This is a genomic window from Mesorhizobium sp. M0028 (assembly GCF_040323855.1).
GTDB lineage: Bacteria > Pseudomonadota > Alphaproteobacteria > Rhizobiales > Rhizobiaceae > Mesorhizobium.
In genome coordinates, this window is record NZ_JAMYVG010000002.1 from 163714 (window position 1) to 390084 (window position 226371).

The window sequence follows — 226371 nt, forward strand, 5'->3', positions numbered from 1 at the left end:
TGATGATGTCGCCCGGCTCCATCAAGGCGGCCACCTGGTCGACGATCCGGCCGGTGATCGCCGCCGGCAGCATCAGCCAGGCGCTGCGCGGCTTCGCCAGCTTGCCGACGAACTCCTCCATCGAGGGGGCTCCGACCGCGCCGGCGGTCACAAGCGCCGCGACGCTCGCCGGGTTGATATCGTAGACGACGCATTCGTGGCCATCACGCAGCAGGCGCCGAACCATGTTGGCGCCCATCCGGCCCAGTCCCATCATTCCTATCTGCATGGTCTCGTCCTGCCTTACTTGAGGGATCGATGATCTAGTGGCTGTGCGGCATCGTCGATACCAACGGAAAAGTCGACATTCTCCCAACGTCCGGCATCGGACCAGAAGAATGTGAAGACAATGCTATTGTCCGGGCTATTGCCCGGAGCGGCGTCGGCAACCGGCAATTCCGCAAGATGGATGCCGAAAAGGTTCGCAGCGGTCTCGCTGTCATGGACGGTGGCCCAATTGTCGCTGCTCCAATGAACCACCGCCCGAGCCAGAAGTTCGATGCGCAGCGCCTTGCCTGCCGGTATGGTACGGATCTTGTGGTTGAAGCGCCATGCCCTGAGGCGCGACACCGTCCTGCCCTCGATATAGCGCTTGACGCCTTGCGGCGGCATGTCGAACACGGCGCCGTCGCGCAGCGACCGCAGCAGCTTGATGTGCTCGGAATGCGCCCAGACCAGCGGCTTGGCGCTGCCGGAGGGGCCGCCATGCCGCAATTCGCGCTCCGGCATATCGGGACCATCCCAGACCTGCTCCGGCAGCAGGCCGCCCGGCCCGGCAGAGTTCTCGAACGTGTTGAGAAGGCTTGCCGCTCTGTCCTTGCGTCCCGCCGCCAACTCGTAATGGGCGCGCTCGCCGACCAGCAGCGGCCAGGGCCGGCCCTGGCCGGTTCCATCGAACGGTGCGCCGTCGGCATGCTCGCCATAGCCGTCGCCATTGTAACGGTACCAGAGCGGGCCCTGCGGCAGTTCGCAGCGCAATTGCGCGTCGATGACCTTGACCGTGTCGAGGATGCGCGGATCGTCGGCTGCCCTCAGGCCGAAGCGGACCAGCGCCAGCGCATCCGGGCTGACGATCGCTTCGGCCGGGCGGTCCGTATCGCCGGGCGCGCGGTTCTTGATCGGCACAAAGCCGTCCTTCGGCGATGCGGCGCCGGCCCTGTCGGGCGGGGCGATGCGGACATAGTAGCCTTCGACGCCGGCCTCGTCGCATGCGGTGGTGCCGGTGACGTAGGTCCAGCGCTCGATCTGATCGTTCCAGACATCGGCGGTTTCGCGCAGATAGTTTGCCGGCTCTGTTTTGCCGGCGGCATCGAACATGTCCGCAGCCGCAAGCAGCGCGGCGATCTCGACGGCAAGCGTGAACGGGCTGTAGCCGGCGTCTTCCTCCCAGCGGTCCTCGCCGGTGACGGGGCCGTTGCGTACGACATAGGCGGCAGCGCGCTCGATCATCGGCATGAAGGAGGAGAGTACCGCAGGCGGCAAATGCCCGGCGCGGCGCAGCGCGTCGGCGAGCAGCAGCGGAAAGGCGCACTCGTCCATCTGGATGCCCGGCCAATAGACCGACCCGTCGAGCCAGGCGTTCTGCGGCCAATGGCCGTCCGGCTGCTGGATCGAGCGCAGATAGCCAAGGATGCGCAAGGCTTCCGCCGGGTCGCCGGCGGCGAGGAATCCGCCGGCGGTTTCGACCAGATCGCGCGGCCAGACCAGGTGATAGCCGCCGAGATCGTCGTCGCCCTTGTTGAAGCCCCACGGGATCGACAGGCTGGCCACGGCTGCTCCGGTCGACGAGCGGTGTGTCGCCAGCACCGCCGTGCTGAGGCGGTAGGGATTGAGGGCGGACACCGCATGCCGGTCCAGCGGCAGCAATCCGGCCTGCCATTGGCGCCATTTGTCGACGTAGGATCCGGCTGCGGGCCCAAAACCTTGGTTCAGGCTGGCGAAAGCAGTTTCCGCCGCCTGTTGCGGCGTCGTGCCGAAGCCCAGCGCCAGCAACATTTTTGGGTTCGCAGCCGAAAAGGCGATCTCACCGGTCAGCGCGACATTGCCGTCCTCGGCCCTGCGGCAGGCCGGATCGAGCCGGCCGCTTTGACGAAGCTGCTGCCAGCCGTCGGAGACGCCGACATAGCCGGCCGCGCACGCCTTCCACGGCCGCGACGAGGCGAGCGCCAGGCAGACGCCGCGTCCCGATGCAAACAGAACAGGCTGTCCTTCATGGTCGTCGATCCAGGCAGTGTTGCCCATGCCGGCATTGACGAGGTGCGGCGCCAGCAGCGCGTAGACGCGGTAGTCGCTGGCGGCACCCTTGAGCGACGTGAACATGATCTCCTGCAGCAAGACGGGACGTTCCGGATCGGTGAGGACGCGCTTCTCGATCCGGTAGCTTCCATCGGCTGCGGTGTTGACCAGCCGATAGGCAGGCACCCCGTCCTCGAGGGGTTCGATGCGATGTTCGGCGTCGCGCTTCTCTTCGGAGAAATAGCCGTCGGGTCCGGTGACGATCAGCCCCAGATCGCGGGTGCATGCGCTGTCGAGGCGGGAATAGTAGATCTCGTTGAGGATACCGTGGCTGATGGTGAACCAGATCGGGCAGGCCGGCGACAGCGCGGTGCCGACGCCGCTCTTGGCGCTCGACGTCCAGCGCGCCGGAATGCCGGGTGCACCCGGGGCAAGGTTCACTGCCATTTAATCGGTCTCCATCGCCATCCCTAGACCAGGAGTCGAACCGGTTTCAATGATTGCACCGCAAGTTGATCGTCGGCCATGGATTGATGTTGACAGCTTGCTGGCTATCTGCATTTGTCTGATAATAGATAAAAAACAGCATTGTGAGCGTATCAGCCATTAGCCACCAGCCAGCCATTAGCCACCAGTAAGACAGCAACTCACGGGAGGAGTATGACATGAAGAAAATATTCGTTTTGGGCGCCCTTGCAGCGATGCTTGCCGCAGGCACCGCGCTTGCCGATACCAGCGGCAAAAAGATCGCTTTCTCCAACAATTACGCCGGCAATTCGTGGCGGCAGGCGATGCTGGACAGCTACGGCATCGTCACCAAGAAGGCAGTCGCCGACAAGGTGGTCGGCGCCGCCGACGTCTTCACGACGGCCGACAAGGAAGTGCCGACGCAGGCAGCCCAGGTGCAGAACCTGATCCTGCAGGGCTATGACGCGATCGTCATCAACGCGGCATCTCCGGATGCCCTCAACGGCGCCATCAAGCAGGCCTGCGACGCCGGCATTGTCGTCGTCTCCTTCGATGGCATCGTCACCGAACCCTGCGCCTACCGCGTCGTCGTCGACTTCAAGGACATGGGCAAGCAGGAAGTCGAGCAGATGGCCAAGTTCCAGCCCAAGGGTGGCAATCTGCTGGAAATCCGTGGCCTTGCCGGCACTTCGATCGACGATGCCATCCATGCCGGCATCCTCGAAGGTGTCGCCGCCCATCCCGAGTTCAAGATCGTCGGCTCGGTGACCGGCGACTGGGACCAGACCACGGCACAGAAGGCCGTAGCGACGATCCTGCCGTCGCTGCCGGATGTGGTCGGTGTCGTCGACCAGGGCGGTGACGGCTACGGCGCGGCGCAGGCCTTTGCCGCCGCCGGCAAGCCGCGCCCGACCATCATCATGGGCAATCGCCAGGACGAGTTGCAATGGTGGAAAGAGCAGAAGGAAAAGGACGGTTACCAGACCTGGTCGGCTTCGATCGCGCCAGGCGTATCGACGCTTGCCTTCTGGGTGGCGCAGCAAGTGCTCGACGGCCGCACCGACGTGCCGCACGACCTGCTGGTTCCTTATCTCGCCTTCACACAGGACGATTTCGAGGCAGCGTTGCCGAAGATTCCGAAGGGCGGCGTCGCCAGCCACGAATACACGCAGGAAGACGCCGTCGCGGCGATCAAGGCCAACATCAAGTGAGCATGGCACTATTGTTGCCGCCACAGATAACCGGGTATCGTTGAGGGATGCCCGAGGCCAGTGCAGACATCATCAGGCCTGACGGCGCCGAAAAACATTTCGGTGCCGTCAGTATGGACATCATAAGACTGGGCGGCGCCGAAAAACATTTCGGTGCCGTCAGGGCGCTCGACGGTGTCGATTTCAGCGTTCGTGCCGGAGAATGCGTCGGTCTCGTCGGCCATAACGGCGCCGGAAAGTCGACGCTCATGCATATGGTGGCCGGCACGCTTACCCCCGACAGCGGGCAGATCGCGGTCCGCGGCGGCGTCGAGGCAAGTTATTCGGTGCCGCGCGCACAGCAGCTCGGCATACGTTGCGTTTTCCAGGAACTGTCGCTCTGCCCGAACCTCAGCGTCGCCGAGAATACGCGGATCAACCACGCCTCGCTTAATGGCTTCGGCTGGCGGCGCAAGGCCGCCCATCTGATTGCCGCCAAGCTCGACGAGATATTCCCCGGCCACAGCATCTCGGCATCCGACATCGTCGGCGATCTTTCCATCACCAGCCGGCAGATGGTGGAGGTGGCGCGCGCCTTCACGGTCACGCAGGAGCCGCTCGAACTGGTCATCCTCGACGAGCCGACATCCTCGCTCGATGCGCATACCGCCGGCCAGCTGCTGGCGTTCGTGCGCCGCTTCATCGCCGCCGGCAAGAGCTGCATCCTGATCTCGCATGTGCTGGGCGAAGTGCTCGGAAATGCCGATCGCATCGTGGTGATGCGCGACGGCAAGGTGGTCGCCGCCGGGCAGGCCGACGCCTTCGACCGCGACAGGCTGGTGACGGCGATGGGCGGAGCGGAGGCGCGCGAGAAGGCCGCCGCAGAGATTGCGAGCGGCAAGCCGGAGCCCGGTCCGCTGCGGGTCCGGGCGCGGCCGGCGCGACAGCAGGACGGCAATGAGCTCATCGCCCGTGCCGGTGAGATCATCGGCCTTGCCGGACTTGCCGGGCATGGCCAGACCGACCTGTTGCTGGCGATCTTTGCCGCGGCTTCCCGCGCCAAGACCGGCATCGAGGTCACCGCGCCGGTGGCGCTGGTTGCCGGCGACCGCCAGTCGGACGGGATTTTTCCGCAATGGTCGATCGCCGAGAACATCGGCATCCGTTCGCTGGCGCGATTGCGCAACGGCCTCTTGATCTCGCCGCAGCGCGAAGCCGAGCTCGCCCAGCTGTGGCAGCGGAAAATCGGCATCCGCACGCCCGACATGAACAACAACATCTTCTCGCTGTCCGGCGGCAACCAGCAGAAGGCCTTGTTCGCGCGGGCGCTCGGCTCCGACGCCAAGATCGTGCTGATGGACGATCCGATGCGCGGCGTCGATATCGGAACCAAGCTCGAAGTCTACGATCTCGTGCGCGAAGAAGCTCGCCATGGCCGCACATTCCTCTGGTACACCACCGAAACCGAAGAGCTCGACAATTGCGACCACATCTATGTGTTCAAGAACGGCCGGATCGTCGCCAACCTTCGTCGCGACGAACTGACGGAGGAAAAGATCATCCAATCCTCGTTTGGCGACGCGGCCTGAGATGACGGCGGCATCCATCGAGAATGGGCTAAAATCGTCGGCTCGCGCCACGAGGCGGGCGCGCATGCTGCGCAGCCTGCTGCCGGCACTGTCGTTGGCGCTGGTGCTCATCGCTATCGCCTGGCTCAACCCGCGCGCCATCAGCTATTTCGGCTTCAGCCTGATGCTCAATCTGGCGATCCCGATCGCGCTGGCGACGATCGCGCAGATGTTCGTCATCGCCGGCAACGAGCTCGATTTGTCAATCGGCACCTTTGTCGGCTTCGTCGGCTGCGTCACGGCGACATGGCTGAAGGACGCGCCGTTGCTCGGCGTCGTCATCCTGCTCGGGTCGATCGGTGTCTACGCGCTGCTCGGCGCGCTGATCCATCTGCGCAACCTGCCCTCGATCGTGGTGACGCTCGGCATGAGTTTCGTCTGGCAGGGCCTGGCCATCCTGATCCTGCCAAAGCCCGGCGGCAAGGCGCCGGACTGGCTGCTGGCGCTGATGGCCTTCAAGCCACCCTTCATTCCGTTCCCGATCATCGCGGCATTGCTGATCGCGGCGGTCGTCCACTTTGGCCTGATGCGCACCTCCTATGGTGTCATCCTGCGTGGATCGGGCGGCAATTCAGCCGCACTCAAGCGCGCCGGCTGGTCGCTGCTCCGTACCAAAATCGCGCTGTTTGCGCTGACCGGCCTGTTCGGCGTTTTGTCCGGCATGGCGCTGATCGGCATCACCACCTCGGCCGACGCCAATATCGGCAATGGCTACACGTTGCTTTCGATCGCCGGCGTCATCCTCGGCGGCGGTGAGTTCGTCGGCGGCCGGGTGTCGCCGATCGGCGCCGTCATCGGCGCGTTGACGCTGGCGCTGGCCGCATCGCCACTGCTGACGTTCATGCACATTCCGCCCGACTGGCAGGTTGCCGCCAATGGCGCCATCCTGATCATCGTGCTGGCGGCCCGGGTGCTGATCAGCCGCAGGGAGAGGTGAGCATGGTCTCGCTGCGGACACTGCTCGCCAGACCCTGGATCTGGTCGTTCTTCGGGGCGCTGCTGGTGTGGCTGGCGACGATCGCCTTCACCGGCGGCTATGGCGGAGGCGGGATGATCACGGCGGCGCTGTCGCTTGCCGTCTTCACCGTCATCGTCGGCGTCGGCCAGATGTTCGTCATCACGCTCGGGCCGGGCAATGTCGACCTGTCGCTGCCGGCCAATATCGGCCTTGCCAGTGCTGTCGCCATGAAGGTCATGGACGGCAATGATGCGATGATCGCGGTCGGGCTGCTGACCGCGCTTGCCTGCGGCATGGCGATCGGTGCCGTCAACTACCTTCTGATATGGGCGCTGCGCATTCCGCCGATCATCGCGACGCTGTCGGCCAGCTTCGTCATCCAGTCGGTCGACATCAGCTATGGGCGCGGCTTGCAGATCAAGCCGCCGCCGGGCTTTGCCGATTTCACCAACTGGCAGGTGTTCGGCATCCCGGTGCTGGCGATCCTGACCGTGCTGTTCACCATCGGCGCCGGCATCGTTTTGCAGCGCATGATCTACGGACGCTCGGTGCTGGCGATCGGCCAGAACATCCGCGCCGCCTGGCTGGCAGGCGTCAATGTCGGCCGCACCCGCTTCCTCACCTACACGCTGTCGGGCGCGCTCGGCGGCCTCGACGGTGCACTGCTCGCCGGTTATTTCCGCGGCGCCAATGTCGATATCGGCAATGAGTATCTGCTGGCGTCGATCGCGGTCGTCGTCATCGGTGGCACGTCGGTAGCCGGCGGCAAGGCCAATGTGCCGGGGGTCTGGGGCGCGGCGCTGTTCCTCGTGCTGCTGTTGACCATGCTCAACACGTTCGGCGTAAGCGTCGGCGTGCGCCTGGTGCTGACCGGGCTGATCATCGTCGGCGTCATCACCGCGGCCGGCGGGCAGAAGGCGCTGCGCTAAGGCAGGCCACCCGGCGGCGAGAGGATATCGATCCGGCCCGCAAACATGTGGTTCCCATCCGCATGCCAGCGCTGTAAATCCCGTCGGGCTCCTGGCCAACATCATTGTATGAGGTTTGCGTGCCCGATTTCGTCAGCACTACAAGGCACGGCAACGTCGCGCTGGTGACCATCGACAATCCGCCGGTCAACGCGCTGAGCTTCCATGTGCGCGAGCCGTTGATGCGGGCGCTCGTTTCCCTGCGGGACGAGCCGTCGGTGGGAGCAATCGTGATAGCCTGCGCCGGGCGGACCTTCGTCGCCGGCGCCGACATCACCGAATTCGGCAGACCGGCGCAGCAGCCGGAATTGCGCGCCATTGTCGCCGTGCTGGAAACCATCGCCAAGCCGACGGTCGCCGCCATTCACGGCACTGCGCTCGGCGGCGGCCTGGAACTGGCGCTCGGCTGCCATTTCCGTGTTGCCGACCGAGCGGCAAGGCTCGGCCTGCCGGAAGTCAAGCTCGGCCTGCTGCCGGGCGGCGGCGGCACGGTTCGCCTGCCGCGCTTGGTTGGTCCGCTGAAGGCACTCAGCATGATCGTTTCGGGAACGCCGATCAATGCGGCCGAGGCGCGCGCCGCCGGTCTGGTGGATGCCGTCTTCGATGGCGACCTGACCGCGCAAGCGGTGAGTTTCGCCAGCGAAACGGCCGCGAAAGGCGGTCCGTTCACGCCGGTGCGCGACCGCAACGATCGCCTCGACCAGGCCGACTTGCCGGCCTTCGACAAGGAGGCGGCAACGCTTGCGGGCAAAGCGCGCGGTCTCGAGGCGCCGATAGCCTGTGCGCAGTCGGTCCGCAACGCCCTCACGCTGCCCTTCGACGAAGCGCTGGCGGCCGAACGCGACCTGTTCGTCAAGCTTGTCGCCGGCGACCAATCACGCGCGCAGCGGCATTTGTTCTTCGCTGAACGTGAGGCGGCAAAGCTTGCCGGCAAGGATGTCGTCAGGCGCAAGATCGCCCGGGTCGGCGTCATCGGCGCCGGCACGATGGGCGGCGGCATCGCCATGGCGTTCGCCAATGGCGGTCTTCCCGTGACCTTGCTGGAAACAACGCAGGAAGCATTGCAACGCGGGCTGGCGACGATCGACAAGAACTATGCCGTTTCCGTCACCCGCGGGTCGCTGAGCGAAGACGCCAAGCGCCAGCGGCTGGCTTTGTTCAGGGGCAGCACCGACTATGCAGACCTCGCCGATTGCGACCTGATCGTCGAGGCTGTGTTCGAGGAAATGGCGGTCAAGAAGGAGGTATTCGGCAGGCTCGATGCGGTGGCCAAACCGGGCGCGATCCTTGCCACCAACACCTCTTATCTCGACGTCAACGAGATCGCCGCTTCGACGTCGCGGCCGCAAGATCTCCTTGGCATGCATTTCTTTTCGCCGGCTAACGTCATGAAGCTTCTGGAAATCGTCCGCGCCGACAAGACCTCGCCGGACGTGCTGACGACCATCGTCGATCTGGCGCGGCGGATCGGCAAGGTGCCGGTCGTCGTCGGCGTCTGCCACGGCTTCGTCGGCAACCGCATGCTGGCGGCGCGGGGTGCGGAACTGGAGGCGCTTCTGCTCGAGGGTGCAATGCCGCGCCAGGTCGACCAGGTGTTCACCGATTTCGGCTGGCCGATGGGGCCGTTCCAGATGAGCGATCTCGCCGGCCTCGACATAGGCTGGCGCAACCGCAAGGCGCGTGGCCAGACGGCTGACATCGCCGACACGTTGTGCGAACAGGGCCATTTCGGCCAGAAGACCGGCAGCGGCTTCTATCGCTATGAGAACGGTTCGCGCACGCCGCTGCCCGATCCGGAGGTCGAAGCGCTCATCCACAACAAGGCTGCTGAACGCGGCATTGCACCGCGGGCAATCGGCGCCGAGGAGATCATCGAGCGCACGCTCTATCCGATGATCAACGAGGGCGCCAAAATCCTCGAGGAACAGATTGCCGCCCGCGCGTCCGATATCGACGTCGTCTGGGTCAACGGCTATGGCTTCCCGGTCGGCAAGGGCGGGCCGATGTTCTGGGCAAGCCGCGAAGGCGTGGACAAGATCATCCGGCGGTTGGATCACTGGCACCAGCAGACCGGCGAGGACGTCTTCCGGGCGGCACCTCTGCTCAGGCAAATGGCCGAAACCGGTTCCTGGGACGGCGCTGCCGGCTGAACTTGGGACTACCGAATCCGTGCATCCATGATCTCGACAAAACGCGCGAATAGGCCCGCCTGCGATTTGATCTTGAGCTTGCGGTAGATGTTACGGCGATGGACTTTTACGGTTCCCGGCACGATGCGCATCGCCCTGGCGATTGATTCCGTGGAATGGCCCTGAAGCACCAGGTCGACGACATGCTGTTCGCGCGGCGTGAGCGAAAGGCTCTTCCAGATGTGAGCACGTTCGAACTCGCTGACTGGAGCAATCGTTTCGTCCTGCTTCGTCTCTGCCGGTTTGTCGGCCGGAAGATCATGCCAGCGCAGCCTGATGAGATTGATCACCGCAGGCGCCATGTCGCGCAGCAACCTCGCATCGGCGGTTCCGAAAGGTCCCGAAGCGCGCAATCGCATCAGCGAGAGCACCAGTGCGTCCTTTCCCGGCAGCGGCACAAAAAAGCCGACCTCCTCCGCAAGTCTGGTCTGGCTGTAATAGGAGCGGTAATATTCGCTGGCATAGAAGCGATCCGGCGCCAATTCGCGCATGCGCCAAAAGCCTTCCTTGCGCTCGACCGCAGCATGGTGGAACGGATCGAGCAGATAAGGCCCTTCCTGATAGAGCGCGACGAAGACGTGGCTGTCGGCCGGCGAGAATGTCTCGAACAGCAGCGGCGGGCGTAAGGCGCCGCGATAGCCGAAGATCACGCAATGATCGAAGCTGACATGCTGCCGGAGCCAGGCCACCATTGCCTTGCCGAAAAGCTCGCCGCTGGTCTCCCGCGTCGCTGCGATGAGCGCAGCGAGCCGGCTGTATTCATCGCTGCGCGAAACGCCCAATTCATACCCCTCCAGACGAGAAAATAGACAAAATATACCACCTGGGAGGTATATACTAGCCGCCATTGGCTCTGATAGCGTTTCGAGATCAACTAGCCGCTGGAGCCCGCAGCTTTGACCGCAGTGCCCGACATCGAGTTTCGCGGGGTCACCAAACGCTACGGCAGCGTGATCGCGGTCAGCGGCATCGATCTTGCCATCCCGCCGTCTGCCTTTGTCGCCTTGCTCGGGCCGTCCGGCTGCGGCAAGACAACCTGTTTGCGCATGATCGGCGGCTTCGAACAGCCAAGCGAAGGCGCGGTATTCATCCGTGGCCACGACATGGCCGGCACGCCGCCCTATCGGCGGCCGGTCAACATGGTGTTCCAGCAATATGCGTTGTTTCCGCATCTGGATGTCGAGGACAACATCGCCTATGGCCTGCGCCAGGCGCGGCCGCGCCTGTCGTCGCGCGAGATCAGCCTGAAAGCAGGCGAGGCGCTCGCCATGGTGCGGCTTGCCGGCTATGGACGCCGCAAGATCCATGAGCTTTCCGGCGGCCAGCAGCAGCGTGTCGCCCTGGCGCGGGCGCTGGTCAACAAACCGGCGGTGCTGCTGCTCGACGAGCCCCTGGCGGCGCTCGACAAGAAGCTGCGCACCGACATGCAGATAGAGCTGCAGAACCTGCAGCGCGAGATCGGCATCACCTTCGTCCTGGTCACCCACGATCAGGAAGAAGCACTGTCGATGAGCGATTTCGTCTGCGTCATGAATGGCGGGCGTATCGTCCAGCTTGGGCAGCCGAGCGAAATCTACGACGAACCCGCCGACCTCTTTGTCGCCGATTTCGTCGGCAAGACCAATCTGTTGAGCGGCAAGGTCGTCGGGCTCTCGGGCAAGCTCGTCGAGGTGGCGCTTGCCGATGGCACTGTCATTGCCGCGCGCAAGCGGACTTCGATGGCTCAGGGTGAAGCCGTTTCGGTCAGCCTGCGCCCTGAATCGCTAAGCCTCGGCGCGCCCGGAAGCGGCCGGCTGAACGGGCTTGTCCGCAACCGGATCTTTCTCGGTTCGACCGCGGAATATGCAATCGAGGTCCAGGGCATCGGGACGCTGCTCGCAAAGGCCGATCATCTGATTGGCGGTGGAAATCTCTTCAAGCCGGGTGAACCTGTTGCCATCGGCTTTGCAGCCGGAACGCCGCTGGCGTTTCCGGAGAATAACGGGACCAACCAGAGGGAAAACAAAAATGTCGAAATCATATCGTGACGGACTGCCGATAAGCCCTGAAAAGTTCGTCGATCAATTGATGCGCCTCAAGCGGGGTTCCATCGGCCGCCGCGAGTTCCTTGGCCTTACCGGCCTGGGCATCGCAACGGCGGTGATGGCCCGCGAGCTCGGCATCATGCCGGCGCCGGCTTTCGCCCAGGAAGGTCTTGGCGACCGCATGTCGATTGCCACCTGGCCCAATTATCACGACCCGGCGACGTTCGAGAATTTCCAGGCCGAGACCGGCGTTGCCGTCGAGGTCAATGTGTTCGGCTCAAACGAGGAGATGCTGGCCAAGCTGCAGGCCGGCGCCTCGGGCTGGAGCCTTTTCGTTCCAACCAACTACACGATCTCGACTTACAAGAAGCTCGGCATCATCGAAGCGCTCGATATGGCCAAGCTTGCCAATTATGACGGCTCGCAAGAAGACCCGCGCTTCACTGGGGAAGGCACCATCGACGGCGTGGCCTACGCTGTGCCGAAGAATTGGGGCACCACCGGCTTTGCCGTCAACACCAAGAAACTGGCCAAGCCGATGACGAGCTGGAAGGAATTCTGGGACACGGCGATGGCGGAGGGCGACGGCCGGACCATGGTTCATGATTACCAGCTGACCACGATCGGCAACGCGCTGAAATATTTCGGCTTCTCGTTCAACTCGCTGAAGCCGGACGAACTCGCCAAGGCGGAGGAATTGCTGCTGAAGGTCAAGCCGCATCTGTTCGCGGTCTCCAGCGACTACCAGCCGTCGATGCGTGCCGGCGACGCCTGGATGACGATGTGCTGGACCAATGACGGGGCGCAGCTCCACCGCGACATCCCCGAAATCGCCTACGTGCTTGGCAAGGAAGGCGGCGAGATCTGGACCGACTTCTACGCAATCCCCAAGGATGCGCCCAACAAGCCTGCGGGTTATGCCTTGCTCAACTATTTGATGAACCCGAAAGTCGCGGTCAAGGAGCACCTGGCCAACGGTGCGCCTTCCACCGATGCGCGGGTCAATGCGCTGCTGCCCAAGGAGGTGCTGGAAAATCCGATCCTCTATCCGGCGGCGGATCTGCTCAAGCCACTCGAATTCGGTGCAGCCGCGACCTTGACCGACCCGGGCCGGGCCGAATTGATGGCACGCTTCAAGTCGGCTTGAACCGGGCGGACCAAAGGTCCGATGCAGGCAACTCCCCCGGCGGACAGATGTCCGCCGGCATCGGGGCGATTTTTCAATGCGCAGCAATGTTCTTCGTCACAATCTCCTGACCGCCCTGCTGCTCGGTCCGGCGACCGCATGGCTGTTGGTGTTTTTAGTTTTGCCGTTCGTGGCGATCGCCGTTTTCAGCGTCGGCGAGCGGGCGCCGGAAGGCGGCTATCAGGCCGCTTTCACCTTGGCGCAGTATGCCAATCTTCCGGCGCGGGCGACCGCCTTCTGGAACACCATGGTGCTGGCGCCGGCCGGTGCACTGGCCTGTCTTCTCGTTGCCTATCCGGTCGCCTATTACCTCGCCTTGCGCGCGCCGGAGCGGTGGCGGCTGATCCTGCTTGCGCTTGTCGTCATCCCGTTCTGGACCAGCCTGCTGATGCGGACTTATGCCTGGATGTATGTGCTTGGCGGGCGCGGCGTCCCAGCTCTGCTGGCCTATGTCGGGATGGAGGATGTGCGGCTGATCAATACGCCGGGAGCGGTTCTGCTCGGCATCGTCTATGGTTATCTGCCGCTGATGATCCTGCCGATCTATGTCAGCCTCGAGCGGCTCGATCGCCGGCTGCTGGAGGCCTCCGCCGATCTCGGCGCGACGCCGATCTCGACATTCCTCGGCGTGACGCTGCGGCTGTCGCTGCCAGGTGTGATGACCGGCTTCTCGCTGGTCATGATCCTGTTGCTCGGCGAATATCTGATCCCAACGCTACTCGGCGGCGGCAAGGTCTTCTTCATCGGCAACGCGCTGGTCGATCTGTTCCTGCAATCGCGCAACTGGCCGTTCGGATCGGCAATCGCCATAACCCTTGTAGCGGTTTCCGTGGTCGTGCTGCTTGCCGCGAACCGCATTTCGACACGGCTTTCGGGTGCCCGCCGGGTGGACCTGATCTGATGCGTGCCTTCGTCGTTGCGGTCTTTGCCTTTCTCTACCTGCCGATCGCGCTGGTGGTGCTGTTCTCGTTCAACGCCGGCCACCACGCCAGCGAGTTCACTGGCTTCTCGGTGCAATGGTACGGCAAGGCACTGGCGAACCCGTTCCTGGTCGAAGCGCTGAAGAACAGCCTGTTAATCGCCACGACCAGCGCCTTGCTCGCGGCACTCTGCGGCACCGCGGCGGCGCTTGGCCTGGCGCGTGTCGGCGCGCGGACGCGAGCCGTCTTCGATGCGCTTTTGGGTGCTGCGATCGTCGTTCCTGGCGTCGTCATCGGCATCTCGACGCTGGTCGCGCTGGTCCAGCTATTCGGGGTGGTCAACCCGTTTGTCGCTTCGCTGTGGCCGAACGATCAGCCACCGCGCCTGGCGCTCGGCTATGGCTCGATCATCGCCGCGCACGGGCTGTTTTCGATGGCGCTGGTGGCGATGATCGTCGGCACGCGCCTCGGCAGCCTCGACCGCAATCTGGTCGAGGCTTCGAGCGATCTTTACGCCACCCCGCTGACGACGTTCCGCAGCATCGTGTTGCCGCAGATCATGCCGGCGGTGGTCGCCGGCTTCCTGCTCGCCTTCACATTCTCCTTCGACGATTTCATCGTCGCTTTTTTCGTCGCCGGCGCGCAGACGACATTGCCGATCTATGTCTTTGCCTCGATCCGGCGCGGGGTCACGCCGGAGATCAATGCCATCGCGACGATCGTGCTCGTCGCCTCCGTTCTGCTCGTGGTGCTCGCCCAATGGCAATTGCGCCAGCGAAAACCATCCCACTGAAAGACAAAAACATGATTCTGAAAGATCGCATCGCCGTGGTGACGGGCGCAGGGTCGGGGATCGGGCGTGCCGGCGCCATGATAATGGCCAGGGAAGGCGCGCTCGTGGTGATCGCCGACAGGGACCAGGCGGCGGGGGAAGCAACCGCTTCCGACATTCGTGCGTCCGGCGGTCGGGCCGAAGCCGTCGCCACCGATGTCGGCGACGATGCGGCGGTCGAGCAGCTCGTCGCAGGAACGCTGGGCCGGCATCGGCGGATCGACATCCTGCACAATCATGCCGGGATCCAGGTCGGCGGCACGCTGACCGAAGTCGGCGCCGACGGCATGGATGCCTCCTGGCGGATCAATGTGCGGGCGCAGTTCCTCGCGGCCAGGCTGGTCATGCCGTCGATGATCGCGCAAGGCGGCGGGGTGATCCTGAATACCGCCTCGAATTCGGGTGTGTTCTACGACCGCGAAATGATCGCCTACGCAACCTCAAAACATGCCGTGGTGGCGATGACCCGGCAGATGTCGCTCGACTATGCCCGGCACAATGTCCGCGTCAACGCGTTGTGCCCCGGCTGGGTCGACACGCCCTTCAACGAACCGTTTATCGCGCAGATGGGCGGGCGGGCGGCGATCGAAAACTATGTCCGCACCAAGATCCCCATGCAGCGCTGGGCCAGCGCGGAGGAAATTGCCGAAGCGATCCTGTTTCTCGTTTCGGACCGCTCGTCCTTCATGACCGGGCAGGCGTTGGTGATCGACGGCGGTGAAAGCATCGGCTGATCCGCAGCTCCCGGCGGGCGGGAGCTGAAATGCCCTTTGGCCTAACGGCCGGCGGCAAGATGTGCTTTCGTCTCAAGGAGAATGCGGCCAACATGGCTGGGCCGGGAGCAGAAATCGTCAGCGCAAAGGAAGCTGCATAATGGCCGAGGCCTATATCTGCGACTACATCCGCACGCCGATCGGCCGCTTCGGCGGTTCGTTGTCGGCGGTGCGTGCCGACGATCTCGGCGCAATCCCGCTGAGGGCGCTGGTCGAGCGCAATCCCGGCATCGACTGGGCTGCCATCGACGACGTCGTCTATGGCTGCGCCAATCAGGCCGGTGAGGACAATCGCAACGTGGCGCGCATGGTACTGCTGCTGGCCGGCCTGCCGAAGGAGATTTCCGGCTCGACCGTCAATCGCCTCTGCGGTTCGGGCATGGATGCCGTCATCATCGCAGCGCGCGCGATCAAGGCCGGCGAGGCGGAGCTGATGATATCCGGCGGCGTCGAATCGATGTCGCGCGCACCGTTCGTGCTGCCGAAGGCCGAGACCGCGTTTTCGCGCAATGCCGAAGTTCACGATACCACGATCGGCTGGCGCTTCGTCAATCCACTGATGAAGAAGCAATACGGCGTCGATTCGATGCCGGAGACGGGCGAGAACGTGGCGGAAGAGTTCGCCGTCTCTCGCGCCGACCAGGATGCGTTTGCCGTGCGCAGCCAGGACAAGGCGGTCGCCGCACAAGCCAATGGCCGGCTGGCAAAGGAAATCACGCCGGTGACGATCGCGCAGCGCAAGGGTGACCCGATCGTCGTCTCGAAGGACGAACATCCGCGCTCGGGTACCACGATCGAGGCGCTGGCCAAACTGCCGACGCCGTTCCGGCAAAGCGGCACGGTCACGGCCGGCAACGCGTCGGGCGTCAATGACGGCGCGGCGGCGCTCATCGTTGCCTCGGAAGCAGCCGTGAAAAACTACGGGCTAACGCCGATCGCCCGTATTCTCGGCGGTGCCACGGCCGGCGTGGCGCCGCGCCTCATGGGCATCGGCCCGGTGCCGGCCACGCAAAAGCTATGCGCCCGGCTCGGCCTGACGCCGCAGCAATTCGATGTCATCGAGCTCAACGAGGCCTTCGCCTCGCAAGGCATCGCCGTGCTGCGCCAACTCGGCATTGCCGAGGATGCGGAGCACGTCAACCCGAATGGCGGCGCCATCGCGCTCGGTCATCCGCTCGGCATGTCCGGGGCGCGCATCACCGGCACGGCGGCATTGGAACTGCGCGAAGTCGGCGGCCGCTATGCGCTTGCCACCATGTGCATCGGTGTCGGCCAGGGCATAGCGGTGGCGCTGGAGAGATTGTGAGCGAGCAATTCCGGCCGTTCTGAAGGTGCGGCTGCGCGAATTCCCACGTCGTTCCGCCCTTCAAATTTGACCATGTGGACAAAAGCCGGGCACCGTTCCATAGTTCCTTCGCTGATATTCCAGAGAAGAGAGCCGGCTCGACACGGCGCCAATCAGAGGGGCATGCAATGGACAACGGGAAGAGCAGAATCCAATCGAAACGCGAAGGGCTTTCGCGACGCAACGTGCTGGAACTGGGCGCGCTCGGCCTGGCGGCGGCGATGCTGCCGGGCAGCGCCTTTGCTAAGACCAAGAAGCTGAAAGTGGCGGCGATCTTCGCCACGCCGATCGAGGAGCCGTGGGACAACCAGATCCACGTCGCCCTGCAGAAGGCCGAGAAGGAACTCGGCATCGAATACAAATGGTCGGAGAAGGTGCAGACCGCCGATTTCAGCCGTGTCATGCGCGAATATGCGCAAGGCGGCTATGAGCTGGTGCTGGGCGATGCCTTCGCCGCCGAGCGCGAATCGCGCAGGACGGCCAAGCAGTTTCCTAAGACCGCCTTCCTGTTCGGTTCCGGCGCCGGGCCGGCCGAGCCGAATTTCGGTGTCTTCGACAACTGGATCCACGAGCCGGCCTATCTGTCCGGCATGATCGCCGGAAAGATGTCAAAATCGGGAACGATCGGCGCGGTCGCGGCGATGGGCATTCCGGAAGTGAACCGGCTGGTCAACGCCTTCTTTGCCGGCGCCAGGGAGGTCAATCCCAACATCAAGAAGAAGGTCGCCTTCATCGGCTCGTTCTTCGACCCGCCGAAGGCAAAGGAAGCGGCCGTCGCCCAGATCGACGCCGGCGTCGACGTCATCTATGCCGAGCGCTTCGGTGTCATCGAAGCGGCGGCGGAGAAGAAGATCCTCGCCATCTCCAACATGTCGGACCAGTCGAGCCTCGGCCCCGACACGGTGATCACCGGGCCGGTCTGGGACATGTATCCGACCGTCGAGCAGGCGATCAAGCTGGTCAAGGCCGGCGTCTTCACCGCGCAGGATTACGGCGATTTCTCGCGCATGGCCAAGGGCGGCTCCTACCTCGCGCCGTACCACAAATTCGACAAGACGCTGCCGGCCGAGGTCAAGGAACTGGTCGAGAAGAAGAAGGCCGAGATCCTCGACGGCAATTTCCGAGTCGACGTGGACGAGAATACGCCGGTCTCGGACTGAGTGCGCCCGCCCCTCCCCCTTGAGGGGAGGGTGGCCCGCAGGGCCGGGTGGGGTCCCCTGCCACCCGCTCCATCCTTGTCGGTTGAAACGTCGAGGCGGTTGAGGGGACCCCTCCCGCCTCGCTTCGCTCGGCACCTCCCCGCAAGGGGGGTATCCGCGCCATCTCTCACCAGGAGTGCCCTTGCCCGCCCCTCTCATCGAAATGCGCGGCATCACCAAGAGCTTCGGCGCCGTCAAGGCGAACGAGGCCGTCGATCTCAGCGTCGCGCCGGGTGAAATCCTCGGGTTGCTCGGCGAAAACGGCGCCGGCAAGACGACGCTGATGAACGTGCTGTTCGGCGCCTATGCGCCCGACGCCGGCGAGATCCTGGTGCAGGACCGGCCGGTGGCGATCAACAGCTCGGCCGATGCGCTGGCCGCCGGCATCGGCATGGTGCACCAGCATTTTCATCTCGCACCGCGACTTTCGGTGCTGGAGAACCTCTTGATCGGCATTCCCGGCAGATCGGGCCGGATCGACCGCGCCGGGGGGCTGGCGCGGCTCGCCGAGATCGGCCGCCAGCATGGGCTGGCGCTCGACCCGGACCTTCCCGTTTCGGCGCTGTCGGTCGGCGAGCAACAGCGGCTCGAAATCGTCAAGGCATTGTTTCGCGGCGCAAGGCTGCTGATCCTCGACGAGCCGACGGCGGTGCTGGCGCCAACCGAGGTCGACGGACTGTTTTCGGCGCTGCGCTCGATGGCGGCACAGGGGCTCGGCATCATCTTCATCTCGCACAAGCTCAACGAGGTGCGGGCGCTGACGCATCGCTGCGTCGTGCTCAGGCACGGGCGCGTTGCCGGCCGCGTCGATACGCCGGCCAGCACGATATCTTCGGAGATGGCGCGGCTGATGTGCGGCCACGAGATCGTGCCTCCGGCCAGGGGACCGTCGACACCGGGTCCGGCGGTGCTGACCCTCGATGGTATCTCGACATCGCATCATTCCGGCATGGCGCTGCGCGATGTGTCGCTGTCGGTACGCGGCGGCGAGATCCTCGGCATTGCCGGCGTCTCCGGCAACGGCCAGCGGGCGCTTGCCGAGGTCATCTCCGGCGTGCGAGCGCCCGATGCCGGCCGCATGACGATAGCCGGCAAAGCCGTTTCGCGGTTCTCGCCGAGCGCAGTGCAGGCGCTCGGCCTTGGCCGCATCCCGGAAGACCGTATGACGACCGGGCTGGTCACCAATCTGCCGCTTGCCGATTCGATGGTGCTGCCGCGCATCGGCACGGTGGCGTTCAGCCGCAACGGCCTGCTCAGACAGGATGCGATCCGCACCTTCGCCGAGGCGCAGATCAAGGCCTACGATATACGTTGCCCCGGGCCGATGACGCGCGCCGGGGCGCTGTCCGGCGGCAATCTGCAGAAGGCGCTTTTGGCGCGCGAACTCGCCTTCGACCCAAAGGTGCTGATCGTTTCGCAGCCGACACGCGGCCTCGATATTGGTGCCGCGCGCTTCATCCACGAAAAATTCCTCGACATGCGCGCCAAGGGCTGCGGCATTATCGTTATCGGCGAGGACCTGGAAGAGTTGCTGATGCTCTGCGACCGCATTGCCGTGATGTATGAGGGCCGCATCGTCGGCACGCTGAACAGCGCCGATGCCAGCGTCGCCAGACTCGGGTTGATGATGACCGGGGCGGAGGCCTGATGTTCCGTCTCGAGGCCCGCACCTCAACGCCCGCCTGGTTCAATCTGGCGCTGCCGCTGCTCGCCATCGGCGCGACGCTGATCCTGTGCAGCGGCCTCATTGCATTGGCCGGCGCCGGCGTCGTCGAGGCATATGGCGTGATGTTTTCGGCGTCGTTGGGCGACAGCTACGCCATCACCGAAACGCTGGTGCGTGCCGCGCCGATGATCTTCACCGGTCTTGCCGTGGCGGTCGCTTTCCGCGCCAAATTCTGGAACATCGGCGCCGAAGGGCAATTGCTGGCCGGTGCGGTGGCGAGCTGTGCCGTCGGCGCCATCCCGATGCCGGGGCCGCTCGCCATGTTGCTGATGGCGCTGGCGGGCGCCGCCGCCGGCGCGGCCGTCGCCCTGATCCCTGCCACACTGCGGGTAAAATTCAGGGTCGATGACGTGGTCAGCTCGCTGCTGCTCAATTCGGTCATTTTCTACGCGCTGATGGCGCTGATCGAGGGCCCATGGAAGGATAGTTTCAGCGGCTACCCGATCTCGCCGCCGATCGAGGATTCAGCGAATTTCCCAGTGCTGCTCGAAGGCACGCGACTGCATCTCGGCGTCGTCGCGGCGCTGGTCGCCGCACCGGTCATCTGGTTCGTGGTCGCGCGCACGACGCTTGGTTTCCGCATCAGGGTCACCGGCGAGAACCCGGAAGCCGCGCGCTATGGCGGCATCAATGTCGAGCGGGTGCTGATTTCGACGGCGCTGCTATCAGGCGCGCTGGCCGGCCTTGCCGGCGTCGGCGAGGTCGGCGGCGTGCATTTCCAGGTGATGAGCGACATCTCGCCGGGCTATGGCTATTCCGGCATCGTCGTCGCCATGCTGGCGAGGCTCAATCCGCTCGGCGTCGTGCCGGCGGCGATCTTCCTTGCTGCCGTCATGACCGGCGCCGAGGCGATGTCGCGGGCGACCGGCGTTCCGGCCTTCCTCAGCGATGTCATCCAGGGAACGGCGCTGCTCGCCATGCTGGTGGCGCTGCTGTTCACCGCCTATCGCATCCGTCGCGTGGGAATAGCCAAATGAGCGTGGTGCTGGAGCAGATATTCCAGGTCGGCTTCCTGGCCGCCATCATCCGCATCGCCACGCCGCTTGCCTTCGCGACGCTGGGCGAGATGTTTTCCGAGCGCGCCGGCGTGCTCAATCTCGGCATCGAAGGCATCATGCTGTTGTCGGCAATGACCGGCTTCACCGCGGCGAGCCTCAGCGGCAGCCTTTGGCTTGGCGTGCTCGCCGCCGTGCTGACCGGCGCGCTGATGGGCGCCGTGCATGCGCTGTTCACGGTGGCGCTCGGCCTCAGCCAGCATGTCTGCGGCATCGGCGTGACGCTGTTCAGTTCAGGCCTTGCCTATTTCCTCTACAGGCTGATCTTCGGCCAGCAATCGGTACCGCCGAACATCAAGGGGTTCGAGACGCTGCCGATCCCGATATTATCCGGTATTCCGGTGCTTGGGCCGGCGGTGTTCAACCAGTTTTCGCTGGTCTACATGGCAATGCTGTCTATTCCCCTGGCCGCCTTCGTGCTCTACCGCACGCCATGGGGCCTGTCGGTCCGCATGGTCGGTGAAAACCCGCGCGCCGCCGATTCGGCCGGCGTCAGCGTCATCGCTACGCGCTTCCAGGCGGTGATCCTCGGCGGTGCCTTGATGGGGCTGGCCGGTGCCTTCCTGTCGATGGCGCAGTTCAACGCCTTCACCTTCGGCGTGGTTTCGGGGCGTGGCTGGGTGGCGATCGCACTCGTCGTCTTCGGCCGCTGGGATCCATGGCGCTCGGCAGGCGCCGCACTGTTGTTCGCCTTCGTCGACGCGCTGCAATTGCGCATGCAGGCAAGTGGGCTCGGCCACATTCCTTATGAGGCGTTCCTGATGCTGCCCTTCATCTTCACCATCGTCGCCATGGCGGTGATGTCGCGCAATGCGGTGGCTCCTTCGGCACTGCTCAAGCCGTTCCGGCGCGAAGAGCGGTAGCGGCGCGCCGTCCTTCACATCGCGGTAAAGCCGTTATCCACGAACAGATGGGCGCCGTTGACGAAGCTGGCCTCGTCGCTGGCCAGGAACAGGGCTGCCCTCGCCACCTCTTCCGGCTCGCCGATCCGGCCTTGCTGCGCGGCCATTGCCGCGTCTGAAACATCGACGCCAAGTTTGTCGAGATCGGCGACCTCGCGCAGGCCATGCGGTGTCCTGATGAAGCCGGGGCAGACCGCATTGCAGCGGACGTTGCGGTCGCGGAATTCGACGGCAATGGCACGCGCGAACATGTGGCAGGCACCCTTGGTGGTGTCGTAAAGCACCTCCATCGGCGTCGCCGCCACCGCCGAGATCGACGAGGTGCAGACGATGGAACCGCCGCCGGCGGCGATCATGCCGGGCAGCACGGCGCGCGTCATCAGGAACATCGAACGCACATTGACGGCATGCAGCCAGTCCCATTCCTGCAGCGTGGTCTCCAGGAAGGGTTTGATGACGATGGTGCCGGCATGGTTGAACAGAACCGTAACCGGGCCGAATTTTTCCATCACGCCCTTCACCGCCGCTTCGACCTGCCGCTCGTCCGATACGTCGGCGACCCAGTGCTCGGCGATATGGCCGCGTTGCCTGATTGCCGCTGCGGTGGCAGCCGCCGCTTCGCCGTTGCGGTCGACGATCGCCACCTTGGCGCCCTCGGCCGCGAAAAGCTCCGAGGCCGCACCGCCCATTCCCGTCGCGCCGCCCGAAATGATGGCGACCTTGCCGGCCAGTCTTGTGCCCATGTTTTGCTCCCTGCTGCCTTGCCGTGACGTCGCGGCTTCCGCTCAAGCAGCGATGCTATCCCGCATCCATTGGATGGCCAAGGAGCCACACACACATGGACCTGACGTTTTCTGCCGTCTTCCCCGGCACGCCCAAAAGCCAGCGCTAAGCAGCAAAAACACCAATTTGTCTGCGGTTTGGGGAAAATTGTTCTAAAGATCGCGCGAAAATAGCAATCGACAAAGTCTACTGATTTTATAGATTAAGCGCCGAGACGGAGGTCGATATGTCCTATAGCCAGAACGCTCAGACTGCCCGCAAAGGCCAAAGGCTGGGTTCCGACCAGGTGTGGCGGCCGGCCTATGCCGGCGCTTTCGCCTATCTCGTCTTTGCCCTTGCGTTCGTATTCACCGGGGCAGTGGTACTGGGGCTGATCCCCTGATTAGTAAGGCTCTGATCGTCGAGGCTTGCTCGGGATAGCGGCCTGCCGTTTGCAGAAATTCCGGAGTTGAATGAACCGAATGCCGGTGCGCTTTTGCGTGCCCTGATTCAACGTGATGGAGGAGATGGCAATGCCGATCGAGTTCACGCATGTTCCCGGTAAGATCCACGCTGCCGACGCCAGCTTTTTCTACGACTTTGTCGAGACCGCGACGAAGCTGTCGCTGATCGAGGATGCCGGATTCCAGAAGATCGTCATCGACGACCAGGCCGGGCTGCTGACCAATATGGACCTTGCCGCCCAGACGCTGGACCGGACCTCCTCCCTCGAGGTCGTGCTCACCCATTGGGCAGGCGTGATCGAACCAACCGTGGCGGCGCGGCAGCTCGCTGCCCTCGACGCGAGAAGCCGTGGCCGGCTGTCGCTCAGGATGCTCAGCGAGCCGCTGAACGACGACGATGCCGAGGCACGTCCGGCCGGCCATACGGTGGTCTGGCAACGCATCGACGAATATCTGGTGCTGCTGAAGCGGTTGTGGTCGAACGACAGGCCGTTCGACCATGAAGGCGCCTTTTACAGCGTCAACGGCGGCTATGTGCCGCGCAAGGGGCTGCATGGTGCCGACGTGACCATCCGCATGGGCGGACAGTCGGGCACAGCGCTCAGGGTCGCGGGCAGGCATGCGGATGTGTTCGAGCTGGCGCCCGGCTCGCTTGCAGAAATCCGACAGTCAATGGAGCGCGTGCGCGGCGCTGCCGCCGAACACGGTCGGGCCGGCAAGCTGCGTTTCGCGCTTCCCGTCCGAATCCGTTCGGCAGACAAACCTGCCGCTTCCTGCCAGAAGGCGGTCGAACTTGCCGGGCCGCCGGCGCAGGTCGCGCTGTCGCTGCTTTCCTACGCCGCTTTGGGGATCAAGGAGTTCATGATCGTCGGCGTCGACAGGCCGCGCGAGATTGCGACTGCCGGCCGCGAGGCGATCGCACTGCTGCGCAACTCACTGGCACGGCGCGAGGCGGATGCCCCTGCATCGGGGACGTTTGTGTCACGCGCGATACCGGGCCTGCGAGCCGAGTGCTGAAGAGCCGCCGTCGTCACGCACCTTGGCTGACGGATCCTACCACCATTCCGGGAAAGCCGCGTGAGCGGCCCTGGCCAGCGTCGGGATTTCCTGATCGGGAACGGAGCTGTAGGGCCAGAGCAGTCGCGGGCCGAGTGGCGCCCAGCCGCCGGCCGCCGCCATCGCCTTGTCGAGCGCTGCATCGCTGACATTGTAACGGGTGCGAAACGGTAGGACATGTGCGGCGAGGAAGGCCTGTATGCGGGCCTCGACCTCGGCAGCGGCGGCCATGTCGGTGCGGATCATCTGCCACCACTGTACCGCACCCTTCGGGTTGAGGCAGGCAACGTTGGAATAGCTGCCATGGGCTCCCCCAGCATAGCCTGTCGCCAGCGTGTGGCCGGGGACGAAGACGGAGAATCCGTCCAGTTTGTGGCGCATATCGGCATACCAGTCGGCGTCACCGCCCGGCAGTTTGGCGCCGACCAGCGACGGCACGGCCGCGCGCAGCCGGGCGATGCCTTCGAGTGTCAGGCGACGCTTGGCGTGCGGCGGGTTGTAGAGCACCAGCGGCGTTTCGGGCGCGGCCTCGCAGAGGCGGCCGACAAAACGCATGACCTCGTCGTCGCTGGGCGGCCACCAGTCGGGCAGTGTGAATTGCACCGCCGCCGGGCCAAACGCCGAGACCCGCGTCAGCCGCTCCAGTGCGACGCGCGGATTGGACTGGCTGATGCCGATCTGGAAAGGAAGGCGCGCGCCGCCGGCTGTTGCGGCGACCAGCCCACAAAGCCGGTCGAATTCGGGCTCGGTCTGGCAATGGAATTCGCAGGCCGTGCCATTGGAATAGACGCCGTCGACGCCTGACGCGCAAAGCCGCGCGATCGTCTCTTCCGTCGCCTGCCAGTCGATCGCTCCGCGATCGTCGATGGCCAGCATCACCGCGCCCCAGACGCCGCGCGGTGCGTGTGCGGGCAAGCGGGCCAGATGGTCGTCGAGGTCAGCGTGCACCGGCGATCTCGTGTTCGTGGCGGGTTTCGTTCGACGCGAAGGCAGCCTCGATAATGCCGATGATCTTGCGTGCATAGAGACCGTCGACCGGCACCGGCGTGTCGTCGGCAATGGCATCGCGCATCGCGCTCCATTCGCGCACCAGCGCGTTGTGCATCCAGTTCGGTTCGAATGAACCGGGCAACTCGGTCCAGACCGTATCGCGTCCAAGCATCGTGCCGCGATCCATGTCGATCCGCAGCGTTCCCTGCTCGCAGACCAGATCCATGGCGTAGGTGGTAGCGCCGGTGCGATAGCCGATGCTCTGCACCTGGCCGATGCCGCCGCCGGCGAAGCGCAGCCCAAGCAAGGCGCTGTCGTCTGCTTCCTGGTCATGGAACTTGGCGCCGAGCATGCCGCTCACCGACACGACATCGTCATCCATCAGCCAGACCAGGCGGTCGAGCGCGTGGATGCCGGCCGTCAACAGCATGCCGCCGCCGGTCGACTTGCGCAGATGCCAGTCGCGGCGATTGTGCTCCATCCATAGCTTGATGATCCAGCTCGATCCGATGAGCGGCCGGCCGAGCTCTCCTTGCTCCAGCTTCTGCCTGGCTGCCATGCAGGGCAGGGCGAAATGCATGAGATGGGCGACCATCAGCTTGACGCCGCTATCGGTTACGGCGGCGTTGATCGCGTCGCAGGCAGCCGCCGTCGGCGCCATCGGCTTTTCGAGCAGGATGTGCTTGCCGGCGTTTGCTGCGCCGATGGCCATTTCGGCATGGAGATGGTGCGGGGTGGCAATGAGGACCGCGTCGACCTCCTTGTCGTCCAGCAGCTTGCGCCAATCAGTGTAGCCGCAGCCGCCATATTCGGCGGTGAAGCGCTGCAGCGCATCGGCATTTCCACGAGAGGCGGCGACGAGACGAATGCCTCCCACCTCACGGATTGCCCGCGCATGGGCTGCGCCGAAATCGCCGGCGCCGATAATTCCTATCCCAATCATGATCCTGCCTTTTCATAAGCGGCGTCGATCAGAGACATCGCCGCAACATAATCCTCGATGGACACCGGCGGAGGCGCCTTTCTGGCCAGCCGGTCAAGCGTATCGCGCATGAACAGACGATAGCGCGTTGCCGGCAGTTCGACCGGCAAATCGGCAACGGCCGCATCGTCGAGCGTTGCGCAGGTGGCATGGTCGCCATGATCGATGAGGGTGGCATTGGCACTGACGATACGCCACTCGAAGTCACCGCCGGGGCGCATCGAGGCAAAGGTGTAACCGGCCTCGACGATGAACACCGCGCCGGCCTCGTCTTCCAGCACCAGCAGCGCATGGTCCTCGACCGGGCCGGGATGAATGCGGTTCGCGATCGAAACGCTTTTCAGGCCGAGCTTGCCGGTTGCGAGGCTGAGTGCCGCGTCGACGCCGTGTATGCCGAGATTCCTCAACGCACCCCCGCCGCCAACCGCCGGATCGACGACCCAGGCGACACCGTCGGCGATGTAGCGTTGCGGCGGGCCGTTGACCAGCCGGAACTGGCAATGCGCCACCGGCCCGGCGCGACCTTGCCGGCGCAGCCGTTCAAAGCCGGCAACGGCCGGCCCGAAACGGTTGGGCAGGGGAACAGCGACAAAAGCCTGGTGCTGCCTGGCAAGCTCGCGCAGCGCCATCAGTTCCCTCGTATGGCTGGCCGCCGGCTTCTCCAGGATCAGCGGTATCCCTGCCGCGATGATCGCGCGTGCCCGCGCCGGCACCCTCGAAGGGTGCCCCATCAACAGGATCGCATCCGGCGGGCTGGAGAGTATCTCCGTGAAATCTTTGATAAACGGCAGATCGTGGTGCGCGGCGAACCCATGCGCTTGGCCAGGATCCTCGTCCCAGATGCCGGCGATCTCCGCACCGTAAAAGCGTGCGGCGTCGAGGTGCATTTCGGCGTGCCAGTGGCTCGAGCCGGCGAGGGTAATCTTCATTCGAAGGCAGCAGGTTTGTTATGGGCTTGCAGGATATCCTACAAGTAGCTATACGACAAGCGGGCAGGCTAATCCGGCGGATGATGAAAGCAGTGGGATGGCGGAACTGAAGTCGATCGAACCGTTGAGCAGACCGCCGCTTCTTCACGTCACCGTGCAGGAAAGCCTCAGGGCCTATATCGAAAGCAACCAGCTCAAGGCAGGCGATCCCTTGCCGCCGGAAACGTTCCTGGCGCAGCGGCTCGGCGTCGGCCGCAACTCCGTGCGGGAAGCCATCAAGGCGCTGGAATCGATCGGCATCCTGGAGACGCGGCGCGGCATCGGCGTCTTCGTCAAGGAGTTCTCGTTCAAGCCGCTGCTGGATAACCTGGCATACGGCTTGCAGGATTCGCTGCGCGATGTCGAAGAGCTGCGCGAAATCCGCCGCGTGCTGGAAACCGGCCTCATCGCCAAGACGATCGAGATGATCAGTGCCGAGGATATCGAGGCGCTGCGCCAGTTGACCGAGCGCATGCGGCAACGTGCCGAGCGCCATGAGAGCTTCGCCGAAGAGGACCAGCAATTCCACCAGCTGCTGTTCCGCTGCCAGAACAATCACATGCTGAGCGCACTGATCGACATCTTCTGGACGGCGTTCGACAAGGCCTCGAATTTCACCAATCTCGATAATCCGACGCCGCTGGCGACATGGCGCGACCATCACGAGATCGTCGAGGCTGTCGCCGCCAAGGATGTCGACCAGGCGCGTCGGCGGCTCGACGACCATTACCGGGGGATCCAGCAGGTTATCGCCAAAAACCGAGCAAGCTGAAGAACAACCTGAATATGCCAAGGGAGGAAACCATGCGCATCAGGACCATCGCATTCTCAGTCGCCGGGCTGCTGCTCGCCAGCATTGCCCCATTGACCAATGTCCAGGCACAAAGCGCCAAGACCATTGCGGGCGGCTTCGACGTCGGCCCGGGCGGTTTTCCCAAGAACTTCAACCCGCTGGTCGCGACCGGCGGCTACACCTGGCTCAGCACCTATTTCGAACCGCTGGTCATCTTCAATGCCGGGCTGACCGAGATCGAAGGCGACCTCGCCAAGGACTACAAGATCAGCGACGACCAGCTGAGCTATACGTTCAACCTGGTCAACGAGACCTGGCATGACGGCAAACCGTTCACCTCGAAGGACGTCAAGTTCACCCTCGAGCTTGCCAAGAACAAGGCCTCCGGCAGCCTGTTTGCCGCCCGCCTCGCCAACATCGCCTCGGTCGATGCACCGGATGACCACACCGCAGTGGTGAAGCTATCGAAACCGAACGGCTCGTTTCTATCCATCCTCTCGCAGCTAATGATCCTGCCGGAGCATGCCCTGGCCGCTCTGCCGCCGGAATCACTGGCGACAAGCACCTGGTGGTCGACCGCTCCGGTTGGCACCGGCCCGTTCAAGTTCAAGCGCTACGTGACCGACCAATATGTCGAACTGGCAGCCGATGACGACTATCGCAGCGGCAAGCCGAAGGTAGACGTGCTCATCAACCGCTATTTCGAGTCGCCGGCGGCGGCCGTCGCCGCGCTCCGCGCCGGCGAGATCCAGTTCACCTATGTCGAGCCCGACGATGCGGCATCCTTCAAGAGCGACAGCAATTTCAAGGTGATCGAAGGTGCCTCGTACGTGGTCAACTATATCGGCCTGAACCAGAAGGTCGACCTGTTTAGGGATATCCGTGTCCGCCAGGCGATTATGTATGCGATCGATCGCAACGCCATCATCGACAGCCTCTACGGCGGTGCCGCCAAGCCAGCCAATTGCGGCTATGTCGCGCCGCATCTCGTTCCGGCAGACCTCGAACCCTATGCCTACGATCCGGCAAAGGCCAAGGCGCTGCTGACCGAGGCGGGCTGGGACAAGATCAATGGCGACAAGCCGATCACCTTGCTGACCTATTACGGCTCGCCGCAAGCCGCCAACGTGATGGCCGCTGTCCAGTCGATGCTGGCCGAGGTCGGCATCAATGTGGTGCCGCGCGTCGTCGATACGCCGACCTACAATGGCATCGTCTACAAGCAAGGCACGCCGGACTGGAATGCATTTCCGATGGTTTATGCCGGCCTGCAGAACGGCCCCAACCCGGCCGGCCTCAATCCCGGCCTCAACAAGTCGCAGATTCCGCCGGCAGGCTTCAACACCATGCGCATCGAGTTCGACGACCTGAGCACCGCGTTGGACGCCGCGCTCGGCCAAACCGATCCGGCCAAGCTCGATCAATCCTGGCAGGAGGTCTGCAAGGTCATGAACAAGGAGCTACCCTGGGCGACGTTGTGGGTGGCCAACCGCTATGGCGTGGCCTCCAACAAGCTGCGTGACTTCGTCTGGACGCCGGCGCCGGGCGGCGGTCCTTATGCAGCTCACCCCGAGCGCTGGGACATCCAGTAAGAACTCCGCAACCAAGCGAGCAGGCGGAACCACTTTGGCGCCGCCTGCCACGGCCACGGAAAGCCCATGTTGAGCTTCATCGCCCGCCGCAGCGCCACAGGACTGCTGATGCTGGTCGCGCTCAGCGTCCTCATCTTCATCCTGCTGCGGCTGGCGCCGGGCGATCCGATCGACGCCTATATCAACCCGTCGGTCCCCATGTCGGCTTCCGACCTCGAGGGCCTGCGCGAACGGCTCGGGCTCGATCGGCCGCTTCCCGTGCAATATCTCGCCTGGCTGCGCGCGGCGCTGAGCGGTGACTTCGGCTATTCGATCCAGCGCAGCGGCGTTGCCGTGCTGCCACTGGTTATGGAACGCATCGGCCCGACGGCGCTGCTGATGGGCACGGGCCTGGCGATCGCCATCGTGCTCGGCATTTCCGCCGGCATTTTCAGCGCGGTGCGCCGTAACGAACCGTCCGACATCGCGCTGTCGGTGCTGTCGTTTATCGGTATCTCCAGCCCGGCTTTCCTGACGGCGCTGCTCGGTCTCTATTTCTTCTCAGTGCTGCTGCGCTGGGCGCCGTCCGGCGGCATGCACACGGCCGGCGCGCCGTTCTCGATGACGGATGTGCTAGCGCACCTCATCCTGCCCGCCTGCCTGCTGTCCATCGGCCATGCCGCGCTGATCATGCGCTACATGCGCGCTTCGCTGCTGGAAGTGCTCAACCAGGACTACGTGCGGACGGCGCGCGCCAAGGGCGTGCGCGAGTTCTGGGTGATCATCAAGCACGCCACCCGCAATGCGCTCTTGCCGGTCATTACCCTGATCGGCTCGACCGTCGGCATCGCCGTCGGCGGCGCCATCTTCCTGGAAAGCGTGTTCAACTGGCCGGGCATGGGACTGCTTCTGGTCAACGCCGTCGGCACCCGCGATTACCCGGTGATCATGGGCGCTACCCTGGTGATCGGCGTTTGCGTCATCCTGGTCAACCTCTTGACCGACGTCGTCTATGCCGTCGTCGACCCGCGCATTCAGGTGGCATGATGGCAATCGCCGCGCCAGATCCTACAGTTGACCCGACAGCCGTGCCGCAAACCAAAGGCCCGCTTCGCCGCGCGTTCGACCGCTTTTTTGAAAACCGAGCGGCACGCGCCGGGCTTTTGATCGTCATCCCGATCCTGCTGGCGGTTTCGACCTATCCTCTGTGGTGGCCGTTCGGCCCGAACGCCATCGACCTCAGGGCGATGAACAAGGCGCCGTCCGCCATTCATTGGCTGGGCAGCGATGGCGTTGGGCGTGATGTCATGGCACGGTTGCTGCAAGGCGGGCGGATCTCACTGCTGGTTGCTATCTGTTCGGTTGCCATCTCGACCGTCATCGGCTTCCTGATCGGCGCCGTCGCCAGCTTTGGCGGGCGTCTCGTCGACGGAACGGTGATGCGCCTGGTCGATCTGGCGATGACGCTGCCGCCGGTGATCTTCCTGCTGGTGCTGGCTTCGATTGCCGGCACCGGCATCGCCCCGACCATCCTGGTGATCTCGCTGCTCTCCTGGCCAGTGCTGTCGCGCATGGTGCGCGCCCGGCTGCTCGAACTGCGCGAGCGCGATTTCGTCGTTGCGGCCCGGGGCATGGGCGCGGGGCTGCCGCATCTGCTGTTCCGGCATGGCCTGCCCAACTGCATCGATATCCTGGTCGTCTACGCCACCTTGCAGATCGCCAACGCTATCCTGCTCGAAGCCGGCCTGTCCTTTCTCGGCCTTGGCATCGCACCGCCAGAAGCCAGCTGGGGCAACATGCTCAATCTCGCCCGCTCCACCGTCGTGCTGGAAAATTACCCGTGGCAATGGATGTTCCCGGGCGCCGCACTGGTGCTCACCGTCCTCGCCATCAATTTCATCGGCGACGGCTTGCGCGATGCATTCGATCCTCGCTCCAATCTCAACTGACCTCAAAGGTTCATCAAAATGCCCCTGTTTACCGGCGTCGTGCCACCTGTCGTCACCCCGCTCAATGCCGATTTCAGCATCGACTTCCCGTCGTTCACCCGCACCATCGAGAACCTGCTCGACGGCGGTGTCCACGGGCTGTTCGTGCTCGGCTCGACCAGCGAGGTGGTCTTCCACGACGAGGCAGGCCGCAGGGCCATCCTCGAGCATGCAGTCAAGGTCAATAACGGCCGGGTTCCGATCTTCGCTGGGGTCATCGACCCGACGACCGATCGTGTCATCAACCACGCACGCATCGCCAGATCGGCCGGCGTCGACGCTATTGTTGTCACCGCGCCGTTTTATACCCGCACCAGCCAGCCGGAGATCGGCGACCACTTCCGCTATATCAAGGATGCGATCGACATTCCCGTCATCGCCTACGACATCCCGGTCTGCGTTCACGTCAAGCTGGAGCGCAAGACCACGGTCGGCCTCGCCAGGGAAGGCGCCATCGCGGGCATCAAGGATTCCAGCGGCGATGACGGCAATCTGCGTTACGTGCTCAAGGATATGGCCGACGATCCGGGTTTCTTCGGCATGACCGGCTCCGAGATCCTGGTCGACAGTGTGCTGGCCATGGGCGCGCATGGCGTCGTGCCGGGCCTCGCCAATGTCGATCCGCACGGCTATGTCAGGCTGTGGAAGCTGATGCAGGCCGGCCAGCATGCCGAAGCTCGCCTGGAGCAGGAGCGGTTGTTGAAGCTGTTCGAGATCGTCTGGATCTCGCTTGGCAGGACAAGTGCCGGCTCGGCCGGCGTCGGCGCCTTCAAGGCAGCGATGAAGAGCCTCGGCATCATCGCCTCGAACACCATGGCGCGGCCGCAACGCAGCCTGAACCAGGAGGAAACCGCGAAGATCGATATGATCCTTCGCGATGTGGGGCTGCTCCGCTGAGTGTCGCGCCGATCCTCTCGATTTCCGGCCTGCGCGCGGTGTTCCGCATTGCGGGGCGCGACATCGCGGCGGTAAGGGATGTCGACCTGACGATCGGCGCCGGCGAGACGGTGGCGCTCGTCGGCGAATCCGGATCCGGCAAATCCGTCACCAGCCTGTCGATCATCGGCCTGTTGCCAAAGAGGGTCGGACATATTGCCGAGGGGTCGATCGCGCTGCGGCGCAAGAACGGCACGGTCACCGAGTTGACCGGCCTCGATGCCGAGTCGCTGCGCAAGATACGTGGCAACGAGATCGGCATGGTGTTCCAGGAGCCGATGACCAGCCTCAACCCGGTCTACACGATCGGCGAGCAGATCGCCGAGCCGATCCGCATCCATCTCGGCAAATCGCACCGCGAGGCAGAGGCAGACGCGGTGCGGCTGCTGGAGCAGGTCGGCATTCCCGATCCGAAGCGGCGGGCGCGACAATATCCGCACGAACTTTCGGGCGGGATGCGCCAGCGCGCCACTATCGCCATGGCCCTGTCCTGCGATCCAGGCTTGCTGATTGCCGATGAGCCGACGACCGCGCTGGACGTCACAATCCAGGCCCAGATTCTCGATCTTTTGGCCGAGCTGCAGGCGCAGCGCGGCATGGGCATCCTGTTCGTCACCCACAATCTCGGCGTCGTCGCCGAAATCGCCGACCGGGTAGCGGTGATGTATGCCGGGCGTATCGTCGAAACAGGTCCGGTGAGCGAAGTGTTCACCCGCCCGCGTCATCCCTATACGGTGGGGTTGATGCGCTCGGTGCCGAGGCTCGGCGAGGCCACGGCGCTGAAGGTGGCGGGAACGCCGCTGCCGACCATTGCCGGAAATGTTCCGTCGCTCGCCTTGCTACCCAAAGGCTGTTCCTTCGCGCCGCGCTGCCCGATGGCTATCACTGCCTGCCGCGCCGCGGTCCCGCCACTATTTGCGGCGACGCCGACCCAGCAAAGCCGCTGCCTGCGCTGGGAGGAGCTCTGATGGACGGCGCCCCGTTCCTATCGGTCAAAAACCTGACCAAGCATTTTGCGCCGACCGCGTTTTCGCGCGGCCCCATCGTCAGGGCACTGGAGGATATTTCGTTCGAGGTCAGGCGTGGTCAGGTGGTCGGGCTGGTCGGCGAATCCGGCTCCGGCAAGACCACGATCGGCCGCTCGGTGCTGCGTCTGATCGAGCCGACATCCGGCCAGATCAGCTATGGCGGCACCGACATCACCAGGCTGGGTGCCGCCCAGTTGCGCCGCCAGCGCCGCAAGATGCAGTATATTTTCCAGGATCCCTTCGCCAGCCTGTCGCCGCGCATGACGATCGGGCAGATCCTCACCGAAGGCTTGGACATTCAAGGCATTGGCAGGAAATCCGAGCGGCGGGCGAAGGCCGAGAAGGCACTTGCCGCGGTCGAGTTGCCGGTCGACGCCTATGATCGCTACGCCCATGAATTCTCGGGCGGCCAGCGCCAGCGCATCGGCATCGCCCGGGCGCTGACGCTCGAGCCGGAATTCATTGTCGCCGACGAGCCGGTCTCGGCGCTCGACGTCTCGATCCAGGCCCAAATCATCAATTTGTTGCGCGACCTGCAGCTCCGGCTTGGGCTGACCATGCTGTTCATTTCGCACGATCTGGCCGTGGTCGAGTACATCTGCGACACGGTCATCGTGCTCTATCTCGGGCGCATCATGGAGGTTGCGCCGGCGGCCGAGCTCTATGCCCGGCCGCAGCATCCCTATACGCGCGCGCTGCTGTCGGCCATTCCGTCGCTCGATCCGTTGGCCAGGCAAGACCGGCAGGTGCTCAAGGGCGATATTCCCAGCCCGGCAAACCCGCCGTCGGGCTGTGTTTTCCGGACCCGTTGCCCGTTTGCGCTGGAGGCTTGCGCCGGGGCTGTGCCGCCGCTGAGGGCGACAGCCGAGGGTCATCTGAAGGCCTGCATCCGCGACGACATCGCTTAGGTTTTTTGCCCTGTGCCTACGCGAGAACTTGGGCGAGATGGACAAGGTCGTCGGCCACAAAGTCCCAGCTCTCAAGAGGCGAGAGATCGGTCGTCTGCGCCGGACCATGCTCTTTCGGCCGAGCAACAAAAGCGGTTCCGATACCGCACCTTCGTGCCGCAGCCAGGTCGTCGTTATGCCCGGCGACTAACACGGCCTCCGAAGGTCGCACCCCCAGGATCTCCACTGCGCGGAGATAAGCCTGTGGCGCAGGCTTGTAGGTGCCGAACACATCCGAGCCAAGGACGGTGTCCCAAGGCAGGCCGGCGCGCTTGGCAATATCCAGTAACAGCCGGGTATTGCCCCCGGACAACGGCGCGATGATGAAGCGTTCCCTCAGCCTCGCAAGGCCTTTCAGCGAATCGGGCCACGGCTCCAGCCGATGCCAGGCGAGATTGAGTTCCTCAACTTCGGCGGCCGGCAGCTCGGATGGGGTCAGCCCGAACTGGACGAGAGCGGCGTCCAGATTCTCCCGGTTTATCCCGTCGAGTGAAACGAAAGGCCGGTGCCCTGTCCGCACCGCTTCGGTCGAGGCGTCATAACGCAACGCCCATGCATCGGCGAATTCACCGGGATCGACCTGCTGTGCACCATTTCGCGCGAGGAAGGCGCCGGCCTCCCTTGCGATACCGCTGCGCCAGTCAACGACGGTTCCCAGAACATCGAAGAATAGGACTCGAATAGTGGTCATATTGAGCTTCCGGTCGGGGTTGCGGTGCGTGTCCTGCCGCATCGGTCGCGATAGGACGGATCGACCTCGTCGAGCTGCTGATCAGATAGTCGAAATGTTTAAAAGCCTGATCGCGAAGGTGGTTCCCCCAACCTCATTGAAACGTCATCGACGCCAACCCATATGCAATCGGCGTCGGATGTTTCCTCCCATTCGTCCGGCGCGTTCCCCTCTGAAGGTTTTCGACCTTCACATCTGGCCGGGCTTGCAGCCCGGCCTTTTTTCTGCCGGGCTCGGTGAGCGAGCCGAGATCATGGCGCAGGCGTGCCGGGCGTATCGATGCGTTTGGTCAGCGCCGCGGGATCGCCAAGCACGCGCAGCGTCTTCAGTCGCGCGGTGCCGCCGGCGACGACCGAGACGGCTGATGCGGGTACGTCAAGCGCCTTGGCGACCAGCCTTTCCAGCGCTCGATTGGCGGCCCCGTTTTCCGGCACGGCGCGGACACGGGCTTTTAAATAGCTTCGCCCATCCGCCGATGTCTCGATGCCTTCCAGCCTGTCCATCGCTGATTTCGGCGTCAGCCGGACGAACAGGTCGATGCCGTCGGCGCGAAGTCGAAAGAAACGGTTCGTCCCGTGACTCACATCGATCCGATACCGAACATCGGCTGAACCGTCGTGTCTAGGAAGACGCTGATAAATGTCAGCGCCAGCAACAGGATGATCGGCGAGATATCGATGCCGCCAAGGTCCGGGAGAATGCGGCGGATCGGCCGCAATGCCGGCTCGGTCAGTCGATAGAGCATGTTGCCGATCGAGTCGACAAGCTGGTTACGCGAATTGACGACGTTAAAGGCGTAAAGCCAAGAGAAGATAGCCGCGCCAATCACAATATACCAATAGATATTAATCGCGGCATGCAGCGTGTAAAAGACTGCGATCATCGGTTGCTCCTTGCGAACGCCCGACATGTAGCCACTGCAGGGGAAAGCGGCAAGAGCCGCCTCTGCCGCATGGCGAAGCCGGACCAGCGGCAGACGAGAATTCGGCGACACGCACAGCCTTGACAGGAAACCTCAGCGGCCGATAAAAGCCCCATCCGCTGGACGGGGCTGTAGCTCAGCTGGGAGAGCGCGTCGTTCGCAATGACGAGGTCAGGAGTTCGATCCTCCTCAGCTCCACCAGCGGATTTTTCGAATCCCCTTGCCTGGTTGCATGCCGAAGACAGCGGCCTTGGGCGCTGTTCCGCTTGCGCAAGCTTACTCGGGCAGGGGCGATTTCGCGACGCCGAGAGAAGGCCGCTCGCGACTTGCGGCCATCGACCGGCGTTTACGAACGCGTTAGGCATCGGGCGGCAAAGATCAGCCTCTCAGGTCGCTCGTCCGGCAGGCCAGAGGGCGTTGCCTCCTTCTCCAACCTTCCGAACGACCCCCTAACCTTGCTGCGCTGAGCGTCGCTTCGGCACCATGACCACCTCGAAAAACGCCCCGTAAGCCATCCGTAAGCCACGTTATCGGAACCTCACCCCGTCGATAAAAGTCGATTGCCGCAGGCCCTTCGCCTGTGTCCATCGATCAGGCGGCGGGGGTTTGAAATGGCGGCTACTTCAGCACTTCGAGACAAAATCCGCGACGCCGGACCGAGCGCGCAGAGCGGTTCCAAAGGTTCTCAGCGCGGCCGGCACACAGCACCACCGGCAGCCTGCAAGCGCAGTTCCAGCGCGTCTTCAGGGCGTGCCGGCCGAAGCCCGCCAGGCTCTCGCAAACAGCTTGAATCGGCACATGCCTGCAATCGGCTCTAGGGGGAAGAGCCGATGTCGAAGCTTCACGCCAACCTGCTTCTCCTGCTTGCCGCCGCTTTGTGGGGTTTCGGCAATGTCTCGCAGAAGACTGTGCTCGGATATCTCGACCCGCTGAGCGCGGCCGGCATGCGCTGCCTGATCGCCGGACTTCTGGTGCTGCCGCTGATGATTGGAGAAAGCCGGGTAGCGAAGACCAAAGGTTTTCGCGCCAGCTTGGCAAGGGTCGGCGCGCTATTCGCCATTTCGATCGTTCTGCAGCAGATTGCCTATCTCGGCACCTCGGTCACCAATGCCAGCTTCCTGATCAGCACCGCGACCGTGATGACGCCGGTTGCAGCGTGGGTTCTGGTCGGGGAGCGGCTGACCGCGACGGTCGGGTTTGCCGCCGGCATGACCCTGATCGGCGCGCTGCTATTGTCTGGCGGCATCGCCGGCTTCAATGGCAGCGACACGACGGTGGTGCTGTCGGCCGCATGCTATGCATTGTGGACGGTCGAGCTCGGCCGCCACATGCAAACCCATGGGCGCCCGTTTGCCACCATGGCGGCGCAGTTCCTCGGCACTGCGGCGGTCACCCTGCCGCTAGCCCTCTCGCATGGCAATTTGTCGGTCGCGACGGCACTCGATGCCTGGCCGCAACTGCTTGTGCTCGGCGTGTTCTCGACTGCCGCCGGCTTCGGCATCCAGACCGTTGCCCAGCGCTTTACCTCTGCCAGCCACGCAGCGGTGATCGTCAGCGCCGAAAGCCTGTTCGGCGCGACTGGCGCCGCCCTTTTTCTCGGTGAGCGGATCTCGCCCATGGGGGCTCTCGGCGCGATGATGATGCTCGGCACCATCCTCTATCTCGTCACCTCGCCCGGGCCGGCGAATCCGGCCGATCCCGTCATATCATCGCTGGAGGGAGCTCCATGAGCTTTGCCGACGCGAGCGGATTCCAGGCTGGGCTTGCGCTCGGCATGGCCTCGATGGCCTCGATAGGGCCGAACAACCTGATGATGATCAGGGAAGGCTTGCTGCGCGGGCGGGTGATGTTCGTGGCGAGCCTGGTGTGGGCGACCTATGTCGCCCTGATCGCCATCTCCTATATGCTCGGCAGCTCGATCGCCGGCCTCGATCCCTCACTCGGAACGGCGCTCTCCTGGCTTGGCCTGGCGGCGGTCTCCTGGTTTGCGGTGAAATCCTTTCGTGCAGCATTGGCCGTCGGCGAGGCCGAGGACCGCTCCGGCAAGGCCGAGACCAGCCGCTCCTGCGTAGCCCGCGTCATGGGCGTGGTCGGGATGAACCCGCTGACCTACGTCGAGCGGCTGTTCGTGCCGGCGGCGTTCGGCCAGTCTTTCGCTGCGAGTGGTACGCAGCTCGAATTCATGGTGACGCTGATCCTGATGTCGGCGCTCGGCTGTTACGGCTATGCGCTCGGCGGCGGCCTCGTGGCGCCGCTGCTGCGCAGCCGTGCCAGCCTGCGCATCTTCGATCTCATCTCCGGGCTCATCCTGTCCACCGTCGCATTGGTCATGGCCGTGGGGCTCGTCTCGCCATGACCGCCCGTAGCAAACGCCCGCTCATCGTGCCGTCAAATGCCACCGCAGCTGAAAAGGAGGATCCAATGCAATTCGACAACGACCGTGCGCCGTTCGGCCGGCATTTCGCGCTTTCAATCTGGAACGACGCGCCGGCCAGCTGGCGTGATGCCTCCGGGCTGGTCGATCGCCTCTCCTTCGAGCCGTCGATTATCGACTTAAAACCGAAATCTGCCGGCCCCAGTCGGACCGCCCGGGCGGTGTCGCGATTTGCGGCTGCCATCCGGGCGCGCATTTCCGGTCCGGGCGGCTACTACAATCTTGGCAACGCGCTGGGGCTGGCAATGGGCGTGGCGATGCACTCACCACCGGCCCTGAATGGGGTGCCGGCACCCTGTTCGACTATTTTGCCGGCAGCGGCAGCGCCGTGGCGTTGACGCTGGCGACGTCGATCTTCTTCTGCAGCGGCGAAGTCTATCACCGCGCCTGGGCTGGCCGCGATGTCCCCGATCCGGCGCTTAACCGGCGCGCCGATCTCCTGTCGGGGCTCGGCGCGATCGGGCTCGGCGTAGCGCTGTTCCTGCTCGGCCAACCGGTGCTGGCTGCGACTGCCGGACTGCTGCATGCGTTGGGAAAATTCGGCAGCGCCGTGCCCGGCATGATTGTGCCCGGCTGGCCGGCCAGGTGGCCCGATCCGTTCCGCAGCGCAGTGTTGGCCAGCCGCCTGCCTGCGGCATCGGCGGCAGCCCTTTCGGCCGGCTCCGCCGTGCCTGAAGTGTGGTCGGGGGCCTCACCCGCCCTTGTCACCGCGCCGCTGACATTGCTCGCCTGCTACGCGCTGTGGGCGAGGGCCGACCTTCTGCTGTTTGCCGACGCCGGCGAAAGCCCACCAACCCGTTCCGCCGCGGCGGGGCAGGGCGACTAGAGCCGCGCCCGCAGGACCATCGTTCAACTGAAGCCAAATGGAGACAGAGCCATGTTCGGAATTTTCAATGACGACGATGCGCCTTCCCTGGAGGGGCTGCTCTATCCGACGCAGACCCGTATCGGCACCGTCTGCGTGTTCGGCGGCGCCCGCGCCGGCAACGACCGGCGCCTCGCGCAAGCGGCCGCGGCGCTGGGCCGCGAAATCGGCAGTGCCGGCATCCGCCTCGTCTATGGCGGCGGCGGTGAAGGGTTGATGGGCGCCGTGGCTTCCGCGGCGGCAGACGCCGGCGGCGAGGTGACCGCGATTGCGCCGCACTTCCTTCTGGAGCGGATGCGGATGCCGCGCGGCGTCGCCCAAATCATAGCGGTTCCGGACATGCACATGCGCAAGCGGCTGATGTTCGACTATGCGGATGCATTTGTAGCGCTGCCGGGCGGAATCGGCACCATCGAGGAACTGGCCGAAGTGATGACCTGGCGCAAGCTCGACCGGCACGACAAGCCGATCCTGGTCGCCGACTTCTTCGGTTTCTGGTCGCCCTGGCTCGACCTGCTCGATCATCTCGAGGAGGCGGGGTTTCTCAGCGGCCACGTGTCGACGGCATGTCTTGTTGCCGACGTGCCGGCGGCAATCCTGCCGATGCTGCAGCGCGGCGTCTGCTTCACGCAAACGCAGCAAGGCGCGAGTACCGTCGGGCGCACCGCTCAATCTCTGGCACCCGTGGCGACACCATGACCGGAGCTGTCGATATGAAGGACCGCTTCGAAGCCATAGCGAACCCAAGCTGCCGGTTCGATATCTGGGACAATGAGAGCGGCGAGCCCGTGGTCCATCGCGGCCGATTGCTCTCCTTTGCCACGACCAAGACGGCGGAGCGGATCGCCGGCTTCCTCAACGAGACAGCCGCGGCCGGTGAGGCCGAGCCGGCCCGAGAAGGGCCGGGCAAGGCTTAGACCAGTCCGCGCTTGGCCATCATTGCTTCCGGTGAAGGCATCTTGCCGCGGAAGGCGGTGTAGAGTTCTTCGGGGTCCTTCGAGCCGCCGGCGGCGTAGATGTTCTTGCGCAGCCGCTCGGCCAGCGCCGGGTTGAACGGATCGCCTGCTTCCTCGAAGGCGGCGAAGGCGTCGGCGTCGAGCACTTCCGACCACATGTAGGAATAATAGCCGGCCGAATAGCCATCGCCGGCAAAGATATGGCCGAAATGCGGAGTGCGGTGACGCATCGCGATGGTGTCCGGCATATTGAGCCTTTCGAGCGTTTCGGCTTCGAAACGAAGCGGCTCTTGCGGCGCCTCCGGGCGCGCATGGTAGGCCATGTCGACCAAGGCCGAGGCGGTGAACTCGACCGTGGCGAAGCCGGCGCCGAAGGTGCGCGCCGCCAGCATCTTGTCGACCAGCGCCTTTGGCATCGGCTTGCCGGTCTTGACATGCAGCGCATGTTTTTCCAGCACCGCCGGTACCGTCAGCCAGTGCTCGTAAAGCTGCGAGGGCAGCTCGACGAAATCGCGGCTGACCGAGGTGCCAGCGACCGATGGCCAGGTGACGTCGGTCAGCATACCGTGCAGGGCATGACCGAATTCGTGGAACAGCGTCTTGGCTTCATCGACCGACAGCAAGGCGGCCTCGCCGGCCGGCGGCTTGGCGAAATTCATGATATTGTAGATGACCGGCTTCGAGCCAGGACCAAGCTTATAGCCGGATTTGAGTGCACTCATCCAAGCGCCGGAGCGTTTCGAGGGTCGCGCGAAATAATCGGCGAGGAAAAGGCCGCGCTCGCTGCCGTCGGCATTCTTCACGACGAAAACACGTGCGTCCGGATGCCAGGTGGCAATGCCCTTCTTTTCCTCGAAAGAAATGCCGAACAATCGTGTCGCCACGTCGAAACAGGCGTCGATGATGCGGTCGAGCTGCAGATACGGCTTCAGTTCGGCCTCGTCGAAAGCGAATTTCTCGGCGCGCAGCTTCTCCTGATAGAAGCGCCAGTCCCAGGCGGCGAATTTTTCATTGCTGCCGGCCTCGGCCGCCAGCCGCTGCAATTCGGCCTGGTCGGCGGCGGCCTTCTCCAATGCCTTTTTCCAAACCGGGTCGAGCAGCGTATGCACCGCCTCCGGCGTCTTGGCCATTGTGTCGTCGAGCTTCAACGCGGCATATGATTCGTAGCCGAGCAGCTTCGCCTTTTCGGCGCGCAGGCGCAGCATGTCGCGCACTACGTCGGTGTTGTCGGTGGCGCCGCCATTCTGGCCACGCATGATGAAGGCGCGGAACGCCGTCTCGCGCAGGTCTCGGCGTTCTGAGAAGGTCGAGAACGGCTCGTAGATCGAACGCGACAAGGTGACGGCGTAGCGGCCCTTCTGGCCGCGCATCTCGGCGGCTTCCGCCATCGAGCTTTTCAGGAATTCCGGCAGGCCGGCAAGGTCAGCCTCGTCGAGGAACAGCGCCCAGTCGCGCTCGTCGGCAAGCAGGTTCTGGCCGAAATTGGTGCCGAGCGACGACAATTCCTCGTTGATCGACGCCAGCCGCTTCTTGCCTTCGGCGTCGAGCTTGGCACCGGAGCGGACGAAGTTTTTCCAGGTCTTTTCCAGTACGCGCAGCGTTTCGGCATCGAGCTTCAGAGTCTCGCGGCGTTGATAGAGATCGTCGATGCGGGCAAAGAGGCGCTCGTTCATCGAGATCGCCGAGAAATGCCGCGACATCTTCGGCGAAATGTCGCGCTCCAGCGCCTGGATTGCCTCGTTGGTGTGGGCGCCAGCGCGGCACCAGAAGATCGACGAGACATGGTCGAGAGCCTCGCCGGCGAGTTCGAGCGCGGCAAGTGTATTGTCGATGGTCGGCGTCCCGGTGTTGCCGGCAATCGCCTCGATCTCGGCCTCATGCGTCTTCAGGGCGGCGTCGAACACCGGAGAAAAATCACCGTCGCCAATGCGCGTGAAATCGGGCAGGCCGAGCGGCCCTTGCCATTCAGTCAGCGGATGGGCGGCGAGGTCGACGGCGGACGGCATGGGCAAACTTTCGCTGGATGGCGGGAGGAGGCGGATCGTCACCGATGTAGGACGCCGGCCGGCTCCACGCAACAGCACGCCCCGTTCATGATTTCCTCAGTAGCCGTCGCAGTTTTCCGCGATCGCGGCTTGCGAACTGGCGGTGATCTGGTCGTTGGCGACCGCAAAGGTCTCCTGCATCAGCATGTCGTTGCTGGGAAAATCATAGCAGGCGATCACAGTGGTGACGCCGCCCTCGGTCTTCTCGATCCGGTGGCGGATTTCGGCGCCGGCGACGGCGCCTTGCCACTCGGCGATCGAAGCGATGAATTCCTGCTTGCTTTGCACGACGCCGAGGTCGTCGAGCTTGATGCGGACGTCGTCGGCGAGCAGGTCCGACAATTCGGTGCGGTCGGCGACGAGCAGTGCCGAATACCAGCGGTCGATGATCGCGCTGTCGTCGGCGCGGGCGAAATCTGCCGAGCACAGCAGTGCTGCCGCCGCGAACGCGACCGGAATTCGCACCATGCCCTTGTCTCCTACTCCGTCTCCGGCCGCTCGAAATCGCCGGTCTCCTTGTTCATCACCCAAAGCTCACCGGTCGAAATATCGAACCAGGCGCCGTGCAGCGATAGCCGCCCCTTGCCTTCGAGGATCGAGACGCAAGGGAAGGTACGCAGATTGGCGATGGAATATCGGATCGATATGCGCTCCAGCGCGGTCTGGCGCTCGGTCGCGGTCATGAAGGTGCTGGACGATACGGTCTCGGCCGCCGGCGCGATCAGGCTCATCCATTTGCCGATGAAATCACCCGGCGACAACGGCGCGGCCGTGGTGTCGAGTGCCGCGCGGATGCCGCCGCAGCGGCCGTGGCCCATCACCACGATGTTCTTGACCTTGAGGCTCTGCACGGCAAATTCGAGCGCTGCCGATGTCGAGTGGAACTGATCGTCGGGCGCATAGGGGGGCACCAGATTGCCGACATTGCGCAGCACGAACAGTTCGCCCGGCCCAGCATCGAAGATCGCTTCGGGCGCGGCGCGGGAATCGCAGCACGCGACGATCATAGTTTCCGGTGCCTGGCCTTCCCGGGCCAGTGCGCGATAACGCCCGCTTTCGGTCAGATAGCGGCCACTCATGAAATTGCGGTAGCCGGTGAGAAGATGCTCGGGAAGATGGGGCATGGGCAGCGGCGGGAGCCTTTCCGGGTTAAAGGCACGGTTCAATCCCGAAAGGCTCTAGCGCATCGGCCCGAAAATCGGAACCGATTTTCGGAAGGCGGGACGGCGTGGTTTCGACGTGCCAGCCCGTACTTTGCATACAGGCGAACGAACGCCGCCATTAGTCGGCCTCAGAACCGCAGTTTGGCGCCGGCGCACAGTAGAAGCCAGTAGAATAGGCCGGTCGCGCCGACCGCCAGCAGCATCGCCAGGATGAAGCCGCTGGGGCTGTCGGTGAATGGCAGCCCGCCGGTGTTCATGCCGAATATGCCGACGATCAGGGTGCCCGGCAAAAGCAGTGCGCTCATCACTGCCAGCGCCTTGAGGCTGCGGTTCGATTCGTCGGCAAGCTCGGCCGCAAGCTCCTCCTGCAGCAGCCTTGCCCGGTCGTTGATCATGACGACCTCGCGGTCGAGCCGTTCCAGGCGGGCAGCAAGCCGGCGCAGAACTTCATGTGCGCCGGCGGAAAGGTTCCAGGCGGAACGGTCTTCATCCTGGAAAAGTGCTGCCAGGGCCGAGATCGGCCGATGCAAGGATACGGCAAGGCGGCGCACATCCTTCAGCTGTCGTCTTTCGTCGGCAAGCCGCTCGGTCACGAGATGGTCCTCGACCGCATCGAGCCGCTTCGTCGCCGCGGCGAGCCGCAGGCTGGTGGTCTTGCAAAAAGCCATGACCAGCGTTTCGAACAGCTCGAATGCTGTGGCGGGCCGCAGCCCTGCGGCAAGGGCGGTGTGCACTTCCTCCACCGCCGCCAGCGGATGGCGCCGGCCGGTGACCAGCAGCCGCTCCGAGACCGCAAAATGCAATCTGCCGATGGTCGTCGACTGATGGGCGATCTCGCCATGCAGGTCGGCGGAAATGCCGTGGACGACGCCATTCTCATGCGCCAGCACCAGGCTGTCCTCATGTCCTTCGAGGATTGCATGAGCCGACGCCGGCAGCGCGCAGGCATGGCTGACCCAGGAATGGGCGCGCCGGTCGACAAGGTCGACATGCAGCCAGACCCAGCCGTCCAGTGAGGCCAGCGCGGCCTCTGTGTCCCGGGGCGCCAGCGATTCGGGAGCTTTGCCGGGAGCGGCATGATAGGCCCACACCAGCCCGGGGGCATGATGCTGGTCGTCCGCGGCAAGCAATGTCAGATGCGATGCGTCATTCATGGCCGCCGCCGAGACAATGCACGTTCAGGATCTGGGCGGCGCCGGAGCCGGCGCCGCGACATTCTGGCCAAGTCCTATCCCCGCTCAGAATATCTGGCGGAAGATGACGAACAGCACGAAGGCAAGACAGATGGAGACCGGAAGGGTCAGTATCCAGGCCATCAGCATGTTGCGCACTGTCGACCATTGCAGGCCCGAGCCGTTCGCCGCCATGGTGCCGGCAACGCCCGACGACAGCACATGGGTGGTCGAGACCGGCAGGCCGAGATAGTCGGCCGATGCGATGGTCGCCATTGCAACAAGCTCTGCGGACGCACCCTGGCCGTAGGTCAGATGGCTTTTGCCGATCTTCTCGCCGACGGTGACGACGATGCGCTTCCAGCCGACCATGGTGCCGAGGCCGAGCGCCAGCGCGATGGCGACCTTGACCCAGAGCGGGATGAACTTCGTCGCGTTGTCGACCGCCTTGTGATAGGTCGTCACCGCCTTCAGGTCGTCGGCCTCCATCGGCAGCAGCTTCTTCTTGTCGATCAGTTTCAGCGCTTCACCGATAAGATAGATGTTGTTGCGGGCGTTGCTGACCAGCGTTGTCGGCAGCTTTTCCACGGACGGATAGGGCGACAACATTGCGCTAGTGTCGTGGATGAAGCTCTGCAGGGCAGGCGTGGTCTCGTCCTTCCAGGTCTTGGTGCGAACGGCGTCACCGAGCACGGTTGCCGCGTCGGTCACGGCGACGCCGGGCTTGACGTATTTGCCGAGTACCGTTTCGACCTGCGTCGCTGCGGACTTGTAAGCTTCGAGATAGTTCACGTCCGGTGTGCGGTTGAGCGCGAAGGCGGTCGGCACCACGCCGATCAGGATGAGCATGATGAGGCCCATGCCCTTTTGCCCGTCATTGGAGCCGTGGGCAAAGCTGACGCCGGTGCAGGTGAAGATGAGCAGCGCCCGGATCCACAGCGGCGGCGGAGCGCTCGACTTCGGCGCCTCGTAAAGCTCGCGGTTCCTGACCAGCAGCTTCATCACCAGAAGCAGCAGCCCAGCCAGGCAAAACCCGACCAGCGGCGAGATCAGAAGCGACAGGCCGACATTGCTTGCCTGCGACCAGTCGATGCCGCTGGTGATGGAACCGGCCGGCGCCGTGAACTGGTTGGCGAGGCCGACGCCGATGATCGAACCGATCAGCGTGTGCGAGCTCGAGGCAGGCAGGCCGAGATACCAGGTTCCGAGGTTCCACATGATCGCTGCGACCAGCAGCGCGAAGACCATGGCCAGCCCGGAGCTTGATCCGACCTGAAGGATCAGTTCGACCGGCAGCAGCGAAATGATGCCGAAGGCGACCGCCCCGCTGGCGGTGAGCACGCCGAGGAAGTTGAAAAAGCCGGACCACATCACTGCAAGCTCGGCCGGCATGGAATGGGTGTAGATCACCGTTGCCACCGCATTGGCGGTGTCGTGAAAACCGTTGACGAATTCGAAGCCGAGCGCGATCAGCAGCGCCAGGCCAAGCAGAATCCACGGCACCGCGACGGTGCTGGTCAGGTCCTGGCTGAGCGCGTAGCCGACATAGGCAAGGCCGCCCAGGATGATGACGGCAAAGGCCGGCAGAAACCATTTGCCGGTGCTGTTTGGCCGGTCGAGCGGATGCTCCGGCCTTGGAATTCCTGCTTCGCTGGAAACAATATCGACCATACCCCACTCCTCTTGCGTTGCAGCAAAGAATGGGAGGACGCTAGGTCGGCACAATGAAGCCTGTGTGACGGCAGAGCACTTTGAGATTGGAGCAGATAGTGCTGGACGGTGGTTCCTGATCTATTCCGCGATCTCCAGCAGGGTCGATATCAGCAACCGGCGCTCGTCGGCGGAGAGAATGTCCGAACCGAACAGATTCATGCTGCGAAGCCCTTCGATAGCGAGATAGCAGACCAGCAGCGCCTTGAGATTCGGCGTCTCCTCCTTCAGCCGCTCGAACACTTGCCGCCTGAACGATTTTATCGGCGTCAGGAAATCGGGATTCTCGGCAATCGCCGAAAATATCCAGGTCGCCGACGGTTTCGACTCCTCGGCATGCTCGGCCGAAAGCCTGATATAGGCCGCAAGCGGGCTCTCACCGCTGACGCCGTTGGTGCGGGCGGCCTCAAGCGCCTGTTGGAACGCGCTGAGGTAATCCTCCACCAGCGCCTGCATCAATTTCGCCTTGGTCGGGAAATTGTAGAGAAGACCACCCTTCGACACGCCGGCACGGCTGGCGACCGCATCCAGCGACAGGCTGCCGGGACCCGTCTCGCGCGCCACATCGGCGGCGGCGGCGAGGATCTTCTCGCGCGAATTTGTTCTGCGGGCCTTCATCAATCGTTCCCCATTCATTAGCTTAAGCGGAATTGACAAGACCGTCCAGACGGTACAGTAAGATTGCCGTCATTTGAAATTGGGACCAGTCACAGGTATGTGTTCCGGTCATCCGACCGTTATGCTGGGCCATGGCCGAGGGGACTGTTCGTGATCAAGCGCTTCATCATCGCCTTCATTCTGCTCGTGCTGGTGTGCGGCGGCATCGTCGGATTCAACCTGTTCCGCGACAATGCGATCAAACAGTTTTTCGCCACCATGAAGCCGCCGGCCGCGACCGTGTCGACGGTCATCGTCAAACCGATGTCCTGGACGCCCGGCGTCGAGGCGATCGGTACTGTCAGTGCCGTGCGCGGCGTCGACCTGACCGTCGAAACCGCGGGTATCGTCAAGGACATCCAGTTTCATGCCAATCAGAAGGTCGCCGCCAACGCCGTGCTGCTGCAGCTCGACGATGCCGTCGAGCGGGCCGACCTCGTGGCGTCGAAGGCGCAAGCCACATCCGACCAGACGACGCTGATGCGCGCTCTTGAGCTGCAGAAGCGCGGGGTCGGCACCGACGCTACGCTGGACACGGCGCAGGCGGCAGCATCGGTCTCCTCCGCGCAGGTAAACAAGCTGCAAGCGGTGCTCGACCAAAAGCAGTTGACGGCCCCTTTCAAGGGCACCGTCGGTATTCCGAAAATCGACATTGGCCAGTATCTCACACCCGGCACCGCCGTGGTGACCTTGCAGGACATGGACACGATGCGTGTCGATTTCACCGTGCCGGAGCAGCAGCTTCCGCTGCTGAAGATCGGACAGACGGTGCGGCTGGGCATTGGCGGCGGCGACATGCCGTTCGCCGGCAGCATCCGCGGTATCGATCCGAAGATCGACCCGACGAGCCGGCTGGTGACGGTGAGGGCGGAGGTCGCCAATCCTGAAGGCAAGCTGACGCCCGGCCAGTTCGTCCAGGTGCGTGTCGAACTGCCGGAGGAGAACAACGTGCTGGCGCTGCCGCAGACTGCGCTGACCTCCAGCCTGTACGGTGACTTCGTCTTCGTGGTGCGCCCGGCCAAATCCGCAGAAGTCAACGGCGCGGCTCCCGACGCAAAGCCGGAAGAAAAACCAGCCGCGGATGCTGCCAAGCCCGCTGCCGAAGCACCCGCGGCAAAACCCGAAGAAAAGCCGGGCGCTACCCCAGCCAAACCGGCAGCGGAAGCCAAACCGGCAGCGGAAGAACAGAAGCCGCAGCTCGTGCTCGCCCAGGTGTTCGTCAAGCCAGGCCGCCACAACGCCGGCCTGGTCGAGATCCTGGAAGGCATCCAGCCCGGCGACGAAGTCGTTACCGCCGGCCAGAACCGGCTCTCCAACGGCATGTCCGTTGCCGTCGACAACACGATCGATCCGAGCAAGCCGGGGAACCAGCAGGCAGCCCAGCAATGAGCTTTTCCGACCTCTTCATCCGCCGCCCGGTCCTTTCGACCGTGCTTGCCTGCATGATCCTGCTTCTGGGTTTTCAGGGCATCTTCAACCTTTCGATCCGGCAGTATCCAGAGGTTGAAGAAACGGCCATCACGATCACCACGGCCTATCCCGGCGCCAGCGCCGACCTGATCCAGGGGTTCATTTCCGCGCCGATCGCGCGTGCTGTCGCTTCGACCGAAAACATCGATTATGTCACGTCGGCGAGCCGGCCGTCATCCAGCACCGTGACAGTGCAGATGAAACTCGGCTCCGACCCCGACGTTGCGCTGAACGAAGTCCTGTCGAAGGTTCAGAGCGTTCGCGGCGATCTGCCGGACGAAACCAAAGACCCGGTGATCGTCAAGGGCACCGGCCAGCAGTTCGCGATGATGTACATCTCGATGCAGAACCCGAACATGACGCCGGAACAGCTCACCGAATATATCGAGCGCGTCGTGCGGCCGCGTATGTCGACGGTCGAAGGTGTTGCCGACGTGCAGATTTTCGGCGCCGCCGAATATTCGATGCGTGTCTGGATCGACCCGATCAAACTGGCGGCGCGCGGTGTGACGGCGGCGGAAGTGCTGACCGCCATTAACGAATCGAATTTCCTCTCCGCGCCCGGCGATACCGAAAACGAATATGTGGCTTCCTCGATCACGGTTCGCTCGACCCTGCAGACGCCGGAGGCTTTCGCTGCCCTTCCGCTCCGCTCGAAAGACGGCAATGTGGTGAGACTGCGCGACGTGGCCCGCGTCGAACTCGCCGCGGTGAACACCGACACCAGGGTCACCTTCAACGGCAAGCCCGGCATCTTTCTCGCCATCTTTCCGACGCCGGCCGCCAATCCACTGACCACCGCGGCGGCGATCCACAAGATTGTGCCGACGATCCAGGAGACGCTGCCGCTCGGCATGACGATCGAGATCGTCTATGACTCGACCGAGCAGATCAGCGCGTCGATCGAGGAGGTGTTCAAGACCATCGGCGAGGCGGTCGCCATCGTCATCGTCGTCATCCTGCTCTTCCTCGGCTCGTTCCGCTCGGTGCTGATGCCGATCGTGACCATTCCGCTGTCGCTGATCGGCGTCTGTTTCCTGCTGTTTTCTTTGGGTTATTCGATCAACCTTTTGTCGTTGCTGGCCATGGTGCTGGCGATCGGACTGGTTGTTGACGATGCCATCGTGGTGGTGGAAAACATCCACCGCCACATGGAGGAAGACGGCTTGTCGCCGATGCAGGCGGCTTTCAACGGCATGCGGGAGATCTCTTCCGCCGTCGTCGCCATGACGATAACGTTGGCCGCCGTGTTCGCGCCGCTGGCCTTCACCGGCGGCCTGACAGGCGCACTGTTTCGCGAATTCGCAGTGACGCTTGCCGGCTCGGTGGTCCTTTCGGGTGTCGTTGCCCTAACCGTCACGCCGATGATGTCGGCACGCATCCTGAGGGCCGGCTCGCACAGCCGCTTCCAGCGCATTGTCGACAACACGTTCGGGCGCGTCGAAAACGTCTATGAGCGGCTGGTCAGCGGCTCGCTGAAATATCGCCCGGTGACGCTGATGATCGTCATCGCACTGGTCGCCACGACCGGCTTCATGTTCACCAAGACCGCGAGCGAACTGGCGCCGGAAGAAGACCAGGGCTTCTTGCTGTCTATTGTGAACGCACCGCGCTATGCGACGTCGGACTACACCGAGACCTATGTGAACCAGATTCTCGGGCTCGTGAATGATATCCCCGAAACCAGGGCGCGGTTCTCCGCCGTCGCGTTCCAAGGCCCGACGAACAGCGCTTTCGTCGGCTTTGCGTTCAAGGACTGGGCCGAGCGCGCGCGCAGCTCGAAGGAACTTCAGGAAGACATCACTGCCCGCCTTGCCAAGGTGGCGGGCGTCGAGGCTTTCGTCTTCGCACCGCCGACACTGCCCGGCTCCGGCGGCGGCCTGCCAATCACGATGGTGGTGCGCTCGACCGGCGAGGCCTCCCAAGTGTACGAGGCGGCCGAGAACATCAAGAACAAGGCGCAGGCCTCCGGTCGCTTCCTCGCCGTGCAGAATTCGATGTCCTACGATGCGCCGCAAGTGACGGTGACGATCGACCGCGACCGCGCCGCGGCACTCAACCTGCCGATCGCCGATATCGGCCGGACGCTGACCCTCTTGGTCGGTGGCGCCGAGGTGGCGCAATTCGACCGCGAATCCAACAGCTACGACATCATCCCGCAGGTGCCGCAGAGCTTTCGCGACAATCCCGAAAAACTGGGGGAGTATTTCGTGCGCAGCGTCTCGGGTGAGATGGTGCCGCTCTCTGCGGTGGTGAAGATCTCGACCAACGCGTCGCCGGCGGCGATCGAGCAGTTCAACCAGTTGAATTCCGCAACGATTTCCGCCCTGCCGCTGCCTGGCGTCACCACCGGCGACGGTTTGAAAGCGATCGAGGATATCGCCAAGGAGAGCCTGCCCGACACTTTCTTCATCGACTATACCGGCCAGTCGCGGCAGGAGAAGCAACAGGGCTACACGATCATCATCGCCTTCGCGGCAGCCGTTCTCGTCATCTATCTGGTGCTGGCGGCGCAGTTCGAAAGTTTCCGCGATCCGTTGATCATCATGATGGCGGTGCCACTCTCGATCTTCGGCGCGATCGTGCCGCTTAATGTCGGGCTCGGCACCCTCAACATCTACACCCAGGTCGGCTTGATTACGCTGATCGGCCTGATCACCAAGCACGGCATCCTTCTGGTCGAGTTCGCCAACCAGCAGCGTGAAATGCACGGCATGCGGCGGCGCGATGCGATCATCGCGTCGGCCAAGGTGCGGCTGCGGCCGATCCTGATGACGACGGCGGCGATGGCGCTCGGAGTGGTGCCGCTGATCATCTCCAGCGGCGCTGGTGCCGCGGCACGCTATTCGATGGGCCTGGTGATCTTCACCGGCATCCTGGTCGGAACCATGTTCACGCTCTTCGTGGTGCCGATGTTCTACACGTTTATCGCCAGCAAGGACCTGCCGCATCACGCCGAAAAGCCGGACCCCAAGCTGATGCCGGTGATGCCGGATTAGATTGTACTAACATTGCACAATAAAGAAGGCCGGATTTCCGGCCTTTCTTGGGAGCTACGAAAAGCATCGCTCATTTGACGATGACGATGCTGGTGTTGGCCGGGCCGAAGACCTCGACGAGCTGATAGAAATCGGCGGCGTTGTCCGGATGCAGACGCACGCAGCCATGCGAGGCCGGCTGGCCGAGGCGCTTGATGGCGCTTGTCGCATGTACGGCGTAGCCGCCGCTGAAGAACACCGAATGCGGCATCGGGGCGTTGTCGTATTTCTTCGAATACCACATTTCATGCATGCGGGTCGGCTTGAACGAACCGGTCGGCGTGACGTGCGTCCTGTCGCCGGTCGAGACTTTCCAGGCGAATGTCGGCCGGCCGTCGACCAGGATTTCCATGGTCTGCTGCGATAGCGACACACGCGCGACGATCTTGTTGGCGGCGGCGTGGGCTGCGCTGTTGCCGGCACTGACAAGCAAGGCAGCACCGGTGATGACGGCGGCGGCGATGTTGATGAGCTTGGCGGAAATGGCGGTGTACATGATGTCTCCCCTATTCTGCCGGTCGGGGCCGGCTCAATTCGATGACCGGCTTATCGGGGCGTCATGTTTCGAGCCGATTTCGCTAGATGCTCGTTTGTGTTTCGATTCTGTTTCCCCTGGTTAACAGAAAACGCCGTGCAAAGCGGCTTACAGCTGTTGGACGTCGTCATGACAGCGGCGGCGTGTTTGCCTAAGCGGATCAGCCAAACCGCGGCACGAATACGCGATTGTTTTCGTTTGAGAGGAATTCCACCTGACTCCGAAACCGAGCTGCAACAAAGCGCGGCCTCGGCGGCATGATCCGGATACAGCGAACGGGCAAAGTTGACGTAACGAAAACAGCGGGCAACGAACGATCGGAAGCCAACACTGTTTTCGCTACGGTCTGGATTGTCTGGACAGTTTCCAGCCTGCGCGTCGACCGGCTCAAGCCCCTCTGGCGGGGGCGGCTTAGAGCCGTTGAGGATGCGCGGCGCCTCCGGCAACTTGCAGCCGAGAGGACCGAAGGCCCGCGCCGCAACGGGGGGCTCCGCTGGCGGCGCGGGCGCTTCGGGGGTTCCCCTGAAGCGCCCGTAAATCCCAATTTTGAGGAAAGAACAGGATGAAAACGAAATTCGCCGCTTCCGTGCTTTCTGCCCTGCTCTACGTGCAGGGCCTGCTCGGCATTGCCGGCCTCGCAACCGTGCTGCTGAAGGAACGTGCGCATGCCGGCGAGGTCAGCACGAACAGTGACATGCCGTCAGGCCCGTCGCTTCTCGTGGTGCGCTGAGGAAAGAGCATCGGACCCAAAAGCGGGAACCGGTTTTAGGAAAATCCGATACTCAAAAAAGGGGTGGCTGTCCTGCATTCAATCGGCGAATTGCGTTGGCGGATCGAACCGGTAACCCGCACCCCGTATGGTGGTGATGGTTTCGGTGTCGAGCTTGCGGCGCAGCCGCACGATGCGCGAATCGATCGACCGGTCGAAGGCTTCGGCATTTTCGGCGGGCGCGGCGGCGATGATGTCGTCACGCGTCAGCACCTTGCGCGGGCTGGCCAGGAACAGCCTGAGCAGCGCCACCTGCCCGGCGGACAGCTGTTCTTCCGTGCCCGAGCGGTGCATGACGATGGCCGACCGGAGATCGACGGTCGCGTTCTCCAGCACGATCAATTCCCCGGCGCTCCTGCCGCGCCGAGCCAGCAGGCCGCCAACGCGGGCGGCAAGCTCCCTGACATTGAGCGGGCTTTCGACGACGTCGGCGGCGCCGAGCTCGAGCGCCAGCACCTTGTCGACCAGATCGGCCGGGCGGCAGATCAGGATGAAATCCGGTCCACCTTCGCCGCCATGTCGCCTGAGCAGGTCGCGCCCCTCCGCCTGGCTGACGCTGTCGCCGACAACCACGACATCGATACCCTTTTCAGAAAGCAGCGATTCGGCTTCCCACGGCTGTCGCGCGGCGCGGACGTCATGACCGCGTCGCTTGAGATGATCGGCGAGATCGGTCGCAATTACTTCAGCGACGGAAACAAGCGCGATGACGGATCGTGCAGCCATGTTTTTCTACCCCGCATACGGCAACCCAAGAAGAGTGCTGGACATCATGTTTATACCCAATCTACTTTCCGCTGAAAGCGGGAGCGAACGCATCGTGCGGGCACGAATTGTCATTGTCGAGGACGAGCCCGACCTGAGGGACGCGGTCGCCGAGTATCTCGGCGCCAGCGGCTATGATGTGGCCACGGCCGAAAGTGCGGCGGCGGCGCGCGACCTGTTGGAAGCCCAGTCCTTCCATCTGGCCATTCTCGACATCGCCATGCCGGGCGAGGACGGCCTGTCGCTCGGCCGCTGGATGCGGTCGAAAATGCCGATCGGCATCATCTATGCGACGGCCGCCGGTACCGCGCTCGACCGCATCGTCGGACTGGAGCTCGGCGCTGACGACTACATCGTCAAGCCTTACGAGTTGCGCGAAGTGCTGGCCAGGGTGCGCAGCGTGCTGCGCCGCGTTCCGGAGCCGACCGAACCGCAAAAAGCCAAGGCTGAAACATCCGGTGGCCGCCGGTCCGTGAGCTTCGGCGCCTTTCACGCCGACCTCGACGGCAGGCTCGTCACCGGCGCCAACGGTGCGGTCATCGACATGGCCAAGAGCGAGTTCGACGTGCTGGAGGTGTTCCTTACCCGCGCCAACCGGCTGTTGACGCGGGCGGCGATCTCCGAGGCGATCGGTTTCGTCGAGGACGCGGAATCGTCCCGCGCCGTCGACATCCGCATCATGCGGCTGAGAAAGAAGATCGAGGCGGATCCGGCCAATCCGAAATTCCTGCGCACGGTGCGCGGCGAAGGCTATATCTTCTCGCTGCCAGCCGGCGAAAATAACTGAGGCCTGGCGGCTTGAGCAAGCCACGGCCAGGAAATGACCATGACGGCTGAAACAGCACGCGCGGACTCGCAGGGCGCCAGGCAGGGCGCGGCGATGGCGGCCGTGCATGTGGTTCGCCGGCTGCGCGAAGCCGGCGACTGGCAGCGCGAGATGGAGGGTATCCTCCAAACGCTTTGCGAAGCCATGGATTGTCACCGCGGCATCCTGTTTCGCCTGCGCGAACTGCCCGGCCAGGGCTTCGCCCAGTCGGTCGCCGCTTATTGGATCGCCCCCCGGTTTGGCGGCGAGCTGGCGTCACCGACCGTCATCATGCAGTCGGTCGTCGATTCGGACCCATTGCTGGAACAGCTGGCGGAGGACGAGCGCCAAGGCAAGATATTCGCCGGGCACACACGCGATCTCGAAGGCTTTCTGCGGACCGATTTCGAAAAGCAGAACATCAAGTCGTTCCTGTCGGTGTCGGTCTTTTCGCACGGCAATTTGTGGGGCACGCTGGCGGTCAACGACTGCGTCAACGAACGCGAATGGACCGACCAGGAAGAGGCGGCGCTGCACATGGTGGCACTCGCCATTGGCGACGCCATCGAACGGTCGCCCTCCGACGCGCATGCCAGTGACGTCATTCGCCGCACCATGCTGCAGGCCTCGCTCGACGCCATCATCGTCATCGACGAGACCGGCTCGATCATCGAATTCAATCCGGCCGCCGAGAAGATGTTCGGCTATCGACGCAGCGATATCCTCGGCAAGGACCTGCTCGACACGGTCGTGCCGGAATATTACCGCAAAGGCTATGCGTCGGGCGCCGAATACATGTCGGGCCGCGGCGCGCCGATGGTCGGCCAGCGGCTCGAAACGGTCACCCAGAATGCCGCCGGCGAGGTTTTTCCGATCGAGCTGACGGCGACCGAGATGCGGGTCGCCGATCGCCATCTGATCTTCGGCTCCATCCGCGACCTGCGCGACAGATTGCGCGCTGAGGAGGAAATCAACCGTCAGCGCGAAAAACTGCACCAGAACGAGAAGATGGCGGCGATGGGCTCGCTGCTTGCGGGCGTTTCGCACGAGCTCAACAACCCGCTGGCCGTGGTCGTCGCCCAGTCGACGCTGCTGCATGAATTCGCCGCCGATCCGCAGACCAAAGTACGCGCCGAAAAGGTGCGCGCCGCTGCCGAGCGCTGCGGCCGTATCGTCAAAAGCTTCCTGTCGATGGTCCGCCTGCACCCGACGGCGCAGGCCGAGACCGACCTCAACCAGGTGATCCGCGCGGCACTCGAAGTGACCGCCTATGGCGCGCGATCAAGCGGCATCATCATCGACACCGATTTCGCCGGCGGCCCGCTGCTGGCCATGGCCGATGCCGACCACGTGACGCAGGTAGCCGCCAACTTCCTCATCAACAGCCAGCATGCCTTGGCCGGCATTGCCGGCGACCGGCGGATCAAGGTCCGGACGTTTCGCAGCGACCGCGGTAATCCCGGGTTCTCGGTTGAGGACAACGGGCCAGGCGTGCCGGAAGCGATACGCTCACGCATATTCGAATCCTATTTCACCACCAAGCCAGTCGGCGTCGGTACCGGTATCGGCCTGTCGATTTCCAAATCGATCATCGAGCGGCACAATGGCAATATCTGGTTCGAGGAGGTTTCGCCGAGAGGCGGGCGTTTTGTCGTGCAGTTGCCGGCGATCGCTGCCGGCGCGGTCGCCGCCGGCGACAGTCCGTCGCGGTCGAGCGGCTTGCGTCACGCGCTGATCATAGACGATGAGCCGGATGTCGCGGCGTCGCTGTCCGACATTCTGGAGTTGATGGGCATCAAGTCGCGGATCGTGCCGGCCTGGGTCTCGGCCGCCGCGACCCTGAGCGGCCACATGCCGCCGGACATCGTGTTTTCCGATTTGCGCATGCCCGGCACCAGCGGCATAGCCGCCTATCGCGAGCTGCTTGCCGAAATGCCGGATCTGGCGCGGCGTTTCGTGCTTGTCACCGGCGATCTGATCGGCGCAAAAGGCGAAATCGAGGCGCTGCCGGCGCCGCAGCGGCCGCCAATCCTCGAAAAGCCGTTCAGCACGCTGGATGTGCGCGGCGTGCTCTCGGCCATTGCCGAGCAGGTCGCTTTGGGCGGCTAGACTCCCAGAGAGACAAAAAGGAAAGAAAAAAGGCTCCCAGCCGACATTGCGGCGGGAGCCTGACTGGAGTGCTGGAGGGCGCTCGCGAAAAGATCAAAAAACGTTCGGCGTATCGGCCAGCGGGGCGGCGTTGGCGATCATGCGGACGGGCCGTGCCTTGCCCGACTGGGCAGCGATGGCGCGCAGGCAGTCCAGGCTCTCGGCGCCCCAGGCCTGACCCTTGCAGGCAAAATCGATGTCCGGGATCGGCAGGCGCGCCGTCTTGGTCGTGGTCGTCGCGCCGTCGACGAGGTTGACCGGCGGGTTCAGCGAGGCGAAGGCCGGACCGACGGTCGGCGTGAACGCCATGCCGGCAAACGCGGCAGCGGCAAGCAGCAGGAACATCGCCATCGGGTGATCGCTGGCGCGCTGGCGCAGCGCCAGCTTCGGGCGCCGGTCGTTGCGCTGCGGACCCTGCAGGCGATGGTCGTTGTCGGTGATCTGGGTTTTCGTAGGCATCGTCGTTTCCTTCGGTGTTCTTCTTTTCCCTGTTGAAACGAACTTAACCGCACCTTGTAACGGGCCAACGATGATGGATTAACGATTGTGTAACCGGCATGAAACCAGGCCCGCGGCCATTCCGGGGGCAAACCGATGATGCGTAGCTGGCCGCACCGGTGACATTCAGCGCTCGTTTTCCGCTATTCACGGCACCGGATCCACGTCGACTTTTCCGGTCCACGGAGGGCTGGGCGCTCAACAAGCGTAAGGGGATTAACGCCAGGAATTCCCGGGATTTTCCCGGCTTCGATCGTTCGAGCTCGGCTCTCAATTACCGATCGGTTTCGCGTCGGGAATTCGCCCTATTCTCGCAAGCTATTGCATTTCAACAGAAAATATGCTTGTATTGAACGGCCATTCAATAAATAAGAGCCTTTTATGAACCCGCATCTGCGTGACGTGGCAATCCCCAACGATTGGGATCGGCGGGGCCTGCCGGGCTGGAGCTATCATTCCGACGCCTTGCTCGAACTCGAGAAAGAGCACGTCTTCCGCAATCACTGGCAGATCGCCGGCCATGTCTGCGACCTGCCGAACGCCGGCGACTATCTGACGATGGATGTGGTCGGCGAGCGGGCGCTGATCGTGCGCGGCAAGGATGGCGTGGTGCGCGCCTTCAACAATATGTGCCGCCACCGCGGCAGTCGCGTCGTTGCCGATAGCCAAGGCACTTGCAAGAATGCGCTGGTCTGCCCCTTTCATGGCTGGGTCTACAATCTCGACGGCACGTTGCGCGGCGCTGCCCGCCCGCGGTCCTTCCCCGACCTCGACAAGACCGAATTCGGCCTGATGCCGCTCGAGCTCGAAATCTGGATGGGCTTCATCTTCATCCGCTTCCGCAAGGGTGGCCCGCAGCCATCCGTGGCCGAGCTGTTGAAGCCGATCGAAGCCGAGATTGCCCATTACGGCGTCGCCGAGATGGTGCCGTCCTGGGGCATCTGGACCCAAAAGACGCCGGTCAACTGGAAGTCGGTGCGCGACGTCGACAATGAAGGCTACCACGTCGCCATGGCGCATCCGGCGCTGCAGGATCTTTATGGCGCGACCTACTTCGACGAGCCGTTCGTCAACGGCGTGTCGCGCTCGTTCGCCACTTACAACCCGCATGCCGGACGGCGCTGGAGCGTCGCGCAATACATCAAGCTCGCACCCGAGGCGAAGCAACTGCCGGAGCACCTGCGCAAGGCCTGGATCTATTACGGCATCTTCCCGAACAACGCGCTGTCGATCATGCCGGAGTCGGTGCAGTTCTATCAGGAGTTCCCGCTGTCGACGGGTGAGACGCTGCTGCGCGGCGCCATCTACCGCTATCGCGACGAGAGCAGGGAGCAGGCGGCTGCCCGCTACCTATCCTACCGCATCGACCGCGACACGCTGGCCGAAGATGTACAGCTTTCGATATGGTCCAACGAATCCATGCTGTCAGAAGCCTTCGGAGGTTTTTACCTCTCCGATCTCGAATATGGCGTGCGCACCCACCACGACCATTTGCGCAAGCAAATTCCCGTGCTCGGATTGGAGACCGCGCCCGAGGAGAAGGATATGTGGGCGCTCAACGAGGCGCTCAGATCACGCTCCTGACGCATGCCACCTAAAACGTTAGCCCTGGTCCTCAAGCCCAGATGGCGACGGGAATGCCGAAACGATCGGCGAGCGGCGGATCCGGAAACGGCATTGCCTCGCCTCTGGCGATGCGGCCGGCAATCAGCATCATCGCCGCGGCATCGAGGAAATCGTCGGTGGCCGCGCCGCGCGGCGGCCTCTGGTCGAGAAAATGCTGGCCATAACCATGCCGGGCAAGCAGCGCCTTGCGTTCGGCCATGCCGGCCGGATTGATGTTGCCCTTGATCTTCTTCGGCAGACGCATCGCCCGGTCGCCGTTCAGTCTGCAGAAGGCAACTTCCGGATGCGATTCGAAGACGCGGCTGCGCAGTTCGGGCCGCGCGATCAGCAGCGAATCGATCTCACGGATCTTGGCAAAGATGCCGAAGGCCTGGATCGAGACACCGCGCGGCGGATCTGAGGTCGTCTTGGCCACGTCACTTGCCCTGCGATGTGCCGCGTACCAGGCTTCGACCGTGGTGAAGGCTTCGATCTCCGCATAGAGCGCGGCGCGGGAGGGGATGGCAAAGACACTGGATTGCCGGGCGCCAAGAAATGGCCGCACCAGCGCCTCCGGACCGCGACCGCCTCTTTGCGAGAAATCGGGCAGGCCGATCGGCATATCGACCGCTACGATTGCATTGACGGGTAGCTGGTCGAGCAACGCCGCGAAGCTTGGGAAAACGGCTGTCGACGGTGCGGCACCGGAATCGCGGCGGACGGCTATCCAGCCGGTCTTGCAACCGTCGACGCCGACAAGCACAACATCCCTAGGCGCAACATCCTCGGGCACAACATCCCCAGGCACAACATGGTCGGGCGCAGCACCCTTGGGCGCATCATCCTGGGGCACGGCGTCTTCGGCCTGCGTCACGCCCGGCGATCCCGTCCCGGATGCAGGAGATGGCGAAGCTGCACCATCGCCATCGGGTGCGACAGGCTCTGGGCATCGGTCTCGAGCTGCAATTCGTCGCCGCCGCGCTTGGCGGTGCGCGCCAGGATCTCGTAGACCGCTGCCGTGGTCGATTGCAGCGCCTTGGCGGCCGTTTGGCCGGACAGGATGCGCGCCAGGTAGACGGCCGCCGTCAGGTCGCCGAGCCCATTCGGAGGCTTGTCGATTAGCCGGTGTTCGGCAAGCAGCGCCTCTCTGCCGTTGAGCAGCAAATTGCCGATGCCGCCGGCCATCATCGCCGGTGCCGAAGTGACCAGCATGGCCGGTGGGCCGGCTTGCAGGGCAGCAGCCATTGCCGATTTCAGGTCGGGCAGCGGCGCTCCGGCCATCCATTCCAGCTCGTAGCGGTTGGGCGTGGCGATATCGGCGATCGGCATCAGCCGGTCGCGCATGGCGATTGCGGTCGGCTCAGGTACGTAGAGGCCGCCCGAATCGCCCATCACCGGGTCGCAGATATAGAGGGCGTCCGGCGTCTTCGCCTTGACGGCGCCGACCAGCGAAGCGACGGCTTCGGCCTGGCCAGCCTCGCCGAGATAGCCGGACAGCACGGCGCCGACCTCGCCCAGCCACGGCGCGCGCTCGAGGTCGGTCATCAGCGCCTTGAACTGGTCCAGCGGCGGCACGATGCGGGTGGCCCGGCCGTGCCCCGGATGCCAGGGCAGAATGACGGTCGGCACCGCCCAAACCGGAAACCCCAGCGTCTCCAGCGCAAACACGGCGGCACGGTTGCCGACCGAGCCACGTGCGACATGGCTGGAGACGACGATGACCGCGCGCGGCGCGTCGGCTTTTTCGGCGCTCATTGATCTTTGTCCTAACCGCCCCTGGTGATGAAAAGCACGAGCCAGATCAACAGGCCGATGGCAATAAGCAAGCCTGCCGCCCGACCAATACGGGTGCCCCAATATTCGATCGGGTCCGATCGGTCGGCATCGGCCGCTGTGACGTGGTCGCGCGCGCCTCTGGCGGTTCGTGCGAGGAACGAGGTGCCGCCCGGGTCGGTCTCGCGCGCCACCCGTTCGATGATGCGGCGCGATTCCGCGTCGCTGTCGTGGCGTTTCGCCATGGTGATATCCCGTTTCATCCCGAGCTTAACCCGTTCGCCTCGTCTGTCACAGGGCCTGACGGCGAATGGTAGAAACCAGTAACGCTTCTCGGCCGAAGTCATTTTCTTGCGCAAGGATTGTGCTAATGCTTCGCGTGCCAATGCTATCGAGGGACCTTATCATGCTTGTCCAGCGCCTTGCTTTACCGCCAATCTTCCGTAATTTAGCTGCGTTCCTGGTGATGGCCGTCATGCTGCCGCTGCTTGCCGGCTGCGGCTACAACACCATCCCGACGGCTGAGGAAAACGCCAAGGCCGCATGGAGCGAGGTGTTGAATCAATACCAGCGCCGCGCCGATCTCATCCCCAATCTGGTCAACACGGTCAAGGGCTATGCCGCGCACGAGAAGGACACGCTCGATGCCGTGGTCGAAGCGCGCGCCAAGGCGACGCAGGTGACCGTGACGCCGGAAACGCTGAACAATCCGGAAGCCTTCAAGAAATTCCAGGACAGCCAGGCCGGCCTGACCAGCGCGCTGTCGCGCCTGCTGGCGGTGGTGGAGAACTATCCCGATCTCAAGGCCAACCAGAACTTTCTGGCGCTGCAAGCACAACTCGAAGGCACCGAGAACCGCATCACGGTCGCCCGCCGCGACTATATCCAGGCGGTGAGAGAGTACAATCTGACGCTGAGGACCTTCCCGTCGGTGATCTGGGCGACCTTGTGGTTCCGCGGCAACCAGCCGTTTGCGAATTTCACCATCGAGGAGGACAAGATGCAGCCGCCGAAGGTCGATTTCGGCACGCAGCAGGGCGGGTGAACGGCGCTTAGCGGGTCTGTTCCCGTTGGCCTTGTACTCCGTCCCACCCCCCTCTGTCCTGCCGGCCATCTCCCCACAGAGGGGGGTGGGAAGAAATGCCGGCCGGATTTTTTTTGGCTTCGTTCTAAGCTTTCTCCTCCTCCCTCTCACCGTTCTCGCGGCCGAATTGCCGGCGCTGACCGGACGGGTCGTCGACAATGCCGGCATCATCGATGCCGCGACCAAGGCGGCGCTGACGCAGAAGCTTGCCGATTTCGAGACCAAGGGTTCGGACCAGATCGTCGTTGCGACCATTCCCAGCCTCGACGGCGAGGAGATCGAGCCTTACGCCAACCGGTTGTTTCGCGCCTGGAAACTCGGCCAGGCGAAGGAGAACAACGGCGTGCTTTTGCTGGTGGCGCCGAACGACCGCAAGATGCGCATCGAGGTCGGCTATGGGCTTGAAGGCACGCTGACTGACCTGCACACCAAGTTGATCATCGAAAATGACATGGTGCCGGCCTTCCGTGCCGGCGATTTCTCCGGCGGCATCAGCAAGGCCCTCGACGACATGATCATGGTGCTGGAAGGCAATCCCGAAGAGCTGGAAGCGCGCGGCGAACGCAACCAGCAGCCGCCGTTCAACAGCGACGATCTGTTCTTCACCATCTTCATAGCCATCTGGGCAATCATCTTTTTCGGCGGCCTCGCAGCCTCCATCCTGCCGCCGATCTTCGGCCAGAAGATCGGTCCCGGCCGCTATCGCTGGCTGGGCATGACCTTCGAGCCGAGCCGGCGGTCGTCCGGCGGCTGGTCGGGAGGTTCCGGCGGGGGATGGTCGTCGGGTTCAAGCGGTGGCGGGTTTTCCGGCGGCGGCGGTTCGTCCGGCGGCGGCGGCTCCTCGGGAAGCTGGTGACGAGATGACAAGACACGCCGTCAGCCCGGTGGAATCCGGCCGTTTCATCAAAATGACCGGCACCGCGCTGTTGGCCATAGCGGTGCTGCTGTTCGGCTTCGCGGCCTTCGCCGCCGAATTGCCGGCGCTGACCGGACGGGTCGTCGACAATGCCGGCATCATCGATGCCGCGACCAAGGTGGCGCTGACGCAGAAGCTTGCCGATTTCGAGACCAAGGGGTCCGACCAGATCGTCGTCGCGACCATTCCCAGCCTCGACGGCGAGGAGATCGAGCCTTACGCCAACCGGTTGTTTCGCGCCTGGAAACTCGGCCAGGCGAAGGAGAACAACGGCGTCCTGCTTCTGGTGGCGCCGAACGACCGCAAGATGCGCATCGAGGTCGGCTATGGGCTTGAAGGCACGCTGACCGACCTGCACACCAAGTTGATCATCGAAAACGATATGGTGCCGGCCTTCCGTGCCGGCGATTTCTCAGGCGGCATCAGCAAGGCCGTCGACGACATGATCATGGTGCTGGAAGGCAATCCCGAAGAGCTGGAGGCGCGCGGCAAGCGCAATCCGGCGAATGACAATCCTGTCGATCCCATCTTCATGCTGTTCATCATCCTGTGGGCGACGATGTTCTTCGGCGGCTTGGCAATGGCGTTCCTGCCGCCGATCTTCGGCACGAAACTGTCGCCGGGCGTGTACAAGTGGCTGGGCATGACGTTCCGCTACGGCCGCGGGCCAGGTTCGTCACCCTCCGGTGGCGGTGCCTGGACGTCGGGGACCTCGTCCGGCAGTGGCTGGTCGTCGGGAAGTTCAGGCAGTGGTTGGTCGTCAGGAAGTTCCGGCGGCGGGTTTTCCGGCGGCGGCGGTTCGTCCGGCGGCGGCGGTTCTTCAGGAAGCTGGTGAGACATCAATCATGGCAACACGACCGATCAGCCCCGAGGATCATGAGCGCATCGCCGATGCGATCCGCGCTGCCGAATCAAAGACCGACGGCGAGATCTACTGCGTCGTGGCGCATGCAAGCGACGGCTATTTCTTCCCGGCCGCCTTCATGGCGATGCTCGGCATGCTCGTCGTCAGCCTCGCCGTCGGTTACGGGCTGGAAGCCTGGTGGCTGTCGATCCGCTTGCCGCATTTCGTCATAGCCGAGCTTCTGGCGCTTGCCAGTGTGCTCATCCTGTTGTGGGCATTGCCCGCATTGCGCATCCATTTGGTGCCGAGGCGGCTGCGCTACCAGGCCGCCCACGCCAATGCGATGAAGCAGTTCCTCGCCCGCAACGTCCACCGCACCGCGGCGCGCACCGGCGTGCTGGTGTTCGTCTCGATCGCCGAGCGCTATGCTGAAGTGGTCGCCGACAGCGGCATCGATTCTCGTGTCGGCCAGCATGTCTGGGACGGTGTCGTCCGCGACCTTACGGCGCATGCCGGCGACGATCGGCTTGCCGACGGCTTCGTCAGGGCGGTCGAAGCGGTCGGTGCGGTACTGGCCGAGCATTTTCCGGTGTCGACCGGCGACAGCAACGAACTGGACGACCATCTGGTCGAGATTTGATCTCGCTAAAGGCGGTTTTGCAGCGTCTCAAGGACGCACCGTTCGGCTGTGCGAAAGCATCGCAGTGGCTGACCGGACTCTTGCAATCGGGCGCCGCGGGTTTATGGTTAACCAATCATGAATACGCTGAGCATCGACATCAGGAAAGCCGAGCCGCGCGATGCAGCCGCCATTGCCGACGTGCATCTCGAGGCCTGGCGCGGCGCCTATTCGGGCATCATCCCACACCGCACTCTGACATCGATGATCAACCGCCGCGGTGCCGACTGGTGGGCGAATGCCATTCGCCGCGCCGCCACCGTCCTGGTCGTCGAAATCGGCGGCAAAATTGCCGGCTACGCGACGATCGGCAAGAACCGTGCCCGCGAACTCAGGCAGCAGGGCGAGATCTACGAGCTTTACCTGCGGCCGGAATATCAAGGCATCGGGCTCGGCAGCCGGCTGTTCTCGGCGGCACGGGCACGGCTGGCCGACCATGGCTTGAAGGGCATGGTGGTGTGGGCGCTGGAAGACAATCAGAACGCACTTGCCTTCTATGCCGGCGCCGGCGGTCGCGATGTGGCCGAGGGCGTCGAGATATTCGAGCAGAAGGCGCTGAAGAAGGTCGCTTTCGTCTGGGAATGACGGCCAGCGCATGATCCGACCGGTTTCGGTTCGGACGATCCCCCAGTACCATTCGCCGCATTGCACCATTCGCCGTCGCCCGCTATCGATCTTCAATCGAGAGAGGGATAAAGCGATGCGTATCGAAGCGATTGCCAGCGGAAAGAACCCGCCCGAGGACGTCAACGTCATTATCGAGGTGCCGATCGGCGGTGAGCCGATCAAGTACGAGATGGACAAGGAGGCCGGCACGCTGTTCGTCGACCGCTTCCTGCACACGTCGATGCGCTATCCCGGCAATTACGGTTTCGTACCGCACACGCTGTCGGGCGACGGCGACCCGATCGACGTGCTGGTCTGCAACACACGCGCGCTGGTGCCGGGCTGCGTCATCAATGTGCGGCCGATCGGCGTGCTGGTGATGGAGGACAATGCCGGCCAGGACGAGAAGGTCATCGCAGTACCTTCGCCCAAGCTGACCTTGCGCTATGAGGACGTTCACGAATACACGCAGCTGCCTGATATCACCCGCCAGCAGGTGCAGCACTTTTTCGAGCACTACAAGGATCTCGAACCCGGCAAATGGGTCAAGATCGAGGGCTGGTACGATGCCGCCTATGCCAAGAAGATGATCGTCGAGGCAATCGAGCGGGCCAAGCGCAAGTAATTAACGGGCGCAAATCGTCAGTTGTCGACGCGGCCGAAATCGGGCGTGTTGCCGATCACCACACGCTTGTCCTTGCCGCAGGCGAAGGTGCGTGCCTTCTCGTCGGCAAGCTTGCGCGCCTGATCGTTGGCGGCGGGATTGCCAGTGGCGAGCACAAGAGCGATCGTGCAGCCTTCGTAGGCGCCAGGCTGGGCAACCTTGGCGACGATCAGCACTTCCGTCGACTTGTTCTCGCCCTCGCTATCGCTGATCGAGCGACGATGGATGACTGCGAAAGGAACGGCCATATCGCCCTTGGTTTCGATACGCCACTCGACTTTGGGTCCAGCCGAGTTGAGGCCGGAAAAGCTTTCCCAGACCGTGGTCATGTCGCCAGGTGGAAACCCGTAGAACAGCGATTCCCGCGCATCGTCGTAGGAAACCATCACCGGGTAGCCGCCATAGCCCGAACAGGCCAGGTCGGCCCAGTCGCCGTCGCCTTCCTCCGCCTGGGCATAAGTCACGCAGTCCTTCTCCCAGACGAGATCGGTATAGACGCTGGATATGTCGCCAGCCCGGGCCGCCTGGCAGAAACCGGCGAGGGCAAGCGGGATCAAAAGAGCGCGCATGGCGGACAACTCCGTTCGGGCTGCCGCAGCGTACCGTCAAATTCAGCAGCAGCCTAGACGAAGTCAGGCTGCTCACAGTGACCTGGTAAACGGAACGCTATTTCCTCAAGCTTGCTTCGATCAGAAGGTCGGCGTTGCGGGCCACCGACTGCGCCGGTCCGCCGGCACCGAACAACTGACCGCTGATATAGGCGCCCTCGATCAGGAGCAGCAGCCCGTCACCCAGCGTGTCGGCGTCGCCGGCACCCATCGCCGCCGCCATGGTGCGCAAGCGCCGGCGCAATTCCTGCTTGTTGGCCTCGCTCACGACGCGGGCCGGATGGCCGTGTTCGGGATATTCGACCGCGGCATTGGTCATGCCACAGCCGCGATAGTCGGGCCTTTGCGTGCGCTTGCCGACACGCGTCAGGAAGGCGACGATCTGCGCGCGCGGATCGCCGGGATGGGCATTCACCGCCTCGTCGAAGCGCTCCCAGAATTCGAGGTCATAGTGCCGAAGATAGGATGCAGCCAACTCATCCTTGGACGGAAAGCTGCGGTAGAGGCTTGGCTTGGTGACGCCGGCACGCCGTACGATCTCGTCGACACCGATCGCCCTGATGCCTTGCCGGTAGAACAGGTCGCGCGCCACCTGGAGGATCCGTTCGGCGGCGCGAGGCAGCGGTGCGCCATTCTCCTTGATCGTTGGTTCAATGCTTTTCATGTCTGGTTTGCCGATGCCTGGTTGACAATGTTACCGGTCGGTACGTATGTTCCGCGCATCTGAAACGTACCGGTCAGTAACATGATAGCTCAATCCCGCCCGTTTGGCCAGCGCTACGCTTTCGTCGTGGTCGCCGTCATCTTCCTCTGCCTGCTGATCGCCGCGGGCCTGCGTTCGGCGCCGGCAGTCATGATGCTGCCGCTGGAGAATAGTTTCGGCTGGCGGCGCGACGTCGTCTCGCTGGCGGCGGCCACCGGCATCTTCCTCTATGGCCTGACCGGGCCGTTTGCCGCGGCGCTGATGGAGCGGATCGGGCTGCGCCGCACCTTGCTTGCCGCGCTGCTTTTGATGTCGGGATCGACCGCGCTCAGCCTGCTAATGACCAAGCCGTGGCATCTGCTCCTCACCTGGGGCGTGTTTTCCGGCATCAGTTCGGGCGCTGTCGCCACCGTGCTCGGCGCGACCATCGTCAACCGCTGGTTCAAGACCAATCGCGGCCTTGTGATGGGACTGATGTCGGCGTCCAGCGCCACCGGGCTGCTGGTCTTCCTGCCGCTGCTCGCCTCGCTCGCCCAGTCCGGCGGCTGGAAGCCGGTCGCCATTGCCATTGCCGTGGCCACCGCCGCCTTGGTGCCGCTGGTTTATATGCTGGTACCGGAGCGTCCGGCCGCGATCGGCATGGTCCGCTATGGCGCCGAGCTCGACGATGTGCCGCCCGCGCCGCCGGCCGCGCAAGGCAATTTCCTCGCGCATACGCTGAGCACGTTGCGCCGCGCCGCCGGTACGCGTGTGTTCTGGTACCTGTTCGCCACCTTCTTCGTTTGCGGCTTCACCACCAACGGGTTGGTCGGCACGCACCTGATCGCCTTTTGCGGCGATATGGGCATCGGCGAAGTGCAGGCCGCGGGCCTGCTCTCGATGATGGGTATCTTCGATCTTATTGGCACGACGCTGTCGGGCTGGCTCACCGACCGTTTCGACCCGCGCAAGCTGCTCGGCATCTATTACGGCATTCGCGGCCTGTCGCTGATCTATCTGCCCTATTCCGGCTTCTCCGCGACCAGCCTGATCATCTTCGCCGTATTTTACGGACTGGACTGGATCGCCACAGTGCCGCCGACGCTGCGGCTTTCCAACGAGGCGTTCGGCGACCGCAGCGGGCCGATCGTCTTCGGCTGGATCGTCGCCGGCCATCAAGTCGGCGCAGCGACAGCGGCCTTTTTCGGTGGCACTATGCGTGAGTTGCAGGGCAATTACGAGCTTGCCTTCCTGATCGCCGGCATGACGGCAATAGCCGCCGCCTGCATCTCGCTGCTGATCAACACCAGCCGCCCGGCGTTCGATCCTGAACCGCAGGCGGCATAGCTTCTCGTTGCAGGAGAGATGCCGTCGGCCAAATTGCCGATCTCCCCCTCGCGGGGGAGATGCCCGGCAGGGCAGAGGGGGCGCGAAGGTTCGCCAGCCTCCGACTTTACGCAATGTTCTGCCCAAACTCCGCTGCTCCGTCTGATTTCTTTCTGATTTGTACGTCGGCGGGACAGCGCCCCCCTCTGGCCTGCCGGCCATCTCCCCCGCAAGGGACCCGCAAGGGGGGAGATCAGCAGCTTCGCCGCCGAGCGGTCCAGCCTTCCCGCTTGTTGATGTCAGAAAACCTTCATCGTTTCGAAATGTGCCTGAAACATTGAAGCTGGAGCTTGGCGGCGACGTTCAACGCCATCCAGGAGACAGCCATGAACAAGATTTCAATGACGCGGCGCGCTTTCGTCACGTCGGCCAGCGCCGTTGGCCTGGTCGGCGCCTCGGGTCTCGCCCTTCCCTATTACTCGCGCGCCAATCAGCGCCCGGCCTTCACCCATGGCATCCAGTCCGGCGACGTCGACGCGACCAGCGGCATGGTCTGGACGCGCACGGACCGGCCGTCGCGCGTCATGTTCGAAGTGTCGTCGACGGAAAGTTTCGCCAATGCCGTCCGCCTGGCGCCGCTCGATACCTCGCCGGCCAGCGACTATACGGTGAAGCGGCTGCTCACCGATCTCGCCTCCGACCAGGATATTTTCTACCGCATGGTCGCGGCCGATCTTGCCGACATCAACGCCGTTTCCGAGCCGATCGTCGGCCGCTTCCGCACGGCACCTGCCTCGAAGCGTGACATCCGCTTTGCCTGGTCGGGCGACACCGCCGGCCAAGGCTGGGGCATAGACGAGACCGGCATGAAGACCTACGCCACGATCGCCAAGCACACGCCCGACTTCTTCCTGCATTCGGGCGATACGATTTATGCCGATGGTGCGATGAAGGACGAAGTCGACCTGCCCAATGGCGGCAAGTGGAAAAACACAGTGCTGATCAACGAAAAGCGCAAGGTTGCCGAGACGCTGGACGAATACCGGGCGCAGTGGAAATACAACATGATGGACAAGAACGTTCTTGCGCTCAGTGCCATCTGCCCGACTTTCTATCAGTGGGACGACCATGAGGTGCTTAACAACTGGTCGGACTCGAAGGACCTGAGCGCCGACGACCGCTACACAGAAAAATCAATCCATGTGCTGGCAGCACGTGCGGCGCGCGCCTTCCACGAGATGACGACGATCCGCTACGAACCGTCGGAGCCGGGCCGCGTCTACCGCAAAATCGCTTATGGTCCGCTGCTCGACGTGTTCTTCCTCGACATGCGTTCCTACCGCGGCCCCAACGGTCCGGATATGCAGGAGACGATGACGCCTGAATCGCGCATCCTCGGCGAACAGCAGATCAAGTGGTTGAAGCGTGAGCTGGCAAATTCCAACGCGACGTGGAAAATCATCGCCGCCGATATGCCGCTCGGCCTCGTGGTCTGGAATGACGGTACCAAGAAGGTCGGGGCCGAGGCAGTCAGCAATGGCGACAATGGCACGGCCAAGGGGCGCGAGCTGGAAATTGCCGACCTTCTTCGCTATATAAAGAACGCGGGCATCAGCAATACCGTTTGGCTCACCGCAGACGTGCATTACACGGCCGCGCATTACTACAATCCGGACAAGGCGCAGTTCCAGGACTTCAATCCGTTCTGGGAATTCGTTTCGGGTCCGATCCATTCAGGCACGTTCGGACCGAATGGTTTCGACATGACCTTCGGCCCGGAGCTGAAGTTCATCAAGGCACCGACTGCCGAGCAGGGTCAGAACCTGCCGCCGTCGGCCGGCCTGCAGTTCTTCGGACTTGTCGATATCGATGGCGCTACAGAGCAGCTGACGGTGCGGCTGATGGATCGCGACGACAGCGAACTCTACAAGGTCACGCTCGATCCGGTGCGGTCGGCGTGAGCGACTGCACCATTATCCTCGGGCCAGCCCGAGGGTAGGACGTGTATCAATCGGGATAGCAGACGACGGGAATGTTGGGCCAGACGGCGCTGTCGCATCCGGCATTTTGCTGCCTTTGCTTGAAGGCGGCGCTGACTGGCCCGGTCACCACCGGGTCGACGCCATCGGGAGCATCGGCAAAAAGCTGCTCCGCCGACCGCTTGTCGGACGGCAGGGCAGTCCGCGTCTCCTTGAACGACGCGGCCGACTGCGCCGCGCCTGCCGCGAGGAGGACGGCGAGTGCGCTACATGCCAAAATCGGCCGGAGTCTGCTGCCTGCGTCGATCATGAAATTCGAACTGCCCGGACCATGAAAGGTTCCGCCTTGGTTAATAATTCCACTTCACACCAAGACATTTAAGATTTGGTGACTTTATTTGGTGACTCGCCTCCTCTTTCGCAATTGCGAAAAACCCTGTATGAGCCGCCCAACCGAAAGAGGCAGCGCCTTTTGGCCTGCTGCCTGCAACGCTCCCGAGACCAAAACATGAAAATCCGCAATATCGCGATCATCGCGCACGTCGACCATGGAAAAACCACCCTCGTCGATCAGCTCCTGAAACAGTCCGGCTCGTTCCGCGACAACCAGCGTGTCGCCGAGCGCGCCATGGATTCGAACGATCTCGAAAAGGAACGCGGCATCACCATCCTGGCCAAGGCGACCTCGGTCGACTGGAAGGGCACCCGCATCAACATCGTCGACACGCCCGGCCACGCCGACTTCGGCGGTGAGGTCGAGCGCATCCTGTCGATGGTGGATTCGGCCATCGTGCTGGTCGACGCCGCCGAGGGGCCGATGCCGCAGACCAAATTCGTCGTCGGCAAGGCGCTCAAGGTCGGACTGAAGCCGATCGTCGTCATCAACAAGATCGACCGGCCGGATGCTCGCCACGTCGAGGTGGTCAACGAGGTGTTCGACCTGTTTGCCGCGCTTGACGCGACCGACGAGCAACTCGACTTCCCGATCCTTTACGGTTCGGGCCGTGACGGCTGGGTCTCCGAAAACCCCGAAGGTCCGAAGGACCAGGCTCTGGCGCCGCTGTTCGACCTCGTCATCAAGCACGTGCCGGCGCCGACCGTTCATCCTGGCCCGTTCCGCATGATCGGCACCATTCTGGAAGCCAATCCGTTCCTCGGCCGCATCATCACCGGCCGTATCGAATCCGGCACGCTGAAATCCAACCAGGCGGTCAAGGTGCTGCACCATGATGGCACCCAGGTCGAAACCGGCCGCATCTCGAAGATCCTTGCTTTTCGCGGGCTCGAGCGCCAGCCCATCGACGAAGCGCAGGCAGGCGACATCGTCGCCATCGCCGGCTTGTCGAAAGGCACCGTCGCCGACACGTTCTGCGACCTGTCGGTGACCGAGCCGCTGCACGCGCAGCCTATCGATCCGCCGACGGTGACGATGTCGTTCCTGGTCAACGATTCACCGCTGGCGGGCACCGAAGGCGACAAGGTGACCAGCCGCGTCATCCGGGACCGCCTGCTGCGCGAGGCCGAAGGCAATGTCGCGCTGAAGATCGAGGAATCGCCGGACAAGGATTCGTTCTTCGTCTCCGGACGCGGCGAATTGCAGCTGGCCGTGCTGATCGAGACGATGCGCCGCGAAGGTTTTGAGATCGCCGTGTCGCGGCCGCGCGTCGTCATGCAGAAGGGCGAGAACGGCGAATTGCTGGAGCCGGTCGAGGAAGTCGTCATCGACGTTGACGAGGAGCATGCCGGCGTCGTCGTGCAAAAAATGTCGGAGCGCAAGGCCGAGATGGTCGAGCTGCGCCCTTCGGGCGGCAATCGCCAGCGCATCGTTTTCCACGCGCCGACGCGCGGCCTGATCGGCTACCAGTCGGAACTGCTGACCGACACGCGCGGCACCGCCGTGATGAACCGGCTGTTCCATGCCTATGAGCCTTACAAGGGTGAGCTGCCGGGCCGCACCAACGGCGTGCTGATCTCCAACGAACAGGGTGAATCGGTGGCCTATGCCATGTGGAACCTGGAAGACCGCGGCCCGATGGTCATCGACCCCGGCGTCAAGGTCTATCAGGGCATGATCATCGGCATCCATTCCAGGGACAACGACCTCGAAGTCAACGTGCTCAAGGGCAAGAAGCTGACGAACATCCGCGCCGCCGGCAAGGACGAGGCAGTGAAGCTGACGCCGCCGATCCGCATGACGCTGGAACGCGCGCTGGCCTGGATCCAGGACGACGAGCTGGTCGAAGTGACGCCGAAAACCATCCGCCTGCGCAAGCTCTATCTCGACCCGAACGAGCGCAAGCGTTTCGAGAAGTCGGCGAAAGTGGTCGGCGCGGCGTAAGCCACTTTTCTCAGCCATTATGAGGGAGGGAGCACGTGCGTGCTTCCTCCCTCTATCTTACCCGCCGGCAGCCGCGATAATGCCGTCCCGGTCTGGATTACTAGACAGGTCGATGCGGATCGCCGTTCCCGCTCGGGCTGGCCTGCGCAAGGCTTTGGCCCCGTCCGGACCAACGGCCAGCAATCGCTTCTCTTCCCAAACCTGAAGCCGCGATCGCGAGATACCGAGTTCGTTGGCGAGCAACCGGTCGAGCCGCAGCGCTGTCGGCATTTCGAGCTCGAGCTGGAGTTCGAGGCCGGCGGTGTTTTCCGGCCTGTCCCCGAGCACCTGCTTATGAACGGCGGCTTCAGGAAATTCCTCGACGCGCCCGATCCTGCTTCGCAATGCGGCAATATCGAAAGCATGGCGCCGCGCCAGGACCGGATCGTTGCATTCGAGCGCCTGCAGCAGGGCCGGCTCGATGTCGCGGCGATTGCAGCGCTCCAGAATGCCGAAATTCCAGGAATTGTCGCAATCGATGCACCGGTAGATCAACCAGGCATCAATGCGTTTGCCATTAGCATTGACCCGGAATTTGCCGCTGCAGCGATAGGCTTTCAGGCCACCGCAGCGATTGCAGTTGAGGTGAGGTCGCGGTGCGGTCTTGGGCGCGATCGCCCAGCGGATACGCAGTATCGAAGGCATGCCGAAAAGCCCTTCCCGTCGGGAAGTTCGTCAGATCGGCGATGTCGAGATGCCCCTGCGGGCACGGCGTGGCGAGAGACTGCGGCAGTTGGAAATAAGCGTCGCGGGTGATTGTGCGCGACAGCGGTTCAGCAGTGCCAAACCGGTCTCGAACCGCCACCCTGAGGAACACATGATGTGAAAACAGGCGCCGCGACTGCGACGCCCTGCTCTGTGTTGGGGGAGTTGGCGAGACCGGCGGTTACGTAGGCAAAGTGAAGCTCGAAATGATGTCGGGACGACATTTCTAGCCGCGAGGTGCCCAGCCGACAAGCCTTCTTTCGGTAGACGCTACCGTCGTCGGAACAGTTGGGTTATGTTGAATGACTCCAAAAGTTTCTAACGAGATCCGCGTCATGCATTTCACGTCGCTTCTGATTTTTGCCGGCGCCCTGCTTGTTGCCGCCGGCTCGCCGGGCCCGTCGATTGCCGCACTTGTGGCGCGGGTCATCGCAAAAGGGTTTCGCGACGTGTTTCCGTTCCTGCTTGCCATGTGGATTGGCGAAGCGATCTGGCTGTCACTGGCGGTGTTTGGCCTCGCCGTGGTGGCGCAGACGTTCCACTTCGCCTTTGTCGTCGTGAAATGGGTTGGCGTCGTCTATCTCGCCTGGCTTGCCTGGAAGATGTGGACGGCACCGGTCGAGGCAAAAGAAGGCTCGCTGCCGCGCGACGATTCGCCCGTCAGACTGTTCTTTGCCGGCATGGCGGTGACGCTCGGCAACCCCAAGATCATGATGTTCTATCTGGCGCTGCTGCCGACCATCATCGATCTCGGTTCAGTCCGCGTGATCGGCTGGGTCGAGCTGACGGCGACCATGGCCGTGGTGCTGGTCGCCATCGATTTGACATGGGTGCTCGCCGCATCGCAGGCGCGCAAGCTCTTGAGGAGCAAGCGGGCGATGAAGATCGCCAACCGCATCAGCGCCGGCACCATGGCCGGCGCTGCGGCGGCGATCGCGGCGCGGTCCTGAGCCGGCGCGTCAACCCATTTCAATTATCGGTGCGATCTCGACGCTGAAACCCGGGTCCGTCAGGATAGGACAATCCTTGGCTTTGCCGACGGCATCGTCGATGTCTTTCGCTTCGATGATGGTGTAACCGGCGGTTGGATTGCTGCCGCCATTGTTCTCGACCTTGCCGCCGGGCAGCAGGGTCTTCGACATGCCGACTGGATTGCCACCGTCGACCACGGCTGAGCCAAGCTTGCCGTACCAGCCGTTCCAGGCATCCATCGCTGCCTTCCGTTCGGCCTCCTCGGTCGGCATCTTGCCCGAGCCGTGATAGACGTAGAGAAATTTCGCCATGTTCTCCTCCTTTGATCGGCGGCATCGAACCGGCATGCGGTCATGCCGCATGCCGATCATCGGACCAAACCGGCAAACAAGCAACGAGAATGCGATGTAGCTAATATATACGACCGCGGTGCCCTATCGCGCCATCGCGTGATATTCATCGTTCGGCCGCATATCGATCGCCGATGCCAGCCGGTTCGACATGTTGAAGAACGCGGCAGTCGAGGCGATATCCCAGATGTCGCGGTCGGAAAAGCCCACTTGCCGCAGCGCCGCCCGGTCGGCTGCGACGATCTTTGCCGGCTGCTCGGTCAGCTTCACCGCGAATTCGAGCATGGCGCGCTGCCTGTCTGACAGCTCGGCGGCGCGAAAATTCATCACCATCATCTCGCCGAAGGCCGGGTCGCCGGAAAGCTGGCGCACGGCCGCGCCATGTGCAACCAGGCAATAATAGCAATGGTTGACCGATGAGACGACCACCGCGATCATCTCTCGCTCCAGCTTCGACAGGCCGGATTCACCCAGCATCAAATCATTGTACATGTCGGTGAAAGCGCGCAGCTTCTTCTCGTCGAAGGCGTAGGCGAGCAGCACATTGGGAACGAGGCCGAGCTTCTCCCGGCATTTGGCGAAATAGGCGTTGGTCGCTTCGCTCAGCTCCGCCGGTGCGAGGTCAAGCGCGGTGATTTTGTCTGTCATAGGGGATTTCTCCTCGTTTTCCGCCAGGCTGCCGGTGAATTCCGACATTTCGTCGCAAGCCGTCAAACCTTTGTCGCCAAATACCCGTCATCTGCTACGATAGTTGTAAAAACATGACGGGAGGGAATTAGCTCATGGCCGGCCTGAAATCCGCAAGCCAGTTGAAAAAGATGAGTCCGGCCAAGGGCAGCGAAAAGCCCGGCAGGCTTGCCGACTACTTGCTGGCCCGAGCTCCGGCCGAAGATGTCGCCGCCTACGACGTCATCGATCTCGAACGCGCTGCCGAACTCGCCGGCCGCGCTGTCGCCCGGCACAAGAAGGACGACTGCGTCGTTGCCATAGACGTCGATTCCGGTGTCGTCCGCCAAGGCCGGCCGATGACGGTGATCACCGTCGTCAACGACAACATGCCGTTCCTGTTCGATTCCGTCCTCGGTGAGATTACAGAGAGCGCCGGCGAGCCGCTGCTGGTTACCCACCCGGTCATCGTGGTCAGGCACGGCAAGAACGGCGTCGAGGAAATCCTCGGCGATGGCGGTTATGCCAAGGGCGAGCACAGCCATGACCGGCTGAGCGTCATCCATGTCCATATCGGCCGCCTTTCGGCCGAGCAGGCCGAAGGCCTTTCCGCACGCCTGACGAAGCTGCTCGGTCAGGTGCGCGCCGCCGTCATCGACTGGAAGCCGATGCTTGCCCGCCTCGACCAGGCGATCTCGGAATTCCGCTACTCGCCGGTGCCGCTCGACAAGGCCCTTGTCACCGAGGCGATCGCCTTCCTCGAATGGCTGCGCGACGACAATTTCACCTTTCTAGGCATGCGTGAATTCAAATACACCGGCGGCGAGAAGAGCGGCATGCTCGAGCGTGCCGAAAAGCCCGGCCTCGGCATCCTTTCCGATCCCGACGTGCTGGTGCTCAGGCGTGGCACCGAAGCGGTGAGCACGACGCCGGAAATCCGCGCCTTCCTGCATGGGCCGGAACCGCTGATCGTCACCAAGGCCAACGCCAAGTCATCGGTGCACCGCCGCATCTACCTCGACTACATCGGCGTCAAGACCTACACCGGCAAAGGCGTGCTTTCGGGCGAGCTGCGCATCGTCGGACTGTTCACCTCGACTGCTTATACGCGCTCGGTGATGAAAATCCCCTATCTGCGCTCGAAGGCCGAAACCGTCATTGCCAAATCCGGCTTCAATCCCGGCGACCACTCCGGCAAGGCATTGATCAACGTGCTGGAGAGCTATCCGCGCGACGAGTTGTTCCAGGTTCCGGTGCCGATCCTGCGCAAGCATGCCGAAGCCATACTGGGATTGATCGAGCGGCCGCGCGTCAGGGCATTGGTGCGTGTCGACCAGTTCGACCGCTTCGTCTCCGTGCTCGTCTTCGTGCCGCGCGACCGCTACGACAGCGTCGTGCGCGAGAAGATCGGCACCTATCTGAAGACCGTCTTCGAAGGCCGGCTGTCGGCCTATTATCCGGCCTTCCCGGAAGGCGGGCTGGCGCGCGTCCACTTCATCATCGGCCGCTCCGGCGGCAAGACGCCGAAGGTCGAGCAGGCGACGATCGAGGCGGCGATTCGCGACATCGTACGGACCTGGGACGATGCACTGCGCGAGACCGCGACCGAGACCGGGGCCGACGCGAAGCTAACGGCCATCGCCTCGCGCTTTTCGGAAAGTTATCGCGACAGTTTCCCGCCGGCCGTGGCGCTGGCCGATGCCGGGCGCATCGCCAGGCTCGATGCGTCAAATCCGATCGCCATCGACTATTACCGTCACGCCGACCAGAAGCCGCATCAGGCGGCGCTGAAAATCTATCACCATGGCAGCCCGGTGGCGCTGTCGCGGCGCGTGCCCGTGCTGGAAAACATCGGTTTCCGCGTCATCAGCGAGCGTACTTTCGAGGTCGGCGACAATCAATCCGGCATGGTCTTCATCCACGACATGGAACTTGAGAACAGCTACGGCAGGCCGATCGACCTCGGCAATGGCGGCGCGCTGTTCGAGGACGCGTTCCTTTCCGTCTGGCGCGGCAATGTCGACAATGACGGCTATAACGGCCTCGCCCAGACCGCAGGCCTGTGGTCGGGCGAGATCACCGTCCTGCGCGCCTATGGCCGCTATCTGCAGCAGGCCGGTATCCCGCAGAGCCAGGATTTCATCGCCGCCGCACTCAACCGCTATCCCGAGATCGCCCGCGGACTGCATGCGCTGTTCGTCGCCCGCCTCGGCCCGACGGATGAGACGGAAGGCGTCGTTCAGGCCAAACATCTGAAGGCCAAGATCACGGATGCGCTGGAAGACGTTCCCAACATCGACGACGACACCATCATCCGACGTTATCTGAACCTGATCGAAGCCTCGCTGCGCACCAATCATTTCGTTGCCGATACGAAAGAGAAGGGCCAATCACTGGCGATCAAGCTCGATTCGCAATCGGTCGACGGGCTGCCGGCGCCGCGGCCATGGCGCGAGATCTTCGTCTATGGCTCCGAGGTCGAGGGCGTGCATCTGCGCTTCGGCCCGGTCGCGCGCGGCGGCCTGCGCTGGTCGGACCGTGCGCAGGACTATCGCACCGAGGTGCTTGGCCTGGTCAAGGCACAGCAGGTCAAGAATGCGGTGATCGTGCCGGTTGGCGCCAAGGGCGGCTTCTACCCGAAAAAGCTGCCGATGAGCGCCGGGCGCGACGCCATTTTCGAGGCCGGCACGGCCGCCTACAAGAATTACGTTTCCAGCCTGTTGTCGATCACCGACAATATCGGCCTGGACGGCGTCATCCCGCCAGCCGGCGTGGTGCGGCGCGATCAGGATGATCCGTATTTCGTCGTCGCCGCGGACAAGGGAACGGCGACCTTCTCGGACACCGCCAACGCCATAAGCGAAAGGCACGGCTTCTGGCTCGACGACGCTTTCGCCAGCGGCGGTTCGGCCGGATACGACCACAAGAAGATGGGCATCACCGCGAAGGGCGCCTGGGAAGCAGTCAAGCGGCATTTCCGCGAGATGAACCGCGACATCCAAACCACGCCGTTCACTGTCGTCGGCGTCGGCGACATGTCGGGCGACGTGTTCGGCAACGGCATGCTGCTGTCGGAGCAGACCCGGCTGATAGCCGCCTTTGATCATCGCGACATCTTCATCGATCCCGATCCCGACATGGCGGCTTCGATGGCCGAGCGCCGGCGTATGTTCGCTCTCGCCCGTTCAAGCTGGCAGGATTACGACAAGACGAAGCTGTCGGAGGGCGGCATCATCGTCTCGCGCAGCCAGAAGTCGATCACCTTGCCGGCGCCCGCGGCTGCGGCGATCGGCCTCGGCAAGACAACGGCCACGCCAGTCGAGATCATGAGTGCCATTCTCAAGGCGCCGGCAGACCTTTTGTGGTTTGGCGGCATCGGCACCTATGTCAGGGCATCGGGCGAGACCAACCAGGACGTCGGCGACCGTGCCAATGACGCGATCCGCATCACCGCGCTCGACCTGCGTGCCAAGGTCATCGGTGAGGGGGCCAATCTCGGCGTCACGCAGCGGGCGCGCATCGAATTCGGATTGAATGGCGGCCGCTGCAACTCAGATGCGATCGACAATTCGGGCGGCGTGAATTGCTCCGACGTCGAGGTCAACATCAAGATCGCGCTGGCTTCCGCCATGCGCAAGGGATCGCTGACCCGGCCGGCGCGCAACAAATTGCTGGCCGAGATGACCGATGAGGTCAGCGCCCTGGTGCTGTCCAACAATTACCAGCAGACGCTGGCGCTGTCCCTTGCCCGTAAGCGCGGGCTCGCCGACATCGCCCATCAGAGCCGCTTCATGGCGGCGCTGGAGGCGCGCGGACTGCTCGACCGTGCCGTCGAGGCGCTGCCGTCGCCGGCGGCCTTTGCCGAGCGCGAGACGCGCGGTGAGCCGCTGACCCGGGCCGAGCTCGGCGTGCTGCTCGCCTATGCCAAGATCGTGCTGTTTTCCGATATCGTCGCCAGCGACATGCCGGACGATCCGCATTTCGACCGTGATCTGATGGGCTATTTCCCCGATCGCATGGCGAAGAAATATGCGGGAGAAATCCACGGCCATCGGCTGCGCCGCGAGATCATCGCCCGTGTCGTCGCCAATGATCTGGTCAATCGCGGCGGCCCGTCCTTCGTCAACAGGCTGCAGGAAGCGACTGGCCGCAGTGCCGCCGATGTCGTGCGCACCTTCGCCGTGGTGCGGGATGGCTTTGCGCTGCCGGCGCTCTACCGGCAGATCGACGCGCTCGACAACCAGATCGACGGACAGATCCAGCTCGACCTCTATCAGGCGGTCAGCCGGCTGATCTATGTGACCAGCGGCTGGTACCTGAAGAACGATGCCGGCACCGCGCCGCTCGGGCAGCGGATCACCGAATTGCAGGATGCGCGCAAGGCGTTGGAGCCGAAGCTCGTGTCGCTGCTGCCGGCCTTCTCTCGCGAGCGGATCGAGGAGCGGCGGCACGGCCTGTCGAAGGGCGGCGCGCCCGAGAGCCTTGCCGAGCAACTGGCGTTGACCGATGTGGCGGAGCTCATCCCCGACATTGCGCTGACGGCGCGGACGGCAAATGCCAGCATCGTCGCTGCCGCCAAGGCGTTTTTTTCAGTCAGCGATGTCTTCCGCATCCCGCGCGTCGAAGATGCGGCGCGCTCGATCACGCCCTCGGATTATTATGATCAACTGGCGCTTTTCCGCGCCACCGACATGATCGGCGCGGCCAGGCGCGGCATCGCCGTGGCGGCACTCACCAGTCATGCCGAGGCGGCGGATCCGGTGACAGCATGGCTGGAGGCCGGCGGCGAACGGGTCGGACGCATCCGCGAGCGGCTGCAGGCTCTGACCGAGGGCGGCGACATCACCGTGTCCCGGCTGTCGGTGGCGTCCGGCCTGATGAGTGATCTGACGGCGCTGTGAGACGTCTTCACATCGCGCGGTATTGCCAGGAAGAACTGCGCTATAGAGCGAACGGCGCGCTGCTTTGGGGCGCCGGAGCATGATCGCGAACGTAACGATCGGCTTTTGGACAAGATCGTGCTCAACAACAAGACGGAGCATCATGCCGATTCGATCGGCACGGAGCAAGCTCCAGCGGAGGGGACATGGCTGAGATCGCAGTGCAGCGTGCGTCGGGACGCGGCATCTGGGGATGGATGCTGTTCGACTGGGCGGCCCAGCCGTTCTTCACGGTCGTCACCACCTTCATCTTCGGTCCTTATTTCGTCTCGCGCATGGCCAGCAATCCGGAGACGGGGCAAGCGGCCTGGGGCTACGGCATTGCCGCCGCCGGCCTCGTCATCGCCGTTTTGTCGCCGATCCTCGGCTCGATCGCCGATCAGACCGGACCACGCAAACCGTGGATAGCCTTCTTCGCCGCGGTCAAGATCACCAGCCTCACCTTGCTGTGGTTCGCCGCGCCCGGCTCCAACCTTTTTCTGGTCGTGGCGTTGTTCTCGCTGGCATCGGTCGCGGCTGAATTCTCGACCGTGTTCAATGACTCGATGATGCCGCGCCTGGTGCCGAAGAGCGACATCGGCAGGATCTCGAACATGGCTTGGGGGCTCGGCTATCTCGGTGGCATGATCGCGCTAATCTTCGTCGTTACCGTCATGGCCGGCTCGCCTGAAACCGGCAAGACCGTCGTCGGGCTCGACCCGATCTTCGGCCTTGACCCCAGGCTCGGCGAGGACGCGCGCGCCACCGGACCGTTGTCGGCGGCCTGGTATTTCCTGTTCATCCTGCCGATGTTCTTTTTCACGCCTGATGCGATCAAAGGCATTCCAATCGGGCCGGCGGTGCGCGAGGGCCTGTCGGAACTGAAGTCGACGCTAGCCGAAGTAAGCAAGCGCAGCGGTATTTTTCGCTTTCTCGTCGCCCGCATGATCTATCAGGACGGCGTCAACGCGCTGCTGGCGCTGGGCGGAACGTTTGCGGCGGCAATGTTCCATTGGTCGATCACAGAGATCGGCCTGTTCGGCATCATCCTCAACGTCGTTGCCATCGTCGGCTGCGTGGTTGCCGCACGCCTCGACACTGCACTGGGTTCCAAGACCATAGTGATGATTTCGCTGGTCATGCTGAGCATTGCCACGATCGGCATCGTCTCGACCGGCCCGGGCTATACGCTGTTCGGCGCCTGGGTGATGCCCGGACTGGACGGCGGCGGACTGTTCGGCACGGCGGCGGAAAAAGCCTACATTTTCTACGGCCTGCTGATCGGGCTTGCCTTCGGGCCGGTGCAGGCATCGTCGCGCTCCTACATGGCGCGCAGCGTCTCCGCAGCCGAATCCGGCCGCTATTTCGGCATCTATGCGCTGGCCGGTCGGGCAACAAGTTTTGCAGCGCCCTTCATGGTGGCCACGATCACCCTGGCCAGCGGCTCGGCGCGGCTCGGAATGGCGGCGATCGTGCTGTTCCTCGGCGCAGGCATGGCGATCCTGATCGGCACGCCCTATCCGGCGGATCGGCCGGCGGAGTGAGCTGCTCTTCCCTTCTCCCACAGGGACAGGGGGAGGGAGTTCAATGCCGGAAGTGCCTCACTCCGGTGAAGACCATGGCAATGCCGTGAGCGTCGGCGGCGGCGATGACGTCGTCGTCGCGCATCGAGCCGCCGGGCTGGATGACGGCGGTGGCGCCGGCTTCGATTGCCGACAAAAGCCCATCCGCGAACGGGAAAAAGGCATCCGAGGCGACGACCGAGCCCTTGGTCAAAGGCTCCGTCAGACCGGCAGCGTCGGCCGCGTCGAGCGCCTTGCGCGCGGCGATGCGCGAGGAATCGACACGGCTCATCTGGCCGGCGCCGATGCCGACGGTGGCGCCGTCCCTGGCATAGACGATCGCGTTCGACTTGACGTGCTTTGCCACGCGAAAGGCGAATTTCAGATTGGCCATTTCGGCCGGCGTCGGAGCGCGCCGGGTCACCACCTTCAGCTCGAGGTCATCCACCACCGCATTGTCGCGGCCCTGGACGAGCAAGCCGCCAGCAACCGATTTCAAGCCAAGGCCCGCCGCGCGCGGGTCGGGCAGGCCGCCGGTGACCAGCAGGCGTAGATTCTTCTTGACGCCAATGATGCGGATTGCATCATCGGACGCCTCCGGTGCGATGATCACTTCGGTAAAGGTCTTGACGATCTCTTCGGCGGCTGCGGCATCGAGGATACGGTTCATGGCGACGATGCCGCCGTAGGCCGAGACCGGGTCGCAGGCCAGCGCCTTGGCATAGGCCGCTTGCAGCGAAGCGCCTTCGGCGACGCCGCACGGGTTGGCGTGCTTGATGATGGCTACCGCTGCGGAGCGGGTCGGATCGAACTCGCCGACCAGCTCGAAGGCGGCGTCGGTATCGTTGATGTTGTTGTAGGAAAGCTGCTTGCCCTGAAGCTGGCGTGCCGTGGCGACGCCCGGCCGCCTGTCGCCGTTGACATAGAAGCCGGCGCCCTGATGCTGGTTTTCGCCGTAGCGCATCACCGACTGCAGCCTGCCGCCGAAGGCGCGCCATGTCGGATGCTCGATCTCCAGCGCCTCGGCGAACCATCCCGAGATCGCCGCATCGTAGCTGGCGGTGCGGGCAAAGGCCTTGGCTGCCAACTTCTTGCGGAAATCCAGCGACAACGAGCCGAAATTCATCTCCAGCGCGTTGAGCACCGAGGCATAGTCGTCAGGGTCGGTGACGATGCCGACGTATGCGTGGTTCTTGGCCGAGGCACGGATCATCGCCGGGCCGCCGATGTCGATGTTTTCGACGATCGCGGCGTAGTCGGCGCCGGAGCGGCGCACCTCCTCGAATGGATAGAGATTGGAGACGACGAGATCGATCGGCTCAATGCCGTGGTCGCGCATCGCCGCGGCGTGCTCTGGATCGTCGCGAACGCCGAGCAGTGCACCATGCACCGACGGGTGCAGCGTCTTGACGCGCCCGTCCATGATCTCGGGAAAGCCGGTGAGCTCGGATACGTCGTGCACCGCCATGCCCGCATCGGCGAGGGCCTTTGCCGTGCCGCCGGTCGAGACCAGCTCGACGCCGGCCGAAGCCAGCGCCCTGGCGAAATCGATCAGGCCGGTCTTGTCGAAGACGGAGAGCAGCGCGCGACGGATGGGTACAAGGTCGGGCGCGGGAATATTCTTGGCGGCGACGGCCATGGGCTGGCGGCCTTTCCACGTGTGGTTGGAGAGCGTCCGCGGGCCGTAGCATATGAGGCCCGGAAATCAAGCCGCAAGGCTTGATCAGTGTCTGCCGTTGCCACCAGCTTCAGCTTTTTCCTGACGGCCGGCGATAATTGTCCGCGTCAGTTGCCAATGGACCTCGGGAATCTCCGAGGCCTTGAAGGCAAGCACGATCTGGCGGCTGCGGCGTGGGCCGCCAAGCCCGGCGAAATAGATCGATTCCTCGACCTCGGGTGCCACTTCGGTGGAGGTAAACACCCAGGTGTCGGCGTGGTCGGCGGTCAGCACCAGACGGTCATGCTCATCCTGGAGCACGTTTATGTCGGGATGGACATGGAAACGCACTGTAACGAAATCACGGCCATTGTTGCGGATAGAAGCGCCGCCCGGCCGCAGGAAGCGGTCCCTGCCGGCAAGCACATTGCCCTCGGTCGACAATTTCAGCTCGCGCTCATGCAGGAAGCCGAAGCGCGCCACATAGCCGTCATGGCGGGCGATGAAGCCCTGGCTGCCCTTCTGGTCGGTGCGCTTGCAAGGCACATGCTGCGGCCCGCCTATCAAAGGCGTGCCGAGCAGGTCGTTGACGCGCAAGGAGTGGTTGAAGCGCGCCGACGACGTGTCGTTGATGGTAGCGGTGGAGTGGGCGGCGGTGGCGCGGGCAAGCGGCCGGAACTCGGCGGCACCATAGGTGTCTATGCCGGCATTGACGATATAATGCTGGCGGCCCGACGACAATTCGAAGGCGAGGCATCCGGCGTGAGCAGCATTGGACACGTCGACGGGCGGCGGCGGGCCGGTATCGGCGATCACCGTGACACCACCCATCGACAGGCGCTCATAACCCGAATGCGGCGCGTGCAGCAGTGGTGCGCCGGCGGTGTCGTCGTGATGCAGGATGCTGGCGATGCGGTCGTGGATGGTGGCGCCCATGCCGTTGAAGCGGGCAAGGCTGCCATCCTGATGGCGAAAGAAGCGCAGTGCCGGCAGCATCCGGTCGATGGCGCCGATCAGGGCGGCCGGCGGTGTCTCGGCCTGATTGGCGTATGTCTGGCGCAATGGCAGAAGGTCGGCGAGGATTTCAAGCACGGTCATCGGATTACGCGAGATATGGCCGCCGTCAGGCAGGATCTGGCGGTCGAGCTCCTCGGCGAGATTGCGGGTGGCACCGCGCAGCGCCGAGGCCGGCGCCGGCAGCGACAAAGCGGCAAAGGCCAGCGCAATGCGGGCGCGCAGCCTGTCCTTGCCGTCCGGCATCTCGCGCACCATGGCGCGCAGATAGCGGATCTGGACGGCAAGCGATTTCAGGAACGCACGGTAGAACGGAAACTCGGCGCCCTGCAACACGATCGAGGAATGCTGCAGCCAGGCAATGACACGCTTGGCCGTCGTGCCGGGCTCCCAGGCGACGCCGGAAATATGGCTGCCATGGATTGCAATCCAGTCGGAAACCAACGCCCGCGCGTTGGCGGCGGCGAGCTCCGTGCTGGCGGCACGCATGTGGCGCAGCCAGCGAAAGCCATGCAGCGTTTTTTGCCAGCCGGGATTGGGCACGTCGATCTGGAAGGGCGATTTGCCACCGGTCTCGACCAGATGCCCCGAAAGCGGATAGCGGCCGTAATAGATATCGAGCGCGATCTGAGGATCGGCGAGGCGCAGGTCCGGCGGGGCAATCAGGACGCGCTCCGGCGTGCGGCCGGAGTAGCGCCAGCGATAGAGTGGCCCGGCGCGCAAGCGCCGGCGCGTCTTGCGCCAGAACTCCCTCGCGACAAGCGTCCACAGACGCGTCGTGTTACCGGCAGCGATTGCCAAAACCCCTCCTGATCGTCCTCACCCAAGCACAAGTTTATATGATTCAAGAACTTGTGCGAAGGCGAATTCCGCGGCAGTGGGGCCGTTCAGCCTGTTTTCCATGCCTCCTCGCCCCAAGAAGTCGGATGGCGCTTCAAGATCGGCCCTTAGCCGGCTCTGCGCATGCGGGCGGCAAAGAAACCGTCCAGCCCGGAACGCGCTGGTGAGCCAAGCTCCAGATCGGCAGGCGTGGTGCGCAACGTGCCTTGCGGCGTCAGGAATGGGTCGATGCCGGCAATCTCGCCCGGCCGAAGCGGGTCGTCGATGATCTCCGCATTGCCGGCGAGAAAGTCGCGATAGAGCTCTTCGCCTTCCAGCGGATCGAGCGAACAGTTGGAAAAGACGATGCGACCGCCAGGCTTGACCAAGGTGATGGCGCGGGCAAGCAGCCGGCGTTGCAGGTCGGCCAATTTTTCGACGTCGACCGCCGTCTTCGTCCAGGGAACGTCGGGATGCCGCCGCACCGTGCCGGTCGAAGAGCAAGGTGCGTCGAGGAGGACGGCGTCGAAGCGGTTCTTCGGCTCGTATTTGAGCAGATCGGCCTCGACGATCTCCGCGGCCAAGCCGAGCCTTTCGAGGTTCTGCGTCAGCCGTGCCAGCCGCGTTCTGGACATGTCGAGCGCAGTGACATGGGCGCCGGCGAGGATCAGCTGGGCGGTCTTGCCGCCCGGCGCGGCGCAGAGGTCGGCGATTCGCAAACAATTGATGTCGCCGAACAGCCGGGCCGGCAGGCTGGCCGCTGCATCCTGAACCCACCAGGCGCCTTCCCCAAAGCCGGGCAGTTCGGTCACGGAAGCGCTGAGCTTCTCGACCCGCACCGTGCCGGTCGGTAAGACGAAGCCGCCGAGCCGTTCGGCCCACAGCGCCGGGTCCGACTTGACCGAGAAGTCGACCGGCGCCTCATGGCGGTGGGCGAGCAGTATCTGCCTGGCCTTGTCGAGGCCGTAGACCGTTTTCAAACGGTCGGAAAACCATTTTGGTGCCTCGTCGGTTGCGGCAATTGCGGTCGCGAGCTCGTCCTGCTTGGCCCGCGCCAGCGTACGCAGCACGCCGTTGACGAGGCCGGAAAAGCGCGCCGTGCGCGGATCGGACTTGGCGTGCGTCACGGCGAGGTCGACGGCGGCGCTGTCGGGAACATCGAGGAACAGGATCTGTGCCGCCGCCACGTGCAGGATGTGCGAAAGCGCCGTAGCGTTGGGCGGCAGCGGCTTTTCCAGGCGGCGGGCCAAAAGGCCTGATATGGTCATGCGGTAGCGCAGGGCGGTGACCAGAATGGCGCGCACCAGGGCGCGGTCGCGCAAGTCGAGCGCCTTGTATTGCGGATGGCCGTTCTCATGGTCGGTCAGCCCGTCGAGTGGCGTTCTCGCGTCGATGACTGCGGCAAGCAGGCGCGCGGCTGCCTTGCGCGCGGCGAGACCGGCTACGGCCTCGCTGCCCGAATTGTGCTCGCGATCACCTGGAATTGCGTGCCGGCGTTGTGCTGCGCTCACGACCACGGACCTTTGGGTCCGGTCGGATTGCGTCCCCAGGGATTGGGTCTCGGCTTGGCCGGCTCAACCGGCCCCTCGGGCCGGGCGGCCCTGTCCCACGGACCTGACGGCTGCTGCCCGGTCTCTTTCGGCGCCGGCTTTGGCGTCGCGGCCGCTTCGGGTGCGCCGGCCATCTCGCTCGCGATCCTCTGCAATGCGGCGATGCGGTTTTCTGTGCTCGGGTGAGTGGAAAACAAACTGTCCATGCGCTCGCCGGAAAGAGGATTGATGATGAAGAGATGGGCGGTTGCCGGATTGCGCTCGGCATCCGGGTTGCGGATGCGTTCGGCGCCCCGCGCGATCTTGTCAAGTGCCGAGGCCAGCCACAGCGGGTGTCCACAGATTTCGGCCCCGCGCCGGTCGGCCTCGTATTCGCGGGTGCGGCTCACCGCCATCTGCACGATCATGGCGGCCAGGGGCGCGACGATCATCGCCACCAGCACGCCGACGATGCCGAAGGAATTGTTGTTGTCGCGGTTGCCGCCGAAGAAGAAAGCGAAATTGCCGAGCATCGAAATTGCGCCGGCAAAGGTCGCGACGATCGTCATGGTCAGCGTGTCGCGGTGCTGCACATGGGCAAGCTCATGCGCCATCACCGCCGCGACTTCTTCATGTGAGAGCTGCTCGAGCAGGCCGGTGCTGGCGGCGACAGCGGCATTTTGCGGATTGCGGCCGGTGGCGAAGGCATTGGGCTGAGGATTGTCGATGAGATAGGTTCTCGGCATCGGCAGGCCGGCGCGTTGCGCGAGACCCTTCACGATGGCGTAATATTCGGGCGCGTTGCTTTCGTTGACCTCGATCGCACGGTGCATCGACAGCACCATCTTGTCGGCGTTCCAATAGCTGAACAAATTGGTGCCGGCGGCGATCAGCAAGGCGATCATCATGCCGCCGGATCCGCCGACCAGATAGCCGACACCCATGAACAGGGCCGTCATTGCGGCCAAAAGCATGGCGGTGCGAAGGGTGTTCATCGTCTGCTCCGTTCTGGCCCAACAAAGGGGTCGATCCTTGTGGGCCCATCGCTATATGATGGGAAACAGCGGTTCCCGTTTCAATCGGGGCCTGTTTCAATCTAGCGGAAGATCGCATGATCGACAAAACCAGCCAAACGCATGCTAACGGCTCGCCGCACAAGCCACTGACGCCGGCAGCCCGGCGCGCCTTGGCCGAGGCCGAGGCCCGGCGGGAGCAATATCGCGAGAAGGAAGCCACGCTGCCGAGGGAGATCGGTGGGCGCGGCGGCAAGGAACCCGGCCGCTACGGCGACTGGGAGGTCAAGGGCCTGACCAGCGACTTTTAGCCCAGGCAGGGTGCTGGCTAAGCAGGGTACCAGCTAAGCAGGCTGGGCGGCCCGCTCCGCTTCGATGGCAATCCAGCCGCTGGCATCGACGGCGACGCCGATCGCGTCATAGCCGGCGATGGCGGCATGCGGCGTCTCCAACGGATGCCGGTGCGTGGCGCTGATCACGACGACCGCGGCGCCCGCGGCCTCGGCTGCTGCTATGCCTGCCGGTGCGTCTTCGAAGACGAGGCAATCGCGCACGTCGACGCCGAGCCGTTCGGCCGCCAGCCGGAAGCAGTCGGGCGCCGGCTTGCCGCGGGAGACATCCTCTGCCGCAACGATCACGGCGGGAGCCGGAATGCCGGCGGCCTGCAGGCGCAGCAGAGCGAGTTCACGGGGCGCCGAAGTGGCGATCGCCCAGCTCCCGGGCGGCAGCGACGCCAGGAATGCCGCGGCGCCGGTAATCGGGTGGATGCCTTCGACGTCGGCTGCTTCGGCCTGCAAAAGCGCATCGGCTTCGCGGGCAGGATCGATCCCTGGGAGCGCCAGCCGGCCGATGGTCTCGATCGCCCGCACGCCGTGGATGGTCGGCAGGAATGCAGCGACGTCAAGACCTTGCCGGTGCGCCCAGGCTGCCCAGACCCTTTCCGCCGCGGCAATCGAATTGAGAATCGTGCCGTCCATATCGAACAGGAAGGCCGCGAATTTTCTGCCTGCAAACATCGGTTTTCCCGGGGTCATCTTGGAAGGATTATTTCGAAGGGAGCATATCGATCAACCGTAACGTTGCCGCGTCCGTATGGGAAGCCGCGAGACCTCGTTTTCGACGTTCGCAAGGAACCGCGCGCACTCTCCTGCGTTGACCAGCACTATCTTCCATGACGATCGCAGGGGAGGGCGATGCTGATTCGGCTCGGCTATGAAATTGGCATTGAATGCGTTGCACCAACGCCGGTCGTTTCATTGCTCGACATCCACGGGGATCGTCAGGCCGACATCAAGCGGCAGACGCGCGTACTGACGTCGCCATCCGTGCCGACCAGGGTCTACCACGATCTTTTCGGCAATAGCTGCCGCCGCTTCACGGCGCCGGCAGGAAGCTTTCGCATCCTCTATGACGCGGTGATCGAGGACGGTGGCGAGACGGATGAGGTCAACACGCTGGCCGGGGAAGTCCCGGTCGCGGAATTGCCGGACGAGGTGCTCGGCTATCTGCTTGGCAGCCGTTACTGCGAGACCGATCATCTCAGCGATCTCGCCTGGCAACTTTTCGGCCAGCTTCCGCCGGGTTGGGCGCGGGTGCAGGCGATCGTCGACTATGTCTACAACCGCCTGTCCTTTGGCTACGGCTATGCGCGCCCGACCCGCACGGCGGCGCAGGCGCATGAGGAGCGCGTCGGCGTCTGCCGCGACTTTGCCCATCTGGCGATCACGCTCTGCCGCTGCATGAATATCCCGGCCCGTTACGTGAACGGCTATCTTGGCGATATCGGCGTACCCGCCGATCCGGCGCCGATGGATTTCTCGGCGTGGGTGGAAGTGTTCCTCGACGGCAGATGGTACACGTTCGATCCTCGCCACAATGTGCCGAGGATCGGCCGCGTCGTCATAGCGCGCGGCCGTGACGCCACCGACGTGCCGCTGCTGCATAGTTTCGGCCCGCATCGACTCAGCCGGTTCAAGGTCTGGACGCACGAGCAGGAAGGCAATCTCTTCAAGCCGCCCTATCGCGGCGTCGACAAGACCGTCAGCGCACGGATGCTGGCATAGTCCTTTCACAGTCCAGATTTCCATCTCCCGCTACCGCGGTCGTGCTGAACCGGTTCGATACATCTCGTCTGTACCGGATTGGGACGCAGTCCAGTCGTCCTGAATTGCGAGCCTGATCATGGTAAGCGCTTTGTCAACAAAGCCGCGCTGACGCGACTTTCATTTACCGGCTGTTTACCTTGCCGTCGCTTGAAACCGTTTGGAAACAATGGCCTGAGCGAGAGCCGCTCGCTTTCTCGCGCCTGGCGGCGCGATCCGGCCGGATTCCTGCAATGCGCCTTCGGACAGCTGCAGGCTGTGGCGAATGGAGGCGGAAGGAATGCAGCGTTTCGGGGGTCTTGTTCAGGCGATCGGCGGCTTTGCCGGGGATCGCAGCGGAAATTTCGCGGTGCTGTTTGGTATAATCGGCTCGGTGCTGGCGCTGAGTGTCGGCTTTGCCGTCAACGTGTCCCAACTCTACAATGTGAAATCGAGCCTGCAAGGCGTCGTCGACGCTGCGGTCACCTCGACGGCGCGGGACCTGACAACCGGCGTCATCAGCGAGGCCGACGCCAGCAAATCAGTGCAGGCCTTTCTCGATGCCAACAGCACGGCGGGTATCCTGCAGGACAACCAGATCGTTCTCGACAAGCTGACCGTCGACCGGACTGCAAACACGGTCCAGGCGGATGTCCATGTCAATGTCAGCTACTATTTCCCGCTTTTCGGCACGAGTGGCATGCAAAGCGTTCCCGCATCGACGATGGCGCTCTATTCGGACAAGCAGATCGAAGTCGCAATGATGCTCGATGTGACCGGGTCGATGGCCGGCCAGAAAATCATCGATCTGCGGACGGCTGCGGCGAATGCCGTCGACAGTTTCCTGGGCGGTCAGGACCCCTCCAAGCCACGAGTGCGGGTTGCCATCGTGCCTTACGCAAATTCGGTGAATGCGGGTACACTTGCGCCCAGCAGCGTCTATGTGGAAACCAGCACCAGCCAACGCAAACAGGCACCGGCCAATGACGCCGTGCAATATATCTCGGGCTTCATCCGTCCGGACAATTGCGCCACCGAACGCAAGGGGATCTATCAATATTCGGACGCGGGCCCCGACGCCAGCATGGTCAACCGCGACTACCTGCTGTCGTCCTTCGCTTGGCAAACCGGCACCGCCGCCTGCCCGGCCGCCACGCTGATGCCGCTGACGGCGGATGCGACGGCGCTCAAGACGGTCATCAAGAATTTCGTCGCATCCGGCGGCACCGCCGGCCATATCGGCGTGCAGTGGACCTGGTACATGCTGTCGGAGAACTGGGGTAGCATCATGAGGACTTCGCAACGGCCGGCCAAGATGGATCCAAAAAAGGTCGCCAAAATCGCGATCCTGATGACCGACGGCGAATTCAACCTATCCTACTTCGATGCGAGCACGGTGAGCGACGTTTACAATGACGCCGGCAAGGAGCCGACCCGCACGGCCGCCAAGACACTCTGCGCTGCCATGCGCAACAAGGGCATTGAGGTCTTCACCATTGGGTTTGACCTAAACGAAACGAATGCCAAGGCGACGCTCCAGGATTGCGCCAGCCCGGACACCGCCAAGATCAAGCACTTTTATCAGGCGGCCAATGGAACCGAACTCAACCAGGCTTTCCAGGATATAGCTCGCAACGTCGAGATGTTGACCGTAACCAGATAGGGGACAACAGCTCAAAAGGAAAAGGCCGCCGCTTCTTGCGAAGTCGGCGGCCTTCCGTGTTTCCGTCCATGGCGCGGCTCCTGGCGGCGACACTGGTCGCCAGCCGCGCATCTCGCGCCTTAACGGGAAGACTGCTTCCCGAAAGTGCAATCCGCTGAGGCCACGTTCTGGAAAACGAAATCACTCGACATCGGATCACCTCCTTTCGATTTGTTGAACACTCCCCCATGATGGGGTGTCACCCGGGAAATGGCAAGGCGCGGCTTCCAAAAATCCTGAACAAGCGTGCTTGCGCACCCAGGCGGCTTGCGGCCGGCCGATCTGGCAGGCAAGATCGGGCCGCTATTGTTCCGGGCCACTATTTTGCCGGGTAAGGGAGGACGGGGATGGAGGCAGCCGAGAGAGCGGCCCGGATTGTTCGGACGGTCATCGAAACGATGAAGCCGGGTTTCGCGGTGAGGCTGTGGACGGGCGAGCGGATCGGGCCGGCTACCGGCCCGGTGCTCACCATCAACGATCAGGACATCGTCTGGCAGATCGTACGCCGCCCTTCTTTATCGACGCTGATCGAGATGTGGATTGCCAAGACGGTCGACGTCGAAGACGGATCGCTGTTCGATTTCTACGCCTTGCCCACGCACGGCAAGCTCAGGACCAAGCTCAAGACACTGCCGAAGCTGGCGATCCTGCGCGACCTGCCGGCGGTGCTGTTTTCGCGAAAACAGATGACGGCGCGAACCGATCTTTCCGGCCGCAATCCTTACGTCAGCGGTTCGAGCAAGGAGGCGATCCAGCATCACTACGACATTTCCAACGCATTCTACCGGCTCTTCCTCGACGAGCGCATGGTCTATAGCTGCGGCTACTTCAAGGACTTCGCCAACGATATCGATCAGGCGCAGAGAGACAAGCTCGACCATATCTGCCGCAAGCTTCGGCTGAAGCCCGGCGACAGATTGCTCGACATCGGCTGCGGCTGGGGAGCGATGCTCATCCATGCGGTGAAGAATTATGGCGTCGTCGGCCACGGCGTCTCGCTGTCGGAGGCACAGACCGAGCTCGCCCGCGAACGCATCCGCGCCGAGGGGCTGGAGGACCGCATCACCATCGAGATAAAATCCTATGCCGAGCTCTCCGGCTCATTCGACAAGATCTCGTCGATCGGCATGTTCGAGCATCTGGGGCTTGCCAACCATGCCGCCTATTTTTCGACCATCCATCGCCTGCTCAAACCCGGCGGCGTCTATCTGCACCATGCCATCACCCGCCGCGACAAGGGCAGCATGAAGAAGACGCTGCGCAAGGGGCCGGAATTCAAAGCGCTGATCAAATACATTTTTCCGGGCGGCGAACTCGATACGATCGGCATGACGCTCGGCAATCTCGAGGCGCACGGCTTCCTCATCTATGACGTCGAAAACTTGCGCGAGCACTATGCGCGCACTTGCAGGCTATGGGCCGAGCGCCTCCACGCACGCTTCGATGAAGCCATCGCCGAGGTCGGCGAAGCCAAGGCGCGGCTCTGGCTGCTTTATCTCACCGGCTGCTCGATTACCTTCGAACGCGCCTCGGCGCAGATTTTCCAGACTGTCGCCACCAGGCGCGCGCGCGGCCCAAGCGGCCTGCCGCCGACGCGGGCGGATTTATACCAATAGCTACAGGAGACGCATCGTGGCGCCGATCTCGACGCGGGCCGGTCGATCGACAGTGCAGTAGACGCCGAAATTATGGGCGTTGTGGCGGACCAGGCTGCGCAGGATTGCCGGGTCGTGGTCGAACCCGTCCTGGCCAATGATGGTGAAGCCGCAGCGGCGGCACGGCTCGGAGATGGTCAGGAGCAGGTCGCCGATCGCCAGCTTGCGCCCGATCCATTCGGTTTCGGGGAATGACCCCTCGATCTTCGGCATGTCGACGACGATGTTGGGGCGGAAGCGGCGCGGGTCGGCGGTGCCGTCTGGATGCAGCAACTTCAACTGCGCCAGCGAAGCGGTGGTCAGCAGATGAATGGGGGCTTTGACATAGCGTTCCGCCAGCAGGGGACCGGCGTATCCCGGTGTAGTATTCTCGCGGCGGAACGGCCGGATGGAGGCCGCAAAGCCGAGATAGGCGGAAATGGCGCGGTCGCTATCAGCGCCCGGTGCGGCTAGCCAGTCGCCATCCGGGACCGCAACCTCCAGTGCGCCGGCCGGCGACAGCCGGGTTCGGATGCGGGGCACCTTGTGCCATTTCACTTCGCGGTCCGGCCGTGCGATTTCATTGTTCGACGTGTCGATAAGACCAAACAGGCGGTCGCCTTCAACGGTATGCCGGGCGACCGAGATCGCCTGCTGGCGCTCGCCGGCGAGCGAGCTCGCGGGATAGCGCCAAAGCTCGGTGACGGCACCCAATATGGCTTGCATCAGCTCTTCTTGTTCTGCCGATTGGCGATCAGGTCGTCGACGACCGCCGGATCGGCCAGCGTCGAGGTGTCGCCGAGCGCGGCAAAATCGTCCTCGGCGATCTTGCGCAGAATGCGCCGCATGATCTTGCCGGAACGGGTCTTCGGCAGGCCGGGCGCGAACTGGATCTTGTCGGGCGAAGCGATGGCGCCGATCTCCTTGCGGACATGGGCGACGAGCTCCTGGCGCAATTCCTCGCTTGGCGTCTCGCCGGCCATCAGCGTGACATAGCAGTAGATGCCCTGGCCCTTGATATCGTGCGGGTAGCCGACGACGGCCGCTTCCGAGACCTTCTCATGCGAAACCAGCGCCGATTCGACCTCGGCGGTGCCCATGCGGTGGCCGGAGACGTTGATGACGTCGTCGACGCGGCCGGTGATCCAGTAGTAGCCGTCAGCATCGCGGCGGCAGCCGTCGCCGGTGAAGTACCTGCCCTTGTAGGTCGAGAAATAGGTCTGCACGAAGCGGTCGTGATCGCCATAGACGGTGCGCATCTGGCCCGGCCATGAGTCGGCAATACAAAGATTGCCGCTGGCTTCACCCTCCAGCACCTTGCCGTCACCATCAACCAGCTGCGGGTTGACGCCAAAGAAGGGCCGCGTCGCCGAGCCCGCCTTGAGGTGGGTGGCGCCCGGAACCGGCGTGATCATGATGCCGCCGGTCTCGGTCTGCCACCAGGTATCGACGATCGGCACCTTGCCGTTGCCGACAACGTTGAAATACCATTCCCAGGCTTCTGGATTGATTGGCTCGCCGACGGTGCCGAGCACGCGCAGCGACTTGCGCGACGTCTTGGTGACATGGGCGTCGCCGGCGCCCATCAGCGCGCGCAGCGCCGTCGGCGCGGTGTAGAAGATGTTGACCTTGTGCTTGTCGATCACGTCCCAGAAACGCGACTGCGACGGGTAGTTCGGCACGCCTTCGAACATCAGCGTGGTGGCGCCGTTGGCGAGCGGCCCGTAGACGATGTAGCTGTGGCCGGTGACCCAGCCGACATCGGCGGTGCACCAGTAGACGTCCCCGTCGTGATAGTCGAAGACATATTGGTGGGTCATCGAGACATAGACGAGATAGCCGGCGGTGGTGTGCAGCACGCCTTTCGGCTTGCCGGTCGAGCCCGACGTGTAGAGGATGAACAGCGGATCCTCGGCGTTCATCTTCTCGGGCTTGCATTCGGCCTTAACCGTCGCGACCTCGTCATGGTACCAGACGTCGCGCCCGGCGGCCCAGCCGGTCTTGCCGCCGGTGCGGCGTACTACCAAGACCTTTTCGACTTTCGTTCCGGCCTTGGCGGCGATCTCGATCGCCTTGTCGGTGTTCTCCTTCAAGGGGATCGGCTTGCCGCCGCGCAGGCCTTCGTCGGCGGTGATGAGGAAGGTCGACTTGCAGTCGTCGATGCGTCCGGCCAGCGCGTCCGGCGAAAAGCCGCCGAAGACCACCGAATGAATGGCGCCGATGCGCGTGCAGGCGAGCATCGCATAGGCGGCCTCCGGGATCATCGGCATGTAGATGGTGACGCGGTCGCCCTTCTTGACGCCGTGCTTCTTCATCACATTGGCGAGGCGGCAGACATGTCCGTAAAGCTCGTTATAGGTGATCTTCCTGTCGTCGTAGGGATTGTCGCCTTCCCAGATGATGGCGGTCTGTTCGCCGCGCTTCTTCAGATGCCGGTCGATGCAGTTCCAGGAAACGTTGGTCTGGCCATCCTCGAACCATTTGATTGAGACCTTGCCGTCGAAGGACGTGTTCTTGACCTTGCTGTACGGCTTGAACCAGTCGATGCGCCTGCCGTGCTTGCCCCAGAACTTGTCCGGGCTCTTGACGCTGTCGGCGTACCATTTCAGGTAGGTGTCATTGTCGATCAGCGCGTTCTTCTTCCACGCCGGCTGGACGCGATGGACATGAACATCGGACATTTCTTCGCCTTCCTCCCGAAACCAAACCGCCGGCTTGACTGCCGGCAGGATCGCAGCGTTGCGGCCGCGAATTCGCGCGCATTATTAACAGTTCGGCGATGACGGCAACATTAGACGTTGGATTTGCGCGGCGGGATGCCGCAGGTCCCTTCCCGGGTGGTGTCAGCACTCTAGCGAGACGGCTGCTAACCGCATGTTTTTGCGGCAGAAATCTGGCTCGACCGCAGAAATATCAATAGACGATTAAGCAAATGGGGTGCACAATTTCAGGCTGGGAGGAAAGAGAATCAACCAGGGGACCGCAATGCGCGACCATTCCGAAATGGACCTGATGCTCAAGGGCTATGGCTTGACCACGGCCAAGATTCTTTATCACTTTCCCGATCATCCGCATCTGCTGCAGAGCTTCATCTGGCAGGATTACGACATCGCCCCGAAATTTCCGGTGCTTATCCGCTTCATCGAGTTCTGGCAGGCCAAGCTCGAAGGCCCGCTGCATTCAGTCAGCTACACGCACCAGAAGCTGATCGCGCCGAACGAATGGCGCAAGGTCGACGGCGAGTTCGTGCTGCATTAAAGCACGCGGGCGGCAGCCTGGGAGCCGCCGCCCAGCTTTTGGAGCGTCAGACGGCGGGCGGGTTCAGCCGGGCAAAACCCTCCTGCCGGCGATAGGGAAAATACGGGTAGGGTGCGGTGACCTCGCTTGCCGTGTCCAAGATTTTCATCTGATCCGGGGTCAGTGACCATCCGACGGCGCCGAGATTCTGGCGCAACTGCTCCTCGTTGCGCGCGCCGATGATGACGGAGGCGACGGTCGGCCGCTGCAGCAGCCAATTGATGGCGATCTGCGGTATGGTCTTCCCGGTTTCCTCGGCGACAACATCAAGCGCGTCGACGACCCGATAGAGATGCTCGTCGTCGACGGGCGGTCCGAAGCTTGCCGTGTCGTGCAGCCGGCTTTTCTCGGGCAGCTTCTGGCCACGGCGGATCTTGCCGGTCAGGCGGCCCCAGCCGAGCGGGCTCCACACCAGCGCACCGACGCCCTGGTCGAGGCCGAGCGGCATCAACTCCCATTCATAATCGCGCCCGACCAGCGAGTAATAGACCTGGTGGGCGACGTATCGGGGATAGCCGTATCTGTCCGCCAGGCCGAGCGACTTCATCACTTGCCAGCCGGAAAAATTGGAAACGCCGACATAACGCAGCTTTCCGGCGCGCACGAGCCTATCCAGCGTCGATAGCACCTCCTCGATCGGTGTTGCGGCGTCGAACGCGTGCAGCTGCAGCAGGTCGATGTAGTCGGTGCCAAGACGCCTCAGTGCGTCCTCGACGGCCTTGATGAGGCGCGAGCGGGACGAGCCGGCGTCGTTGGGACCGTCGCCCATCGGCAGCGAGGTCTTTGTCGAGATCAGCACGGCATCGCGGCGGCCCTTCATCGCTTCGCCGAGCACCTGTTCGGAAGCGCCATTCGAATAGACGTCGGCGGTGTCGAACAGGTTGACGCCCGCCTCCAGGCAGATGTCGACCAGCCGCCGGGCTTCCGTCGCATCGCTGTTGCCCCAGGCGCCGAACAGCGGCCCTGACCCGCCGAAGGTTCCAGCGCCGAACGAGAGCGCCGGGACTTTCAGGCCCGATGCGCCAAGATTTCGATAATCCATCTGTTTCTCCTATGGTGTACAAGGGTTCTTCGAGTTGCTACGAGCGGGCGGGTGCCGGTTCACCGAGCGTTGGGCGATCGAGGCGTAGCGCCAGCGCTGCCACGGAAAGCGCCGAGAGCGGCAGCAGGGCCGCGACCCAGGTGACGGCGCCGAGGCCGGGGCCATGGGCGATGACCACGCCGCCGAGCCAGGCGCCGGCCGCATTGCCGAGATTGAAGGCGGCGATGTTGAAGGACGAGGCGAGGCTCTGGCCGGCGCCTTGTGCCTTTTCCAGTACCCACATCTGCAGCGGCGCCACGGTGGCGAAGGCGGCGGCGCCGAGCAGGCCGACATAGATGACGGCCATAACCTGGCTGTGCAGGGCGAAGGTCATGGTGCCGAGCACCAGCGCCAGCACGACGAGACTGCCGAGAACGGAAGGCACCAGCCAGCGGTCGGCGAACTTGCCGCCAGCGAGGTTGCCGGCGATGAGGCCGCCGCCGAAGACCAGCAGGATCGGCGACACCGCTGCTTCCTCAAAACCGGTGATCTCGGTCAGCAACGGGGCGATGTAGGTGAAGACGGCGAAGACGCCGGCATAGCCGAGCACGGTGGTGGCAAAGCCAAGCAGGACGGGCGTGCGGCCGAGCACGGCGAGATCGGCGCGCAAATTGCTTTGCTCAGGCGCTGTCTGGCTGCGCGGCACCAGCAGCAGGATGATGGCGAAAGCGACCATGCCGACCAGGGTCACCGCCCAGAAGGTCGCGCGCCAGCCGAAGGCCTGGCCGAGCCATGTTCCGAAGGGGACGCCGAGGATGTTGGCGATGGTCAGGCCGGTGAACATCAGGGCGATCGCCGATGCCTTCTTGTTGGGCGCCACCAGCTCGGTCGCCACGACCGAGCCGACGCCGAAGAAGGTGCCGTGGGCGAAGGCGGTGAGCACGCGCGCACCCATCAGCGTCCAGTAGTCTGGGGCCAGCGCGCACGCGAGGTTGCCTAGCGTGAAGATTGCCATCAGCGCCAGAAGCACGGTCTTGCGCGGCCACCGGCCGGTGGCGATCGTCAGCAGCGGCGCGCCGATGACGACGCCCAGCGCATAGCCGGAAATCAGTTGGCCGGCAGCTGAGATCGAGACGCCGAGATCGGTGCTGACGTCGAGCAGCAGGCCCATGATGACGAATTCGGTGACGCCAATACCGAAGGCGCCGGCGGCAAGAGCGTAGAGAGCAAGAGGCATGGCGGTTCCCACTTCGATGACGGCCAGTTTCGACGACGGGCGCCGTGTCCTCTCACGCCCGGCCCGAAAGATCGTGATGCACCGAACTGTGAACCAGCCTTGCCTAGGGCACATTGCCTGTGAAATAGATTCACCAATGGCCAGGCCCGACATCAACCGCTCCGGCGAGATCGAAGTGTTCGTCCGCGTCGTCGAGGCCGGCAGCTTTTCGGCCGCTGCACGTGCGCTGCGCATGAGCCCGTCGGCGGTTAGCAAGCTGATCGCGCGGCTGGAGGGGCGTCTTGGCGCCCGGCTGGTCATCCGCTCGACGCGCAAGCTGCGACTGACACCGGAAGGGGCGGCCTTCTTCGACAGCGGCGTGCGCATCCTGGCCGACATGGCGGTAGCCGAGCGCGAGGCAGCGGCGGGCGCCGCGCCGCGTGGCCGGCTGCGGATCAATAGCTACGTGCCTTTCGGGCAGCACCGGCTGATCCCGCTCTTGCCGCGTTTTCTAGAACGATACCCCGAAATCTCGGTCGATCTGGTGTTGACCGACAGTGTTATCGACCTCATGGAGGAGCGCGCCGACGTCGCCATACGTGCCGGCCCGCTCGGCGAATCACGGCTAGTGGCGCGCAAGCTCGGGCAGAGCCGAGTGGTCGTCGTTGCCGCGCCATCGTATCTCGAAGCGCGTGGCACACCCAAGACGCCCGCCGATCTCGATCGTCACAACCGGATGGGCTTCTGCTTCGTGCGCCACGTCGAGGGCTGGCCTTTTGTCGACGCGGCCGGCAAGCCGATCACCATATCGATCGTTGGAAACACGCTGGTCAGCGACGGCGAGGCGATGCGGTTGATGGCGCTCTCAGGGGCGGGCATCGCCCGGCTGGCACGCTGGCACGTGGAGGCCGACATTGCCGCCGGCCGGCTGCTGCCGCTGCTGGAAGAGTTCAACCCCGGCGACGAGGAACTGACCCATGCGGTTTATGTCGGCCAAGGCAAGCATTTGCCGGCGCGGGTACGGGCCATTTTAGATTTCCTGGCCGAAACCGCGCGGCTGGGCTGAAGCGGAAGGCATTCGGGAGCCACTTGGCTCCCGAATTTGGCTGCCGAAATGTCACGTCGACAAGGAACTACTTCTTTGGCGTGAACGGCGCCGGCCTGCGGCCCGCCGCCTGGCGTTCGAGCATCCAGCCCGGATATTCGGGCGGGAGCGCGCTGACTTCGTCGAGACGAGCAAGATCGTCGGCATCGAGCTTCAACTCGGTTGCCGCAAGGTTCTGTTCCAACTGGTCCATGCGGCTGGCGCCGATGATGACGCTCATCACGAACGGTTTGGCCTGGACAAAGCCGAGCGCCACCGTGGCGACGCTGACGCCGTGCTTGGCGGCGATCTCGCGCATGACGGCGACCGCTGCCCAGGCACGGTCCTCATTGACCGGCGGGAAATTGAAGCTGGCGCGGCGACCTTCGCCATTGCCGGGGGCACCGGGTCCGTACTTGCCCGAGAGCAGGCCGCCCGCCATCGGTGACCAGACCATCAGCCCGAGCTTCTCCTCGTTGAGCAGCGGCACGATCTCGCGCTCGAGATCGCGGCCAGCGATCGAGTAATACGATTGGACGGTTTCGAAACGGGCAAAGCCCTTGCGCTCGGCAATACCCAACGCCTTGGCGATGCGCCAGGCCTGCCAGTTCGAGACGCCGACATAGCGGACCTTGCCAGCGGCAACCAGGTCGTCGAGCGCCCGCAGCGTTTCGTCTATCGGCGTGACCGTGTCGGTGCCGTGCAGCTGATAGAGATCGATATGGTCCAGCTGCAGCCGTTCGAGGCTACCTTCGACCGAATCCATGATATGGCCGCGCGAAGAACCGCGCTGGTTCGGGCCGCCGCCCATGGCGCCGTGAACCTTGGTGGCGATGATCACGTCCTGCCGATTGACGCCGAGATTTCTCAGCGACTGGCCGAGAAGCCGTTCCGAGGCGCCGAAGGAATAGACATCCGCCGTGTCGAAGAAATTGACGCCGGCGGCGAGCGAGCGGGCGACGATCTCGTCGACGCCATCCTGGTCGAGGCTGGCGATCAGGCCCCATTGGGCATTCTCGCCGGCGGCGCCGAATGTCATCGTACCGAGGCAAAGTTCGGAGACGAACATCCCCGTATTTCCAAGTTGATTGTAACGCATGGTGGCTCCAGAGGCTTTGGGATAACTCGAACCATATAGGAACGAAACGTTCCGTTTCTATTGCTGGCATAGTCAGCGTCAGCCTGTGGCCTAAGGCCGGCTGCGCCTCATCTGGCGCCGAAAATCGCCGATCCAACCCTGACACTTGTCGCGCCGAAGGCGATCGCCGTTTCGTAGTCGCCGGACATGCCCATAGAGAGCTTGTCAACGCCGGCCTCAAGCCCAAGCTTTTCTAGCAGCGCGAAATGCGGACCGGGGTTCTCGTCCGCCGGCGGAATGCACATCAGCCCTTCGATGGCGAGGGCGTGAACCGAGCGGCAGCGGGCCACGAAGGCGACGGCCTCGCGCGGCTCGATGCCGGCCTTTTGCGGCTCCGAGCCGGTGTTGACCTGGACGTAGAGCCTTGGCGTCCTGCCCTGCCTGGCGATTTCCTTGCCGAGTTCGGCGGCGATCTTTTCACGGTCGACGGTTTCGATGACGTCGAACAGCGCCACCGCTTCCTTTGCCTTGTTCGATTGCAACGGCCCGATCAGGTGCAGCTCGATGTCGGGGAAAGCTTCCTTCAGCGCCGGCCACTTGGCTTGCGCCTCCTGGACGCGGTTCTCGCCGAAGACGCGCTGGCCGGCCTCGATAACCGGACGGATATCGGTGGCATCGAAGGTTTTCGAGACCGCAACCAGCGTCACCGCCCCGGCCTCGCGTCCGGCCTCGCGCTCGGCAGTGGCGATCCTTGCCTTGACGGTGAAAAGCTGTTCGACGGCGCTCGCCATGCCTATATCCTGCCTGTGTTTGGCTTTTCGCCGGATCGCCGCAGTTGACGGGTCCGGTAATCCATGGTGAACACCGCGACGACATTTCCTGAGCCGCCCGGGCATTGTCCGGCGGCTCGCGCATGCTTTTAAGTGAAAAACACCCGATGGCAACCGAACGATACAATCCGCGCGCGTCAGAGCTCAAATGGCAGAAGGCCTGGGACGCCAAGAAGCTGTTCGAAGCCGACAACGATGACCCGCGCCCGAAATACTACGTGCTGGAGATGTTCCCCTATCCATCGGGGCGCATCCATATCGGCCATACCCGCAACTATACGATGGGCGACGTGGTGGCGCGCTACAAGCGGGCCAAGGGTTTCAACGTGCTGCACCCGATGGGCTGGGACGCCTTTGGCATGCCAGCCGAAAACGCAGCAATGCAGAACAAGGTCCATCCCAAGGACTGGACCTATCAGAACATCGCTGCCATGCGCGAGCAACTCAAGGTCATGGGCCTGTCGCTCGATTGGGCACGCGAGTTCGCTACCTGCGATGTCGATTATTACCACCGCCAGCAGATGCTGTTCCTCGATTTCGTCGAGAAGGGCCTGGTGACGCGCAAATCCTCCAAGGTCAACTGGGATCCGGAGGACATGACGGTGCTTGCCAACGAGCAGGTCATCGACGGGCGCGGCTGGCGCTCGGGCGCGCTGGTGGAACAGCGCGAGCTGACGCAATGGTTCTTCAAGATCACCGACTATGCGCAGGATCTGCTGGATTCGCTCGACCAGCTCGACGACTGGCCGGAAAAAGTGAAGCTGATGCAGGCGAACTGGATCGGCCGTTCTGAAGGCCTGCTGATCCGCTGGCCGCTGGCCAAGCCAGTCGCCGGCGAGCATGAGCTCGAAGTCTATACGACAAGGCCCGACACCATCTTCGGCGCCTCCTTCATGGCGATTGCGGCCGACCATCCGCTGGCCAAAAAGGCGGCCGAAGACAATCCGGCGCTGGCAAAGTTCATCGACGAGGTCCGCCACATGGGCACGTCGGTGGCGGCCCTGGAGACGGCCGAGAAGAAGGGCTTCGATACCGGCATCCGCGTCGTCCATCCGTTCGACGAGAGGTGGACGCTGCCCGTCTACGTCGCCAATTTCGTGCTGATGGACTATGGCACCGGCGCCATCTTCGGCTGCCCGGCACATGACCAGCGCGACCTCGACTTCGCCAACAGATACGGCCTTCCGGTCATTCCGGTGGTGATGCCGGAAGGCGAGAATCAAGGAAGCTTCCAGGTCATCGACGAGGCTTATGTCGATGATGGCGCGATGATCAATTCGCGCTTCCTCGACGGCATGAAGCCGGATCAGGCATTCGACGAGGTGGCGAAGCTGCTGGAACAAAGGACCATCGGCAACCGGCCGATGGCCGAGCGCAAGGTGAATTTCCGCCTGCGCGACTGGGGCATTTCGCGCCAGCGCTATTGGGGCTGCCCGATCCCGATGATCCATTGCGAGGATTGCGGCGTGGTGCCGGTGCCGAAGGCCGACCTGCCGGTCAAGCTGCCGGACGACATCGAGTTCGACCGGCCGGGCAATCCGCTCGATCGCCATCCGACATGGCGGCACGTCAAATGCCCGCGTTGCGGCAAGGATGCGCGGCGCGAAACCGACACGATGGACACATTTGTCGATTCTTCTTGGTATTTCGCTCGCTTCACCGCGCCGTGGGCAAACGATCCGACCGATCCCAAGGCCGCGACTGAATGGCTGCCGGTCGACCAGTATATTGGCGGCATTGAGCATGCGATCCTGCATTTGCTCTATTCGCGCTTTTTCACCCGCGCCATGCGCGAGACCGGCCATGTCGATCTCGCCGAGCCGTTCAGGGGCCTGTTCACGCAAGGCATGGTGGTGCACGAGACCTATCGGGTTGGCGGCGCCTCGAACGGCCGCTGGCTTGCGCCTAGCGAGGTCAGGCTGGAAGACGCCGACGGCAAGCGCCGCGCCTTCGAAATCGCCACCGGCGAAGAGGCGGTGATCGGTCCGCTCGAAAAAATGTCGAAGTCGAAGAAGAATACGGTGAGTCCGGAAGAGATCACCGACGGCTACGGCGCCGATACGGCGCGCTGGTTCATGCTGTCGGACTCGCCGCCCGAGCGCGATGTCGAATGGACCGACGAGGGTGCGGCCGGCGCGCATCGCTTCATCCAGCGCATCTGGCGCCTGGTGTCGACGGCTGCCGAATCGCTCGCCGGAGTCCGGCCAGAGGCGGCGAAGGACGGCGAGGCCGGGACAGTGTCCAAGGCCGCGCACAAGATCTTGAAGTCGGTCGGCGAGGATATCGAAAAGCTCGCCTTCAACCGCGCCATCGCCCGCATCTACGAGCTCGCCAATGCCTTGACCGTACCGCTCAACGAGGCGGCAGAGGGCAGGGCCGGTCCGGCGCTGCAAGCGGCCTGCCGTGAGGCCGTCGAGATCCTGGTGCACCTGATCGCGCCGGTCATGCCGCATCTGGCCGAGGAGTGCTGGCAGACGCTCGGCGGCACCGACCTTGTCGCCGAACGGCCCTGGCCGGATTACGATCGCTCGCTTGTCGTCGACGCCGAGATCGTGCTGCCGGTCCAGGTCAACGGCAAGAAACGCGGCGATTTGACAATTGCCCGTGACGCGGATCAAGGTGCGGTCGAAAAGGCGGTTCTGGCTCTCGACTTCGTGCAGAAAGCGCTCGAAGGTAAGGCGCCGCGCAAGGTGATCATAGTGCCGCAGAGGATCGTCAATGTCGTTGCCTGATCCGCGAAAGACAGAGTTGACGCTGCGCCGCGTTGTGCTTTGCGGGCTGCTCGCCTCGGTGGCGCTGGTTTCCGCCTGCACGGTGCGGCCGCTCTATTCGAGCGCGCCGCTGATCGCCGGCTCGCAGGTCGGCGCTGCTGCCGAACTGGCATCGATCTCGGTCAAGCCGGTCAAGACCCGCTACGCCCAGCAGGTCCGCAACAATTTGATCTTCGCGCTCGGCCAGGGCGCCGGCGAGCCGGCTTCGCCGGTCTATTCGCTTGATCTCGGCGTCTCCGAACTCGTCGAATCGGCGGCAATCGAGCAGGTCACGACCGACGAAGACGAGCCGACCGCCGGCACTGTAACGCTGACTGCCAACTATGTGCTCAGCGATGCCAAGACGGGCACGGTCATAGCGAGGGGCAAGCGCTCGATTCCGTCGTCATACGACAGGCCGCGCCAGGAATTCGCGTCATACCGGGCCCAGATCGACGCCGAGAACCGTGCGGCGCGCGAGCTGGCAGATGTGCTGCGGCTGTCGATTGCCCAGGATCTGATCAAGCACGGCAAGCCGGCGGCAAGCTAGGTCTTTCCAGAGTGCGCAATCTGCAAAAAAGGCCGATTGCTCGGCTTTTTTTGTTCGTAGGATAGTCGCTTCAGCCGATCTTCTGCCCGGTCTTTGCCCAGTCGGCGAGGAACAGTTCCAGGCCCTTGTCGGTCAGCGGGTGCTTGACCAGCGCCTTGAGCGTCGCCGGCGGCGCGGTGATGACATCGGCACCGATCAGCGCCGCCTGCTTGACATGGTTCACGGTACGCACCGAAGCGGTCAGGATTTCAGTCTGGAAGTCATAATTGTCGTAGATGGTGCGGATATCGGCAATCAGCTCCATGCCGTCCCAGCCGCTATCGTCGATGCGGCCGACGAAGGGCGAGATGAAGGAGGCGCCGGCCTTGGCGGCGAGCAGCGCCTGGGTGGCCGAGAAGCACAGCGTGACGTTGACCATGCGGCCGTCCGACCGGATGTCCTTGCAGGCTCTCAGGCCGTCGAGCGTCAGCGGCACCTTGATGCAGACATTGTCGGCGATCCTGGCCAGGATCTTGGCCTCCGCCATCATGTCCTTGTATTCGGTGGCGACGACTTCGGCCGAGACTGGGCCCTTGACGATCTCGCAGATCTCTCTTGTGACGTCGGCGATCTTGCCGCCGGATTTCAGGATCAGCGACGGATTGGTGGTTACGCCGTCGAGCAGCCCCAAATCGTTCAGCTCGCGGATTTCCTTGACATCGGCGGTGTCGACAAAAAATTTCATGGCGGTCTCCTGAAGATTTTTCATGTGCACGTCATGCACATTTGGGGTCGGACTTTGATCTAGACCAAAGTCGGGGCAAGGTCACGCCTCATGATCGAAGATTCGCCCTTTGTCGCGGCCGCACCGGTGCTGGTGCCGATGCCCGCCGAGCGCCCCTACACCTATGCCGTGCCGGCTGGCATGCGCGTGGTGCCGGGCTCGATCGTGCGCGTTCCGCTTGGGCCCCGCCAGGTCGCCGGCATCGTCTGGGACGGCGCCGTCGAAAAGGTCGACGCGAAGAAATTGCGGCCGATCGAGCAGGTTTTCGACTGCCCGCCGATCGACCGCGCGATGCGGCGTTTTGTCGATTGGGTGGCGCAGTACACGCTGTCGCCGCCCGGCATGGTGGCGCGCATGCTGCTCAGGGCGCCGGAGGCGTTCGATCCGGAGCCGTGGATCGAAGGGCTGCAGCGCACCTTCGCCAAGCCCGACCGGATGACGGAGGCGAGGACGCGCGTGCTGGAAACGGCCGAAGGTGGGCTCGCCTGGACGCGGTCGGGCCTGGCGCATGCGGCAGGCGTGTCGTCGACGGTGGTGGACGGGCTGAGGGCGCAGGGGGTATTCGAGACGGTGATGATCCCGCCGCGGCCGGTGGTCGCAGCACCCGATCCCGGCTACGCCGTGCCGGCACTGATGCCCGACCAGAGCGATGCCGCCGAGATGCTGCGCGCCAATGTCGCGGCCGGCATATTCGGCGTCACCCTGCTCGACGGTGTAACCGGATCCGGCAAGACGGAGGTCTATTTCGAGGCGGTTGCGGCCGCGCTCGATCGCGGCACGCAAGTGTTGATCCTGCTGCCGGAAATCGCGCTGACCCACGCCTTCCTCGAGCGCTTTCAGGAGCGGTTCGGCGCCAAGCCGGCTGAGTGGCACTCGGACCTGCCGCCAAGAATGCGCGAAAAGGTCTGGCGGCAGGTGGCGGAAGGCGGCGTGCGGGTGGTCGCAGGCGCGCGCTCGGCGCTGTTCCTGCCGTTCAGAGAGCTTGGGCTGATCGTCGTCGACGAAGAGCACGACCCCGCCTACAAGCAGGAGGATCGCGTCTTTTACAACGCGCGCGACATGGCCGTGGTGCGCGGCCATATCGGCGGGTTTCCGGTCGTGCTCGCCTCGGCGACACCGTCGGTCGAAAGCCGGGTCAATGCCAGCCACGGCCGCTACAGCAGGGCGGTGCTTTCGGCGCGCTTTGCCGAGGCGGCACTTCCCGATCTCAAGACGATCGACATGCGCCGTGCGCCGCCTGCACGCGGCGGCTTCCTGTCGCCTGTACTGCTCGGCCATATACGGCAGACGCTGGAAAGAAAGGAACAGTCGCTGCTGTTTCTCAACCGGCGCGGCTATGCGCCGCTGACGCTCTGCCGGGTCTGCGGCCACCGCTTCGGCTGTCCGGTCTGCTCGGCCTGGCTGGTCGAGCACCGCTTTCGCGGTCAGCTCGTCTGCCACCATTGCGGGCACAATGAACGCCGGCCCGAGGCCTGCCCGGAATGCGGCACGCTCGATCATCTGGTCGCCTGCGGGCCGGGTGTAGAGCGCATCGCCGAGGAGGTCGTCGCGCATTTCCCCGATGCCCGCACCATCGTACTGTCGTCCGACCTGATGGGCGGCGTGCGGCGGCTGCGGCTCGAGCTCGAAGCCATCGCCAATGGCGAGGCCGACATCGTCATCGGCACGCAACTCGTCGCCAAGGGCCACAATTTCCCCAACATGACGCTCGTCGGTGTCGTCGATGCCGATCTCGGCCTGGCCAATGGCGACCCACGCGCCGCCGAGCGCACCTTCCAACTGCTCAGCCAGGTGACCGGCCGCGCCGGCCGCACCGGCAAGAAGAGCCTTGGCCTGCTGCAGACCTTCCAACCCGACCACCCGGTGATGCGGGCGATCGTCTCCGGCGATGCCGAGGCCTTCTACGAGCGCGAGATCGCCGAACGCGAGCGGGCTGGGCTGCCGCCCTTCGGCCGGCTCGCCGGCGTCATCGTCAGCGCCGCGACCCGGGCGGAAGCCGAAGGGCACGCCCGCGGCCTGCGCCGTGCCGCGCCGCAAGCCACCGACCTGTTCGTGCTCGGCCCGGCCGAGGCGCCGCTGTCATTGATCGGCGGGCGCCATCGCTTTCGCCTGCTGATCCAGGGCGAGCGGCGCGCCGACATGCAAGGGTTCATCCGCACCATGCTGGCCGAGGGACCGAAGATAAGGGCCTCGGTGCGGGTCCAGGTCGATATCGACCCGCAAAGCTTTTTGTAAGGTGTCGAATTACCCTTTCGAGACGCGTTCGGTGAATGGGTTCAGGTAAGGCACATCGAGAATCGCAAAATGCCGGGTGTTGGCCGTCAAAACTGACAGGCCGTGCAAACGGGCGGTAGCTGCGATCAGAATGTCCGCCAGACCCGGATTGGCGCCTCTGGCGATAGTGGCGTCTTCCAGTTTTCCTGCTTCTCGCGCGATTGCTAAATCGATGGGAAGGATGCGCTGGTTGAACTCTAGAAGCAACCTTTCGAACCACTCATTGATGCGCTCCGCCTTCATATGCCCGCCCGCCCGCTTCAGTTTCGCGATTCCTCGTTCCACCTCCAAGATGACGATCGACGAGAGCTGCCAAGAGCCGCGTTCTCCTTGTACGGCAACCCAGTTCTGCACGTGTGACGGAAGCAGAGGCCGACCAGGTGCAAATGCCGAGAGAAAAGACGTATCAAGCAGATAGCCGGTCAAAACTCCACTTCCCGCGACGGCGATTCGTTTCGCTCAAGCTCGATGCCACCTGGATACCGAAGCAGGAAATCCACGAAGTCTTTTTGGCTGTTCTGCGGATAAAGTTTCCGTCCCTCACCGATTGGCACCACCATGACTGCGGGCTTGCCGTGCTTGGTGATAACCGTGGGCTCACCGTTCTCAGCGGCCTCCACGAGCGCGGAAAGGCTGGCCTTTGCCTCTCGCAGTTGCATCGTCTTCATGCGCGGAACCCCTTGTGGTCTCATGTAGTCACAATATAGGAATTGTGCAGAAAAAAACAGCCCATTGTTTAACGTCCTGTTAGCCCGGTCGAGACAACGGTCGCGCTCGCGTTGAGCTGACGCGCCCTGCAAATTGCCGACGGCCCATCTGGCGCATGTCAGTTGCTTCGCTAGAATGCCCGAAATTTTGAATATCCATTTACGAGGGGACAAGGATGGAATTTGCGTTTCCATGGCCGATGAGCCAGGGCGAGTGGCTGGCATGGTCGAGCGCGGTCGCGACTCTATTGCTCGGCCTGTTGCTATTCCTGGCTCCACAGCTGGCGTTCCGCATCCTGCGGCTGCAGGTCAGACCGGAGAAGGCAGCGGCGATCGCCGAGGGGCGCGGCCGGATGTCGGGCTTCTATCTCGGCGTCAGCCTGTGCTGCATCCTCTTGGCGCAGCCGCTGCTCTATATGGCGCTCGGCTTCTCCTGGCTATTCACCGCCTTCGGCCGGCTGCTGTCGATGATGTCGGACGGCGCCAACACGCCGTTCAACTGGGCATCCATCGTCGTCGAGCTGGTGCTGGCGGCGCTGCCGCTGGCCTTCGCCTTCGGCTTTTTGCCCTGAATCAGGGATCAATCCGGGGTTGGTTGCTGAACTCGGCCAGCGGATGCGACAATAGTGCCTGAAAACCATGCCGGACGACGCATTGCGGTCTGAAAATGCCTGTGCTAGACGGCAATCGACTTTCGACCGGGGATAGCGGAAGCCGCGCCTCCGTGCTTGGAAAAATGCAGTAAGGTCAAAGATTTAGCCAGAGTTTTTGCTCGCGCCAACAATCTGCGGCCTGTCAGACAAGAGAAAAGACGGTCCGTGGCCCAATCGTCATCGCCAATCTCAGGTGTCGCAGAACGCTATGCGGGTTCGCTGTTCGAACTCGCGCTGCAGGCCAATTCGGTGGCCAGCGTCGAGACCGACCTCAACAGTTTCGAAGCGATGCTCGAAGGCAGCGCTGACCTTTCGCGGCTGATCAGGAGCCCGGTTTTCTCCAGCGAAGACCAGGCCAAGGCGATCGCCGCGATCGCCGACAGAGCGGGGATCACCGGCCTCACTGGCAATTTCCTGCGCGTCGTTGCCCAGAATCGCCGGCTTTTCGCCGTGCCAGGAATGATCAAGGCGTTCCGCCAGATCGCCGCCGAACACCGCGGCGAGACCGCCGCCGAGGTCACCTCGGCGCATGCGCTGACGCCTGCCCAGGAAACCGAGCTGAAAGCGGCGCTGAAAAGCGTCGCCGGCAAGGATGTGGCGATCACCGTCACCGTCGATCCGTCGCTGCTCGGCGGGCTGGTGGTCAGGATCGGCTCGCGCCAGATCGATACGTCGCTCAAAACCAAACTCAATTCGCTCAAGCTTGCACTGAAAGAGGTCGGCTGATGGACATCCGCGCCGCGGAAATTTCCGCAATTCTGAAAGACCAGATCAAGAATTTCGGCAAGGAGGCCGAGGTCTCCGAAGTCGGCCAGGTGCTGTCCGTCGGTGACGGCATCGCCCGCGTCTATGGCCTCGACAATGTCCAGGCCGGCGAGATGGTCGAGTTCCCCGGCGGCATCCGCGGCATGGCGCTCAACCTCGAAGCCGACAATGTCGGCGTCGTTATCTTCGGCGCCGACCGTGACATCAAGGAAGGCGATACCGTCAAGCGCACCGGCGCCATCGTCGATGCGCCTGTCGGCATGGGCCTGCTCGGCCGCGTCGTCGATGCGCTCGGCAACCCGATCGACGGCAAGGGCCCGATCCAGGCCACCGAACGCAAGCGCGTCGACGTCAAGGCGCCCGGCATCATCCCGCGCAAATCGGTGAACGAGCCGATGTCGACCGGCCTCAAGGCCATCGACGCGCTGATCCCGGTCGGCCGCGGCCAGCGCGAGCTGGTCATCGGCGACCGCCAGACCGGCAAGACCGCGATCATCCTCGACACCATGCTCAACCAGAAATCGGTGCACGACAACGGCCCGGAGAAGGAAAAGCTGTACTGCGTCTATGTCGCCGTCGGCCAGAAGCGCTCGACCGTGGCGCAGTTCGTCAAGGTGCTGGAAGAGCGCGGCGCGCTCGACTATTCGATCATCATCGCTGCGACCGCGTCTGATCCGGCGCCGATGCAGTTCCTGGCGCCGTTCACCGCCTGCACCATGGGCGAATATTTCCGCGACAACGGCATGCACGCGCTGATCAGCTATGACGATCTGTCGAAGCAGGCCGTCGCCTATCGCCAGATGTCGCTGCTGCTGCGCCGTCCTCCGGGCCGCGAGGCCTATCCGGGCGACGTTTTCTACCTGCACTCGCGCCTGCTCGAGCGCGCCGCCAAGCTCAACGACGACAATGGCGGCGGGTCGCTGACGGCGCTGCCGATCATCGAGACGCAGGCCAACGACGTGTCGGCCTATATCCCGACCAACGTCATCTCGATCACCGACGGCCAGATCTTCCTGGAAACCAATCTGTTCTTCCAGGGCGTCCGTCCTGCGGTCAATGTCGGTCTGTCGGTGTCGCGCGTCGGCTCTTCGGCGCAGATCAAGGCGATGAAGCAGGTTGCCGGGTCGATCAAGGGCGAGCTCGCGCAGTACCGCGAAATGGCTGCTTTCGCGCAGTTCGGCTCCGATCTCGACGCCGCCACGCAGCGCCTGCTCAATCGCGGCTCGCGCCTGACCGAGCTTTTGAAGCAGCCGCAATTCTCGCCGCTCAAGGTCGAGGAGCAGGTCGCGGTGATCTTCGCCGGCGTCAACGGCTATCTCGACAAGCTGGCGATCAACCAGGTCGGCAAGTTCGAGCAGGGGCTGTTGTCGCACATGCGCTCGGCCGGCAAGGACGTGCTCGACGGCATCCGCAAGGAGAAGGCGCTGTCCGACGATCTGCGCGCCAGGCTGAAGGCAGAGATCGACGCCTTCGCCAAGACCTTTGCTTGAGTGGGCCGGACGGGATCAGGTTTGAAGCATGCCTTCGTTAAAAGACCTTCGTAACCGTATCGCCTCGGTCAAGGCGACGCAGAAGATCACCAAGGCGATGCAGATGGTCGCCGCGGCGAAGCTGCGCCGCGCGCAGGAAGCGGCTGAAGCGGCGCGTCCCTATTCGGAGCGCATGGGCGCGGTGCTGGCCAACATCACCCAGGCGATCGGCGGTGGCGGCGATGCCCCGGCGCTGATGACCGGCACCGGCAAGGACGACGTGCATCTGCTTGTCGTCTGCACGGCCGAACGCGGCCTGTGCGGTGGCTTCAATTCGCAGATCGCCCGCTTTGCCCGTGACCACATCCGCAAGCTTCTGGCCGACGGCAAGCAGGTCAAGATCATCTGCGTCGGCAAGAAGGGGTTCGACATATTGCGCCGCGACTACGGGGCGCTGATCATCGAGCGTGTCGATCTGCGCGAGGTCAAGACGCTGGGCTTCGTCAATGCCGATGCCATCGCCAAGAAGGTGATCCATCTGTTCAACGAAGGCGGCTTCGACATCTGCACGCTGTTCTATTCGCAGTTCAAGTCGGTGATCAGCCAGACCCCAACGGCGCAGCAAATTATCCCGGCGGGCGTGGTTTCGGCTGCCGCGGAAGTGAAGGATGGCGGCAGCGCCGTCTACGAATACGAGCCGGAGCCGGGCGAAATCCTCTCCGATCTCATCCCGCGCAACATCTCCGTGCAGGTTTTTCGCGCGCTGCTCGAGAATGCTGCCGGCGAGATGGGCGCCAAGATGAGCGCCATGGACAATGCGACGCGCAATGCCGGCGACATGATCAACAAATTGTCGATCACCTACAACCGCCAGCGGCAGGCGCAGATCACCAAGGAATTGATCGAGATCATTTCGGGCGCCGAGGCGCTCTAGGCACGCTCCCAAGACGGTCATCGACCGCGAGCGTGTGAGAAACAGAGAGACGAAAGGGTAAAAGACGATGGCGAAAGCAGCGACCCCGAAGACGACAGCCCCTAAGGCCGCGGCACCAGCGAAGGCTCCGGCAGCAGCAAAGGCCGCTCCGGCCAAGAAGGCGGCAGCAACCAAGGCCGCCGCTGTGAATACGCCAGCCGTTACCATCAAGAAAACCGGCCTGGCAGGCAAGGTTCGCCAGGTCATCGGCGCCGTTGTCGACGTGCAGTTCGGCGAACATCTGCCGGCGATCCTGAACGCGATTGAGACGATCAATGTCGGCAATCGCCTGGTGCTCGAAGTGGCCCAGCATCTCGGCGAAAACACCGTACGCTGCATCGCCATGGACTCGACCGAAGGTCTGGTTCGCGGCCAGGACGTCTATGACACCGGCGCGCCGATCACCGTGCCGGTCGGCCCTGGCATGCTCGGTCGCATCATCAACGTCATCGGCGAGCCGGTCGACGAGGCAGGCCCGGTCGACGGCATCGAGATGCGCTCGATCCACCAGCCGGCGCCGACCTATGTCGAGCAGTCGACGGAAGCGCAGATCCTGGTCACCGGCATCAAGGTTCTCGACCTGCTGGCACCCTATGCCCGCGGCGGCAAGATCGGCCTGTTCGGCGGCGCCGGCGTCGGCAAGACGGTGCTGATCCAGGAACTGATCAACAACGTCGCCAAGGCGCATGGCGGCTTCTCGGTGTTCGCCGGCGTCGGCGAGCGCACCCGTGAAGGCAACGACCTCTATCACGAGTTCATCGAGTCTGGCGTCAACAAGAAGGGCGGCGGCGAAGGCTCCAAGGCGGCGCTCGTCTATGGCCAGATGAACGAGCCGCCGGGCGCACGTGCCCGCGTCGGCCTGACCGGGCTGACGGTTGCCGAATATTTCCGCGACCAGGGCCAGGACGTGCTGTTCTTCGTCGACAACATCTTCCGCTTCACGCAGGCGGGCTCGGAAGTGTCGGCGCTGCTCGGCCGCATTCCTTCGGCCGTGGGCTACCAGCCGACGCTGGCCACCGACATGGGCGCGCTGCAGGAGCGTATCACCACGACGACCAAGGGTTCGATCACCTCGGTGCAGGCGATCTATGTGCCGGCCGACGATTTGACCGACCCGGCACCGGCGACTTCATTCGCCCACCTCGACGCGACGACCGTGCTCAACCGCGCGATTTCGGAAAAGGGCATCTATCCGGCGGTCGATCCGCTCGATTCGACTTCGCGCATGCTCGACCCGATGGTTGTCGGCGAGGAGCACTACCAGGTCGCGCGCCAGGTGCAGTCGATCCTTCAGCGTTACAAGTCGCTGCAGGACATCATCGCCATCCTGGGCATGGACGAGCTGTCGGAAGAGGACAAGCAGACGGTTGCCCGCGCCCGCAAGATCGAGCGCTTCCTGTCGCAGCCCTTCTTCGTCGCCGAAGTGTTCACCGGCGCGCCGGGCAAGTTGGTCGACCTCGCCGACACTATCAAGGGCTTCAAGGGCCTTTGCAACGGCGATTATGACCACCTGCCGGAGGCCGCCTTCTACATGGTCGGCGGCATTGAGGAAGCGGTCGAGAAGGCACAGCGCCTGGCGGCTGAAGCGGCGTAAGCCAAAGCGAATAGCGAATAGGGAGTAGCGAATAGGGGTCTATGAGCCGGACGAGTTTCTTCACTACTCGCTACTCACTATTCCCTATTCGCTAAATTGATCATGCCTGAAGCTTTCAAGTTCGAACTGGTCTCGCCGGAGCGCCTCTTGGTTTCCGAGCAGGTCGAATCCGTCGTCATCCCAGGCGCCGAGGGCGAAATGACCGTGATGGCGCATCACGCACCGGTCATGACCACGATCAAGCCGGGCGTCGTCACGTTGAAGACCGCTTCCGGCAAGGAAGAACGCTACGTGGTGTTCGGCGGCTTTGCCGACATCGTTCCGGCCGGCTGCACGCTGCTGGCGGAATCGGCTGTGGCCGTCGGCGACATCGACCGCGCCGAGCTTGCCCGCCGCATCCAGGAGGCGAGGGAAGACGCCGCCGACGCCAAGGACGACCAGACCCGCAGCAAGGCCGAGCAGTTCCTTAACCAGCTCACCACGCTTGAAGGCGCCATCCTGCCGGCTTAACGCGAAGGATCAGTTCGGCGTCGAGAAAGCGAGGCTTGCCTCGCTTTTTTATTTGGTGAACAGTCAGGCTGCCTTGGCGTGGGGGGCCGATGACAGAACAAACAGTGCAACAAGAAACAGTCTCGCGATCCAGATGGTCGACGGCCCTGGTGTCGGCCCTTGGCGGCCCGTTTGGCGGATTTCTATGGATTGGCGCTGGCAAACTGGCTGTCATAAGCCTGTTTGTGATCAGTGCTGTCAGCATCGCGCTTTGCTACATCGGAATTCCGGTGGTGCCGGGCATGGATCTTGCGGCGGCGGGCAACTTTTCAGGTATCGGCTTGATGATCCTGTGGGCGACGCTCGTTGTTCCCTTTGCGCATCGGTTCAAGCCGGACAAATGGTATGCGCAAGGGGTGTCGGTGTTCGTGTTGGCGTTTTACGCCTCCATCGTGGCTGCGTTTGTAATCCGCTCGTTGGTGTTCCAATCGTTTTCGATCTCGTCTGGCAGCATGACGCCGACGTTGCGGGAGGGCGACTATCTCTTCGTGTCCAAATCCGCATACGGCTACAGTCGCTACAGCGTGCCCTTCAACGTGCTCTCATTTGACGGGCGCCTATTGGGCGCGGAACCCAAAAGGGGAGATGTGGTGGCATTCAAGTTCCCGCCCGATCCGAGCGTGAACTACATCCAGCGGATCGTCGGCTTTCCGGGCGAAAAGATCCAGATCATCGACGGGATGCTTTACATCAACGAGGTAGCGGTGGGGCTCGAGGATATCGGCTCTTTTTCGTCCGAAGAGTTCCCCGATCCAGTCAAACTTCAACGTGAAACTTTGCCAGAGGGCGTGTCCTACACCGTTCTCAACCTGACAGATTCATCCATCGGGGACAACACGAACTCGTGGATCGTGCCCGCAGGCCACTATTTTGCACTTGGCGACAATCGGGACAATTCCTCCGACAGCCGATTCAGCGTCGGGTTTATTCCCAGTGAAAATCTGGTCGGCAAGGCCGTGCGGCTGTTCTGGAATTCTAAAGGCGTCGACTATTCTTCCCGGCAAGTATTGGATCCGTCAGGCAAATAGCTCACACCGTCAGCGCTTCCACGGCGCGCATGACGCCGCGCAGTTCGGCGAGGCCCTTCAGGCGGCCGATGCAGGAATAGCCGGGGTTCACCTTCTTGCCGATGTCGTCGACAATGGCATGGCCATGGTCCGGACGCATCGGAATCTGCCAGTCCGCCCTGCCTGCCGCCTTGCGCCGCCGCTCCTCGCCGATCAGCGCCGACACGACCGCCACCATGTCGGTGTCGCCGTCGAGGTGCTCGGCTTCGTGGAAGGAGCCGTCGGGCTCCTTGGTGACATTGCGCAGATGGGCGAAATGGATGTTCTCGGCGAAAGCCTTCGCCATTGCCGGCAGATCGTTCTGCGCGCTCGCGCCGTAGGAGCCGGTACACAGTGTCAGTCCGTTAGCCGGCGAAGCGACGGCGTCGAGCAGCGCGCGGGCATCGGCTGCCCTGGAAACGATGCGCGGCAGGCCGAACAACGAAAAAGGCGGATCGTCGGGGTGGATCGCCATCCTGACGCCGGCCTCTTCGGCAACCGGCACGATCTCGCGCAGGAAGGCAAACAGGTTTTCGCGCTGTCCTTCGGTAGAGACGTCCTTGTAGAGATCGAGGGCGCGGCGGAAGCTCGCTCGATCGAAGATGAATTCGCGCGCCGGCACCCAGCCGATCAGGTTGAGCTCCAGTCTCGCCTTGTCGCTTTCGCTCATGCCTTGCAGCCGCACACGCGCCGCCTCGACACGGGCCGGCGGGTGATCGGCCTCCGCCCGTTTTCGCTCGAGGATGAAGACGTCATAGGCGCAGAGCTCGACGACATCGAAGCGCAGCGCCGTGCCGCCATGCGGCATCGGATAGTCGAGGTCGGTGCGCGTCCAGTCGGTGATCGCCATGAAATTATAGCAGATGGTGTTGATGCCGGCGGCAGCGACGGCGCGGATCGAGGCCTTATAATTGTCGATCAGGGTGCGCCAGTCGCCACTGCGGGTCTTGATGTCCTCGTGGACGACGATGCTCTCGACCACGTCCCAGGTCAGGCCTGCTGCCTGGATCTCTGCCTTGCGCCTGGCGATCTCGTCCGCCGGCCAGGCGCGGCCGTCATTGAGGTGATGCAGCGCGCTGACGATGCCGACGGCGCCGGCCTGACGGACATGGGCAAGCGTCACCGGGTCGTCGGGCCCGAACCAGCGCCAAGTCTGTCTCATGGCTTCTCACTCCCTATGCCAAGCGCCGCCAAGGCAGCGGCAGGCCCGCCCCGCCGCAGGCGCTCGAGATGGGCTGTCGTCAGATCAATCAGTGTCATGCGCTGGGAATGGTCCCTGGCGAAGCCGGCGAGATCGAACATCGCTGTCACAGCTTCATCAGCCGGCCGGCTGCCGAGCGCCGTAAGCCGAGTGTCGATCGGGTCGGTGAAATGGGCTTCGGGCAAGGTCTTGCCGCGCGCCTCGCAAGCGGCGATCCAGGCGGCCACCACCAGCATCAGATGGGCTGGGGGATCACCGGCACTCAGCCGCTCGACGGCCGAGGCGACGATGCGCTGTGGCAGTTTCTGGCTGCCGTCATTGGCGATCTGCGCCGTGCGATGGGCCAGCGCCGTGTTCGAGTAACGTTCGGCGAGCTGGGCCGTGTAGCCGGCCGTATCGAGCCCGGCGTCCGGCGGCAGCGTCGGGATCGCCTCGGCCCACAAGCCGTCGACGAATTGCCGGATCGCCGGATCGGCAAAGGCGCGGTCGACCGTGTCGTAGCCGCTGAGCAGGCCGAGATAGGCGATTGCCGAATGCGAGCCGTTGAGCAGCCGCAGCTTCATGTCCTCGAACGGCCCGACGTCGCCGACCATGGTGACGCCGAACTTTTCCCAGGCCGGCCTGCCCGCCGGAAAGTCGTCCTCGACCACCCATTGGCAGAACGGCTCGGTCATCACCGGCCAGGCATCCTCGACGCCGAGCTCGACGGCGATACGCGCCCGGTCGGCATCGGTGGTCGCCGGCACGATGCGGTCGACCATGCTCGACGGAAAGGCGACGCCGTCGGCGATGTGTGCGGCGAGCCTGGCATCGCCTGAAGTGGCGAGCCTGGCATCGCGCAGTGCGGCGAATTCGACCAGCAGGCGGTGCAGCGTGGCGCCATTGGCCGGAAGGTTGTCGCAGCAGAGCACGGTGAAAGGCTGGATGCCGGTGGCACGGCGGCGCGACAGCGCCTCCGTCAGGAAACCATGCGCCGTTCGTGGCATTTGCGGGTTAGCCAGATCATGGACGATGTCGGGGTGGGTATTGTCCAGTCCGCCGCCGGCTGCCCTCAGATAGGCCTTTTCGGTGATCGTCAGCGTGACGATACGGGTGAGCGGATCGGTCAGAGCGGCGAGCACCGCAGCCGGATCTTCCGGCGCCACCAGCAGCGACAGGATCGAACCGACGACGCGCAGCTCTTCTTCGACGCTGCTCCTGATCGCCAGTGTGTAGAGGCCATCCTGCGGCGCCAGTGCGTCGCGCGTGTCTGGACTGCGCAAGGACACGCCGACAATGCCCCAGCCTGTCTCTCCAGCCGCCAGACAGTCGTCGACATAGGCCGCCTGGTGGGCGCGGTGGAACGCGCCGACGCCGAGATGGACGATGCCTGGCGCAATAGCGCCGCGGTCGTAGCGGGGAACCGCGACCGAAGCCGGCAGTGCCTTCAGCGTGCTGTTGGAAAGGCGTCTATTGGTCATTGCGCGGCGTGTCTGATCGAGGTTGCTGGGTCACTGTTGGCAGGCGGCGTAACACCCGTTGCCGTCACGCACAATGGGCAATGGCCGACGAAAAGTCATCATACAACAACCCATTTTTTGTATGTTGACATTATTTCTTTCCAACCCTACCGATGTCCGGATTGGGAGGATTTACGTGGCCGCATTGACGGATCCGGACTTGCTGTTTGCCGCCGAGGCGCGCCCGCTTTCGCTGGCCCGCGATCTCTACGCCGCGGTCAAGGACCTGCCGATCGTCAGCCCGCACGGCCACACCGATCCCCGCTGGTATGCGCTCAACGAGGCGTTTCCCGATCCGGCGCAGTTGCTGATCGTACCGGACCACTACATTTTCCGCATGCTGTTCAGCCAGGGCGTTCGGCTTGAGGAGCTTGGCGTGCCGACACTTGACGGTTCGCCGGTGGAAACCGACGGCAGAACGATCTGGCGGCGCTTCGCCGAGCATTATTACCTGTTCCGCGGCACGCCGACCCGGCTGTGGTTCGACCATGTGCTTGCCCATCTGTTCGGCATCGACGAGCCGCTGAATGCCAAGACGGCCGACCGCCACTACGACACGATCGCGACGCTGCTGCAGTGGGAGAATTTTCGCCCGCGAGCGCTGTTCGAGCGCTTCAACATTGAGGTCATCGCGACGACCGAAGGCGCGCTCGACGATCTCAGATGGCACCAGATGATCCGCGACAGCGGCTGGGACGGCCGCGTCGTCACCGCCTATCGGCCGGATGCGATCGTCGATCCCGACTTCGAAGGCTTTTCGGCCAATCTCGACCGGCTTGGCGAGATCACCGGCTGCGACACCGGCAATTGGGCCGGCTATCTCGATGCGCATCGCCAGCGGCGCGCCTTCTTCAAGAGCTTTGGCGCGACTTCCTCCGATCACGGCCATCCGACGGCCGAAACCGCCAATCTCTCGGATGCCGCCGCCGAGGAGCTGTTCAACCGCATCCGCCGGGGCTCGAACGACGAGCGCGAGCGAAAGCTGTTTCGCGCCCAGATGCTGACCGAGATGGCCAAGATGAGCCGTGACGACGGGCTGGTCCTGCAGATCCATCCCGGCTCCTGGCGCAATCATTCGCCGGCTGTCTTTCACAAGTTCGGCAGGGACAAAGGCTTCGATATCCCGACCCGCACCGATTATGTGACGGCGTTGAAGCCGCTGCTCGACTGTGTCGGGCTGGTGCGCGATCTCACCATCATTCTCTTCACCCTCGACGAGACCAGCTATGCGCGCGAGCTGGCGCCGCTCGCCGGTGTCTACCCGGCATTGAAGCTCGGGCCGGCCTGGTGGTTCCACGACAGCCCCGAAGGCATGCGCCGATTCCGCGAGATGACCACCGAAACGGCCGGTTTCTACAACACCGTCGGTTTCAACGACGACACCCGCGCCTTTCCATCCATACCGGCCCGCCATGATGTGGCGCGCCGGGTCGATTGCGCATATCTGGCGCGTCTCGTCGCCGAGCATCGGCTCGGCGAGGACGAGGCGCACGAGCTGGCGCAGGAACTTGCCTATACGCTCGCGAAAAAGGCGTACCGGCTCTAACGGCGCTTGCCGCCATCGTTCAAACGGGAGGAAACCAATGCTGCATTTTTCAAGACGGGCGGGAGCTACGCTACTTGCCGCCGCACTGCTGGCCGGAACGGCAAGCGCCCAGACGGTCCTGCGCTCGTCTGACACACACCCGGACGGCTATCCGACGGTCGAGGCGGTCAAATATTTCGGCGAGCTCGTGAAAGAGCGCACGGCCGGCCGCTATGTGGTCGAACTCTATCCTTCCGCGCAACTCGGCGAGGAAAAGGACACGATCGAGCAGGTGCGCACCGGCGTGATCGATCTCAACCGCGTCTCGATGGCGCCGTTCAACGGGCTCATCCCGGAGACCACCGTACCCTCGCTGCCCTACATCTTCCGTTCGGAAGACCATATGCACAAGGTCATGGACGGGGCGATCGGCGACCAGATCGCGGCGGCGTTCGACCAGGTCGGGCTGGTGCTGCTCGCCTTTTACGATGGCGGCTCGCGCTCCTTCTACAATTCGAAGAAGCCGATCAACACTGTAGCCGACATGGCCGGCATGAAGTTCCGCGTCATCCAGTCCGACATCTTCGTCGATATGGTGGCGGCACTCGGCGCCAACGCGACGCCGATGCCGTATGGCGAGGTGTATTCGGCGATCGAGACCGGGGTGATCGACGGTGCGGAGAACAATTTTCCGAGCTACGACACCGCCAAGCACGCGGAAGTCGCCAAATACTATTCGCTCGACGAGCACACGATGGTGCCGGAAGCCTTCGTCATGGCGAAGTCGAGCTGGGACAAGCTGACGCCGGAAGACCAGGCGATCTTCAAAGCGGCCGCCAAGGAGAGCGTCGCCAAGCAGCGCGAGCTGTGGACCGCCAAGGTCAAGGAATCGCGCGCCAAGGTCGAGGCGGCCGGTTCGCAGATCACGACGCCGGATAAGCAGCCCTTCATCGACGCGATGGGCCCGGTCTACGAGAAGCACGTCAAGGACGACAAGCTGAAGGCCATGGTCGAAGCCATCAAGGCCGTGCAGTGATCAAGCGGCGGCGCGGACATCCCGCGCCGCCGTCCTCTTGCGGAGAAAACCGGTGACTTCCAGCCTAAAACCAAGACCGCTCCTGTCCGGCGTCGCGCAAGTGATGTCGCGCGTCAGCACGGCGGCGCTGTCGATCGCCGGCATCGGGCTGGTGCTGATGACCGCCTTCGTCGCCTGGCAAGTGTTCGGCCGCTATGTTCTGAATCGTTCGCCGAGCTGGACCGAGCCGGGCTCGGTGATGCTGATGAGCTGGTTCATTTTCCTCGGCGCTGCCGTCGGCGTGCGCGAGAACTATCATCTCGGCTTCGACGTCCTGCTCTACGTGCTGCCAAAAGGCGGCAAGCGCTGGCTGCGGATGATTTCGGACCTCGTCGCGCTCGCCTTCGGCATCGGCATGATCTGGTATGGCAGCCAGCTGGTCGCATTGACCTGGGGCTCTGTCTTGCCGTCACTCGGCATATCGGGGGGCTGGGACTATGTCCCGCTTGTCGCGGGAGGCGCGCTCATCGTGCTCTTCACGCTGGAGCGCATCGTGCTTCGCCTCTCCGGCGCGCCGATCGACGATGCCCTCGATGAATTGCCGCCGGCCGAAGTCGCAGCCGAACTCGACACCGCCAACGTGAAGGTCTGACGCCATGGAACTGTGGATTCTCTTCGGCGTCTTCACCCTGCTGATGCTTATCGGCACGCCGATCGCTTTCTGCCTCGGCGTCGCAAGCCTGGCCACCGTCCTCTATATGGGCCTGCCGCCGCTGATCGTCTTCCAGCGCCTGAATTCCGGCATGAGCGTCTTTTCGCTGCTGGCCATTCCGTTTTTCATCTACGCCGGCGACTTGATGGTGCGCGGCGGCATCGCCAGCAAGATCGTTGCCTTCGCCGGCTCGCTCGTCGGCCATTTGCGCGGCGGCCTCGGGCAGGTCAACATCGCGACCGCTACACTATTCGGCGGCATTTCGGGCTCCGCGGTGGCGGAGGCAGCCGCGGTGGGCGGCCTGATGATCCCGCAGATGAAGGCGCGTGGATATGGAGCGGACTACGCCGTCAACGTCACGTCGATGGCGGCGCTGATCGCGCTGCTGCTGCCGCCGTCGCACAACATGATCATCTACGCGATCTCGGCAGGCGGAAAGATCTCCATCGCCGATCTGTTCACGGCCGGCATCATCCCGGGCCTGCTGCTGGCCCTGTCACTGATGGTCACCGCTTATTTCGTGGCGCGCTCCCGCGGCTATCCGACCGAGCCGTTTCCGGGCTTCACCGCGGTCGCGCATCTTTTCGCCGTCGCGGTGCCCGGCCTGCTGCTGATCGCGATCATCTTCGGCGGCGTACGATCGGGCGTCTTCACGGCCACCGAGAGTTCCTGTATCGCCGTCATCTATGCGCTGCTCGTGACCGTCTTCGTTTACCGGCAGATGACCTGGGAAGGGTTCGTTCATGCCACCCATGGCGCCGTGCGCACCACGGCCATGGTGCTGCTTATCATCGGCATGGCGGCGGCATTCTCGTGGCTGATGGCCTTCCTGAAAGTACCGGCAGCGCTGATAGCCTCCATGAACGCGATCTCGGACGATCCGCTGGTCGTGCTTCTGCTGCTCAACCTCTTGATGCTGTTCCTCGGCACGTTCATGGACATGGGGCCGACGATCATCATTTGCACGCCGATCTTCCTGCCCGTGGCGCAGGCCTACGGCGTCGATCCGGTGCATTTCGGCGTCATCATGATCCTCAATTTCGGCATCGGGCTGAACACGCCGCCGGTGGGCGCAGTGCAGTTCGTGGCGTGCGCAGTGGGCAAGATATCCGTCTGGGAATCGATGCGCTCGATCTGGCCGTTCTATGGCGCAGGCCTCGTGGTGCTGGCGCTCGTCACTTACATTCCAGCCATTTCGCTATGGCTGCCGAGCGTCTTCAAATAGGGGTTGCGACATGGCATCGGACACCGCAGTCGGGCTCCGCGTCGAACGAAGACCGAAGCTTTCGGAAACCGTCGTCGCCGCGATCCGCAAGCAGTTGCAGGCGGGCGAGATCCAGCCTGGGCAAAAGCTGCCGACCGAGGGCCAGTTGACTGAAACCTTCGGGGTCAGCCGCACCGTGATACGCGAGGCGCTGGCCAAGCTTGCCGCGGACGGCCTGGTCGAGCCGCGCCAAGGCGCCGGCGTCTTTGTCACCGAGCATATCTCGACAGCGTTCGGGGCTCTGGCAGCGGAGATGGGCAGCAAGGATTCAATTGCCCTCAACGTGCTCGAAGTCAGGTTGGCGATCGAGATCGAATCCGCCGGGCTCGCCGCCCTCCGCCATAACGCCGCACAGGAAGCGGCGATCCAGGAAGCCTTCTTCGAGTTCGAACGGCTGCTCCTCAACAGCGAGCCGACGGGACCGGCCGACCTCGCCTTCCACCGCGCAATCGCCAGCGCCACCAACAATCCGTTCTATGTCGAGATGCTCGATGTGCTCGGCCGGCGCGCCATCCCTTGCGATGTGACCTCGCCCTGGTCGACCGAATTCGCGCAGTCCGACGCCTACCAGCGCGGCCTGCAGCGCGAACACCTGATGATCCTTAATGCCATCTCGGCAGGCGATGCCGAGGCGGCACGGGAGGCGATGCGCGCGCATCTCGGTGCCAGCCAGCAGCGCTATCGCGAACGCCTGCACGCGCGTCAGGTGTTTTATGCCGACTCGGTCAAGGCCGCGGCAACTGAATAAGCAATTGAGGCAGCTCCATGGGACAGCAATGAATCACACTGACAATCATACGGATTTCACCTCGCGCTTTGCCATCGATCCTGTTTCTGCCGCGGCGATGGGCACGGACGAACTGCGTCACAATTTTCTGATCGAGGACTTGTTCCAGCCCGGCCGTATCAGCCTGACCTACACCCATTACGACCGCATGATCGTCGGCGGTGCCATGCCCGCCGGCGCGCCGCTGCCGCTGCAGGCGATCAAGCCAACCGGGACCAAGAATTTTCTCGACCGCCGCGAGATGATCATCGTCAACATCGCCGGTGCAGGCGTCGTGAAAGCCAGCGGCCAATCCTACGAGCTGCAGGCGCGCGACATGCTCTATCTAGGCATGGGCACCGATGAGGTGTCGTTCGCTGCGACCAATCCGGCTGAGCCGGCTAAGTTCTACCTGCTAAGCGCGCCGGCGCATCAGAGCCATCCCAACCGGCTGATCCGCATCGGCGATGCCAAGCGGCTCGATCTCGGCAGCCAGGCGACCTCCAACGAGCGCTCGATCTTTCAGTTCATCCATGCCGACGGCGTGAAGACCTGTCAGCTGGTCGTCGGCATGACCCAGCTTGCCCCCGGTTCGGTCTGGAACACCATGCCGTGCCATGTGCATGACCGGCGCATGGAGGCCTATCTCTATTTCGACCTGCCGGAGACGGCGCGGGTGTTTCACTTCATGGGCGAACCGGACGAAACGCGTCATCTCGTCGTGCGCAACGAGGAGGCGGTGCTGTCGCCGGGATGGTCGATCCATTCGGGCGCCGGCACCTCGAACTACGCCTTCATCTGGGCGATGGCCGGCGACAATGTCGACTATACCGATGTCGACCTGGTGGCGATGGAGGAGCTCAAGTGAGCGACCTCTCGGCCTTCAGCCTTGCCGGCAAGCGTATCCTCGTCACCGGCGCCAATACCGGCATCGGCCAGGGCATCGCCGTGTCGATCGCGCGTGCCGGCGGCGCGGTCGTCGGCGTCGGTCGCTCGGCGATGGACGAGACGGCGGAGAAGATTGCGGCGGCCGGCGGACGCTTCGAGGCGGTCCGCTGCGACCTTGGCGATGATGCCGCCGCCCAGGCGATGCTTGACCGCGTCTGGGACGATACGGGGCCGCTCGACGGCCTGGTCAACAATGCCGGCATCATCCGGCGTGCCGATGCGGTCGACTTGACCGAAGCCGACTGGGACGACGTCATCGGCGTCAACCTCAAGACGGTGTTCTTCCTCAGCCAGAGTTTTGCCAGGCGCGTGCTTGCCGACCCGGGACGGCGTGGCAAGATCGTCAACATCGCTTCGGTGCTGAGTTTTCAGGGTGGCATCCGCGTCGCCTCCTACACCGCCTCCAAACATGGCGTGCTCGGCATCACCCGACTGCTCGCCTGCGAATGGGCGGCAAAGGGCATCAACGTCAACGGCATTGCGCCAGGCTATATCGAGACCAACAACACCGAGGCGCTGCGTGCCGATCCCGACCGCAGCGCTTCGATCCTGGCGCGCATTCCGGCCGGGCGCTGGGGCGCGCCGGAAGACATCGGCGACGCAGCCGTCTTCCTGCTGGCGCCGGCGTCGAACTATATGCACGGCGCGGTGATGCCGGTGGACGGTGGCTGGCTGGCGCGATGAACAACAAAAGATGAGAGTTTGGCGATGACCGGAACCAAGATCTTCTCGCATGCCGGCGAGGGTGCGTGGACGCCGACGCCGGATGGCAACCGCAGGCGCGTGCTCCTGCACACGGACGAACTGATGATGGTCGAGTTCGCCTTCGACAAGGGCGGCGTCGGCGCGCTGCATTCGCATCCGCATGTCCAGGCGAGCTACGTCGCCGAAGGCCGCTTCGAGGTCACCATCGACGGCAGGACCGAGATCTTGGAAACCGGAAGCAGCTTCATCGTTCCTTCCAACCTGGTCCATGGCGTCAAGGCACTGGAGGCGGGACGACTGGTCGACAACTTTACGCCGCCCCGCGCCGATTTCCTCGACTGAGCTGCGGGCCCGAAGATCAGGCTGTCAGTTCTCGGAACGAAAAACCCGCGCCTCCGGAGAGACGCGGGCGTGTTGCCTGGGCGCTTGTGGCGCCGCGGTACTCAAAACATCACCGCAGAACCTGAACCTGCCGAATGATGGTGAAGATAGGATTAACCGCTCCGAGGCGGCGCGATATTCACAGCCAAGGCGAATAGGGGCTGGAACGACGGTCTGATATCGGCCAATGAGAGAGAAGTTCGCTTCAGGCGGTGCCGAGGACAGGACCAGAGGGGTCGATAAATGTTCGAATCTGCTGTCCAGGCAATCACCCGGCGATTCGCCGGGGAATTTCGGCAGGTCGTATCCGCGAAAGTTCTGTAATGCAGATTGCGGCGAGCATGCCGGCAGAGGATTCCAAGCGGCGCGTCCTGAAGGATGTCTTCGGCTTCGATGATTTTCGTCTCGGCCAGGCGGCCGTGATGGAGGCGCTGCTGGCCGGGCATCATGTACTGGCCGTCATGCCGACGGGTGCGGGCAAATCGCTCTGCTACCAGGTCCCGGCGCTGGTGCTGGGCGGGCTCACCATTGTCGTTTCGCCGCTGGTAGCGCTGATGCAGGACCAGGTCGCCGCATTGCGCCTTGCCGGTGTGGCGGCCGATACGATCAATTCCTCGCTCGATCGCGATGCCAATGTCGCTGCATGGCGCCGCGTCGCGGCAGGGCAGACACGGCTGCTCTATCTTGCGCCGGAGCGGCTGATGACCCCGCGGATGCTCGAGGCGTTGACCAAGCTCGATGTCCGGCTGATCGCCATCGACGAGGCACATTGCATCTCGCAATGGGGACCGGCGTTCCGGCGCGAATACGAAGAATTGTCGCGGCTGCGCGGCATCTTCCCCGATGTGCCGATCATTGCGCTGACGGCGACTGCGGACGAGACGACGCGCACCGACATTGCCGCGCAACTGTTCGACGGGCGCGTCGATACCGTGGTGCTCGGCTTCGACCGACCGAACATCAAGCTAAGCATCGAGCCCAAGCAGGACAGCAAGCGCCAATTGCTGAATTTCGTGCAGCGCCATGCCGGCCGAAGCGGGATCGTCTATTGCCTGTCGCGCAAAAAGACCGAAGAGATGGCGGCGTTCCTCGAGCGGAACGGCGTACGCGCGCTCGCCTATCATGCCGGCATGAGCAAGGACGCGCGTGAAGCGAATCAAAACGCTTTCATGACCTTGTCCGGGGTGGTGATGGTGGCGACCATCGCCTTCGGCATGGGGATCGACAAGCCGGACGTCGCCTATGTCTTCCACACCGACCTGCCGGGCAGCTTGGAAGCCTACTATCAGGAAATCGGGCGGGCGGGCCGCGACGGGCGGGCGGCCGAGGCGCATATGCTCTTCGGTCTCGGCGACATCCGTATGCGCCGGCTTTTCATCGACGACGAGGGCGCACCGGCGGAGCACAAGAGGCGCGCGCATGGCCGGCTCGATACGTTGATCGGCTATTGCGAGACGGCGCAGTGCCGCCGCCAGATCCTGCTTGGCTATTTCGGCGAAAGTGCTTCGCCTTGCGGCAATTGCGACAACTGCCTCGACCAGGCGCCGCATGCGGATGGCGACGCCGAGGCGCGGATCATCCTGGCAGCGATCACACAGACCGGCGAGCGCTTTGGCGCTGCCCACGTTGTCGATGTCCTGCTCGGCCATGAGACCGAGAAGGTCCTGGCCAGGAACCACCACAGGCTTGCCAGCTTCGGCACCGGTGTGGCGCATAAGAAGAGTCTCTTGCTGTCGCTGCTTCGCCAACTCGTCGCGGGAGGGTTCCTGACATTGGACTCAGCCGGCCATGGCGGCCTCGCCGTCGCCGAGAAAGGCCGTGAACTCGCCCGGGGCGAGGCTTCATTCCGGTATCGCGTGGACGCGCGCCAGTCATCGCGAGGCAAGATACGTCCTGTGGATACCGCAGCAGGCATGGAAGGTCTGGATTCGGCGCTGCTGGCCGCGCTCAAGGCGGTACGGCTGCGTCTTGCCCGGGAACGCCAAGTGCCGGCCTTCGTGATCTTTTCGGATCGTACGCTGATCGATATGGCTGAACGCTGCCCGCGTGATCTGGACGCCTTCGCCGCGGTCAACGGCGTCGGCGCCGCCAAGCTCAAGGATTTCGGCGAGATATTCCTCGGCGCGATCGCTGCGCATCAGTCCGGTCTCTCGGGTTGAAGACCCACTCCAGCGACGCAATCAGCACCTGCTTCGTCTCGCCGCTGCAATCGCAGCCTCCTGCTGCCGCAAGCGCTCGATCTTCGCGCTTTGGCGGGCAGCGACGGTCGAGGCGACACGCTGCCCTCCCCACAGCCAGTCCGGAATGTTGGTGTGGACGACTTTGCCGCGAGCGATGGCTGTTGCCGACATCTCGTCAGCGACCGTGCCGATCGCCACGTTGAGCTCGACGCAACTCATCTTGTCGTATTTCGCAGCATCAAAGGATGCAGGCAAAGGCGATGCACAACTTCCGACAAACATCAGGCTGCATATCACAGGCGTGGCCGTGGAGATCGGCTTCATTCTCTTATCAAGCACGTTGATGCCGGACAGACGAATATCGGAGGATTCTCGACCTCGGGCCGCGAAGCACTCCCGAGGTTCCGCGTAACTGAAGCATGTGACCTCTACAACCCTCTGTCCTGACCGTCCTATTTGTCCTCGAAGAATTCCGAGAGAACCGCTGCTATCGTGTCGGGGTGCTCTTCTGGGAAAAAGTGCCCGCCTTGGACAGCGCGTCCTTCCACTCTGTCAGCCCATTTCCTCCAGATAGCCAGCGGCCCGCCTTCTTGCGCATACCAGTTCTCCAGGGCGCCTTCGCCACTCCATAGCGCCATTAGCGGGCACTCGATGCGACGACCGTTTGCGTGGTCCAGCGCGTCATGTTCACGATCGATCGTCGCAGCGGCGCGATACTCTTCGCATATCGCATGAATATGCGCGGGATCGCGAAGCGCATCAACATAGGCGTCCCTGACCTCTTTGGAGACCATTTTCGTCGACGATCCCCATTGCGTTATTGCATCGTCGACGACGGCATCGGGAGCCGCGCCAATCAGACGTTCCGGCAGGGGCTCCGGCTGGGCAAGCAGGCTCCAGGGCCAGAAGCCGAGCGCCAGTCTGGCATCCGCCCGATCCCATGTTGCGGCGGTGGGGATGATGTCGAAGACGGCGATTTTGAGGACTTTGTCCGGATGGTCGAGCGCAAGGCGATAGGCAACCCGCCCGCCGCGATCATGTCCGGCAACCATGAATCGCTCAAACCCCAGTTGCTTCATGGCTTGAACCATATCGCCGGCCATGGCGCGCTTGGCGTATTGGCTATGATCGGCAGAGGAAACCGGGCAGCCGCTTTGGCCATAGCCTCGAAGGTCGGCGGCGACCACCGTGAAGCGGGGCGCCAAGGCTGCGGCGATATCCCTCCACATCAGATGCGTCTCTGGAAAACCGTGAAGAAGCAGCAGCGGCGGACCGGTGCCACCGACCCTTGCGAAAATGGTCGTATCGTCCAGTCGCAAGCTGGTGGCTCTGAAACCTGCAAACACCGTCAGCCTCCTCCGGCGCCGTCAGACAAACTCTCTAAGGGCACTAACGGTCGCCTGAGGCGAAAACCCCGGCCGCGATGGCCAGGGTTCAAGCCGGCCAATTGCTAGAATCGAAACCAGACCCAGACGCGCCTGCGGAAGCACCGCCTGCGCCGATAGCCGTTTCGCCAGTAAACGCGACAGACCCTTCTCCAAGCGCGCCGGCGGCGCCGACGCGGCCGGTGCCACCGGCGATGATAGACTGGTTGCAACTCTGCTTGAGTTTCGTCGTCATCGAAGGTCTCGACATCCGGCGCCTCGAGTTCATCGAGAATGCCGCTTCTGGCAGTTGGAACGCCGGCCACTGCGTTGATTGGCCGAACTGTGCTTGCAAGGGCCGCGGCCCCGGCAATGCCAAACATTCCTGTCAAAAATAGTCGCCGATCCATGGAAACCTCCCGATCTCAACCAGCGATAGAGCAAGGCTAACGATGGGGAGATAGCGCGGTCGGTGCAAACGCCCAGATCCGCGCGGCGATTAGCCGTGGTCCGGTCGGCCGGAGGGTGTTGCCTTCTCGTCGAAGTGGGACGGCTACTTCGATCGACAAACACCGGACGCTTTTTTGAATTGATGGCGGCCGAGACACAAGGAACATCGAATAACGTCTACGCCATAGCCACCCAATTCCACGCTACTGCTCTCTCTTTGGTCGTTGCGTTGCAAGAGGGCTTGACTGCCATCCTACCAGAAGGTAGGTAAGGGCATGGGCAACGCGTCTACTACCTCCGACGACATCCTGGCTTGTGCGCGTTCTCTGATCGTCGCTGGCGGCTACAACGGTTTCAGTTATGCCGACATCGCTGATGTGGTCGGGATTCGTAAGGCGAGCATCCATCACCATTTCCCAAGCAAGGTCGATCTGGTCCGAACGCTGGTTGCGCGGTATCGGGAAGAAGCTGAAGCGGGGATGGCGAATCTCGAACTTCAGGTCTCCGATCCGCTCGAACAGCTTCAGGACTACGCTGGCTATTGGGAAGTCTGCATCGCGGATGCCAGCGCTCCGTTTTGTATCTGCGCGCTGTTGGCAAGCGAACTCCCCGTGCTGCCCGAGGAAGTTGGCCTTGAGGTCCGGGCGCATTTCCGCTCCCTGTCGGCTTGGCTGACATCCGTGCTGGAGCGCGGTGCGCGACTCGGCCGATTCCAACTGATGGGTACCCCTCGTGCCGAGGCTGAAGCGTTCATGGCGACTGTCCACGGCGCGATGCTTTCGGCACGGGCCTATGGCGATCCGAAGATATTCGCCGTCGTGACACGCCCGCTCCTGGAGCGGCTCGCTCCGCGTTCCCTCCAGATACAATCCTAAGATCTCAACTAACCATAGCCGTAACGGCTCTGCGACGTTCGTCGAGAGCCCTACTAGTCGAAAGGACATCCAATGACGGTTCACAATAGCGATCTTTCCCGCGCCAGCCAGGAACAATGGCTCAAGCTCTATTACTTCGCACGGACGGCGGTCTCGGCTGTCTGGGTGGCGGCTGCCTTGACAGTGGGACAGAATTCCGGGGTGGCGGCGGCGGTTTTGCTCGTGGCTTATCCTGCATGGGATGCCCTCGCCAATTTTGTCGACGCATCGCGCAGCGGAGGATTGGGACAGAATCGCACCCAGACCATAAACGTCGTGGTCAGTGTGGCGACAACGCTCGCGGTCGTTGTTGCGCTGAAGATGAGCATGAATTGGGTGCTCGGGGTGTTCGGCCTATGGGCGATCCTGTCTGGCCTGCTTCAACTCGGCACCGCGGTCCGCCGTTGGAAGAGCTCTGGCGCGCAGTGGGCGATGATCCTGAGCGGAGGGCAATCAGCACTGGCAGGCACGTTTTTCATCGCGCAGGCGCGGATGCCGATGCCGCCATCCATCACCAACGTGGCCGGCTATGCCGCAGTAGGCGCCCTCTACTTCCTGGTTTCGGCGGTGTGGCTGAGTGTGAGCCAATTGCGGCGGAAGGCTGCATAGTCTGCCATCTTGAGCCATCACCGACCCGATCAGAGGGCTGCCAGCTGCTAGTATCGGTTCGCCAAACACAACGACCCGCCCTTATCCTTAAGGACCGATATGTTTGGAATTTCACCACCCGGCTGGGGGCTAGCCGCTCATCCAAGGCATCTCGATCGCGCCGAACGATACAGCGATCCCGAGGGCCATCAGCGCAATGCCCAAAGCAACTTCGAAGCGGCGGCCGCGCTGCAGCAGCTTCTCGACGAAGACGACCAGCGTCAACAGCAGCATCCAGGCGACGCTCATGATGCCCACCGCGACCAGCACGGCAAACAGCGCCCAGCAGCAACCAAAGCAATAGAGCCCGTGCCGCAGCCCCATCTCGAGTGCGCCAACCCGCCCGTCGCGCCAATGCTGCGCAACGAAAGCGAGCGGCGAACGGCAATGGCTGAGGCAAATGTGCTTGAGGGTCGTGAATTGGTAGAGTCCGGCGACGCCAAGCGTGATACCGAGCGCGAGCGGCGCCCATTTCGAACGCTGAGGCGGATCGAGGCTGGTCGCAAACTCGCTTCCGAACTGGACCAGGACATACACGAGAAGGCCCGCCGCCGCCCAGACGAGCATGTAACCCGCGACGAATATCCACGTCGGGATGGCAACGTGCTGTTCGCGCCTGGCCTGCGCCGCCGCGAACATAAAGATCATGGGCGCGGCCGCCGGCAGCATCATGGCAGCCATCATCACCGTCCATACAGCAAGAAAGGCGGCGGCGCCGGCAAGTGACCAGCCGTCGGCGGCAATTCCTGCCATCGCCATGCCGGCCATGCCTTCCATACCCTCCATCCCGCCGCGCACCGCAATGCCCATAGGCATATCCATGCTGAGGGTCAGCGCCCACGCCGCCGCTGTTAGCACGACGAGCGATGCGAGAACACCGAGCGGCATGCCACGCAAATTCCGGAGCCGCGACGATTTCCCGGGGAACGCGTCAGGCATCGGCACGTCCTAGTTCGGGCCGGTCCAGTCGAACGGAATGTGTTTGCTCGAGCGCGCCGTGCCCGTCCAGTCGAGCCCGAAGCCTTTGGTGCTCACCTCGACCGAACGCCCCCAGGTGGCAACCTGGCCCGGGCCGACCTCCGAGCCCGGCGGGTTGATCGTCTGCACCCGCTTGCCGGGTGGTGTTGTGGGACCTGAAAGCGCTTCCGCATGCCCGACGACGAGGCCAGGAATCTCGACCCGCCAGGTGGCAAGGTCGCCCGCCACCTCGAAAGTGATCGGCACGAACTCCATGCCACGCATCTCGCCGATGTTGGCGGCAAAACCCGCCGGCCAGCCGCCAGCCTGCCCGCCGAAGATCGCCTGCAGGGCTTCACGTTGCCGCTCGTTCGCCTTCTCGTCGAGGTACATGCCCATCACAGCCTTTGCCTCGCCGGCCCATAGATTGCCTTCGAACTCGCCGAGCGCCACCAGCGACAGGCCGTCGAGCTTCACGTCGCCATACTGACCCTCGCGTACATGCCAGGCGAGCACGCCCTGGCAGTGATTGCCGGTCGGCCGCTGGGCGAACTCGCAAGGGCAAGGGATATCGCAGCTGCAGATGTCGAACCAGTCGCCTGCAAGCCACCATTGAGGCACTGCATTCATGGCTCTTCCTCCCGGAATGTAGCGCCATTTATACGTCGAAGGCGGGGCGCACTCCAGCAGTTAGTGCATCGCTCGGTGATTTTTGGTGAACTTGCCGACCCAGACACAAGTCACCGCGTTGATCAGCAACTGCTCGCGACGGAACCCAGCCACCATCCAATGCGACCACGAAAGTGGTTTCTTGCTCCGTTCCATGTGCTCGATGAGGTCGTGGGTAGGTTCGCGACGGGTCGATCACCAAATACACGATCCAGCTGACGCTCGCTTGACCCACATTGCGAACCGACAACCTTCCGCAACACCGCTCGGTTGCTTGGTCAACGACCTAGCGGGCCAAGGGTTAACGCCGGGCTGCAATTGAGCTCCGCGGCTTCACGAGCATTTATGGCTGAGTTCGGCAGGCCAAATCAAAAAATGAAGTTAGTATCACTGGCGGAGAGGGAGGGATTCGAACCCCCGATGGGCTTGCACCCATGCCGCATTTCGAGTGCGGTGCATTCGACCACTCTGCCACCTCTCCGCGGTCATGGTCCGCCGTTGCCGGCGCGGCGCACTAGATAACGGCTGGACAGGCAGGTTACAAGGGCCAATCTGCCCCGGCGCCGCAGGTTCCCGTCCGTGCTGCGTTCAAAGCTGCGGTGCCCGATGTTCCATGTTTGCCGGACTGGGCTCAGCCCATTCGCAGCTTGCCCGCGGCGCTTGCCTTGACTCAAGCCGAACCTTCGGTTAGGGACAGCGCGCAATCGGCGTGGAGGGATATTCCGCGCCGCTTGTTTTTTGAACCCGCAGACTGACAAAAAGACGGCCGAACCGCCTGAGGCGGTTCATCAAGGCCGACCGAACAGCGAAAGGCAAAAAATGTTCGCAGTCATCAAAACGGGCGGCAAGCAGTATCGCGTTGCCGCCAACGATCTCCTGAAGATCGAAAAACTCGAAGCCAATGTCGGCGATATCGTCGAAATCGGCAATGTGCTCGCGCATGGCGAAGGCGAGAACGTCACGTTCGGCGCGCCGTTCGTCGATGGTGCGATGGTCACCGCCGAAGTCGTCGAGCAAGGCAAGAACCGCACCGTCATCGCCTTCAAGAAGCGTCGTCGGCAGAATTCGCGCCGCAAGATCGGCCATCGCCAGCTTTTGACCACCGTCAGGATCGCCGAGATCCTGCTGGGTGGCGCCAAGCCGGCGAAGAAGGCCGCCGCCAAGACCGAAGCGAAGGCAGAGGTTGCCGCCAAGACCGAGGCGAAGGCTGAAGCTGAGCCGAAGGCCGCAGCCAAGGCAGAGGCTCCGCCGAAGAAGGAAGCCAAGGCCGAGACGACCGAGGACAAGGCTGCCGAAGCCGCCGCGCCGTTGTTCAAGGCGCCGAAGGGCGAGCCGGACGATCTGACGGTGATCAAGGGCATCGGCCCGGTTGCCGCCGGCCAGCTCAACGAACAGGGCATCACCACCTTCGCCCAGATCGCCAAGCTGTCCGACAAGGATGTCGCGAAGATCGACGAGCACATGCCGTTCAGCGCCGACCAGATCAAGGACTGGCGCGAGCAGGCAAAGGAATTGGCGAAGAAGTAGAACGAACCGGCGCAATCGTCGCCGGATCGGACTTGAAACGGAACGCGAACGCGTTCATAAGACCTTTTAGGCGCCTCGCGGCGCATCGGAGTAGTTAGATGGCACACAAGAAAGCTGGCGGATCATCGCGCAATGGTCGCGACTCCCATTCCAAGCGGCTCGGCGTGAAGAAGTTCGGCGGCGAAGCCGTGATTCCGGGCAACATCATCATTCGTCAGCGTGGCACGACGTGGCATCCCGGCACCAATGTCGGCATTGGCACGGACCACACGCTGTTTGCGCTGGAAGCTGGCGCAGTCACCTTCAACAAAAAAGCCAATGGCCGAACCTACGTATCGGTGAACCCGATGACGAAGGCAGCGGAGTAGCCGGTTCCGCAAGAGAACACCGGCACCCATCTCGGGACCGGTGTCTGGCCAAGCCAGGAAATGGATCAGGGGAGATGGGTTTCCATCTCCCCTTTTTCTTGCCTGGAGGACTGACATGGTTGCCGAAGCGGAAGCGACAGACGACGAAAGTTACGCGATAGATTGCCCGGTCCTGGTCACCGAGCGGCTGGTCATGCGGACCCCGCGTGAAAGCGACATCGAGCAATTGGTGGCGCTCGCCGATAACCGCCATGTCGCGGAAATGCTGGCCCGCATGCCGCATCCCTATGGCGAGGCCGAGGCACGCGCTTTCCTGGCTATGACGGCATCGCGCCGGGCCGGAATCGCCTATGCGTTGACGCTGGCCGGCACCGAGACCTTCGTCGGCTGTGCCGGGCTCAACACCACGGATCGCGGGCTGGAGCTCGGCTATTGGATCGGCGAGCCGTACTGGAAACGCGGCTACGCGACGGAGGCAGCGCACGCACTGGTCGACCTTGCCTTCCAGAGAACCACGATCCAGGTGCTGCACGCCTCGACGCGGGTGATCAATCCGGCCTCGCGCCGGGTCATCCACAAATGCGGCTTCCAGTATGCCGGCCAGGGCATGCTGAATTCGATCGTTGCCGGCCAGGTGCCGGTCGAGCGCTACCGCCTCGATCGCAAGACCTGGACCAGCCTCAGGAATTGGGTGCATTTTTGATGGATGCGGCTCACGCCATCTCGACCCAGACCGGCAAGTGATCCGAACCGGCCGCTTGCCGGTCGACCCACAGGCGCCTCAGCGATTTGGTAAGCGAGGCGCTGGTGAAGATGTAGTCGATGCGCTTGTGGCGGCTGGCATCGCCCGGCCGCTTGGGGTCGACCCAGGTGACGAGATCGGCGCCGGCCGCGCCGAGGCGCGCGGCGGCATCGACGGCGAGGTCGGCGGTCACCGGCATGCCGAATTCATGGTCAGGCTGGCCGGCGAGTTCGACGTGTTCCGGCGATCCGGCGAGCATGTTGAAGTCGCCCATGACGACGAAGGCTTCGGGACAAGGCAAGTCCGGTAAGCCGATCTCGGCGACGCCGGAGAGCCCACCGCCCTCGAGCGGGTAGTTCAACAGGCGTTCGCGCAGAAAGCGGATCTGGCTCAGGCGTTCGACCGGGCTGCGATGGTCGAGATGAGTGGAATAGAAGCGGACGAAGCCAAGCGGCGTTTCGATCAGCGCCTCCAGCGCGCCGCGCTGGAAGTTCATCGCCTCGAAACTGCGGCTGCGCGGCAAAAGGAGATTGCGCGACAGATGGATCGGCGTTCTCGACAGCACCATGTTGCCGAGCTGGAAGGTGGTCGTGATGGCGCGGCCGTTCTCCAGGCGCGATCCGGCGTCGGCTTCGAAATTGCTGCCGTAGACGGCAAAATAGTCGGGCAGCGCCTCGCCGAGCTCGGCCACCATGTCGCGGCCGCCATTCTTCGGGTTGGCGCGGGTGACCTCCTGCAGCGCGATCACGTCGGCGCCGCGCACCGCATCGGCGATGCGACCGACATCATAGCGGCCGTCGAGGCCGATGCCGTAGTGGATATTGTAAGTTACCAGCTTCATTCCGACATCTCGCGCTTGGAAAGCCGAAGATCGATTTTCGGCAAGGGTCAACCAAATGCTACGCGTCCAGAGATACGCGCGACGTTACAGTAGCAAAAACGGCCCTCGCCCTTCGACCCGCCTTGCTTTAGAGCAATCCCGCAAAGCCAATAGCAGAAACCATACAATCCGATGAAATTTCTCGATCAAGCCAAGGTCTACATCCGCTCCGGCGACGGCGGCGCCGGTTCGGTGTCGTTCCGGCGCGAAAAGTTCATCGAGTTCGGCGGCCCGGACGGCGGCGACGGCGGCCGCGGCGGCGATGTCTGGGTGGAGGCGGTCGACGGACTAAACACGCTGATCGACTATCGCTACCAGCAGCATTTCAAGGCCAAGACCGGGACGCACGGCATGGGCCGCAACATGACCGGCGCCAAGGGTGCCGACGTGACGCTGAAAGTGCCGGCCGGAACACAGGTCTTTGCCGAGGACAATGAGACGCTGATCTGCGATCTGACGGTCGTCGGCCAGCGCTTCCTGTTGGCCAAGGGCGGCAATGGCGGCTTCGGCAACCAGCATTTCAAGACCTCGACCAACCAGGCGCCGCGCCGCGCCAACCCCGGACTGCCGGGCGAAGAGCTCAATATCTGGCTCAGGCTGAAGCTGATCGCCGATGCCGGCCTGGTCGGGCTGCCCAATGCCGGCAAGTCGACCTTCCTGGCGGCCGTCACCGCGGCCAAGCCGAAGATCGCCGACTATCCCTTCACCACGCTGCATCCGGGCCTTGGCGTGGCCCGCATCGACGGGCGCGAATTCGTCATTGCCGACATTCCCGGCCTGATCGAAGGCGCGCATGAAGGCGTCGGCATCGGTGACCGCTTTCTCGGCCATGTCGAACGCACGCGCGTCCTTCTGCACCTCGTCTCGGCGCAGGAAGAAAATCCGGGCAAGGCCTACAAGACCGTGCGCGCCGAACTCGACGCCTATGGCAACGGGCTGACCGACAAGGTCGAGATCGTCGCTCTTTCGCAGGTCGACATACTCGATGCCGACGTACGCAAAAAGAAGGCCGCCTCGCTGAAACGCGCCGCCGGCCGCGCGCCGATGCTGCTTTCGGCGGTCACCGGCGAGGGCGTCGAGGCGGTGTTGCGCGCGCTGATGGCTGTGGTGGCGGAGGCGCGCGAAGCTGTCGCTGCGCCGGTCGAGACGCGCTGGAACGCATAGCCATGGCCGCGCAATCGCTGAAAAATTATCGGCGCATTGCCGTCAAGATCGGCTCGGCGCTGCTTGTCGACCGCACGACGGGCCTGAAGCGCGACTGGCTGGCCTCGCTTGCCGACGACATCGCCGTGCTGGCCAATGGCGGCGCCGAAATTCTCGTTGTGTCTTCCGGTGCGATTGCACTTGGCCGCACCATCCTCGGCCTCGGCAAGCGGGCGCTGAAGCTCGAGGAGAGCCAGGCGGCGGCCGCCGTCGGGCAGATCGCCTTGGCCGGCGCCTGGTCGGATGCGCTCGGCAAGAATGGTTTGAAATCGGGCCAGATCCTGTTGACGCTCGGCGACACGGAAGAGCGCCGCCGTTATCTCAACGCGCGGGCGACGATCTCGACGCTGCTCAAGATGAAGGCGGTGCCGGTCATCAACGAGAACGATACGGTGGCCACCTCCGAAATCCGTTATGGCGATAACGACCGGCTGGCGGCGCGCGTCGCCACCATGATGGGCGCCGACCTTTTGGTGCTGCTCTCCGACATTGACGGGCTCTACACGGCACCGCCTGCGCGTGACCCGCACGCTCGGTTCATTCCGATCGTCGACCGCATCACCCCCGACATCGAGGCGATGGCGGGTGCCGCCGCTTCGGAATTGTCGCGCGGCGGCATGCGCACCAAGCTCGATGCCGGCAAGATTGCAACCGCCGCCGGCACCGCCATGATCATCACATCAGGCACGCGGCTGTCGCCGCTGCTGGCAATCGAGCGCGGCGAGCGCGCCACCTTCTTCCGGCCGAGCAGCAGCCCGGTCAAAGGTTACAAGACCTGGATCGCCGGGCAGCTCGAACCGGCTGGCCGGCTGACCGTCGATGCCGGCGCCATCGGCGCGCTGCTCTCCGGCAAGTCGCTGCTGCCGGCCGGCGTCAAATTGGTCAGCGGCAATTTTGCGCGTGGCGACACGGTGGCGATCCTGTCGCCCGAGGGCCGCGAGATAGCGCGCGGGCTGGTTGCCTATGATGCCGCCGATGCCGTAAGGATCGCTGGGCTGAAGACGACCGAGATCGAAACCGTGCTCGGCTACGAGGCGCGTTCGGCGATGATCCACCGCGACGACCTTGTGGTGAGCCATGCCGGTGGTGAGCAAGTAGTCGGTGACCAGGTTACATAGCGGAGGATGAGCCATGCTGACGCTGCATGAAAAATCCCGGGATGACACCGTCGCGCTGATGGCCGATATCGGCCGCCGCGCGCATGCCGCGGCCCGACCGCTGGCCATCGCAGCGGCCGAGCGCAAGCACAAGGCGCTGGTCGGCATGGCTCAGGCGATCCTTCGGCATGAGCAGGATATCCTCGACGCCAACGCAATCGACATCAGAAATGGCGAGGAGGCTGGCCTATCGGCAGCGTCGATGGATCGGCTGAAGCTCGATCCCGTCCGCATCCGCGCCATGGCAGACGGCATCAGCGAGATCGCCGAGTTGCGCGACCCAATCGGCGAAATCATTGCTGGATGGGACCGGCCGAACGGGTTGCACATCGAACGGGTGCGCACGCCGCTAGGCGTCATCGGCGTCATCTATGAGAGCCGGCCGAACGTGACCGCCGATGCCGGTGCGCTCTGCCTCAAGGCGGGCAATCCGGTGATCCTGCGCGGCGGCTCGGATTCAGCGAATTCTTCCGCCGCGATCCATGCCTGCCTGGTCGAGGGGCTGAAGGCAGCCGGGCTGCCGGAGGATGCCATACAATTGGTGCCGACCACCGATCGCGCCGCCGTCGGCGAAATGCTGAAAGGGCTTTCCGGCAATCTCGAGGTCATCATTCCGCGCGGCGGCCGCAGCCTGGTCGAGCGTGTGCAGAAGGAGGCGCGGGTGCCGGTCTTCGCCCATCTCGAGGGCATCTGCCATCTCTATATCGACCGATCGGCTGATCTCGACATGGCGGTCAAGATCGCGGTCAATGCCAAGATGCGGCGCACCGGGGTGTGCGGCGCTGCCGAGACGCTGCTGGTCGACCGTGCCGTCGCCGTCACGCACCTGGTGCCGATCCTCGAGGCCCTACGGGCGGCAGGATGCGAGATCCATGCCGATGCCGAGGTGCTGAGGCTTTATGCCGATGCCCAGCCCGCGACCGATGCAGACTGGGTGACCGAATATCTCGACGCGATCATCGCTGTGAAGCTGGTCGACGGCATTGGCGGCGCGATCGAGCATATCGAGACGTTCTCCTCGCATCACACCGAGGCGATCGTCGCCGAGGACGCCACAGCGGTCGACCGGTTCTTCAACGAGGTCGATTCGGCGATCCTTCTGCACAACGCCTCGACCCAGTTTGCCGATGGCGGCGAATTCGGCATGGGCGCCGAAATCGGCATCGCCACCGGCAAGATGCATGCCCGCGGACCGGTCGGCGTCGAGCAACTGACGTCGTTCAAATATCGTGTACGCGGGTCGGGACAGGTGAGGCCTTGAAGCTTTGTGTTCAAAGAACCTGAAGCCTTGCGCCCAGCCACCCCCCTCTGTCCTGCCGGACATCTCCCCCTCAAGGGGGGAGATCAGCTCTCGTTCGCGATTTCGCCAATTGCCGGGCGGGCAGAATTCAAGCTGTCATTGAAGCTGACAATCTCCCCCCTTGAGGGGGAGATGCCCGGCAGGGCAGAGGGGGGTGCCTGACGCATGCTTGCCTTGTCCGAACATGCCATATCCTCCCGTTACCTCAAGATGCCGCATGCCGGGAAAGGCGTGGCGGTCGGGCTGTTTGGCGGTTCGTTCAATCCGCCGCACGCCGGGCATGCGCTGGTCGCCGAGATCGCACTCAGACGCCTTGCTCTCGACCAGCTGTGGTGGATGGTGACGCCCGGCAATCCGCTCAAGAACGCTGGTGAACTTGCGCCGCTGGCCGAGCGGCTGCAGCTGTCTGAAAAGATCGCCAAGAACCCGAAGATCAAGGTCACCGCCTTCGAGGCGGCCCACCACGTCCGCTTCACCGCCGACACGCTGGCGTTGGTCAAGGCGCGTAACCCCGGCGTCGATTTCGTCTGGATCATGGGGGCCGATTCGCTTCGCGACTTCCACCGCTGGCAGCGCTGGCGCCGTATCGTGATGACGTTCCCGATCGCGGTGGTCGACCGGCCAGGTGCGACGCTGTCGTTCCTGTCGTCCGTGGTCGCCAAGACTTTCGACTATGCCCGCGTCGACGAAGGCGACGCACCGCGGCTCGCCCGCATGAACGCGCCGGCCTGGACCTTCATCCACGGCCCGCGTTCGTCGCTGTCGTCGAGCGCGATCCGCAATGTGGCAAAGGGCTGAGCGGGCGGAAGGCAAGTCCAGCCATGTCGCATTTGCCGCTGCCTTGACCTGCTTGATGGGCGATCCTCGGTCATGACGATTCTCGAGCGCGACCAGGACAAGAACGGTCTAGGGCAGCCGGCGCCCTCGATCGCCATTGCCAGCATCCTCTTGTCGATGGCGCTGATCGCCGTCGGCAATGGGCTCATGTTCGCCTATATCCCAGTCCGGCTCGGCGCCGAGGGCTTCGATCCGACTTGGGCGGGGCTGATCGTCACCGGCCTTTCGGCTGGCGGCCTCGCTGGCTGCATCCTGACCGGGCCGCTGGTGCGGCGTGTCGGCCATGCCCGCGTGTTCATGGTACTGTCGGCGCTGATCGTGCTGTCCAACGCCGCGGTCGGCGCCGGGCCGCACCCATTGCCATGGATCGCTGCACGGGCGCTCTACGGCTTTGCCATATGCGGCCTGTTCATTGTCGCGCAGAGCTGGCTGAACGATGTCGTCGCAAACGCCATCCGCGGCCGGGTTATGGCTATCTTCTACGTTGCCTATGTCGCCGGACTCGGCGGCGGCTATTCGACGCTGGCGTTGATCGATATCCGCGCGGCCGATGCGCCGCTGATCGGCATTGCCTTCACCGCGCTGTCGATCCTTCCCGTCGGGCTGACGCGGCTCGCGCAGCCACCGGCGCCGCAAGCGGCGTCGGTGGCGCTCGGCCGCGCCTGGCGAATCTCGCCGGTCGGCGTTGCCGGCATGCTTGCCGTCGGCGGCCTGTCGATGACGATTTCGGGTTTTGCGCCAATCCATGCCACCGCCAGAGGCTACAGCCAGGCCGACGTCGCCTTGCTGCTTTCGGCAATGCCGGTCGGCACGCTGATCCTGCAGATTCCCCTCGGCTGGATTTCCGACCGCACCGACCGGCGCTTTGTGCTGATCGCGGCGTCGGCGCTTGCCGCCGCGGCGGGCCTGTTTGCACTGGGTTTCGACGGTGGCGCTCTGGCGACGCTGCTCGTCATCTACGTGGTCTGGGACGGCGCCTCGGAATCGATCTATTCGCTGGCCAGCGCCCATGCTGGCGACCGCGCCGGCAAGGACGACATGGTGGCGCTGTCGAGCTCGCTCTTGTTTGCCTGGTCGCTGTCCGGCTTCGTCGTGCCCGGCATTGTGACCGGGCTTTCCGCCATCTATGGCACGCAGGCCTTCATCTATGTGGCGATCGTCATTGCCGCCGCCTACTGCTTGTTCGTTCTCTGGCGCGTCGGCATGGTGCGGCCCGTGCCCGCCACCGAGACCGGCAGTTTCGCGCCGATGACGGCGCAGGCGCCGTTGCCTGTCGATCTCGCCTTCGCGCCCGAAGATCAGCGCGGGCGCGGAGAGCTTTGAGGGCCATCTGCGGGCTGGCTTCAAATGCTCTATTGCTGCGTGGCTGAGGCCTCCGGCTGCGGCGCTTGCGGCGCCGGCGCCGGAATTGAAAGGCCTTCGGCATCGAACGCCTGCTTGACACTCTTGGTGAGGTCGATCTGGGCGGCGAAGAAATCGGCAGCCGCCGTCCAGTAGCGCAAGGTGATGGCGACAGTGCTGTCCCCGACAGTCGCGACAAAGGCGATCGGCGCCGGCTGCCGCCTGACGCGCCGGTCGGCGGCGGCGACACCGAGCATGGTCTTTTGCGCGAAATCGATGTCGTTCCACGAGCCGATGCTGAGCGTGATGTCGCCGCGGCGCACACCATTGCGGGTGAAATTGCGGACCGGCTGGTTCCACAGGGTCGAGTTAGGTGCAAGCACGTATACACCTTCGACCGTCCTCAGCGTTGTTGCAAACAGCCCGATCTCCTCGACGGTACCGGATATGGCGCCGACCTCGACATATTCGCCGATGCGGAACGGCCGCAGCGCCAGCAGCATGATGCCAGCGGCAATGTTCTGCAGCGTGCCTTGCAGCGCCAGACCGATGGCCAGGCCGGCGGCACCGATGGCGGCAATGATCGAAGCCGTCTGCACGCCGAACTGGCCGAGAACCATGATCACGACAAGCCCGAGGATGGCGTAGCGGACGACCTGCGAGAAGAAATGGCGGAGCGTTTCGTCGAAGCCGTGAACGTGGCCGAGGCCGGCATAGATCGAACGCTCGGCGAGGCCGGCGACGATGTAGCCGATGACCAGCAGGATGACGGCGCCGACCGCCGAAAGCGAGTAGGAGACGATCAGCGTGCTGAGTTGCGCCAGGCCGGATTGCACGGTGAGGAGGGCGTTCTGAGGATCGATCGGCATGTCGGGATTCCGGTTCGTGGATGAGCCGATAACCGCTGCGGGGCGAGGCGGTTCCGAATTTCTGGCCCGGAAAAGCCGCATATTCGGCCGTTACCGGGCGTCTGCTTGCGAGCGGTGTCTTGAAACTGCAACCTAACTCTGCCTATCTAAGCAGTGTCACCTGATTTGAAAGGTGATTTGGTTGTTCTTGCTGCGAAAGGAAATACACTGAGAACAGCACTGCGGAAGAAGGCCGACATCGTGCCTTCGCCGGCCGGGATCAGCGTAAACGACGCCGTGTCCCGCGCCATCAAGACAGTCCTTGCCAGTCTGGAAGACTCCAAGGCCGAAAACATCGTCTCAATCGACATTCAGGGGAAATCGAGCCTCGGCGACTACATGGTCGTCGCGTCGGGCCGATCGCACCGTCATGTCTCGGCTGTCGCCGATCATCTCCTCAAGGCGCTCAAGGATGCCGGGCTCGGCACGGCGCGCGTCGAGGGGCTGGCTGGCGCCGACTGGGTCCTGATCGATTCGGGCGACATCATCGTCCATGTCTTCCGTCCCGAGGTCCGCGACTTCTACAATCTCGAAAAGATGTGGCAGGCGCCGGATCTTGAGGAAGAGACCCTCCACTGAGCCGTATTCGTCTTGATGCATGTCGTTGTGCGACACGCATCAGCGGCTCTCCGAGGCAGGGATGAAGATTACCGTTCATGCCGTGGGCCGAATGAAAGCCGGCCCCGAGAAGCAGTTGGCCGACCGCTATTTCGAGCGTTTCGCCAAGAGCGGCCCTGCCGTAGGCCTCGAATTCGCCGGGATCGCCGAGATTGCCGAAGGCCGCGCGCAGACGGCCAATGAGCGCCGGCGCGAGGAAGGCCAGAAGCTGCAGACCCACTTGCAACCGGGCACGGCGCTGATGCTGCTGGATGAGCGCGGCAAGAACCTTTCCTCCGAGGATTTCGCCGGCCGCATAAGCTTGCTGCGCGATGGCGGGCGCAAGGCGCTGGTGATCGCCATTGGCGGCGCCGACGGCCATGACCAGTCGCTGCGTGACTTGGCTGATCTGACGGTGTCGCTCGGCGCGCTGACCTGGCCGCATCAGCTGGTCCGCGTCATGCTGGGCGAGCAGCTTTACAGGGCGGCCACGATCCTTTCCGGCCACCCCTACCATCGTTCATGAAGCCGGTTCGATCAGCGAATTGACGCCAGCCGCCCGGATTTCTGCCCCAATGCTCATCGACAGTTTGGGCTCATAGGGGTTTGCGGATGGCGGCCGGGCTCGAACATGGTTGATGGTTCGTTAACGAAGCCGCGCATAGAGTTGGGCTTCAATGTCTGAAGACTGGAAATCACGAACGGGCTCCTGGCGCGTGCGCTACGGCATCGCAGCGGCGGTGATCGTGGTTTCGCTCGGGATCGCGCGGGCTGAGAACACGCTCGACCTGGCGCCGGACCCGGACCAGAGCCGCGCCGAATACGAAAAGGTATCGAAAGAGATCACGCTGTCGTCCGAGCGGCTGGCCAAGCTCGCCGCCGACATAGCGGCGGTCAAGAAGGACCATGCCTCGATCACCGCGGCACTGATCCAGTCGGCGATGACCGAGCAGAAGCTCGGCCAGGACATCGAGGACATTGGCGGCAAGCTGGAAGGGCTGAAGGCGCAGGAGCAGAAGATACGCGCCTCACTGGCCGCCAGACGTGACGTTCTGGCCGAAGTGCTCGGCGCGCTGCAGCGCATGGGGCTCAATCCGCCGCCGGCGATCCTGGTCAAGCCGGAGGACGCATTGTCGTCGGTGCGCAGCGCCATCCTGCTCGGTGCCGTGGTGCCGGAACTGCGCCAGCAGACCGACATGTTGCTGGCCGATCTCAAAGAGCAGTCGCGGGTGACGGCCTCGATCGAGGCCGAGCGGGCGCGGCTGACGGCAGCGGTCGGCGAGCAGGCGGCGGAAAAAAAGCGGCTCGGCATGCTGCTCGAAGCCAAGCAGAAGCTCGCCGCCGATACGCAAACCGCGCTGGCCGCCGAAAAGCAACGGTCCGCGACGCTGGCGGCCAAGGCCGGCAGCCTGAAAGAGCTGATCGCATCGCTCGAGGCCGACAGGGCCCGCAAGGCGGCGGATGCGGCCAAGGCAGCCGAGCAAAAGACGGTGGACGCCGACAAGGGCCCGGCATCGGCCCCGGCGCCAACGGAACTGGCCTCGCTGCCGGTGCCGGAGAGCAACAGGCTCACCGCTGCTGCGCCGTTTTCCGCGCTTCAAGGGCAGATCGCGCTGCCGGTCACCGGCAGGATCAAGCGGCGCTTCGGGGCCAACGACGGTAACGGCGCGGTGATGCTCGGTGACATGGTTGCGACACAATCGGGAGCCATCGTCACAGCGCCGGCGGATGGAAACGTGCTTTATGCGGGGCCTTTCCGCTCTTACGGTCAACTCTTGATCCTGAATGCGGGTGACGGCTATCATGTCGTCCTGGCGGGGATGAGCAGAATCAGCGTCGCGTCTGGCCAGTCGGTGCTCGCAGGTGAGCCGGTCGGCGCGATGGGAGAGGCCCGGGTGGCGAGCACCTCGGCATCGAAGAATGGAAATGCCACGCCGGAGCTCTATGTCGAGTTCCGCAAGGATGGAAAACCCGTCGATCCGGCCCCATGGTGGGCGGACCGTTTTTCTGGAAGGACGTGAATGATGCGGAAACTGTCGCTTCTGTTTGCCGGTGCGCTGATGGGTGCATCGGCGATGAGCCTGGTCTATGGCGCGCCCGGCTCGACGGCGAAGGCTGCGGGCTCCGAGACCTATAAGCAACTGGCGATCTTCGGCGATATCTTCGAGCGGGTGCGGGCGAATTATGTGACGCCGCCCGACGACAAATCGCTGGTCGAAAATGCCATTAACGGCATGCTGTCCTCGCTCGACCCGCACTCCTCCTACATGAATGCCGAAGAAGCGCAGGACATGCGCGTGCAGACCAAGGGCGAGTTCGGCGGCCTCGGCATCGAGGTCACCATGGAGAACGACTTGGTCAAGGTGATCACGCCGATCGACGATACGCCGGCCGCCAAGGCTGGCGTGCTCGCCGGCGACTATATCGCCAAGATCGACGGCGAGGAGGTTCGCGGCCTGACCCTCAACGACGCCGTCGAGAAGATGCGCGGGCTGGTCAACACACCGATCAAGCTCACCATCCTGCGCCAGGGCGCCGACAAGCCGATCGAACTGACGGTCGTGCGCGACATCATCAAGGTAAAGGCGGTGAAGTTCCGGGTCGAAAACGACATCGGCTACATGAAGATCACCTCCTTTACCGAAAAGACCTATGACGACCTCGAGAATGCCATCGACACCATCAAGAAGCAGGTGCCGAACGACAAGCTCAAGGGTTACGTGCTCGACCTGCGCCTCAATCCGGGCGGTTTGCTCGACCAGGCGGTGAGTGTGTCGGATGCCTTCCTCGACCGTGGCGAGATCGTCTCGACGCGCGGCCGCGATCCGAAGGACGTCACCCGCTTCGACGCGCGGGCCGGCGACGACATCGGCGGCAAGCCGCTGATCGTGCTCGTCAATGGCGGCTCGGCCAGTGCCTCGGAAATCGTTGCCGGCGCGCTGCAGGATCTGCGCCGCGCCACGGTGGTCGGCACGCAGTCCTTCGGCAAGGGTTCGGTGCAGACCATCATTCCGCTTGGCGAGAACGGGGCGCTGCGGTTGACGACGGCGCTCTATTACACACCGTCCGGCAAGTCGATCCAGGGCAAGGGCATCACGCCCGATATCAAGGTTGACCAGCCGCTGCCGGCGGAACTGCAGGGCAGGGACCTGACGCGCGGCGAATCCGACCTCAAGGGCCATATCAAGGGCGCCGACGAAGGCACGACCGGTTCGGGCTCGGCAGCCTATGTGCCGCCGGAACCGAAGGACGATTTGCAGCTCATCTATGCCGAGCAGCTGCTGCGCGGCCAGAAGACCGATCCGGCGTTCCCACCGAATCCGCAGAAGGCCGTGTTGAACCAATAAGGGCAGGCAAGCCGGGCCAAACAGGTCTGGCTGCCTGAGCGAAGCGATGCGATGCTGCCGGGGCCGCGAGGCTCCGGCAGTTTGATTCGGGGCCGCGGCCGGCATGCTGCGCGTCCAGTGAAGCGAGGGGACGCGCCGACATTTTGGATTTGCGCCTCCGGAGGTTTCACTTCGGAGATGCGCGCCGGGGGTGCGGGCTTGGCTGATATCGGCAAGGACATAGAACGACCTCTCGGACAGGCGATCCGGGCGCCGCGCCCAGGCAGCAGGATCAGCGCCGGTGCAGTCGCGGCCGCGCTCGTCGTGCTGGCCGTGGTCGGCGTTTCCGGCGCGATCGCCTTGCGCGACAAGCCGTTCCGCAAGCCGCAAGAAGTCGCCGTTTCGACGCCGAAGATGCCGGCAGCGGCGGATCCCGCCGCGGCGCCGGCCAAGGCGACGCCCGCAACGGAAGCGCCAAGCAACGCAAGCGAACAGAAGACGGGCGAACAAACGACAAGCGGGAAGATGGGCGGTCCGCAGATCATCCATGTCCAGACCGAAGAGGGCGACGGTCCGCCCAAGGCGGCCATTGTCATCCGCGACCCTTCGACGATCGGCCAGAACCTCAGGATCGCGCACATTCCCGACAAGGCGCTGATCGAGGCCAGCGAGACCGGTCCGCTGCCGATCCGCGCCGCCGACGGCCGGCGCCCGTTCGATGTCTATGCGCGGCCGTGGTCCGGCGCACGCGGTGCACGCGTGGCGCTCGTCATCGGCGGGCTTGCCGTGTCGCAGACCGGCACGCAGGCAGCCATCGCCAAGCTGCCGGCGGAAGTGACGCTGGCCTTCGCGCCGCAAGGCAACAGCATCGGCCGCTGGATGCAGGTGGCGCGGCAAGGCGGCCATGAGGTCATCATGCAGGTGCCGCTCGAGCCGTTCGACTATCCGAACGTCAACCCCGGCCGTAACACGCTGACCGTGGCAGCGGCGCCGGACGAGAATTTGAAGAATTTACGCTGGGCGCTGTCGCGAACGACCAACTACACCGGCGTCATGAACTATATGGGCGCCCGCTTTTCGGCCGACGCGACGGCGATGGGGCCGTTGATGGCCGAGCTTGGCAAGCGTGGTCTGGCCTATGTCGACGACGGTTCGTCGGCGCGCAGCCTGGCATCCGAATTGGCGCTGAAGGACGGCGTGCCGTTCGTCGGCGGCGATACGGCGATCGACGCGGTGCAGGACCGCGGCGCCATATTGAAGAAACTGGATGGGCTGGAAGCGACGGCACGGGCGAAAGGCTTTGCCGTCGGCATCGGCTCGGCCTTCGACCTGACAGTCGATACCGTGTCGTCCTGGGTGGCCGAGGCCAAGAAGCGCGGCATCGAGATCGTGCCGATTTCGGCGGTGGCCATAGATCCGGAAAAAGGCTGACATGGCAAAGAACAAGCTCGTTGACGCCGAGACACTGCCCTACCGGCCCTGCGTAGGGGTGATGGTCCTCAATGGCGATGGCATGGTCTGGGTCGGCCATCGCATTGCCGAGCCGGACAGCGAATTCGCTGGAACCACGCAGCTCTGGCAGATGCCACAGGGCGGCATAGACGATGGCGAGGAGCCGCTGCCCGCGGCGGAGCGCGAGCTTTACGAAGAGACCGGCATGCGCTCGGTGTCGCTGCTGGCCGAGGCGCCGCACTGGATCAAATACGACCTGCCGGCCCATCTGGTCGGCGTCGCCTTCAAGGGACGATATCGCGGCCAAACGCAGAAATGGTTTGCCTTCCGCTTCCACGGTGACGAAAGCGAGATCGAAATCAATCCGCCGCCGGGTGGCCACAAGGCCGAGTTCGACCGGTGGGCGTGGCGGCCGATGCTGGAACTGCCCGGTCTGATCGTGCCGTTCAAGCGCAAGGTCTACGAAGACGTGGTGGCAGCGTTCCGGCACCTGGTGGCGTAGCCGCCGGCCTTCCGCTAAAACAGGTCGGCATGACCGACATCTCCAGCAAATCCCTTCCGCAGACCGTCTCTCTACGGCAGGCCGGCGCCCCGAGTGAGCCGATCAGCGAAGCGGCGGCGGGGGCGATCCTGACCGTCGATCTTGGCGCCGTCCGTGAGAATTACCGGCGGCTGAAGGCGCGTCTGGGCGGCGTCAGCTGTGCCGGAGTGGTCAAGGCCGACGGTTACGGGATTGGCGCGGCGCCGGTGGCGGCGGCGCTGATGGCTGAAGGCTGTGATATTTTCTTCGTCGCGCATTTGGCCGGCGGCGTCTTGCTGCGCAAGGCGCTCGGCTCAGACCCGGCCATCTACGTGCTGAACGGCATTCCGCCAGGTGCGGAACGGGAAGCGGTTGCGGCGGGGCTTTGCACTGTCGTCAACAGCGCCAGCCAACTTGCGGCATGGCGCGAGATGGCCGGGCGGGTGGGCCATAAATTGCCTGCCGCCGTCCAGGTCGACAGCGGCATGTCGCGGCTCGGCATGGCGCCCGAGGAGGTGAAAGCCATCGCGCAGGATCCGCAGGCTTTCGATGGTGTCGAACTGACCTTCGTGATGAGCCATCTCGCCTGCGCCGACGAACCCGAGCAACCGGCCAACGAGCAGCAACGGCTGGAATTCGAACGGCTGCGCCGGATGCTGCCGGGAGCGCCGGCGTCGCTTGCCAATTCATCAGGCATTTTTCTCGGGCAGCGCTATCACTACGACCTCGTTCGTCCGGGTGCCGCTCTCTATGGCATCAATCCGACGCCGGCGAAGGACAACCCGATGCTGCCGGTGGTGCAATTGCAAGCCAAGGTCATCCAGACGCGGATGCTGGAGGCCGGCGCCGGTGTCGGCTACGGCCACACTTTCCACACCAAGGCCCCGCTTGCCGCGGCGACGATTTCGCTCGGCTACGGCGATGGCTGGCATCGACGCGCCGCTTCCGCTGCCTGGTTCGAAAATGTGCGGCTGCCCTTCATCGGCCGGGTTTCGATGGATTCGATCATCCTCGACATTTCCGCATTGCCGCCCGGCAAGCTGAAGGCCGGCGACCTCGTCGAACTGATCGGGCCGTCGTCGCAGACCGTGGACCAGGTAGCCGGCCAGGCCGGCACCATCGGCTATGAGGTCTTGACCAGCCTCGGCCACCGCTTCCACCGGCGCTATGTGAATGGCTAGGACGCAAGCTTGTTGTCCTCACGCATGTCGTTTCCCTCAGCATCGGCACTTGGCGGACGCCGCAGAATCCGGCAGACAGAAGGCGGCGATGATCCCGGACCCGAACCCTGACGAGACGCCGTTGCGGAGAACTAAGCGATGAAGATCTTCGTGCTGGGCGGCGGTGTGATCGGGGTCACCACCGCCTATTTTCTTGCCGAGGCCGGCCATCAGGTGACGGTGATCGACCGCCAGAAAGGCCCGGCGCTGGAAACCAGCTTTGCCAATGCCGGCGAGATCTCGCCCGGCTATGCCTCGCCCTGGGCCGGGCCCGGCGTTCCGCTGAAGGCCGTCAAATGGCTGTTGATGAAGCATGGTCCGCTGGTGGTGCGGCCGGCGCTCGATCCGCATATGTGGATATGGCTGGTCAAGATGCTGCGCAATTGCACGGCTGAACGCTACGCGCTGAACAAGGCGCGCATGGTGCCGCTGGCCGAATACAGCCGCGACACGCTGAAGGCGCTGCGCGAGGCGACCGGCATCGCCTATGACGAGCGCGCCAAGGGTACGCTGCAGCTTTTCCGAACGCAAAAGCAGCTCGATGGCGTCGGCGGCGACGTCGAGGTGCTGAAGACCTATGGCGTCCCTTATGAGGTCCTCGACCCCGACGGCTGCATTGCTGCCGAGCCCGCGCTGGCTGGCGTGCGCGAGAAATTCGTCGGTGGCCTGCGGTTGCCCGGCGACGAAACCGGCGACTGCAAGATGTTCACCGACAGGCTTGCGGAGCTTTGCGCGGCACGCGGCGTCACCTTCGAATACGACACGGAGATACGGCGCGTCGTCAAGAAGCGCGATCGCATCACCAACATCAGCACCAGCAAGGGCTGGATGGTCGCTGACGCCTATGTGATGGCGATGGGCAGCTATTCGGCGCGGTTCATGCGCATGCTGAAGCGGCCCATCCCGGTCTACCCGGTCAAGGGCTATTCGATCACCCTGCCGATCAAGGACGCCGCCGCCGCGCCGGTCTCGACGGTGATGGACGAGAGCTACAAGGTGGCGATCACCCGCCTCGGCGACCGTATCCGGGTTGGCGGCACGGCGGAAATCTCCGGCTTCGACATGCGGCTGCACGAATCGCGGCGCCGCACGCTCGAACATTCGGTCGGCGACCTTTTCGCCGGCGGCGGCGACATGCGGTCGGCCACCTTCTGGTGCGGGCTGCGGCCGATGACGCCGGACGGGCCGCCGCTGATCGGGCGCACCGATTTCTCCAATCTCTATCTCAACACCGGCCACGGCACGCTCGGCTGGACCATGGCCTGCGGCTCGGCCAAGGTTCTGGCCGACATCATCTCCAGCCGGGTGCCAGACATCGACGTCGGCGATCTCGGGCCGGGACGATATGCCAAGTAAGACCCCCAGCAGCTAAGACAGCCAGCGGCCGATAGATCTCACGCGAACAATCCCCGATCCCGTTCGACGGCCTTGGTGATGAAGCTCGCGACGATCTGAACGCGGCGCAGCGGCCTGACCGATTCATGATAGACCAGCCAGTAGGCGCGGCGGATGGGTGCGACGATATCGAGAGGCACCAACTCCGGCATCGAGTGGGCAACGAAGGTGTGCAGTATGCCGATGCCGGCGCCGGAACGCACCGCTTCGGCCTGGCCGAGCGCCGAGGAAATGGCGAAGCTGGTGCGCCAGTCGGCGCTGAATTCGGCCGCGTAGTCGAGCGAGGGACTGACGATCAGGTCCGGCACGTAGCCGATCAGCGTGTGCTGGCCCAGCTCGGCGGCGCTTCCGGGCAGGCCATGCGTGTCGGCGTAGGCCCGCGACGCGAACAGGCCGAGCGTGTAGTCGACCAGCTTTCCCGCCACCAGCCGGCCTTCCGTCGGCCGTTCGACGGTGATGGCAATGTCGGCCTCGCGCCGGGACAAAGAGAAGGAGCGCGGTACCGGCACCAGCTGGATGGTGAGCTCGCGGTGCAGAGCGGTCAGCGCGCCGAGGCGCCTGGCCAGGAAGGCGACGCCAAAACCGTCCGGCGCGCCGATGCGCACGGTGCCCGAAACGTCGTCGCCTTCGCCTGAAACGGTCGAGCGCGCGGCGATCATGTCGCCCTCCATGCGTTCGGCGATTTCGAGGAAACGTTCGCCTGCCGGCGTCAGCTCGCTGCCGGTGGTAAGCCGGCGAAACAGTTTTGTCCTGAATGCATCCTCGAGGGCGGCAATGCGGCGCGAGACGGTCGCGTGATTGAGCTCCAACCGCCTGGCGGCGCCGAGGATCTGGCCGGCGCGCGCCACGGCAAGGAAGATGCGAACGTCATCCCAGTTCATGGGGATGGTCCGTTTCGATAGAGAGCGCCGTGTTCCCGCCCACCCCCCTCTGGCCTGCCGGCCATCTCCCCCGCAAGGGGGGAGATCGGATGTCCGGTCGGCTTTCGCCAATCTCCAACGTCGCAAAAAGGGCGGTAAGGCCGAAGCCGCCAATCTCCCCCCTTGCGGGGGAGATGTCCGGCAGGACAGAGGGGGGTGTGAAGAAACTCAACTCAGCAATCCAAGCGATAGGAGTACACTCCCTATCATTTGCGCCATTTGATGCACAATCGCGCGCCGCTATCTATTTTCTGCACAACGGTTGCGTTTTCACTCGCGTTGCCATCGCTCCCGCAAAGGCGGACAATGCCTCATCACGAACCAGGGAGAGAAACCATGATCGAATACGGTCATTTCATTGGCGGCAAGCGTGTCGCCGGGACCAGCGGCCGCAAGCAGGACGTCATGCAGCCGATGGACGGCACGGTGCGTGGCACGGTGGCGTTGGCTTCGCAGGCGGAATTGCGCGCAGCGGTCGAAAACGCCAAGGCGGCACAGCCCGGCTGGGCGGCGACCAATCCGCAGCGGCGGGTACGCGTCCTGATGCGGTTCCTCGAGCTGGTCGCCAAGGAGTATGACGCGCTGGCCGAGATGTTGGCGCGCGAACACGGCAAGACCATCGCCGACGCCAAGGGCGACATCCAGCGTGGCCTCGAAGTGGTCGAGGTCTGCATCGGTGCGCCGCATATGATGAAGGGCGAGTTCACCGATGGCGCCGGCCCCGGCATCGACGTCTATTCGATGCGCCAGCCGCTCGGCGTCGTCGCCGGCATCACGCCGTTCAATTTTCCAGCGATGATCCCGTTGTGGAAGATCGCGCCGGCCATCGCCTGCGGCAATGCCTACATCCTCAAGCCGTCGGAGCGCGATCCGGGCGTGCCGATGCGGATTGCCGAACTGTTCATCGAGGCCGGCCTGCCGGCGGGCATCCTCAATGTCGTCAACGGCGACAAGGAAGTGGTCGACGCCATCCTCGACGATCCCGACATCAAGGCTATCGGTTTCGTCGGCTCGACACCGATCGCCCAGTACATCTATTCGCGCGGCTGCGCGGCCGGCAAGCGCGTGCAGTGCTTCGGCGGCGCCAAGAACCACATGATCATCATGCCCGATGCCGACATGGACCAGACCGTCGACGCGCTGATCGGCGCCGGCTACGGCTCGGCCGGCGAGCGCTGCATGGCGATCTCGGTGGCCGTCCCGGTCGGCAACGACACCGCCAACCGGCTAATGGAAAAACTGGTGCCGCGCGTCGAGAGCCTGAAGGTCGGTCCGTCGACGGATTCTTCCGCCGATTTCGGCCCTCTGGTCACGGCGCAGGCGCTGGAGCGGGTCAAATCCTATGTCGACACCGGCGTCAAGGAAGGCGCCAAGCTGGTGGTCGATGGCCGCGGCTTTTCCATGCAGGGCTACGAGAACGGCTACTATATGGGCGGCTGCCTGTTCGACAACGTGACTGCCGACATGCGCATTTACAAGGAAGAGATCTTTGGGCCGGTGCTGTCGGTGGTGCGCGCGCCGACTTACGAAAACGCCATCAAGCTTGCCAACGAGCACGAGATGGGCAATGGCGTCGCCATCTTCACCCGCGACGGCGATGCGGCGCGGGACTTCGCCTCACGAGTCCAAGTCGGCATGGTCGGCATCAACGTGCCGATCCCGGTGCCGATCGCCTACTATACGTTTGGCGGCTGGAAGGCGTCCTCGTTCGGCGACCTCAACCAGCACGGGCCGGACGCGTTCCGCTTCTACACCAAGACCAAGACGGTGACGTCGCGCTGGCCGTCCGGCGTGAAGGACGGCGCCGAGTTCGTCATCCCGACGATGAATTAGCCGGACGGTTTCCTGTCTGCGCGTCCTCGCTTCGGCTGCGGGCGCGCGGGCCGGCGTGAAGGACGGCGCCGAGTTCGTCATCCCGACGATGAACTGATCCAAATCGCAGAAAGCAAGAAAAGGCCCGGGCTTGGAGCCCGGGCCTTTTTTGTCGCCGTCTTCATCGGCATGAACACGAATGTGATGGAACCAAGAAGGCAGCAATCCTCTTAGGTTGCAGTCCTGCCGCGAAGGAGGAGCTGGCAGATCAACCAACGGCGCTGGTGACGGCTCCGGGGGGTATCGTCCGGCGCAAAGGAGATGTCAGATGACACGTCTCATGGCGATCATAGCTTGCGCGGCAACGGCGGCGCTTTCCGCCATCCCGGCAATGGCTGCCGAGCAATGCGCGGCACGCGCCGATATGGTCAAGGCGCTCGGCGAGAAGTTTCATGAAAACCCGAGCGCGGTTGGCGTCGTCAATCCGAATGTGGTGCTTGAAGTCTTCGTTTCCGACAAGGGCACCTGGACCATCCTCGCCAGCGATACAAAAGGTCAAAGCTGCGTGATTTCAGTCGGCGAAGGCTGGGAGAGCGCGATGACGATAGCGGCGCTGCCCGGTACCTGAAGTAGGCCTTTCCTATTCACCTGGCCGCAGCCTCGGCACGACAGCCGGGCTGCGGCCCTGTTCTCGGCGACCTTGAAACGGATCTCCCCGCGCCCACTTGAGGCGCGCACGGCTTGCTATTTTTCGTTAGCGATACCATATATGGAACATAGCGAGAACATCCAGAATCGTTCCCGCTGGCGGCAGACCGGAACACGGAAAGGAGCGACGCGATGATGACGTCGGAACCGGCCTGGATCGCTCCGGCAAAATGAGGCCGTCAATCACCTCCCTTTGCCGGATCGTGATGGCAAAGGAGGTGCCCTATGGCACGCAAATCGCTGTTAGGATGGGTGAAGACCGTAGCTTTTGCTGGCTTATTCGCGGTGGGTACGAATGCCGCAAGCGCCCAATATCAATACTGCGTTGAACATGGCGACCTCGTCGCCCACCTGGCCGAGAATTTCCAGGAAAGACAGTTTGCTCTCGGACTGATCGGTCAGGAGGCGGTCATGGAAGTTTTTGTCGCCGATAGCGGAAGCTGGACGGTCATCGTGACCGACGTCGCCGGCAGAAGCTGCATTGTCGCAGCCGGCGAAAATTGGGAAAGCGTGGACGCCCTGCCCGGCCAAAACTCATGAGGGAGCGGGCGGCGTCAGCGCGTAGCAGCTGCCTCAGCGTGGCCGCGCAGCAACGCCATCAGCCGCTTGGCGTCCTTGGCCGCGGCCTCTTCGTCGCCGGCGAGGATCGAGCGGATCAATGCGACATGGTGCTCGGCGGATTCGGCCAAGCCGGTATCGGCCTTGTAGCGGAACCAGAAGCGGCGGCTGTGGGTTTGCAAGGGCGCCGCCAGGCGCGCCGCGAACGGGTTGTCTGCAGCCAGCGCCAGCGCCTCATCAAGCGCCTTGTCGGCTTGGATGAAGCAAAGAACATTTTCCGAAATCACGGCCTTTTGCATGGCCAGCGCTGCGTCATGAAACAGGTCGGCGGCCTCGCGGGTGACGAAGCGGGCGGCCGAGCGGGCAAGCACGACCTCGACGCCGCGGCGGGCGTCGAGGACGCGCAGCCAGTCGCCAGGGTGAAGCGGGGCAATGGCAATGCCGGCACGCGGCCGGACCTCGAGCAGCCCCTCCCAGGCCAGCCGCTGGATCGCTTCGCGCACCGGGGTGCGGCCGAGGCCGAGCCTGTCGATCAGCGCCCCCTCGGTGATGAAGCTCGCGGGCGCCAGTTCGAGCGTCACGATCATATGCTCGAGCCTGCGGTAGGCCTTCGCAGTCGCCGGCTCGGAGCCTGGGTTGTCATATACCAATGCGGCGTCTCCTGATATATTTTTGATATATCATATCCGATTCAACGTTGACAGCCGGCGTCTTAAGAAATATACGACTGATATATCAGATGGAGCGACCGACATGTGGGCCGGAGTTTTCCCCGCCGTTACGACCAAATTCACCGAGGATGATCGCCTCGACCATGCCGAGATGGAGCGCTGCTTTGCGCTGCAGATGGAGGCCGGCTGCGACGGCATCATCGTCTGTGGCTCGCTTGGCGAAGGACCGATGCTGTCGCATGACGAAAAGATCGAGGTGCTGAAGACCGCGCAGAAGATCGCCGGCAACAAACCGGTGCTGTTGACGGTCAACGAAGCCGGCACACGCGAGGCGGCGACGATCGCGCGCCGCGCCGCAAAAGAAGGCGCCAACGGTTTGATGGTGGTGCCGAGCCCGATCTACCATACCAATACCGAGGAGACGGTCGCGGCACTCAGCGCCGTCGCCGCGGCCGGCGACCTGCCGGTGATGATCTATTCCAACCGGCTTGCCTACCGCGTCGACGTCACTGTCGACCAGATGGAGGAACTGGCGAAGGACCAGCGCTTCGTTGCCATCAAGGAGTCCTCCGACGACATCCGCCGCTCGACCGAGATCATCAACCGCCTCGGCGACCGCTATGACCTGTTCACCGGCGTCGACAATCTTGCCTTCGAGGCGCTGTCGGTCGGCGCCATTGGCTGGGTGGCGGGCCTGGTCACCGCGTTCCCGCGCGAGACAGTCGCCATCTATCAATTGATGAGACAGGGCCGCCGCGAGGAGGCGTTGAAAATCTACCGCTGGTTCCGGCCGCTGCTCGACCTCGACGTCTCGACCTATCTGGTGCAGAACATCAAGCTCGCGGAGGTCTTCGCCATCGATACCAATGACCGGGTGCGCATGCCGCGTCAGCCGTTGGCGGGCGAGCGGCGCAAGGCTGTCGAAAAGACCGTCAGGGACGCGCTGGCGGTGCGGCCAGAGCTGCCGGCATTCTGATCCAGTCCCTTCGAGGGTATTTGCAGATGTGCAGCGCGGCGCATGGCAATGAATGATAATGCTACGCTCGATGTTGCCATCATTGGTGGCGGCATTATCGGCATCTGCGCCGCCGGCTTTCTGGCCGAGGCGGGGCGAAACGTCACGATTTTCGATCGGACGGGGATCTGCGAGGAAACCAGCTCCGGCAATGCCGCTGCCTTGGCGTTCTCCGATGTGCTGCCGCTGGCTCACAAGGGCATGATCAGGCAGTTGCCGAAATGGCTCGCCGACCCGCTAGGCCCGCTCAGCATTCCGCCCGCCTATCTGCCGAAGCTGTTGCCCTGGCTGGTCCGCTTCTGGCGGGCCGGCCGAAGCGACCGCTATGAAGCCGGCCTTGCCGCGCAGGCCGGGATGATGAAGCTCGCCGAGGCGGAATGGATGGGCTTGCTCGACCGTTCCGGCACACGGCCGATGCTGCACGAGGACGGCTCGCTCGAACTCTACGAAAGCGAGGCCGAGTTCAAGGCGTCGCTGCCCGGCTGGGCGGCAAGGCAGCGCTTCGGCATCGGCTTCAACCATGTCGAAGGCAGCGCTCTCGCCGCCTTGCAGCCCGGCCTGTCGCCGCGCTTCGCCAGGGGCACGTTCGTGCCGGGGTGGAAGACCGTCGCCGACCCCAAGCTGCTTGGAAAGGCCTTATGGGCCTATGCCGAGAGGTTGGGCGCGAGGTTCGAAAAGGCCCGGATCGAGCGTATCGAGGCGGGACAGGGCGACGCGATCCTGACCATGGCCGACGGTACGACGCGTCGGGCAAAGCATGTCGTCATCGCTGCCGGGGCCTGGTCGCATCTGCTGGCAAGACATCTCGGCGACGGCATCCCGCTGGAGACCGAGCGTGGCTACAACACGACGCTGCCGAAGACTGCGTTCGACGTAAAGCGGCAATTGATCTTCTCCGGGCATGGCTTTGTCATCACGCCGCTCGAGACCGGCCTGCGCGTCGGTGGCGCGGTCGAGCTCGGCGGCCTCGAAAGGCCGCCCAATTATGCGCGCTCGAAAGCACTGCTCGAAAAGGCGCAAAAATTCCTGCCAGGGCTGGATCCGGCCAATGGCCGCGAATGGATGGGGTTCCGGCCGTCGCTGCCGGATTCGTTGTCGGTGATCGGGCGGTCGCAAAAAACGCCGTCGGTGGTGTATGGCTTCGGCCATGGTCATCTCGGCCTGACCCAGGCCGCGGCGACCGGACGCTTGATCCGTGAGCTCGTTCTCGGGCAGGGTCCATCGCTCGATCTCGGTCCGTTCAGTCCGCAACGGTTTTGAGATCGAAGACATTCAGTTGGGAGCCGGCATGGCCAAGAATTCCTTCTTCTGCATAGACGGCCACACCTGCGGCAATCCGGTGCGGCTGGTCGCCGGCGGCGGACCGCTGCTCAACGGCTCGACGATGATGGAGCGGCGAGCGCATTTCCTGGCCGAATATGACTGGATCCGCACCGGGCTGATGTTCGAGCCGCGCGGCCATGACGTGATGTCCGGCTCGATCCTCTATCCGCCGACGCGCGAGGATTGCGACATCGCCATCCTGTTCATCGAAACCTCCGGCTGTCTGCCGATGTGCGGCCACGGCACAATCGGCACTGTGACCTTTGCCGTCGAACATGGGCTGATCAAGCCGAAGACGCCGGGCGTGCTCAGGCTGGATACGCCGGCGGGCCTGGTCGTCGCCGAGTACAAGCAGGTCGGCGACTATGTCGAGGAGGTGCGCATCACCAATGTGCCGTCCTTCCTCTATGCCGAGGGACTGACGGTCGAATGCCCCGGGCTCGGCGAGATCAGCGTCGATGTCGCCTATGGCGGCAATTTCTACGCCATCGTCGAACCGCAAACGAACTATCGCGACATGGCCGACCATTCGGCGGGCGAGCTGATCGCCTGGAGCCCGGTGGTGCGGCAGCGGCTCAACGAGAAATATTCCTTCGTCCACCCGGAGAATCCCGGCATCGACAAGCTGTCGCACATATTGTGGACCGGTGCGCCGACCAACCCGCAAGCCGATGCCCGCAACGCCGTCTTCTACGGCGACAAGGCGATCGACCGCTCGCCCTGCGGCACCGGCACCTCGGCGCGGATGGCGCAGCTTCACGCCAAGGGCAAGCTTGGGGTTGGCGACGACTTCGTCCATGAATCGATCATCGGCTCGCTGTTCAAGGGCAGGGTGGAAAAAGAGGTCACCGTCGCCGGCAAGCCGGCGATCATTCCGTCGATCGGCGGCTGGGCACGGATGACCGGATTGAACACGATCTTCATCGACGACCGCGACCCGTTCGCGCACGGCTTCGTCGTCAAATAGAAAAAACGCTGACGCAGGGGAAGAAAGAGAGCGTAAACGGATTGCGATCAACGACGCAACGATCCCGCTCATCAACTTATTTTGACGGCGATTTCTTCGAAACGAGGCGCATGGTGCGGTTGAATCGTCAAAGACATTGCGTTAGGCCAATGGTAGGGTCCGCGATGGTCCAGGGGCCGGACGGGAATAAAACGGGCAATCGGACGGCGTGCGGCGAAAACACGCATAGCCATCGAAAAATCACGTTGCAATCCGGGCTCGAAACTTTACGACTAGGGGAAATACGAAAAGGAATGCGTCTGCATGGGCGACATTCCAGGGGAGCCACGACAGCATGCAGTATTTTGTCCAGCAGCTTATCAATGGGCTGACGCTGGGATCGATCTATGGGCTGATAGCGATCGGCTATACGATGGTCTACGGCATCATCGGCATGATCAATTTTGCCCATGGCGACATCTTCATGGTCGGGGCATTCACCGCCCTCATCGTTTTCCTCATTCTCGGCGCATTGTTCTATTCCTTGCCGGTGGTGATCGCGCTGCTGATCATGATGATCGTCGCGATGCTGCTGACCAGCCTGTATAATTGGACGATCGAGAAGGTGGCCTACCGGCCTTTGCGCGGTTCGTTCCGGCTGGCCCCGCTGATCACCGCGATCGGCATGTCGATCGCCCTGTCGAACTTCGTCCAGGTGACGCAAGGGCCGCGCAACAAGCCGATCCCGCCGATGGTGTCCACGGTCTACAACATCGAGGGCATCAGCGTATCGCTGAAGCAGATCATCATCGTCATCGTCACCGCGCTGCTGCTGGCGCTGTTCTGGTATTTGGTCAACAAGACCTCACTAGGCCGGGCGCAAAGGGCATGCGAGCAGGACCGCAAGATGGCGGCGTTGCTTGGCATCGACGTCGACCGCACCATCTCGATCACCTTCGTCATGGGTGCGGCCCTTGCTGCCGTCGCCGGCACGCTGTTCCTGATGTATTACGGCGTCATCGCCTTCTCCGACGGTTTCACGCCCGGCGTGAAGGCGTTCACCGCGGCGGTGCTCGGCGGCATCGGCTCGCTGCCCGGCGCCGTGCTCGGCGGGCTGATGATCGGCTTCATCGAAAGCATGTGGTCGGCTTATTTCTCGATCGACTACAAGGACGTCGCCGCCTTCTCCATCCTGGCGATCGTCCTGATCTTCCTGCCTTCCGGCATATTGGGCCGGCCAGAAGTCGAAAAGGTCTGAGGTCATGGCGGTCACTGTATCTCCGGAGCGCGGCGTCGTCGCCACCCCAGTGCAACGCGCCACGCGCGAGGCGCTTTATGCTGGTGCCATCGCGCTCGGCCTGTTCGTGCTGTTCATCGGCCTGCGGACCGATCAGAACATCTCCAACGAGCTGATCCTCGTACAGCGCTGGGGCCTGCTCGCCGCCGTGGTGATCGCCACCATGCTCGGCCGCTTTCTCTACGTTGCCTACGGCCAGCCCTTCCTGGCCAACCAGAAGATTGCCGACATCGCCACCGGGCTGTTGCCGGAAAGCGTGGCGACGCGGTTCTTCCGGTTGCCGTATTTCATTGCTGCCGTCGTCGTAGTGGCTGTGCTGGCGCTGCTGGCCGGCTCGCTCGATGGTTTGCTGGGGCCGGGTCTCGCCGGTTATGCGCGCTTCGCGCGGGCGCTGGCGATCATCTATGCGCTGGCCTCGGTGCTGTTCTATTTCCGCACCTTCATCCTCGCCCATTTCTCGGCGTTGGGCATAACCGCACTGGCGCTCTACCCGATCATCGTCGTGGCGGTGCTTGCCGTGTACGCAGGGTCGATGGCCGGCGGGTTCCAGGGTTCACTGAAATGGGTCGACAATTTCGGCATCCAGATCCTGATCTATGTGATGCTGGCCTGGGGGCTGAACATCGTCGTCGGCCTCGCCGGCCTGCTCGATCTCGGCTACGTCGCCTTCTACGCGGTCGGCGCCTATGCCTATGCGCTGCTCGGCACGCATTTTGGCCTGTCGTTCTGGATCCTGCTGCCCGCCGCCGGCGCCATGGCCGCCTTCTGGGGGGTATTGCTCGGGTTTCCGGTGCTGCGTCTGCGCGGCGATTATCTGGCGATCGTGACGCTTGCCTTCGGCGAGATCATTCGTCTCGTGCTGATCAATTGGCGCGAGGTTACGAACGGCTCGGCCGGCATCTCCGGCATCCCCAAGGTCACCTTTTTCGGCCTGATGACGTTCAACGTTTCGGATCCGAATTATATCGCCAAGGTGTTGGATATCGCCACATCGAGCGCCTACTACAAGATATTCCTCTACTATCTGATCCTGGGGCTCTGCCTGCTCACCGCCTTCGTCACGATAAGGCTAAGGCGCATGCCTGTCGGCCGCGCCTGGGAAGCGCTGCGCGAGGATGAGATCGCCTGCCGCTCGCTCGGCATCAACACCACCACCACCAAGCTCACTGCCTTTGCCACCGGCGCCATGTTCGGCGGCTTCGCCGGCTCGTTCTTCGCGGCACGGCAAGGTTTCGTCAGCCCCGAATCCTTCATCTTCCTGGAGTCGGCCATCATTCTGGCTATGGTCGTGCTTGGCGGCATGGGTTCGCTGGTTGGCATCGCCGTCGCCGCCATGGTGATGATCGGCGGCACGGAGGTGCTGCGCGAACTCGATTTCCTGAAGCAGGTCTTCGGCCCCGACTTCACCCCGGAACTCTACCGCATGCTTTTATTCGGCATGGCCATGGTCATCGTCATGCTGTGGAAGCCGCGCGGCTTCGTCGGCAGCCGTGAACCGACAGCCTTCCTCAAGAAGAGCAAGGCCGTATCCGGCTCCTTCACCAAGGAAGGCCACGGCTGATGAGTGATACGAACCCATCTCCCATGAACGATGCCATCCTGCAGGTCGACCATCTGTCGATGAAATTCGGCGGTCTGGTCGCCATCGGCGATCTCTCCTTCCAGGCCAAGCGCGGCGAGATCACCGCGCTGATCGGACCGAACGGCGCCGGCAAGACCACGGTGTTCAATTGCATCACCGGTTTCTACAAACCGTCGGAAGGCATGCTCACGCTCAATAGGCGCGACGGCTCGAGCTATCTGCTCGAACGCCTGCCGAACCATGAAATCCCGGCACGCGCCAAGGTGGCGCGCACCTTTCAGAACATCCGCCTGTTCTCGGGCATGACGCTGCTCGAGAACCTGCTGGTAGCCCAGCACAACAAGCTGATGAAGGCGTCCGGCTACACCGTGCTCGGCCTGTTCGGCTTCAGCGGCTACCGGAAGGCATCGGCCGAGTCGGTCGAACTGGCCAGGCACTGGCTGGAGAAGGCCGATCTCGTCGACCGTGCCGACGACCCGGCCGGCGACCTGCCCTATGGCGCGCAACGACGCCTCGAGATCGCGCGGGCGATGTGCACGGGTCCGGAGTTGCTCTGCCTCGACGAGCCGGCTGCCGGCCTCAATCCGAAAGAATCAATGGCGCTCAACGCGCTGCTGATGGACATCAAAGACAACACCGGCACCTCGATCCTGCTGATCGAGCACGACATGGCGGTGGTCATGCAGATTTCCGACCACGTCGTGGTGCTCGAATACGGGCGCAAGATATCGGACGGCAGCCCGCATTCGGTACGCACGGACCCGCGCGTCATCGCTGCCTATCTCGGCGTCGAAGACGAGGAAGTCGAGACGGTACTGACCGAAGTCGGCGACGAGGACGTCATCGAGCAATTGGACACCGGTCCCGATTCCGCGCACGGCCCAGGCACATCGTCTTCGTATCTCGCCGGACCGGTGACCGATACGATCGGCCACAGCGAGGGCGAGCGCGTGACCGTGTCGAAAGGCGCCTCGAAAGCCGGGCAGTTCGATGCAAAGTCGAGTGCCGCGGCAAGCAAGGCAGCAGCGCAAGCCGCCGCTCCCCCGGCCAAGGCGGAACCCGCTGCAGCTAAGCCGACCGCGAAACCCTCCACGGCTAAGGCGCCGGCCAAGTCGAAGGTCGCGGGCGTTTCGAACCGGCTCACAGCGCCACGTGGCGGCGAGGCCGACAATCTGACCCGCATCAAGGGCATCGGCACGGTCAACGAGAAGAAGCTTAACCAGCACGGCATCTTCCATTTCGACCAGATCGCGGCATGGAAGAAAGCCGACGTCGCGGCCGTCGAGGCCTATCTCGCCTTCGACGGACGCATCGCCCGTGAGGACTGGGTTGGTCAGGCCAAGCTTCTCGCCGCCGGCAAGGAGACGGAATTTTCGCGCCGCGTCGACGCCGGGAAAGTGGAAACGAGCCACGCTTCCGGGAAAACTGCGAAAACAGTTGCCGGCAAGACTGCTGCCGCACCTGCGGGCAAGCGCGGAGGGCGCAAGTGATGGCCGGCACAACGCTGCTCGATATCAAAGGCGTCCAGACCTACTACGGCAACATCAGGGCGCTGAACGGTGTCGACGTCACCGTCAGGCAGGGCGAGATCGTGGCGCTGATCGGCGCCAACGGCGCCGGCAAGTCGACGCTGATGATGACCATTTTTGGTGCTCCGCGGGCCCGGGCGGGCACGATCACCTTCGCCGGCACCGATATTACCCAGATGCCAACGCATGAGATCGCGCGCATGCGGATCGCCCAGTCGCCGGAGGGCCGGCGCATCTTCCCGCGCATGACGGTGATGGAAAACCTGCAGATGGGCGCCAGCCTCGACGGCCTCAAGCATTACGACGAGGACGTCGAGAAGGTGTTCACGCTGTTTCCGCGCCTGAAGGAACGCATCGCCCAGCGCGGCGGCACCCTGTCGGGCGGCGAACAGCAGATGCTGTCGATCGGGCGTGCGCTGATGGCACGGCCGAAGCTGCTCCTGCTCGACGAGCCGTCGCTCGGCCTGGCGCCGCTGATCGTGAAGCAGATCTTCGACGCCATCCGCGAGTTGAACCGGACCCAAGGGCTGACAGTGTTCCTGGTCGAGCAGAACGCCTTCGGCGCGCTGAAGCTCGCGACGCGCGGCTATGTCATGGTCAACGGCAATGTGACGATGAGCGGCACCGGCAAGGAGCTGCTCGCCAATCCGGAAGTGCGCGCCGCCTATCTCGAAGGCGGCCACCACTGAGTTCAGGAGACTTCATCATGCAGGGCATTCTCTACGAGGAACCCTCGATCTGGCAGTTCTTCTTCGTCACCTGCCTGCTCGGCGGCTGGGCGGCATGGATGACCGGCAAGGCCAGCGCCCAGACATGGCGCAGCTTCCTCCAATTGTTCGCCTACATGCTCGGCCTTGGCATTGGCGTAAGGTTCATTCATCACGCGCTGTTCGGCGGCACGATGTTCTCGCTGCATTACTATATCGTGGATACGATCGTACTGATGATATTGGGCTTCATCGGCTATCAATACACGCGCACAAACCAGATGGTGACACAGTATAATTGGCTCTATGAAAGAGCATCGGTTTTGAGCTGGAAGCCGAAAGGTTGACGTTCATGATTAACGCCGTTTCGGGGATGAATCGGCGTGACAAGTGCCTGAAAATCGGCAAAGTACGTTTTCTGCGAGTAAAAGTGGGCATCGCATGAAAGCATCATCCAACGCCCACTCCGTAAATGGGAGCGTTTTACATGAAAAAATCACTTTTGTCCGCCGTCGCCCTGACCGCGCTGATCGCGTTCAGCGGCAGCGCGTGGGCTGACGTCCTGGTTGGCGTCGCCGGTCCGATCACCGGTCCGAATGCCGCCTTCGGCGCGCAGCTGCAGAAGGGTGCCGAACAGGCCGTCGCCGACATCAATGCGGCCGGTGGCATCAATGGCGAGCAGATCAAGCTCTCGGTCGGCGACGACGTCTCCGATCCGAAGCAGGGCATCTCGGTCGCCAACAAGTTCGTCGGCGACGGCGTCAAGTTCGTGGTTGGCCACTTCAACTCGGGCGTCTCGATCCCGGCGTCGGAAGTCTACGCGGAAAACGGCATCCTCGAGATCACGCCGGCCGCGACCAATCCGAAGTTCACCGAACGCGGCATGTGGAACACGTTCCGCACCTGCGGACGTGACGACCAGCAGGGCAGCATCGCCGGCGCCTATCTCGCGGCGAACTTCAAGGATGCCAAGATCGCGGTCATCCACGACAAGACGACCTACGGCCAGGGCCTTGCCGATGAGACCAAGAAGGCGATGAACGCAGCCGGCCTGACGGAAGTCATGTACGAAGGCGTCAATGTCGGCGACAAGGACTTCTCGGCGCTGATCGCCAAGATGAAGGAAGCCGGCGTTTCCATCATCTATTGGGGTGGCCTGCACACCGAAGCCGGCCTGATCATCCGCCAGGCGGCTGACCAGGGCCTCAAGGCGACGCTGGTTTCCGGCGACGGCATCGTGTCGAACGAGCTGGCCTCGATCGCTGGCGACGCAGTTGCGGGCACGCTGAACACGTTCGGCCCGGATCCGCGTCTGATCCCGACGAACAAGGAACTCGTCGAGAAGTTCCGCGCGCAGGGCTTCGAACCGGAGGCCTACACGCTTTACTCCTACGCCGCCATGCAGGCGATCGCCGAAGCAGCCACCGTTGCCAAGTCGAACGACCCGCAGGAAGTTGCCAAGGCGCTGCATGAGAAGGGTCCGTTCAAGACCGTTCTGGGCGACCTCTCCTATGACGCGAAGGGCGATCCGACGTTGCCCGGCTACGTCATGTACGAGTGGAAGAAGGGCGACGACGGCAAGTACACCTACATCCAGAAGATGTAAGCCTGTCGACGACGATAATTTTGGAGATGCCCGGCGCTTGCGCCGGGCATTTCCGTTTTGACGGCATCGAGTTGATTTAAATCGGTTTAGCCGCTGCCCGATTTTGTTTGCACTGCAGCATTTTCGCGCTAATCATGTCCGGCAGTTCCCTTCCCCGTGTCCGGAGCCCTGTCCTTGGCAATCTCGAAGATCCTTGTCGCCAACCGGTCCGAAATTGCCATCCGCGTCTTCCGCGCGGCTAATGAACTCGGCCTCAAAACCGTGGCGATCTGGGCGGAGGAAGACAAATACTCCCTGCATCGCTTCAAGGCCGACGAAAGCTACCAGGTCGGGCGCGGGCCGCACCTGACCAGGGATATGGGGCCGATCGAAAGCTATCTGTCGATCGAGGAGGTTATCCGCGTCGCCAGGCTTTCGGGCGCCGATGCCATCCATCCAGGCTACGGCCTGCTGTCGGAGAGCCCGGAATTCGCCGAGGCCTGCGCCACGGCCGGCATCATCTTCATCGGGCCAAAGCCGGATACGATGCGCAGGCTGGGCAACAAGGTCGCCGCCCGCAATCTCGCAATCGAAGTCGGTGTGCCGGTAATTCCCGCCACCGATCCCTTGCCGGACGACATGGCGGCGGTGAAGGAACTCGCCAGGACGATCGGCTACCCGGTGATGCTCAAGGCGTCCTGGGGCGGCGGCGGCCGCGGCATGCGCGCCATCCGCTCCGAGGCCGATCTCGCCCGCGAGGTGATGGAAGGCAAGCGTGAGGCGAAGGCGGCTTTCGGCAAGGACGAGGTCTATCTCGAGAAGCTGATCGAGCGCGCCCGCCATGTCGAGGTGCAGGTGCTGGGCGACACGCATGGCAATGCGGTGCATCTGTTCGAGCGCGATTGTTCGATCCAGCGCCGCAACCAGAAAGTGGTCGAGCGGGCGCCGGCTCCCTATCTCGAAATGTCGCAGCGCGAGGAGCTTTGCGCCTATGCGCTGAGGATCGCGCGCGAAACCAGCTATATCGGCGCCGGCACGGTCGAGTTCCTGCAGGATGCCGATACCGGAAAATTCTATTTCATCGAGGTCAATCCGCGCATCCAGGTCGAGCACACCGTCACCGAACAAGTGACCGGCATCGACATCGTCAAAGCACAGATCCACATACTCGACGGCTTTGCCATCGGCACGGCGGAATCGGGCGTGCCGACGCAGAAGGACATCAGGCTCAACGGGCACGCGCTGCAGTGCCGCATCACCACTGAAGACCCCGAGCATAATTTCATCCCCGACTATGGCCGCATCACCGCCTATCGCGGCGCCACCGGCTTCGGCATCCGCCTTGATGGGGGCACCGCCTATTCGGGCGCGGTCATCACCCGCTTCTACGATCCATTGCTGGAAAAGGTGACGGCGTGGGCGCCGACGCCGGCCGAGACCATCGCCCGCATGAACCGGGCGTTGCGCGAATTCCGAATCCGGGGCGTGGCGACCAATCTCACCTTTCTCGAGGCGATCATCAATCACCGGAGCTTCGCCGACAATTCCTACACCACCAAGTTCATCGACACGACGCCGGAACTGTTCGCCAGCGTGAAGCGGCAGGACCGCGCGACCAAGCTGCTCAACTATCTTGCCGACGTTTCGGTCAATGGCCATCCCGAGACGCGCGGCCGGCCGCAGCCAAAAGCAGATGCGGCGCCACCGGTGGTGCCATATCTCAACGGCAATGTGCCTGACGGCAGCAAGCAGAAGCTCGACGTGCTCGGGCCGGAGAAATTCGCGGCGTGGATGCGCGAGCAAAAAGAGGTGCTGGTCACCGACACGACAATGCGCGACGGGCATCAATCCTTGCTCGCGACGCGTGTGCGCACCTATGACATCGCCGGCATCGCCGGCACCTATGCGCGCGCTCTGCCGCAGCTTTTGTCACTCGAATGCTGGGGCGGCGCAACATTCGACGTCGCCATGCGCTTCCTCACCGAAGATCCATGGGAGCGGCTGTCGCTGGTGCGCGAGGCAGCACCCAATCTTCTGCTGCAGATGCTTCTGCGTGGCGCCAACGGCGTTGGCTATATTAACTATCCCGACAATGTCGTCCAGCATTTCGTCCACCAGGCCGCTGCTGGCGGCATCGACCTGTTCCGCGTCTTCGACTGCCTGAACTGGGTCGAGAACATGCGTGTGGCCATGGATGCGGTCGGCGCCGAGGGCAAGCTGATCGAAGCGGCGATCTGCTATACCGGCGACATACTCGATCCGGCGCGGGCGAAATACGATCTGAAATACTATGTCGGCCTGGCCAGCGAATTGCAGGCGGCGGGCGCCCATATCATTGCCGTCAAGGACATGGCGGGGCTTCTAAAGCCGAGTGCTGCCCGCGTGCTGTTCAAGGCACTGCGCGAGGCGACAGACCTGCCGATCCACTTCCACACGCACGACACATCCGGCCTGTCGGCGGCCACCGTGCTGGCAGCGGTGGAGAGCGGTGTCGACGGCATCGACGCGGCGATGGATTCGCTATCTGGCAACACCTCGCAGCCATGCCTGGGTTCGATCGTCGAGGCGCTGAAGGGCACCGAGCGCGATCCGGGCCTCGACCCGCAATGGATCAGGAATATCTCGTTCTACTGGGAGGCGGTGCGCAACCAGTACGCCGCCTTCGAAAGCGACCTGAAGGGGCCAGCATCGGAGGTCTATCTGCACGAAATGCCTGGCGGGCAGTTCACCAACCTCAAGGAACAGGCGCGCTCGCTTGGGCTGGAGACGCGCTGGCACGAAGTGGCGCAGACCTATCACGACGTCAATCTGATGTTCGGCGATATCGTCAAGGTGACGCCGTCGTCCAAGGTCGTCGGCGACATGGCGCTGATGATGGTCAGCCAGGACCTGACCGTCGCCGACGTCGAGAATCCGGCGCGGGACATCGCCTTCCCGGATTCTGTGGTGTCGATGTTGCGCGGCGACCTCGGCCAGTCGCCGGGCGGCTGGCCAAAGCCATTGCAGAAGAAGGTGCTGAAGGGCGAAAAGCCGATCACGGTGCGGCCGGGTTCGCTGCTCAAGGCGGCGGACCTCACGGCCAGCCGCAGGGAGGTCGAGGAAAAGCTCGAGCGCAAGCTCAGTCAGTTCGAGTTCGCGTCGTGGCTGATGTATCCGAAGGTGTTTTCGGATTTCGCCGCCGCGCAGGAGACCTACGGCCCGGTCAGCGTGCTGCCGACACCGACCTATTTCTACGGCATGAAGCCGGAAGACGAGATTTTCGTCGACATCGAGAAAGGCAAGACGCTGGTGGTGCGCTGCCTTGCCATGGGCGATGTCGACGAAAAGGGCATGGTCACCGTGTTCTTCGAGCTCAACGGCCAGCCGCGCCGCGTGAAGGTACCGGACCGGGCGCATGGCGCGTCCGCTGCCAAGGCACGGCGCAAGGCGGAGCCGGGCAATGAGGCGCATGTCGGCGCGCCGATGCCCGGCGTCGTCTCGGCGCTTGCGGTCGCTGCCGGCCAGGCGGTGAAGGCCGGCGACGTGCTGCTGTCGATCGAAGCGATGAAGATGGAAACGGCGCTGCATGCCGAGCGCGACGGCACCATCGCCGAGGTGCTCGTCAAGGCCGGCGACCAGATTGATGCCAAGGATCTGCTGATCGCATTCGGGTGAAATAGGCCGGCATCAGACAGCCTTGTCGGCGCCTGGCAGCAGCCCTTCATGCCGCATCGATAGCACCTTGACCCGCCGCGCCCGGTCGGGCATCGAACCGCTGCAATTCGCCGCTCGGGTCACCCCGAGTCGCGGTGAGAAAACGACGCGGAGAGAAGAATATGGCCGACGACATCACCGAGACCAGCCAGACTGTTGCCGCCGGCCAGTTGCGCGCCTTCATCGAGCGTATCGAGCGGCTCGAGGAAGAGAAGAAGACGATTGCCGACGACATCAAGGAAGTGTTCGCCGAGGCCAAGGGCACCGGCTTCGACACTAAGGCGATGCGGTCGATCATCCGGCTGCGCAAGAAGGACCAGGCCGAGCGGCAGGAAGAGGAGTCCATCCTCGATCTGTACAAGGCCGCGCTTGGAATGGTGTAGGCCGGTAATAGCCTTGGGCGCCGGTTGCGGCGCCCCTCAACGGTTCGAACATGAGCGAATTCGATTTTGGCGCCCGCCGCGCCTCTGAATTCCGCCAACGCAGCTTCTGGACGCTGTTCGCGGAACGGCATCCGGATGAAAGGGCTCTGCTGGCGAGGCGTGGACCGTGGTTCTGGCAGCGTGGGCTGCCCGACTTCGCATTGGTCCTTTCCATGTACGTCGCGCCTGCGCAGAATCATGTCGGCGTCTTCTTCGGCCGCAACGAGAAGTTCGGTGCCACGCAAGCCTGGTCGCGGCTGAAGCCGTTCCAGCCGGCCATCGAAGACAGGCTGAAGCTCAGGCCAGAACAAAGTTGCGACGGCCTCGGCATCAATTCGATGTGGCGGGTGAATTGTTTTGCCGAAGACAATTGGCCGGCGATGACCGACTGGCTGGTGACGGAAGCCTCGCGTTTCGAGCGCGCGATTGCCGAAGTTCTGGGTCAGGAATAAAGCAGGGTTTCCAGACGCAATCCTTGTGGAAGGGTTGCGCTGGTGAGCAGAGCGAGGAGCCGGTCGATCGATGACGATCATGTCGCGCGTTGCCGCCTTCTTCCGCTCACGCTGGCTCGGCGGCGTGCCGCTCGATCGGCTGTTCTGGCGCGACCTGGTCGTTGTCGGCACAGCGATCAACGTCGCGTCATCGGTGGCGGCGCTCATTCTGCTCGGGCTGAAGTTGCCGCTTGCGCTGGTTCTGGCGGTGCATTTCGCGCCGGTGCCCTACAACATCTTCCTGACTTTTGCCGTTTGGCGAACTGCCGGAAAATCAAGTGGCGCCAAGGCCTCGCTGATGACGCTTGGCGCCACGTTGTGGCTGATCCTGGTGGTCGTGGCCTGACGATCAGGCGGCCGGCTCGAATTTGAGCGCCACGCCGTTGATGCAATAGCGCAGGCCGGTCGGCGGCGGGCCGTCCTCGAAGACGTGGCCGAGATGGCTGCCGCAGCGGGCGCAATGGCATTCGGTGCGGACCATGCCGTAGCTGCGGTCGACAGTAGTCTCGAGCGAACCCGGCACCGGGTCGTTGAAGCTCGGCCAGCCGGTGCCGCTCTCGAATTTCAGCTTGGATTCAAACAAGGGTTGGTCGCAGCCGACGCAGGAGAAGGTGCCGGCGCGCTTCTCGTGCAGCAGGGCGCAGCTTCCCGGCCGCTCGGTGCCGTGGTTGCGCATCACCGCATATTGCTCAGGCGTCAGCCGGGCGCGCCATTCGGCGTCGGTGCGGGTAACGGGGTAGGTGTGGCTGTCCATTTTTTCCTCTTAGCTTAGGTCGCTATTTGGGTTGCCTTCCCAACTTCGCCTGAAATAGGGATTTGTTACCGCGTTTGCCCGTATTTCTATCCTGTCGCGAAGAATTCCTCAGGCGATGGCGGCGAGATAGCGCGCAACCGATGCTGAAAATGCCGCCTTTGCATCTCCGATGACGTTCTGGTTCCACCACGCGCCATAGATATGGTCGAACGCGAAAGGCTCCAGCGCGGCCTTGATGCCGAGCACTTTCGAAGCGTTGAGCGGGATGTAGTTCGGGTAGCTGTACATGAAGCTGAGATGGCGGCGAGTCGGCGTCACCTGCACGATGTCGCCGGCCAGGATGGCATTGCCGCCGTCGCGCTTCCAGTGCAGCACCTGGCCACCGGCAAAGTGGCCGCCGCAGCGGATGAGCGTCAGCGACGGGTTTATGGCGCGCGTCTCGCCTTGCCAGCTGATGATCGCCGGATGCGGCCGCATGATCCACTGACAATCATCGGCGTGCAGATAAATCGGCACGCCGCCAAACGCCTCGCTCCACTCGACCATTGCCGAATAATAATGGCAGTGGGAAATGGCGATCGCGGCGAGGCCGCCCCGGCGGTTGATCTCGGCCACCGCCTCGTCGCTGACCATCGAAATGCAGTCCCACAGCACATTGCCGTGCGGCGTTTGCGCCAGCAATGCCCGCTGGCCGATGGCGAAGCGCGGCTCGATGCCGAAGGCGAGCACGCCGGCGTCGTCTCTCATCACGAGCCGATGGCCGGCGGCGAGCTCTTCCGGCGTGGTCCAGGCCTGGCCCTCCCAACGCACATATTGCCGCTCGTCCTCGCAGATCGGGCAATGTCGCGGCGGCGTCGCTGTCGCCGCGAACTGGACACCGCATTGCAGGCAAAGGAAACAGGTCGACCTTCCTGTTTTGCGTGGATCCATTCAGTGCTTCCTTGAAAGTTGCTTCGTCGCGGCTTCGAGGCCGGCGAGCGTCAGTGGAAACATGCGGCCGTCAAAAATATCGCGGATCATGGCAATCGAATGGGTAAAACCCCAGTTCTTCTCGGCTTCCGGGTTGAGCCATATGGCATTTGGCCATTGCTGCAGCAACCGCCCAAGCCAGACGGCGCCGGCCTCCTTGTTCCAGTGCTCGACCGAGCCGCCGGGATGGGCGATCTCGTAGGGGCTCATCGAGGCGTCGCCGACGACGATCACCTTGTAGTCGGGGCCATATTTATGCAGGAGATCGAAGGTCGGAATCACCTCGGCATGGCGGCGGCGATTGTCCTTCCACACGCCCTCGTAGAGGCAGTTGTGGAAATAGAAATATTCGAGCTGGCGGAATTCGGCGCGGGCAGCCGAAAATAGCTCCTCGACGCTCCTGATGTGGTCGTCCATCGAGCCGCCGACATCGAAGAACATCAGCAGCTTGACCGCATTGCGACGTTCGGGTTGTGTCTTAACGTCGAGATATCCGTGCTCGGCGGTGGCGTGGATGGTCCCTGGCAGGTCGAATTCCTCTTCGGCGCCTTCGCGCACCCAGCGGCGCAAGCGCTTCAGCGCGACCTTGATGTTGCGGGTGCCGAGCTCGACGGCATCGTCGAAGTTCCTGAACTCGCGTTTGTCCCAGACTTTTACCGCGCGGCGGTTGCGGCTTTCGTGCTGGCCGATGCGCACGCCTTCGGGATTGTAGCCATAGGCGCCGTAGGGCGAGGTGCCGCCGGTGCCGATCCATTTCGAACCGCCCTGATGTCGGCCCTTTTGCTCCTCCAGCCGCTTCTTCAGCCTCGCCATCAGCTTTTCGAAGCCGCCCAGCGCCTCGACCAGCTTCTTCTCCTCATCGGTCAGGTGCTTTTCGGCGAGCCTCCGCAGCCATTCCTCCGGGATGTTTGCGACATCGACCGGGTTTTCGCCAGCCCGCGCCTCGACACCTTTGAAGATGTGCGAAAAGACCTGGTCGAAGCGGTCGATGTGGCGCTCGTCCTTCACCAGAGCGGCGCGGGCGAGATAGTAAAAGCCCTCAACATCATAGTCGACCAGCCCGGCCTCCAGCCCCTCCAGCAGCGACAGATATTCGCGGAGCGAGACCGGAACCCGCGCTGCCTTCAGTTCGAGGAAGAAGGGGATGAACATCTCACGGTCTACAGCAGATCATACTCGATGAAGCCGGTCCTGCGCGCCACATGGTCGTAGAGCTTGCGTGCGGTGGTGTTGGTCTCGTGCGTCATCCAGTAGACGTTCTTGACGCCGATCTTGCCGGCTTCCTGCCTGACCGCTTCGATCAGGGCGGCGCCGACGCCCTTGCCGCGCACATCGGGGTCGGCAAACAGGTCCTGCAGATAGCAGTTGTTTATCTCCGACCAGCAGGAGCGATGATAGAGATAGTGCGTCAGGCCGACGGCCTTGCCGTCGAGGGTGGCGATGAAGCCTTTCGGCTCGAACTCGCCCGCCGTGAACAGCCGCTTCCAGGTGACGGCGTAAACCGCTTCCGGCAACTTGGTTTCGTAGAAGGTGAGATAGGCGGTCCACAGACGCCGCCAATCGGCATGGTCGGATTGCGCCAATGGGCGGACGGTGATCTCGGTCATTTCATTTCCCTCTGAACTCGGCAACCCGAAGCTGCCTCCGTCCCTGACCAAGGGCAACGGTCCAGCGACGGGAAACCGCTGTCCGAGGGCTTTCGTCGGCTTCCGACTGACCAGCCCCTCACCCCTGCCGTCTCGCCATGAAGGCCAGGCGCTCGAACAGATGCACGTCCTGTTCGTTCTTCAGCAACGCGCCATGCAGTTTCGGCAACGCATTCTTCGGGTCGGCGCGCAGGTCCTCGGGCGCGATGTCGTCGGCGACCAGCAGGCGGATCCAGTCGAGTGCCTCGGAGGTCGACGGCTTCTTCTTCAGGCCGGGCACATCGCGGATCTCATAGAACTGGGTCAATGCCGCTCGCACCAGTTTCTGCTTGATGCCGGGATAATGCACGTCGACGATTTTGTGCAAAGTGTCGACGTCGGGGAAGCGGATGTAGTGGAAGAAGCAGCGGCGCAGGAAGGCGTCCGGCAATTCCTTCTCGTTGTTGGAGGTGATGATGACGATCGGCCGGACGGTGGCGCGGATGGTCTCGCCGGTCTCGTAGACGAAGAACTCCATCCTATCCAATTCCTGCAACAGATCGTTGGGGAACTCGATATCGGCCTTGTCGATCTCGTCGATCAGAAGCACGACTTTCTTGCCGGCGGCAAAGGCATTCCATAATTTGCCGCGCTTGATGTAATTGCGAATGTCGTTGAAGCGCTCGTCGCCGAGTTGGCTGTCGCGCAGCCGCGAGACGGCATCGTATTCATAGAGACCCTGCTGCGCCCGCGTGGTCGATTTGACGTGCCATTCGATCAGATCCAGACCGAGCGCTGCCGCCACCTGGCGGGCAAGTTCGGTCTTGCCGGTGCCGGGCTCGCCCTTGACCAGCAACGGCCGCTCCAGCGCGATCGCCGCGTTGACCGCCACCATCAGATCCTTGTCGGCAACATAGGCTGCCGTGCCTTCGAAACGCATTTTTGCTCCCGGGTTCATCGCGCGACCCTAAGGACGCGGCCTTCGCTGTGCAAGGCGCTGCTGGCGAAGCGGGGATCTTGCCGGCGCTGACCTCGTTGAGGGGTTCTGCGTCGATTTAAGACTCGAAGCGTGTCGTCTCTCTGGCGCTGGGCCTGCCGTCTGCCTATATTGGCGGGGACGGTCTGCGCTTCCCGGCAGGAGAACATTTTCCCCGGGGCCTTAATGATCCCTAGGGAGCTGTCCCTGGGAAGACCCGTGGGTTTTCTCATACGGCGCCCACCTACTTTGTAGGTTCCCGGGATCGCTCTCTCCACCGGTTGTGTGGATCGTCACTCACATTTCAGTGGGCCATGCGGTAGGAAACGTCGCTCCCAAAACCCCGTCCAGATCCGACTTTTTCTATCCTGGCTCCATGACCTTCCGAAAAGACCTGAAAAAAAATCTCCGCAACGAAGCCCTCGGGCGCCGCGACGCGCTCGATCCGTTCTGGCGGGTAGAGGCAGCACTCGAAATGGCCGAGACGGCGCGCGACCGGATCACCGTCGAGCCGGGCCAGATCGTCTCAGGCTTCTGGCCGATGCGCTCGGAAGTCGACGTCCGGCCGCTGATGTTTGCCTTGCGCGAGAAGGGCGCGAGGCTCTGCCTGCCGGCCATTCTCGACAAGACCACCATCGTTTTTCGCGAACTGGTGCGCGGCGCGCCAATGATCGACATGGGCTTCGGCACCGTCGGGCCGCATGAGGAAGCCGAGGTACTCGATCCGCAGGTGATGCTGGTGCCGCTTGCCGCCTTCGATGCGCGCGGCCACCGCATCGGTTACGGCGCCGGCTATTACGACCGGGCGATCGCGCGGCTGGCCGACAACGGACAGCAGCCGCGGCTGATCGGCATTGCCTTCGACTGCCAGGAGGTGGCCCTGGTGCCGGACGAGCCGCATGACGTGATCATTCCGGAAATACTCACCGAGAGCGGGTTGCGCCTGTTCGCGCCGAAATTGTAGATAAGTTCCTGGACGCATGGTCTTTTCCGAAAGTCATGCAGCTTTTTGCTTCGCTGACCTTCGGTTCGGGATCACGCTTATATGAGACTTCTCTTCCTCGGCGACATGGTCGGCAAGACAGGACGTACGGCGGTGTGGGAACAACTGCCCGGCCTGATCTCGGATTTCAAACTCGACTTCGTCATCGTCAATGGCGAGAACGCCGCCGGCGGCTTCGGCATCACCGAGGAGATTTTTCGCGAGACGATCTCGGCCGGCGCCGATGTCGTCACCACCGGCAACCATGTCTGGGACCAGCGCGATGCGCTGATTTTCGCGCCGCGCGAGGAACGCTTCCTGCGTCCGTCCAATTTCCCGAAAGGCACGCCGGGGCGCGGCTCGGGCGTCTACATCGCCAGGAACGGCGCGCGCGTGCTGGTCGCCAACATCATGGGCCGGGTGTTCATGCATCCCGAGCTCGACGATCCATTCCAGGCCGGCGAGCGCGAACTTGCCGCTTGTCCGCTTGGCGAGCAGGCCGATGCGATCGTCATCGATTTCCATGCCGAGGCGACCTCGGAAAAAATGTGCTTCGCCCATTTCGTCGACGGCCGTGCCAGCCTTGTTGTCGGCACCCACACGCATCAGCCGACCGGCGATCACCAGATCCTCAATGGCGGCACCGGTTATATTTCCGATGCCGGCATGTGCGGCGATTACGATTCCTCGCTCGGCATGGACAAGGAGGAGCCGCTCAACCGGTTTTTGTCCAAGGTGCCGAAAGGCCGTTTCGAGGCGTCGACCGGACCGGCGACATTGTGCGGCGTCGGCGTCGACATTTCCGACCGTAGCGGCCTGACTGAACGGATCGCGCCGTTTCGCCGCGGCCCGCGGCTGGAGGAAACGGCTCCTTCCTTCTGGTCGTGACATTGATATGGACGCTTGCAATACCCAATTGCCGGCGAAACTGCTCTAGATCGTAGAGGGGACGACCTCCATGCAGCTAGTCGAATTCCTGGCGCCGCATTTCGCCTTTGTCTCCGACCCGACGGCATGGGTCGCGCTGCTGACGCTGATCGTGCTGGAGGTCGTGCTCGGCATCGACAATCTGATCTTCATCTCGATTTTGACCAACAAATTGCCGGTAGCGCAGCGAGCCCGCGCCCGGCGGCTCGGCATCTCCGCCGCGCTGGTGATGCGGCTGATCCTGCTGGCCACCATCTCGATCATCGTCCAGTTGACGATGCCGATATTCACCGCCTTCGGCCACGGCTTTTCATGGCGCGACCTGATCCTGATTGCCGGCGGCCTGTTCCTCGTCTGGAAGGCGACCAAGGAGATCCACCACACGGTCGATCTCGATGATCACCAGGACACGATGATGGGCGAAACGCTGCAGCTTTCGCTGGCCGGCGCCATCTTCCAGATATTGCTGCTCGACCTCGTCTTCTCGATCGACTCAATCATCACCGCGGTCGGCATGACCGACGAAATCGCGATCATGTACATCGCGGTGATCGTGGCGGTGAGCGTGATGATGCTGGCGGCCGGGCCGCTGGCCGATTTCATCGCCAGGAACCCCAGCATCGTCATGCTGGCGCTCGGCTTCCTGCTGATGATCGGCATGACGCTGATCGCCGACGGCATGGGTTACCACGTTCCGAAGGGCTACATCTACGCTGCCATGGGTTTTTCGGCACTGGTCGAAGGGCTCAACATGCTGGCCCGGCGGCGGAAGAAGGCAAAGGGCGGCGGGCACTGAGGATGGCCCACCGCGGTTGACCTAATGCCCCGGCAAACCCTTCGGATGGCGGTCGCCGGTCAGGCCAAGCGTCAGGCCTTGCTCGAGCCACGCCTTGGCGCCGGCGAGCACCAGCGCAAAACCGCCGGTCGAGTCGATCGCCTGCTTGACCTGCTCATCGGGGCTGCCGGCAAAGCCGAAATTGCGGACCTCGAGAAAGGTCGTGCCGCCCGGCATCTCGGTAAAGGTCCACACCACCGTGGTCGGCGGATCGCTCCATTGCATGACGATCTTCTCGTTCGGCACGATCTCGCTGACCGTTACCGTCGTCGAGACGCCATACATGCGCCATTCCCAATGGATTTCCTTGCCGCTGTCCAGCCTGTCGCTGCCGTGGGTGAACCAGAATTTTGTCGTGATCGCCGGATCAACGATAGCTTCGAACGCGTCGGCGACCGGCCGCCTTATCAGCATGCCGGCTTCGGCGGTCGGTGTTTCACGGATTTCCATAGCGTCCTCCTTTCCACGGCGCCGCCCCGGTTCACCAAGCATCGGGTTCGCGCACGAGGTGAATGATGTTGGCCGGGTTGGTGATCCAGCCGCCGCGAAAGCCTTCACCCAGTGCCTCGATGGCGTCGCAGCGCACGACGCCGGCCCTGGCGAGATGGTCCGCCGCGCCTGGAAAATCATCGGTGAACAGTTCCAGCCAGACCTCGGCCTGACTAAGCATCGGCGCCTCGTCGATCCACAGGCGACTGGGACCGAGTTCAAAGCCGATAGCGGGCGCCTTGGCCGTGAATGGCTTCAGGCCGATGACGTCGCGATAGAAGGCGATCGTTGCCTGGTATTGATGTGGCGGCACTTTCATGGCGATGTTGATGCCGCCGCTGATCTTCGCGGTCATTTGCTGGCTCCATTCCCGTGTTCAGGTTCGATTGGCCGGTTCGGTCCAGAACCCGCTATGCCAAATTGATTTGCCAGGAGACTCCGAACCTGTCGTTGAGCCATGCAAACCGGCGGCTGAAACCATAATTGTCCAGCGGCATCAGAAATTTGCCGTGCTTGGCCAGGGCCTCGACAATGCCGTTCAGCTCTGCCTCCGTGGAGCAATCCACATACATCGAGACCGACGGCGTGAATGTGAAGGCATGGTGCACGGGGCTGTTGTAGACCATCACTTCCAGACCGCTTATGGACACGCGCGCCAGCTTGACCGTCCCTTCCGGGCCGTCTTCGCCGGAGCCGTAACGTGTGACGTCAAGGACGCTGCTGTCGGGGATCGTCTCGCAATAGAAGGTCATTGCCTCTTCGGCCTTGCCCTCGAACATCAGAAATGGCGTCACTTGCTTCATCGCAGGCCTCCGTCATCTTGGTGGTTTTTCAGATGTTGTTCTCGTTGGCCGGCTCGCCCTTCATCTCGCTGCGGTAATAGCCGTCGCGCAGATTGATGCCGTATTCGACATAGGCCTTCATGCAGGCCAGCATCTGCGACCAGCCCTCGCAATTGAGATAGGACTTCTTCAGGCCGACCGCGTCCTCGCGCCAGCCGGTCTCGGCGATGGTGACAAAGGTGCCGCCATCATCGAGCGGTTCGAAATTCATCTCGATGCGGGTCTTGTAGGCTGGCTTGCCGTCGGCATCGGAGGCGTCCCAGTGCAGCACGATGCGGCTGTCCTTGATCACTTCGTCGACCTCGACGGGGACCTTGCCCCACCAGACAACACCGGCACCAGCCACCAGCGGCGCGCTGGCGCCGCCGATCGTAGTGAAATAGCCGCTAAGCTTCTTCGGATTGACGACCGCGTCGAAGACTTCGGCGACCGGCTTGCCAATGCGGCCGGAAACCCTGAATCCAAGAGACATATCCACAGCTCCTTCCTTGAAGGGTTCAACGATATGTTATAGAAACATAACATGTCAAGCCATTCGCAGGACGACAATGTTTTCAAGGCGCTGGCGCATCCGCGCCGGCGTGAGTTGCTGGACCGGCTGAAGGATGCGCCGCAGACCACCGGCATGTTGTGCGATGCCTTCCCCGACATGGACCGCTGCACGATCATGCTGCATCTGAAAGTGCTGGAGGAGGCCGACCTGGTCGTGGCGCGGCGCGAGGGCCGCGAGCGTTGGAACCATCTCAACGCGCTGCCGATCAAGCACATCCACGACCGCTGGATCAGCCAGTATGCCACGCACGCGATCAGCATTCTCGACCGGCTGAAGTCCGATCTGGAGGGGTGAACGGCCGCCGAAGCCTGCCTTTTTCGGGTCTCAAGCCCTTGCGTGTCGTCTGCCACGGCGCGGCTGGACGAATTGAGCCGATTTATCTATAAGCCGGCCATTCCGACATAGAGCGCCGTACGTCCGTCCGGACGCAGCAGGACGTTCTGAGATTTTGAATTCGAGCATTTTGCAAGGCGCCGGGTGGTTCACCAGGCCGCGGATGCTCTAGCCGAGAAGACGACAGGAGTGCCATGGCTGGCCATTCACAATTCAAGAACATCATGCACCGCAAGGGCCGTCAGGATGCGGTGCGATCGAAAATGTTTTCCAAGCTGGCGCGCGAAATCACCGTCGCCGCCAAGAGCGGCACGCCCGATCCATCGATGAACCCTCGCCTGCGCCTTGCGGTGCAGAACGCCAAGGCGGTGTCGATGCCGAAGGACAACATCCAGCGCGCCATCAACAAGGCGTCGATGGGCGATGCCGAGACCTACGAGGCCGTGCGCTACGAGGGTTATGGGCCGGGCGGCGTCGCGCTGATCGTCGAGGCGCTGACCGATAACCGCAACCGCTCGGCGTCGAATGTGCGCGCTGCCTTCACCAAGGCCGGCGGGGCGATGGGCGAGACCGGCTCGGTGTCGTTCATGTGGGACCGCATCGGCGAGATCTACTATCCGGCATCGGCCGGCAGCGCCGAAAAGGTGATGGACGCGGCGATCGAGGCCGGCGCCGACGACGTCCAGTCGGACGAGGAAGGCCACACGATCTACTGCGCCTTCGAGAATCTCGGCGAGGTGTCGAAGGCGCTGGAAGGCGCGCTCGGCGAGGCTGAATCGGTGAAGCCGATCTGGAAGCCGCAGACCAATATCGCGGTCGACGAGGAGCGGGCACAATCGCTGATGAAGCTGGTCGCGACGCTTGAAGATGACGACGACGTGCAGAGCGTCTACGCCAATTTCGAGGTCGACGAGGAGACCTTGGCGAAGCTCAGCGCGGCATGACCCAACACGCGCTGCCTACAGTCCGCATCACCTATTGCACGCAGTGCCTGTGGCTGCTCAGGGCCGGCTGGATGGCGCAGGAGCTGCTGTCCACGTTCGGCACCGATCTCGGCGAAGTGGCGCTGGTGCCCGGCACCGGCGGCATCTTCACCATTTCCTGCAATGACACGCTGGTCTGGGACCGCAAACGTGACGGCGGTTTTCCCGACGCCGCAAAACTCAAGCAACTGGTTCGCGACGTCATCGATCCGGATCGCGATCTCGGCCATGCCGATCGCAAGGGTCATAAGTCGAAGGACCCTGCCTGAGGGTCTTCTTGCCCCGGCATTCACCGCCACGCGAAGATAAAACAGCCCAGCGCCACGATGGCGGTGATGGTGCGGACATGGTTCCACATCACCCAGTCCTTGAGATAAGTGGCCCATAGCGCGGCGCCGTTGGCGCTTGCCGGATCGACGGCGGCCAGGGCGTTGTTGAGCGGCACGTTGAACATCATCGTCACGATCGGGTTGCCGACGAGATAGATCAGGGCGCCGGCGAGAAGCCAGAACGCGCCCGGCTGGCTCCAGCCGATAAGAGCGCCGGCGGCAAGCACAAGACAGACCAGCCCGGTGCCGAATAGCGCGGTCATGAATGCCGGCGTAATCACGGTGATGTTGATCGAATTCATGGCGGCGATGCCGCCTCCGGCAGGCAAGCGGGCGAGCGCCGGCATGATAAAGTTGGAGAAGGCGAAGAAAACGCCGCCGACAACGCCTGAGCCAATGGCAGCGACGAAGGTGAGGGTGGGAAGCAGTTTCATGATCATGTCAGTTCCTCCAGATGCCCGTGGCGGCGGTTTCGGTTGCGTAGGTGGAAAAGTCTTTTGGGGCGCGGCCGAGCACGCGCTGGACGCCGTCGGTCAGCGTTTCGTTGCGGCCGTCGAGCACTTCGGTGAACAGCTCGTTGAGCAGCCAGGCGAACTCGGCCGGCAACTCGTGCTCGGCGATGGCGGTGGTGAACTCGGCATGGGAAACCCGCTTGAAACGAATGTCGCGGCCGGCGGCCCTGCCGATCTCGGCGACCGCGTCGGCAAAGCTCAGCAGCCGCGGCCCGGTCAGCTCATAGAGCTCTCCGACATGTCCTTGCTGGGTTAGCACGGTAAAGGCGGCCTCCGCGATATCGTCGGCATCCACAAATGGTTCGCCCACACTGCCGACCGGCAACGCCACCTCGCCCTCCTGCAAAGATTCGACGAGGAAGCCTTCACTGAAGTTCTGGGAAAACCAGGCGCAGCGCAGGATCGTCCAATCGGCGCCTGAAGCTTTGAGCATCTCTTCGGCGCGCTGTGCTTCCGTTTCGCCGCGCCCCGACAGCAGTACCAGCCGACGCACACCACACTCCACGGCAAGACGAGAGAAGGCGCCGACCGTGTCGGCCGCGCCGGGCACCGCAAGATCAGGATAGTAGCTGATGTAGACGGCGCCCACACCATCAAGTGCGGGTTCCCAGGTCGTGCTATTTTCCCAGTCGAAGGGCGGCGTACCCGAGCGCGAGCCGATCTTTACCGGCAGGCCCCGCGCCGTCAGCCGCTCGGCGAGACGGCGGCCGGTCTTGCCGGTGCCGCCGAGGATCAAAGTTGGTTTCGTTACAGTAGGGTTCATGTCGATTTTCCTCAGTTTGCAAATGTGAGCAATCCTCACATTTGCTAAACGTGATAAACCCTCGTATTTTGCGAGTCAAGCCAATTTGTTGATTGTTCGCCTGGAGACAGTGATGGAAGGCTCTGCCGTATCGGATTCACAGGATGGCCAGATCGCATCGCCGCGCCGAACGCCGAGCCAGCAGCGTAGCCGCGAGCGGGTCGAGCGCATGCTGGCCGCAGCGTCGGCGCTGATCGCCGAGCAAGGCAGCGATGCGATGCGCATGGGCGAGGTGGCCGAGAGGGCTGGCGTGTCGATCGGCTCGCTCTACCAGTTCTTCCCGGACAAGCGGGCAATCATTTGGGCGCTGGCCGAACGCTACACCGCCGAAAGCCAGGCCTGCATCGCGGCGGCACTTGCCGACGTCAGTGACGCCGACGGCTTGCGCCAGGCGTTTTCGGAGCTGGTGGATATCTACTACCGGTTATTCCTGGCCGAGCCGGTGATGCGCGACATCTGGTCGGGGACACAGGCCGACAAAGCATTGCGCGAGCTTGAGCTTGCCGACAGCCGGGCCAACGCCGAATTCCTCACCACGGTGCTGAAGCGGTTGCGGCCGTCCGCCGATCCGGAAGCGCTGGAAACGACGGCATTTCTCATCTGGCAGATGGGCGAGGCCGCAATGCGGCTTGCGATTTCGGTCGACCGGCAAGAGGGTGACAGGCTGGTTGCGGCCTACAAGCGGATGGCTCTGCGAGAGTTGCTCGGCGCCTGACCGGCGCCGCGCGCATTCATTTTCCCTTGCCTGGCAAGGAGATGGCCGGCATCGTGCCCTTCGGCGGCCGATACTTCCGCCGCCATGCCTTCGGGCTCAGGCCGGTGATGCGCAGGAACTCACGGTTGAAGTTCGATTTGCTGAGGAAACCGGCGTCGAGCATGATGCGGGTGATCGGTTCGTCGGTCGCCGCGAGCAAGCGGCGGGCCTCATCGATCCTCCTGCCGTTGACGTATTGGGATACGCTCGATCCGTGGACGCGATTGACCGCCGATGACACTTGCCGTGCGGGGAGGCCGAGCCGCCTGGCGATGCGCCCGAGGTTGAGATCGACATCCTTGTAGAGATATTTCGATGTCATCAGCGCGTCGACCGCCGCCGCGACCGCGGAATCTTCGCTGGTCACCCGTGGCGTGGTTTGGGCGTGCGACACATCCTCTTCCTCTTCGTCGGAAGCAGCGGTTTCGCTGGCAACAGCGGCCGCGCTGCCGAGCAGCATCAGCGCTAGGACGTTGGCGGCGGCAATCACCGCGCCGGAATGAGTGCCACCTGTCCATTCGAGGTCGAAGCTGATGATGATGTCGGTGACCGGCGATGCAAGGATCGCCAGCGCCGTCACCAACAGCGATCGGTAGGACCGCAAGACGCCGTCGAGACGCGATTCGACAAGAACATCCGGACCGGCCAGCGCTAGCCAAAGAAGGGCGGCGCCATAGGACAGGAAAACGAGGATGATCACCGGCCCGACCGGCTCGCGCCAGAAGATCAGGAGCAGGACAACCAGGCAGGCCGGCAGCAAATGCGGCCAGAGTGATGCCAGGCGATGCGCGGACGGTTCCTTTGTCAAACCGCTGAAGGCTATCCAGGCAAGGGGTGCGATCAGTGTCGCCAGGACCGACTGGAACGGCATGATTGCCCTGACATCATAACCCCAGCGAATGCCGATCAGCACCGACTGCAAGGCATAGGCGGCGATCAGCAGCATGAAGGCGATGTTTTCACGCAGATCGGCCTCGTTTCGGCGGACCATCTGCACGAGCAGGATGACCAGCAACAGGGCAACGACGAATGGCAGGGGAATGAAGATCATGATCGCAAGCGTGGTTCCAAAGCGGGCAGCGGCCGACAATGACCCGGATTGCGTTCGCGGTCGTCCCGGATCGCGATCAAGGTCGCGGAAATCGACGTTTCAGATCATCTCGACAACGCCACGGTCCAGTCGCGACCGCCCAACATGATCGGAGACAATGATGAAATCCGCAATTCTCGTCTTGCTGCCTTTTGCCGGCGTTGCCCTGGCATCGCCGGCGACCGGTGAGGCCTCCAAGACGCTCGATCTCGTCGGGGTGAGCGCCGTCGTCATCACCGGCGAAGCCAGTTCCGTCAAGCTCACCACTTCGTCCGCGGCACCCTACCACGCGACGATCAGCGGCCGCCGTGAAGGCTGGTTTGCGAGCTGGTATTCGAGTTGGTTCGCCAGTGACTGCCGTTCCGCCAGCGACATGAAGCTGGTGGCCTCGACGCTACGCATCGATGTTGCTCCCTCCTCGTGGCTGGATCCTTCGGACTGCGTGGTCGAGATCAACGCCAACATCCAACCCGAGAGTTCCGTGTCGATCGACCAAGCGGCGCTGCAAGCCAACATGGCGGGGAATTTCTCTACTATCGCCATCGCCGGCAAGGCCGCCGATGTTTCACTCGACGGGCATGCTTCGAGCATCGATCTCAAGGGCGAGGCGCTGAAGGTCAATCTCTTCTATGGCAGCATCCGGCAGGACGAAAACATCGCGATTGCCGGCAAGGCGCTGGAAGCCACGCTGTCCTTCGGCCAGCAGGTTCCGATCAGCTATTCGGTGACAGCATTGGCGTCCTTCGTCGACAGTTCGCTTCCCAACACCGCCGGCGCCAAACCCTCGATCGTCATCAAGGGCGATTTCGTTCGCGCGACGATCCGCTGAATAAAAAACCCGCCACAAGGGCGGGTTTTTTATCTGCAGGCAGCCAATGCGGCTTGAGCGTTCTTCGACCTTACAGGCCAAAACCTTCGAAGCGCTTCTTGAACTTCGACAGGCGGCCGCCGCGGTCGAGCAGGGTCTGCTGGCCGCCGGTCCAGGCCGGATGGGTCGTCGGGTCGATATCGAGGTTCATCGTATCGCCTTCCTTGCCCCAGGTCGAACGGGTCATGTATTCGGTGCCGTCGGTCATGACGACCTTGATGGTGTGGTAGTCGGGATGGATGTCGGTCTTCATGGTTCTGTTCCTAGCTTGCCGGGTGCTGCCGACGGGCTGAAGCCTGCGTCGATGCGCCCCTTTTTAAAACTCGAAGCCGCAGCTATTGAGGAGCCACGGCTTCTAAAACGGTCGGCGAGCCTATACATCAGCCGGAATTGAATCACAAGGCCGCGGCAAGCGCATATTGATGGCGCAAACCTCAAAAGGCCAAAGGACACGGTCATGGCGAACATCAGCGGCGATGCAGACGAGCGCAGGCGCTCGCTGAGGCCGCTGCAGCGCCTGTTTCCCTACATCACCCATTACCGCAAAATGGTCATCGGCGCGATCATCTCGCTGGCCGTCGCGGCGGCGACGACGCTGGCGCTGCCACTGGCCGTGCGGCGGATGATCGATCACGGCTTTTCCGCTTCCGATTCCAGCTTCATTGCCGAATATTTCGCCATGCTGGTGGTGATGGCCGCCGTGCTGGCGGCGGCGTCTGCCAGCCGCTACTATTTCGTCATCACGCTGGGCGAGCGCGTCGTTGCCGATATCCGCCGCGATGTCTTTGCCCACGTCACGACGCTGTCGCCCTCCTTCTTCGACACGGCCCAGTCGGGCGAGATCGTCTCGCGGCTCGCCGCCGACACGACACAGGTCAAATCGGCCGTGGGTGCTACCGCCTCGGTGGCTTTGCGCAACGTCATCCTCGGCCTTGGCGCCGTGGCGATGATGGTCTTCACCAGCCCAAAACTGTCCGGCCTGGTCATCGCGGCCATTCCGTTAATCGTGCTGCCGCTGGTCGCCTTCGGCCGCTCGGTGCGGCGCAAGTCACGGCTGGCGCAGGATACTCTGGCCAATGCCACCGCCTATGCCAGCGAGCAGATCGGCGCGGTCCGCACCCTGCAGGCCTTCACCAACGAGAAGCTTGTCACCGGGTATTTTTCATCCGCCGTGGAAGCAGCGTTCGAAGCGGCGCGGGCCTCGATCTTTGCCCGCTCCTTTCTCACCTTCTTCGCCATCTTCATGATCTTTTCCTCGGTGGTGGCGGTGCTGTGGTTCGGTTCGCGCGACGTGCTCGACGGCACGCTGTCGCCAGGTACGCTTGGCCAATTCCTGCTCTATTCGGTGTTCGCTGCTGGCGCGCTCGGCGCCTTGTCGGAGGTCTGGGGCGAACTGTCCCAGGCAGCAGGCGCTGCCGAACGGCTGACCGAGATCCTGGCCGAGAAACCCGCGATCCAGGCGCCCGCCGATCCGAAGCCGCTGCCGGCAAAGGCGAGAGGCGCGATCAGCTTCGACGATGTCTCCTTCTCCTATCCGGCCCGGCCCGACCGCGCCGCCGTCCATGGCCTCAGCTTTCAGGTCAAACCCGGCGAGACGGTGGCGATCGTCGGACCATCCGGCGCCGGCAAGAGCACCGTGTTTTCGCTGCTTCTGCGCTTCTACGATCCGGAAGCCGGCAGGATCGTCATCGACGGAGTCGATCTGCGCGAGGCCGATCCGGCCGCGATCCGCGCGCGCATAGCCATCGTGCCGCAGGATGTCACCATCTTTGCCGCAAGCGCGCGCGACAATATCGGCTTTGGCCGGCCTGGCGCCAGCCAGGCCGAGATCGAGGCGGCGGCGAAAGACGCGCTTGCCGACGAGTTCATCCTGAAACTCGAAAAGGGCTATGACAGCCAGGTCGGCGAGCGCGGGGTGACGCTGTCGGGCGGCCAGCGCCAGCGCGTGGCGATCGCCCGCGCCATTTTGCGCGATGCGCCGATCCTTCTGCTCGACGAGGCGACCTCGGCACTCGATGCCGAAAGCGAGACGCTGGTGCAGACGGCGCTCGACCGGCTGATGCAGGGGCGTACCACGATCGTCATCGCCCATCGGCTGGCAACCGTGCTGAAGGCCGATCGCATCCTGGTCATGGATGGCGGCCGCATCGTCGAGGAAGGCACGCATCAGAGCCTGGTCGCCAAGGGCGGCATCTATGCGCGGCTGGCCAAGCTGCAGTTCGAAACCGGGGCGAATGCCTTCAGGGGCGCGGCCGAGTAGGTCCCCCAGCGACCGCTGGGATTCTTCAGCTACCGAAAGCTCGGCGTTTGCCGCGTCGATAGGCGATGAACAGGGGAACGCCGACAAGCAACGACAACAAAAGCATGCTGGCGACGGTCTGGCGCTGCTCCTTTGCCGGATCGCTGAGCTGCACATCGGCAGGCGGCTCTTCATAGGTAAAATCGTACTGCCACCGGATTTCGTCCGCGACGTCATCGACGGTTTTCAGATAGTCGGCAATCGCCTTGGCCGGCACTTCAGTTGCCAGGCTCTGAAAGTTCCATTCGACTTGAAATTCGGTGGGCGTGTTGGACCAGGACGCCTTGAGAGACAGATAGGGCGTCACGACGTTTTTCATCGACTCGCCGGAAAACCTCGCCTTGAGGTTGCGCACCGTTATCTTGTGACGCCGGTAGAACTGGGGGCCGATGGAGACGGGCCCGGTTCGGTCGACGATTGTCGGGGTTGGAAGAGAGTTGTTGCCGAGATCGGCCGCGCGGATCGGGAAATTCTTTGCCAGATCGTTGGCCGCCAGCGCCTCTGCCGGCAAGCGATAACTTTCCTTCACGCTCACTATGTTGTCGTCGCGGCGATCCACGATTTCCGGCTTGGCGACGGTTTGGATGCCCGGATATTGCTTGTTGTAGTATTTCAGGTAGGCGTCCGACACCTCGCTCAGCGACCGGCTGGCCAAATTGCCGCGCATCCAATCGGCATCGGCGTCCTGATATGTCGAGAAGACCGTCAGCACGAGGGGATCGCCCGGTTTCCGCGGAAAATCGAAGTCCTCGGCGATCTGGATCGATGGGCTGGTAAGCACAGGACTCGGCATCTTCTCCAATCCGCCGGTGCTGGAAAGCGGCAGCGCGAAGCCGTAGTCCGACTGTGCGAGATTGGGCGCCTTGCCGCCCTGAAGATAGTCGGTAGCATCCAGCCAATATGTCTTTGTTCCGATCCTCGCCTTGACGATGGCATGGTCGAAATCGCGAAGCGCCGGCAGATGCTGGTCCAGGGCCCGCCCTTCGTCGAGATCGGCCAGGGCAACCTCGGCAGCAATGCCAAGCCGCACAAGCGAAGAAACCAGCAGCAGTGCCTTGTCCTTGCAGTCACCAAACCCGCTCAGGATGACGGTCGCGGGATCACGCGGAATGTAGGAACCGGCACCCATCGACAGGCTTACATAGCGGATCTGGTCCTGCACCAACCGCATTGCCTCGACCATCCGGTCTTCGGGCACTGGATGCCGCAGTGCGATGTCGTCGAGCTTTGCGGCAAAAGCCGAGGGAAAAACGGTCGCTGGCTTGTAATAGGGCGCAACAGCATCGACCACACTTTGCCAATTCGCGGTCGATGCGACATCGATAGAGCCCCAGCCTGGATATGTCACGGGCAGGTTGTCCTCGACATTGACCGGTTTCGGGTTTGGAATTTCCCACAGATAGGTCGTGTCCGGCCCTGTCGACGAGATCGAAGGCTTGAGTTGGGTCCCCCTTGTCTTGGTCTCGAGCGGCTGGCCCGAAGGCCAAATGATGCTCGTGCGGATAAGCGCTACCGGCTCTTCCCATTCGGTGGAGAAATTCTTGAAGAAGAGATCCTTGCCAACGAGCGGCGTTATCTCATAGGTCGATCCGTAATCAACGATGTCGCCGGCGCGCACGTCATCGATGTTGACATGTGCTGTCAGCCAGCCGTCGAAGACGCCTTTCTCGGCATCTCTTTCCCTGCGGAAGATGTCGAATTCGACGTCTTCCAGCCGGTCCAAAACGGCGCCGTCGCGGATGATGTGAAGATGGTTGAGCGTGACCTTGTGCCGGGACGGATCGAATTGCAGATCGATACTCGCGCCCCGATCCAGCCCGGGACGGTCAACGATTTTATAGACTGTGCGCGAGTACTCGACATAGCCGCCGGCGCGATGCTTGATCTGGTCGTCCGAGAGCAGCCATGAAACGCCATTCTTGATTTGATCCGATCGGGTGGGATCGGCAGCCGGAATATCAACCTGCATTACCCAGCTTTCCGCGGGGCCCTTGAGAACCATGTCGTCGGACATGGCCGGAGAACTCAGGCCGATCAACAAGATGAAAAATACCAAGCGGGGCCAGAAAGACTTCATCCTACGAAAACTGTAACAGGCAGACATCTACGCTCGCCCAACTTGGAAGAACTCCTTTTTCAGAGGCTTTCCTGCCAAAGTAAAGGCCAGTTTCGCGGATTTCTGCAGTCACCGCAGCAAGAACCAGGAACAGACGAAGCGACTCAGTTACCGTACCGCTTCTTCAGATGATCGGTGAAATGCACGGCATTGAGCTTTTCGCCCGTGGCGCGTTCGAGCAGTTCCGGCGTCGACCAGCGCGAGCCTTGCGACCAGATCCTTTTGCGGCGCCAGTCGTTGATCGCGGCGAAATCTCCCTTGGCGAGGTCTTCGTCGGCTGAAGGATGATCTCTGGTCAGTGCCGCCCATTGCTGCGCCGCCATCATGGCGCCCAGCGTATAGGAAGGGAAATAGCCAAAGGCGGCGCCCGGCCAGTGGACGTCCTGCATCGGACCATCAGCCGGATTGTCTGATGTCGACAGGCCGAGATAATCGCGCATCTTGGCATCCCAGGCCTCGGGCAGGTCGGCTGCCTCAAGCCGCCCCGAGACAAGCTCCTGCTCCAGCTCGTAGCGCAGGATGATGTGCAGCGGATAGGTGACCTCGTCGGCATCGACGCGGATCAGGCCGCGCTCGACCCGGTGCACATGCGGCAGGATGTCGTCGATCGTCCAGCTCTCGCCGAGGTGCCTTTCGACCACCGGCAGCGCCCAGCGCCAGAATTCTGGATTGCGGCCGATCTGCTTTTCGACGAACAGGCTCTGGCTTTCATGCACCGCCATGCCGCGCGCTCTGCCGAGCGGCCAGTGTGCCCACGCCTTCGGCAGGTTCTGCTCGTACAGCGCATGGCCGGTCTCGTGCAGCACGCCCATCAACGCCGACAGGAAATCCGAGGTCTTGTAGCGGGTGGTGATGCGCACGTCGCTCGGCACGCCGCCGCAGAAGGGATGGTGCGAAACCGACAGCGAGCCGTGGGTGAGGTCGAAGCCGACTGCCGCCATCATGGCGAGGCCAAGCTCGCGCTGCTTGTCCAAGGGGTAGCTGCCGGAAAGCGGCTTTAGCGGATGTTTCGCCAGCCGCTCTTCCTGCACGGCCAGTGCCTCCGGTACGAAGCCTTTCAGGAAGGCCTTCAACTCGGCAAACACCGGCGTGATGTCGGCGGTGCGATTGCCCGGGTCATATTGCTCCATCAGCGCGTCGTAAGGCTCGAGCCCGAGCACCTCGGCGCGAAGTGTCGCCTCCTCGCGGACCAGCGCCACGACGCCTTCGAGTGCCGGCAGGAAGCCGGCCCAGTCGTTCTTGGCGCGCAGGTCGCGCCAGAGCTGCTCGGAGCGCATGCGTACAGTCGTCTGGCGCTCGACGAACTCGACCGGCAGGCAGGTCAGGTTGGTGTACTGCCGGCGGAATTCCCTGACCGCGGCCTGCTGCTCTTCGTTCAACGCCTCCTGCTCGGCCGCCGCGATCCAGTCGGCAATCTCCGGCGCAGTCGCCTGGGTGTGGTGCATGCCGGCAAGCGCCGACATCGCCTCGGCGCGCTTCTCGCCGCCGCCGACCGCCATATGGGTCGCCTCGTCGGCGCCGAGAATGGCGAGGGCATGTTCCAGCGCTTCGAGCTTGTGGCCGAGGTCGTCGAGTTTTTGAAAGGACATGGTGGGTTCCGCTGATTTGACGGCGGGAAAAGATACCAACGCAAAAGTGTTGGCAACCCCTGAAGACCGTCTGCGACCGATGCATTGACTGCCGGCCGCAACGGCCGAACGGCATCTTGCGGAAGCGTGGCGTGCGTGATCAATGTCGTCGGCGGCGGCAGACCGCAATGGGGGAGACGAGATATGATCGCCAATGTGCTGGTCGGGCTGGTGGCCGTGATCCACCTCTGCATCGTCTATCTGGAGACGGTGCTGTGGGACACGCCGCGCGGCCACATGGTATTCAAGCTGACGCCGGAATTCGCCAGTGCCTCGAAAGTGCTTGCGGCCAATCAGGGACTTTACAACGGTTTTCTCGCAGCCGGGCTGATCTGGGGGCTTTACCTCGGCGAAGCCGGTTTCCAGTTCAAAGTCTTCTTCCTGCTCTGCGTCGCCGTCGCCGGTCTCTACGGCGCGGCGACGGTGGGCCGTAAAATCCTGTTCATCCAGACAGTGCCGGCAATGCTGGCGCTGATTGCGCTGGCGTTGGGCTAGCGCATGATCCCTGAACCGAAAACTGGAAAAGGATCATACGCAAAATCAATTGCCACAGCGCCGGGCGCTGCGGCCGATCTCAGCCGCCTGGATAGTTTGGGCCGTAGCCGTTAGGATAGTATCCGCCATCGCCGCCGTTGCCGATGAGGAAGGCACTGCCGGTATCAGCGCGTAGCTTTTGGCTGACATCGTCGAGCTGCGCCAGCAACTGCTGATATTGCGTGCTCGGCATCGTTCCATCGCGCGCGGCCCTCTGGGCGGCCCGATCGAGTTGAGCGACCTGCGTGCGCAAGTCACGCGCCTCGCCCGGCTCGAGCTTGTTCGCCCGGATGGCGCCCTGGATACCCGTCTCCACGCTCTGGATCTGATTGATCAAGGCCGTCACACGCGGGCCGGCGTAAGCGCCAGCAAACGGAACGGCGAGGAGAAGTGTGGCGAGCGTAGCAGTCCTGAGGTTCCTGGGAGCGAAGAAGCGCATGGTTGCGTCTCCTTTACTGGGGAAGGCGGTGGTTGGGAGGGGCCCGCCTTCCGGCCGCGGGCCGTCAGGTTCCGTCGGGTCGCGATGAGCGGTTCCACCGCCGGCGGTTCTCGGCCCATGACCAAGGCTAAAAGGTGGTGGTGGCAAAGTGTAATTAAAAAAAGGTAATTTTTTCAGCTCTTGCCGCTGCCGCACCAGTGCCCTAGATGCCGCCGACTTGAGCCGGCTCGATCCGGTGCATGTAACGAGCCAAAGGCTTGCAGATCACCGCTCGGTCAGCTTCAGCTCGATGCGGCGGTTCTTGTTGCGCGCCTCTTCGGTATCGGCGGGGTCGAGCGGCTGGAATTCGCCGAAGCCGGCGGCGACCAGCCGGTTGGCCGGGACGCCGTTCTCGATCAGGAACTTGACCACCGACGTCGAGCGCGCCGTCGACAATTCCCAATTGTCGCGGTAGCGGCCGGTGCCGGAGAGCGGCTTGTTGTCGGTGTGGCCGTCGACGCGCAGCACCCAGTTGATCTCCGGCGGGATCTCCTTCTGCAATTCGATGATGGCATCGGCGAGCTTCTTCATTTCGACCTTGCCGGCATCGTTGATCACTTCGGAGCCGGTCGGGAAAAGCACTTCCGACTGGAAGACGAAGCGGTCGCCGACGATGCGGATGTTCTCGCGGTCGGCGAGAATTTCACGTAAGCGGCCGAAGAAATCGGAGCGGTAGCGGTTCAGTTCCTGCACGCGTTGCGCCAGCGCGACGTTGAGGCGGCGGCCGAGATCGGCAATCTTGGTGTTGGACTCGCGATCGCGCGTTTCGGACACGTTGAGCGCTTCTTCGAGCGCTCCGATTTGCCTGCGTAGCGCCGCGATCTGCTGGTTGAGGATTTCAACCTGGCTCAGTGCCTGTTGACTGATCTGGCGCTGGCTGTCGAGCTCGCCGGAAAGTGCCGTTGCGCGCTGGTTGGCGGCGTCGCCGGCGCCAGCGCCTTGCGCCAGCAATTGTTCGAGCCGGCTCTTTTCCGCCTCCGATGCAGACAGCGAGGCCTGCAAATTGGCAAGGGTGTCCTCCTTGTCCTGCGTCGTCGAGCGCTCCAGCGCCAGAAGCTGGGTCAACTCATTGATCTGGGAGTTGAGGCGGTTGAGCACCGTGTCCTTGCCGGAGATCTCGCGGCCGAGCAGGAACTGCGCCAGCACGAAAACCGTGAGCAGGAACATGATCGCCAACAGCAGCGTCGACAGCGCATCGACGAAGCCAGGCCAGTAATCGATGCGGCGGTCGGAGCGCCGGCCTCGTGCCAACGCCACGTCAATGCACTCCAGGTTTCTTCAAGGCGTCGGCGATCTTCTCCAGGGTGTTGCGCATCGCCTTCTGCTCGTCGGACTGGGCCTCGACCCAGTCGCGCATGATCTGCTGTTCCGAGCGCATGTTCTTGACCAGGCCAGAAATGCCGTCGGCGAGATTGGCCATGGCGGTGGCGACGCGCGGATTGGAGCCGCCGCCATTCTCCTGCAGGGTGCGCAGCTTTTCCGACAACAGACGGATTTCATCGGAGGGTTCGCTCTTGGCCGCGTCGGCAACGACGATGTCGGAGGACAGGTCGGTGACCGAGGACAGCCAGTTCTCGAGCTCGGTATAGAAGCGCGTCTGGGCGCGGCCGGCCTGCAGGTCGAGGAAGCCGAGCACCAGCGAGCCGGACAGGCCGAACAGAGACGACGAGAAAGCGGTGCCCATGCCGGCCAAAGGGGCGGAAAGCCCCTGCTTCAGGGATTCGAGCACGGCCGCTGCGTCGCCGGTGCCGGGATCGAGCGACTCGATGGTTTCGCGGATCGAGCCGATCGTGTTGAGCAGGCCCCAGAAGGTGCCGAGCAGGCCGAGGAACACCAGCAGCCCGACAAGGTAGCGCGAGGTGTCGCGGCTTTCGTCGAGGCGGGTGGCGATCGAATCCAGCATGGTGCGCATCGAACTGGTCGAGAAGGCAATCGTCGAGGAGCGGCCGATCATCGCCTTCATCGGCGCCAGCAGCACGGGTTCGGTGGTTTCGGAACCGGCGCGGAACGAATTGACCCAGCGCACCTCGCGGAACAACCGGCCGACCTGGACGAAGGCCAGCAGGATGCCGACCGCCAGCACGCCGATGATCAGGCCGTTGAGGCCGGGATTGGTGACGAAGGCGGTCGAGATCTGGCGGGTCAGGATGGCGGCGATAAAGGCCACGATGAACAGAAAGATCACCATGGTCAGCAGAAAGACCTGCGGGCTCGACAATTTGTGCGGGTCGTAGATCAGAACGTCGGAGCGCCTGCCCATGCCGAAGGATCTGAGTAAAGTCATCCGTGCCCCGTTTCCGATGCCATCGCCGCCGATCACATTGTGTTTGCGACTCTAAACGGAATTGTGACGAAATTGAATGGCGCTTGGCAATATTGCCACTGTCCGCGACCGGAGGTCAAAGCCGGTTGATGACCAGGCAGTCGACCATGGCGGCCAGATGCAGGCCGGCGCCGGTGACGACAAAGCCGTGCCACAGCGCATTGTGGAAGCGCAGGCCTTTCCAGGCGAAGAAGATCACGCCACAGGAATAGACGATGCCGCCGGCAACGATGAGGGCGATCGATGTCGCCGGCAGCGTCCGTAGGAGCGGCTCCACCAGAACGATGCCGCTCCAGCCGATGGCGAGATAGAACACGATTGCCAGCCGGTCGAAACGGCCGGGGAGAAAGACCTTGATGGCGATGCCGACCGTCGCGGCGATCCAGACCAGGACGATCATCGAAACAGCCAGCGGCGAGCCGCCGAGCTGGGCAAGGAACGGCGTGTAGGTCGCAGCGATCAGCAGGTAGATCGCCGCATGGTCGAAGCGCCGCAATATCCATTTCGCCGGCGACGATACCGGCCACAGATTATAGGCCAGCGAAACCGACAGCACGGTGAGCAGCGAGACCACATAGAAGGCGGCGGCGACATATTCGCCGGGGCCGGTTCGATAGGCGGCCAGTGCCAGCAACGTCGAGCCGGCAGCGATCGCCAGCACGATGCCCACGGCGTGGACGATACCGTCGGCGATGATCTCGGCGCGCGAGTAATGCCAGCGCCCCATGAAGGGGATGTCGAGCTGGGATAATTCGCTCTGGGATGTGGGCCGGCTGTTCGTCATCGATGATCCTGCGTCGCCTTATCTGGGCGGCCGCGGGACAGTATTTCAAGCTTTGGTTGCGGTTTTGCGACTGCGGCGCTTCAGCGCGCCGCGACTACATCAGCGCGCTGGGAGCGGCTTCTTCACCGTCTTCAACAGCGCGCGTTGCATGAGTTCGTTGCCGGCAACGACCGAACCGGCGGTCAGCATGTCCTGGCCGCCGGCAAAATCGGAGACGAAGCCGCCCGCCTCGCGGATCAGCAACATGCCGGCGGCAATATCCCAGGCCGACAGGCCGATTTCCCAAAAACCGTCCATGCGGCCGGCGGCGACGTAGGCGAGATCGAGCGAGGCGGAGCCGAGGCTGCGCACGCCCGAGACCTCGGCCATGACATTGCGCAACTCGACAAGGAAATTGCCGTGCTGGCCACGCCCGAGATGCGGCACGCCGCAGCCGATCACCGCATCGACCAGCTTGGTGCGGCCGGCGACGCGCAACCGTCGATCGTTCATGAAGGCGCCGCCGCCACGCTCGGCGGTGTAGAGCTCGTCCATCGCCGGATTGTAGATGACGCCGGCGACGATCTGGCCTTGGCGCTCCAGCGCGATCGAGATCGCGAACAGCGGGATGCCGTGCAGGAAATTGGTGGTGCCGTCGAGCGGATCGACGATCCAGCGGTGCTGGCCGTCGTCGCCCTCGATCACGCCGCGTTCCTCCATCAGGAAGGCGTAGCCGGGCCGCGCCTTGGACAGTTCGGCAAAGACGATGTCTTCGGCCTTGCGGTCGGCCTGGCTGACATAGTCGCCCGGCCCCTTCATCGAGACCTGCAGGTTCTGCACTTCGCCGAAGTCGCGCGACAGCGAGCGGCCGGCCTTCATTGCGGCCTGGACCATGACATTGAGGATCGCGGAACGCGCCATTGCTCTTCTTCCTGTCGCTGCGCCTATCTGCTTTGACGCGTGATCCTATCCAAAAAGTCTGCCACTTTTCGGGATCACGCCTTAGTCGGCGCGGCGTACGTAAGTGATTTCGTTGGTATCGACGATGATACGCTCGCCCGAGCCGATGAACGGCGGCACCAGCACACGGATGCCGTTTTCGAGTATCGCCGGCTTGTAGGACGAGGCTGCCGTCTGGCCCCTCACCACCGGGTCGGCCTCGGTGATGGTCAGCGTCACCTGGTCGGGCAGCGAAATGCCGATCGGCCTTTCGTCATAGAGCTGGACCGTCACCATCATGCCGTCCTGCAGGAAGGCGGCGCGATCGCCGACGAACTCCTTTTGCAATTCGAGCTGCTCGTAGCTTTCGGTGTCCATGAACACCAGCGCGTCGCCCTGCTCGTAGAGGAAGGAAAAATCCTTCAGATCGAGCCGGATCTGCTCGACCGTCTCGGCCGAACGGAAGCGCTCGTTGAGCTTGGTGCCGTTGATCAGGTTCTTGAGTTCGACCTGGTTGTAGGCGCCGCCCTTGCCGGGCTTGACGGTGTTGGTCCTGACCGCCACCCAAAGGCCGCCATCATGCTCGATGACGTTGCCGGGACGGATTTCGTTGCCATTGATCTTGGCCATGGTGAGGTGATCCGGAAATGAGATGATCGCCGCAAAGGGCAATTTGGCGCCTCCAAGACCACAAATCGCTAGCAGAGGCAAGGAGCGCCTTCCGATGAAGCGGGAACGAAGCTCGCCCGGCAGCGCGGCGCGGCAGCCTCAGTCCGTCCTGACGATGGCGGTTACGGCCGCGCTCATGGCGTCGGCTACCTCTGTTAAAAGATGCAGGTGCGGCGAACGCAAGACGACAATTCGCAGCGACAGCTCGAGGCCGGGAGCGTCGACCAGGGCAATGCCCTCCGGCAGCTTTTCCTGCAGCAGCCGCTTGGGCAGCAGGCCAAGGCCTTGGCCTCGACGAACCCAGTCGATCTGCAGCGCGCTGTCCTGAATCTCGGCGCCGACCATCAACCTGTGGCCGCCCTCGGCAAGGGCAGCCGCCAGCCGCCGGCGCGCGTCGCAAGGTTCAGGACTGAGAACCCAGGGCATGGTCTTGACGTCGGCTTGCCGGCCGGTGTTTTCGGCGGCGATGATGGCGAGGGGCTCGGTTCCGACAACGCCGTCGCCAGTTTTGGAATTGCCGCCGTCCAGGATGAAGGCGAGGTCGAGCTGTCCGCGCTTGTGCTGGTCGGCCAGCTCAAGGCTCCAACCGCTCTTCAGACGCAGCGAAACCTTCGGAAACCGCGCCACGGCATCAGCAATGGCGGCGGCCACGGCTTTGTCGCAAAGTCCATGGGCGAGGCCGAGCCGCAGCAGACCCTCCGGCTCGTTGCCCCTGGCGAATGATCGCAGCGCGTCGACGGCGGCGAGAATGTCCTTGCCGCGTGCCAGCACCTCTACGCCGGCCGGGGTCAGTCGCGACGGCTTTAGCCGGCGGTCGAGCAATTCCGTGCCGAGCATCTCCTCCAGCCGCTGGATCTGGCGGGTGACGGCCGGCTGCGTCAACGGCAGGCGTCGAGCCACCTTCTGAATCGAACCCTCCTCGGCAAAGAGGGCCAGTGTTTTCAGTTCTTCGAGCACAAGACACCTGAACATGTCAGAGAGGCATAATTATGCTGAACATTATGAATTTGAAATCCGATGGATGGCAAGCGATTTTCCTCCGGCAGCACCAGCAGAGAAGGAACACGATGAAAGCGATCGAATTGCAGAGCCCGGGCGGCCTCGAGAATCTCAGAATGGTCGAGCGGCCGATGCCTGAACCAGGGCGCCAAGAGATGATTGTGAAGGTGAAGGCGACGGCGCTGAACTACCGCGATGCCGAGATCGTCCCCGGCAGCTATCACACGAAGTTTGCATTGCCGCTGGTGCCGCTGTCGGACGGCGTCGGCGAAGTCGTAGCCGTCGGCGCCGAGGTCAGCAGGTTCCAGATCGGCGACCGGGTCTGCGGCACGTTCTGGCAGCGCTGGGTCGGCGGCAGTTTCGCGATGGCCGAGCCCTCCTATCAACGTGGCGGCCCGATCGACGGGCTGCTCAGCGAATTTGCTCGGCTCGATGAACAGGCGGCGGTGCTGGCGCCGGCCAATCTGAGCGACTTCGAGGCGGCGACGCTGCCCTGCGCCGGCGTGACGGCATGGCACGCGCTGTTTACAGAGGGCAGCGTCAAGCCCGGCGACACCGTACTTTGTCTCGGCACCGGCGGCGTTTCCTTGTTTGCGATGCAATTCGCCGCCGCTGCCGGGGCGCGCGTCATCGTGACGTCGAGCAGCGACGAGAAACTTGCACGGGCAAAGCAACTGGGCGCGCATGATGGCGTGAACTATCGCAGCGTCCCCGACTGGGCATCGGCCGTGTTGGGATTGACGGATGGGCGCGGCGCCGACCATATCATCGAGGTTGGCGGACCGCAGAGTTTTACACAATCGCTGAGGGCAGCGGCGCGCGGCGCCCAGATCAACGTCATCGGCTATCTCGGCGGCAGTGACGGCGCCATCAACCCGCTCGACATCTTCCGCCGGCAGGTCAGGGCGCGAGGCATACCGGTGGGCTCACGCGAATCCTTCGAGGCGATGAACCGCGCCATTGTCGTCAACCGATTGAGACCGGTGATCGACCGGGTCGTACCGTGGACCCAGGCCGCCGAAGCCTTTCGGTACCTTGAGCACGGCTCGCCCTTCGGCAAGGTCGTGCTCGATCATACGCAATGAGCCTCGCGCTTGCGAGTCCGGGTGCAATGAGTCGCGAGATCACAGTCAGGGCAGGCGATTGGCCCGTTGCAGCGCCTGCTGCGTCTGCTCGTCGGTCAGGCCCTGCAGGAAATCGTCCATCTCTTGGTCGATGAGCCCAGCGCGGCGGGCGACAACATACCAGGCGCCGGCGAGGATCAGATCCGGATCGGTGCCGATGCCGTTCATGTAGAGCTTGGCGAGACGGTTCTGGGCGGCGACGTTGCCGCCTTCTGCGGCCTGCTTCATCCAGTTAAAGCCCGATTTCAGGTCGCGGGCGCCGCCGCGCCCCTCGATCATCCAGGTGGCGAGATCGATCTGCGCCGTGTCGTAGTTCTGCCGCGCAGCCTGTGCCAGCAGGCCGCGGGCGCGGACATCGTCGCGCGGCTTGCCGCCGGCGCCATTGGCGTAGACCTGTGCCATCGCATATTGTGCGTCGGCAAGCCCGGTCGCGGCGGCGCGCTCGTAATAGGATACGGCTTTGGCAATACCGGCATCGCCGGGCTCCTGTTCGACCATCAGCTGGGCAAAATTAAACTGCGCCAGGCGGTTGCCGGCTTCGGCGGCGGCCTGCATCAGCGCATAGGCCTCCTTCTCGTCCTTTTTGACGTAGCGGCCATCGAGCAGCATCAGCGCATACTGGAATTGCGATTCCGGGATGCCCTGCTCGGCGGCAAGCGCATACCACTTCGCCGCCCCTGCCGCGTCGACCGGCACGCCGAGGCCGCGCGACAATATCTCGGCCACCAGCGTCTGTGCCGCCGGATCGCCGTTTTGAGCACGGGAAATCGCAAGGTTGTAGGCCGTCTTGTAGAGGCCGCGCTGAAAGGCGCCGTAGGCGGCGTCGGACGGTTTTGCGCCGAAGCGGTCGGGGTTGATGGTATCGGGCGACGGCAAAGGGGCCGTGGTGGCGGGCTGCGGCAATGGTGGGAGAAACGGCTTGTCGGCAGGCTCGCTGGAATCCGGCCTCGGCTGCGGCAGCGGAACGGGTTCCGCCGCTATCGCCTGGGTTACGGCCGTTGCGAGAAAAGCGCTGAAAAGGATCGTCCGAGAGAGCACGTCAGTCCTCGAAGCGCGGTGCGGTTTCGTCGAGCAGCGCGTTGGCGGTGGCAACCGCCGTCTTCGGATCGACGTCGCCGGCGAAAACCGCGCTGGAAAGCGCCACGAATTCGGCACCGGTGGCGGCGACAGCTTCCACCGAGGCAAGATCGGATCCGGCCATGACGATGCAAGGGATCTGGATCACGTCCGCCCACCATTGCCCGAGCGACAGGTTGCGGGGATGCGGCTCCGGCTTGTTGTCGTAGCCGAAGCGACCGAAGAAAATATAATCGGGCCTGACCTCGCCAAGTTCCAGCGCGTCGTCGCGGGTCTTGGCGCCGCCGGTGCCGACCATCATCCTGGCCTGGAAGTGTTCGATCGTTTCGGCGAGCTCGTCCTTGCCGACCTCGACATGGATGCCGTCGGCCTGGACGCGGCCGGCGATGCGGGTGTCGCCAGCAATGATGACGGCAATGCCGGCCGCTTGCGCCACCGGCACGATCTGCTCGGCAAAGGCCTGGAAGGCGGCCTCGTCCATGCCGTTTTCCGGCAGGATCAGCGAGGCGACGTCACCGCCGTCGAAGGCTGCGGCGATGCGCTCGGCCGGCACGTTCGGCGGCGCGATCAGCACGATACGGCAGCGGTTGGGGGGCGTTGCGTCATTCATTGGTGTTCGGTCCCGGTTATCGCCTATGCCGGGCGAAGATGGTTGCATTGCGGCATAGAGCAAAGTGCGGGGATTGAACAGGCGGCAGCGGGATCACGATTGCCGTCAAGATTCTATCGGGCTCGGCAGCATGGCTGCCGTTGGCCGAAATTCTCCTCGCCTGGTCGCTTGCGGCCCTACGCAGGCACCTTCGATTTCCACAGCGACCAGCCGAGGTTCATGCCGGCGGCGGCGACCAGGATGGCGGCGGCGCCGGCGATCTGCGCCGGATGCAGCCGGTGGCCGAAGGCGACGACGTCGACGAGGATGGCGACGACTGGATAGATGAAGGACAGCGATCCCTGCAGATGCGTCGGCAGCTTCTGGATGGCGCCGTACATGAGGATGTACATCAGGCCGGTGTGGACGATGCCGAGCGTCGCCAGCATGACCCAGCTCCGCGCATCGACGGGAAGGTGCGTGAGATTGGCGAAAGGTGCCAGCATGAGAACGCCGACGCAGACCTGGATCAGGGCGATCAGGTGCGGCGGCGTGCCTTTGAGCTTCTTGGTGACGATAGCCGCAACGGCCCAGAAGAAAGCCGCGGCCAGCGCCATCGCAATGCCGGTAAAGTAATCCGTACCATGATCGCCTGCATCGGGCGCGGCCTGCACGATCAGCAGCATGCCGGCGAAGGCGATGCCGAGCCAGGTCAGCTTGGTCACCGTCAGCCGTTCGGAGAAGAAGAGCGCGCCAAAACCGACCAGCATGAAGGGTTGCGTATTGTAGACAGCCGTGGCGATCGAGATCGACGCGCGGGAAAACGCGCTGAACAGCAGCAGCCAGTTGATAACGATGGCAGCACCGCCGAGAGCCGCGATCGCGACAATGCGAAGCGACAGCCTGCCGCGCAGCAGTCCCAGCGCCGTGCAGATAACCAGCAGCGTTACCGCACCGAAGGCGCAGCGCCAGAACACCACGTCCATGATGGGTTGGCCGGACAGGACGACGAACCAGCCGATCGTGCCGAGGATCGCCATCGCCGCAGTCATTTCGATCGTGCCGCGTACCGTGTTGTCCATGGATGCTCCCGAAACCCGTTGAGATTCTATAATCCCACGGCAGATATGGGCCTTTCCATGACTTGTAGCTGGTGATATGCAGAACGAACCTAATTTAATTAGGTAAACATCGGCTTTTTCTTGGAATTGTAAAATGCTGGACGAGCTCGATAGAAAGCTCCTCGATATCCTGGTCAGGGATTCACGGACCTCGCTGAAGGAACTGGCGCTGCAGGTCGGGTTGTCGTCGCCAAGCGTTTCGGAGCGGCTTCGGCGGCTTGAGGATCGCGGCGTCATTCGCGCATTCACCATCGACATCGATCCGCAGGCGCTCGGCTACGCCTTGCAGGCGATCGTTCGCATCCGGCCGTTGCCCGGTAAGCTGCACATCGTCCAGAAGCTGATCGAGGAAATCCCGGAATTCGGCGAATGCGACAAGGTGACGGGCGATGACTGCTTCGTCGCCCGGCTGTTCGTCCGCTCGATCGGCGAGCTCGACGGGATTCTCGACCGCATCGCCGACAAGGCCGAAACCAGCACCGCCATCATCAAGGCGCAGCCGATCCGGAGACGCCCGCCGCCGCTCGACATGCCAAATATGTGACGGGCTCCGGTGGCGTGGCCCACGTATTTGCGGTCGCGGTCTGGCCATTTCTGGTCTATTCCAGAGTTCAACTTTCCCTCCAGCCTCCTTTCCCCATGTCAGGCCTGCTCATCGATCCCTGGTTCTATGCCGCGGCCATGCCGGCCGTCATCCTCGTCGGCCTGTCGAAAGGCGGCTTCGGCGGCGCCGTCGGCTTTGTCGGCGTGCCATTGATGGCGCTGACCATGCCGCCGGTTCAGGCTGCCGCAATTCTTCTGCCAATTCTGTGCCTGATGGACATTGTCTCGGTGTGGACATGGTGGGGTATCTTCGACCGCAAGATGCTGGCCGACATGATGCCGGGTGCCGTGATCGGCATTGCCCTTGGCTGGCTGACGGCGGCACTTGTAACCGAAGAGATGGTCCGGCTGATCGTCGGCGCGGTCGCCCTGATCTTCGTGCTGCGCTGGCTCTATTTGCAACTCCGCCACGGTGCCGGCCACGCGGCGGAGCCCAACCGCGTTGCCGCCGGCTTCTGGGGTACCGTTGCCGGGTTCACCAGCTTCGTCGCCCATGTCGGCGGCCCGCCTTTTCAGGTCTATGCGTTGCCGATCAGGCTGGATCCGAAGGTGCTGTCCGGCACCGCGGCGATCTTCTTCGCCGTCACCAATGCACTGAAGCTCATCCCCTATTTCGCGCTCGGCCAGTTCGACACCACCAATTTGACCGCGTCGGCGGTGCTGATGCCGCTGGCGCCGCTGTCGACAATCGCCGGCGCCTGGCTGGTGCGGCGGATGCGGCCGGAGCTGTTCTATCCCTTCACCTATGCGACCGTGGCGGTCGTCGCGGTCAAGCTTCTGTGGGACGGCATCGCCGGCCTTCTGTAAGACGGCGGCCCCAGGCGGCCGCCGCCGGATTCCTTAAACCTCAGGCGGCACTCGGCAGCAGCGGCCGCGTCCTGCCAAGCGCGAGAGCAGCGCCGGTTGCCAGCACGAACGCCATGCAGCCAAGAATGGTGATGTCGTGCAGTGTCGGCTTCAGCACCATGTCCGCGATGATCATCAGCATCACCGAATAGTCGAAGCGCGCGGCATTGAGGACGCGCTGGCCCTGGGCAAGCACCGCCGGCGTCACGCCATCCTTGGCGATCATGCCTGCCATGCGGTCGGCAGTCGGCTTGAAGACGAACATGCCGATGCAGAAGGTCGTCGCATAACCGGCAAGGCCGATCAGCACCCACAAATCGGAAAAGCCGACCCAGAAGCCGCACATGATGAGGCCGAAGAGCAATGTCAGCATCGATATCGGCGCGACGAACCGGTTACCGAGCTCGCCAGTGGCGCGCATCGCCTGCAACATGCCTTCGACGTTTCCAGCGCGGTCGGCGCGTACCGCAAGCAGCATCAGGGTGAAGCCGCCGCCGACCCAGAGGATCGCCGAGACGATGTGCAGAAATTTAACGGCCGAGTACCAGTCCATTGTTCGCTCCTTGAGAAATTTTCATGATTGCCGGAGCGCAATTTTGCTCCGCCTCGTTGCGAGGAGCGGGCGTTTAGCGCGGCGCCTGTTTCGGAACGATGTCGCGCGGCGAGCGGATCTGTTTCGGTATGTCGGTCACGATCTGGAGGAACCGTGGCGCAAGCGCGTCGCCCCCACTTCCAGCCGGTGGTGAGAGCGGCGGCTTAGCCGGCCAGCTGTGCTGTTACGGCACAGATGCTGGGCGCTTGATCGAAAAATATGCCCTGCGTTAAGGCTTTGTTAAGCTTTACAGGCGTTTACTATGTCCATCCAGTGATCTGGATTCTTACCGAGTGGTTGGAGCCACTTTGTTTGACGCCTCCCTGTTAAACTCCTGAGAGCCGCCTTATCCGCGGCTCTTTTTTTGTTCGCCGGTATGGAGCCCCTTGGGCCAAATGCGGCCGTTAACCGTTTGTTAAACATGTGCTTGCCTTCGCCGGCAGCGAAGCGCATTTTCAAGCTTCAGTCGTTTAGGCTGCCGGATATGGCGGCCAAGAGCCGAATCGGCCGGCTGTCAGGCAAGTGCAGGGGCGCAGCGATGAACGAGCCTTCGAAGGCGAGCGCGAACACCATCAAGCTGGCGGAGCGCCGGGTTTTCTCCCAATCCTTCAAGCCGCTCTATCAGGAAGGCATGGGCTTGGTCGAGCAGGCGGCCGAATATCTCGACGGCAAGGGCCGCGCCGAGGCCAAGAAGCTGTCGAGGCTGGCGGCGACGCTTTATGCGGCCGAGTCGATGCGGCTGACCACCAGGCTGATGCAGGTCGCCTCGTGGCTGCTTTTGCAGCGGGCGGCGAATTCCGGCGAGATGACCCGCGATCAGGTGGCTTCCGAAAAATCCAAGGTGCGTCTCGACACCGCCTCCGCGCATGACGAGGCGCCCGGCTGGGCCGAGCTGCCGACGGATTTCGTCGACCTCGTCAACCGCTCGCTGCGCCTGCAGGCGCTGGTGCGCCGCATGGACGAGGAGATCTATGGCGGCCTCGCCGAGGTGCCTCAGTCGAGCCGTCGCCTCAATCCGGTCTCCGACCAGATCACGTTGCTCAACACGGCTTTCGCCCGCGGCTGAGAGACCGTTTGGAAACTCTACTCCAGCGGCCATCTGGCGGCGTTTTCTCCGCTTACCTGCAGCGCCGCGTCCTTTTGGACGCGCAAAGGACGCTGCAGCACTTTGATTGCGCATGATCCCCTCGGGATCACGCGTGGGCTCACGGACCCAAATGTCCGCTGCGCTCCGGTTCCCGAAACCACCACCATATGACTCGCCGGAGCGACCTTTCGAAACGGTCTCAGAGGCTTTGTGGACATCACGAGCCCCGTTTCTGGTTTGTTCACATTTCGCTGGCATCGCTGCCCGCCGAAGGTAGACTTGGCGGATGGGGGAAGCGATTCGCATCATCGGCATCGATCCGGGGCTTAGGCGCACCGGCTGGGGCATCGTCGAAAGCCTTGGCAATTCGCTGCGCTTCGTCGCTTCCGGCACAGTACGGTCCGACGACAAGGCGGCGCTGGCGGTGCGTCTTTGCCAATTGCATGACGGGCTTGCCGAGATCCTGCATGCCACGATGCCGCACGAGGCGGCGGTCGAGCAGACCTTCGTCAACAAGGATGCCGCGGCGACGCTGAAACTCGGCCAGGCACGCGGCATCGCCATGCTGGTGCCGGCGCGCGCCGGCCTTGCCGTTGCCGAATATGCGCCCAACGCCGTCAAGAAGGCGGTGATCGGCGTCGGCCATGGCGACAAGAAGCAGATCCATATGATGGTCAAGGTGCTGATGCCGAAGGCGACTTTCGACACCGACGACGCCGCCGATGCGCTGGCCATCGCCATCTGTCACGCGCATCACAGGCAGAGCATCGCCTACAGGATGGCGATGCTGGCCGAATAAGTTTGTTCTTGACTTGTTCTCCAGTGAACAATAAGTAATACCAACGAGGTATTACCATGCGCGTTACCACCAAGGGCCAAGTGACCATCCCGAAGGAAATACGGGATCATCTGGGTATCGGCCCGGGCTCGGAGGTGGAGTTCGTCCCCACCGAGGACGGTGCTCGTGTCATTGCGGTCGACGAAAACATGTCGAAGGAGGAAGCCTCGCGCAGATTCAGCCAGATGCTCGGCCGTATGGCTGGTACGCTGGATCTGGGGGGCATGACGGCGGACGAATATGTGGAATGGCTGAGGGGCCCGCGTGAAGACCTCGACATTGATTGACACAAATGTCCTGATCGACGTTTGGGGTCCTGCCGGACAGGAGAGGAAATGGTCGGCGTCGGCGATCACCGCATGCCGGCGCGACGGCGCGCTCGTAATCAATGCAATCGTCTGGTCCGAACTCGCGCCGTTGATCGCGACCGAACAGGCCCTTCGCCAAGCAGTCGACATGCTCAAGATGGATCGCGAATTCCTGCCGTGGGAAGCGGCCTTCCTTGCTGGTGTCACGCACTCCCGCTATCGCCGCGCCGGCGGCCTCCGCGAACGAACGCTGCCGGATTTCTTTATTGGAGCCCATGCGGTTGTCGCTGGGCATCGCCTGCTGACGCGCGATGCCGCGCGCTATCGCAGCTATTTCCCGGACCTCGATATCATCTCTCCGGAAACCCACCCGGCATGATCGGCAAGCTCAAATGATCGGCAAGCTAAAAGGCACGCTGGACGAGATCGACGAGGATTTCTGCATCGTCGACGTGCATGGCGTCGGCTATGTCGCCTATTGCTCGGCGCGCACGCTTGCCGCATTGCCGCCGCCCGGCGAGGCGGTGATATTGTTCATCGAGACCTATGTGCGCGAGGATATGCTGCGGCTCTATGGGTTCCAGTCGGTGCTGGAGCGCGAATGGTTCCGGTTGTTGATGAACAATGTGCAGGGCGTCGGCGCCAAGGTGGCGCTGGCAATCCTGTCGACGCTGGCGCCGGCCGACCTCGCCAATGCGATTGCGTTGCGCGATATCGCCATGGTCAGCCGCGCGCCGGGCGTCGGCAAGAAGGTGGCGGAGCGCATCGTCACCGAGTTGAAGAACAAGGCGCCGGCCTATGCAGGTGCTGCCTCCGGCACCATCGGCCTGAAGCAGGAGCTCGGCGAAGGCGTTGCTTCGGCGCCGATCACCGACGCAGTCTCGGCGCTGGTCAATCTCGGCTATTCTCGCGACACTGCCGCCAACGCAGTGGCGGCGGCGTTGAAGACGGCCGGCGAGGAAGCGGACGCGTCGAAGCTGATCCGCTTCGGGCTGAAGGAGCTGGCACGGTGAGATGTTGCCCGACAAATAAATTCCGACTAGGAACAAGAGCATGGTCGGATATGCGGGCTTGACCTCCAGGGGGCAGCTTACGATTCCAAAGAAAGTCCGGAACGAGTTGTCGCTCAAGTCAGGCGATACTGTTGCCTGGACGGTCGTGGATGGTCTCCTGATAGGAACGCCGCGCAATCTCGAATTTGCCGACCTCGCTGGATTTCTGGGTGATCCACCTAACGGGCCCGCTACGCTGGAACAGATCGACGCGGTGGTAAGGGATGCAGTGGGCCGCCAGCTTGTTGGCGAGCAGCAAGACGCCGAACGAGAGGGTGCCGGGTGACGTTAATCCGTGTCGATACGAACTTTTTCCTTCGAGCGGTATGCGCATGAGCCTTTCGCCACGCCTCATTGCTCCCGACAGACGCGGCGAGGACGCCGAGCAGACCTTGCGGCCGCAGACGCTCGGCGACTTCGTCGGCCAGGCGGCGGTGCGAGCCAATCTCAAAGTGTTCATCGAGGCCGCCAAGGGCCGCAGCGAAGCGCTCGACCATGTGCTGTTCGTCGGCCCGCCCGGCCTCGGCAAAACGACGCTGGCGCAGATCATGGCGCGCGAGCTCGGCGTCAATTTCCGCTCGACCTCGGGTCCGGTTATCGCCAAGGCCGGCGATCTCGCGGCGCTGCTCACCAACCTCGAAGACCGCGACGTGCTGTTCATCGACGAGATCCACCGGCTCAACCCGGCGGTCGAGGAAATCCTCTATCCGGCGATGGAGGATTTCCAGCTCGACCTGATCATCGGCGAGGGGCCGGCGGCGCGCTCGATCAAGATCGACCTGGCCCGCTTCACGCTTGTCGCCGCCACCACCCGGCTCGGCCTGTTGACCAACCCGCTGCGCGACCGCTTCGGCATTCCGGTGCGGCTCAATTTCTACTCGGTCGAGGAACTCGAGCAGATCGTGCGGCGTGGCGCCCGCATCCTTGCCATGCCGCTCGGCGACGACGGTGCCTTGGAGATCGCCCGGAGGGCGCGCGGCACGCCGCGCATCGCCGGCCGGCTGTTGCGCCGGGTGCGCGACTTCGCCAGCGTTGCCGGCGACGGCCATGTCGACCGCAAGATCGCCGACGAGGCGCTGACGCGGCTGGAGGTCGACGGGCTCGGCCTCGACGCGCTCGACCGCCGTTATCTGTCGATGATCGCCCGGAATTTCGGCGGCGGGCCGGTCGGCATCGAGACCATCGCGGCCGGGCTTTCCGAGCCACGCGATGCCATCGAGGACATCATCGAACCCTTTCTGATCCAGCAAGGCTTCATCATGCGTACCCCGCGCGGCCGCGTGCTGGCGGCCAATGCCTGGCGGCATCTCGGCCTCGACGCGCCAAAGGACCTGGCGCAGCAGCAGATCAGCCTGTTCCAGGAAGAACCCTAAGTTCCGCTGCTTATGGCTTCGGTGCTGGCAGTTCCCCGGCCCAGCCCTCCAGGTCTTGATCATCGCCGGTCTATGCGCAAAACAGGTGTTGCTTGAAACAGGGCCTGTCGGGCCAAAAGGACAGCGCAATGGACGATCACGGTGAATCGGCATTGTCCGCCGGGCTTTCCGGCGCGCTGACGGAATTCGGCCATCGACTGATGGCGCGGGTCTATTATGCAGACACCGATTTTTCCGGCGTCGTCTACCACGCGCGCTATCTCGAATTCTTCGAGCGCGGCCGTTCCGACTATCTGCGGCTGGCCGGCGTCCACCACACCGAGCTTGCCGACGGCAAGCATGGCGAGAAAATAGTCTGGGTGGTGCGGCGCATGGAGATCGATTTCCGCGGTTCGGCCCGCATGGATGACATCCTGACCATCGATACGCGCACCGACGAGATTTCCGGCGCCCGCATCGTCATGGCGCAGCAATTGAAGCGCGGCAGCGAAGTGCTGGTCGAGGCGCGTGTCGAAGCGGCGATCGTCGGCGAGAACGGGCGGCCGCGGCGCTTTCCCAAGGACTGGATCGCAGCCTTCATGCCCAGAACGCGCAAATAAAGGTTCAGAGGCGGACGATCCCGGAGCTCCCGGTCCAGGCCAGAATCGCGAGGCGGCCTATCAGGGCGCGGCAATGCGCCGCGCTGTACGTCCTAACCCATCCTTAACCATAACGGTCCATGAAGGGATTGGTTAAGATTGGGAGAATCCAAGCGCCTTCCTTTCACCAATATTTGCCCCGAAAAGGCCGCCAACGGTGCATTTGGGGTTATTCCGCAAGCCTAACGCGAACGGACCACAAGGGATGCCCATGGGCCAGCCGCCAGCCACGCCCGGAAAATCTTTAAGGACGTAACATGGAAAACATCGCTCTCGCCGAACCGGGCGCGCATTTATCGATTTGGGCCTTGTTCATGCAGGCCGGTTGGGTGGTCAAGCTGGTCATGATCGGGCTGCTTGGTGCCTCGATCTGGACCTGGGCGATCATCGTCGACAAGCTCGTCGCCTATGCCCGCATGCGGCTGGCGCTCAACCGCTTCGAACAGGTGTTCTGGTCGGGGCAGTCGCTGGAAGAGCTTTACCGCACGCTCGCCGACCGCAAGACGACCGGCATGAGCGCGATCTTCGTCGCCGCCATGCGCGAATGGAAGAAGAGCTTCGAGAAAGGCGCGAAATCGCCACTCGGCCTGCAGACCCGCATCGACAAAGCGATGGATCTGGCGCTGACCCGCGAGATGGAAAAGCTTGAAGGGCGGCTCGGCTTTCTCGCCACCACCGGCTCGGCGGCGCCCTTCATCGGCCTGTTTGGCACGGTTATCGGCATCATGACCTCGTTCCAGGCGATCGCCGCCTCGAAGAACACCAGCCTATCGGTGGTCGCGCCCGGCATCGCCGAAGCGCTGCTGGCGACGGCCATCGGCCTGCTCGCCGCAATCCCGGCCGTCATCGCCTACAACAAGCTGTCGTCCGACGCGAGCAAGATCGCGGTGCGCATGGAAGGGTTCGCGGATGAGTTCTCCGCCATACTCTCGCGCCAAATCGATGAAAAAGTCGCGCAGAAGGCTTGAGGAACGATCATGGGAATGTCTGTAGGCGCGGGTGGCGGAGGGCGCGGTGGTCGAGGCCACAGGCGGCGCGGCCGCCATCACGCGATGATATCGGAAATCAATGTCACGCCGATGGTCGACGTGATGCTGGTGCTGCTGATCATCTTCATGGTCGCCGCACCCATGTTGACGGTCGGCGTGCCGGTCACCCTGCCGGAGACGAAGGCCAAGGCGATGAACGCCGATACCCAGCCGATTACGATTACGATCGACGGCACAGGCAAGATCTTCGTGCAGGAGACCGAAATCCCGCAGGAGGAGCTGATCGCCAAGCTGAAGGCGATTTCTAAGACCGGCTACGAAGAGCGCATTTACGTCAAGGGCGACAAGACCACCAATTATGGCGACGCGATGGTGGTGATGGGTCTCATCCAGGACGCAGGCTACAAGAACCTCGGCCTGATTACACTGCCGAAACAGGATCAATAAACGCGAGATGAGGACCGGCCTCACCACATCGGTGATTTTGCATACGGTGGCGATCGCCTTTGGGCTGTTCACCCTGTCGGCGCCGGCTGCGCTTCCGTCGTCCGATGTCGAGTCGGTCGCAGTGGACATTGTGCCGATGGAGGCCGTCTCGCAGGTTTTGCAGGGCGACAAGAAAGCCGTGATGCACGAAAGGCCGGCGCCGCTGCCGACACAGCGTCCCGACATCGTTCCCGACGCCCAGAAAGTCGGCGATAACAGCGTCGACACCGACAAGCCGCCGACACCTGAGCCCAAGCCCCAGCCAGTCGACATGACGGCGGCCCCGCCACCCGCGCCGACGCCGGTCGAAAAGCCCAAGCCCGAGGACGTGCCGAAGCCGAAGGAAGAGCCGAAGCCAATTCCCGCTACGGAGGTAGCGCCGGTGCCGCAGCCGAAGGAAGAGGTCAAGCCAGAACCGGTCAAGCAGACCGAGCCCAAGCCGACGCCGGCCAAGGAGCCGACGCCCACGCCGCCGCAGGACAAGACCGCCGCGATCGATCCACAGCCCGAGGTCAAGCCGGACGCCGTCGCCGAGGCGATTGCCAAGGAACCGCCAACCGAGGAGGCGCAGCTTCCCGACTCGGCCCCCGCGCCGGAGGCTCGGCCGAAGCCGCAGCCGGTCCAGGCCGAAAGCGCCAAGGCGCCGGAGCGCAAGGATGCCGACAAGCCGGTCAAGGAAGCCTCATCCAAGCCGAAATCGGACGACAAGCAATTCAACGCCGACGAGATTTCGGCTCTGCTCGACAAGCGGAAGCCGGCCGGTGGCGGCGCCAAGCGCTCGACCCAACAGTCTTCGCTCGGCGGCGACAAGGATCAGGGCCAGAAGCTCTCCAAATCGGAGATGGGAACCCTGGAAAATCAGCTTCAAGGATGCTGGACCCTGCCAGTCGGAGTGGAAGGCGCGGAGGATCTCGTCGCCGTGGTCCGCTTCAATCTTGACGCGTCGGGCAAGCTGGATGGCCGGCCTACTGTCGAAAAGTCGAGCGGAAACCGCCCGTTTGACGAAAGTGCCGTTCGCGCGGTTCAGAAATGCGACATGGCTGGCTTGCAGGTTCCCGCAGGCAAGCAGGACATCTGGTCCGACATCCAGGTCACTTTCGATCCGAGGGAGATGCTGGGCCTCTAGGCCGGCGCCCCCATAGAATCCTTGAAGAGAAGCGAGAAGACATGAAATCCATTCTCAAGCCGCTCCTGGCGATCGCAGCGATGGCGCTGGGCATGACCGTTGCTGCCACCCTGCCGGCGCGGGCGCTCGTTGAGCTCAACGTCAACAAGGGCAATGTCGAGCCGTTGCCGATCGCCATCACCGATTTCCAGGGCGGCGATGCGCTCGGCGCCGAGATTTCCGACATCGTCAGTGCCGACCTGAAACGCTCCGGCCTGTTCGCGCCGATCGACAAAAGCGCCTTCATCGAAAAGATCTCGAACCCTGATGCGACGCCGCGCTTCGAAGACTGGAAGGTGATCAATGCGCAGGCGCTGGTTACCGGCAGTGTCGGCAAGGAGGCTGACGGCCGTGTCCGCGCCCAGTACCGGCTGTGGGACACCTTCGCCGGGCAGCAGATGTCGGGCGAACAGTTCTTCGCCAACGACGCCAATACAAGGCGCGTCGCCCACATCATCGCCGACGCCATCTATGAGCGGCTGACCGGCGAGAAGGGCTATTTCGACACGCGCGTCGTCTTCATCGACGAGTCCGGTGCCAAGAATGCGCGCAAGAAGCGGCTTGCGATCATGGACCAGGACGGCGCCAACGTCCGCTATCTCTCGAACGGCAAGTCGATTGTGCTGACGCCGCGCTTCTCGCCCAACCGGCAGGAAATCACCTATATGTCCTACGAGAGCGGTCAGCCGCGGGTGTACCTGCTGCAGATCGAGACGGGGCAGCGCGAGCTGGTCGGCAATTTCCCCGGCATGACGTTTGCGCCGCGCTTTTCGCCGGACGGCCAGAAAGTAATCATGAGCCTTCTGCGCGACGACGGAAATTCCAACATCTTCGCCATGGACCTGAGAAGCCGCTCGACGACCAGGCTTACCAATTCGACCGCCATCGATACCTCACCGTCCTACTCGCCCGACGGCAGCAAGGTGGTGTTCACCTCGGACCGCGGCGGCCGGGCGCAGATCTATGTGATGGGCGCCGACGGCTCGGGCCAGACCCGCATCTCGTTCGGCGACGGCGTCTATTCGACGCCGGTGTGGTCGCCGCGCGGCGATCTCATCGCCTTCACCAAGCAGACCGGCGGCGAATTCCAGATCGGCGTCATGCGCACCGACGGTTCGGGTGAGCGCATCCTGTCCACCGGCTTTCAGCAGGAAGGGCCGACCTGGGCACCCAACGGCCGGGTGCTGATGTTCTTCCGCGATTCCAATGGCGGACCAAAACTTGTGTCGGTCGACCTCACCGGCCGCAATGAACAGTCGATCCCGACAGCGAACTTCGCCTCGGATCCGGCCTGGTCGCCGCTGCTCGAATAGAGGAACTGAGGAATTGACGAACTGACGAGTTGAAGAACTGAAGAATGGAGAAGCCAGGGGCCTACATCGAGCACGCGAGGGATTTGGAAGTCTATAAGCGCGCCTATGCGGTTTCCCTTGGGGTACACAGAGCCACGCTTGCTTTTCCGAAAATGGAGCAATACGCGCTCGCCGATCAACTACGTCGTTCCAGCAAGGCGATCTGCGCCAATTTGGCTGAGGGTTTTGCCAAACAGACCCGCTCCAAGCCCGAATTCGCACGCTTCATTTCGATGGCCATAGGGTCATGCAGTGAAGTGGAGACGTGGATTTCGTATGCGTTCGACCTCGAGTATATCACACAGGTGCAACGCGACGACTGGTTGCAATCCTATGCCCGCATCTACGGAATGCTGGTCAATCTCAGAGAGAAGCTGAGGTGATCTCTTTCCTCAATTCCTCAACTCTTCAATTCTTCAATTCCCTCTTTTTCATGTTTTGGCCGCATTTCCGCCTACGGTCCGCGCTCATTGTCGCCCTTGAGTAGCCCTCGGCAGAACGGTTGTGGACGGCAGCCGAAACCAAATTTTAACCGTGTTTCTTGAGCGCCGGTTAACCCAAACGTGGTTACTGGACGATCAATGAAATCACTCGAATTGCGAAGGAGAGGCGGCATGGGCCGTATCGCAGCACTTACCACAAACCCGGTCATGATCGCGCTGGTCGCGATGCTCGCGATTACCGGTTGCGCCTCGAAGAAGACGCCGAACAGCGCCGCCGATCTCGGCCTCAACGGCGCCGGCGCGGCAACGCCCGGGTCGGCCCAGGACTTCACCGTCAACATCGGCGACCGCATCTTCTTCGACACCGATTCATCCTCGATCCGCGCTGATGCGCAGACGACGCTGTCGCGCCAGGCACAGTGGCTGAACCAGTACAAGCAGTATGCCATCGTCATCGAAGGCCATGCCGACGAGCGCGGCACGCGCGAATACAATCTGGCGCTCGGCGCCCGCCGTGCTGCCGCCACCCGCGACTTCCTGGTCGCCAAGGGCGTTTCGGCGCAGCGCCTGAAGACCATTTCCTATGGCAAGGAGCGTCCGGTCGCGGTTTGCGACGACATCTCCTGCTGGTCGCAGAACCGCCGCGCCGTAACCACCCTGGGCGGCGCCGGCTCCTGATCGGCATAAATGCAACACTTGGTGCGAAAGGCGGCCAAAGGGCCGCCTTTTTCATATCTGCCCGCTCCAAACAAAATTTGGCCGAAGTCTCACGTCCTGTTAAGAGCCGAGAGCGTCTGGCTAGTCCCAGTTGGCTGGTCTACTTCGAGTGAGAGGCGCGCAACAACGGTTTCACGGCGAGAGGCACATGCATTTCAGATCGGTCTTGAGCGGCACGCTTGCGCTGCTGCTCGTATCAAGTATCGCGGCACTTGCTGACGGGGCAAGCGGCACCGAGCAGTCATCGGAAAGCGGCTTTTCCTTCCATCTGCCGACGATCAAACTGCCCGGCATTTTCGGTGAAAAGAAAAAGCCGGATCAGGTTCAACTCGCGCAACAGGATGGCACCGGCACTCCGGCGCTGGAGGAACAGCTCCGGCAGATGAACGGCAAGATCGAGGAACTCAACTTCCAGGTCCTGCAGATGCAGGAGCAGATCCGCAAGCAGCAGGAAGACAACGAATTCCGCTTCCAGCAGTTGGAAGGCGGTCCGCAAGGCGCGCAGCAGCCGGCCGAGCAGAAGAAGTCCGAGGCGGCGCCCAACAGCGACAACCCCAACGGCGACAGTAACGTGGCGGAGGCGCCTGCAACGCAGGCTCCGGCCGCTGCCGACACGCCGCCAGCCGGCGACAAGAGCGTCGAGGACGTCATCGTCGAATCGCCCAACGGCGATCCCGGCAAGCTGATCCCCGGCGCGCCGCCCAAGACGTTCGGCACCATCACCGTCGACAAAAACGGCAATGTCGTCGCAGCCGATGGCAATGCGCAGGCGAACGCGCCGGAGCAGAATACGGCCCCAGCCAACGGCGCCAACGCAGCCGGCAACAAGGCCGGCAAATCCGACGATACGGTGGTCGCGGCACTCCCCTCGACCAACGACCCGGAGGAGCTTTACCGCAACTCTTACCAGTTCATCCTGTCGGGCGACTACAGCACCGCCGAACAGGGCTTCCGCGACCATATCGCTCGGTTTCCCCGGGACGCCAAAGCGGCGGACGCGCATTACTGGCTCGGTGAATCGCTGCTCGGCCAGCAGAAATACCGCGATGCGGCCGAGACTTTCCTCGCAGCCAGCAAGGACTATCCCAAGGCCAAGAAAGCGCCAGACATGCTGCTGAAGCTCGGCGTCTCACTGGTCGGGCTGAAGCAGCGCCACGTGGCCTGTGCCACCTTCAGCGAGATCGGCAAGCGCTACCCCGATATTTCCGGCGCGCTCAAGGAGCGGGTCAAGCAGGAAAGGGCACTCGCGGCGTGCTAGTTTTTCTGTTGCACGTCGTTGCCCCAAAACCGGGCCCACTTTTGGGCGACATGCATGACGCTCGACACCGAGCCTGATCTTTCGGATTTTTCGCGGATCGACTTTTCCAACGGCGCTGTTGTGGCCGTGTCCGGCGGCAGCGACTCGACCGCCCTTCTCCTCCTCCTCAAAGCCCATCTCGACCGTACCGCACCGGCAACGAAATTGCTGGCGGTGACGATCGATCACCAATTGCGGCCGCAAGCGGCAGCGGAAGCGCAAGCCGTGGCCAGGCTGTGCGCGGCGCGCGGCATTGCCCATCGCATCGTCGTCTGGTCGGGGCACAAACCAGCGACCGGCCTGCCCGCCGCCGCGCGCGAAGCCCGATACCGGCTGCTCGCCGAGGCCGCCGAAGCGGCAGGCGTCGGGCTGATCCTGACCGGCCACACCGCCGACGACCAGGCCGAGACCGTGCTGATGCGGCAAGCGCGTGACGAGGTGCCAAGTGAGGAGAGGCCGCGGGGCCTTGCCGGCATGGCGCCGGCAACCCTCTACGACTGGCGGTACTGGATCGTGCGGCCGCTGCTCGGCGTGCGGCGTGCGGCGCTGCGCGAATTCCTCCGGCGCGAACAGGTCGCTTGGGTCGAGGACCCGACCAATGCCGACACTGCTTTCGAGCGCCCGCGCGTCCGCGCAGCACTTGTTGAAGGCGACGATGCGCTTCGCATGGCTGAAACGATGGCGCAGGCCAGAAAGGCGGCGGTCGAGCGTGAGCAGTTAGGACAGCGCGCGGCCATGCTGATCCGCGGCTTGGCCTCGAGGCCAGCCGCCGGCCTCGTCCGCCTCAACCGGGATTTTGCGACGGGCGCCGACAGCCGGGCGGCTATTTATGCGCTGCGCATCCTGCTGGCGGCGACCGGCGGTACCGCCTTCCTTCCCGACCAGGCCCGCAGCGAAGCCCTTTTCGGCCGGCTCCGGGCCGGGCCGCTTTGTGCCACATTGTCGCGGAGCGTGGTCGATGCCCGGCGTACCGGCATCTTTCTGCATCGTGAGTTGCGCGATCTGCCGCCCGCTGTTGCGGTTTCCGACAATGGCCTTTGGGACGGCCGCAGACGGATCACATTGAGCGACAGTTCAGGTGCATTGTTGATCGCGCCGCTGTTGGTTGCCCCGCTCGGGGTGGCTCTTGCCGCAAAGCGGGCAATTGCCGGGCATGGCACGCCGGCAAGCCTTGTGCGTGCCGCCTTGGCCGCCGAACCAGCGCTATGGCGGGATGGCGAATGCCTTGGTCTGCCTGGGCAAGGCCCAGGTTTGCCTGAGGAAAGCCCGATGCCGGCGGCGGTCGCCGCATATCCGGCAGTCGCGCCCTTCGCCCGTTTCCTGCCGTCCTTCGATCTGGCGCCGGCCGATGCCGTCGCCGCGTTGCTTGGCGCGGCGCCGGTTCCAGCCGCGCCATTCGGCGGCCACAGTGCCGGCCTACCACGGGCGAAAGCTTAACCGAGACCTGCTGTTATGCTTGGCAAGGGGAGACGCTCTCCCTATGTTAGGGCCAAGTTTCCTCTCACGACGTGCGTCCGCCCAGCGGGCGCCAACGGGACAATTGATGAATCCAAATTATCGCAACCTCGCGCTCTGGGCGATCATAGCGGTCCTGCTCATCGCTCTCTTCAATCTTTTCCAAACGCCGCAGACGCGTGGAGCCTCGAGCGATGTCCCCTATTCGCAGTTCCTACAGGAGGTCGCGGCGGGACGGATCAAGTCGGTGACCATCGCCGGCGCCCGTATCTCCGGCAACTACACGGACAGCTCCAACGGCTTCCAGACCTATTCGCCTGGGGACCCGTCGCTGGTTTCGCGGTTGCAGGACAAGAACGTCACCATTAATGCGCGTCCTGAATCCGACGGCTCCAATTCGCTGTTTGGCACCCTGATATCCTGGCTGCCGATGATCCTCATCCTCGGCGTCTGGATATTCTTCATGCGCCAGATGCAGTCCGGTTCCGGCCGCGCCATGGGCTTCGGCAAGTCGAAGGCCAAGCTTTTGACCGAAGCGCATGGCCGCGTCACCTTCCAGGACGTCGCCGGCGTCGACGAAGCCAAGGAAGATCTGGAAGAGATCGTCGAGTTCCTGCGCGACCCGCAGAAATTCCAGCGGCTCGGCGGCAAGATCCCGCGCGGCGTGCTGCTCGTCGGTCCTCCCGGAACCGGCAAGACGCTGCTCGCCCGCTCGGTCGCCGGTGAAGCCAACGTGCCGTTCTTCACCATTTCGGGCTCGGATTTCGTCGAGATGTTCGTCGGCGTCGGTGCAAGCCGCGTCCGCGACATGTTCGACCAGGCCAAGAAGAACGCCCCTTGCATCATCTTCATCGACGAAATCGATGCCGTCGGCCGCCATCGCGGTGCCGGCCTCGGCGGCGGCAATGACGAGCGCGAGCAGACGCTGAACCAGCTGCTGGTCGAGATGGATGGCTTCGAATCCAACGAAAGCATCATCCTGATCGCCGCCACCAACCGGCCCGACGTGCTCGATCCGGCGCTGCTCAGGCCGGGCCGCTTCGATCGCCAGGTGGTGGTGCCGAACCCCGACATCGTCGGCCGCGAGAAGATCCTGAAGGTGCATGTGCGCAACGTGCCGCTGGCGCCCAATGTCGACCTCAAGGTGATCGCACGCGGCACGCCGGGCTTTTCCGGCGCCGACCTGATGAACCTGGTCAACGAGTCCGCCCTGATGGCGGCGCGGCGCAACAAACGCCTCGTCACCATGGCCGAATTCGAGGACGCCAAGGACAAGATCATGATGGGCGCCGAGCGCCGCTCGTCGGCGATGACGCAGGCTGAGAAGGAGCTGACAGCCTATCACGAGGCCGGCCACGCCATCCTGGCGCTCAATGTGCCGTCGGCCGATCCGCTGCACAAGGCGACCATCATCCCGCGCGGCCGGGCACTCGGCATGGTCATGCAGCTGCCGGAAGGCGACCGCTATTCGATGAGCTACAAATACATGATCTCGCGCCTCGCCATCATGATGGGCGGCCGTGTCGCCGAGGAGTTCAAGTTCGGCAAGGAGAACATCACCTCAGGCGCCTCCTCCGATATCGAGCAGGCGACCAAGCTGGCGCGCGCCATGGTGACGCGCTGGGGCTTCTCCGACAAGCTCGGCCATGTCGCCTATGGCGACAACCAGGAGGAGGTGTTCCTCGGCCATTCGGTGGCGCGCACGCAGAATATCTCGGAAGAGACGGCGCAGATCATCGACGCCGAAGTGCGCCGGCTGATCGACGAGGCCTATTCGACGGCAAGGTCCATCCTGACCAAGAAGAAGAAGGAATGGATCGCGCTGGCGCAAGGCCTGCTCGAATACGAGACGCTGTCCGGCGAGGAGATCAAGCAGCTGATCGCCGGCAATAAGCCCGCACGCGACCTCGGCGACGACACACCGCCGAGCCGCGGCTCGGCCGTGCCGAAGTCCGGCCGCCGCAAGAAGGGCCCCGAGCCCGAAGGCGGTATGGAACCCCAGCCGTCAAGCTAGGCTCCGGCCCAGGAGAGATCGACTTCGAAACGCCGCGGCTCTGACCGCGGCGTTTTTCTTTGGGGAATGCGACCCTTCCTGCATCGCTGGAAATTGGCGAAAGTGACGATGACGGCCAATCTCCCCCCTCGCGGGGGAGATGTCCGGCAGGACAGAGAGGGGCGCGAAGGAACGCGGCCTTCTATCGTCCTCGTTGACGACTTCGGGAAGATCGACAAGGCGCGCCGGTGAAGGAATTCGCAGTTTTTTGCCGACGGCGCCACATTTTGTTCTTGCTTTGTGCCGGCAGCTATGCTACTAATTTGCGTATGGTGCCAATTGGCTCCAACGACCCGCCGGCCGAGGCGGGTTTTTTGTTTCAGGCTCCTTCGACCAAACGTGGCGCGTGCTGCCGACCATCGATGTCGGCGGGACAGCGCCCCTCTCTGTCCTGCCGGGTCCTGCCGGACATCTCCCCCACGAGGGGGGAGATCGCTAGAGCGGCGGCCGACTGCGCGCGGATGCCGCCTCTTCGGAACGCGCGGCAGCATGCAGCAACAAAAAAGCCCGCGAACCTTGCGGCTCGCGGGCTCATGTCGTCGGATGATGGCGCTGGTCAGCTCTTCAGCTTGGCGTTACAGAGGCTGTAGAAGCCGCCGCCCTTCTGGATCCACCTGAGGCCGCCCAGCGTGTTGGCGTCCTTGTTGGCGTAATACAGGTCGAGGCAGGTGTGCATGCGGCCCTTGGCCGGGGTCTCGGTAGCGTATTTCTTGGAGATCGCCGTCGGGAATTTCACGCCCTGGGGGGCGGTGATGGTCGGCGCTTGCGGATCGCCGGTGTACTTCGCATCGGGAGCCGGCAGGGTGTCGTCGTCGTCGGCTGCGCCGGCGCCGCATTGGCTCTTGCGGAAGTCGTTCCACTTCATGCCGTTCAAAGTATTGCCGGACTTGGCGGCCTGATATTTGGCGCTGCAATCAGCCATGCTGAGGCCTTTGCCGGTATCGGTCGCGGCAGCTGTCGTCGCCTTGGCAGGTGCCGCGGCAGGTTGTGCCGCTGCAGTTGCGCCGGCGGCGCATTCACTCTTGCGGAAATCGTTCCATTTCATGCCGTTGAGCGTGCCGGCAGCCTTGGCGGCCTGGTATTTGGTGCTGCATTCCTTGGCCGTCAGGCCCGGCGCAGCGTCGTCGGCGGTGGCTGCCGCAGCCTTGGTCGTGGCGGCGGGTTGTGCGGCTGCCGTCGCGTCGGCGGCGCACTGGGTCTTGCGGAAATCGTTCCACTTCATGCCGTTCAGCGTGCCGGCGGCTTTTGCCGCCTGGTACTTGGTGCTGCACTCCTTCGCCGTCAGCCCAGGCGCCGCATCGTCGCCGGCGGCTGCCTTGGTGGTGTCGGCGGCCTTGGCCGTGGCTTTGGCTGGGGCGGGATCGGTCGTAGCGGCGGTGGCATCGGTGCCGCATTGGGCCTTGCGGAACTGGTTCCAGTTCTGCCCGCCAAGCGTTCCCGCATCCTTGGCCGCGTTATACTTGGTGCTGCACTCGGCCATGGTCAGCGCATTGGCAGGCGCCGCCAGGAATAAGGTCGCGACGGCAAGGCCCGTCAAAGTGGCAAGTCGATGGATGAGCATGCGTTTTCTCCCTATGGCGGTTCATGATATGTCCCAGTGCAGCAATAGCGCTCAACGGCTGGTTGCGCCAGATGCTAAGTAGCGTAGAGACAATTTAGAAGTGCATTCTTTTCTTTAAGGTGATGAATTCGTTGCCGGGACTGTTTCCCAGCCAAGTTCGTCCGGGTGCATTGCACGGAGAGCGCGCATATGGCTCGTTCCCAGCGAGTACACTGCGTCGCATGACAGCCAGTCAAATCGGCGGGTGCGACGGACCTGAGCCTATCTCTGTCTGAAGCAGCGCGATGCGGATTCGGGTTCAAGGCCACACTGTCACAAACCAAAGGATCCAGATGAGGTTTGAGGCTGACGTTTCTGATGCTGCTGCCGCAACAAGGGCTCGAAACTTGAAAATCAACACACTAGCGTGACGCAAAACACACAAGACAACAATTTTCTAAGGATTGGTCGTCCATAATCATACAATGTGATGACAGAGCTCGGCCGATTTTATGGCATGAGATGCTCGGAAAGAACCATCGGGAAGCTGGCTAGCATGGCAGGACATTATTTCGGTACGGACGGTATTCGTGGGCGCGCCAACAAGTTTCCAATGACGGCGGAGGTCGCCATGAGGGTCGGCATGGCCGCCGGCCTCTCGTTCCAGCGCGGCAGCCACCGCCACCGCGTCGTGCTCGGCAAGGATACCAGGCTTTCCGGCTACATGATCGAGAACGCGATGGTGTCCGGCCTGTGCGCCGCCGGCATGGATGTCTTCCTGCTCGGCCCGATCCCGACGCCGGCGGTTGCAATGCTGGTGCGCTCGCTGCGCGCCGATATAGGGGTGATGATCTCTGCCTCGCACAACCCCTATTACGACAATGGCATCAAGCTGTTCGGCCCCGATGGCTACAAGCTGTCCGATGAGATCGAGGAGCGTATCGAGGGGATGCTCGACAAGGATATCGAACTGGCGCTTGCCGATTCTGATGGGCTCGGCCGCGCCAAACGCGTCGACGGCGTGCATGACCGCTATATCGAATTCGCCAAGCGCACGCTGCCGCGCTCGATGTCGCTGTCGGGCCTGCGCATCGTCGTCGATTGCGCCAATGGCGCCGCCTACAAGGTGGCGCCCGACGCGCTATGGGAACTCGGCGCCGAGGTCGTTGCCATCAATGTCGAGCCCAACGGCTTCAACATCAACAAGGAATGCGGCTCGACTCATCCGGCCGGCCTGCAAAAGAAGGTGCACGAGGTGCGCGCCGATATCGGCATAGCGCTCGACGGCGATGCCGACCGCGTCGTCATTGTCGACGAGAACGGCGCGATCGTCGATGGCGACCAGATCATGGCGCTGATCGCCGAATCCTGGCACCAGAGCGGACGGCTGGCCGGCGGCGGCGTCGTCTCGACGGTGATGTCCAATCTCGGCCTCGAACGCTTCCTCGGCGACATGAACCTGCAGTTGCATCGCACCAAGGTCGGCGACCGCTATGTCGTCGAGCACATGCGTGCCCATGGGCTCAATGTCGGGGGCGAACAGTCGGGTCACATCGTGCTGTCCGATTTCTCGACCACCGGCGACGGCCTCGTCTCGGCGCTCCAGGTGCTCGCCTGCATCAAGCGGCAGAACCGGCCGGTCAGCGAATTGTCGAAGAAGTTCGAGCCGGTGCCGCAGCTGTTGAAGAACGTGCATATTTCCGGCGGCAAGCCGCTCGAGGAGGCGCCAGTCAAGGCAGCGATCGAAGATGCGCGCCATCGCCTCGGCAAGGCCGGGCGCCTGGTCATCCGGCCATCCGGCACGGAGCCGCTCATCCGTGTCATGGCGGAGGGCGACGACCCGCAGCTTGTCGAGTCCGTGGTCAACGACATCGTCGAGGTCATTTCGGAAACGCGCAGCGCCGCCTGATCTCCCTCCAACATCAGTTCAAAAGCCCGCCTTGCCGGCGGGCTTTTTGTTGGATTGCCTGTCAGTCCTGCTACAGCAACGGTCGCCCAGATTCCTCGAATTTTAGAGATTCGTGGTTAATCGATACGGTTAAACGCCTTTTAACCTTTCCGATTCATTATCCACAACTGAGGTCAATCATATTTCGGGCGCGTTCGCCGTTCGAGGGTTCTCAGGGGTGATAAGCATGTTCAACACAGCAAGAATGGCTCTCCTGGTCGCGCTGTTTGCCGGCGTCGGGCCGGCATTCGCCGCCGATTTCGTCGAGCCGCCGGTGGTCGAGGAGGCGCCGCCACCGATCGCCTACGAGCCGCCGGCCGAGTATGGCGGCTGGTATATCCGCGGCGATATCGACTATCACTGGTCGAAGTTTCGTGGCGGCGACTACATCACCTATGGACCGCCTCCCGGAACCGGCACTTTTGACAGCGGCAAGCTGAAGAGTGCCTTCTCGGCCGGTGCCGGCGTCGGCTATCAAATCGACCGGCACTTCCGCACCGACTTGACCGCGGACTGGATGAGCAAATCCACCTTCCGCGGCTCGACCAGCGGCATCTGCCTCGATGGAGATCCCTGTACTTCCGTCGATACCTCGTCCTATACGGCGCTGCTGCTGCTCGCCAACGCCTATGTCGATATCGGCACATGGCACGGTATCACGCCCTATGTCGGTGCCGGCATCGGCGGTGCCTGGGTTAAGTGGGATACACTCCACAACAGCGATGAAGACGGTGAATTCTTCCACCGCGGCGGCAAGGGCTGGCGTTTTGCCTATGCTGCCATGGTTGGCGCATCCTACTGTTTGACCGATCGCGTCAAGCTCGACGTCGGCTACCGCTACAGCCATATAAACGGTGGGAAGATGTTCGACTTCGGCAGCGGCGTCGGCCCCGGCTATGACGACGGCATCAATGTTCATGAGGTGCGCGGCGGCCTGCGCTATCAGTTCGGCAGATCGGACTGCGTTGAACCGGAACCTTATGTTCCGGAACCCGAGCCCGTCTACACCAAGTAGTCACTTCGAAATCGAGGAATTTTTCGACCGCCCGGCTGATGCCGGGCGGTTTCGTTTGGCTACCTGAAGATGCTGCGACGCTCTGTGACACCGTCCAGCTCGAGGGGTGCAAACGGATTAAATCAATTGCTAACGCCTTATTATCCTTAACCCGCACTTAACCACTATGGTTAACAATGCTCCCTGAAACGGCGCGCGCGATCGCGAATGCGCCAAGTTCGGGAGCCGGGGACCATGACATTCAAATCGCCTGTAGCACTGGCGCTTGCAGCAGTCGTCCTGATGCCACTGACGCCGGCGCTTGGCGCCGATTACGATCCGCCGGTCTATGTCGACCAGGCGCCCGACTATGTACCGGTCGAGGTTGGCTCGGGATGGTATCTGCGCGGCGATGTCTCCTATCTGGTGCAGAAGAGCTTCAAGGATGAGGATTTCGCCTTCACGCCCGCGAGCTTCGACGAAAAGGAAGATCCCATCTTCGCCAGCATAGGCTTCGGCTACCATTTCAACGACTATCTGCGGGCCGATCTCAATGTCGGCTATCTTCCCGGCAACAAGATCGACGTCGGCTATAACGACGGAACGACGGTGGCATCGGCGACCCTGAAGAACTATGCCTTCTCAGGCATACTCAATGGCTATGTCGACCTTGGCACCTATGTCGGAATCACACCTTATCTCGGCGCTGGTATCGGTGTCGTCCAGAGCAAGCGTCGCCTCTCGGCGAGCTACTTCACGGACAACGCCAACCCCGCCGACGATTTCGTCCTGCGTGACAACAAGACCCAATACTCCTTCGCCTACACGCTGAATGCCGGCCTTGCCTACCAAGTGTCCAAGAACGTCTCAGTCGATCTGGGCTATCAGTATTTTTCCGCGCCAGACGCCGAATATGTGACTGCGGAGAGCCTGACTTCTTTTCCGATCCGCAAAGGAATCAACAATCATCAAGTCAAAGTCGGACTACGCTACGACCTCTGGTAGGCTCGATCGAAGCCGAGGCGTTAACAATGGCGGGTCGTAGGCCCGCCGTTCGCATTTTTGCCCCGGGCGCTGGCAATATCCTGACAGCGACAAAAACTTTCCCCTTGACGCCGAAAGCCTGAACGCATATCGCCGTTCGTGGGCCACCCCTCCCCAACGAGGGGCCACTATCTGGAAGGATAGACCACGATGACGACGCATACGAAGCCCGGATTCCGTCCGGCAAATCCCAATTTTTCCTCAGGTCCCTGTGCAAAACGCCCCGGCTGGTCGGTCGAGGCGCTCAAAAATGCCGCGCTCGGGCGCTCGCACCGTGCCAAGATCGGCAAGACCAAGCTCGAACAAGCGATCGATCTGACGCGGGAAATCCTCCAGGTTCCGGCAGACTATCGCATCGGCATCGTGCCGGCCTCGGACACCGGCGCGGTCGAAATGGCGCTGTGGTCGCTGCTCGGCGAACGCGGCGTCGACATGGTCGCCTGGGAGAGCTTCGGCTCCGGCTGGGTCACCGATGTGGTCAAGCAGCTGAGGCTTGCCGATGTGCGCAGGTTAGAGGCCGACTACGGGGCACTGCCCGACCTGACCAAAATAGACTTCGACCGCGACGTGGTCTTCACCTGGAACGGCACGACGTCGGGCGTGCGCCTGCCGAACGGCGATTTCATCCCGGCCACCCGCAAGGGCCTGACCATTTGCGACGCCACTTCGGCGGCCTTTGCGCAAAAGCTCGATTTTCAGAAACTCGACGTCGTCACCTTCTCCTGGCAGAAGGTGCTGGGCGGTGAGGGCGCGCATGGCATGCTGATCCTCAGCCCGCGCGCCGTCGAACGCCTGGAAAGCTACAAGCCGGCCTGGCCACTGCCGAAGATCTTCCGCCTCACTTCCGGCGGTAAGCTGATCGAGGGCATCTTCAAGGGCGAGACTATCAACACGCCGTCGATGCTGTGCGTCGAGGACTATCTCGATGCGCTGCATTGGGCGAAGTCGATCGGCGGCCTCGATGCGCTGATCGCCCGTGCCGACGCCAATGCCGCCGTGCTCGATGGCTTTGTCCGGAAATCTTCCTGGCTCGGCCATCTTGCAGCCGACCCGGCGACGCGCTCGAACACATCGGTATGCCTTTCCTTCACCGATCCGGATGTCGCGGCACTCGACGCCGACGGACAGGCCGCGTTCGCCAAGGCAATTGTCTCGGTGCTCGACAAGGAAGGCGTCGCCTATGACATCGGCGCCTATCGCGACGCACCGCCCGGCCTGCGCATCTGGTGCGGCGCGACGGTCGAGGCCTCCGACCTCGAGGCGCTGCTGCCTTGGCTGGACTGGGCCTTTGCCGCGCAAAAGGCGTCGCTCAAAGCGGCGGCCTGATCCCTCCCCCTCGAGGGGAGGGTGGCCCGAAGGGCCGGGTGGGGTCGCCTCCACCCGCTCAACGACACGAGCTCAACGATCCACCATCCAGAAAGATTCGGCCGCATCCGGCCGCACCGACCCCACCCCGGCGCTTCGCGCCGACCCTCCCCTCAAGGAGGGACGCCAATCGCAAAGGACCAAGCCAATGCCTCGCGTTCTCGTCTCGGATAAACTTTCCACCACCGCCGTGCAGATCTTCAGGGATCGCGGCATCGACGTCGACTATTTGCCGGATCTCGGCAAGGATAAGGAAAAATTGCTCGAGGTGATCGACCAGTATGATGGGCTGGCCATCCGCTCGGCGACAAAGGTCACGGAGAAGCTGATCAACGCCGCGACCAGGCTGAAGGTCGTGGGCCGCGCCGGCATCGGCGTCGACAATGTCGACATCCCGGCGGCGAGCCGCAAGGGCATCATCGTGATGAACACGCCCTTCGGCAATTCGATCACCACTGCCGAGCATGCGATCGCCATGATCTTCG

221 protein-coding genes, 2 tRNA genes, 1 other RNA gene and 1 pseudogene (2 of these 225 cut by a window edge) are annotated in these 226371 nt (G+C 63.3%); 144 read left to right on the plus strand and 81 right to left on the minus strand.

Annotation, left to right across the window (positions count from 1 at the left end; translation table 11 throughout):
* Positions 1-268: the beginning of a phosphogluconate dehydrogenase (NAD(+)-dependent, decarboxylating) gene (gnd, locus tag NKJ93_RS05825; RefSeq protein WP_352588112.1), read on the minus strand. Its footprint begins 749 nt before the window's first position; the window shows 268 of its 1017 coding nt (coding positions 1-268); it begins with the start codon at positions 266-268; the stop codon falls past the left edge of the window.
* A 14-nt stretch (positions 269-282) separates the two neighbouring features.
* Positions 283-2721 carry a glucan 1,4-alpha-glucosidase gene (locus NKJ93_RS05830; protein ID WP_352588114.1) on the minus strand — a complete coding sequence of 813 codons (2439 nt, stop codon included), beginning with the start codon at positions 2719-2721 and terminating at the stop codon, positions 283-285.
* A 218-nt stretch (positions 2722-2939) separates the two neighbouring features.
* Between NKJ93_RS05830 and NKJ93_RS05835 the strand changes: the two genes are divergently transcribed.
* The 5 genes from NKJ93_RS05835 to NKJ93_RS05855 all read left to right on the plus strand — a co-directional run bounded on the left by NKJ93_RS05835 (position 2940) and on the right by NKJ93_RS05855 (position 9636).
* A complete protein-coding gene (locus NKJ93_RS05835) occupies positions 2940-3953 on the plus strand; it encodes an ABC transporter substrate-binding protein (protein WP_023721363.1) in 1014 nt (337 codons plus the stop codon).
* Between the two features lie 113 nt (positions 3954-4066).
* Positions 4067-5521 carry a sugar ABC transporter ATP-binding protein gene (locus NKJ93_RS05840; RefSeq protein WP_352494087.1) on the plus strand — a complete coding sequence of 485 codons (1455 nt, stop codon included), beginning with the start codon at positions 4067-4069 and terminating at the stop codon, positions 5519-5521.
* 1 nt (position 5522) lies between these two features.
* Positions 5523-6497 (plus strand): ABC transporter permease, encoded by a 975-nt coding sequence (locus NKJ93_RS05845; protein WP_023721361.1) that lies wholly within the window; start codon positions 5523-5525, stop codon positions 6495-6497.
* 2 nt (positions 6498-6499) lie between these two features.
* Positions 6500-7447 (plus strand): ABC transporter permease, encoded by a 948-nt coding sequence (locus tag NKJ93_RS05850; protein ID WP_352588117.1) that lies wholly within the window; start codon positions 6500-6502, stop codon positions 7445-7447.
* Positions 7448-7566: 119 nt separating this feature from the next.
* Positions 7567-9636, plus strand: a complete 2070-nt coding sequence (locus NKJ93_RS05855) for a 3-hydroxyacyl-CoA dehydrogenase NAD-binding domain-containing protein (protein WP_023721359.1) — start codon at positions 7567-7569, stop codon at positions 9634-9636.
* A gap of 8 nt (positions 9637-9644) precedes the next feature.
* Here the strand turns inward: NKJ93_RS05855 and NKJ93_RS05860 are convergent, their stop codons facing one another.
* A complete protein-coding gene (locus NKJ93_RS05860) occupies positions 9645-10457 on the minus strand; it encodes a response regulator transcription factor (protein WP_352481005.1) in 813 nt (270 codons plus the stop codon).
* Between the two features lie 114 nt (positions 10458-10571).
* On the opposite strand from NKJ93_RS05860, the gene NKJ93_RS05865 reads away from it, so the two are divergent.
* The 10 genes from NKJ93_RS05865 to NKJ93_RS05910 all read left to right on the plus strand — a co-directional run bounded on the left by NKJ93_RS05865 (position 10572) and on the right by NKJ93_RS05910 (position 21598).
* Positions 10572-11702 (plus strand): ABC transporter ATP-binding protein, encoded by a 1131-nt coding sequence (locus tag NKJ93_RS05865; RefSeq protein ID WP_023721357.1) that lies wholly within the window; start codon positions 10572-10574, stop codon positions 11700-11702.
* Complete coding sequence (locus NKJ93_RS05870) at positions 11683-12846, plus strand: ABC transporter substrate-binding protein (RefSeq protein WP_352588120.1); 1164 nt, start codon at positions 11683-11685, stop codon at positions 12844-12846. Before NKJ93_RS05865 ends, NKJ93_RS05870 begins: the two co-directional genes overlap by 20 nt.
* A 76-nt stretch (positions 12847-12922) precedes the next feature.
* Complete coding sequence (locus NKJ93_RS05875; RefSeq protein ID WP_352481004.1) at positions 12923-13786, plus strand: ABC transporter permease; 864 nt, start codon at positions 12923-12925, stop codon at positions 13784-13786.
* A complete protein-coding gene (locus NKJ93_RS05880) occupies positions 13786-14598 on the plus strand; it encodes an ABC transporter permease (RefSeq protein WP_023721354.1) in 813 nt (270 codons plus the stop codon). The genes NKJ93_RS05875 and NKJ93_RS05880 overlap by 1 nt, the downstream gene beginning before the upstream one ends.
* Positions 14599-14609: 11 nt before the next feature.
* Positions 14610-15371, plus strand: coding sequence for an SDR family NAD(P)-dependent oxidoreductase (locus NKJ93_RS05885; protein WP_352588123.1), 762 nt, complete (start codon positions 14610-14612; stop codon positions 15369-15371).
* 139 nt (positions 15372-15510) lie between these two features.
* Positions 15511-16716, plus strand: coding sequence for a 3-oxoadipyl-CoA thiolase (pcaF, locus tag NKJ93_RS05890; RefSeq protein ID WP_352588126.1), 1206 nt, complete (start codon positions 15511-15513; stop codon positions 16714-16716).
* Between the two features lie 167 nt (positions 16717-16883).
* Positions 16884-17915, plus strand: a complete 1032-nt coding sequence (locus NKJ93_RS05895) for a BMP family protein (RefSeq protein ID WP_352451297.1) — start codon at positions 16884-16886, stop codon at positions 17913-17915.
* Between the two features lie 181 nt (positions 17916-18096).
* Positions 18097-19602 (plus strand): ABC transporter ATP-binding protein, encoded by a 1506-nt coding sequence (locus tag NKJ93_RS05900; RefSeq protein ID WP_502895833.1) that lies wholly within the window; start codon positions 18097-18099, stop codon positions 19600-19602.
* The gene (locus NKJ93_RS05905; RefSeq protein WP_023721349.1) at positions 19602-20657 is read left to right on the plus strand and encodes an ABC transporter permease; all 1056 of its coding nucleotides are present in this window, start codon (positions 19602-19604) and stop codon (positions 20655-20657) included. Before NKJ93_RS05900 ends, NKJ93_RS05905 begins: the two co-directional genes overlap by 1 nt.
* On the plus strand, positions 20654-21598 hold the full coding sequence (locus NKJ93_RS05910; protein ID WP_023721348.1) for an ABC transporter permease: 945 nt from the start codon (positions 20654-20656) through the stop codon (positions 21596-21598). Before NKJ93_RS05905 ends, NKJ93_RS05910 begins: the two co-directional genes overlap by 4 nt.
* A 14-nt stretch (positions 21599-21612) precedes the next feature.
* On the opposite strand, the gene NKJ93_RS05915 is transcribed toward NKJ93_RS05910, so the two are convergent.
* On the minus strand, positions 21613-22380 hold the full coding sequence (locus tag NKJ93_RS05915; RefSeq protein WP_023721347.1) for an SDR family NAD(P)-dependent oxidoreductase: 768 nt from the start codon (positions 22378-22380) through the stop codon (positions 21613-21615).
* A 266-nt stretch (positions 22381-22646) separates the two neighbouring features.
* Between NKJ93_RS05915 and NKJ93_RS05920 the strand changes: the two genes are divergently transcribed.
* Positions 22647-22802, plus strand: coding sequence for a hypothetical protein (locus tag NKJ93_RS05920; RefSeq protein ID WP_023678176.1), 156 nt, complete (start codon positions 22647-22649; stop codon positions 22800-22802).
* 130 nt (positions 22803-22932) lie between these two features.
* Complete coding sequence (locus NKJ93_RS05925) at positions 22933-23880, plus strand: LLM class flavin-dependent oxidoreductase (RefSeq protein WP_023721346.1); 948 nt, start codon at positions 22933-22935, stop codon at positions 23878-23880.
* Between the two features lie 36 nt (positions 23881-23916).
* On the opposite strand, the gene NKJ93_RS05930 is transcribed toward NKJ93_RS05925, so the two are convergent.
* Genes NKJ93_RS05930 through NKJ93_RS05940 form a run of 3 tightly spaced genes read right to left on the minus strand, consistent with a single transcriptional unit; the run spans position 23917 to position 26820 of the window.
* Positions 23917-24867, minus strand: a complete 951-nt coding sequence (locus NKJ93_RS05930) for a dihydrodipicolinate synthase family protein (protein WP_280940428.1) — start codon at positions 24865-24867, stop codon at positions 23917-23919.
* The gene (locus NKJ93_RS05935; RefSeq protein WP_023721344.1) at positions 24857-25852 is read right to left on the minus strand and encodes a Gfo/Idh/MocA family protein; all 996 of its coding nucleotides are present in this window, start codon (positions 25850-25852) and stop codon (positions 24857-24859) included. The genes NKJ93_RS05930 and NKJ93_RS05935 overlap by 11 nt, the downstream gene beginning before the upstream one ends.
* Entirely contained in the window at positions 25849-26820 is a 972-nt protein-coding gene (locus NKJ93_RS05940) for a Gfo/Idh/MocA family protein (protein WP_352480996.1), read from the minus strand. Before NKJ93_RS05940 ends, NKJ93_RS05935 begins: the two co-directional genes overlap by 4 nt.
* Positions 26821-26917: 97 nt before the next feature.
* Here NKJ93_RS05940 and NKJ93_RS05945 point away from each other — a divergent pair, with 97 nt between their 5' ends.
* The 7 genes from NKJ93_RS05945 (at position 26918) to NKJ93_RS05975 (ending at position 34083) form a co-directional block, all read left to right on the plus strand.
* Positions 26918-27631, plus strand: coding sequence for a FadR/GntR family transcriptional regulator (locus NKJ93_RS05945; protein WP_031194640.1), 714 nt, complete (start codon positions 26918-26920; stop codon positions 27629-27631).
* Between the two features lie 32 nt (positions 27632-27663).
* On the plus strand, positions 27664-29244 hold the full coding sequence (locus tag NKJ93_RS05950) for an ABC transporter substrate-binding protein (RefSeq protein ID WP_352494093.1): 1581 nt from the start codon (positions 27664-27666) through the stop codon (positions 29242-29244).
* Positions 29245-29310: 66 nt separating this feature from the next.
* The gene (locus NKJ93_RS05955; protein WP_352494094.1) at positions 29311-30270 is read left to right on the plus strand and encodes an ABC transporter permease; all 960 of its coding nucleotides are present in this window, start codon (positions 29311-29313) and stop codon (positions 30268-30270) included.
* Entirely contained in the window at positions 30270-31172 is a 903-nt protein-coding gene (locus tag NKJ93_RS05960) for an ABC transporter permease (protein ID WP_502904377.1), read from the plus strand. The genes NKJ93_RS05955 and NKJ93_RS05960 overlap by 1 nt, the downstream gene beginning before the upstream one ends.
* Positions 31173-31190: 18 nt before the next feature.
* The gene (locus NKJ93_RS05965; protein ID WP_352494095.1) at positions 31191-32108 is read left to right on the plus strand and encodes a dihydrodipicolinate synthase family protein; all 918 of its coding nucleotides are present in this window, start codon (positions 31191-31193) and stop codon (positions 32106-32108) included.
* Entirely contained in the window at positions 32105-33115 is a 1011-nt protein-coding gene (locus tag NKJ93_RS05970) for an ABC transporter ATP-binding protein (RefSeq protein WP_352494231.1), read from the plus strand. Before NKJ93_RS05965 ends, NKJ93_RS05970 begins: the two co-directional genes overlap by 4 nt.
* On the plus strand, positions 33115-34083 hold the full coding sequence (locus NKJ93_RS05975) for an ABC transporter ATP-binding protein (protein ID WP_352588133.1): 969 nt from the start codon (positions 33115-33117) through the stop codon (positions 34081-34083). Before NKJ93_RS05970 ends, NKJ93_RS05975 begins: the two co-directional genes overlap by 1 nt.
* A gap of 16 nt (positions 34084-34099) precedes the next feature.
* On the opposite strand, the gene NKJ93_RS05980 is transcribed toward NKJ93_RS05975, so the two are convergent.
* From NKJ93_RS05980 to NKJ93_RS05990, 3 genes are all read right to left on the minus strand, one after another.
* Positions 34100-34813: a haloacid dehalogenase type II gene (locus NKJ93_RS05980; RefSeq protein WP_352480990.1), complete on the minus strand. Its 714-nt coding sequence runs from the start codon at positions 34811-34813 to the stop codon at positions 34100-34102.
* Between the two features lie 290 nt (positions 34814-35103).
* On the minus strand, positions 35104-35436 hold the full coding sequence (locus NKJ93_RS05985) for a DUF167 family protein (RefSeq protein ID WP_023721333.1): 333 nt from the start codon (positions 35434-35436) through the stop codon (positions 35104-35106).
* Complete coding sequence (locus tag NKJ93_RS05990; RefSeq protein WP_023721332.1) at positions 35433-35735, minus strand: YggT family protein; 303 nt, start codon at positions 35733-35735, stop codon at positions 35433-35435. Before NKJ93_RS05990 ends, NKJ93_RS05985 begins: the two co-directional genes overlap by 4 nt.
* A 164-nt stretch (positions 35736-35899) precedes the next feature.
* Between NKJ93_RS05990 and NKJ93_RS05995 the strand changes: the two genes are divergently transcribed.
* From NKJ93_RS05995 to NKJ93_RS06025, 7 genes are all read left to right on the plus strand, one after another.
* Positions 35900-35975: transfer RNA gene (locus tag NKJ93_RS05995), tRNA-Ala, on the plus strand.
* 629 nt (positions 35976-36604) lie between these two features.
* Entirely contained in the window at positions 36605-37504 is a 900-nt protein-coding gene (locus NKJ93_RS06000) for a DMT family transporter (protein ID WP_023721331.1), read from the plus strand.
* Positions 37501-38130, plus strand: a complete 630-nt coding sequence (locus NKJ93_RS06005) for a LysE/ArgO family amino acid transporter (protein ID WP_023721330.1) — start codon at positions 37501-37503, stop codon at positions 38128-38130. Before NKJ93_RS06000 ends, NKJ93_RS06005 begins: the two co-directional genes overlap by 4 nt.
* A 65-nt stretch (positions 38131-38195) precedes the next feature.
* Positions 38196-38546, plus strand: a complete 351-nt coding sequence (locus NKJ93_RS06010; protein ID WP_352588136.1) for a hypothetical protein — start codon at positions 38196-38198, stop codon at positions 38544-38546.
* Positions 38537-39034 (plus strand): hypothetical protein, encoded by a 498-nt coding sequence (locus NKJ93_RS06015; RefSeq protein WP_352588139.1) that lies wholly within the window; start codon positions 38537-38539, stop codon positions 39032-39034. Before NKJ93_RS06010 ends, NKJ93_RS06015 begins: the two co-directional genes overlap by 10 nt.
* 51 nt (positions 39035-39085) lie before the next feature.
* Positions 39086-39772 (plus strand): LOG family protein, encoded by a 687-nt coding sequence (locus tag NKJ93_RS06020; protein WP_352588142.1) that lies wholly within the window; start codon positions 39086-39088, stop codon positions 39770-39772.
* Complete coding sequence (locus tag NKJ93_RS06025) at positions 39769-39990, plus strand: hypothetical protein (RefSeq protein WP_023721327.1); 222 nt, start codon at positions 39769-39771, stop codon at positions 39988-39990. The genes NKJ93_RS06020 and NKJ93_RS06025 overlap by 4 nt, the downstream gene beginning before the upstream one ends.
* Here the strand turns inward: NKJ93_RS06025 and NKJ93_RS06030 are convergent.
* From NKJ93_RS06030 to NKJ93_RS06055, 6 genes are all read right to left on the minus strand, one after another.
* The gene (locus NKJ93_RS06030) at positions 39987-42041 is read right to left on the minus strand and encodes a M3 family metallopeptidase (protein ID WP_023721326.1); all 2055 of its coding nucleotides are present in this window, start codon (positions 42039-42041) and stop codon (positions 39987-39989) included. The genes NKJ93_RS06025 and NKJ93_RS06030 overlap by 4 nt on opposite strands.
* 90 nt (positions 42042-42131) lie before the next feature.
* Entirely contained in the window at positions 42132-42542 is a 411-nt protein-coding gene (locus NKJ93_RS06035) for a hypothetical protein (RefSeq protein WP_023721325.1), read from the minus strand.
* A gap of 11 nt (positions 42543-42553) precedes the next feature.
* Positions 42554-43198 (minus strand): carbonic anhydrase, encoded by a 645-nt coding sequence (locus tag NKJ93_RS06040; protein ID WP_023721324.1) that lies wholly within the window; start codon positions 43196-43198, stop codon positions 42554-42556.
* Positions 43199-43365: 167 nt separating this feature from the next.
* A complete protein-coding gene (locus NKJ93_RS06045) occupies positions 43366-44391 on the minus strand; it encodes a transporter (RefSeq protein WP_352588145.1) in 1026 nt (341 codons plus the stop codon).
* 84 nt (positions 44392-44475) lie between these two features.
* On the minus strand, positions 44476-46080 hold the full coding sequence (locus tag NKJ93_RS06050; RefSeq protein WP_352588147.1) for an inorganic phosphate transporter: 1605 nt from the start codon (positions 46078-46080) through the stop codon (positions 44476-44478).
* A gap of 120 nt (positions 46081-46200) precedes the next feature.
* Positions 46201-46737, minus strand: a complete 537-nt coding sequence (locus tag NKJ93_RS06055) for a TetR/AcrR family transcriptional regulator (RefSeq protein ID WP_352588150.1) — start codon at positions 46735-46737, stop codon at positions 46201-46203.
* A 150-nt stretch (positions 46738-46887) separates the two neighbouring features.
* Between NKJ93_RS06055 and NKJ93_RS06060 the strand changes: the two genes are divergently transcribed.
* Positions 46888-48165, plus strand: a complete 1278-nt coding sequence (locus NKJ93_RS06060; RefSeq protein ID WP_502896307.1) for an efflux RND transporter periplasmic adaptor subunit — start codon at positions 46888-46890, stop codon at positions 48163-48165.
* Positions 48162-51245 carry an efflux RND transporter permease subunit gene (locus NKJ93_RS06065; protein WP_352480983.1) on the plus strand — a complete coding sequence of 1028 codons (3084 nt, stop codon included), beginning with the start codon at positions 48162-48164 and terminating at the stop codon, positions 51243-51245. The genes NKJ93_RS06060 and NKJ93_RS06065 overlap by 4 nt, the downstream gene beginning before the upstream one ends.
* A gap of 70 nt (positions 51246-51315) precedes the next feature.
* Here the strand turns inward: NKJ93_RS06065 and NKJ93_RS06070 are convergent, their stop codons facing one another.
* The gene (locus tag NKJ93_RS06070; RefSeq protein ID WP_023721319.1) at positions 51316-51780 is read right to left on the minus strand and encodes a L,D-transpeptidase; all 465 of its coding nucleotides are present in this window, start codon (positions 51778-51780) and stop codon (positions 51316-51318) included.
* Between the two features lie 601 nt (positions 51781-52381).
* Here NKJ93_RS06070 and NKJ93_RS06075 point away from each other — a divergent pair.
* Positions 52382-52549: a hypothetical protein gene (locus NKJ93_RS06075; RefSeq protein WP_023721318.1), complete on the plus strand. Its 168-nt coding sequence runs from the start codon at positions 52382-52384 to the stop codon at positions 52547-52549.
* A gap of 78 nt (positions 52550-52627) precedes the next feature.
* Here the strand turns inward: NKJ93_RS06075 and NKJ93_RS06080 are convergent, their stop codons facing one another.
* Complete coding sequence (locus NKJ93_RS06080; protein WP_352588153.1) at positions 52628-53314, minus strand: winged helix-turn-helix domain-containing protein; 687 nt, start codon at positions 53312-53314, stop codon at positions 52628-52630.
* A gap of 46 nt (positions 53315-53360) precedes the next feature.
* Here NKJ93_RS06080 and NKJ93_RS06085 point away from each other — a divergent pair, with 46 nt between their 5' ends.
* Positions 53361-54140 carry a response regulator gene (locus tag NKJ93_RS06085; protein ID WP_198030534.1) on the plus strand — a complete coding sequence of 260 codons (780 nt, stop codon included), beginning with the start codon at positions 53361-53363 and terminating at the stop codon, positions 54138-54140.
* Between the two features lie 39 nt (positions 54141-54179).
* Positions 54180-56267, plus strand: coding sequence for a PAS domain S-box protein (locus NKJ93_RS06090; RefSeq protein ID WP_352588156.1), 2088 nt, complete (start codon positions 54180-54182; stop codon positions 56265-56267).
* Positions 56268-56360: 93 nt separating this feature from the next.
* Here NKJ93_RS06090 and NKJ93_RS06095 read toward each other — a convergent pair whose 3' ends face one another.
* Positions 56361-56765: a hypothetical protein gene (locus tag NKJ93_RS06095; protein ID WP_352588159.1), complete on the minus strand. Its 405-nt coding sequence runs from the start codon at positions 56763-56765 to the stop codon at positions 56361-56363.
* A gap of 420 nt (positions 56766-57185) precedes the next feature.
* Between NKJ93_RS06095 and NKJ93_RS06100 the strand changes: the two genes are divergently transcribed.
* The gene (locus tag NKJ93_RS06100; RefSeq protein WP_352480981.1) at positions 57186-58388 is read left to right on the plus strand and encodes an aromatic ring-hydroxylating oxygenase subunit alpha; all 1203 of its coding nucleotides are present in this window, start codon (positions 57186-57188) and stop codon (positions 58386-58388) included.
* A gap of 31 nt (positions 58389-58419) precedes the next feature.
* Here NKJ93_RS06100 and NKJ93_RS06105 read toward each other — a convergent pair whose 3' ends face one another.
* From NKJ93_RS06105 to NKJ93_RS06115, 3 genes are all read right to left on the minus strand, one after another.
* On the minus strand, positions 58420-59172 hold the full coding sequence (locus NKJ93_RS06105) for a DUF429 domain-containing protein (protein ID WP_502895840.1): 753 nt from the start codon (positions 59170-59172) through the stop codon (positions 58420-58422).
* Positions 59173-59279: 107 nt separating this feature from the next.
* Entirely contained in the window at positions 59280-60164 is an 885-nt protein-coding gene (gene pdxY, locus NKJ93_RS06110) for a pyridoxal kinase PdxY (RefSeq protein WP_023721311.1), read from the minus strand.
* 11 nt (positions 60165-60175) lie between these two features.
* Positions 60176-60427, minus strand: coding sequence for a hypothetical protein (locus NKJ93_RS06115; RefSeq protein ID WP_023721310.1), 252 nt, complete (start codon positions 60425-60427; stop codon positions 60176-60178).
* A gap of 161 nt (positions 60428-60588) precedes the next feature.
* Between NKJ93_RS06115 and NKJ93_RS06120 the strand changes: the two genes are divergently transcribed.
* The 6 genes from NKJ93_RS06120 to ppa all read left to right on the plus strand — a co-directional run bounded on the left by NKJ93_RS06120 (position 60589) and on the right by ppa (position 64936).
* On the plus strand, positions 60589-61227 hold the full coding sequence (locus NKJ93_RS06120; protein WP_023721309.1) for a LemA family protein: 639 nt from the start codon (positions 60589-60591) through the stop codon (positions 61225-61227).
* A gap of 85 nt (positions 61228-61312) precedes the next feature.
* Positions 61313-62122 carry a TPM domain-containing protein gene (locus NKJ93_RS06125; RefSeq protein ID WP_502895830.1) on the plus strand — a complete coding sequence of 270 codons (810 nt, stop codon included), beginning with the start codon at positions 61313-61315 and terminating at the stop codon, positions 62120-62122.
* A 52-nt stretch (positions 62123-62174) separates the two neighbouring features.
* On the plus strand, positions 62175-63017 hold the full coding sequence (locus NKJ93_RS06130; protein WP_352588424.1) for a TPM domain-containing protein: 843 nt from the start codon (positions 62175-62177) through the stop codon (positions 63015-63017).
* A 10-nt stretch (positions 63018-63027) separates the two neighbouring features.
* A complete protein-coding gene (locus NKJ93_RS06135; RefSeq protein ID WP_352494107.1) occupies positions 63028-63666 on the plus strand; it encodes a TPM domain-containing protein in 639 nt (212 codons plus the stop codon).
* 117 nt (positions 63667-63783) lie between these two features.
* Positions 63784-64290: a GNAT family N-acetyltransferase gene (locus NKJ93_RS06140; protein ID WP_023678138.1), complete on the plus strand. Its 507-nt coding sequence runs from the start codon at positions 63784-63786 to the stop codon at positions 64288-64290.
* A 115-nt stretch (positions 64291-64405) separates the two neighbouring features.
* Positions 64406-64936 (plus strand): inorganic diphosphatase, encoded by a 531-nt coding sequence (ppa, locus tag NKJ93_RS06145; RefSeq protein ID WP_023721304.1) that lies wholly within the window; start codon positions 64406-64408, stop codon positions 64934-64936.
* 17 nt (positions 64937-64953) lie between these two features.
* Here the strand turns inward: ppa and NKJ93_RS06150 are convergent, their stop codons facing one another.
* Both NKJ93_RS06150 and NKJ93_RS06155 read right to left on the minus strand, forming a co-directional pair.
* On the minus strand, positions 64954-65544 hold the full coding sequence (locus NKJ93_RS06150; protein WP_023721303.1) for a hypothetical protein: 591 nt from the start codon (positions 65542-65544) through the stop codon (positions 64954-64956).
* Between the two features lie 97 nt (positions 65545-65641).
* Positions 65642-66247 carry a TetR/AcrR family transcriptional regulator gene (locus NKJ93_RS06155; protein WP_031194622.1) on the minus strand — a complete coding sequence of 202 codons (606 nt, stop codon included), beginning with the start codon at positions 66245-66247 and terminating at the stop codon, positions 65642-65644.
* 81 nt (positions 66248-66328) lie between these two features.
* Between NKJ93_RS06155 and NKJ93_RS06160 the strand changes: the two genes are divergently transcribed.
* Positions 66329-67612, plus strand: a complete 1284-nt coding sequence (locus NKJ93_RS06160; RefSeq protein WP_031194621.1) for an MFS transporter — start codon at positions 66329-66331, stop codon at positions 67610-67612.
* Between the two features lie 365 nt (positions 67613-67977).
* Entirely contained in the window at positions 67978-69552 is a 1575-nt protein-coding gene (locus NKJ93_RS06165; RefSeq protein WP_352588162.1) for an alkaline phosphatase D family protein, read from the plus strand.
* 46 nt (positions 69553-69598) lie between these two features.
* Here the strand turns inward: NKJ93_RS06165 and NKJ93_RS06170 are convergent, their stop codons facing one another.
* The gene (locus tag NKJ93_RS06170) at positions 69599-69880 is read right to left on the minus strand and encodes a hypothetical protein (RefSeq protein WP_023719739.1); all 282 of its coding nucleotides are present in this window, start codon (positions 69878-69880) and stop codon (positions 69599-69601) included.
* A gap of 198 nt (positions 69881-70078) precedes the next feature.
* On the opposite strand from NKJ93_RS06170, the gene typA reads away from it, so the two are divergent.
* Positions 70079-71908 (plus strand): translational GTPase TypA, encoded by a 1830-nt coding sequence (gene typA / locus NKJ93_RS06175; RefSeq protein ID WP_023719738.1) that lies wholly within the window; start codon positions 70079-70081, stop codon positions 71906-71908.
* Between the two features lie 57 nt (positions 71909-71965).
* On the opposite strand, the gene NKJ93_RS06180 is transcribed toward typA, so the two are convergent.
* Entirely contained in the window at positions 71966-72592 is a 627-nt protein-coding gene (locus NKJ93_RS06180) for a DUF1062 domain-containing protein (RefSeq protein ID WP_023719737.1), read from the minus strand.
* Positions 72593-72987: 395 nt separating this feature from the next.
* Here NKJ93_RS06180 and NKJ93_RS06185 point away from each other — a divergent pair, with 395 nt between their 5' ends.
* Positions 72988-73602: a LysE family translocator gene (locus NKJ93_RS06185; protein WP_023719736.1), complete on the plus strand. Its 615-nt coding sequence runs from the start codon at positions 72988-72990 to the stop codon at positions 73600-73602.
* Positions 73603-73611: 9 nt separating this feature from the next.
* Here the strand turns inward: NKJ93_RS06185 and NKJ93_RS06190 are convergent, their stop codons facing one another.
* Both NKJ93_RS06190 and NKJ93_RS06195 read right to left on the minus strand, forming a co-directional pair.
* Positions 73612-73935, minus strand: coding sequence for a YciI family protein (locus NKJ93_RS06190; protein ID WP_023678126.1), 324 nt, complete (start codon positions 73933-73935; stop codon positions 73612-73614).
* Positions 73936-74058: 123 nt separating this feature from the next.
* Positions 74059-74622: a peroxidase-related enzyme gene (locus tag NKJ93_RS06195; RefSeq protein ID WP_023719735.1), complete on the minus strand. Its 564-nt coding sequence runs from the start codon at positions 74620-74622 to the stop codon at positions 74059-74061.
* Between the two features lie 134 nt (positions 74623-74756).
* On the opposite strand from NKJ93_RS06195, the gene NKJ93_RS06200 reads away from it, so the two are divergent.
* Complete coding sequence (locus tag NKJ93_RS06200; protein ID WP_352588165.1) at positions 74757-79541, plus strand: NAD-glutamate dehydrogenase; 4785 nt, start codon at positions 74757-74759, stop codon at positions 79539-79541.
* Positions 79542-79726: 185 nt separating this feature from the next.
* A complete protein-coding gene (locus NKJ93_RS06205; protein WP_352480971.1) occupies positions 79727-81103 on the plus strand; it encodes an MFS transporter in 1377 nt (458 codons plus the stop codon).
* A gap of 40 nt (positions 81104-81143) precedes the next feature.
* Here the strand turns inward: NKJ93_RS06205 and purH are convergent, their stop codons facing one another.
* The 4 genes from purH to htpX all read right to left on the minus strand — a co-directional run bounded on the left by purH (position 81144) and on the right by htpX (position 87135).
* Positions 81144-82760, minus strand: a complete 1617-nt coding sequence (purH, locus tag NKJ93_RS06210) for a bifunctional phosphoribosylaminoimidazolecarboxamide formyltransferase/IMP cyclohydrolase (RefSeq protein WP_352588168.1) — start codon at positions 82758-82760, stop codon at positions 81144-81146.
* A gap of 84 nt (positions 82761-82844) precedes the next feature.
* Entirely contained in the window at positions 82845-84593 is a 1749-nt protein-coding gene (locus tag NKJ93_RS06215) for a heparinase II/III family protein (RefSeq protein ID WP_352588171.1), read from the minus strand.
* Positions 84594-84739: 146 nt separating this feature from the next.
* Positions 84740-86128 carry an RsmB/NOP family class I SAM-dependent RNA methyltransferase gene (locus tag NKJ93_RS06220; RefSeq protein WP_023719729.1) on the minus strand — a complete coding sequence of 463 codons (1389 nt, stop codon included), beginning with the start codon at positions 86126-86128 and terminating at the stop codon, positions 84740-84742.
* Positions 86119-87135, minus strand: a complete 1017-nt coding sequence (htpX, locus tag NKJ93_RS06225; RefSeq protein WP_023719728.1) for a zinc metalloprotease HtpX — start codon at positions 87133-87135, stop codon at positions 86119-86121. The genes NKJ93_RS06220 and htpX overlap by 10 nt, the downstream gene beginning before the upstream one ends.
* Positions 87136-87251: 116 nt before the next feature.
* Here htpX and NKJ93_RS06230 point away from each other — a divergent pair, with 116 nt between their 5' ends.
* Positions 87252-87464: a DUF1674 domain-containing protein gene (locus tag NKJ93_RS06230; RefSeq protein WP_023719727.1), complete on the plus strand. Its 213-nt coding sequence runs from the start codon at positions 87252-87254 to the stop codon at positions 87462-87464.
* Between the two features lie 33 nt (positions 87465-87497).
* Here the strand turns inward: NKJ93_RS06230 and NKJ93_RS06235 are convergent, their stop codons facing one another.
* Positions 87498-88169 (minus strand): HAD-IA family hydrolase, encoded by a 672-nt coding sequence (locus tag NKJ93_RS06235; protein ID WP_023719726.1) that lies wholly within the window; start codon positions 88167-88169, stop codon positions 87498-87500.
* 177 nt (positions 88170-88346) lie between these two features.
* Here NKJ93_RS06235 and NKJ93_RS06240 point away from each other — a divergent pair, with 177 nt between their 5' ends.
* The 3 genes from NKJ93_RS06240 (at position 88347) to NKJ93_RS06250 (ending at position 92552) form a co-directional block, all read left to right on the plus strand.
* Positions 88347-89216 (plus strand): transglutaminase-like domain-containing protein, encoded by an 870-nt coding sequence (locus tag NKJ93_RS06240; RefSeq protein ID WP_023719725.1) that lies wholly within the window; start codon positions 88347-88349, stop codon positions 89214-89216.
* 319 nt (positions 89217-89535) lie between these two features.
* Positions 89536-90897, plus strand: a complete 1362-nt coding sequence (locus NKJ93_RS06245; RefSeq protein WP_352494119.1) for a pilus assembly protein TadG-related protein — start codon at positions 89536-89538, stop codon at positions 90895-90897.
* 386 nt (positions 90898-91283) lie between these two features.
* On the plus strand, positions 91284-92552 hold the full coding sequence (locus NKJ93_RS06250; RefSeq protein WP_352588174.1) for a class I SAM-dependent methyltransferase: 1269 nt from the start codon (positions 91284-91286) through the stop codon (positions 92550-92552).
* On the opposite strand, the gene NKJ93_RS06255 is transcribed toward NKJ93_RS06250, so the two are convergent.
* Together NKJ93_RS06255 and acs are read right to left on the minus strand one after the other, a co-directional pair.
* Positions 92553-93296 (minus strand): MOSC domain-containing protein, encoded by a 744-nt coding sequence (locus tag NKJ93_RS06255; protein ID WP_023719722.1) that lies wholly within the window; start codon positions 93294-93296, stop codon positions 92553-92555.
* Positions 93296-95251, minus strand: a complete 1956-nt coding sequence (gene acs, locus NKJ93_RS06260; RefSeq protein WP_023719721.1) for an acetate--CoA ligase — start codon at positions 95249-95251, stop codon at positions 93296-93298. Before acs ends, NKJ93_RS06255 begins: the two co-directional genes overlap by 1 nt.
* Before the next feature lie 304 nt (positions 95252-95555).
* On the opposite strand from acs, the gene NKJ93_RS06265 reads away from it, so the two are divergent.
* A complete protein-coding gene (locus NKJ93_RS06265; protein WP_023719720.1) occupies positions 95556-95828 on the plus strand; it encodes an usg protein in 273 nt (90 codons plus the stop codon).
* Between the two features lie 46 nt (positions 95829-95874).
* Here the strand turns inward: NKJ93_RS06265 and NKJ93_RS06270 are convergent, their stop codons facing one another.
* Positions 95875-96909 carry an aldo/keto reductase gene (locus tag NKJ93_RS06270; protein WP_023719719.1) on the minus strand — a complete coding sequence of 345 codons (1035 nt, stop codon included), beginning with the start codon at positions 96907-96909 and terminating at the stop codon, positions 95875-95877.
* Between the two features lie 37 nt (positions 96910-96946).
* A complete protein-coding gene (locus NKJ93_RS06275; RefSeq protein WP_352494121.1) occupies positions 96947-98125 on the minus strand; it encodes an MFS transporter in 1179 nt (392 codons plus the stop codon).
* Between the two features lie 136 nt (positions 98126-98261).
* Between NKJ93_RS06275 and NKJ93_RS06280 the strand changes: the two genes are divergently transcribed.
* Entirely contained in the window at positions 98262-99170 is a 909-nt protein-coding gene (locus tag NKJ93_RS06280) for a LysR family transcriptional regulator (protein WP_023719717.1), read from the plus strand.
* A gap of 67 nt (positions 99171-99237) precedes the next feature.
* Here NKJ93_RS06280 and NKJ93_RS06285 read toward each other — a convergent pair whose 3' ends face one another.
* Entirely contained in the window at positions 99238-100287 is a 1050-nt protein-coding gene (locus NKJ93_RS06285) for an aldo/keto reductase (RefSeq protein WP_352588177.1), read from the minus strand.
* A 107-nt stretch (positions 100288-100394) separates the two neighbouring features.
* A complete protein-coding gene (locus NKJ93_RS06290; RefSeq protein WP_023719715.1) occupies positions 100395-101057 on the minus strand; it encodes a YggS family pyridoxal phosphate-dependent enzyme in 663 nt (220 codons plus the stop codon).
* A gap of 146 nt (positions 101058-101203) precedes the next feature.
* Here NKJ93_RS06290 and leuS point away from each other — a divergent pair, with 146 nt between their 5' ends.
* Both leuS and NKJ93_RS06300 read left to right on the plus strand, forming a co-directional pair.
* A complete protein-coding gene (gene leuS / locus NKJ93_RS06295; protein ID WP_352588180.1) occupies positions 101204-103828 on the plus strand; it encodes a leucine--tRNA ligase in 2625 nt (874 codons plus the stop codon).
* Complete coding sequence (locus NKJ93_RS06300) at positions 103815-104396, plus strand: LPS assembly lipoprotein LptE (protein WP_023678104.1); 582 nt, start codon at positions 103815-103817, stop codon at positions 104394-104396. Before leuS ends, NKJ93_RS06300 begins: the two co-directional genes overlap by 14 nt.
* Before the next feature lie 70 nt (positions 104397-104466).
* Here the strand turns inward: NKJ93_RS06300 and fsa are convergent, their stop codons facing one another.
* On the minus strand, positions 104467-105120 hold the full coding sequence (gene fsa, locus NKJ93_RS06305; protein WP_023678103.1) for a fructose-6-phosphate aldolase: 654 nt from the start codon (positions 105118-105120) through the stop codon (positions 104467-104469).
* Between the two features lie 90 nt (positions 105121-105210).
* Between fsa and NKJ93_RS06310 the strand changes: the two genes are divergently transcribed.
* A complete protein-coding gene (locus NKJ93_RS06310) occupies positions 105211-107394 on the plus strand; it encodes a primosomal protein N' (protein WP_352588183.1) in 2184 nt (727 codons plus the stop codon).
* A gap of 9 nt (positions 107395-107403) precedes the next feature.
* On the opposite strand, the gene NKJ93_RS06315 is transcribed toward NKJ93_RS06310, so the two are convergent.
* Together NKJ93_RS06315 and NKJ93_RS06320 are read right to left on the minus strand one after the other, a co-directional pair.
* Entirely contained in the window at positions 107404-107859 is a 456-nt protein-coding gene (locus tag NKJ93_RS06315; RefSeq protein ID WP_023719710.1) for a type II toxin-antitoxin system VapC family toxin, read from the minus strand.
* Entirely contained in the window at positions 107856-108101 is a 246-nt protein-coding gene (locus tag NKJ93_RS06320) for a type II toxin-antitoxin system Phd/YefM family antitoxin (RefSeq protein ID WP_023719709.1), read from the minus strand. The genes NKJ93_RS06315 and NKJ93_RS06320 overlap by 4 nt, the downstream gene beginning before the upstream one ends.
* A gap of 215 nt (positions 108102-108316) precedes the next feature.
* Between NKJ93_RS06320 and NKJ93_RS06325 the strand changes: the two genes are divergently transcribed.
* From NKJ93_RS06325 to lepB, 7 genes are all read left to right on the plus strand, one after another.
* Entirely contained in the window at positions 108317-108712 is a 396-nt protein-coding gene (locus NKJ93_RS06325; RefSeq protein ID WP_023719708.1) for an AGROH133_08824 family phage infection protein, read from the plus strand.
* Positions 108713-108958: 246 nt separating this feature from the next.
* Positions 108959-109519, plus strand: coding sequence for a F0F1 ATP synthase subunit delta (locus NKJ93_RS06330; RefSeq protein ID WP_023719707.1), 561 nt, complete (start codon positions 108959-108961; stop codon positions 109517-109519).
* Positions 109519-111048: a F0F1 ATP synthase subunit alpha gene (atpA, locus tag NKJ93_RS06335; protein WP_023719706.1), complete on the plus strand. Its 1530-nt coding sequence runs from the start codon at positions 109519-109521 to the stop codon at positions 111046-111048. Before NKJ93_RS06330 ends, atpA begins: the two co-directional genes overlap by 1 nt.
* A gap of 28 nt (positions 111049-111076) precedes the next feature.
* The gene (locus NKJ93_RS06340; protein ID WP_352588186.1) at positions 111077-111961 is read left to right on the plus strand and encodes a F0F1 ATP synthase subunit gamma; all 885 of its coding nucleotides are present in this window, start codon (positions 111077-111079) and stop codon (positions 111959-111961) included.
* Between the two features lie 67 nt (positions 111962-112028).
* Positions 112029-113594, plus strand: coding sequence for a F0F1 ATP synthase subunit beta (gene atpD, locus NKJ93_RS06345; protein WP_352588189.1), 1566 nt, complete (start codon positions 112029-112031; stop codon positions 113592-113594).
* 102 nt (positions 113595-113696) lie between these two features.
* Positions 113697-114104: a F0F1 ATP synthase subunit epsilon gene (locus tag NKJ93_RS06350; RefSeq protein WP_023719703.1), complete on the plus strand. Its 408-nt coding sequence runs from the start codon at positions 113697-113699 to the stop codon at positions 114102-114104.
* Positions 114105-114193: 89 nt separating this feature from the next.
* Positions 114194-115171 (plus strand): signal peptidase I, encoded by a 978-nt coding sequence (gene lepB, locus NKJ93_RS06355; protein ID WP_502895829.1) that lies wholly within the window; start codon positions 114194-114196, stop codon positions 115169-115171.
* 1 nt (position 115172) lies between these two features.
* On the opposite strand, the gene uxuA is transcribed toward lepB, so the two are convergent.
* Both uxuA and NKJ93_RS06365 read right to left on the minus strand, forming a co-directional pair.
* Entirely contained in the window at positions 115173-116351 is a 1179-nt protein-coding gene (uxuA, locus tag NKJ93_RS06360; RefSeq protein WP_352588192.1) for a mannonate dehydratase, read from the minus strand.
* Entirely contained in the window at positions 116348-117850 is a 1503-nt protein-coding gene (locus tag NKJ93_RS06365; protein WP_023719700.1) for a mannitol dehydrogenase family protein, read from the minus strand. The genes uxuA and NKJ93_RS06365 overlap by 4 nt, the downstream gene beginning before the upstream one ends.
* 175 nt (positions 117851-118025) lie before the next feature.
* On the opposite strand from NKJ93_RS06365, the gene uxaC reads away from it, so the two are divergent.
* The 9 genes from uxaC (at position 118026) to recQ (ending at position 127364) form a co-directional block, all read left to right on the plus strand.
* Complete coding sequence (uxaC, locus tag NKJ93_RS06370; RefSeq protein WP_352588195.1) at positions 118026-119435, plus strand: glucuronate isomerase; 1410 nt, start codon at positions 118026-118028, stop codon at positions 119433-119435.
* A gap of 37 nt (positions 119436-119472) precedes the next feature.
* Complete coding sequence (locus tag NKJ93_RS06375) at positions 119473-120450, plus strand: TRAP transporter substrate-binding protein (protein ID WP_023719698.1); 978 nt, start codon at positions 119473-119475, stop codon at positions 120448-120450.
* Between the two features lie 103 nt (positions 120451-120553).
* The gene (locus NKJ93_RS06380; protein ID WP_023719697.1) at positions 120554-121081 is read left to right on the plus strand and encodes a TRAP transporter small permease; all 528 of its coding nucleotides are present in this window, start codon (positions 120554-120556) and stop codon (positions 121079-121081) included.
* A gap of 4 nt (positions 121082-121085) precedes the next feature.
* A complete protein-coding gene (locus tag NKJ93_RS06385) occupies positions 121086-122366 on the plus strand; it encodes a TRAP transporter large permease (protein WP_023719696.1) in 1281 nt (426 codons plus the stop codon).
* 10 nt (positions 122367-122376) lie between these two features.
* On the plus strand, positions 122377-123153 hold the full coding sequence (locus tag NKJ93_RS06390; protein ID WP_023719695.1) for a FadR/GntR family transcriptional regulator: 777 nt from the start codon (positions 122377-122379) through the stop codon (positions 123151-123153).
* 28 nt (positions 123154-123181) lie between these two features.
* The gene (gene kduI / locus NKJ93_RS06395; RefSeq protein WP_023719694.1) at positions 123182-124039 is read left to right on the plus strand and encodes a 5-dehydro-4-deoxy-D-glucuronate isomerase; all 858 of its coding nucleotides are present in this window, start codon (positions 123182-123184) and stop codon (positions 124037-124039) included.
* Positions 124036-124803, plus strand: coding sequence for a 2-dehydro-3-deoxy-D-gluconate 5-dehydrogenase KduD (kduD, locus tag NKJ93_RS06400; RefSeq protein WP_352480961.1), 768 nt, complete (start codon positions 124036-124038; stop codon positions 124801-124803). Before kduI ends, kduD begins: the two co-directional genes overlap by 4 nt.
* A 24-nt stretch (positions 124804-124827) precedes the next feature.
* The gene (locus tag NKJ93_RS06405) at positions 124828-125166 is read left to right on the plus strand and encodes a cupin domain-containing protein (RefSeq protein WP_023719692.1); all 339 of its coding nucleotides are present in this window, start codon (positions 124828-124830) and stop codon (positions 125164-125166) included.
* A 362-nt stretch (positions 125167-125528) separates the two neighbouring features.
* Positions 125529-127364, plus strand: a complete 1836-nt coding sequence (recQ, locus tag NKJ93_RS06410; protein WP_352588198.1) for a DNA helicase RecQ — start codon at positions 125529-125531, stop codon at positions 127362-127364.
* A 21-nt stretch (positions 127365-127385) separates the two neighbouring features.
* Here recQ and NKJ93_RS06415 read toward each other — a convergent pair whose 3' ends face one another.
* Both NKJ93_RS06415 and NKJ93_RS06420 read right to left on the minus strand, forming a co-directional pair.
* Entirely contained in the window at positions 127386-127640 is a 255-nt protein-coding gene (locus NKJ93_RS06415) for a hypothetical protein (RefSeq protein ID WP_245278615.1), read from the minus strand.
* A gap of 197 nt (positions 127641-127837) precedes the next feature.
* Positions 127838-128731, minus strand: a complete 894-nt coding sequence (locus NKJ93_RS06420) for an alpha/beta fold hydrolase (protein WP_352480959.1) — start codon at positions 128729-128731, stop codon at positions 127838-127840.
* A gap of 743 nt (positions 128732-129474) precedes the next feature.
* On the opposite strand from NKJ93_RS06420, the gene NKJ93_RS06425 reads away from it, so the two are divergent.
* Entirely contained in the window at positions 129475-130074 is a 600-nt protein-coding gene (locus tag NKJ93_RS06425; protein WP_352588201.1) for a TetR/AcrR family transcriptional regulator, read from the plus strand.
* Between the two features lie 72 nt (positions 130075-130146).
* A complete protein-coding gene (locus tag NKJ93_RS06430) occupies positions 130147-130722 on the plus strand; it encodes a DUF308 domain-containing protein (RefSeq protein WP_352588204.1) in 576 nt (191 codons plus the stop codon).
* Positions 130723-130851: 129 nt separating this feature from the next.
* On the opposite strand, the gene NKJ93_RS06435 is transcribed toward NKJ93_RS06430, so the two are convergent.
* From NKJ93_RS06435 to NKJ93_RS06445, 3 genes are all read right to left on the minus strand, one after another.
* Positions 130852-131700 (minus strand): DUF2182 domain-containing protein, encoded by an 849-nt coding sequence (locus tag NKJ93_RS06435; protein WP_352547127.1) that lies wholly within the window; start codon positions 131698-131700, stop codon positions 130852-130854.
* 9 nt (positions 131701-131709) lie between these two features.
* Positions 131710-132348, minus strand: coding sequence for a DUF1326 domain-containing protein (locus NKJ93_RS06440; protein ID WP_352588206.1), 639 nt, complete (start codon positions 132346-132348; stop codon positions 131710-131712).
* A 430-nt stretch (positions 132349-132778) separates the two neighbouring features.
* Positions 132779-132868 (minus strand) — tRNA-Ser (locus NKJ93_RS06445).
* A 338-nt stretch (positions 132869-133206) separates the two neighbouring features.
* Here NKJ93_RS06445 and NKJ93_RS06450 point away from each other — a divergent pair.
* The 3 genes from NKJ93_RS06450 to NKJ93_RS06460 all read left to right on the plus strand — a co-directional run bounded on the left by NKJ93_RS06450 (position 133207) and on the right by NKJ93_RS06460 (position 134985).
* Positions 133207-133914, plus strand: coding sequence for a 50S ribosomal protein L21 (locus tag NKJ93_RS06450; RefSeq protein ID WP_352588209.1), 708 nt, complete (start codon positions 133207-133209; stop codon positions 133912-133914).
* A 98-nt stretch (positions 133915-134012) separates the two neighbouring features.
* Positions 134013-134282, plus strand: coding sequence for a 50S ribosomal protein L27 (gene rpmA, locus NKJ93_RS06455; RefSeq protein ID WP_023678077.1), 270 nt, complete (start codon positions 134013-134015; stop codon positions 134280-134282).
* A gap of 115 nt (positions 134283-134397) precedes the next feature.
* Positions 134398-134985: a GNAT family N-acetyltransferase gene (locus NKJ93_RS06460; RefSeq protein ID WP_352588211.1), complete on the plus strand. Its 588-nt coding sequence runs from the start codon at positions 134398-134400 to the stop codon at positions 134983-134985.
* 10 nt (positions 134986-134995) lie between these two features.
* Here NKJ93_RS06460 and NKJ93_RS06465 read toward each other — a convergent pair whose 3' ends face one another.
* A complete protein-coding gene (locus tag NKJ93_RS06465; RefSeq protein ID WP_352588214.1) occupies positions 134996-135865 on the minus strand; it encodes an endonuclease/exonuclease/phosphatase family protein in 870 nt (289 codons plus the stop codon).
* Between the two features lie 171 nt (positions 135866-136036).
* Here NKJ93_RS06465 and obgE point away from each other — a divergent pair, with 171 nt between their 5' ends.
* The 5 genes from obgE to NKJ93_RS06490 all read left to right on the plus strand — a co-directional run bounded on the left by obgE (position 136037) and on the right by NKJ93_RS06490 (position 141724).
* Complete coding sequence (gene obgE / locus NKJ93_RS06470; protein ID WP_352588217.1) at positions 136037-137068, plus strand: GTPase ObgE; 1032 nt, start codon at positions 136037-136039, stop codon at positions 137066-137068.
* A 2-nt stretch (positions 137069-137070) separates the two neighbouring features.
* Positions 137071-138225 (plus strand): glutamate 5-kinase, encoded by a 1155-nt coding sequence (gene proB, locus NKJ93_RS06475; RefSeq protein ID WP_023719680.1) that lies wholly within the window; start codon positions 137071-137073, stop codon positions 138223-138225.
* A gap of 13 nt (positions 138226-138238) precedes the next feature.
* Complete coding sequence (locus NKJ93_RS06480; RefSeq protein ID WP_352480953.1) at positions 138239-139525, plus strand: glutamate-5-semialdehyde dehydrogenase; 1287 nt, start codon at positions 138239-138241, stop codon at positions 139523-139525.
* Positions 139526-139774: 249 nt separating this feature from the next.
* Complete coding sequence (locus tag NKJ93_RS06485) at positions 139775-140362, plus strand: nicotinate-nucleotide adenylyltransferase (protein WP_031194203.1); 588 nt, start codon at positions 139775-139777, stop codon at positions 140360-140362.
* A gap of 72 nt (positions 140363-140434) precedes the next feature.
* The gene (locus tag NKJ93_RS06490) at positions 140435-141724 is read left to right on the plus strand and encodes an MFS transporter (protein WP_352588220.1); all 1290 of its coding nucleotides are present in this window, start codon (positions 140435-140437) and stop codon (positions 141722-141724) included.
* 29 nt (positions 141725-141753) lie between these two features.
* On the opposite strand, the gene NKJ93_RS06495 is transcribed toward NKJ93_RS06490, so the two are convergent.
* Entirely contained in the window at positions 141754-142611 is an 858-nt protein-coding gene (locus tag NKJ93_RS06495) for a mechanosensitive ion channel family protein (protein WP_023719676.1), read from the minus strand.
* Positions 142612-142851: 240 nt separating this feature from the next.
* Here NKJ93_RS06495 and rsfS point away from each other — a divergent pair, with 240 nt between their 5' ends.
* The 8 genes from rsfS to NKJ93_RS06535 all read left to right on the plus strand — a co-directional run bounded on the left by rsfS (position 142852) and on the right by NKJ93_RS06535 (position 151121).
* Positions 142852-143229, plus strand: a complete 378-nt coding sequence (rsfS, locus tag NKJ93_RS06500) for a ribosome silencing factor (protein WP_023678068.1) — start codon at positions 142852-142854, stop codon at positions 143227-143229.
* A 61-nt stretch (positions 143230-143290) separates the two neighbouring features.
* The gene (gene rlmH, locus NKJ93_RS06505; protein WP_023719675.1) at positions 143291-143773 is read left to right on the plus strand and encodes a 23S rRNA (pseudouridine(1915)-N(3))-methyltransferase RlmH; all 483 of its coding nucleotides are present in this window, start codon (positions 143291-143293) and stop codon (positions 143771-143773) included.
* A 151-nt stretch (positions 143774-143924) separates the two neighbouring features.
* The gene (locus NKJ93_RS06510; protein WP_352494137.1) at positions 143925-145268 is read left to right on the plus strand and encodes a murein hydrolase activator EnvC family protein; all 1344 of its coding nucleotides are present in this window, start codon (positions 143925-143927) and stop codon (positions 145266-145268) included.
* Positions 145269-146594, plus strand: coding sequence for a S41 family peptidase (locus NKJ93_RS06515; RefSeq protein ID WP_023719673.1), 1326 nt, complete (start codon positions 145269-145271; stop codon positions 146592-146594).
* Positions 146595-146792: 198 nt separating this feature from the next.
* The gene (locus NKJ93_RS06520; RefSeq protein ID WP_352588223.1) at positions 146793-148004 is read left to right on the plus strand and encodes a divergent polysaccharide deacetylase family protein; all 1212 of its coding nucleotides are present in this window, start codon (positions 146793-146795) and stop codon (positions 148002-148004) included.
* Between the two features lies 1 nt (position 148005).
* A complete protein-coding gene (locus tag NKJ93_RS06525; protein WP_352480951.1) occupies positions 148006-148527 on the plus strand; it encodes an RNA pyrophosphohydrolase in 522 nt (173 codons plus the stop codon).
* 29 nt (positions 148528-148556) lie between these two features.
* Positions 148557-149726: an alanine racemase gene (alr, locus tag NKJ93_RS06530; protein WP_352480950.1), complete on the plus strand. Its 1170-nt coding sequence runs from the start codon at positions 148557-148559 to the stop codon at positions 149724-149726.
* Between the two features lie 138 nt (positions 149727-149864).
* Positions 149865-151121: a D-amino acid dehydrogenase gene (locus tag NKJ93_RS06535; RefSeq protein WP_352494141.1), complete on the plus strand. Its 1257-nt coding sequence runs from the start codon at positions 149865-149867 to the stop codon at positions 151119-151121.
* 38 nt (positions 151122-151159) lie between these two features.
* Here NKJ93_RS06535 and NKJ93_RS06540 read toward each other — a convergent pair whose 3' ends face one another.
* The gene (locus tag NKJ93_RS06540; RefSeq protein WP_352480948.1) at positions 151160-152041 is read right to left on the minus strand and encodes a LysR family transcriptional regulator; all 882 of its coding nucleotides are present in this window, start codon (positions 152039-152041) and stop codon (positions 151160-151162) included.
* A gap of 375 nt (positions 152042-152416) precedes the next feature.
* On the opposite strand from NKJ93_RS06540, the gene NKJ93_RS06545 reads away from it, so the two are divergent.
* The 3 genes from NKJ93_RS06545 (at position 152417) to NKJ93_RS06555 (ending at position 155140) form a co-directional block, all read left to right on the plus strand.
* Entirely contained in the window at positions 152417-153913 is a 1497-nt protein-coding gene (locus NKJ93_RS06545) for a CoA-acylating methylmalonate-semialdehyde dehydrogenase (RefSeq protein WP_352588226.1), read from the plus strand.
* Positions 153914-154220: 307 nt separating this feature from the next.
* A complete protein-coding gene (locus NKJ93_RS06550; RefSeq protein WP_023719666.1) occupies positions 154221-154520 on the plus strand; it encodes a hypothetical protein in 300 nt (99 codons plus the stop codon).
* A gap of 305 nt (positions 154521-154825) precedes the next feature.
* Positions 154826-155140: a hypothetical protein gene (locus NKJ93_RS06555; protein ID WP_023719665.1), complete on the plus strand. Its 315-nt coding sequence runs from the start codon at positions 154826-154828 to the stop codon at positions 155138-155140.
* 14 nt (positions 155141-155154) lie between these two features.
* Here NKJ93_RS06555 and NKJ93_RS06560 read toward each other — a convergent pair whose 3' ends face one another.
* Positions 155155-155808: a GntR family transcriptional regulator gene (locus NKJ93_RS06560; RefSeq protein ID WP_023719664.1), complete on the minus strand. Its 654-nt coding sequence runs from the start codon at positions 155806-155808 to the stop codon at positions 155155-155157.
* 103 nt (positions 155809-155911) lie between these two features.
* On the opposite strand from NKJ93_RS06560, the gene NKJ93_RS06565 reads away from it, so the two are divergent.
* The 13 genes from NKJ93_RS06565 (at position 155912) to NKJ93_RS06625 (ending at position 170765) form a co-directional block, all read left to right on the plus strand.
* Positions 155912-156805, plus strand: coding sequence for a dihydrodipicolinate synthase family protein (locus tag NKJ93_RS06565; RefSeq protein ID WP_352494143.1), 894 nt, complete (start codon positions 155912-155914; stop codon positions 156803-156805).
* 48 nt (positions 156806-156853) lie between these two features.
* On the plus strand, positions 156854-158104 hold the full coding sequence (locus NKJ93_RS06570) for an NAD(P)/FAD-dependent oxidoreductase (RefSeq protein WP_352588228.1): 1251 nt from the start codon (positions 156854-156856) through the stop codon (positions 158102-158104).
* A 28-nt stretch (positions 158105-158132) separates the two neighbouring features.
* Complete coding sequence (locus NKJ93_RS06575) at positions 158133-159134, plus strand: 4-hydroxyproline epimerase (protein WP_023719661.1); 1002 nt, start codon at positions 158133-158135, stop codon at positions 159132-159134.
* A gap of 334 nt (positions 159135-159468) precedes the next feature.
* Positions 159469-160371, plus strand: coding sequence for a branched-chain amino acid ABC transporter permease (locus tag NKJ93_RS06580; RefSeq protein WP_023719660.1), 903 nt, complete (start codon positions 159469-159471; stop codon positions 160369-160371).
* A gap of 4 nt (positions 160372-160375) precedes the next feature.
* Positions 160376-161971, plus strand: a complete 1596-nt coding sequence (gene livM, locus NKJ93_RS06585; protein ID WP_352480943.1) for a high-affinity branched-chain amino acid ABC transporter permease LivM — start codon at positions 160376-160378, stop codon at positions 161969-161971.
* The gene (locus NKJ93_RS06590; RefSeq protein ID WP_023719658.1) at positions 161971-163482 is read left to right on the plus strand and encodes an ATP-binding cassette domain-containing protein; all 1512 of its coding nucleotides are present in this window, start codon (positions 161971-161973) and stop codon (positions 163480-163482) included. Before livM ends, NKJ93_RS06590 begins: the two co-directional genes overlap by 1 nt.
* Positions 163482-164210: an ABC transporter ATP-binding protein gene (locus tag NKJ93_RS06595; protein ID WP_023719657.1), complete on the plus strand. Its 729-nt coding sequence runs from the start codon at positions 163482-163484 to the stop codon at positions 164208-164210. Before NKJ93_RS06590 ends, NKJ93_RS06595 begins: the two co-directional genes overlap by 1 nt.
* A gap of 17 nt (positions 164211-164227) precedes the next feature.
* Positions 164228-164575, plus strand: a complete 348-nt coding sequence (locus tag NKJ93_RS06600) for a DUF6867 family protein (protein WP_023719656.1) — start codon at positions 164228-164230, stop codon at positions 164573-164575.
* Positions 164576-164715: 140 nt separating this feature from the next.
* The gene (locus tag NKJ93_RS06605) at positions 164716-165834 is read left to right on the plus strand and encodes a branched-chain amino acid ABC transporter substrate-binding protein (RefSeq protein ID WP_023719655.1); all 1119 of its coding nucleotides are present in this window, start codon (positions 164716-164718) and stop codon (positions 165832-165834) included.
* Positions 165835-166008: 174 nt separating this feature from the next.
* On the plus strand, positions 166009-169467 hold the full coding sequence (gene pyc / locus NKJ93_RS06610; protein WP_352588230.1) for a pyruvate carboxylase: 3459 nt from the start codon (positions 166009-166011) through the stop codon (positions 169465-169467).
* Positions 169468-169628: 161 nt separating this feature from the next.
* Positions 169629-169889, plus strand: a complete 261-nt coding sequence (locus tag NKJ93_RS06615) for a DUF2312 domain-containing protein (protein WP_023719653.1) — start codon at positions 169629-169631, stop codon at positions 169887-169889.
* Positions 169890-169939: 50 nt separating this feature from the next.
* The gene (locus NKJ93_RS06620) at positions 169940-170380 is read left to right on the plus strand and encodes a hypothetical protein (RefSeq protein WP_023719652.1); all 441 of its coding nucleotides are present in this window, start codon (positions 169940-169942) and stop codon (positions 170378-170380) included.
* Between the two features lie 70 nt (positions 170381-170450).
* Entirely contained in the window at positions 170451-170765 is a 315-nt protein-coding gene (locus NKJ93_RS06625) for a hypothetical protein (RefSeq protein WP_352480941.1), read from the plus strand.
* A gap of 3 nt (positions 170766-170768) precedes the next feature.
* Here NKJ93_RS06625 and msrB read toward each other — a convergent pair whose 3' ends face one another.
* The 5 genes from msrB to NKJ93_RS06650 all read right to left on the minus strand — a co-directional run bounded on the left by msrB (position 170769) and on the right by NKJ93_RS06650 (position 174707).
* Complete coding sequence (gene msrB / locus NKJ93_RS06630) at positions 170769-171173, minus strand: peptide-methionine (R)-S-oxide reductase MsrB (protein ID WP_023719650.1); 405 nt, start codon at positions 171171-171173, stop codon at positions 170769-170771.
* Between the two features lie 108 nt (positions 171174-171281).
* Positions 171282-172103 (minus strand): MBL fold metallo-hydrolase, encoded by an 822-nt coding sequence (locus NKJ93_RS06635; protein WP_023719649.1) that lies wholly within the window; start codon positions 172101-172103, stop codon positions 171282-171284.
* Positions 172104-173294, minus strand: a complete 1191-nt coding sequence (locus NKJ93_RS06640) for a vWA domain-containing protein (protein ID WP_352588233.1) — start codon at positions 173292-173294, stop codon at positions 172104-172106.
* Positions 173295-173302: 8 nt separating this feature from the next.
* The gene (locus tag NKJ93_RS06645; RefSeq protein WP_023719647.1) at positions 173303-173749 is read right to left on the minus strand and encodes a GNAT family N-acetyltransferase; all 447 of its coding nucleotides are present in this window, start codon (positions 173747-173749) and stop codon (positions 173303-173305) included.
* 118 nt (positions 173750-173867) lie between these two features.
* Positions 173868-174707, minus strand: a complete 840-nt coding sequence (locus tag NKJ93_RS06650) for an AAA family ATPase (protein WP_023719646.1) — start codon at positions 174705-174707, stop codon at positions 173868-173870.
* A 176-nt stretch (positions 174708-174883) separates the two neighbouring features.
* Here NKJ93_RS06650 and ssrS point away from each other — a divergent pair.
* The 4 genes from ssrS to NKJ93_RS06670 all read left to right on the plus strand — a co-directional run bounded on the left by ssrS (position 174884) and on the right by NKJ93_RS06670 (position 177448).
* A non-coding RNA gene (ssrS, locus tag NKJ93_RS06655) (6S RNA) lies at positions 174884-175039 on the plus strand.
* A gap of 80 nt (positions 175040-175119) precedes the next feature.
* The gene (locus tag NKJ93_RS06660) at positions 175120-175707 is read left to right on the plus strand and encodes a 5-formyltetrahydrofolate cyclo-ligase (protein ID WP_023719645.1); all 588 of its coding nucleotides are present in this window, start codon (positions 175120-175122) and stop codon (positions 175705-175707) included.
* Positions 175708-175788: 81 nt separating this feature from the next.
* The gene (locus NKJ93_RS06665; RefSeq protein WP_023678036.1) at positions 175789-176613 is read left to right on the plus strand and encodes a TIGR00282 family metallophosphoesterase; all 825 of its coding nucleotides are present in this window, start codon (positions 175789-175791) and stop codon (positions 176611-176613) included.
* A 70-nt stretch (positions 176614-176683) separates the two neighbouring features.
* Positions 176684-177448 carry a TerC family protein gene (locus tag NKJ93_RS06670; RefSeq protein ID WP_352494148.1) on the plus strand — a complete coding sequence of 255 codons (765 nt, stop codon included), beginning with the start codon at positions 176684-176686 and terminating at the stop codon, positions 177446-177448.
* Between the two features lie 21 nt (positions 177449-177469).
* Here the strand turns inward: NKJ93_RS06670 and NKJ93_RS06675 are convergent, their stop codons facing one another.
* The 4 genes from NKJ93_RS06675 to NKJ93_RS06690 are packed head-to-tail and all read right to left on the minus strand — an operon-like array spanning position 177470 to position 179290.
* Positions 177470-177937, minus strand: coding sequence for an SRPBCC family protein (locus NKJ93_RS06675; RefSeq protein ID WP_023719643.1), 468 nt, complete (start codon positions 177935-177937; stop codon positions 177470-177472).
* Between the two features lie 31 nt (positions 177938-177968).
* Positions 177969-178331 (minus strand): VOC family protein, encoded by a 363-nt coding sequence (locus tag NKJ93_RS06680; RefSeq protein WP_023719642.1) that lies wholly within the window; start codon positions 178329-178331, stop codon positions 177969-177971.
* A 55-nt stretch (positions 178332-178386) separates the two neighbouring features.
* Entirely contained in the window at positions 178387-178779 is a 393-nt protein-coding gene (locus NKJ93_RS06685; protein WP_023719641.1) for a VOC family protein, read from the minus strand.
* 28 nt (positions 178780-178807) lie between these two features.
* A complete protein-coding gene (locus NKJ93_RS06690; RefSeq protein ID WP_023719640.1) occupies positions 178808-179290 on the minus strand; it encodes an SRPBCC domain-containing protein in 483 nt (160 codons plus the stop codon).
* 51 nt (positions 179291-179341) lie between these two features.
* Here NKJ93_RS06690 and NKJ93_RS06695 point away from each other — a divergent pair, with 51 nt between their 5' ends.
* The 3 genes from NKJ93_RS06695 (at position 179342) to NKJ93_RS06705 (ending at position 180956) form a co-directional block, all read left to right on the plus strand.
* Entirely contained in the window at positions 179342-179665 is a 324-nt protein-coding gene (locus tag NKJ93_RS06695) for an ArsR/SmtB family transcription factor (RefSeq protein WP_352480937.1), read from the plus strand.
* Between the two features lie 233 nt (positions 179666-179898).
* Complete coding sequence (locus tag NKJ93_RS06700; RefSeq protein WP_352480936.1) at positions 179899-180648, plus strand: YebC/PmpR family DNA-binding transcriptional regulator; 750 nt, start codon at positions 179899-179901, stop codon at positions 180646-180648.
* Positions 180645-180956 (plus strand): Rdx family protein, encoded by a 312-nt coding sequence (locus NKJ93_RS06705; RefSeq protein ID WP_352480935.1) that lies wholly within the window; start codon positions 180645-180647, stop codon positions 180954-180956. Before NKJ93_RS06700 ends, NKJ93_RS06705 begins: the two co-directional genes overlap by 4 nt.
* 20 nt (positions 180957-180976) lie before the next feature.
* Here NKJ93_RS06705 and NKJ93_RS06710 read toward each other — a convergent pair whose 3' ends face one another.
* Both NKJ93_RS06710 and NKJ93_RS06715 read right to left on the minus strand, forming a co-directional pair.
* On the minus strand, positions 180977-181456 hold the full coding sequence (locus NKJ93_RS06710) for an anthrone oxygenase family protein (protein ID WP_352494149.1): 480 nt from the start codon (positions 181454-181456) through the stop codon (positions 180977-180979).
* Position 181457: 1 nt separating this feature from the next.
* Positions 181458-182291: a Rossmann-fold NAD(P)-binding domain-containing protein gene (locus NKJ93_RS06715; protein ID WP_352480933.1), complete on the minus strand. Its 834-nt coding sequence runs from the start codon at positions 182289-182291 to the stop codon at positions 181458-181460.
* A 112-nt stretch (positions 182292-182403) separates the two neighbouring features.
* On the opposite strand from NKJ93_RS06715, the gene NKJ93_RS06720 reads away from it, so the two are divergent.
* The gene (locus NKJ93_RS06720) at positions 182404-183045 is read left to right on the plus strand and encodes a TetR/AcrR family transcriptional regulator (protein ID WP_352480932.1); all 642 of its coding nucleotides are present in this window, start codon (positions 182404-182406) and stop codon (positions 183043-183045) included.
* A 16-nt stretch (positions 183046-183061) separates the two neighbouring features.
* On the opposite strand, the gene NKJ93_RS06725 is transcribed toward NKJ93_RS06720, so the two are convergent.
* Positions 183062-184135, minus strand: a complete 1074-nt coding sequence (locus NKJ93_RS06725; protein WP_352480931.1) for a helix-turn-helix domain-containing protein — start codon at positions 184133-184135, stop codon at positions 183062-183064.
* A gap of 160 nt (positions 184136-184295) precedes the next feature.
* Here NKJ93_RS06725 and NKJ93_RS06730 point away from each other — a divergent pair, with 160 nt between their 5' ends.
* A complete protein-coding gene (locus NKJ93_RS06730) occupies positions 184296-185003 on the plus strand; it encodes a hypothetical protein (RefSeq protein WP_352480930.1) in 708 nt (235 codons plus the stop codon).
* Positions 185004-185073: 70 nt separating this feature from the next.
* Here NKJ93_RS06730 and rpmE read toward each other — a convergent pair whose 3' ends face one another.
* Positions 185074-185295 (minus strand): 50S ribosomal protein L31, encoded by a 222-nt coding sequence (rpmE, locus tag NKJ93_RS06735; protein WP_006327661.1) that lies wholly within the window; start codon positions 185293-185295, stop codon positions 185074-185076.
* A 204-nt stretch (positions 185296-185499) separates the two neighbouring features.
* On the opposite strand from rpmE, the gene NKJ93_RS06740 reads away from it, so the two are divergent.
* Entirely contained in the window at positions 185500-187302 is a 1803-nt protein-coding gene (locus NKJ93_RS06740; RefSeq protein ID WP_352480929.1) for an ABC transporter transmembrane domain-containing protein, read from the plus strand.
* Positions 187303-187327: 25 nt separating this feature from the next.
* Here the strand turns inward: NKJ93_RS06740 and NKJ93_RS06745 are convergent, their stop codons facing one another.
* Positions 187328-189355, minus strand: a complete 2028-nt coding sequence (locus NKJ93_RS06745; RefSeq protein WP_352494150.1) for a DUF3857 domain-containing protein — start codon at positions 189353-189355, stop codon at positions 187328-187330.
* A gap of 206 nt (positions 189356-189561) precedes the next feature.
* Complete coding sequence (locus tag NKJ93_RS06750; RefSeq protein ID WP_352480927.1) at positions 189562-191046, minus strand: carboxypeptidase M32; 1485 nt, start codon at positions 191044-191046, stop codon at positions 189562-189564.
* A 183-nt stretch (positions 191047-191229) separates the two neighbouring features.
* On the opposite strand from NKJ93_RS06750, the gene NKJ93_RS06755 reads away from it, so the two are divergent.
* Positions 191230-191580: a DUF1304 domain-containing protein gene (locus tag NKJ93_RS06755; RefSeq protein WP_352480926.1), complete on the plus strand. Its 351-nt coding sequence runs from the start codon at positions 191230-191232 to the stop codon at positions 191578-191580.
* Between the two features lie 79 nt (positions 191581-191659).
* Here the strand turns inward: NKJ93_RS06755 and NKJ93_RS06760 are convergent, their stop codons facing one another.
* From NKJ93_RS06760 to NKJ93_RS06790, 7 genes are all read right to left on the minus strand, one after another.
* Complete coding sequence (locus NKJ93_RS06760) at positions 191660-192058, minus strand: hypothetical protein (RefSeq protein ID WP_352480925.1); 399 nt, start codon at positions 192056-192058, stop codon at positions 191660-191662.
* 264 nt (positions 192059-192322) lie between these two features.
* Positions 192323-193354 (minus strand): peptidoglycan -binding protein, encoded by a 1032-nt coding sequence (locus tag NKJ93_RS06765; protein WP_352480924.1) that lies wholly within the window; start codon positions 193352-193354, stop codon positions 192323-192325.
* A gap of 1 nt (position 193355) precedes the next feature.
* The gene (locus tag NKJ93_RS06770; protein WP_023719628.1) at positions 193356-194381 is read right to left on the minus strand and encodes a MotA/TolQ/ExbB proton channel family protein; all 1026 of its coding nucleotides are present in this window, start codon (positions 194379-194381) and stop codon (positions 193356-193358) included.
* A gap of 115 nt (positions 194382-194496) precedes the next feature.
* Complete coding sequence (trhA, locus tag NKJ93_RS06775) at positions 194497-195204, minus strand: PAQR family membrane homeostasis protein TrhA (RefSeq protein ID WP_023719627.1); 708 nt, start codon at positions 195202-195204, stop codon at positions 194497-194499.
* A 99-nt stretch (positions 195205-195303) separates the two neighbouring features.
* Positions 195304-196104, minus strand: a complete 801-nt coding sequence (locus tag NKJ93_RS06780; RefSeq protein ID WP_023719626.1) for an inositol monophosphatase family protein — start codon at positions 196102-196104, stop codon at positions 195304-195306.
* An 81-nt stretch (positions 196105-196185) separates the two neighbouring features.
* Positions 196186-196752: an elongation factor P gene (gene efp / locus NKJ93_RS06785; protein WP_023678016.1), complete on the minus strand. Its 567-nt coding sequence runs from the start codon at positions 196750-196752 to the stop codon at positions 196186-196188.
* A gap of 138 nt (positions 196753-196890) precedes the next feature.
* Positions 196891-197763: a LysR family transcriptional regulator gene (locus NKJ93_RS06790; RefSeq protein ID WP_352480922.1), complete on the minus strand. Its 873-nt coding sequence runs from the start codon at positions 197761-197763 to the stop codon at positions 196891-196893.
* Between the two features lie 95 nt (positions 197764-197858).
* Between NKJ93_RS06790 and NKJ93_RS06795 the strand changes: the two genes are divergently transcribed.
* Entirely contained in the window at positions 197859-198875 is a 1017-nt protein-coding gene (locus NKJ93_RS06795) for a zinc-dependent alcohol dehydrogenase family protein (RefSeq protein WP_352588236.1), read from the plus strand.
* Between the two features lie 45 nt (positions 198876-198920).
* On the opposite strand, the gene NKJ93_RS06800 is transcribed toward NKJ93_RS06795, so the two are convergent.
* The 3 genes from NKJ93_RS06800 to NKJ93_RS06810 form a co-directional block, all read right to left on the minus strand.
* Positions 198921-199952, minus strand: a complete 1032-nt coding sequence (locus tag NKJ93_RS06800) for a tetratricopeptide repeat protein (RefSeq protein WP_352588238.1) — start codon at positions 199950-199952, stop codon at positions 198921-198923.
* A 1-nt stretch (position 199953) separates the two neighbouring features.
* A complete protein-coding gene (locus NKJ93_RS06805; protein WP_023719622.1) occupies positions 199954-200601 on the minus strand; it encodes a thiamine phosphate synthase in 648 nt (215 codons plus the stop codon).
* Positions 200602-200777: 176 nt separating this feature from the next.
* Complete coding sequence (locus NKJ93_RS06810) at positions 200778-201662, minus strand: DMT family transporter (RefSeq protein WP_352588241.1); 885 nt, start codon at positions 201660-201662, stop codon at positions 200778-200780.
* Positions 201663-201795: 133 nt separating this feature from the next.
* Here NKJ93_RS06810 and NKJ93_RS06815 point away from each other — a divergent pair, with 133 nt between their 5' ends.
* On the plus strand, positions 201796-202245 hold the full coding sequence (locus NKJ93_RS06815; protein ID WP_023719620.1) for an Lrp/AsnC family transcriptional regulator: 450 nt from the start codon (positions 201796-201798) through the stop codon (positions 202243-202245).
* Positions 202246-202340: 95 nt separating this feature from the next.
* Positions 202341-203111, plus strand: a complete 771-nt coding sequence (locus tag NKJ93_RS06820) for a sulfite exporter TauE/SafE family protein (RefSeq protein ID WP_023719619.1) — start codon at positions 202341-202343, stop codon at positions 203109-203111.
* 40 nt (positions 203112-203151) lie between these two features.
* Here NKJ93_RS06820 and NKJ93_RS06825 read toward each other — a convergent pair whose 3' ends face one another.
* Positions 203152-203703, minus strand: a complete 552-nt coding sequence (locus NKJ93_RS06825; protein WP_352588244.1) for a DUF2269 family protein — start codon at positions 203701-203703, stop codon at positions 203152-203154.
* A 577-nt stretch (positions 203704-204280) separates the two neighbouring features.
* Here NKJ93_RS06825 and rcdA point away from each other — a divergent pair.
* The 6 genes and pseudogenes from rcdA to NKJ93_RS33565 all read left to right on the plus strand — a co-directional run.
* The gene (gene rcdA / locus NKJ93_RS06830) at positions 204281-204808 is read left to right on the plus strand and encodes a protease adaptor protein RcdA (protein WP_023719617.1); all 528 of its coding nucleotides are present in this window, start codon (positions 204281-204283) and stop codon (positions 204806-204808) included.
* A 307-nt stretch (positions 204809-205115) separates the two neighbouring features.
* Positions 205116-205628 carry a crossover junction endodeoxyribonuclease RuvC gene (gene ruvC, locus NKJ93_RS06835; RefSeq protein WP_352480921.1) on the plus strand — a complete coding sequence of 171 codons (513 nt, stop codon included), beginning with the start codon at positions 205116-205118 and terminating at the stop codon, positions 205626-205628.
* A gap of 56 nt (positions 205629-205684) precedes the next feature.
* A complete protein-coding gene (locus NKJ93_RS06840; RefSeq protein WP_023719615.1) occupies positions 205685-205954 on the plus strand; it encodes an AbrB/MazE/SpoVT family DNA-binding domain-containing protein in 270 nt (89 codons plus the stop codon).
* Positions 205932-206354 carry a type II toxin-antitoxin system VapC family toxin gene (locus NKJ93_RS06845; RefSeq protein WP_352588247.1) on the plus strand — a complete coding sequence of 141 codons (423 nt, stop codon included), beginning with the start codon at positions 205932-205934 and terminating at the stop codon, positions 206352-206354. The genes NKJ93_RS06840 and NKJ93_RS06845 overlap by 23 nt, the downstream gene beginning before the upstream one ends.
* A 13-nt stretch (positions 206355-206367) precedes the next feature.
* Positions 206368-206988 (plus strand): Holliday junction branch migration protein RuvA, encoded by a 621-nt coding sequence (gene ruvA / locus NKJ93_RS06850; RefSeq protein WP_023719613.1) that lies wholly within the window; start codon positions 206368-206370, stop codon positions 206986-206988.
* Between the two features lie 40 nt (positions 206989-207028).
* Positions 207029-207103, plus strand: a pseudogene (locus NKJ93_RS33565) (AbrB/MazE/SpoVT family DNA-binding domain-containing protein); the annotation flags it as partial.
* A 3-nt stretch (positions 207104-207106) separates the two neighbouring features.
* Here NKJ93_RS33565 and NKJ93_RS33570 read toward each other — a convergent pair.
* Entirely contained in the window at positions 207107-207361 is a 255-nt protein-coding gene (locus NKJ93_RS33570; RefSeq protein WP_502904378.1) for a hypothetical protein, read from the minus strand.
* Here NKJ93_RS33570 and ruvB point away from each other — a divergent pair.
* The 11 genes from ruvB to ftsH all read left to right on the plus strand — a co-directional run bounded on the left by ruvB (position 207360) and on the right by ftsH (position 218956).
* Positions 207360-208400 (plus strand): Holliday junction branch migration DNA helicase RuvB, encoded by a 1041-nt coding sequence (ruvB, locus tag NKJ93_RS06860; protein WP_352480920.1) that lies wholly within the window; start codon positions 207360-207362, stop codon positions 208398-208400. The two genes, NKJ93_RS33570 and ruvB, sit on opposite strands and share 2 nt — an antisense overlap.
* Positions 208401-208528: 128 nt before the next feature.
* Positions 208529-208999: a tol-pal system-associated acyl-CoA thioesterase gene (ybgC, locus tag NKJ93_RS06865; protein WP_023677998.1), complete on the plus strand. Its 471-nt coding sequence runs from the start codon at positions 208529-208531 to the stop codon at positions 208997-208999.
* A gap of 296 nt (positions 209000-209295) precedes the next feature.
* A complete protein-coding gene (gene tolQ / locus NKJ93_RS06870; RefSeq protein WP_023677997.1) occupies positions 209296-210006 on the plus strand; it encodes a protein TolQ in 711 nt (236 codons plus the stop codon).
* A gap of 9 nt (positions 210007-210015) precedes the next feature.
* A complete protein-coding gene (gene tolR / locus NKJ93_RS06875) occupies positions 210016-210474 on the plus strand; it encodes a protein TolR (protein WP_023677996.1) in 459 nt (152 codons plus the stop codon).
* A gap of 7 nt (positions 210475-210481) precedes the next feature.
* The gene (gene tolA / locus NKJ93_RS06880) at positions 210482-211639 is read left to right on the plus strand and encodes a cell envelope integrity protein TolA (RefSeq protein ID WP_352588253.1); all 1158 of its coding nucleotides are present in this window, start codon (positions 210482-210484) and stop codon (positions 211637-211639) included.
* Positions 211640-211719: 80 nt separating this feature from the next.
* Positions 211720-212991, plus strand: a complete 1272-nt coding sequence (gene tolB, locus NKJ93_RS06885) for a Tol-Pal system beta propeller repeat protein TolB (protein WP_502897679.1) — start codon at positions 211720-211722, stop codon at positions 212989-212991.
* Between the two features lie 44 nt (positions 212992-213035).
* Positions 213036-213413, plus strand: coding sequence for a four helix bundle protein (locus NKJ93_RS06890; RefSeq protein WP_352480916.1), 378 nt, complete (start codon positions 213036-213038; stop codon positions 213411-213413).
* A gap of 231 nt (positions 213414-213644) precedes the next feature.
* A complete protein-coding gene (gene pal / locus NKJ93_RS06895; protein ID WP_023677992.1) occupies positions 213645-214151 on the plus strand; it encodes a peptidoglycan-associated lipoprotein Pal in 507 nt (168 codons plus the stop codon).
* A 187-nt stretch (positions 214152-214338) separates the two neighbouring features.
* Positions 214339-215448, plus strand: coding sequence for a tol-pal system protein YbgF (gene ybgF, locus NKJ93_RS06900; RefSeq protein WP_352588256.1), 1110 nt, complete (start codon positions 214339-214341; stop codon positions 215446-215448).
* Positions 215449-215502: 54 nt separating this feature from the next.
* The gene (tilS, locus tag NKJ93_RS06905) at positions 215503-216924 is read left to right on the plus strand and encodes a tRNA lysidine(34) synthetase TilS (protein ID WP_352588259.1); all 1422 of its coding nucleotides are present in this window, start codon (positions 215503-215505) and stop codon (positions 216922-216924) included.
* Between the two features lie 106 nt (positions 216925-217030).
* Positions 217031-218956: an ATP-dependent zinc metalloprotease FtsH gene (gene ftsH / locus NKJ93_RS06910; protein WP_023677989.1), complete on the plus strand. Its 1926-nt coding sequence runs from the start codon at positions 217031-217033 to the stop codon at positions 218954-218956.
* 595 nt (positions 218957-219551) lie between these two features.
* On the opposite strand, the gene NKJ93_RS06915 is transcribed toward ftsH, so the two are convergent.
* A complete protein-coding gene (locus NKJ93_RS06915; protein WP_502896311.1) occupies positions 219552-220217 on the minus strand; it encodes a hypothetical protein in 666 nt (221 codons plus the stop codon).
* Between the two features lie 874 nt (positions 220218-221091).
* Between NKJ93_RS06915 and glmM the strand changes: the two genes are divergently transcribed.
* The 5 genes from glmM to serA all read left to right on the plus strand — a co-directional run.
* On the plus strand, positions 221092-222444 hold the full coding sequence (gene glmM / locus NKJ93_RS06920; RefSeq protein ID WP_352494163.1) for a phosphoglucosamine mutase: 1353 nt from the start codon (positions 221092-221094) through the stop codon (positions 222442-222444).
* Positions 222445-222670: 226 nt separating this feature from the next.
* Positions 222671-223498: an outer membrane protein gene (locus NKJ93_RS06925; protein ID WP_023719600.1), complete on the plus strand. Its 828-nt coding sequence runs from the start codon at positions 222671-222673 to the stop codon at positions 223496-223498.
* 234 nt (positions 223499-223732) lie between these two features.
* Positions 223733-224482, plus strand: a complete 750-nt coding sequence (locus NKJ93_RS06930) for an outer membrane beta-barrel protein (RefSeq protein ID WP_352588262.1) — start codon at positions 223733-223735, stop codon at positions 224480-224482.
* Between the two features lie 189 nt (positions 224483-224671).
* Complete coding sequence (locus NKJ93_RS06935) at positions 224672-225847, plus strand: phosphoserine transaminase (RefSeq protein ID WP_352494166.1); 1176 nt, start codon at positions 224672-224674, stop codon at positions 225845-225847.
* A gap of 187 nt (positions 225848-226034) precedes the next feature.
* A protein-coding gene (gene serA, locus NKJ93_RS06940; RefSeq protein ID WP_352480909.1) for a phosphoglycerate dehydrogenase crosses the window boundary here: on the plus strand, positions 226035-226371 show its beginning. 1262 nt of this gene lie beyond the right edge of the window; the window shows 337 of its 1599 coding nt (coding positions 1-337); it begins with the start codon at positions 226035-226037; its stop codon lies beyond the right edge, outside the window.

Bases quoted from the DNA above. Each gene is read 5' to 3' on its own strand.
- NKJ93_RS05830 (WP_352588114.1), bottom strand. From the start codon at position 2,721: ATGGCAGTGAACCTTGCCCCGGGTGCACCCGGCATTCCGGCGCGCTGG.
- NKJ93_RS05835 (WP_023721363.1), top strand. From the start codon at position 2,940: ATGAAGAAAATATTCGTTTTGGGCGCCCTTGCAGCGATGCTTGCCGCA.
- NKJ93_RS05840 (WP_352494087.1), top strand. From the start codon at position 4,067: ATGGACATCATAAGACTGGGCGGCGCCGAAAAACATTTCGGTGCCGTC.
- NKJ93_RS05845 (WP_023721361.1), top strand. From the start codon at position 5,523: ATGACGGCGGCATCCATCGAGAATGGGCTAAAATCGTCGGCTCGCGCC.
- NKJ93_RS05850 (WP_352588117.1), top strand. From the start codon at position 6,500: ATGGTCTCGCTGCGGACACTGCTCGCCAGACCCTGGATCTGGTCGTTC.
- NKJ93_RS05870 (WP_352588120.1), top strand. From the start codon at position 11,683: ATGTCGAAATCATATCGTGACGGACTGCCGATAAGCCCTGAAAAGTTC.
- NKJ93_RS05875 (WP_352481004.1), top strand. From the start codon at position 12,923: ATGCGCAGCAATGTTCTTCGTCACAATCTCCTGACCGCCCTGCTGCTC.
- NKJ93_RS05880 (WP_023721354.1), top strand. From the start codon at position 13,786: ATGCGTGCCTTCGTCGTTGCGGTCTTTGCCTTTCTCTACCTGCCGATC.
- NKJ93_RS05885 (WP_352588123.1), top strand. From the start codon at position 14,610: ATGATTCTGAAAGATCGCATCGCCGTGGTGACGGGCGCAGGGTCGGGG.
- pcaF (WP_352588126.1), top strand. From the start codon at position 15,511: ATGGCCGAGGCCTATATCTGCGACTACATCCGCACGCCGATCGGCCGC.
- NKJ93_RS05895 (WP_352451297.1), top strand. From the start codon at position 16,884: ATGGACAACGGGAAGAGCAGAATCCAATCGAAACGCGAAGGGCTTTCG.
- NKJ93_RS05905 (WP_023721349.1), top strand. From the start codon at position 19,602: ATGTTCCGTCTCGAGGCCCGCACCTCAACGCCCGCCTGGTTCAATCTG.
- NKJ93_RS05910 (WP_023721348.1), top strand. From the start codon at position 20,654: ATGAGCGTGGTGCTGGAGCAGATATTCCAGGTCGGCTTCCTGGCCGCC.
- NKJ93_RS05915 (WP_023721347.1), bottom strand. From the start codon at position 22,380: ATGGGCACAAGACTGGCCGGCAAGGTCGCCATCATTTCGGGCGGCGCG.
- NKJ93_RS05920 (WP_023678176.1), top strand. From the start codon at position 22,647: ATGTCCTATAGCCAGAACGCTCAGACTGCCCGCAAAGGCCAAAGGCTG.
- NKJ93_RS05925 (WP_023721346.1), top strand. From the start codon at position 22,933: ATGCCGATCGAGTTCACGCATGTTCCCGGTAAGATCCACGCTGCCGAC.
- NKJ93_RS05935 (WP_023721344.1), bottom strand. From the start codon at position 25,852: ATGATTGGGATAGGAATTATCGGCGCCGGCGATTTCGGCGCAGCCCAT.
- NKJ93_RS05940 (WP_352480996.1), bottom strand. From the start codon at position 26,820: ATGAAGATTACCCTCGCCGGCTCGAGCCACTGGCACGCCGAAATGCAC.
- NKJ93_RS05945 (WP_031194640.1), top strand. From the start codon at position 26,918: ATGGCGGAACTGAAGTCGATCGAACCGTTGAGCAGACCGCCGCTTCTT.
- NKJ93_RS05950 (WP_352494093.1), top strand. From the start codon at position 27,664: ATGCGCATCAGGACCATCGCATTCTCAGTCGCCGGGCTGCTGCTCGCC.
- NKJ93_RS05955 (WP_352494094.1), top strand. From the start codon at position 29,311: ATGTTGAGCTTCATCGCCCGCCGCAGCGCCACAGGACTGCTGATGCTG.
- NKJ93_RS05960 (WP_502904377.1), top strand. From the start codon at position 30,270: ATGGCAATCGCCGCGCCAGATCCTACAGTTGACCCGACAGCCGTGCCG.
- NKJ93_RS05965 (WP_352494095.1), top strand. From the start codon at position 31,191: ATGCCCCTGTTTACCGGCGTCGTGCCACCTGTCGTCACCCCGCTCAAT.
- NKJ93_RS05975 (WP_352588133.1), top strand. From the start codon at position 33,115: ATGGACGGCGCCCCGTTCCTATCGGTCAAAAACCTGACCAAGCATTTT.
- NKJ93_RS05980 (WP_352480990.1), bottom strand. From the start codon at position 34,813: ATGACCACTATTCGAGTCCTATTCTTCGATGTTCTGGGAACCGTCGTT.
- NKJ93_RS05990 (WP_023721332.1), bottom strand. From the start codon at position 35,735: ATGATCGCAGTCTTTTACACGCTGCATGCCGCGATTAATATCTATTGG.
- NKJ93_RS06000 (WP_023721331.1), top strand. From the start codon at position 36,605: ATGTCGAAGCTTCACGCCAACCTGCTTCTCCTGCTTGCCGCCGCTTTG.
- NKJ93_RS06005 (WP_023721330.1), top strand. From the start codon at position 37,501: ATGAGCTTTGCCGACGCGAGCGGATTCCAGGCTGGGCTTGCGCTCGGC.
- NKJ93_RS06010 (WP_352588136.1), top strand. From the start codon at position 38,196: ATGCAATTCGACAACGACCGTGCGCCGTTCGGCCGGCATTTCGCGCTT.
- NKJ93_RS06020 (WP_352588142.1), top strand. From the start codon at position 39,086: ATGTTCGGAATTTTCAATGACGACGATGCGCCTTCCCTGGAGGGGCTG.
- NKJ93_RS06025 (WP_023721327.1), top strand. From the start codon at position 39,769: ATGACCGGAGCTGTCGATATGAAGGACCGCTTCGAAGCCATAGCGAAC.
- NKJ93_RS06035 (WP_023721325.1), bottom strand. From the start codon at position 42,542: ATGGTGCGAATTCCGGTCGCGTTCGCGGCGGCAGCACTGCTGTGCTCG.
- NKJ93_RS06040 (WP_023721324.1), bottom strand. From the start codon at position 43,198: ATGCCCCATCTTCCCGAGCATCTTCTCACCGGCTACCGCAATTTCATG.
- NKJ93_RS06045 (WP_352588145.1), bottom strand. From the start codon at position 44,391: ATGAATGACGCATCGCATCTGACATTGCTTGCCGCGGACGACCAGCAT.
- NKJ93_RS06050 (WP_352588147.1), bottom strand. From the start codon at position 46,080: ATGGTCGATATTGTTTCCAGCGAAGCAGGAATTCCAAGGCCGGAGCAT.
- NKJ93_RS06055 (WP_352588150.1), bottom strand. From the start codon at position 46,737: ATGAAGGCCCGCAGAACAAATTCGCGCGAGAAGATCCTCGCCGCCGCC.
- NKJ93_RS06065 (WP_352480983.1), top strand. From the start codon at position 48,162: ATGAGCTTTTCCGACCTCTTCATCCGCCGCCCGGTCCTTTCGACCGTG.
- NKJ93_RS06070 (WP_023721319.1), bottom strand. From the start codon at position 51,780: ATGTACACCGCCATTTCCGCCAAGCTCATCAACATCGCCGCCGCCGTC.
- NKJ93_RS06075 (WP_023721318.1), top strand. From the start codon at position 52,382: ATGAAAACGAAATTCGCCGCTTCCGTGCTTTCTGCCCTGCTCTACGTG.
- NKJ93_RS06080 (WP_352588153.1), bottom strand. From the start codon at position 53,314: ATGGCTGCACGATCCGTCATCGCGCTTGTTTCCGTCGCTGAAGTAATT.
- NKJ93_RS06085 (WP_198030534.1), top strand. From the start codon at position 53,361: ATGTTTATACCCAATCTACTTTCCGCTGAAAGCGGGAGCGAACGCATC.
- NKJ93_RS06090 (WP_352588156.1), top strand. From the start codon at position 54,180: ATGACGGCTGAAACAGCACGCGCGGACTCGCAGGGCGCCAGGCAGGGC.
- NKJ93_RS06095 (WP_352588159.1), bottom strand. From the start codon at position 56,765: ATGCCTACGAAAACCCAGATCACCGACAACGACCATCGCCTGCAGGGT.
- NKJ93_RS06100 (WP_352480981.1), top strand. From the start codon at position 57,186: ATGAACCCGCATCTGCGTGACGTGGCAATCCCCAACGATTGGGATCGG.
- pdxY (WP_023721311.1), bottom strand. From the start codon at position 60,164: ATGAGCGCCGAAAAAGCCGACGCGCCGCGCGCGGTCATCGTCGTCTCC.
- NKJ93_RS06115 (WP_023721310.1), bottom strand. From the start codon at position 60,427: ATGGCGAAACGCCACGACAGCGACGCGGAATCGCGCCGCATCATCGAA.
- NKJ93_RS06120 (WP_023721309.1), top strand. From the start codon at position 60,589: ATGCTTGTCCAGCGCCTTGCTTTACCGCCAATCTTCCGTAATTTAGCT.
- NKJ93_RS06130 (WP_352588424.1), top strand. From the start codon at position 62,175: ATGACCGGCACCGCGCTGTTGGCCATAGCGGTGCTGCTGTTCGGCTTC.
- NKJ93_RS06135 (WP_352494107.1), top strand. From the start codon at position 63,028: ATGGCAACACGACCGATCAGCCCCGAGGATCATGAGCGCATCGCCGAT.
- NKJ93_RS06140 (WP_023678138.1), top strand. From the start codon at position 63,784: ATGAATACGCTGAGCATCGACATCAGGAAAGCCGAGCCGCGCGATGCA.
- ppa (WP_023721304.1), top strand. From the start codon at position 64,406: ATGCGTATCGAAGCGATTGCCAGCGGAAAGAACCCGCCCGAGGACGTC.
- NKJ93_RS06150 (WP_023721303.1), bottom strand. From the start codon at position 65,544: ATGCGCGCTCTTTTGATCCCGCTTGCCCTCGCCGGTTTCTGCCAGGCG.
- NKJ93_RS06155 (WP_031194622.1), bottom strand. From the start codon at position 66,247: ATGAAAAGCATTGAACCAACGATCAAGGAGAATGGCGCACCGCTGCCT.
- NKJ93_RS06160 (WP_031194621.1), top strand. From the start codon at position 66,329: ATGATAGCTCAATCCCGCCCGTTTGGCCAGCGCTACGCTTTCGTCGTG.
- NKJ93_RS06165 (WP_352588162.1), top strand. From the start codon at position 67,978: ATGAACAAGATTTCAATGACGCGGCGCGCTTTCGTCACGTCGGCCAGC.
- NKJ93_RS06170 (WP_023719739.1), bottom strand. From the start codon at position 69,880: ATGATCGACGCAGGCAGCAGACTCCGGCCGATTTTGGCATGTAGCGCA.
- typA (WP_023719738.1), top strand. From the start codon at position 70,079: ATGAAAATCCGCAATATCGCGATCATCGCGCACGTCGACCATGGAAAA.
- NKJ93_RS06180 (WP_023719737.1), bottom strand. From the start codon at position 72,592: ATGCCTTCGATACTGCGTATCCGCTGGGCGATCGCGCCCAAGACCGCA.
- NKJ93_RS06185 (WP_023719736.1), top strand. From the start codon at position 72,988: ATGCATTTCACGTCGCTTCTGATTTTTGCCGGCGCCCTGCTTGTTGCC.
- NKJ93_RS06190 (WP_023678126.1), bottom strand. From the start codon at position 73,935: ATGGCGAAATTTCTCTACGTCTATCACGGCTCGGGCAAGATGCCGACC.
- NKJ93_RS06195 (WP_023719735.1), bottom strand. From the start codon at position 74,622: ATGACAGACAAAATCACCGCGCTTGACCTCGCACCGGCGGAGCTGAGC.
- NKJ93_RS06200 (WP_352588165.1), top strand. From the start codon at position 74,757: ATGGCCGGCCTGAAATCCGCAAGCCAGTTGAAAAAGATGAGTCCGGCC.
- NKJ93_RS06205 (WP_352480971.1), top strand. From the start codon at position 79,727: ATGGCTGAGATCGCAGTGCAGCGTGCGTCGGGACGCGGCATCTGGGGA.
- purH (WP_352588168.1), bottom strand. From the start codon at position 82,760: ATGGCCGTCGCCGCCAAGAATATTCCCGCGCCCGACCTTGTACCCATC.
- htpX (WP_023719728.1), bottom strand. From the start codon at position 87,135: ATGAACACCCTTCGCACCGCCATGCTTTTGGCCGCAATGACGGCCCTG.
- NKJ93_RS06230 (WP_023719727.1), top strand. From the start codon at position 87,252: ATGATCGACAAAACCAGCCAAACGCATGCTAACGGCTCGCCGCACAAG.
- NKJ93_RS06235 (WP_023719726.1), bottom strand. From the start codon at position 88,169: ATGTTTGCAGGCAGAAAATTCGCGGCCTTCCTGTTCGATATGGACGGC.
- NKJ93_RS06240 (WP_023719725.1), top strand. From the start codon at position 88,347: ATGCTGATTCGGCTCGGCTATGAAATTGGCATTGAATGCGTTGCACCA.
- NKJ93_RS06245 (WP_352494119.1), top strand. From the start codon at position 89,536: ATGCAGCGTTTCGGGGGTCTTGTTCAGGCGATCGGCGGCTTTGCCGGG.
- NKJ93_RS06250 (WP_352588174.1), top strand. From the start codon at position 91,284: ATGGAGGCAGCCGAGAGAGCGGCCCGGATTGTTCGGACGGTCATCGAA.
- NKJ93_RS06255 (WP_023719722.1), bottom strand. From the start codon at position 93,296: ATGCAAGCCATATTGGGTGCCGTCACCGAGCTTTGGCGCTATCCCGCG.
- acs (WP_023719721.1), bottom strand. From the start codon at position 95,251: ATGTCCGATGTTCATGTCCATCGCGTCCAGCCGGCGTGGAAGAAGAAC.
- NKJ93_RS06265 (WP_023719720.1), top strand. From the start codon at position 95,556: ATGCGCGACCATTCCGAAATGGACCTGATGCTCAAGGGCTATGGCTTG.
- NKJ93_RS06270 (WP_023719719.1), bottom strand. From the start codon at position 96,909: ATGGATTATCGAAATCTTGGCGCATCGGGCCTGAAAGTCCCGGCGCTC.
- NKJ93_RS06275 (WP_352494121.1), bottom strand. From the start codon at position 98,125: ATGCCTCTTGCTCTCTACGCTCTTGCCGCCGGCGCCTTCGGTATTGGC.
- NKJ93_RS06280 (WP_023719717.1), top strand. From the start codon at position 98,262: ATGGCCAGGCCCGACATCAACCGCTCCGGCGAGATCGAAGTGTTCGTC.
- NKJ93_RS06285 (WP_352588177.1), bottom strand. From the start codon at position 100,287: ATGCGTTACAATCAACTTGGAAATACGGGGATGTTCGTCTCCGAACTT.
- NKJ93_RS06290 (WP_023719715.1), bottom strand. From the start codon at position 101,057: ATGGCGAGCGCCGTCGAACAGCTTTTCACCGTCAAGGCAAGGATCGCC.
- leuS (WP_352588180.1), top strand. From the start codon at position 101,204: ATGGCAACCGAACGATACAATCCGCGCGCGTCAGAGCTCAAATGGCAG.
- NKJ93_RS06300 (WP_023678104.1), top strand. From the start codon at position 103,815: ATGTCGTTGCCTGATCCGCGAAAGACAGAGTTGACGCTGCGCCGCGTT.
- fsa (WP_023678103.1), bottom strand. From the start codon at position 105,120: ATGAAATTTTTTGTCGACACCGCCGATGTCAAGGAAATCCGCGAGCTG.
- NKJ93_RS06310 (WP_352588183.1), top strand. From the start codon at position 105,211: ATGATCGAAGATTCGCCCTTTGTCGCGGCCGCACCGGTGCTGGTGCCG.
- NKJ93_RS06320 (WP_023719709.1), bottom strand. From the start codon at position 108,101: ATGAAGACGATGCAACTGCGAGAGGCAAAGGCCAGCCTTTCCGCGCTC.
- NKJ93_RS06325 (WP_023719708.1), top strand. From the start codon at position 108,317: ATGGAATTTGCGTTTCCATGGCCGATGAGCCAGGGCGAGTGGCTGGCA.
- atpA (WP_023719706.1), top strand. From the start codon at position 109,519: ATGGACATCCGCGCCGCGGAAATTTCCGCAATTCTGAAAGACCAGATC.
- NKJ93_RS06340 (WP_352588186.1), top strand. From the start codon at position 111,077: ATGCCTTCGTTAAAAGACCTTCGTAACCGTATCGCCTCGGTCAAGGCG.
- atpD (WP_352588189.1), top strand. From the start codon at position 112,029: ATGGCGAAAGCAGCGACCCCGAAGACGACAGCCCCTAAGGCCGCGGCA.
- NKJ93_RS06350 (WP_023719703.1), top strand. From the start codon at position 113,697: ATGCCTGAAGCTTTCAAGTTCGAACTGGTCTCGCCGGAGCGCCTCTTG.
- lepB (WP_502895829.1), top strand. From the start codon at position 114,194: ATGACAGAACAAACAGTGCAACAAGAAACAGTCTCGCGATCCAGATGG.
- uxuA (WP_352588192.1), bottom strand. From the start codon at position 116,351: ATGAGACAGACTTGGCGCTGGTTCGGGCCCGACGACCCGGTGACGCTT.
- NKJ93_RS06365 (WP_023719700.1), bottom strand. From the start codon at position 117,850: ATGACCAATAGACGCCTTTCCAACAGCACGCTGAAGGCACTGCCGGCT.
- NKJ93_RS06375 (WP_023719698.1), top strand. From the start codon at position 119,473: ATGCTGCATTTTTCAAGACGGGCGGGAGCTACGCTACTTGCCGCCGCA.
- NKJ93_RS06380 (WP_023719697.1), top strand. From the start codon at position 120,554: ATGTCGCGCGTCAGCACGGCGGCGCTGTCGATCGCCGGCATCGGGCTG.
- NKJ93_RS06385 (WP_023719696.1), top strand. From the start codon at position 121,086: ATGGAACTGTGGATTCTCTTCGGCGTCTTCACCCTGCTGATGCTTATC.
- NKJ93_RS06390 (WP_023719695.1), top strand. From the start codon at position 122,377: ATGGCATCGGACACCGCAGTCGGGCTCCGCGTCGAACGAAGACCGAAG.
- kduI (WP_023719694.1), top strand. From the start codon at position 123,182: ATGAATCACACTGACAATCATACGGATTTCACCTCGCGCTTTGCCATC.
- NKJ93_RS06405 (WP_023719692.1), top strand. From the start codon at position 124,828: ATGACCGGAACCAAGATCTTCTCGCATGCCGGCGAGGGTGCGTGGACG.
- recQ (WP_352588198.1), top strand. From the start codon at position 125,529: ATGCAGATTGCGGCGAGCATGCCGGCAGAGGATTCCAAGCGGCGCGTC.
- NKJ93_RS06425 (WP_352588201.1), top strand. From the start codon at position 129,475: ATGGGCAACGCGTCTACTACCTCCGACGACATCCTGGCTTGTGCGCGT.
- NKJ93_RS06430 (WP_352588204.1), top strand. From the start codon at position 130,147: ATGACGGTTCACAATAGCGATCTTTCCCGCGCCAGCCAGGAACAATGG.
- NKJ93_RS06435 (WP_352547127.1), bottom strand. From the start codon at position 131,700: ATGCCTGACGCGTTCCCCGGGAAATCGTCGCGGCTCCGGAATTTGCGT.
- NKJ93_RS06440 (WP_352588206.1), bottom strand. From the start codon at position 132,348: ATGAATGCAGTGCCTCAATGGTGGCTTGCAGGCGACTGGTTCGACATC.
- NKJ93_RS06450 (WP_352588209.1), top strand. From the start codon at position 133,207: ATGTTCGCAGTCATCAAAACGGGCGGCAAGCAGTATCGCGTTGCCGCC.
- rpmA (WP_023678077.1), top strand. From the start codon at position 134,013: ATGGCACACAAGAAAGCTGGCGGATCATCGCGCAATGGTCGCGACTCC.
- NKJ93_RS06460 (WP_352588211.1), top strand. From the start codon at position 134,398: ATGGTTGCCGAAGCGGAAGCGACAGACGACGAAAGTTACGCGATAGAT.
- NKJ93_RS06465 (WP_352588214.1), bottom strand. From the start codon at position 135,865: ATGAAGCTGGTAACTTACAATATCCACTACGGCATCGGCCTCGACGGC.
- obgE (WP_352588217.1), top strand. From the start codon at position 136,037: ATGAAATTTCTCGATCAAGCCAAGGTCTACATCCGCTCCGGCGACGGC.
- proB (WP_023719680.1), top strand. From the start codon at position 137,071: ATGGCCGCGCAATCGCTGAAAAATTATCGGCGCATTGCCGTCAAGATC.
- NKJ93_RS06480 (WP_352480953.1), top strand. From the start codon at position 138,239: ATGCTGACGCTGCATGAAAAATCCCGGGATGACACCGTCGCGCTGATG.
- NKJ93_RS06485 (WP_031194203.1), top strand. From the start codon at position 139,775: ATGCCGCATGCCGGGAAAGGCGTGGCGGTCGGGCTGTTTGGCGGTTCG.
- NKJ93_RS06490 (WP_352588220.1), top strand. From the start codon at position 140,435: ATGACGATTCTCGAGCGCGACCAGGACAAGAACGGTCTAGGGCAGCCG.
- NKJ93_RS06495 (WP_023719676.1), bottom strand. From the start codon at position 142,611: ATGCCGATCGATCCTCAGAACGCCCTCCTCACCGTGCAATCCGGCCTG.
- rlmH (WP_023719675.1), top strand. From the start codon at position 143,291: ATGAAGATTACCGTTCATGCCGTGGGCCGAATGAAAGCCGGCCCCGAG.
- NKJ93_RS06510 (WP_352494137.1), top strand. From the start codon at position 143,925: ATGTCTGAAGACTGGAAATCACGAACGGGCTCCTGGCGCGTGCGCTAC.
- NKJ93_RS06515 (WP_023719673.1), top strand. From the start codon at position 145,269: ATGATGCGGAAACTGTCGCTTCTGTTTGCCGGTGCGCTGATGGGTGCA.
- NKJ93_RS06525 (WP_352480951.1), top strand. From the start codon at position 148,006: ATGGCAAAGAACAAGCTCGTTGACGCCGAGACACTGCCCTACCGGCCC.
- alr (WP_352480950.1), top strand. From the start codon at position 148,557: ATGACCGACATCTCCAGCAAATCCCTTCCGCAGACCGTCTCTCTACGG.
- NKJ93_RS06535 (WP_352494141.1), top strand. From the start codon at position 149,865: ATGAAGATCTTCGTGCTGGGCGGCGGTGTGATCGGGGTCACCACCGCC.
- NKJ93_RS06540 (WP_352480948.1), bottom strand. From the start codon at position 152,041: ATGAACTGGGATGACGTTCGCATCTTCCTTGCCGTGGCGCGCGCCGGC.
- NKJ93_RS06545 (WP_352588226.1), top strand. From the start codon at position 152,417: ATGATCGAATACGGTCATTTCATTGGCGGCAAGCGTGTCGCCGGGACC.
- NKJ93_RS06550 (WP_023719666.1), top strand. From the start codon at position 154,221: ATGACACGTCTCATGGCGATCATAGCTTGCGCGGCAACGGCGGCGCTT.
- NKJ93_RS06555 (WP_023719665.1), top strand. From the start codon at position 154,826: ATGGCACGCAAATCGCTGTTAGGATGGGTGAAGACCGTAGCTTTTGCT.
- NKJ93_RS06565 (WP_352494143.1), top strand. From the start codon at position 155,912: ATGTGGGCCGGAGTTTTCCCCGCCGTTACGACCAAATTCACCGAGGAT.
- NKJ93_RS06570 (WP_352588228.1), top strand. From the start codon at position 156,854: ATGAATGATAATGCTACGCTCGATGTTGCCATCATTGGTGGCGGCATT.
- NKJ93_RS06575 (WP_023719661.1), top strand. From the start codon at position 158,133: ATGGCCAAGAATTCCTTCTTCTGCATAGACGGCCACACCTGCGGCAAT.
- NKJ93_RS06580 (WP_023719660.1), top strand. From the start codon at position 159,469: ATGCAGTATTTTGTCCAGCAGCTTATCAATGGGCTGACGCTGGGATCG.
- livM (WP_352480943.1), top strand. From the start codon at position 160,376: ATGGCGGTCACTGTATCTCCGGAGCGCGGCGTCGTCGCCACCCCAGTG.
- NKJ93_RS06590 (WP_023719658.1), top strand. From the start codon at position 161,971: ATGAGTGATACGAACCCATCTCCCATGAACGATGCCATCCTGCAGGTC.
- NKJ93_RS06595 (WP_023719657.1), top strand. From the start codon at position 163,482: ATGGCCGGCACAACGCTGCTCGATATCAAAGGCGTCCAGACCTACTAC.
- NKJ93_RS06600 (WP_023719656.1), top strand. From the start codon at position 164,228: ATGCAGGGCATTCTCTACGAGGAACCCTCGATCTGGCAGTTCTTCTTC.
- NKJ93_RS06605 (WP_023719655.1), top strand. From the start codon at position 164,716: ATGAAAAAATCACTTTTGTCCGCCGTCGCCCTGACCGCGCTGATCGCG.
- NKJ93_RS06615 (WP_023719653.1), top strand. From the start codon at position 169,629: ATGGCCGACGACATCACCGAGACCAGCCAGACTGTTGCCGCCGGCCAG.
- NKJ93_RS06620 (WP_023719652.1), top strand. From the start codon at position 169,940: ATGAGCGAATTCGATTTTGGCGCCCGCCGCGCCTCTGAATTCCGCCAA.
- NKJ93_RS06625 (WP_352480941.1), top strand. From the start codon at position 170,451: ATGACGATCATGTCGCGCGTTGCCGCCTTCTTCCGCTCACGCTGGCTC.
- msrB (WP_023719650.1), bottom strand. From the start codon at position 171,173: ATGGACAGCCACACCTACCCCGTTACCCGCACCGACGCCGAATGGCGC.
- NKJ93_RS06635 (WP_023719649.1), bottom strand. From the start codon at position 172,103: ATGGATCCACGCAAAACAGGAAGGTCGACCTGTTTCCTTTGCCTGCAA.
- NKJ93_RS06640 (WP_352588233.1), bottom strand. From the start codon at position 173,294: ATGTTCATCCCCTTCTTCCTCGAACTGAAGGCAGCGCGGGTTCCGGTC.
- NKJ93_RS06645 (WP_023719647.1), bottom strand. From the start codon at position 173,749: ATGACCGAGATCACCGTCCGCCCATTGGCGCAATCCGACCATGCCGAT.
- NKJ93_RS06650 (WP_023719646.1), bottom strand. From the start codon at position 174,707: ATGCGTTTCGAAGGCACGGCAGCCTATGTTGCCGACAAGGATCTGATG.
- NKJ93_RS06660 (WP_023719645.1), top strand. From the start codon at position 175,120: ATGACCTTCCGAAAAGACCTGAAAAAAAATCTCCGCAACGAAGCCCTC.
- NKJ93_RS06665 (WP_023678036.1), top strand. From the start codon at position 175,789: ATGAGACTTCTCTTCCTCGGCGACATGGTCGGCAAGACAGGACGTACG.
- NKJ93_RS06670 (WP_352494148.1), top strand. From the start codon at position 176,684: ATGCAGCTAGTCGAATTCCTGGCGCCGCATTTCGCCTTTGTCTCCGAC.
- NKJ93_RS06675 (WP_023719643.1), bottom strand. From the start codon at position 177,937: ATGGAAATCCGTGAAACACCGACCGCCGAAGCCGGCATGCTGATAAGG.
- NKJ93_RS06680 (WP_023719642.1), bottom strand. From the start codon at position 178,331: ATGACCGCGAAGATCAGCGGCGGCATCAACATCGCCATGAAAGTGCCG.
- NKJ93_RS06685 (WP_023719641.1), bottom strand. From the start codon at position 178,779: ATGAAGCAAGTGACGCCATTTCTGATGTTCGAGGGCAAGGCCGAAGAG.
- NKJ93_RS06690 (WP_023719640.1), bottom strand. From the start codon at position 179,290: ATGTCTCTTGGATTCAGGGTTTCCGGCCGCATTGGCAAGCCGGTCGCC.
- NKJ93_RS06695 (WP_352480937.1), top strand. From the start codon at position 179,342: ATGTCAAGCCATTCGCAGGACGACAATGTTTTCAAGGCGCTGGCGCAT.
- NKJ93_RS06700 (WP_352480936.1), top strand. From the start codon at position 179,899: ATGGCTGGCCATTCACAATTCAAGAACATCATGCACCGCAAGGGCCGT.
- NKJ93_RS06705 (WP_352480935.1), top strand. From the start codon at position 180,645: ATGACCCAACACGCGCTGCCTACAGTCCGCATCACCTATTGCACGCAG.
- NKJ93_RS06710 (WP_352494149.1), bottom strand. From the start codon at position 181,456: ATGATCATGAAACTGCTTCCCACCCTCACCTTCGTCGCTGCCATTGGC.
- NKJ93_RS06715 (WP_352480933.1), bottom strand. From the start codon at position 182,291: ATGAACCCTACTGTAACGAAACCAACTTTGATCCTCGGCGGCACCGGC.
- NKJ93_RS06720 (WP_352480932.1), top strand. From the start codon at position 182,404: ATGGAAGGCTCTGCCGTATCGGATTCACAGGATGGCCAGATCGCATCG.
- NKJ93_RS06725 (WP_352480931.1), bottom strand. From the start codon at position 184,135: ATGATCTTCATTCCCCTGCCATTCGTCGTTGCCCTGTTGCTGGTCATC.
- NKJ93_RS06730 (WP_352480930.1), top strand. From the start codon at position 184,296: ATGAAATCCGCAATTCTCGTCTTGCTGCCTTTTGCCGGCGTTGCCCTG.
- rpmE (WP_006327661.1), bottom strand. From the start codon at position 185,295: ATGAAGACCGACATCCATCCCGACTACCACACCATCAAGGTCGTCATG.
- NKJ93_RS06740 (WP_352480929.1), top strand. From the start codon at position 185,500: ATGGCGAACATCAGCGGCGATGCAGACGAGCGCAGGCGCTCGCTGAGG.
- NKJ93_RS06745 (WP_352494150.1), bottom strand. From the start codon at position 189,355: ATGTCCGACGACATGGTTCTCAAGGGCCCCGCGGAAAGCTGGGTAATG.
- NKJ93_RS06750 (WP_352480927.1), bottom strand. From the start codon at position 191,046: ATGTCCTTTCAAAAACTCGACGACCTCGGCCACAAGCTCGAAGCGCTG.
- NKJ93_RS06755 (WP_352480926.1), top strand. From the start codon at position 191,230: ATGATCGCCAATGTGCTGGTCGGGCTGGTGGCCGTGATCCACCTCTGC.
- NKJ93_RS06760 (WP_352480925.1), bottom strand. From the start codon at position 192,058: ATGCGCTTCTTCGCTCCCAGGAACCTCAGGACTGCTACGCTCGCCACA.
- NKJ93_RS06770 (WP_023719628.1), bottom strand. From the start codon at position 194,381: ATGACTTTACTCAGATCCTTCGGCATGGGCAGGCGCTCCGACGTTCTG.
- trhA (WP_023719627.1), bottom strand. From the start codon at position 195,204: ATGACGAACAGCCGGCCCACATCCCAGAGCGAATTATCCCAGCTCGAC.
- NKJ93_RS06780 (WP_023719626.1), bottom strand. From the start codon at position 196,104: ATGGCGCGTTCCGCGATCCTCAATGTCATGGTCCAGGCCGCAATGAAG.
- efp (WP_023678016.1), bottom strand. From the start codon at position 196,752: ATGGCCAAGATCAATGGCAACGAAATCCGTCCCGGCAACGTCATCGAG.
- NKJ93_RS06790 (WP_352480922.1), bottom strand. From the start codon at position 197,763: ATGTTCAGGTGTCTTGTGCTCGAAGAACTGAAAACACTGGCCCTCTTT.
- NKJ93_RS06795 (WP_352588236.1), top strand. From the start codon at position 197,859: ATGAAAGCGATCGAATTGCAGAGCCCGGGCGGCCTCGAGAATCTCAGA.
- NKJ93_RS06805 (WP_023719622.1), bottom strand. From the start codon at position 200,601: ATGAATGACGCAACGCCCCCCAACCGCTGCCGTATCGTGCTGATCGCG.
- NKJ93_RS06810 (WP_352588241.1), bottom strand. From the start codon at position 201,662: ATGGACAACACGGTACGCGGCACGATCGAAATGACTGCGGCGATGGCG.
- NKJ93_RS06815 (WP_023719620.1), top strand. From the start codon at position 201,796: ATGCTGGACGAGCTCGATAGAAAGCTCCTCGATATCCTGGTCAGGGAT.
- NKJ93_RS06820 (WP_023719619.1), top strand. From the start codon at position 202,341: ATGTCAGGCCTGCTCATCGATCCCTGGTTCTATGCCGCGGCCATGCCG.
- NKJ93_RS06825 (WP_352588244.1), bottom strand. From the start codon at position 203,703: ATGGACTGGTACTCGGCCGTTAAATTTCTGCACATCGTCTCGGCGATC.
- rcdA (WP_023719617.1), top strand. From the start codon at position 204,281: ATGAACGAGCCTTCGAAGGCGAGCGCGAACACCATCAAGCTGGCGGAG.
- ruvC (WP_352480921.1), top strand. From the start codon at position 205,116: ATGGGGGAAGCGATTCGCATCATCGGCATCGATCCGGGGCTTAGGCGC.
- NKJ93_RS06840 (WP_023719615.1), top strand. From the start codon at position 205,685: ATGCGCGTTACCACCAAGGGCCAAGTGACCATCCCGAAGGAAATACGG.
- ruvA (WP_023719613.1), top strand. From the start codon at position 206,368: ATGATCGGCAAGCTAAAAGGCACGCTGGACGAGATCGACGAGGATTTC.
- ruvB (WP_352480920.1), top strand. From the start codon at position 207,360: ATGAGCCTTTCGCCACGCCTCATTGCTCCCGACAGACGCGGCGAGGAC.
- NKJ93_RS33570 (WP_502904378.1), bottom strand. From the start codon at position 207,361: ATGCGCATACCGCTCGAAGGAAAAAGTTCGTATCGACACGGATTAACG.
- ybgC (WP_023677998.1), top strand. From the start codon at position 208,529: ATGGACGATCACGGTGAATCGGCATTGTCCGCCGGGCTTTCCGGCGCG.
- tolQ (WP_023677997.1), top strand. From the start codon at position 209,296: ATGGAAAACATCGCTCTCGCCGAACCGGGCGCGCATTTATCGATTTGG.
- tolR (WP_023677996.1), top strand. From the start codon at position 210,016: ATGGGAATGTCTGTAGGCGCGGGTGGCGGAGGGCGCGGTGGTCGAGGC.
- tolA (WP_352588253.1), top strand. From the start codon at position 210,482: ATGAGGACCGGCCTCACCACATCGGTGATTTTGCATACGGTGGCGATC.
- tolB (WP_502897679.1), top strand. From the start codon at position 211,720: ATGGCGCTGGGCATGACCGTTGCTGCCACCCTGCCGGCGCGGGCGCTC.
- NKJ93_RS06890 (WP_352480916.1), top strand. From the start codon at position 213,036: ATGGAGAAGCCAGGGGCCTACATCGAGCACGCGAGGGATTTGGAAGTC.
- pal (WP_023677992.1), top strand. From the start codon at position 213,645: ATGGGCCGTATCGCAGCACTTACCACAAACCCGGTCATGATCGCGCTG.
- ybgF (WP_352588256.1), top strand. From the start codon at position 214,339: ATGCATTTCAGATCGGTCTTGAGCGGCACGCTTGCGCTGCTGCTCGTA.
- tilS (WP_352588259.1), top strand. From the start codon at position 215,503: ATGACGCTCGACACCGAGCCTGATCTTTCGGATTTTTCGCGGATCGAC.
- ftsH (WP_023677989.1), top strand. From the start codon at position 217,031: ATGAATCCAAATTATCGCAACCTCGCGCTCTGGGCGATCATAGCGGTC.
- NKJ93_RS06915 (WP_502896311.1), bottom strand. From the start codon at position 220,217: ATGAAGTGGAACGATTTCCGCAAGACCCAGTGCGCCGCCGACGCGACG.
- glmM (WP_352494163.1), top strand. From the start codon at position 221,092: ATGGCAGGACATTATTTCGGTACGGACGGTATTCGTGGGCGCGCCAAC.
- NKJ93_RS06925 (WP_023719600.1), top strand. From the start codon at position 222,671: ATGTTCAACACAGCAAGAATGGCTCTCCTGGTCGCGCTGTTTGCCGGC.
- NKJ93_RS06930 (WP_352588262.1), top strand. From the start codon at position 223,733: ATGACATTCAAATCGCCTGTAGCACTGGCGCTTGCAGCAGTCGTCCTG.
- NKJ93_RS06935 (WP_352494166.1), top strand. From the start codon at position 224,672: ATGACGACGCATACGAAGCCCGGATTCCGTCCGGCAAATCCCAATTTT.